This window comes from Pseudomonas silensiensis, assembly GCF_050434865.1.
GTDB lineage: Bacteria > Pseudomonadota > Gammaproteobacteria > Pseudomonadales > Pseudomonadaceae > Aquipseudomonas > Aquipseudomonas fluorescens_W.
This window is the reverse complement of sequence record NZ_JBNDJH010000002.1, coordinates 49,188-269,188: the sequence shown is the minus strand read 5'-3', so window position 1 is coordinate 269,188 and position 220,001 is coordinate 49,188. Positions and strand designations below refer to the sequence as shown.

General features: G+C 54.0%; 268 protein-coding genes (2 of these 268 cut by a window edge). 56 read left to right on the top strand and 212 right to left on the bottom strand.

Translation table 11 applies throughout. The features are described 5' to 3' along the window. Positions 1–1,798: the 5' portion of a hypothetical protein gene (locus tag QF010_RS03760; protein WP_429532488.1), read on the bottom strand. Its footprint begins 8 nt before the window's first position; 1,798 of the gene's 1,806 nt are visible here — the first part of the coding sequence; it begins with the start codon at positions 1,796–1,798; its stop codon lies off the left edge, out of view. Positions 1,799–2,060: 262 nt separating this feature from the next. Here QF010_RS03760 and QF010_RS03755 point away from each other — a divergent pair, with 262 nt between their 5' ends. After that, the gene (locus tag QF010_RS03755) at positions 2,061–3,506 is read left to right on the top strand and encodes a site-specific integrase (RefSeq protein ID WP_429381232.1); all 1,446 of its coding nucleotides are present in this window, start codon (positions 2,061–2,063) and stop codon (positions 3,504–3,506) included. A gap of 62 nt (positions 3,507–3,568) precedes the next feature. Here the strand turns inward: QF010_RS03755 and QF010_RS03750 are convergent, their stop codons facing one another. Continuing rightward, positions 3,569–3,796, bottom strand: a complete 228-nt coding sequence (locus tag QF010_RS03750; RefSeq protein WP_429381234.1) for a hypothetical protein — start codon at positions 3,794–3,796, stop codon at positions 3,569–3,571. 196 nt (positions 3,797–3,992) lie between these two features. Between QF010_RS03750 and QF010_RS03745 the strand changes: the two genes are divergently transcribed. Further along, positions 3,993–4,946, top strand: a complete 954-nt coding sequence (locus QF010_RS03745; protein ID WP_429381236.1) for an SGNH/GDSL hydrolase family protein — start codon at positions 3,993–3,995, stop codon at positions 4,944–4,946. A 368-nt stretch (positions 4,947–5,314) separates the two neighbouring features. On the opposite strand, the gene QF010_RS03740 is transcribed toward QF010_RS03745, so the two are convergent. Beyond that, positions 5,315–6,079 carry a hypothetical protein gene (locus QF010_RS03740; protein ID WP_429381238.1) on the bottom strand — a complete coding sequence of 255 codons (765 nt, stop codon included), beginning with the start codon at positions 6,077–6,079 and terminating at the stop codon, positions 5,315–5,317. A gap of 396 nt (positions 6,080–6,475) precedes the next feature. Here QF010_RS03740 and QF010_RS03735 point away from each other — a divergent pair, with 396 nt between their 5' ends. The 3 genes from QF010_RS03735 (at position 6,476) to QF010_RS03725 (ending at position 9,284) form a co-directional block, all read left to right on the top strand. After that, on the top strand, positions 6,476–6,880 hold the full coding sequence (locus QF010_RS03735) for a hypothetical protein (RefSeq protein WP_429381240.1): 405 nt from the start codon (positions 6,476–6,478) through the stop codon (positions 6,878–6,880). Positions 6,881–7,043: 163 nt separating this feature from the next. Continuing rightward, on the top strand, positions 7,044–7,613 hold the full coding sequence (locus tag QF010_RS03730; RefSeq protein ID WP_429381242.1) for a hypothetical protein: 570 nt from the start codon (positions 7,044–7,046) through the stop codon (positions 7,611–7,613). 318 nt (positions 7,614–7,931) lie between these two features. Beyond that, positions 7,932–9,284 (top strand): hypothetical protein, encoded by a 1,353-nt coding sequence (locus QF010_RS03725; RefSeq protein WP_429381244.1) that lies wholly within the window; start codon positions 7,932–7,934, stop codon positions 9,282–9,284. A 125-nt stretch (positions 9,285–9,409) separates the two neighbouring features. On the opposite strand, the gene QF010_RS03720 is transcribed toward QF010_RS03725, so the two are convergent. The 5 genes from QF010_RS03720 to QF010_RS03700 form a co-directional block, all read right to left on the bottom strand. Beyond that, complete coding sequence (locus tag QF010_RS03720) at positions 9,410–11,443, bottom strand: hypothetical protein (protein ID WP_429381246.1); 2,034 nt, start codon at positions 11,441–11,443, stop codon at positions 9,410–9,412. Between the two features lie 18 nt (positions 11,444–11,461). After that, the gene (locus tag QF010_RS03715; protein WP_429381248.1) at positions 11,462–11,704 is read right to left on the bottom strand and encodes a hypothetical protein; all 243 of its coding nucleotides are present in this window, start codon (positions 11,702–11,704) and stop codon (positions 11,462–11,464) included. Positions 11,705–11,766: 62 nt separating this feature from the next. Then, positions 11,767–12,057, bottom strand: a complete 291-nt coding sequence (locus QF010_RS03710; protein WP_429532487.1) for a hypothetical protein — start codon at positions 12,055–12,057, stop codon at positions 11,767–11,769. A gap of 83 nt (positions 12,058–12,140) precedes the next feature. Then, positions 12,141–12,872 (bottom strand): GNAT family N-acetyltransferase, encoded by a 732-nt coding sequence (locus QF010_RS03705; RefSeq protein ID WP_429381252.1) that lies wholly within the window; start codon positions 12,870–12,872, stop codon positions 12,141–12,143. An 89-nt stretch (positions 12,873–12,961) separates the two neighbouring features. Beyond that, positions 12,962–13,498 (bottom strand): hypothetical protein, encoded by a 537-nt coding sequence (locus QF010_RS03700; RefSeq protein ID WP_429381253.1) that lies wholly within the window; start codon positions 13,496–13,498, stop codon positions 12,962–12,964. Between the two features lie 374 nt (positions 13,499–13,872). On the opposite strand from QF010_RS03700, the gene QF010_RS03695 reads away from it, so the two are divergent. Next, positions 13,873–15,330: an SEL1-like repeat protein gene (locus QF010_RS03695; RefSeq protein WP_429381255.1), complete on the top strand. Its 1,458-nt coding sequence runs from the start codon at positions 13,873–13,875 to the stop codon at positions 15,328–15,330. Between the two features lie 75 nt (positions 15,331–15,405). Here QF010_RS03695 and QF010_RS03690 read toward each other — a convergent pair whose 3' ends face one another. Then, the gene (locus tag QF010_RS03690; RefSeq protein ID WP_429381257.1) at positions 15,406–15,780 is read right to left on the bottom strand and encodes a hypothetical protein; all 375 of its coding nucleotides are present in this window, start codon (positions 15,778–15,780) and stop codon (positions 15,406–15,408) included. Positions 15,781–16,143: 363 nt separating this feature from the next. On the opposite strand from QF010_RS03690, the gene mvaT reads away from it, so the two are divergent. Next, entirely contained in the window at positions 16,144–16,509 is a 366-nt protein-coding gene (mvaT, locus tag QF010_RS03685; RefSeq protein WP_429381259.1) for a histone-like nucleoid-structuring protein MvaT, read from the top strand. Between the two features lie 316 nt (positions 16,510–16,825). On the opposite strand, the gene QF010_RS03680 is transcribed toward mvaT, so the two are convergent. From QF010_RS03680 to QF010_RS03625, 12 genes are all read right to left on the bottom strand, one after another. Further along, entirely contained in the window at positions 16,826–17,236 is a 411-nt protein-coding gene (locus QF010_RS03680) for a hypothetical protein (RefSeq protein WP_429381261.1), read from the bottom strand. A 310-nt stretch (positions 17,237–17,546) separates the two neighbouring features. Further along, the gene (locus QF010_RS03675; protein ID WP_429381263.1) at positions 17,547–18,704 is read right to left on the bottom strand and encodes a glutathionylspermidine synthase family protein; all 1,158 of its coding nucleotides are present in this window, start codon (positions 18,702–18,704) and stop codon (positions 17,547–17,549) included. Positions 18,705–18,719: 15 nt separating this feature from the next. Continuing rightward, positions 18,720–19,490, bottom strand: a complete 771-nt coding sequence (locus tag QF010_RS03670; RefSeq protein ID WP_429381265.1) for a DUF1190 domain-containing protein — start codon at positions 19,488–19,490, stop codon at positions 18,720–18,722. Positions 19,491–19,513: 23 nt separating this feature from the next. Beyond that, on the bottom strand, positions 19,514–19,939 hold the full coding sequence (locus QF010_RS03665; RefSeq protein WP_429381267.1) for a DUF350 domain-containing protein: 426 nt from the start codon (positions 19,937–19,939) through the stop codon (positions 19,514–19,516). Positions 19,940–19,951: 12 nt separating this feature from the next. Next, positions 19,952–20,620 (bottom strand): DUF2491 family protein, encoded by a 669-nt coding sequence (locus tag QF010_RS03660; protein WP_429532486.1) that lies wholly within the window; start codon positions 20,618–20,620, stop codon positions 19,952–19,954. Continuing rightward, entirely contained in the window at positions 20,617–21,642 is a 1,026-nt protein-coding gene (locus tag QF010_RS03655; protein ID WP_429380262.1) for a potassium channel family protein, read from the bottom strand. The genes QF010_RS03660 and QF010_RS03655 overlap by 4 nt, the downstream gene beginning before the upstream one ends. Before the next feature lie 89 nt (positions 21,643–21,731). Then, positions 21,732–22,289 carry a rhomboid family intramembrane serine protease gene (locus tag QF010_RS03650; RefSeq protein ID WP_429380264.1) on the bottom strand — a complete coding sequence of 186 codons (558 nt, stop codon included), beginning with the start codon at positions 22,287–22,289 and terminating at the stop codon, positions 21,732–21,734. 65 nt (positions 22,290–22,354) lie between these two features. Beyond that, complete coding sequence (locus tag QF010_RS03645) at positions 22,355–23,068, bottom strand: PspA/IM30 family protein (RefSeq protein ID WP_429380266.1); 714 nt, start codon at positions 23,066–23,068, stop codon at positions 22,355–22,357. Positions 23,069–23,089: 21 nt separating this feature from the next. Continuing rightward, positions 23,090–23,527 carry a YjfI family protein gene (locus QF010_RS03640; RefSeq protein ID WP_429380268.1) on the bottom strand — a complete coding sequence of 146 codons (438 nt, stop codon included), beginning with the start codon at positions 23,525–23,527 and terminating at the stop codon, positions 23,090–23,092. Positions 23,528–24,229: 702 nt separating this feature from the next. Further along, complete coding sequence (locus tag QF010_RS03635; protein WP_429380270.1) at positions 24,230–24,877, bottom strand: hypothetical protein; 648 nt, start codon at positions 24,875–24,877, stop codon at positions 24,230–24,232. A 24-nt stretch (positions 24,878–24,901) separates the two neighbouring features. Next, entirely contained in the window at positions 24,902–26,173 is a 1,272-nt protein-coding gene (locus QF010_RS03630) for a DNA methyltransferase (RefSeq protein WP_429380272.1), read from the bottom strand. Positions 26,174–26,321: 148 nt separating this feature from the next. Further along, positions 26,322–26,618, bottom strand: a complete 297-nt coding sequence (locus QF010_RS03625; RefSeq protein WP_429380274.1) for a DUF1889 family protein — start codon at positions 26,616–26,618, stop codon at positions 26,322–26,324. A 290-nt stretch (positions 26,619–26,908) separates the two neighbouring features. On the opposite strand from QF010_RS03625, the gene QF010_RS03620 reads away from it, so the two are divergent. Then, positions 26,909–27,211 carry a hypothetical protein gene (locus QF010_RS03620; RefSeq protein WP_429380276.1) on the top strand — a complete coding sequence of 101 codons (303 nt, stop codon included), beginning with the start codon at positions 26,909–26,911 and terminating at the stop codon, positions 27,209–27,211. A 33-nt stretch (positions 27,212–27,244) separates the two neighbouring features. Here QF010_RS03620 and QF010_RS03615 read toward each other — a convergent pair whose 3' ends face one another. The 3 genes from QF010_RS03615 to QF010_RS03605 form a co-directional block, all read right to left on the bottom strand. Then, on the bottom strand, positions 27,245–27,415 hold the full coding sequence (locus QF010_RS03615) for a hypothetical protein (RefSeq protein WP_429380278.1): 171 nt from the start codon (positions 27,413–27,415) through the stop codon (positions 27,245–27,247). Beyond that, complete coding sequence (locus tag QF010_RS03610) at positions 27,412–28,128, bottom strand: GNAT family N-acetyltransferase (RefSeq protein ID WP_429380280.1); 717 nt, start codon at positions 28,126–28,128, stop codon at positions 27,412–27,414. Before QF010_RS03610 ends, QF010_RS03615 begins: the two co-directional genes overlap by 4 nt. A gap of 183 nt (positions 28,129–28,311) precedes the next feature. Then, on the bottom strand, positions 28,312–30,789 hold the full coding sequence (locus tag QF010_RS03605; RefSeq protein ID WP_429380282.1) for a UvrD-helicase domain-containing protein: 2,478 nt from the start codon (positions 30,787–30,789) through the stop codon (positions 28,312–28,314). Between the two features lie 155 nt (positions 30,790–30,944). On the opposite strand from QF010_RS03605, the gene QF010_RS03600 reads away from it, so the two are divergent. Both QF010_RS03600 and QF010_RS03595 read left to right on the top strand, forming a co-directional pair. Next, entirely contained in the window at positions 30,945–31,604 is a 660-nt protein-coding gene (locus QF010_RS03600) for a helix-turn-helix domain-containing protein (RefSeq protein ID WP_429380284.1), read from the top strand. A gap of 282 nt (positions 31,605–31,886) precedes the next feature. Beyond that, entirely contained in the window at positions 31,887–32,177 is a 291-nt protein-coding gene (locus QF010_RS03595; protein ID WP_429380286.1) for a hypothetical protein, read from the top strand. A 79-nt stretch (positions 32,178–32,256) separates the two neighbouring features. Here the strand turns inward: QF010_RS03595 and QF010_RS03590 are convergent, their stop codons facing one another. The 3 genes from QF010_RS03590 to QF010_RS03580 form a co-directional block, all read right to left on the bottom strand. Continuing rightward, positions 32,257–32,721 carry a hypothetical protein gene (locus QF010_RS03590; RefSeq protein WP_429380288.1) on the bottom strand — a complete coding sequence of 155 codons (465 nt, stop codon included), beginning with the start codon at positions 32,719–32,721 and terminating at the stop codon, positions 32,257–32,259. A gap of 181 nt (positions 32,722–32,902) precedes the next feature. Beyond that, complete coding sequence (locus tag QF010_RS03585) at positions 32,903–33,484, bottom strand: DUF922 domain-containing protein (protein ID WP_429380290.1); 582 nt, start codon at positions 33,482–33,484, stop codon at positions 32,903–32,905. A gap of 47 nt (positions 33,485–33,531) precedes the next feature. After that, entirely contained in the window at positions 33,532–35,394 is a 1,863-nt protein-coding gene (locus QF010_RS03580) for a tetratricopeptide repeat protein (RefSeq protein WP_429380292.1), read from the bottom strand. Here QF010_RS03580 and QF010_RS03575 point away from each other — a divergent pair. Genes QF010_RS03575 through QF010_RS03565 form a run of 3 tightly spaced genes read left to right on the top strand, consistent with a single transcriptional unit; the run spans position 35,393 to position 38,078 of the window. Next, the gene (locus QF010_RS03575; protein WP_429380294.1) at positions 35,393–36,382 is read left to right on the top strand and encodes a DNA replication terminus site-binding protein; all 990 of its coding nucleotides are present in this window, start codon (positions 35,393–35,395) and stop codon (positions 36,380–36,382) included. The two genes, QF010_RS03580 and QF010_RS03575, sit on opposite strands and share 2 nt — an antisense overlap. Positions 36,383–36,408: 26 nt before the next feature. Next, positions 36,409–36,930 (top strand): tetratricopeptide repeat protein, encoded by a 522-nt coding sequence (locus QF010_RS03570; protein ID WP_429532485.1) that lies wholly within the window; start codon positions 36,409–36,411, stop codon positions 36,928–36,930. A gap of 2 nt (positions 36,931–36,932) precedes the next feature. Next, positions 36,933–38,078 carry a hypothetical protein gene (locus tag QF010_RS03565; protein ID WP_429380298.1) on the top strand — a complete coding sequence of 382 codons (1,146 nt, stop codon included), beginning with the start codon at positions 36,933–36,935 and terminating at the stop codon, positions 38,076–38,078. A 480-nt stretch (positions 38,079–38,558) separates the two neighbouring features. Here QF010_RS03565 and QF010_RS03560 read toward each other — a convergent pair whose 3' ends face one another. After that, positions 38,559–38,927, bottom strand: a complete 369-nt coding sequence (locus QF010_RS03560) for a PilZ domain-containing protein (RefSeq protein ID WP_429380300.1) — start codon at positions 38,925–38,927, stop codon at positions 38,559–38,561. A gap of 313 nt (positions 38,928–39,240) precedes the next feature. Here QF010_RS03560 and QF010_RS03555 point away from each other — a divergent pair, with 313 nt between their 5' ends. The 5 genes from QF010_RS03555 to QF010_RS03535 all read left to right on the top strand — a co-directional run bounded on the left by QF010_RS03555 (position 39,241) and on the right by QF010_RS03535 (position 41,437). Continuing rightward, entirely contained in the window at positions 39,241–39,510 is a 270-nt protein-coding gene (locus QF010_RS03555; protein ID WP_429380302.1) for a hypothetical protein, read from the top strand. Between the two features lie 72 nt (positions 39,511–39,582). Then, on the top strand, positions 39,583–39,996 hold the full coding sequence (locus QF010_RS03550) for an uS10 family ribosomal protein (RefSeq protein WP_429380304.1): 414 nt from the start codon (positions 39,583–39,585) through the stop codon (positions 39,994–39,996). Then, the gene (locus tag QF010_RS03545; protein WP_429380306.1) at positions 39,996–40,688 is read left to right on the top strand and encodes a Crp/Fnr family transcriptional regulator; all 693 of its coding nucleotides are present in this window, start codon (positions 39,996–39,998) and stop codon (positions 40,686–40,688) included. Before QF010_RS03550 ends, QF010_RS03545 begins: the two co-directional genes overlap by 1 nt. After that, entirely contained in the window at positions 40,685–40,906 is a 222-nt protein-coding gene (locus QF010_RS03540; protein WP_429380308.1) for a hypothetical protein, read from the top strand. Before QF010_RS03545 ends, QF010_RS03540 begins: the two co-directional genes overlap by 4 nt. Before the next feature lie 3 nt (positions 40,907–40,909). Next, positions 40,910–41,437, top strand: coding sequence for a hypothetical protein (locus QF010_RS03535; RefSeq protein ID WP_429380310.1), 528 nt, complete (start codon positions 40,910–40,912; stop codon positions 41,435–41,437). A gap of 3 nt (positions 41,438–41,440) precedes the next feature. Here the strand turns inward: QF010_RS03535 and QF010_RS03530 are convergent, their stop codons facing one another. Both QF010_RS03530 and QF010_RS03525 read right to left on the bottom strand, forming a co-directional pair. Beyond that, complete coding sequence (locus tag QF010_RS03530) at positions 41,441–44,707, bottom strand: UvrD-helicase domain-containing protein (RefSeq protein WP_429532484.1); 3,267 nt, start codon at positions 44,705–44,707, stop codon at positions 41,441–41,443. A 260-nt stretch (positions 44,708–44,967) separates the two neighbouring features. After that, the gene (locus tag QF010_RS03525) at positions 44,968–47,667 is read right to left on the bottom strand and encodes a PD-(D/E)XK nuclease family protein (protein ID WP_429380314.1); all 2,700 of its coding nucleotides are present in this window, start codon (positions 47,665–47,667) and stop codon (positions 44,968–44,970) included. Positions 47,668–47,836: 169 nt separating this feature from the next. Here QF010_RS03525 and QF010_RS03520 point away from each other — a divergent pair, with 169 nt between their 5' ends. Beyond that, on the top strand, positions 47,837–48,604 hold the full coding sequence (locus tag QF010_RS03520) for an EAL domain-containing protein (RefSeq protein WP_429380316.1): 768 nt from the start codon (positions 47,837–47,839) through the stop codon (positions 48,602–48,604). A gap of 27 nt (positions 48,605–48,631) precedes the next feature. Here the strand turns inward: QF010_RS03520 and QF010_RS03515 are convergent, their stop codons facing one another. From QF010_RS03515 to QF010_RS03470, 10 genes are all read right to left on the bottom strand, one after another. Beyond that, on the bottom strand, positions 48,632–49,669 hold the full coding sequence (locus QF010_RS03515; RefSeq protein ID WP_429380318.1) for an ATPase, T2SS/T4P/T4SS family: 1,038 nt from the start codon (positions 49,667–49,669) through the stop codon (positions 48,632–48,634). 90 nt (positions 49,670–49,759) lie between these two features. Continuing rightward, positions 49,760–50,275 (bottom strand): type II secretion system protein, encoded by a 516-nt coding sequence (locus QF010_RS03510; RefSeq protein ID WP_429380320.1) that lies wholly within the window; start codon positions 50,273–50,275, stop codon positions 49,760–49,762. Continuing rightward, positions 50,272–51,444: a type II secretion system F family protein gene (locus tag QF010_RS03505; protein WP_429380322.1), complete on the bottom strand. Its 1,173-nt coding sequence runs from the start codon at positions 51,442–51,444 to the stop codon at positions 50,272–50,274. Before QF010_RS03505 ends, QF010_RS03510 begins: the two co-directional genes overlap by 4 nt. A gap of 15 nt (positions 51,445–51,459) precedes the next feature. Further along, entirely contained in the window at positions 51,460–51,927 is a 468-nt protein-coding gene (locus tag QF010_RS03500) for a prepilin-type N-terminal cleavage/methylation domain-containing protein (RefSeq protein ID WP_429380324.1), read from the bottom strand. Between the two features lie 15 nt (positions 51,928–51,942). Then, on the bottom strand, positions 51,943–53,715 hold the full coding sequence (locus tag QF010_RS03495) for a GspE/PulE family protein (RefSeq protein WP_429380326.1): 1,773 nt from the start codon (positions 53,713–53,715) through the stop codon (positions 51,943–51,945). A gap of 14 nt (positions 53,716–53,729) precedes the next feature. Next, entirely contained in the window at positions 53,730–54,389 is a 660-nt protein-coding gene (locus tag QF010_RS03490; protein ID WP_429380328.1) for a hypothetical protein, read from the bottom strand. A 2-nt stretch (positions 54,390–54,391) separates the two neighbouring features. Further along, positions 54,392–54,814, bottom strand: a complete 423-nt coding sequence (locus QF010_RS03485) for a hypothetical protein (RefSeq protein ID WP_429380330.1) — start codon at positions 54,812–54,814, stop codon at positions 54,392–54,394. A 73-nt stretch (positions 54,815–54,887) separates the two neighbouring features. Further along, positions 54,888–55,820 carry a hypothetical protein gene (locus QF010_RS03480; protein ID WP_429380332.1) on the bottom strand — a complete coding sequence of 311 codons (933 nt, stop codon included), beginning with the start codon at positions 55,818–55,820 and terminating at the stop codon, positions 54,888–54,890. Continuing rightward, on the bottom strand, positions 55,820–57,460 hold the full coding sequence (locus tag QF010_RS03475) for a type II secretion system protein GspD (RefSeq protein ID WP_429380334.1): 1,641 nt from the start codon (positions 57,458–57,460) through the stop codon (positions 55,820–55,822). The genes QF010_RS03480 and QF010_RS03475 overlap by 1 nt, the downstream gene beginning before the upstream one ends. A 9-nt stretch (positions 57,461–57,469) precedes the next feature. Then, a complete protein-coding gene (locus tag QF010_RS03470) occupies positions 57,470–58,351 on the bottom strand; it encodes a hypothetical protein (RefSeq protein WP_429380336.1) in 882 nt (293 codons plus the stop codon). A 128-nt stretch (positions 58,352–58,479) separates the two neighbouring features. Between QF010_RS03470 and QF010_RS03465 the strand changes: the two genes are divergently transcribed. Continuing rightward, a complete protein-coding gene (locus tag QF010_RS03465) occupies positions 58,480–59,985 on the top strand; it encodes an HD domain-containing protein (RefSeq protein ID WP_429380338.1) in 1,506 nt (501 codons plus the stop codon). A gap of 47 nt (positions 59,986–60,032) precedes the next feature. Here QF010_RS03465 and QF010_RS03460 read toward each other — a convergent pair whose 3' ends face one another. The 27 genes from QF010_RS03460 to QF010_RS03330 all read right to left on the bottom strand — a co-directional run bounded on the left by QF010_RS03460 (position 60,033) and on the right by QF010_RS03330 (position 85,801). Beyond that, the gene (locus QF010_RS03460) at positions 60,033–60,497 is read right to left on the bottom strand and encodes a hypothetical protein (protein WP_429380340.1); all 465 of its coding nucleotides are present in this window, start codon (positions 60,495–60,497) and stop codon (positions 60,033–60,035) included. A 3-nt stretch (positions 60,498–60,500) separates the two neighbouring features. After that, a complete protein-coding gene (locus QF010_RS03455) occupies positions 60,501–61,895 on the bottom strand; it encodes a type IV secretion system DNA-binding domain-containing protein (protein ID WP_429532483.1) in 1,395 nt (464 codons plus the stop codon). After that, on the bottom strand, positions 61,859–62,548 hold the full coding sequence (locus QF010_RS03450) for a hypothetical protein (RefSeq protein ID WP_429380344.1): 690 nt from the start codon (positions 62,546–62,548) through the stop codon (positions 61,859–61,861). The genes QF010_RS03455 and QF010_RS03450 overlap by 37 nt, the downstream gene beginning before the upstream one ends. Positions 62,549–62,587: 39 nt before the next feature. Beyond that, entirely contained in the window at positions 62,588–63,502 is a 915-nt protein-coding gene (locus QF010_RS03445; protein WP_429380346.1) for a hypothetical protein, read from the bottom strand. 470 nt (positions 63,503–63,972) lie between these two features. Next, complete coding sequence (locus QF010_RS03440; RefSeq protein ID WP_429532482.1) at positions 63,973–64,341, bottom strand: hypothetical protein; 369 nt, start codon at positions 64,339–64,341, stop codon at positions 63,973–63,975. A 120-nt stretch (positions 64,342–64,461) separates the two neighbouring features. Beyond that, positions 64,462–65,079 carry a hypothetical protein gene (locus QF010_RS03435; RefSeq protein WP_429380350.1) on the bottom strand — a complete coding sequence of 206 codons (618 nt, stop codon included), beginning with the start codon at positions 65,077–65,079 and terminating at the stop codon, positions 64,462–64,464. A gap of 98 nt (positions 65,080–65,177) precedes the next feature. After that, on the bottom strand, positions 65,178–65,891 hold the full coding sequence (locus QF010_RS03430; protein ID WP_429380352.1) for a hypothetical protein: 714 nt from the start codon (positions 65,889–65,891) through the stop codon (positions 65,178–65,180). A gap of 72 nt (positions 65,892–65,963) precedes the next feature. Continuing rightward, on the bottom strand, positions 65,964–67,217 hold the full coding sequence (locus tag QF010_RS03425; protein WP_429380354.1) for a DUF3150 domain-containing protein: 1,254 nt from the start codon (positions 67,215–67,217) through the stop codon (positions 65,964–65,966). A gap of 197 nt (positions 67,218–67,414) precedes the next feature. After that, a complete protein-coding gene (locus QF010_RS03420; protein WP_429380356.1) occupies positions 67,415–67,615 on the bottom strand; it encodes a hypothetical protein in 201 nt (66 codons plus the stop codon). Between the two features lie 182 nt (positions 67,616–67,797). Continuing rightward, the gene (locus tag QF010_RS03415) at positions 67,798–69,873 is read right to left on the bottom strand and encodes a hypothetical protein (RefSeq protein WP_429532481.1); all 2,076 of its coding nucleotides are present in this window, start codon (positions 69,871–69,873) and stop codon (positions 67,798–67,800) included. A 17-nt stretch (positions 69,874–69,890) separates the two neighbouring features. Continuing rightward, positions 69,891–70,106, bottom strand: a complete 216-nt coding sequence (locus QF010_RS03410; protein ID WP_429380360.1) for a hypothetical protein — start codon at positions 70,104–70,106, stop codon at positions 69,891–69,893. A 164-nt stretch (positions 70,107–70,270) separates the two neighbouring features. Next, a complete protein-coding gene (locus QF010_RS03405) occupies positions 70,271–70,492 on the bottom strand; it encodes a hypothetical protein (protein WP_429380362.1) in 222 nt (73 codons plus the stop codon). A gap of 157 nt (positions 70,493–70,649) precedes the next feature. Further along, complete coding sequence (locus QF010_RS03400) at positions 70,650–71,468, bottom strand: hypothetical protein (protein WP_429380364.1); 819 nt, start codon at positions 71,466–71,468, stop codon at positions 70,650–70,652. Positions 71,469–71,479: 11 nt separating this feature from the next. Further along, entirely contained in the window at positions 71,480–72,637 is a 1,158-nt protein-coding gene (locus QF010_RS03395) for an AAA family ATPase (RefSeq protein WP_429380366.1), read from the bottom strand. A 213-nt stretch (positions 72,638–72,850) separates the two neighbouring features. Continuing rightward, complete coding sequence (locus QF010_RS03390) at positions 72,851–73,303, bottom strand: hypothetical protein (protein ID WP_429380368.1); 453 nt, start codon at positions 73,301–73,303, stop codon at positions 72,851–72,853. Between the two features lie 70 nt (positions 73,304–73,373). Continuing rightward, positions 73,374–73,556, bottom strand: a complete 183-nt coding sequence (locus QF010_RS03385) for a hypothetical protein (protein ID WP_429380370.1) — start codon at positions 73,554–73,556, stop codon at positions 73,374–73,376. Positions 73,557–73,639: 83 nt separating this feature from the next. Next, complete coding sequence (locus QF010_RS03380; protein WP_429380372.1) at positions 73,640–74,011, bottom strand: hypothetical protein; 372 nt, start codon at positions 74,009–74,011, stop codon at positions 73,640–73,642. A gap of 627 nt (positions 74,012–74,638) precedes the next feature. Then, positions 74,639–75,124: a hypothetical protein gene (locus QF010_RS03375; protein WP_429380374.1), complete on the bottom strand. Its 486-nt coding sequence runs from the start codon at positions 75,122–75,124 to the stop codon at positions 74,639–74,641. A 62-nt stretch (positions 75,125–75,186) separates the two neighbouring features. Beyond that, positions 75,187–76,140, bottom strand: a complete 954-nt coding sequence (locus QF010_RS03370; protein WP_429380376.1) for a PD-(D/E)XK nuclease family protein — start codon at positions 76,138–76,140, stop codon at positions 75,187–75,189. A gap of 71 nt (positions 76,141–76,211) precedes the next feature. Then, complete coding sequence (locus tag QF010_RS03365; protein ID WP_429380378.1) at positions 76,212–76,364, bottom strand: hypothetical protein; 153 nt, start codon at positions 76,362–76,364, stop codon at positions 76,212–76,214. 406 nt (positions 76,365–76,770) lie between these two features. Further along, positions 76,771–77,475, bottom strand: coding sequence for a LytTR family DNA-binding domain-containing protein (locus QF010_RS03360; RefSeq protein WP_429380380.1), 705 nt, complete (start codon positions 77,473–77,475; stop codon positions 76,771–76,773). Between the two features lie 387 nt (positions 77,476–77,862). Next, positions 77,863–79,107, bottom strand: coding sequence for a DUF7146 domain-containing protein (locus QF010_RS03355; protein WP_429380382.1), 1,245 nt, complete (start codon positions 79,105–79,107; stop codon positions 77,863–77,865). Positions 79,108–80,222: 1,115 nt separating this feature from the next. Next, the gene (locus QF010_RS03350; protein WP_429380384.1) at positions 80,223–81,479 is read right to left on the bottom strand and encodes a ParB/RepB/Spo0J family partition protein; all 1,257 of its coding nucleotides are present in this window, start codon (positions 81,477–81,479) and stop codon (positions 80,223–80,225) included. Continuing rightward, on the bottom strand, positions 81,476–82,309 hold the full coding sequence (locus QF010_RS03345; RefSeq protein WP_429380386.1) for a ParA family protein: 834 nt from the start codon (positions 82,307–82,309) through the stop codon (positions 81,476–81,478). Before QF010_RS03345 ends, QF010_RS03350 begins: the two co-directional genes overlap by 4 nt. A gap of 249 nt (positions 82,310–82,558) precedes the next feature. Further along, the gene (locus QF010_RS03340) at positions 82,559–84,271 is read right to left on the bottom strand and encodes a coiled-coil domain-containing protein (RefSeq protein ID WP_429380388.1); all 1,713 of its coding nucleotides are present in this window, start codon (positions 84,269–84,271) and stop codon (positions 82,559–82,561) included. Between the two features lie 73 nt (positions 84,272–84,344). Then, the gene (locus QF010_RS03335; protein WP_429380390.1) at positions 84,345–85,196 is read right to left on the bottom strand and encodes a ParB/RepB/Spo0J family partition protein; all 852 of its coding nucleotides are present in this window, start codon (positions 85,194–85,196) and stop codon (positions 84,345–84,347) included. A 59-nt stretch (positions 85,197–85,255) separates the two neighbouring features. Further along, positions 85,256–85,801 (bottom strand): hypothetical protein, encoded by a 546-nt coding sequence (locus QF010_RS03330; RefSeq protein ID WP_429380392.1) that lies wholly within the window; start codon positions 85,799–85,801, stop codon positions 85,256–85,258. A gap of 246 nt (positions 85,802–86,047) precedes the next feature. On the opposite strand from QF010_RS03330, the gene QF010_RS03325 reads away from it, so the two are divergent. Genes QF010_RS03325 through QF010_RS03300 form a run of 6 tightly spaced genes read left to right on the top strand, consistent with a single transcriptional unit; the run spans position 86,048 to position 96,899 of the window. Next, positions 86,048–86,431, top strand: coding sequence for a response regulator (locus QF010_RS03325; protein ID WP_429380394.1), 384 nt, complete (start codon positions 86,048–86,050; stop codon positions 86,429–86,431). Next, positions 86,424–86,903: a chemotaxis protein CheW gene (locus QF010_RS03320; protein WP_429380396.1), complete on the top strand. Its 480-nt coding sequence runs from the start codon at positions 86,424–86,426 to the stop codon at positions 86,901–86,903. Before QF010_RS03325 ends, QF010_RS03320 begins: the two co-directional genes overlap by 8 nt. Before the next feature lie 21 nt (positions 86,904–86,924). Then, positions 86,925–88,910: a methyl-accepting chemotaxis protein gene (locus QF010_RS03315; protein ID WP_429380398.1), complete on the top strand. Its 1,986-nt coding sequence runs from the start codon at positions 86,925–86,927 to the stop codon at positions 88,908–88,910. Positions 88,911–88,912: 2 nt separating this feature from the next. Continuing rightward, entirely contained in the window at positions 88,913–89,698 is a 786-nt protein-coding gene (locus QF010_RS03310) for a CheR family methyltransferase (protein ID WP_429380400.1), read from the top strand. Beyond that, on the top strand, positions 89,698–95,973 hold the full coding sequence (locus QF010_RS03305; protein WP_429380402.1) for a hybrid sensor histidine kinase/response regulator: 6,276 nt from the start codon (positions 89,698–89,700) through the stop codon (positions 95,971–95,973). The genes QF010_RS03310 and QF010_RS03305 overlap by 1 nt, the downstream gene beginning before the upstream one ends. Continuing rightward, positions 95,970–96,899: a chemotaxis protein CheB gene (locus tag QF010_RS03300; RefSeq protein WP_429380404.1), complete on the top strand. Its 930-nt coding sequence runs from the start codon at positions 95,970–95,972 to the stop codon at positions 96,897–96,899. Before QF010_RS03305 ends, QF010_RS03300 begins: the two co-directional genes overlap by 4 nt. Positions 96,900–96,952: 53 nt before the next feature. On the opposite strand, the gene recA is transcribed toward QF010_RS03300, so the two are convergent. The 4 genes from recA to QF010_RS03280 are packed head-to-tail and all read right to left on the bottom strand — an operon-like array spanning position 96,953 to position 100,005. Next, a complete protein-coding gene (gene recA, locus QF010_RS03295) occupies positions 96,953–98,002 on the bottom strand; it encodes a recombinase RecA (protein ID WP_429380406.1) in 1,050 nt (349 codons plus the stop codon). Between the two features lie 47 nt (positions 98,003–98,049). Continuing rightward, on the bottom strand, positions 98,050–98,352 hold the full coding sequence (locus tag QF010_RS03290) for a hypothetical protein (RefSeq protein ID WP_429380408.1): 303 nt from the start codon (positions 98,350–98,352) through the stop codon (positions 98,050–98,052). A 59-nt stretch (positions 98,353–98,411) separates the two neighbouring features. Further along, positions 98,412–99,404, bottom strand: coding sequence for a twin-arginine translocation signal domain-containing protein (locus QF010_RS03285; RefSeq protein ID WP_429380410.1), 993 nt, complete (start codon positions 99,402–99,404; stop codon positions 98,412–98,414). A gap of 55 nt (positions 99,405–99,459) precedes the next feature. Further along, positions 99,460–100,005: a hypothetical protein gene (locus QF010_RS03280; protein WP_429380412.1), complete on the bottom strand. Its 546-nt coding sequence runs from the start codon at positions 100,003–100,005 to the stop codon at positions 99,460–99,462. A 125-nt stretch (positions 100,006–100,130) separates the two neighbouring features. Here QF010_RS03280 and QF010_RS03275 point away from each other — a divergent pair, with 125 nt between their 5' ends. Beyond that, a complete protein-coding gene (locus tag QF010_RS03275; RefSeq protein WP_429380414.1) occupies positions 100,131–100,598 on the top strand; it encodes a hypothetical protein in 468 nt (155 codons plus the stop codon). Here the strand turns inward: QF010_RS03275 and QF010_RS03270 are convergent. From QF010_RS03270 to QF010_RS03245, 6 genes are all read right to left on the bottom strand, one after another. Continuing rightward, a complete protein-coding gene (locus QF010_RS03270; protein ID WP_429380416.1) occupies positions 100,565–100,909 on the bottom strand; it encodes a hypothetical protein in 345 nt (114 codons plus the stop codon). The two genes, QF010_RS03275 and QF010_RS03270, sit on opposite strands and share 34 nt — an antisense overlap. A gap of 4 nt (positions 100,910–100,913) precedes the next feature. After that, positions 100,914–102,461, bottom strand: coding sequence for a sigma-70 family RNA polymerase sigma factor (locus QF010_RS03265; protein ID WP_429380418.1), 1,548 nt, complete (start codon positions 102,459–102,461; stop codon positions 100,914–100,916). 20 nt (positions 102,462–102,481) lie between these two features. Continuing rightward, entirely contained in the window at positions 102,482–103,585 is a 1,104-nt protein-coding gene (dnaN, locus tag QF010_RS03260; RefSeq protein ID WP_429380420.1) for a DNA polymerase III subunit beta, read from the bottom strand. Positions 103,586–103,743: 158 nt separating this feature from the next. Then, positions 103,744–104,727 (bottom strand): hypothetical protein, encoded by a 984-nt coding sequence (locus tag QF010_RS03255; RefSeq protein ID WP_429380422.1) that lies wholly within the window; start codon positions 104,725–104,727, stop codon positions 103,744–103,746. After that, positions 104,724–105,482, bottom strand: a complete 759-nt coding sequence (locus QF010_RS03250; RefSeq protein ID WP_429380424.1) for a hypothetical protein — start codon at positions 105,480–105,482, stop codon at positions 104,724–104,726. The genes QF010_RS03255 and QF010_RS03250 overlap by 4 nt, the downstream gene beginning before the upstream one ends. Before the next feature lie 10 nt (positions 105,483–105,492). Then, positions 105,493–106,887 carry a hypothetical protein gene (locus tag QF010_RS03245; protein WP_429380426.1) on the bottom strand — a complete coding sequence of 465 codons (1,395 nt, stop codon included), beginning with the start codon at positions 106,885–106,887 and terminating at the stop codon, positions 105,493–105,495. 141 nt (positions 106,888–107,028) lie between these two features. Here QF010_RS03245 and QF010_RS03240 point away from each other — a divergent pair, with 141 nt between their 5' ends. Then, entirely contained in the window at positions 107,029–107,379 is a 351-nt protein-coding gene (locus QF010_RS03240; RefSeq protein ID WP_429380428.1) for a hypothetical protein, read from the top strand. Here QF010_RS03240 and QF010_RS03235 read toward each other — a convergent pair. The 11 genes from QF010_RS03235 to QF010_RS03185 form a co-directional block, all read right to left on the bottom strand. Beyond that, complete coding sequence (locus QF010_RS03235) at positions 107,376–108,134, bottom strand: PRTRC system ThiF family protein (RefSeq protein ID WP_429380430.1); 759 nt, start codon at positions 108,132–108,134, stop codon at positions 107,376–107,378. The genes QF010_RS03240 and QF010_RS03235 overlap by 4 nt on opposite strands. After that, positions 108,131–108,844 carry a PRTRC system protein B gene (locus tag QF010_RS03230; protein ID WP_429380432.1) on the bottom strand — a complete coding sequence of 238 codons (714 nt, stop codon included), beginning with the start codon at positions 108,842–108,844 and terminating at the stop codon, positions 108,131–108,133. Before QF010_RS03230 ends, QF010_RS03235 begins: the two co-directional genes overlap by 4 nt. Continuing rightward, positions 108,837–110,180, bottom strand: coding sequence for a hypothetical protein (locus QF010_RS03225; protein ID WP_429380434.1), 1,344 nt, complete (start codon positions 110,178–110,180; stop codon positions 108,837–108,839). Before QF010_RS03225 ends, QF010_RS03230 begins: the two co-directional genes overlap by 8 nt. Before the next feature lie 198 nt (positions 110,181–110,378). After that, entirely contained in the window at positions 110,379–110,588 is a 210-nt protein-coding gene (locus QF010_RS03220) for a PRTRC system protein C (RefSeq protein WP_277539077.1), read from the bottom strand. 10 nt (positions 110,589–110,598) lie between these two features. After that, positions 110,599–111,087, bottom strand: coding sequence for a PRTRC system protein E (locus QF010_RS03215; RefSeq protein WP_429380436.1), 489 nt, complete (start codon positions 111,085–111,087; stop codon positions 110,599–110,601). Between the two features lie 29 nt (positions 111,088–111,116). Next, the gene (locus QF010_RS03210) at positions 111,117–112,931 is read right to left on the bottom strand and encodes a PRTRC system ParB family protein (RefSeq protein WP_429380438.1); all 1,815 of its coding nucleotides are present in this window, start codon (positions 112,929–112,931) and stop codon (positions 111,117–111,119) included. A gap of 128 nt (positions 112,932–113,059) precedes the next feature. Continuing rightward, positions 113,060–113,845 (bottom strand): hypothetical protein, encoded by a 786-nt coding sequence (locus tag QF010_RS03205; RefSeq protein WP_429380440.1) that lies wholly within the window; start codon positions 113,843–113,845, stop codon positions 113,060–113,062. A gap of 30 nt (positions 113,846–113,875) precedes the next feature. After that, positions 113,876–114,343 (bottom strand): hypothetical protein, encoded by a 468-nt coding sequence (locus QF010_RS03200; protein ID WP_429380442.1) that lies wholly within the window; start codon positions 114,341–114,343, stop codon positions 113,876–113,878. 3 nt (positions 114,344–114,346) lie between these two features. After that, complete coding sequence (locus tag QF010_RS03195) at positions 114,347–114,700, bottom strand: hypothetical protein (protein ID WP_429380444.1); 354 nt, start codon at positions 114,698–114,700, stop codon at positions 114,347–114,349. Next, positions 114,697–115,326: a hypothetical protein gene (locus QF010_RS03190; RefSeq protein ID WP_429380446.1), complete on the bottom strand. Its 630-nt coding sequence runs from the start codon at positions 115,324–115,326 to the stop codon at positions 114,697–114,699. The genes QF010_RS03195 and QF010_RS03190 overlap by 4 nt, the downstream gene beginning before the upstream one ends. Positions 115,327–115,334: 8 nt before the next feature. Next, complete coding sequence (locus QF010_RS03185; RefSeq protein ID WP_429380448.1) at positions 115,335–115,733, bottom strand: hypothetical protein; 399 nt, start codon at positions 115,731–115,733, stop codon at positions 115,335–115,337. Positions 115,734–115,884: 151 nt separating this feature from the next. Between QF010_RS03185 and QF010_RS03180 the strand changes: the two genes are divergently transcribed. Next, the gene (locus tag QF010_RS03180; RefSeq protein ID WP_429380450.1) at positions 115,885–116,163 is read left to right on the top strand and encodes a hypothetical protein; all 279 of its coding nucleotides are present in this window, start codon (positions 115,885–115,887) and stop codon (positions 116,161–116,163) included. Here the strand turns inward: QF010_RS03180 and QF010_RS03175 are convergent. From QF010_RS03175 to QF010_RS03140, 8 genes are all read right to left on the bottom strand, one after another. Continuing rightward, positions 116,160–116,492 (bottom strand): hypothetical protein, encoded by a 333-nt coding sequence (locus QF010_RS03175; RefSeq protein ID WP_429380452.1) that lies wholly within the window; start codon positions 116,490–116,492, stop codon positions 116,160–116,162. The two genes, QF010_RS03180 and QF010_RS03175, sit on opposite strands and share 4 nt — an antisense overlap. Before the next feature lie 2 nt (positions 116,493–116,494). Next, on the bottom strand, positions 116,495–116,899 hold the full coding sequence (locus QF010_RS03170) for a hypothetical protein (protein WP_429380454.1): 405 nt from the start codon (positions 116,897–116,899) through the stop codon (positions 116,495–116,497). Continuing rightward, positions 116,896–117,339: a hypothetical protein gene (locus tag QF010_RS03165; protein WP_429380456.1), complete on the bottom strand. Its 444-nt coding sequence runs from the start codon at positions 117,337–117,339 to the stop codon at positions 116,896–116,898. The genes QF010_RS03170 and QF010_RS03165 overlap by 4 nt, the downstream gene beginning before the upstream one ends. A gap of 1,003 nt (positions 117,340–118,342) precedes the next feature. Next, entirely contained in the window at positions 118,343–118,594 is a 252-nt protein-coding gene (locus QF010_RS03160; protein WP_429380458.1) for a hypothetical protein, read from the bottom strand. A gap of 7 nt (positions 118,595–118,601) precedes the next feature. Beyond that, a complete protein-coding gene (locus tag QF010_RS03155) occupies positions 118,602–118,961 on the bottom strand; it encodes a hypothetical protein (protein ID WP_429380460.1) in 360 nt (119 codons plus the stop codon). Between the two features lie 99 nt (positions 118,962–119,060). Beyond that, positions 119,061–119,429, bottom strand: a complete 369-nt coding sequence (locus tag QF010_RS03150; protein ID WP_429380462.1) for a hypothetical protein — start codon at positions 119,427–119,429, stop codon at positions 119,061–119,063. 235 nt (positions 119,430–119,664) lie between these two features. Then, a complete protein-coding gene (locus tag QF010_RS03145; RefSeq protein ID WP_429380464.1) occupies positions 119,665–120,849 on the bottom strand; it encodes a replication protein in 1,185 nt (394 codons plus the stop codon). Between the two features lie 146 nt (positions 120,850–120,995). Beyond that, positions 120,996–121,424, bottom strand: coding sequence for a hypothetical protein (locus tag QF010_RS03140; protein WP_429380466.1), 429 nt, complete (start codon positions 121,422–121,424; stop codon positions 120,996–120,998). Between the two features lie 174 nt (positions 121,425–121,598). On the opposite strand from QF010_RS03140, the gene csrA reads away from it, so the two are divergent. Together csrA and QF010_RS03130 are read left to right on the top strand one after the other, a co-directional pair. After that, entirely contained in the window at positions 121,599–121,790 is a 192-nt protein-coding gene (gene csrA, locus QF010_RS03135; RefSeq protein ID WP_429380468.1) for a carbon storage regulator CsrA, read from the top strand. Next, positions 121,780–122,175 (top strand): hypothetical protein, encoded by a 396-nt coding sequence (locus QF010_RS03130; protein ID WP_429380470.1) that lies wholly within the window; start codon positions 121,780–121,782, stop codon positions 122,173–122,175. The genes csrA and QF010_RS03130 overlap by 11 nt, the downstream gene beginning before the upstream one ends. 26 nt (positions 122,176–122,201) lie before the next feature. Here the strand turns inward: QF010_RS03130 and QF010_RS03125 are convergent, their stop codons facing one another. The 4 genes from QF010_RS03125 to QF010_RS03110 form a co-directional block, all read right to left on the bottom strand. Continuing rightward, positions 122,202–122,897, bottom strand: coding sequence for a hypothetical protein (locus tag QF010_RS03125; RefSeq protein WP_429380472.1), 696 nt, complete (start codon positions 122,895–122,897; stop codon positions 122,202–122,204). Then, entirely contained in the window at positions 122,881–123,126 is a 246-nt protein-coding gene (locus tag QF010_RS03120) for a hypothetical protein (RefSeq protein WP_429380474.1), read from the bottom strand. Before QF010_RS03120 ends, QF010_RS03125 begins: the two co-directional genes overlap by 17 nt. Positions 123,127–123,166: 40 nt before the next feature. Further along, on the bottom strand, positions 123,167–124,087 hold the full coding sequence (gene rdgC, locus QF010_RS03115; protein ID WP_429380476.1) for a recombination-associated protein RdgC: 921 nt from the start codon (positions 124,085–124,087) through the stop codon (positions 123,167–123,169). 174 nt (positions 124,088–124,261) lie between these two features. Continuing rightward, positions 124,262–124,654, bottom strand: a complete 393-nt coding sequence (locus QF010_RS03110) for a hypothetical protein (protein ID WP_429380478.1) — start codon at positions 124,652–124,654, stop codon at positions 124,262–124,264. A gap of 232 nt (positions 124,655–124,886) precedes the next feature. On the opposite strand from QF010_RS03110, the gene QF010_RS03105 reads away from it, so the two are divergent. Beyond that, positions 124,887–125,123: a hypothetical protein gene (locus QF010_RS03105; protein ID WP_429380480.1), complete on the top strand. Its 237-nt coding sequence runs from the start codon at positions 124,887–124,889 to the stop codon at positions 125,121–125,123. A gap of 42 nt (positions 125,124–125,165) precedes the next feature. Here the strand turns inward: QF010_RS03105 and QF010_RS03100 are convergent, their stop codons facing one another. The 4 genes from QF010_RS03100 to QF010_RS03085 form a co-directional block, all read right to left on the bottom strand. Next, positions 125,166–125,855 carry a hypothetical protein gene (locus QF010_RS03100; RefSeq protein ID WP_429380482.1) on the bottom strand — a complete coding sequence of 230 codons (690 nt, stop codon included), beginning with the start codon at positions 125,853–125,855 and terminating at the stop codon, positions 125,166–125,168. A 202-nt stretch (positions 125,856–126,057) separates the two neighbouring features. Then, positions 126,058–126,357 (bottom strand): hypothetical protein, encoded by a 300-nt coding sequence (locus QF010_RS03095; protein WP_429380484.1) that lies wholly within the window; start codon positions 126,355–126,357, stop codon positions 126,058–126,060. A gap of 85 nt (positions 126,358–126,442) precedes the next feature. Continuing rightward, positions 126,443–126,880, bottom strand: a complete 438-nt coding sequence (locus tag QF010_RS03090; RefSeq protein ID WP_429380486.1) for a hypothetical protein — start codon at positions 126,878–126,880, stop codon at positions 126,443–126,445. A 134-nt stretch (positions 126,881–127,014) separates the two neighbouring features. Further along, positions 127,015–127,413: a response regulator gene (locus QF010_RS03085; protein WP_429381269.1), complete on the bottom strand. Its 399-nt coding sequence runs from the start codon at positions 127,411–127,413 to the stop codon at positions 127,015–127,017. 244 nt (positions 127,414–127,657) lie between these two features. On the opposite strand from QF010_RS03085, the gene QF010_RS03080 reads away from it, so the two are divergent. Continuing rightward, positions 127,658–127,966 carry a hypothetical protein gene (locus QF010_RS03080; protein WP_429380488.1) on the top strand — a complete coding sequence of 103 codons (309 nt, stop codon included), beginning with the start codon at positions 127,658–127,660 and terminating at the stop codon, positions 127,964–127,966. Here QF010_RS03080 and QF010_RS03075 read toward each other — a convergent pair whose 3' ends face one another. The 13 genes from QF010_RS03075 to QF010_RS03015 all read right to left on the bottom strand — a co-directional run bounded on the left by QF010_RS03075 (position 127,967) and on the right by QF010_RS03015 (position 137,131). Beyond that, positions 127,967–129,109, bottom strand: coding sequence for a tetratricopeptide repeat protein (locus tag QF010_RS03075; protein ID WP_429532480.1), 1,143 nt, complete (start codon positions 129,107–129,109; stop codon positions 127,967–127,969). It abuts the gene before it with no gap. Between the two features lie 80 nt (positions 129,110–129,189). Continuing rightward, the gene (locus QF010_RS03070; protein WP_429380492.1) at positions 129,190–129,501 is read right to left on the bottom strand and encodes a hypothetical protein; all 312 of its coding nucleotides are present in this window, start codon (positions 129,499–129,501) and stop codon (positions 129,190–129,192) included. Between the two features lie 31 nt (positions 129,502–129,532). Beyond that, a complete protein-coding gene (locus QF010_RS03065; protein WP_429380494.1) occupies positions 129,533–129,790 on the bottom strand; it encodes a hypothetical protein in 258 nt (85 codons plus the stop codon). Between the two features lie 125 nt (positions 129,791–129,915). Further along, on the bottom strand, positions 129,916–130,596 hold the full coding sequence (locus tag QF010_RS03060) for a hypothetical protein (protein ID WP_429380496.1): 681 nt from the start codon (positions 130,594–130,596) through the stop codon (positions 129,916–129,918). A gap of 184 nt (positions 130,597–130,780) precedes the next feature. Then, positions 130,781–131,020: a YheU family protein gene (locus QF010_RS03055; protein ID WP_429380498.1), complete on the bottom strand. Its 240-nt coding sequence runs from the start codon at positions 131,018–131,020 to the stop codon at positions 130,781–130,783. A gap of 61 nt (positions 131,021–131,081) precedes the next feature. Next, positions 131,082–132,122 (bottom strand): COG3904 family protein, encoded by a 1,041-nt coding sequence (locus tag QF010_RS03050; RefSeq protein ID WP_429380500.1) that lies wholly within the window; start codon positions 132,120–132,122, stop codon positions 131,082–131,084. Between the two features lie 135 nt (positions 132,123–132,257). Continuing rightward, positions 132,258–132,581 carry a hypothetical protein gene (locus QF010_RS03045; RefSeq protein ID WP_429380502.1) on the bottom strand — a complete coding sequence of 108 codons (324 nt, stop codon included), beginning with the start codon at positions 132,579–132,581 and terminating at the stop codon, positions 132,258–132,260. Between the two features lie 86 nt (positions 132,582–132,667). Beyond that, entirely contained in the window at positions 132,668–133,396 is a 729-nt protein-coding gene (locus QF010_RS03040; protein ID WP_429380504.1) for a hypothetical protein, read from the bottom strand. A 178-nt stretch (positions 133,397–133,574) separates the two neighbouring features. Beyond that, positions 133,575–134,003: a hypothetical protein gene (locus QF010_RS03035; RefSeq protein WP_429380506.1), complete on the bottom strand. Its 429-nt coding sequence runs from the start codon at positions 134,001–134,003 to the stop codon at positions 133,575–133,577. A gap of 599 nt (positions 134,004–134,602) precedes the next feature. Next, entirely contained in the window at positions 134,603–135,136 is a 534-nt protein-coding gene (locus tag QF010_RS03030; RefSeq protein ID WP_429380508.1) for a hypothetical protein, read from the bottom strand. 116 nt (positions 135,137–135,252) lie between these two features. After that, complete coding sequence (locus tag QF010_RS03025; protein WP_429380510.1) at positions 135,253–135,498, bottom strand: hypothetical protein; 246 nt, start codon at positions 135,496–135,498, stop codon at positions 135,253–135,255. Positions 135,499–135,641: 143 nt separating this feature from the next. Next, a complete protein-coding gene (locus tag QF010_RS03020) occupies positions 135,642–135,986 on the bottom strand; it encodes a hypothetical protein (protein ID WP_429380512.1) in 345 nt (114 codons plus the stop codon). A 707-nt stretch (positions 135,987–136,693) separates the two neighbouring features. Next, entirely contained in the window at positions 136,694–137,131 is a 438-nt protein-coding gene (locus QF010_RS03015; RefSeq protein WP_429380514.1) for a hypothetical protein, read from the bottom strand. 161 nt (positions 137,132–137,292) lie between these two features. Between QF010_RS03015 and QF010_RS03010 the strand changes: the two genes are divergently transcribed. Then, positions 137,293–138,000: a YcbK family protein gene (locus QF010_RS03010; protein ID WP_429380516.1), complete on the top strand. Its 708-nt coding sequence runs from the start codon at positions 137,293–137,295 to the stop codon at positions 137,998–138,000. A 3-nt stretch (positions 138,001–138,003) separates the two neighbouring features. Here the strand turns inward: QF010_RS03010 and QF010_RS03005 are convergent, their stop codons facing one another. From QF010_RS03005 to QF010_RS02845, 33 genes are all read right to left on the bottom strand, one after another. Next, positions 138,004–138,669 carry a YiaD family glycine zipper/OmpA-like lipoprotein gene (locus QF010_RS03005; RefSeq protein ID WP_429380518.1) on the bottom strand — a complete coding sequence of 222 codons (666 nt, stop codon included), beginning with the start codon at positions 138,667–138,669 and terminating at the stop codon, positions 138,004–138,006. Between the two features lie 369 nt (positions 138,670–139,038). Next, positions 139,039–139,569: a hypothetical protein gene (locus QF010_RS03000; RefSeq protein ID WP_429380520.1), complete on the bottom strand. Its 531-nt coding sequence runs from the start codon at positions 139,567–139,569 to the stop codon at positions 139,039–139,041. 90 nt (positions 139,570–139,659) lie between these two features. Continuing rightward, a complete protein-coding gene (locus QF010_RS02995; RefSeq protein WP_429380522.1) occupies positions 139,660–141,153 on the bottom strand; it encodes a UvrD-helicase domain-containing protein in 1,494 nt (497 codons plus the stop codon). 111 nt (positions 141,154–141,264) lie between these two features. Beyond that, entirely contained in the window at positions 141,265–142,179 is a 915-nt protein-coding gene (locus QF010_RS02990) for a hypothetical protein (protein ID WP_429380524.1), read from the bottom strand. Between the two features lie 65 nt (positions 142,180–142,244). After that, on the bottom strand, positions 142,245–142,625 hold the full coding sequence (locus QF010_RS02985) for a hypothetical protein (protein WP_429380526.1): 381 nt from the start codon (positions 142,623–142,625) through the stop codon (positions 142,245–142,247). A gap of 324 nt (positions 142,626–142,949) precedes the next feature. After that, positions 142,950–143,564: a hypothetical protein gene (locus QF010_RS02980; protein ID WP_429380528.1), complete on the bottom strand. Its 615-nt coding sequence runs from the start codon at positions 143,562–143,564 to the stop codon at positions 142,950–142,952. A 27-nt stretch (positions 143,565–143,591) separates the two neighbouring features. Continuing rightward, positions 143,592–143,885 (bottom strand): hypothetical protein, encoded by a 294-nt coding sequence (locus tag QF010_RS02975; RefSeq protein WP_429380530.1) that lies wholly within the window; start codon positions 143,883–143,885, stop codon positions 143,592–143,594. Between the two features lie 69 nt (positions 143,886–143,954). After that, positions 143,955–145,862 (bottom strand): phosphoadenosine phosphosulfate reductase domain-containing protein, encoded by a 1,908-nt coding sequence (locus tag QF010_RS02970; protein ID WP_429380532.1) that lies wholly within the window; start codon positions 145,860–145,862, stop codon positions 143,955–143,957. A 327-nt stretch (positions 145,863–146,189) separates the two neighbouring features. Beyond that, positions 146,190–146,603 (bottom strand): hypothetical protein, encoded by a 414-nt coding sequence (locus tag QF010_RS02965; RefSeq protein ID WP_429380534.1) that lies wholly within the window; start codon positions 146,601–146,603, stop codon positions 146,190–146,192. Beyond that, positions 146,603–147,433 carry a hypothetical protein gene (locus QF010_RS02960; protein WP_429380536.1) on the bottom strand — a complete coding sequence of 277 codons (831 nt, stop codon included), beginning with the start codon at positions 147,431–147,433 and terminating at the stop codon, positions 146,603–146,605. The genes QF010_RS02965 and QF010_RS02960 overlap by 1 nt, the downstream gene beginning before the upstream one ends. Positions 147,434–147,514: 81 nt before the next feature. Continuing rightward, positions 147,515–148,189: a hypothetical protein gene (locus QF010_RS02955; protein ID WP_429380538.1), complete on the bottom strand. Its 675-nt coding sequence runs from the start codon at positions 148,187–148,189 to the stop codon at positions 147,515–147,517. Positions 148,190–148,237: 48 nt separating this feature from the next. Next, on the bottom strand, positions 148,238–148,495 hold the full coding sequence (locus QF010_RS02950; RefSeq protein ID WP_429380540.1) for a hypothetical protein: 258 nt from the start codon (positions 148,493–148,495) through the stop codon (positions 148,238–148,240). After that, entirely contained in the window at positions 148,482–149,120 is a 639-nt protein-coding gene (locus tag QF010_RS02945) for an HD domain-containing protein (protein WP_429380542.1), read from the bottom strand. The genes QF010_RS02950 and QF010_RS02945 overlap by 14 nt, the downstream gene beginning before the upstream one ends. Positions 149,121–149,142: 22 nt before the next feature. Continuing rightward, complete coding sequence (locus QF010_RS02940; RefSeq protein ID WP_429380544.1) at positions 149,143–149,478, bottom strand: hypothetical protein; 336 nt, start codon at positions 149,476–149,478, stop codon at positions 149,143–149,145. Positions 149,479–149,509: 31 nt separating this feature from the next. Continuing rightward, complete coding sequence (locus QF010_RS02935) at positions 149,510–149,734, bottom strand: hypothetical protein (protein WP_429380546.1); 225 nt, start codon at positions 149,732–149,734, stop codon at positions 149,510–149,512. Positions 149,735–149,813: 79 nt separating this feature from the next. Continuing rightward, a complete protein-coding gene (locus QF010_RS02930; protein ID WP_429380548.1) occupies positions 149,814–150,398 on the bottom strand; it encodes a hypothetical protein in 585 nt (194 codons plus the stop codon). A gap of 68 nt (positions 150,399–150,466) precedes the next feature. After that, complete coding sequence (locus QF010_RS02925; RefSeq protein ID WP_429380550.1) at positions 150,467–150,742, bottom strand: ASCH domain-containing protein; 276 nt, start codon at positions 150,740–150,742, stop codon at positions 150,467–150,469. Between the two features lie 476 nt (positions 150,743–151,218). After that, complete coding sequence (locus tag QF010_RS02920; RefSeq protein WP_429380552.1) at positions 151,219–151,446, bottom strand: hypothetical protein; 228 nt, start codon at positions 151,444–151,446, stop codon at positions 151,219–151,221. A 69-nt stretch (positions 151,447–151,515) separates the two neighbouring features. Next, positions 151,516–152,280: a hypothetical protein gene (locus QF010_RS02915; RefSeq protein WP_429380554.1), complete on the bottom strand. Its 765-nt coding sequence runs from the start codon at positions 152,278–152,280 to the stop codon at positions 151,516–151,518. Between the two features lie 122 nt (positions 152,281–152,402). Further along, positions 152,403–152,729: a hypothetical protein gene (locus tag QF010_RS02910; RefSeq protein ID WP_429380556.1), complete on the bottom strand. Its 327-nt coding sequence runs from the start codon at positions 152,727–152,729 to the stop codon at positions 152,403–152,405. 204 nt (positions 152,730–152,933) lie between these two features. Then, a complete protein-coding gene (locus QF010_RS02905; protein ID WP_429380558.1) occupies positions 152,934–154,016 on the bottom strand; it encodes a COG3904 family protein in 1,083 nt (360 codons plus the stop codon). 104 nt (positions 154,017–154,120) lie between these two features. Further along, on the bottom strand, positions 154,121–154,585 hold the full coding sequence (locus tag QF010_RS02900) for a hypothetical protein (protein ID WP_429380560.1): 465 nt from the start codon (positions 154,583–154,585) through the stop codon (positions 154,121–154,123). Beyond that, positions 154,576–155,136 carry a hypothetical protein gene (locus QF010_RS02895; RefSeq protein WP_429380562.1) on the bottom strand — a complete coding sequence of 187 codons (561 nt, stop codon included), beginning with the start codon at positions 155,134–155,136 and terminating at the stop codon, positions 154,576–154,578. Before QF010_RS02895 ends, QF010_RS02900 begins: the two co-directional genes overlap by 10 nt. Before the next feature lie 131 nt (positions 155,137–155,267). Then, on the bottom strand, positions 155,268–156,143 hold the full coding sequence (locus QF010_RS02890; RefSeq protein WP_429380564.1) for a DNA/RNA non-specific endonuclease: 876 nt from the start codon (positions 156,141–156,143) through the stop codon (positions 155,268–155,270). Between the two features lie 52 nt (positions 156,144–156,195). Next, a complete protein-coding gene (locus tag QF010_RS02885; protein WP_429380566.1) occupies positions 156,196–157,362 on the bottom strand; it encodes a phosphoadenosine phosphosulfate reductase domain-containing protein in 1,167 nt (388 codons plus the stop codon). A 92-nt stretch (positions 157,363–157,454) separates the two neighbouring features. Beyond that, positions 157,455–158,168 carry a hypothetical protein gene (locus tag QF010_RS02880; RefSeq protein ID WP_429380568.1) on the bottom strand — a complete coding sequence of 238 codons (714 nt, stop codon included), beginning with the start codon at positions 158,166–158,168 and terminating at the stop codon, positions 157,455–157,457. Further along, entirely contained in the window at positions 158,165–158,515 is a 351-nt protein-coding gene (locus tag QF010_RS02875; RefSeq protein WP_429380570.1) for a hypothetical protein, read from the bottom strand. The genes QF010_RS02880 and QF010_RS02875 overlap by 4 nt, the downstream gene beginning before the upstream one ends. A gap of 84 nt (positions 158,516–158,599) precedes the next feature. Then, positions 158,600–159,292, bottom strand: coding sequence for a hypothetical protein (locus QF010_RS02870; protein ID WP_429380572.1), 693 nt, complete (start codon positions 159,290–159,292; stop codon positions 158,600–158,602). A 105-nt stretch (positions 159,293–159,397) separates the two neighbouring features. Further along, entirely contained in the window at positions 159,398–160,642 is a 1,245-nt protein-coding gene (locus QF010_RS02865) for a multifunctional CCA addition/repair protein (protein WP_429380574.1), read from the bottom strand. A 40-nt stretch (positions 160,643–160,682) separates the two neighbouring features. Beyond that, complete coding sequence (locus QF010_RS02860; protein WP_429380576.1) at positions 160,683–161,426, bottom strand: hypothetical protein; 744 nt, start codon at positions 161,424–161,426, stop codon at positions 160,683–160,685. A gap of 1,440 nt (positions 161,427–162,866) precedes the next feature. Next, the gene (locus QF010_RS02855; RefSeq protein WP_429380578.1) at positions 162,867–164,000 is read right to left on the bottom strand and encodes a replication protein; all 1,134 of its coding nucleotides are present in this window, start codon (positions 163,998–164,000) and stop codon (positions 162,867–162,869) included. A gap of 152 nt (positions 164,001–164,152) precedes the next feature. After that, on the bottom strand, positions 164,153–164,581 hold the full coding sequence (locus QF010_RS02850) for a hypothetical protein (protein WP_429380580.1): 429 nt from the start codon (positions 164,579–164,581) through the stop codon (positions 164,153–164,155). A 17-nt stretch (positions 164,582–164,598) separates the two neighbouring features. Further along, positions 164,599–164,814 (bottom strand): hypothetical protein, encoded by a 216-nt coding sequence (locus tag QF010_RS02845; protein ID WP_429380582.1) that lies wholly within the window; start codon positions 164,812–164,814, stop codon positions 164,599–164,601. Between the two features lie 186 nt (positions 164,815–165,000). Between QF010_RS02845 and QF010_RS02840 the strand changes: the two genes are divergently transcribed. Then, on the top strand, positions 165,001–165,264 hold the full coding sequence (locus QF010_RS02840; RefSeq protein ID WP_429380584.1) for a sulfurtransferase TusA family protein: 264 nt from the start codon (positions 165,001–165,003) through the stop codon (positions 165,262–165,264). Positions 165,265–165,332: 68 nt separating this feature from the next. On the opposite strand, the gene QF010_RS02835 is transcribed toward QF010_RS02840, so the two are convergent. Beyond that, a complete protein-coding gene (locus QF010_RS02835; RefSeq protein ID WP_429380586.1) occupies positions 165,333–166,151 on the bottom strand; it encodes an N-6 DNA methylase in 819 nt (272 codons plus the stop codon). Between the two features lie 350 nt (positions 166,152–166,501). On the opposite strand from QF010_RS02835, the gene QF010_RS02830 reads away from it, so the two are divergent. Together QF010_RS02830 and QF010_RS02825 are read left to right on the top strand one after the other, a co-directional pair. Beyond that, complete coding sequence (locus QF010_RS02830) at positions 166,502–166,678, top strand: hypothetical protein (RefSeq protein WP_429380588.1); 177 nt, start codon at positions 166,502–166,504, stop codon at positions 166,676–166,678. Positions 166,679–166,761: 83 nt separating this feature from the next. After that, positions 166,762–167,061, top strand: a complete 300-nt coding sequence (locus QF010_RS02825) for a hypothetical protein (RefSeq protein ID WP_429380590.1) — start codon at positions 166,762–166,764, stop codon at positions 167,059–167,061. 474 nt (positions 167,062–167,535) lie between these two features. Here the strand turns inward: QF010_RS02825 and QF010_RS02820 are convergent, their stop codons facing one another. The 3 genes from QF010_RS02820 to QF010_RS02810 all read right to left on the bottom strand — a co-directional run bounded on the left by QF010_RS02820 (position 167,536) and on the right by QF010_RS02810 (position 168,978). Further along, positions 167,536–168,141, bottom strand: coding sequence for a hypothetical protein (locus tag QF010_RS02820; protein WP_429380592.1), 606 nt, complete (start codon positions 168,139–168,141; stop codon positions 167,536–167,538). A gap of 41 nt (positions 168,142–168,182) precedes the next feature. Next, positions 168,183–168,464, bottom strand: a complete 282-nt coding sequence (locus QF010_RS02815) for a hypothetical protein (protein ID WP_429380594.1) — start codon at positions 168,462–168,464, stop codon at positions 168,183–168,185. Between the two features lie 73 nt (positions 168,465–168,537). Further along, entirely contained in the window at positions 168,538–168,978 is a 441-nt protein-coding gene (locus QF010_RS02810) for a hypothetical protein (protein WP_429380596.1), read from the bottom strand. A gap of 387 nt (positions 168,979–169,365) precedes the next feature. Here QF010_RS02810 and QF010_RS02805 point away from each other — a divergent pair, with 387 nt between their 5' ends. The 3 genes from QF010_RS02805 (at position 169,366) to QF010_RS02795 (ending at position 170,669) form a co-directional block, all read left to right on the top strand. After that, a complete protein-coding gene (locus QF010_RS02805; protein WP_429380598.1) occupies positions 169,366–170,013 on the top strand; it encodes a hypothetical protein in 648 nt (215 codons plus the stop codon). Positions 170,014–170,136: 123 nt separating this feature from the next. Beyond that, the gene (locus QF010_RS02800) at positions 170,137–170,316 is read left to right on the top strand and encodes a hypothetical protein (RefSeq protein ID WP_429380600.1); all 180 of its coding nucleotides are present in this window, start codon (positions 170,137–170,139) and stop codon (positions 170,314–170,316) included. Between the two features lie 71 nt (positions 170,317–170,387). After that, positions 170,388–170,669, top strand: a complete 282-nt coding sequence (locus tag QF010_RS02795) for a hypothetical protein (RefSeq protein ID WP_429380602.1) — start codon at positions 170,388–170,390, stop codon at positions 170,667–170,669. Between the two features lie 147 nt (positions 170,670–170,816). Here QF010_RS02795 and QF010_RS02790 read toward each other — a convergent pair whose 3' ends face one another. Then, the gene (locus QF010_RS02790; RefSeq protein WP_429532479.1) at positions 170,817–170,954 is read right to left on the bottom strand and encodes a hypothetical protein; all 138 of its coding nucleotides are present in this window, start codon (positions 170,952–170,954) and stop codon (positions 170,817–170,819) included. A 95-nt stretch (positions 170,955–171,049) separates the two neighbouring features. On the opposite strand from QF010_RS02790, the gene QF010_RS02785 reads away from it, so the two are divergent. The 6 genes from QF010_RS02785 (at position 171,050) to QF010_RS02760 (ending at position 174,327) form a co-directional block, all read left to right on the top strand. After that, the gene (locus tag QF010_RS02785) at positions 171,050–171,229 is read left to right on the top strand and encodes a hypothetical protein (protein WP_429380604.1); all 180 of its coding nucleotides are present in this window, start codon (positions 171,050–171,052) and stop codon (positions 171,227–171,229) included. Positions 171,230–171,252: 23 nt separating this feature from the next. Then, positions 171,253–171,450, top strand: coding sequence for a hypothetical protein (locus tag QF010_RS02780; protein ID WP_429380606.1), 198 nt, complete (start codon positions 171,253–171,255; stop codon positions 171,448–171,450). A gap of 3 nt (positions 171,451–171,453) precedes the next feature. Further along, positions 171,454–171,765 carry a hypothetical protein gene (locus tag QF010_RS02775; RefSeq protein WP_429380608.1) on the top strand — a complete coding sequence of 104 codons (312 nt, stop codon included), beginning with the start codon at positions 171,454–171,456 and terminating at the stop codon, positions 171,763–171,765. A 186-nt stretch (positions 171,766–171,951) separates the two neighbouring features. Then, positions 171,952–173,511, top strand: a complete 1,560-nt coding sequence (locus tag QF010_RS02770; RefSeq protein ID WP_429380610.1) for a hypothetical protein — start codon at positions 171,952–171,954, stop codon at positions 173,509–173,511. A gap of 102 nt (positions 173,512–173,613) precedes the next feature. After that, positions 173,614–173,931, top strand: a complete 318-nt coding sequence (locus QF010_RS02765) for a hypothetical protein (protein ID WP_429380611.1) — start codon at positions 173,614–173,616, stop codon at positions 173,929–173,931. 126 nt (positions 173,932–174,057) lie between these two features. After that, positions 174,058–174,327, top strand: a complete 270-nt coding sequence (locus QF010_RS02760) for a hypothetical protein (protein ID WP_429380613.1) — start codon at positions 174,058–174,060, stop codon at positions 174,325–174,327. A 75-nt stretch (positions 174,328–174,402) separates the two neighbouring features. Here QF010_RS02760 and QF010_RS02755 read toward each other — a convergent pair whose 3' ends face one another. From QF010_RS02755 to QF010_RS02690, 14 genes are all read right to left on the bottom strand, one after another. After that, complete coding sequence (locus QF010_RS02755) at positions 174,403–174,762, bottom strand: hypothetical protein (RefSeq protein WP_429380615.1); 360 nt, start codon at positions 174,760–174,762, stop codon at positions 174,403–174,405. Between the two features lie 62 nt (positions 174,763–174,824). Beyond that, positions 174,825–175,490 carry a hypothetical protein gene (locus QF010_RS02750; protein ID WP_429380617.1) on the bottom strand — a complete coding sequence of 222 codons (666 nt, stop codon included), beginning with the start codon at positions 175,488–175,490 and terminating at the stop codon, positions 174,825–174,827. A 138-nt stretch (positions 175,491–175,628) separates the two neighbouring features. Continuing rightward, positions 175,629–176,030 carry a hypothetical protein gene (locus QF010_RS02745; protein WP_429532478.1) on the bottom strand — a complete coding sequence of 134 codons (402 nt, stop codon included), beginning with the start codon at positions 176,028–176,030 and terminating at the stop codon, positions 175,629–175,631. A gap of 145 nt (positions 176,031–176,175) precedes the next feature. Continuing rightward, on the bottom strand, positions 176,176–176,799 hold the full coding sequence (locus QF010_RS02740) for a hypothetical protein (protein WP_429532477.1): 624 nt from the start codon (positions 176,797–176,799) through the stop codon (positions 176,176–176,178). 31 nt (positions 176,800–176,830) lie between these two features. Further along, positions 176,831–177,082, bottom strand: coding sequence for a hypothetical protein (locus QF010_RS02735; RefSeq protein WP_429380623.1), 252 nt, complete (start codon positions 177,080–177,082; stop codon positions 176,831–176,833). A 3-nt stretch (positions 177,083–177,085) separates the two neighbouring features. Next, entirely contained in the window at positions 177,086–177,556 is a 471-nt protein-coding gene (locus QF010_RS02730; RefSeq protein WP_429380625.1) for a hypothetical protein, read from the bottom strand. 101 nt (positions 177,557–177,657) lie between these two features. After that, positions 177,658–178,140: a hypothetical protein gene (locus QF010_RS02725; protein WP_429380627.1), complete on the bottom strand. Its 483-nt coding sequence runs from the start codon at positions 178,138–178,140 to the stop codon at positions 177,658–177,660. A 33-nt stretch (positions 178,141–178,173) separates the two neighbouring features. Then, positions 178,174–178,791: a hypothetical protein gene (locus tag QF010_RS02720; RefSeq protein ID WP_429380629.1), complete on the bottom strand. Its 618-nt coding sequence runs from the start codon at positions 178,789–178,791 to the stop codon at positions 178,174–178,176. A 109-nt stretch (positions 178,792–178,900) separates the two neighbouring features. Continuing rightward, the gene (locus QF010_RS02715) at positions 178,901–181,021 is read right to left on the bottom strand and encodes a hypothetical protein (protein ID WP_429380631.1); all 2,121 of its coding nucleotides are present in this window, start codon (positions 181,019–181,021) and stop codon (positions 178,901–178,903) included. A gap of 4 nt (positions 181,022–181,025) precedes the next feature. Then, entirely contained in the window at positions 181,026–181,580 is a 555-nt protein-coding gene (locus QF010_RS02710; RefSeq protein ID WP_429380633.1) for a DUF262 domain-containing protein, read from the bottom strand. 107 nt (positions 181,581–181,687) lie between these two features. Beyond that, positions 181,688–182,212, bottom strand: a complete 525-nt coding sequence (locus QF010_RS02705; protein WP_429380635.1) for a hypothetical protein — start codon at positions 182,210–182,212, stop codon at positions 181,688–181,690. Further along, positions 182,190–182,849 (bottom strand): hypothetical protein, encoded by a 660-nt coding sequence (locus tag QF010_RS02700; protein WP_429380637.1) that lies wholly within the window; start codon positions 182,847–182,849, stop codon positions 182,190–182,192. Before QF010_RS02700 ends, QF010_RS02705 begins: the two co-directional genes overlap by 23 nt. A gap of 110 nt (positions 182,850–182,959) precedes the next feature. Then, positions 182,960–183,325 (bottom strand): hypothetical protein, encoded by a 366-nt coding sequence (locus tag QF010_RS02695; protein WP_429380639.1) that lies wholly within the window; start codon positions 183,323–183,325, stop codon positions 182,960–182,962. Positions 183,326–183,339: 14 nt separating this feature from the next. Beyond that, complete coding sequence (locus QF010_RS02690) at positions 183,340–184,041, bottom strand: hypothetical protein (protein WP_429380641.1); 702 nt, start codon at positions 184,039–184,041, stop codon at positions 183,340–183,342. A gap of 251 nt (positions 184,042–184,292) precedes the next feature. Here QF010_RS02690 and QF010_RS02685 point away from each other — a divergent pair, with 251 nt between their 5' ends. The 3 genes from QF010_RS02685 (at position 184,293) to QF010_RS02675 (ending at position 186,457) form a co-directional block, all read left to right on the top strand. Beyond that, entirely contained in the window at positions 184,293–184,715 is a 423-nt protein-coding gene (locus tag QF010_RS02685; protein WP_429532476.1) for a hypothetical protein, read from the top strand. A gap of 327 nt (positions 184,716–185,042) precedes the next feature. Then, the gene (locus tag QF010_RS02680) at positions 185,043–185,399 is read left to right on the top strand and encodes a hypothetical protein (RefSeq protein ID WP_429380645.1); all 357 of its coding nucleotides are present in this window, start codon (positions 185,043–185,045) and stop codon (positions 185,397–185,399) included. Between the two features lie 92 nt (positions 185,400–185,491). Continuing rightward, a complete protein-coding gene (locus QF010_RS02675) occupies positions 185,492–186,457 on the top strand; it encodes a hypothetical protein (protein WP_429380647.1) in 966 nt (321 codons plus the stop codon). Positions 186,458–186,938: 481 nt separating this feature from the next. Here the strand turns inward: QF010_RS02675 and QF010_RS02670 are convergent, their stop codons facing one another. From QF010_RS02670 to QF010_RS02650, 5 genes are all read right to left on the bottom strand, one after another. Continuing rightward, positions 186,939–187,451, bottom strand: a complete 513-nt coding sequence (locus QF010_RS02670; protein ID WP_429380649.1) for a J domain-containing protein — start codon at positions 187,449–187,451, stop codon at positions 186,939–186,941. 49 nt (positions 187,452–187,500) lie between these two features. Next, the gene (locus QF010_RS02665) at positions 187,501–187,752 is read right to left on the bottom strand and encodes a hypothetical protein (RefSeq protein WP_429380652.1); all 252 of its coding nucleotides are present in this window, start codon (positions 187,750–187,752) and stop codon (positions 187,501–187,503) included. Positions 187,753–187,851: 99 nt separating this feature from the next. Continuing rightward, positions 187,852–188,328, bottom strand: a complete 477-nt coding sequence (locus QF010_RS02660) for a hypothetical protein (protein ID WP_429380654.1) — start codon at positions 188,326–188,328, stop codon at positions 187,852–187,854. Positions 188,329–188,457: 129 nt separating this feature from the next. Next, on the bottom strand, positions 188,458–189,159 hold the full coding sequence (locus tag QF010_RS02655; RefSeq protein ID WP_429380656.1) for a hypothetical protein: 702 nt from the start codon (positions 189,157–189,159) through the stop codon (positions 188,458–188,460). Beyond that, complete coding sequence (locus QF010_RS02650; protein ID WP_429380658.1) at positions 189,156–189,695, bottom strand: hypothetical protein; 540 nt, start codon at positions 189,693–189,695, stop codon at positions 189,156–189,158. Before QF010_RS02650 ends, QF010_RS02655 begins: the two co-directional genes overlap by 4 nt. Positions 189,696–189,851: 156 nt before the next feature. On the opposite strand from QF010_RS02650, the gene QF010_RS02645 reads away from it, so the two are divergent. Then, complete coding sequence (locus QF010_RS02645; protein WP_429380660.1) at positions 189,852–190,628, top strand: cold-shock protein; 777 nt, start codon at positions 189,852–189,854, stop codon at positions 190,626–190,628. Between the two features lie 42 nt (positions 190,629–190,670). On the opposite strand, the gene QF010_RS02640 is transcribed toward QF010_RS02645, so the two are convergent. From QF010_RS02640 to QF010_RS02630, 3 genes are all read right to left on the bottom strand, one after another. Continuing rightward, positions 190,671–191,123, bottom strand: coding sequence for a hypothetical protein (locus QF010_RS02640; protein WP_429380662.1), 453 nt, complete (start codon positions 191,121–191,123; stop codon positions 190,671–190,673). Positions 191,124–191,216: 93 nt separating this feature from the next. Continuing rightward, positions 191,217–191,648, bottom strand: a complete 432-nt coding sequence (locus tag QF010_RS02635) for a hypothetical protein (RefSeq protein ID WP_429380664.1) — start codon at positions 191,646–191,648, stop codon at positions 191,217–191,219. A 313-nt stretch (positions 191,649–191,961) separates the two neighbouring features. Then, positions 191,962–192,462 (bottom strand): hypothetical protein, encoded by a 501-nt coding sequence (locus QF010_RS02630; RefSeq protein ID WP_429380666.1) that lies wholly within the window; start codon positions 192,460–192,462, stop codon positions 191,962–191,964. 219 nt (positions 192,463–192,681) lie between these two features. Between QF010_RS02630 and QF010_RS02625 the strand changes: the two genes are divergently transcribed. Together QF010_RS02625 and QF010_RS02620 are read left to right on the top strand one after the other, a co-directional pair. Beyond that, complete coding sequence (locus tag QF010_RS02625; protein ID WP_429380668.1) at positions 192,682–193,056, top strand: hypothetical protein; 375 nt, start codon at positions 192,682–192,684, stop codon at positions 193,054–193,056. A gap of 11 nt (positions 193,057–193,067) precedes the next feature. Next, positions 193,068–193,391: a hypothetical protein gene (locus QF010_RS02620; RefSeq protein WP_429380670.1), complete on the top strand. Its 324-nt coding sequence runs from the start codon at positions 193,068–193,070 to the stop codon at positions 193,389–193,391. 97 nt (positions 193,392–193,488) lie between these two features. On the opposite strand, the gene QF010_RS02615 is transcribed toward QF010_RS02620, so the two are convergent. The 3 genes from QF010_RS02615 to QF010_RS02605 all read right to left on the bottom strand — a co-directional run bounded on the left by QF010_RS02615 (position 193,489) and on the right by QF010_RS02605 (position 195,855). Next, entirely contained in the window at positions 193,489–193,866 is a 378-nt protein-coding gene (locus tag QF010_RS02615) for a DUF6283 family protein (RefSeq protein WP_429380672.1), read from the bottom strand. A 68-nt stretch (positions 193,867–193,934) separates the two neighbouring features. Then, positions 193,935–194,588: a hypothetical protein gene (locus tag QF010_RS02610; protein WP_429380674.1), complete on the bottom strand. Its 654-nt coding sequence runs from the start codon at positions 194,586–194,588 to the stop codon at positions 193,935–193,937. A 277-nt stretch (positions 194,589–194,865) separates the two neighbouring features. After that, positions 194,866–195,855 carry a hypothetical protein gene (locus QF010_RS02605; protein ID WP_429380676.1) on the bottom strand — a complete coding sequence of 330 codons (990 nt, stop codon included), beginning with the start codon at positions 195,853–195,855 and terminating at the stop codon, positions 194,866–194,868. Here QF010_RS02605 and QF010_RS02600 point away from each other — a divergent pair. After that, positions 195,854–196,030, top strand: a complete 177-nt coding sequence (locus tag QF010_RS02600; RefSeq protein WP_429380678.1) for a hypothetical protein — start codon at positions 195,854–195,856, stop codon at positions 196,028–196,030. The two genes, QF010_RS02605 and QF010_RS02600, sit on opposite strands and share 2 nt — an antisense overlap. 31 nt (positions 196,031–196,061) lie before the next feature. On the opposite strand, the gene QF010_RS02595 is transcribed toward QF010_RS02600, so the two are convergent. The 10 genes from QF010_RS02595 to QF010_RS02550 all read right to left on the bottom strand — a co-directional run bounded on the left by QF010_RS02595 (position 196,062) and on the right by QF010_RS02550 (position 204,485). Then, positions 196,062–196,628: a hypothetical protein gene (locus QF010_RS02595; protein ID WP_429380680.1), complete on the bottom strand. Its 567-nt coding sequence runs from the start codon at positions 196,626–196,628 to the stop codon at positions 196,062–196,064. Positions 196,629–196,751: 123 nt separating this feature from the next. Beyond that, positions 196,752–196,970 (bottom strand): hypothetical protein, encoded by a 219-nt coding sequence (locus QF010_RS02590; protein WP_429380682.1) that lies wholly within the window; start codon positions 196,968–196,970, stop codon positions 196,752–196,754. A gap of 211 nt (positions 196,971–197,181) precedes the next feature. Next, on the bottom strand, positions 197,182–197,685 hold the full coding sequence (locus QF010_RS02585) for a hypothetical protein (protein WP_429380684.1): 504 nt from the start codon (positions 197,683–197,685) through the stop codon (positions 197,182–197,184). A gap of 204 nt (positions 197,686–197,889) precedes the next feature. Further along, a complete protein-coding gene (locus QF010_RS02580) occupies positions 197,890–199,770 on the bottom strand; it encodes an AAA family ATPase (protein ID WP_429380686.1) in 1,881 nt (626 codons plus the stop codon). Between the two features lie 251 nt (positions 199,771–200,021). Then, complete coding sequence (locus QF010_RS02575; RefSeq protein WP_429380688.1) at positions 200,022–200,552, bottom strand: hypothetical protein; 531 nt, start codon at positions 200,550–200,552, stop codon at positions 200,022–200,024. Between the two features lie 143 nt (positions 200,553–200,695). Next, entirely contained in the window at positions 200,696–201,079 is a 384-nt protein-coding gene (locus QF010_RS02570) for a hypothetical protein (RefSeq protein ID WP_429380690.1), read from the bottom strand. A gap of 128 nt (positions 201,080–201,207) precedes the next feature. After that, positions 201,208–201,627, bottom strand: coding sequence for a hypothetical protein (locus tag QF010_RS02565; RefSeq protein WP_429380692.1), 420 nt, complete (start codon positions 201,625–201,627; stop codon positions 201,208–201,210). A gap of 378 nt (positions 201,628–202,005) precedes the next feature. Beyond that, a complete protein-coding gene (locus QF010_RS02560; RefSeq protein ID WP_429380694.1) occupies positions 202,006–202,671 on the bottom strand; it encodes a hypothetical protein in 666 nt (221 codons plus the stop codon). Positions 202,672–202,981: 310 nt separating this feature from the next. Then, the gene (locus tag QF010_RS02555; protein ID WP_429380696.1) at positions 202,982–204,145 is read right to left on the bottom strand and encodes a hypothetical protein; all 1,164 of its coding nucleotides are present in this window, start codon (positions 204,143–204,145) and stop codon (positions 202,982–202,984) included. Positions 204,146–204,200: 55 nt separating this feature from the next. Further along, a complete protein-coding gene (locus QF010_RS02550) occupies positions 204,201–204,485 on the bottom strand; it encodes a hypothetical protein (RefSeq protein ID WP_429380698.1) in 285 nt (94 codons plus the stop codon). Between the two features lie 252 nt (positions 204,486–204,737). On the opposite strand from QF010_RS02550, the gene QF010_RS02545 reads away from it, so the two are divergent. Both QF010_RS02545 and QF010_RS02540 read left to right on the top strand, forming a co-directional pair. Beyond that, positions 204,738–205,178, top strand: coding sequence for a hypothetical protein (locus tag QF010_RS02545; protein WP_429380700.1), 441 nt, complete (start codon positions 204,738–204,740; stop codon positions 205,176–205,178). Between the two features lie 32 nt (positions 205,179–205,210). Continuing rightward, positions 205,211–205,609 (top strand): hypothetical protein, encoded by a 399-nt coding sequence (locus QF010_RS02540; protein ID WP_429380702.1) that lies wholly within the window; start codon positions 205,211–205,213, stop codon positions 205,607–205,609. A gap of 57 nt (positions 205,610–205,666) precedes the next feature. Here the strand turns inward: QF010_RS02540 and QF010_RS02535 are convergent, their stop codons facing one another. The 4 genes from QF010_RS02535 to QF010_RS02520 all read right to left on the bottom strand — a co-directional run bounded on the left by QF010_RS02535 (position 205,667) and on the right by QF010_RS02520 (position 208,560). After that, positions 205,667–206,116, bottom strand: coding sequence for a hypothetical protein (locus tag QF010_RS02535; protein WP_429380704.1), 450 nt, complete (start codon positions 206,114–206,116; stop codon positions 205,667–205,669). Between the two features lie 82 nt (positions 206,117–206,198). Then, the gene (locus QF010_RS02530; RefSeq protein WP_429532475.1) at positions 206,199–207,638 is read right to left on the bottom strand and encodes a hypothetical protein; all 1,440 of its coding nucleotides are present in this window, start codon (positions 207,636–207,638) and stop codon (positions 206,199–206,201) included. A 63-nt stretch (positions 207,639–207,701) separates the two neighbouring features. Then, a complete protein-coding gene (locus tag QF010_RS02525; RefSeq protein WP_429380708.1) occupies positions 207,702–208,166 on the bottom strand; it encodes a hypothetical protein in 465 nt (154 codons plus the stop codon). Positions 208,167–208,245: 79 nt separating this feature from the next. Further along, positions 208,246–208,560, bottom strand: a complete 315-nt coding sequence (locus tag QF010_RS02520) for a hypothetical protein (protein WP_429380710.1) — start codon at positions 208,558–208,560, stop codon at positions 208,246–208,248. A gap of 275 nt (positions 208,561–208,835) precedes the next feature. On the opposite strand from QF010_RS02520, the gene QF010_RS02515 reads away from it, so the two are divergent. Next, positions 208,836–209,237 carry a hypothetical protein gene (locus tag QF010_RS02515; protein WP_429380711.1) on the top strand — a complete coding sequence of 134 codons (402 nt, stop codon included), beginning with the start codon at positions 208,836–208,838 and terminating at the stop codon, positions 209,235–209,237. 635 nt (positions 209,238–209,872) lie between these two features. Here the strand turns inward: QF010_RS02515 and QF010_RS02510 are convergent. From QF010_RS02510 to QF010_RS02425, 18 genes are all read right to left on the bottom strand, one after another. Next, positions 209,873–210,463 carry a hypothetical protein gene (locus QF010_RS02510; protein ID WP_429380713.1) on the bottom strand — a complete coding sequence of 197 codons (591 nt, stop codon included), beginning with the start codon at positions 210,461–210,463 and terminating at the stop codon, positions 209,873–209,875. An 87-nt stretch (positions 210,464–210,550) separates the two neighbouring features. After that, positions 210,551–210,883 carry a hypothetical protein gene (locus tag QF010_RS02505; protein ID WP_429380715.1) on the bottom strand — a complete coding sequence of 111 codons (333 nt, stop codon included), beginning with the start codon at positions 210,881–210,883 and terminating at the stop codon, positions 210,551–210,553. A gap of 81 nt (positions 210,884–210,964) precedes the next feature. After that, entirely contained in the window at positions 210,965–211,822 is an 858-nt protein-coding gene (rpoH, locus tag QF010_RS02500) for an RNA polymerase sigma factor RpoH (protein ID WP_429381271.1), read from the bottom strand. 126 nt (positions 211,823–211,948) lie between these two features. Then, positions 211,949–212,470: a hypothetical protein gene (locus QF010_RS02495; protein ID WP_429380717.1), complete on the bottom strand. Its 522-nt coding sequence runs from the start codon at positions 212,468–212,470 to the stop codon at positions 211,949–211,951. A gap of 197 nt (positions 212,471–212,667) precedes the next feature. Next, positions 212,668–213,438 carry a hypothetical protein gene (locus tag QF010_RS02490; protein WP_429380719.1) on the bottom strand — a complete coding sequence of 257 codons (771 nt, stop codon included), beginning with the start codon at positions 213,436–213,438 and terminating at the stop codon, positions 212,668–212,670. Positions 213,439–213,750: 312 nt separating this feature from the next. Further along, entirely contained in the window at positions 213,751–214,356 is a 606-nt protein-coding gene (locus QF010_RS02485) for a glutathione S-transferase family protein (protein ID WP_429380721.1), read from the bottom strand. 140 nt (positions 214,357–214,496) lie between these two features. Next, positions 214,497–214,754, bottom strand: a complete 258-nt coding sequence (locus QF010_RS02480) for a hypothetical protein (protein ID WP_429380723.1) — start codon at positions 214,752–214,754, stop codon at positions 214,497–214,499. Between the two features lie 53 nt (positions 214,755–214,807). Continuing rightward, positions 214,808–215,398: a glutathione S-transferase family protein gene (locus QF010_RS02475; RefSeq protein WP_429380725.1), complete on the bottom strand. Its 591-nt coding sequence runs from the start codon at positions 215,396–215,398 to the stop codon at positions 214,808–214,810. A 243-nt stretch (positions 215,399–215,641) separates the two neighbouring features. Continuing rightward, on the bottom strand, positions 215,642–215,812 hold the full coding sequence (locus QF010_RS02470) for a hypothetical protein (RefSeq protein WP_429532474.1): 171 nt from the start codon (positions 215,810–215,812) through the stop codon (positions 215,642–215,644). A gap of 9 nt (positions 215,813–215,821) precedes the next feature. Continuing rightward, positions 215,822–216,208, bottom strand: coding sequence for a hypothetical protein (locus QF010_RS02465; protein WP_429380727.1), 387 nt, complete (start codon positions 216,206–216,208; stop codon positions 215,822–215,824). A 78-nt stretch (positions 216,209–216,286) separates the two neighbouring features. Continuing rightward, a complete protein-coding gene (locus tag QF010_RS02460) occupies positions 216,287–216,928 on the bottom strand; it encodes a hypothetical protein (protein WP_429380729.1) in 642 nt (213 codons plus the stop codon). A gap of 89 nt (positions 216,929–217,017) precedes the next feature. Next, complete coding sequence (locus QF010_RS02455; RefSeq protein ID WP_429380731.1) at positions 217,018–217,299, bottom strand: hypothetical protein; 282 nt, start codon at positions 217,297–217,299, stop codon at positions 217,018–217,020. Continuing rightward, positions 217,292–217,891 (bottom strand): hypothetical protein, encoded by a 600-nt coding sequence (locus QF010_RS02450; protein ID WP_429380733.1) that lies wholly within the window; start codon positions 217,889–217,891, stop codon positions 217,292–217,294. The genes QF010_RS02455 and QF010_RS02450 overlap by 8 nt, the downstream gene beginning before the upstream one ends. A 40-nt stretch (positions 217,892–217,931) precedes the next feature. Beyond that, positions 217,932–218,258 (bottom strand): Arc family DNA-binding protein, encoded by a 327-nt coding sequence (locus QF010_RS02445; RefSeq protein ID WP_429380735.1) that lies wholly within the window; start codon positions 218,256–218,258, stop codon positions 217,932–217,934. 182 nt (positions 218,259–218,440) lie between these two features. Next, positions 218,441–218,791 (bottom strand): hypothetical protein, encoded by a 351-nt coding sequence (locus QF010_RS02440; RefSeq protein ID WP_429380737.1) that lies wholly within the window; start codon positions 218,789–218,791, stop codon positions 218,441–218,443. Positions 218,792–218,920: 129 nt separating this feature from the next. Further along, on the bottom strand, positions 218,921–219,250 hold the full coding sequence (locus QF010_RS02435) for a hypothetical protein (RefSeq protein ID WP_429380739.1): 330 nt from the start codon (positions 219,248–219,250) through the stop codon (positions 218,921–218,923). A 54-nt stretch (positions 219,251–219,304) separates the two neighbouring features. Then, on the bottom strand, positions 219,305–219,748 hold the full coding sequence (locus tag QF010_RS02430; protein WP_429532473.1) for a hypothetical protein: 444 nt from the start codon (positions 219,746–219,748) through the stop codon (positions 219,305–219,307). A 35-nt stretch (positions 219,749–219,783) separates the two neighbouring features. Then, a protein-coding gene (locus QF010_RS02425; protein WP_429380743.1) for a hypothetical protein crosses the window boundary here: on the bottom strand, positions 219,784–220,001 show its end. It continues 238 nt past the right edge of the window; the window shows 218 of its 456 coding nt (coding positions 239–456); its start codon lies off the right edge, out of view — the gene reads right to left on this strand; the stop codon is at positions 219,784–219,786.

Genomic DNA, 220,001 nt, shown 5'->3' with positions numbered 1-220,001 from the left:
AAATAATTCCTAGTGCAAGTCGCTTTGCCCTCACAGTAGACACACCGATACCGTAACCAATTTTGGCAGCAGCCTCCAGATCGGACATTGTTCCTATAATGCTAATCTGCTCATCAGTCCAATTCCATTTCTTCCCCGCATTTGAACTAGAAGGAATTGATAAACTTTGTCGCATCAGGGTAATCCTTGAGCGCTCAATCCCGGTTTGCTTTGATAACTTATAATCACTGATTTTACCAAGCTGACTAAGAACGTCATCTGTCCAACACTCGTCAAGAGCACGAGGCGCCTTAGGAGCTTTTGAAATCCTGCATGCTTTTATATTCAGCGCGCGACGTTTTTTCCGAACGCCGAGAAATGTAATTCCATTTCCAATCTGCTCAGCAACTTCTTTATCGGTCATTTCCCCTAAGAGAGCCAGATTTTCAGGAGTCCATGTTTTATTGAAAGCAGGAATACCTAAGCTAGCTCTTTTATTATAAACCTGCTCAGGAGTAAATTTCCCACCTGCAACAGTTAGCGCAAAATCAGCATCAGTCATCGCACCAAGGAGAGAAGTAAACTCGGCAGTCCACAGCCTATAAAGTGGAATACCAAGCTGAGTCCGTTTAAAAAAAACTTGGTTATAGGTGAAACCCAATTGTTTAGCGATATTGGCATCGCTATCAGTTCCAAGAGCACTAATCTGCTCAACGGACCAAATCCGACCGCCACCTTTGTAAGGCATCGTCCCTATCTGAGAAACTACGTTTGCTGGGATTTTACTAAGCAACAACTCAAGCTCTTTAGATTTTTTATTGCCATTAGGTCCATAAACGCGAGGAATGCCAAGATCTAATCGCAACCTGATTACCTGGACTAGAGGTATTTTGAATTGCAGAGAAATTTCTCTATCATCACGCTTCCCTAGAGCTTTTATTATCTCGTCTTGCTTTTGCTCATATGTCTCCGACGCGAGCAATGAAATATCTGCTTGAGGGGTAACAACCGCGGAATACTCCGGAATATTTTCCTTAATACGCGCATTTACTATCGTCGGCAAAGAAAACCCAGAGATCAACGATAAATACATGTCTGGAACAGTTCCAAGCATAGCGATGAGGTCTTCGGTCCATAGTGATTTCGCAAATGATGGAATATTTAACTCGGAACGCTTCTTCTGAACTGTAAAGGTAGAAACCCCGAATATCCGTGCAAAATTCGCGTCCGTCATTGTCCCAAGCAATGAAATTGCTTCGGTCGACCACTCTAATTTAGAACGTGATTTCGCTTTAGTGCATTTCCCTAAAGGGGAAGGGGAGCCCAAAGTACTAACCACTGCAACTGCTGAATTAGGGGTGAATTGTTGGCTGTGCGCCACCGCCCCAATTTGTCTGCTTGAATTTTCAGTGGCGTTAGAAAACATATTTGTTTCAGAAAAATCAACCAGCCTCTGCGATTGAGATTCCCCAAAATCACCAGGACTAGACGAAACGATAGGTATGACTTTACCCTTTGGGAACCGAGCAATCCCAAGCTTCTCCCTGATCCGAAAAACTCTGCTTTTACTTATATTGTACTTAGCGGAAATATCCCGATCGGGCATCTCGCCAAGATCATCGACCAGCCCATCCGGGTAAGGTGACTGTTTGATGGATGGGATAGTTAGGGATTCTCGCATCATTCGCAAGAAGTAGGGTGAGACCCCTGTCTTAATAGAGAGCTCACGATCAGAGCATTTGCCTAAGAGGTCAAGCACGCTCACAGCACCATTCGCTGTGTCGGGTTCAGTAAAATCAGAGCTCGTTGGATTTTTCATATTTCGATTTCTAAAGTTCTTACGATCAGGATAACTACACAAAAAAATATCGCACGCCAAACCAACCCCCAAAAATTCAGCGGAGGGTTGCAATACGATCGAGGGTTGGCAGTACTGAATGAAATGCGCAAAGAAATAGCTCATCTAAATCAGTATTTTAATGAGCTAATTCAAAGGCTTAGTGATGGGTGACGCATCAGGGATGGGTGTAATATTCGATAATGAGTAGAACCGTATTTTACAGAGATCACGGAATCCGGGTATGATTTCTCCGTTTTTAATGGAATCCAAAACCGGAAATCTCATGGCCGCGAAGCTGATCCCTTTATTCGAATCGCATGATCGATTCCTTGAACTGAACCACAACAACCTAACTCAAGAACAACCGGTAGTCATCAGCTACCTGGAATCATTCCCTGATGATCTCAGCGCAATCGATGGTTATCGAGCCGTCCGAAGCTTCCTTCGCTCATATGAAGGCAACGCTGCGACTTACAATTCCTATCGCACCCACGTCGAGCGCTTACTGCTCTGGTCTCTGCTGGTGTGCAAGAAGCCGTTACTGGAAATGACCCGCCAAGATGGCGAACGCTTCATGGAGTTTTGCCTGAAACCACATGCCGACTGGATCGGGCCGGTGGTCAAAGCACGCTATCAGCGCGTCGGCGGTCGAACAAAAAATAAGGACACTGACACTTACACAGTCAACCCAAAATGGCGACCATTCTTCCTCACGGTCAAGAAGCCCGACCTCAAGCTCGCCCAGGAACAAAACAAAGAACCTGAGGTTAAGCCATACAAGATGAAACAGGACTCGATCGCCCAGATCTTTGCGGTATGCGGTAGCTTCTTCCAATGGGCAGCTGACGAAGGCCTGTCAAATAACGCAAACCCGATACGCGCAATCAAGCAAAAATCCAAGTACAAGCAACGGGTTGTGGCAGACGAAAAGGCAAAAGCGCTGACCGCGCTTCAGTGGAGTTTCGTACTAGAAACAGCCAAATTAATGGCTGATCAAGCATCAGCCGAATTGCATGCAGCAGCCGACACGGACAACGAAGAACTAGACGATGCAGGTAAAGAGGCACTTAAGACCAAACTAGAGCTTCTTGAGACCAAACGAAAGGTTCACGAACGCACCCTTTTCATCATAGCTACCATCTATTCAATGTATCTCCGGGTTTCCGATATGGTTGGCCGTGATAACTGGCAACCCATGATGAACGATTTCCGTAAAGATGATCACGGCAACTGGTGGTTTCACGTCATCGGCAAGGGCAACAAATCGGCCAAGATTAGCGTCAAGGACGAGTACATAAACGTCTGGATGGCGCGCTACAGGCGATTCCTCGGGTTGACCCCGGCGCCCTCCCCTGATGATTCTGCGCCGCTTCTCCAGTCTATTAAAGGCCGGTCAGGTTTGTCAGAGGGGCATATCCGCAGCCTTGTTCAGGAAGTCTTCGACTTGGCCTTGGAGCGCATGCGTGCGGAGGGCTTCCCAGACGGTGACATCAACAACCTTCGGGCTGCTTCCCTCCACTGGCTTCGCCACACCTCGGCAACAGCCGATGCCAAAGTGCGTGATCACAAGGATCTCCAAGCAGACTTGCGCCATCAAAGCCTGGCCACTACTGTCGATACGTACTACAACAGCAGAGATGAAGAGCGTCATCGTTCAAACAAAAATCTCAGCATTGAGGATCGTTGATACCAAGAGTAAAACCAATATACACGGGAGAGTTTCCCTACCCTCCCGTTCGTAAGTAGAAGCTACTTGCAGTTATTGCTGTACCACCAGTCAATTCCCATTTTCACAAGAATTGCACCACCTGCCCCTACCCAAGCCTTGGCAATACTCACAGCAAAAGTTGTAATAACCTCTCTGTTGGCACACAAAAAACTAGTGTTTGCGGCCAATGCACTCATCTGAGACTCATCTCCCAAATTTGCTTCAATTTCCTTCTTAAGTGCTTCGAGCTGCTCTTTTGTTATTTCCATTTTGCTCTCCACCTTCATTTTTTTGCCGCATTCACGAATTATGAGCGGCGCGATTATGACGGTAGAAGCTATTCGCGATTATGCCAAACGCTATGGTTTTTCTTACAGACAAACGGTAAGGCGCTTTTTGAAACGCCACCTAAACTTCTCTCAAAATCAATCAAGCGACTCAGATTAACCTATGAGGACATAAGACATGACTCGCGCGCTAGACGCATTCGACGAATACGCAAAGCTTGATATCTTGGATTTTTATTTGGATACCTTGCGCGAGTCAGGGAAAATGATGACCGCAGGAGCGCCGTTCAACGTCGTCGCCCAAGGCGATTCGTGGACGAAATATCCACCTGGAAATGACCTGATTAAGTCCCTTAGAAATACTGGATATATGATCAGGAATTTTGGCACTGCCGGTGATACTCTTGAAAATATGCTATATGGCTCCGAGTACAATGATAGCTGGGTAAGACAATCATGCGAGCATCCAGAAGTATTAGATGCTGTTAAAAACGAAAAGCCTAGATTCTTCATTTTTTCAGGTTGCGGAAATGACATCGCAGGCGATGAATTCGCTTCTTACCTAAATCACAAAGACTCTGTAGAAGGCAAAGCGGAAGTCCTGCGCAGAGACTATTCCAATTACATGATAAACACCGTATTTTGGAATGGTTATGAAAAGATGATAACAACAGTTCTCACGGCATCTCCCAATACTAAAATATTGATTCACGGGTACGGATACGCTGTACCAACGGGCAAAGGTGTTATTAATCTCTTTGGGAAGCACATTATTGGCCCATGGCTAAAACCAGCTTTAGTAAGCAAGGGAGTTACAAGCCCAATAGAACAGTGGAATATCGTGAAACGGCAAGTTGACACATTCAATGAAATGCTTGCCCGCCTTGCTATAAAGTATAAAGACAAGGTAATACATATAGATCTAAGAAATGTCATTCAGCCGACTGATTGGGTGAACGAACTGCATCTTAATAATCCTGGATTTGACAAGGCCGCATCTCATTTCGATGCTGTAATGCGCGGTGTGATGACCGATTCTGAAAAAGTCGACCTCGCGAATAATAAAAGAGCTATCGAGAAATTCCTTGCCGGTGACAACGCTGAAATGGTGGGTTTGCTTTCGCAGCCTTAGCGCAGCGCGGTGCGGTGCGGTCTGAAATGGCCGCGCCCACACAGCCAATACTCGTCGATAAAATGCTTCCAGCAACCTCCTGTTCCGGTTCTCAGGCGCTGTTGAGCCGTCCACCTGCCTTCATCAACTGCTGCCCAGGCCTCATTCAGACGCCAGCAGGCCCAGAACCTAGATTTGCGCGACTGGGGCGACCGCAAAATGTGCGAACTGCCGGTACACCTAAATTTCCATAACAGAGCCAAATACGTAAAACGGACACAACCTCCATATGGATTATGTCCGTTTGGCGCGCCGCCACGGAGAGGTGTGTCAGATTCACTCATCCAACTGTCATTGCGGCCAATAAACATATCAATCCCCGCCTTGGGCTAACGAGGAAAGCTTCTGTTCTGGTACGGGACTGTAGTAACGCTGGCGTTGTCCCCAGCGAGGATCGCTCCATTGCGGTAGGGCGCGAACGGCCAGTTGCTGTCGACGATAGGCTTTGTAGCGACCCGCACCGTGTAACGCGCGGTCGGGTCCGTAGTAACCGCTTGGGTGAGATCAATGACCCCAGGCAATCGATAGTTTGGATTCTGAACCTCGGTACTGAAAGCAAAAGCGAGTGGGTATGTTTTAAAGGCTGAGATCCAGAGCACGTCATGTGGGGAGCCAAACTCAGCATGGTGTAGGTCGCTGAGCATCCCCTGCCGACTGAAAGGATAGAGCCACATATGAAAGCGCAGATCCGGATGAAGGCCTGCACTCTCCTGCAGCACAAATCGCCTCAGACGCCGAATCATGCGGTGCCGGTGATGAGCCTTGTCGTCCAGCGCGATCAGATGCCCAGCAACGGCGCGAGCCACCTTGTTGATGTTCACACCTGTAAGTTGAATCGGCTCGATCACCGGGAAGCGCCCCTTCTCCAACGCCGCCGACGCGGACCTGTAGGCGTCGATCAAAGCCGGATCGAGCTCGGCACCCAACACTCGATTGTTGCAGTCCCCACACAGCGTCGCTTTAACCACCCCATTTTGGGCAAGAAATGTCGTCCTATGGCCTCGGAAGTTGGGATCGATTCTCTGGAGGATTTTGGTGACACGCCGCTGGCCAGGCCGGACCAGGCCCCGTGGGAATAAATGGTCCTCCGTCATGGCGGCGCGCTTAAGGCAAAGGTTGCATCGTCTGGTTGAGGGCAACTGGTCGGCGCTCTTGATTGGGTATTGGGTTGAAGTCTGCCGGCGGCCGTGGCGGTCTTGTCACCCTCCCCGCGCCTCGCGTATTGGTGATTATGAACAGGCGTTCACTCTCCATGGAAGGACCAATCATTTCGGCTTGAACAGCCTCCCCCGCGCCCGAGAGCAATCCGCGCATCTGCTTGGCTCGACTCTCGGGGTTCCACGTCAATACTGCATCGCGAGGATGATGAGTGGCCACCTGTTTCTCGACACGGCTAGCGTACGGTCAGTATCTCAAAACGAAATGCCCGGGAAGGTTCTGGCACGACCTGCAACGGGTTCCAATGGCTCCAATTACTGAGGAGCCTCACCATGAACACCACCCCCAACACCAATACCGTCGCAACCGTCTTCAACCGCGCTACAGCGCAAGGTGCCATCGATGCCCTCAAGGCAGCACTCGGTGCGATCGACATCGGCTTCAAAATCGAAACCGGGAACGGCAGCTTTAACCAGAACGAAGTGACCTTGCAGATCAAGGTCCGGATTCCTGGCGGCAAAGATCCTGCACGGGTTCAACTCGAACAAATGTGCACGGTGTACGGCTTTGACCCGGATGTGTCACTGAACTGCCGCTCGTTGGGTAGCTTCAAACTTGTGGAGTTTCATCCCCGCCGGCCCAAGTATCCTTGGGCCGTCATGACCGCAGATGGCACGAAATACAAGATGGACCACGAAAGCGTGGAAGCAGCAGTGGCGCGGCAGCGTAAGAACTGACGCCACCCCAACTTAAAATAAAGGAGCCTCGGTGAAAACCGAGGCTCCCTTTTTTCATTCGATCGCAGGGTCATGTTGCCAAAGCCGCTATAGTGATGGCTATTAAGAATCACTTTTTGGTGGGATGATCCGCCCACTGAATAACATCACGGAGTATTGGTTCATGAGTTCTGCAGCCGCAGCAGGGAAGCTCGTATATGTGGTTGCCAGCGTTGCAGTAACAGCCTGTGCCATCGTCCCCACCATGTACTACTTCAACCGTAGCAACGTCCAGACCGCGGAGGCGAGCGGGAAGCGGGAGGGTGCAGCTGAAGAAAAGGCAAGGCAGGAACAGCAGCGCCAGGCCGAGAACGACAATCTGGAAAAGCTGAACGCAGAGGCCGAAGAAAACCGGCGAATGTTCAAGATGACCCTGGCCCTGTATTCAGTCGGATTGGCGTGTGCGGCAAGCTCTGGGCCGGTATCCGCTGTACACAAGGCGCACATCGAAGAGTACATCGTAGGTGTATCAAAGATCGCGATGCCTGAGTACATGCGCACGAAAATGGACAGCGTGGCTCTCGCACCACCTGATGTAAAAACCGCATTCACCCATGCCGCAAGCGTAGCCAGTACTGAAACCTGGCGCTTCTTTGATGAGCTCGTCGGACTTCTTTTTGATCTCCAGTATGTTGCAAGTGTTGGACTGACCGCCTTCCGATCCGAATGGTTCTATTTGCGCGAGACAGCGTGAGGCGAAATGATGAGCAGTACTCTTGAACGTTTTGCCCTCCGCCAGGCTCTCCGAGCACAGAGAAGTGCCGGTGCCGAACTTATCCCTATGCCCTCTTCCTCCGACGCACGACGACTGTCTGCGGCACCAGTCGATCAGGCGTATCTTGATGGCCTGGCGCTAGCGGCTCCTTTGGGAAGTCCTCCGATTGCCGTCACCGCCGCAGCGATTGAAGCTCGGCTCTCGGGTTTAGAGGAAGCGTTTAACGCCGAACGAGTCTCGAGGTTATTCGCTGAGACACGGCGGTCAACGCTCCAGGCTGTTGCTGGAACGTTTGGGGTGGGCAAGATTCTCAGTGCCTATGACAAGACTGGTGGAAGCGTGGACACGATCCACAATGCCCGCGCTGGAGTCTATGCGACCGACGAAGCCCAACTGGCTTACCAGGATCGTGGTGCGTACAACACCTACGATTATCACCAGAAAGATCCACGATATGCAGAAACGAACCGTAAGGCGACCGAGGCCCGGCTGCGTGACAACCTTTCCGACGCATACACCGGAGACCCGCTCGGCCTCAAGGATAGCCAAAGCCTTGACCACACAATAGCGGCCGAGTGGATTCATAAAGACCCTGGACGGGTTCTGGCTGATAAGGACGGCCCCAAGTTGGCCAATGAGGCCAGCAATTTAAATCCAACGACCAAGACGACGAATTCGGCAATGTTGCAGAAGTCGGCGACTGAATACGTTGCCTGGGTTAAAGAAAACAAACCAGCGCGCGACGCAAGATTGGCAGAGTTGCGCGCCCTAGAGGCTACTGGCGAACCGCTGAGGAAGGATCGCGCTCAAGAGCTTGCCAAGCTGACTGAGCAGGAGAAAATTTCTAATAATCCTGAACCCCTTCTCGCTGCCGACCGGACTGCTAGGGCTGATTATGAGAACGAGATAAACACCTACTACCGCAGCCCAAAGTTTCGTTCAGACTGCCTTAAAACCAGCGCGAAAGCTGGTGGCCGTGCGGCGTTCCAGGCCGCAGTTGGGGCGGTTCTAGTCGAGGCGTTCGCAGGGATATGGGATGAGATTCGCGACTGGTATGAGAACGGAGCCCAGGAAGTGACGGTAGGTACCGAACTCAAGCGCCGAATCAAGCGCGTTGGAGTGCGAGTTGCCAAGCAATGGAAAGAAGTACTCGCCGCCGGGGCTGGTGGTTTCATTTCTGGCTTTCTGGCCAACCTTCTGACGGTCCTAATCAACGCGTTCGTTACCACCGCCAAGCGGACAGCACGCATGATCCGCGAAGGTGCCTCATCGCTGGTTACTGCCTGCAAAACTGTCCTTGTCCGACCAGAAGGCATGACACTTACCGAGGGGTTACATGAAGCGTCAAAAGTCGTTGTTGGTGGCGCAATCATTGTCGGCGGCGTTGTACTGGAGGAGGCGATCAGTCTTCAGCTGAAAGCAATACCGGTAATTCTGCCGTTCGCAGACATGGCAACCGCGGCGATCGTAGGCGCATCCACGGCTCTCATCTCCACCATCGCGGTCTACATGGTCGACAAAGCAGACATGTTTGGGGTCAACCGCGCCAGGCTGATGGAACACATGAATGCGGAGCTCGACCTTGCCTTGCAACAGCAAGCGTCGCGCCGAAGCCATCTGATTGAACAGCTTCAGGAGCAGGTTGTGTAACAGAGGATGGCTAACTCGGTCGATGTTCTCACCGACCGTGGCTTGAGGCTCTCCTTTCGGCGGGTCGCTTCTATTCGTCCTTGGATGCCGAACTTGAAGCCTAGCGATTAGGCTTCTTCGGCAAATCAGTAAGGGCGTAGCTTTTCCAGCCCAACCAGCCAGTCGTCCCAGGTATCTACGCCCTTAGCCAACTCTATCATTTGCTCAATGTCGATCCCGCTGTTCAAACACTTGGACACCTGCTGGTCGAGCCAAGCGCTCTTCAGATTCACCAGTCGCTTGCGGAGGATGGCAGCGAGATAACTTCGGCGTGTGGACAGGGTGCCCTGCACACGAACCATGTGTTTTGCTAGGGCATCTACGACATCAGTCCCCAAGGTCGTATTCGAAACCTTAGCCAACTCACGCAACTCCGCGAGGAGGCTGGGGGCTCCGTAGCGCTTGGTGAGTACTGTGACTCGTTTAACCCCCACCTCGTTTAGGTGATGGGACTGCAGATCCAATATTTCGTTGATGGCTGCAACAACGGTCTGCTCTGCAGCAGCAGCTGGGGTTGCCCGACCGACCTCCGCAGACAGCTTGTCGAGTTGCGATTGCAAATACACCAGCTGTGAGCCACTGGCATCCCCCATCGTTGCCCGGATTGATGCCAAATATCCGAGTACGCCTTCGGGCAAATCACTGCCCAAGAGTCGCCTTTCAAAACCGAATGCTACGACACCCTCTGGTCGCTTAATTAGCCCCCACTGGTTGAGCACGCGCAGGTATTTGTCCTTGGCGTTGCCGGCGAGAGTGGCAGCTCTGGCAATCAAGGCGTCAGCAATACCACGTTTGAAGAATGGTTCGAGGTCAGGCCCAAACTCAGGATCAACCAGGCCGCAGTAGGGGTGTTCGGCTATGGCCTCATCAAAGATGTGTTGCGTCAGCGCCTGATCATCCAACTGGTCAAGAGGAAGGTCAACGTTCATCAGCGTAAGGTTTTCGGATGTCGGCTTACGGTTGAAGAGCTCACAAAAATAGGGGGTCAAGGGCTCCAGATCATTGATTCCCATAGAGCCGGCTTCCACCAAGATCCAGTCGCGGAGATCCCCCGCAGGCAGTAATGGCACGAGATTGGTCGCCCACTCAGTCAGTAGCGAATGGGGCTGCGCCCACGTTCCTATATCCCATTGCCGCCATGTGATTTTTAACAGGCGTTCGTGAATGGCCATATCAGATGAGAGGAGTGGGCCATCGTCACTCTGCACCTTCCTGATGGCGGCCACCAAAGCATTGGTGTCGCCGCTAGCCACAGCCTCCAATACTTGCAGCCCTGGTACATTCATGGCCAATTCGCGTAGAGGGGCCGGTAGTTCTTCAAGCAGATCCAGTTCACACGCTTGGATCGCCGCTACTGCCACAGTGGCGGTCAGGTTTGGATGGCCTTCGAACCTAGTGCACAGTTCGGAAATCACCTCCCGAGCAATCTTCTTATTGTCTACTTGCACCGCCGCTGTGAACACAAAGCCGAGCACAGGGCACTTCGTTAGATCAATTTGCTCAATCAGGTCCTTGAGGGGCTGAGCGTCGGTTTTATGAATGTAAATTTGCCGTGCAAGGGCGAACGCTTCCATGCAATCAGCGTGCGGTTTGGACATCTCACGAAGCGCGGTGACGGCCCTCGCACAACTTGCAGGGTAAAGAGGTAGACCTTCTTGACGACTTACACGCATGGCTACTGCAACGTAAATCGCCGAAGACAAAAGTAGAATGGCAGACGGAAGTTCCTCTATGCGCGCCAGCACACACTCCACCAGGTTTGCGATCGGCTCGTCACTCACCCCGGATTTGAACATTGTCATGGCAAATGCGCGTAGCTCCATGGCAATTCCGTCTTCTGATGTCGTAGCCAAACCATCACCAAGGATTGGCCAAGCTGCCTCGTTCCCGAGCTCCCAAAGCACGTAAGCCATTTTCTCTCGCAACGGTCGAGCAGGCGACTCGATGCTTTGGAAAACGTCCAATGCCTCATCAAATTTGCGGGCCAGAAGAAGGCGGTCACCCTCAGCTTCGATTGAGGTGCCCAGTACATCAAAATCGCTGAACCGGCCCCGCATGAATTGTCCCGTTGTGAGGGTGTTCTCAACCTTGATTTTGGGGCGAGATTCAACAGATTCCATCGGGTTCTCCATCATGTTTTACCTTTCAACCCGAGGTGGAATGGCCGGTCGGGGCTTATCTACATCTGGCTGCTTTATGTCATACACATAGCTGTATTGCGCCTCACATCCCGGCAAATTCTGTATATCCCTGCGTTTTCCCTCAGACTCCGCTTTTGCCACCTGCTCCAGGGCCTTTGCGAGGGCAAGATCAAATTCCTCCTTGGAATTTGCCGCAACGATCACTGTGATATGTGCGTTGAATTTCGCTTGATTCGTCATGACGCCTCACCATGTCAGGGGTTCTGATTGTTACGCCGCGAGCCTGGGTTGAGTTGATAGGCTCAGTCGTCGTCGAAAAGACGGTCCTCAGCACGCCTCTCGAAAAGCTTGTCGTCGTCCATGCGAAGCTGATATTTCCTGGGGCCTGACGATCCTGACTCAGGGAACAGGTTGAAGTGAAGGATCATCGGCACAAAGCAGCAAACCATCAGGAGAAATGACAATGCTGAGCCCCAGAACGGGAAATGACGAAAGGCATAGGTGGTGAACCCAAGGCCGGCCAAAGCCAGCAGAACAGTGCTTACCCCCTTCCCTAACCTTTTAACGATGAACTTCACTGGGCTCATGGCCATCTCAAGAATCCTTTCTATGTTGGGGGCTTGCAAGGCACTTCTTCTCGGTGCCCGGCTGTGAAAATTACCCGAACACCGCCGGCTTACGGGAGGAGCGTGGGATCGGTCTTCCATTTTTGGAAGAAGGCTGAGGCCTTATGGGTTTCGGAATGAATGATGCCGACGTAATCAGAAAACACCTTGCCGTATGAGTCACCAAGGTTACTTCGCGCTTTCACCAGCTCTGCTTGAACTGAATCCATTTTATCGAACGAACCCGCCTGGAAATGAGCCATATCGCCACCAGGACCTCCCCAGCCCATTAGGATCTGAGCACCTTGCGTGCCCCTTACCTCAAATCCAAGACGGTGGTATGCACGCACCATATCCCGTGAGCAGCTCAACGAGATATCTCGAACCGTTTCGCGCAACTTGCCGACCATCGCAGTCATGACGCCTTGCAGCCGGTAGTCCCTTCGCACCGCGATGCCGATGATCCCTACGATTGTATCGCTACGAAAATCACGGCTGTACAGGATAAACCCTGCTGCGCAGCCTTTCTTGGAATCATCGCTGGCAAGGACAACTCCAGTGGCGAATCGGCCCACATCAGGGATCATCTGCGGCGCCGTGTAGATCATGTAGTTATTGTATTCTTCTTCCAGTGTGGCCAGCCGCCATTTGAAAAGCGGGTGACTTTCACTCATCGGTTCCAGGAATAAGCCAGTGGCACACTCCTTCGTGATGTCCATGACGCTCTGCCAGGTGTCTTCAGTCAAAACCACGTCAACAAAATTTTCGTACTGCAATGGAACCTCTAAAGCCGGATTAAACATGTTTGATTGCGTAGGGTGCCGTGCCACCCCGCTCCAGTCTTGCCATCGAACCGAAGAGGTTTGTGAGTTAGCCCGTAACAGATGCAGATTCAGGTCCGAGCGGTACTTCCTTTCGGATTTTTTTGAACGGCTGACGGGGGAGATTTGCGCTGCAGCCCAAGTCCAAAAAGCAGATAGCCGAAACTCATCATCATCAGGTATTTACCGAGCTGAATGACGGGTGCGCTATCAACGAATGTGAGCAATGGCCCGGCCATCGTGCAGGCAAACCAGATATACGCCATAGGTGTTGTTAGCGCGCCGATTGGCGATTTCACGCCAGCGAACCAACCCTGAGACTTCTTCTCCGTTACCGGCTCGTCACCAATCGCCGCAAACAAGGTGTCGACCATGTCGGATCGCGGGTCATCGGTGGCTTTGAGGTACTTGATGGCCCTCGCAGAAAATACGATTTCATATACGCCATCGTGAATGCGCCAGTTCTGGATGATGGCTTGAGTAATCGATACCTCACCACTTGTAACGCATAGAACTTCATTCGCAAGGTGCACAACATAGTCCCGCAACACGTCGGATGGAACAGCTCTATTCGGCTCGCCCCGAAGTATCTTGGTGTCCTCTTTCATACCCGGTTCCTTTAGCTAAAAATCGTTTCCAGCGAGAACATTTGAAGGACCTGCTTGTTGCTCCCTCATACTGCCGACAGATTAACGGCAAACACATCGAAAGCCAGCGAAACTGCCACCGAAATTTTCAGGGCTCGAATCGCCCATTCAATCTCTTCAAGGGCTTGAGCTCCTGGACAATGAGGTTAATCTTCCCGACACAATGCAAGACCGTGATCCCACAACGATGCTCTGCCTACTGGCCAGCACAGCTGCCCCACCGGAAGGAACCTCCATGCTTACCCCACTCCCCCTTCATGCCTTTGGTACCGCCAATGCCAAGTGTTAACCAGCCGCGAAGTATCGAGACCCAACTCGAGGAGCTTCTTGGTCGAATGGCGCGGCTCGATCCGAACGCCAAGGCTTGGCATGAAGCAATACTCAGGCTCAATGCCTTCGATGTTGAAGGTGCCGCTACGCTTGCAAGCGCAGCGATTGGAAATGGCCTGGACGCCAGGCTTGTTGAATACGCTCTGGGTTCCATTAACGCGGTTGCCGTCCTCAACGGAATCAAGGGACCGGGTATGGAGGCAATGGCAACTCGGGCAGCTGACACCGGCCACCCAGAATTCGCTTTCAACGCCGGCAACTATGTCATCGCCCGCGCGGCAACACCTGACGACTTCCGGCGGGCGGAGGGTTATTACAAACTCGCGGCTAAAGAGTCGAAGGACGATGCTACCCGCGCGGCAGCAATGGTGAATCACGCGGCAATCGTCCGAGATGGTTCTGTTACCGGCCTACCGGATTTTGCAGCAGCTTTAACGCTCTATGAGCAAGCTGCCAACCTCGGTTCGATGGCAGGCATGTTCAACGCCGGCAACGTTAGCCTGTGGCTTGTCGATCAAGGCCACAAGCAGTATGCCTACAGGGCGGCTCAGTGGTTTGAGAAGGCCATTGAGGTAGTTGAGAAAGGCAGTGCAAGCGCGGAACAAATCTCTGATGAGGTGAGGATGCCCCTCTACGGGTCCGCTCGCCTGCGCCTGGCTGAGATGCACGCACGGGAGCTGCTGGCAAACGCCAGCTTCACCACCTGCCGCAGCCTTGTGGAACCGTACCTAGGCAAAGACCCTCATGCCCAATGGGCGTTGAACATTGCCCATGAAACGCAGATGTGCAAAACAGCGGTTGTTCCCGCCACCACTGCCGGCGGCAACTGGAAGTCGGTGTTGGAATTGATGCAGTGGAATGTCCAGTCGATCACGCCATTCGACCATGGCGTTGTGCGCGGGGTTTCGACGAAGGGTGACCTGCTGATCATTGAGGCAAGACCTGGGTCCACGATGACGTTGATCGTCATGGATTGCTTTGTCCATCCGCAGCACGAGTCGTTTTCTGTGATGGTCGATCTCGCCTATGGGCACCACGATGAGCTTGGCCATCCCTGCTTCATCACCGGCAACAAGGGCTACTTCGCGAACGTCGGCGAAACGGACTACAGCCTGCTGTTTCACATCGTGGGCGACGCATTCACGTCGGTGCCTATTTGGCCCGGGGCAACTTGCAGTGAGGTGCTTGCGCTTTCAGCCCTTCCGGAGGCTGATCGCTTCACCGATGCCGCGGCCGATGTTCGCAATTGCATCCCCATCCTGGTGAATGCGTTGGGCGAGGGCCAGGCGTTGGATGGTGATGGTTTACCTGTGGCTCTGTGGCTAGGAGCTGGTCCATCTCTGCGTTTTCCGATCCTGAGCGGAAAGGAGCCGGGGCGGATTGGTCTGACCGTTTCGCAATCGGAGCAGGAGCTCGATGAGCTTCTGAATGCCCAGCGCCAGGAACGAATTGGAATTACCTAATGAGTGGAACTGGGCAAGGACGGGGACGCTGGGTGGTATCCAGCCCCCTCTCCCATTGAGATCTGTATTACCTACTCAAAAGCTGGCAAAAAAAGCCAGGCCTTGGGCGATCTGCATGCGATCGGTCATCATGATTACAACCCACTGAGCGAATGCCAGCGCCGCATATAGTGCTCCCCAACCACCGCCGCCCCACGAAAAGCAGTAGTAAAGAAAGAGCGCCCCTAGCACCGTCAGAAACCGTGCCCAAAAAACCAGATAATTCAAGTTGGTGCTCAAGGCTTCTGGCAGAGGATTTGCCCACAGAGCTGCATCACTTGAGTACTGAAAGTAGATCTGCAGAACGCCCCACCCGACATATACCAAGATGCACAAAAGGCCAACGATCGGCCTGGCTTTGATTTTTAGGACGGATTTTGGGGGCAGATCAATTGTTCCATCTGTGCTCATTATCAACCTCATAACATGTAGGTTCATTACAGTTATGGATGATCGTGCCCGAGCGCGCATATCGTCACAACTCAAAACCACGGTCATAAATTCATCAGGCTTCGGAGTGGATTTTCGACTGGTTACTTTTCATTCATAGACCCTGATTTTTAATATTTCATCAAGGGCGTGTGGACTTCACATTTCCAATGGTGGCACACTTAAGGAATGTTACTTTGACACTACAGCATTGATTTCAACCTCCAATGCTGAGCGATTAGTTTCTCAACTTGAAAACACAAAAACGGAACCAAGGCAGTTGCCTCCCGGCACTGGGGTTTTGTCATTACAGCCCAGGATGGGACCAAAACTGAGGGAGTCACCGTGTCTTTGATCAATGAATACCGCGCCACCGAAGAAGCAATTAAAGAACTCCAAAGCCGCCTGGAATCGTTGAAAACCAACGACGGCCTGCAAAAAGAAATCGAATTCGAAACCAAGCTAAAGTCGCTGATGGGCGAGTACAGCAAGAGCCTGCGTGACGTGATCGCAATCCTCGATCCGAAGGTCGGCACCAAGAACGCCGCTCCTACCACCAAAGCTGGCTCTACACGCCAGCCGCGCAAGGTTAAACAATACAAGAACCCGCACAACGGCGAAGTCATCGAAACGAAAGGTGGCAACCACAAGACCCTGAAAGAGTGGAAAGCCAAGTGGGGTGCCGATGTGGTGGAAAGCTGGGTTAAATAAATAACCAGCGATGAAAAAAGCCAGGGACTTACCCTGGCTTTTTTGTGTCTGGTCACTAAGAAACACAAGCTGAAATGTCATTGAGGTGATGCGGAAGGACCAACCGACAGGAGTTGAGGGATGCATGCCCAGCGACGGACTTCAGCCAATGCCTGGTCATCCGACTGGGCAGTAAGCAAGATCGCTGGATCGATTCAGCCGAGCTTCCGGCCAAGGCGCAGGTAATGAGCTGCCGCTTCGCGAGTAACCCAAGCTGCGTGGCCATCGGCATCAACCAAGCGGGAATTATTTCGAGTGTTCATCGCGTTTTCCTTGATCAATTCGTTGCCATGGTTTGAACGGCTTTAGACGCCAGAAGGGAGTCAGCAAACCCTCTCTCTATCTTCTCGGCGACGACAGCGGCCTCGCTTGTAATGGCGACCAAAAACAACCCATCTATTTCGCGGATATCTCCAACCATGCCGTCGCGCCTTACCCGTTTCATCACCGCGTGTACGTTACACACCAGCCCTTTGTCACCGATGGCATCGGCGGTGAAGCTTGCAATAGTTACGGTCTGTTCCCAGCCGTCCAGCTTTGCAGGCTGCAATGCTTCCACTACCTGGTGGCTCCCACATAGCAAGTTCTGCGTATAGCTATTTGCAACAGTGGGTTCCTGACCGGCGTAAACGTACCCAGTACACACCACACCGCCCAGCAGCGCCAAAGCTGCAAATTTCTGTTTCATGACTCGCTTTCCCTTAACTCTTTGCCAACTCGACAACTTAGGCGTGTAGCACTTCGCCGCGGAGGTCTCGATCCAGTTACACAAGTCCTAACGCAACCCCGTAGAAGCCGTCTACGGGAGCAGGCTCAATTTCGACACCGGGGAGGTTGAACACGAAGTCCATAAACCCTACCTCGAAAGCATCAGCGCCTTTGGTGGCACGGAGCAATGACAGGTCATCTTTCGCGGCTAGCTCTTCAGGATTAAAAGGTGGGATTGGGGATGCAAAGGGAAGCGGCAAGCCGCTTTCCTTTGCGTAGGCATGAATCAGTCAGTCGATCACGACATGAGGGAGAAAGCGGCTGCTGTCCTTGGTGATGAGGCTATCGTCTTCACGAATGCCAATTCCGGAGGCTCGGTCACCGACGACCCAGGAACCAATGAGCGTGTAGCTCTGGTCGAACTTCGGTAGCGCCGCAAATTCCTGGAGGATGTATGGCGCATCGTTGTACGGACCGTCCTCGAATACGACCTCGTTCGAAGGGGTCCGAATTTCGATGTTGGAACCTTCGCGAGAAAAGTACGGCTTCCTTACCCACCCCTTGGGCACTGCTGACTGAGGAGCAGTGTCGACGAATGCCGGCAGTAGATTCGGGTGGCCTTCGTTGAACTGCCAGAGCAAGGGGAGAATCCCCTTGTTCGAGATAATCGACTTCCAGGCCGGCTCAATAAACTGTGTGTCACACCCCGGAATAGCTGCCCCATGGGGCTCAACAAATACATGCTCCCATGCGTGCAGCTTGAAAATTCGCTCGATCCAGCGCCCCTCCAGATCGACAAACCGTCCTTCTGGTGTAAGGCCAATATCTTCGATGTCGATATGCCTGGTCTCAATGCCCACGTGCCCAGCCATTTTCCGCATGAATTCAGTGGTACCACGGTCCTCGACGGACCCAGACATTGCAGAGAAATAGAAAGGCCCACCTTCTCGCAAAGCGTGAAATGCTTGGATTAAATCCGCGGCTAAGGAATTGAACTGGGTAGCATGGGCAGGCAAGGCTCCACGCTCCATTAGCTCCTCAAGCCAAATAAGTTGGAATGCACCCGCCTCATATAGAGAGGTGGGTGTATCCATGTTGGCCTCCAAAAGCTTGGCCGGGCCGTTGCCGTCATAACTGAAGTCAAACCGCCCGTACAAGTGCGGGTGTCCTTCCTTCCAGGATGTTCGAACCAGATCGAAGAACGCCTCAGGAATCGCCAGGCGGGTCATCAACTCCTCACTCTCAACAACGCGCTCGACAACGTCCAAGCACATTGAATGCAGCTCCTCAGTTGGAGCTTCAATGTCCTTGGAAATCTGAGCCTCGGTGAACTGGTAATAACCACGCTCATCCCAATAGCGCTCACCGCCGATCGTGTGAAAATCGAAATTTTCACGCGCTGCTGTTTCGCGCCAGTTTGGACGTTCTTCAATTCTGATTTTTTTCATGTTTACCGATCCTGGTTAGCCACCGACGCTCATACTTCCACCGCTACTACCGCCCCACCCGCTTCGTGCCGTGGCTTGTGCGCCAAGACCACCACGGGAGATGGACGATGATGCGGAAGACATGCTCGAGCCAGAACCCCCACCCAGGCTACGACCAAGGGTTGCCGGGGTATAAGTGTTGGTCGAGGCATATTTAGCTTGTGTCGAGCGACTGAATGTTTTGCCATCGTCGATCTGACGCGAAAGCGTCGACGTCTCGTAAGAGCCTCGACTATCGCGCGTTTGGTAGATCGGTTGGGAGACAAACTGCGTACCGTTGCTTCGATTACTCAGCAGGTTGCCGATCAGTAAGCCATTCAGAAATCCACCGTCGCCACCGCCGCCACTGCCACTGCCACTGCCACTGAATCCGCTTCCGGCCTGCTCAACCTGGTGTCTAGCGGCATCGACGTCTTTTTTCGGTATTTCTCCGGAGATGGCCAGCTCGAAGCCACCGAGCTTCGGCATGTACTGACCGTCAGAGGTTTGCTGGCAATAGTCAGGGACGAAATCGACCTCGCAGGCCGCCTTGTCGTCATACTTAGGTGCAATGCGATTGTGATCGCTCAGCGCTTGCATAAACGCCGCAGAACAGATATCGACTGGAACCTTTTTATCGGCACATTCCTGAACGGATTGAAATGTCTGCTTTGCACTGTAGGTGAGTGTCGGCTCGGCCTGTGTACATGCACTGATCGCTAAGGGCAACGTGCTGGCGAGCACCAGTTTCAAAGAACTACGTCTCATCTTGATCTCCTTAAATTCCAGTCTTAGGTCGCCGGGGTCATGCATGCGGCGTTCAGGAGACCAACGCTAATTGCGACGCTGGCAGCGTAAACAGCCGAAGCGAGCTCGCCTCGCGCGATACGATCAGAAAGCCCCTTGAGGACCAGGCTGGTTGCGCAGAAAGCAAGCAACTGGACACCGCTCGCAATCACCGCCCAAACAACAGCATCAAGCACACTGACGCTGTAAGTGATGATGTTGCTGAAAGGGAGAGCGAAGCCGATCAACGCGCCACCCAACGCCACAGCCGCAGCCACGTTGCCTTCACGGATCAAGACGAACTCTTTGTGCGGGGTGAGCCGGGTGTAGACCAACTGGAAGAGCGCAAACAGGATGGCCGCGACTGCGATGTAAACGAGAAAGGCGATCACGGCATGGGGGTTGAGCGACAAACGCAGAGCGTCAAGCATAGGTACTTCCTTTTAGATGACTTTAAAGTCAGTGGATTGCAGAGTTACCCCGAGCGAGGTCGATAGTGAGATAACGCCCTCTTCATCTTCTTCAACCGACAAGAGCAGAAACTCTCGTCGATCGATTAACCCGGTATCGCGGGCGTAAAGCATGCTCAGATGCTTTATCTGGTAGGACTCATCCGGGTTTGATACATGCTCTGTGAAAGGGGTGAGTTCTGTTTGGCCAATCTCCGTGCCCCACTGCCGCTGATATTCCCAACCAGAATGTTCGTACGTTGGCATGCCAATAGGGGATTCGGGGCCGACCAAGCGCTTCAGCTCAGCCTCACTGTTGATGGTTACGACAGAGAAGTAACCGAACAGGATGATGTCCTGAACATCGGTGGCTGCCGGCCCGTTCATCAGGCATTGGAGCCAGTAATCCTCGTTCTCGAAGTAAAACCGTGACAGGCGTATAGACTGGCCAAGGTCGACCTCGCCGACAGCCCATACGACCTCTTCGTTTGGAACTTCCAGTTCAGAATGCCCATCTAGCAGCAGCTTGAGCGAGTCATCGAGATCCAGCATCCGGTGTGGTGCCAGGCCGAATGGCTTACTGTCGACTGCCGGCGTTTTCAGTTCATCTGTTGTCGAAGCCAGCGGCGCTTCAAAACCCATTGCGCGTTTCAGCCATTTCATAACAAGCCTCCTTCAAGGCGTTCCGAAGCGATGTAAAAAATTTCCCCTCCACGTACTTCAGTCGCGTTAGAAGGGTTGATGTCGAAATCACCGCCCCCAAGGGCCCGATAGCCAATCAGCGTTGCACTGAACTCCGTTCTCAACCTGATGTAGAGATCACCGCAATTCGTCACAAACCCATCTGGCAAGACGTAGCGAAACTGCGTAGCCCCTTTCCCCACGCACAACAGTTCATTGATGACGATGCTTGAGCCTGGGTCCTGAGAAGAACGCACTAGCATCTCGATCGCCATGTTCGAGGTGCACTCCAATTCCGGCGCGTACGTCTTCGCCAGTGATGCCCGCTCAGAATCATTGAAGTGGGCAACCACATGCCCCTGTGGGGCCAGCTGCTTGAGGGTAAGAACAATGGCTAGCGTTAAATTGTCAGACTGTGTGCGAACGAGAATCCGATGAGCCCCGACTACACCGGCGCGTTTCAAAAGGGGTGGTGAATCAAGTGAATCGCCTTTCACAAACAACGCTTTCCCGGGCATAGGATTTTCGAGCGTTAACGCATCACAAATGACCATCTTGTCACCGCGTGAGGCCTCGTCCTGGGAAAGCAGATCGACAATCCGCTCACTTGACTCGCCGTCCCATCCAATCAACACGGTGTGCCCTGTGAGGGTGGAGTAATCGCCCATTCCTTTCATTTTCCGTCTCCAGAGAACACTGACTGATGTTGTTGCCTTGCCAATTACCGTTGTCAGCAAGGCAATGCCGCCAAACATGATCCAAAGCGCAGTAATGGTCTTACCGAGACCGGACTTTGGTGACATGTCGCCGTAACCCACGGTTGTAGCTGTGGTGCAGTAGAAGTAGAGGAAGTCCAACGCGCTCAACAGATGGTCTTCACCCGCAACGAATAAGAGCGCATACGAGATCCCAAAATGGAGCCCCAACATAAGCCCTATACCTGCCCATCCGAATTTCTCGAAAAATGCAGCGGTGTGGGCTTTCAACAGAAGCAATAGCGACATCAACACCAACTCCCGAAGGCAGTTTCGAATGGATGACAGGAAGTTAACGGCTGGCAAAAAATCTGCCAGCCAAAACGAGGTCTAGAAGTTCACGCAGGAATAGGTGCAGGGGATTTGGATCGCATAAACCAGGCTGTCGCGATACCCGCGATGGTTCCGGCAATATGCGATTCGAATGAAGTGCCAGGGGACGGCAGGAGACCAAACACCAGGCCGCTGTAACCAAGGAACGCGGCTGTGGCCAAGATCAGATTGAGGAAGCTGCGCTGATACCAGGCGTTGGCCAGCAGAAAAGCCCAGAAGCCGAAGACCAGGCCGCTCGCCCCAACGTGATATGCATCTCTGCCAAAAACCCAAACGAGCATGCCGCCGACTACCGAAACCATCACTACCACTTTGAAGTAGTGAGCGATTCCTTGAATAGCCACTAACCAGCTGAGGACAACGAACGGCAGAAGATTCCCCAGCAGATGAAACACCGACGCATGAACAAAGGGAGATATAAAAATCCCCAGAAGCCCTTCAACCGTTCTTGGCAAGACCCCGAACTGCAGGAGTGAGTTGTTGGTTACTGAGTTAAACAGCTGAACAGCAACGAGCAGCGCTGCAAGACTCAAAATGACCTTGAGATTTCGTCCCACTTTCATCTTTCACCGCCAAATCTGGACCAAAAAAATGGGCCGACGGATATCCGTCGACCCACCCTGAGAGCTTATTGCGCAGCGCTGTTTGCTTGACCCTGCGCCTGAGCCCGCAAACGGGACAGAACATCATCAGCGCCAGCCGGCTTCGTTCCGATCCCAGCCTCCTGCAGCCGCTTCTCGAGATCGGTGCCGTCCGCTTGAGCATTCAACTCCTCGGCGGAGTCCAGGCGCGCCTGTCGCTCATCTTGTTGCTGCTTGAGTCGGCCGAGGGTTCCAACTGCAGTTTCCAGGCTGCCGTTTGCCCCACCAGTGGCAGCCGCACCACTGATCTGCGCTGATTGGACGCTGTCTCGAGCCTTCACCAGGTCTGCTTGCTGACGAAGTTGCTTGATCTGCCCTTCGGTCTTGGTGACCTGGTTAGCCAGGACATCCACATTCGAGCCAAACTGATCAGCGACAGCTTTTTCCTGGTCCCGCTGCACGGTCAAATCAGCGATCTTGCCGGCACATTCCGTAGCGAGACCTTCTTCGCCCTTGTTGAGGGCGGCTAGCGCCTTCTGCTCCCAGTTGGCGATGTTTTTGTTGTGCTCATCGACACGCTGAACTGCGAGCTTGTGCTTAGCTTTGATGGAGACAAGGGCATCACGCGCCTTGATGATGCGCGCGTCAGCATCCCGGATCTCCTGATCCAGAATTCGCAATGCCTGAGAGTCGATGATCGCCTCGCCAGCCTCGGTCGCTCCACCGCGGATTGCGGTGGCAAGTTTTTGCAAAAAGTTCATTTATAGGTCCTTACGGCTGGATCAGATTTCGAAATGGTGTTCGAGCGCTTGCACTGCAGTACTGATGTTCGTGGCCAGCGTCAACACTTCGTGGACGACTACAGGGAGGCTGGACGCAGCCGCCAGGGCTCCGAACATGTCGTAGACGACTTCGCCGCCTGAAAGCGTTTTGATGCCGATCGAGGACAGAGGAAACAGGTCTCGGCTACGGAGCACAGCATCATTGAAGTCGACCGGATTTTTGACCTGTTTGACTTCTACCAGCAGTGCTTCCACCAGGATCTGATCACCGGAAATGGCGAGGTAAATCGGCTGACCGCCAAACTCGTTCATCACGAGCTTCAGTGCTGGTTGGGCGGAATCTGTCAGAGAGACCGAGATCTCGTTGCTTTTAACGAGATCCAACTCCGCAAGTGCGGATTGAAGGGTGGTGATGGTCCAGTTGCTATTTTCGGTCATAAATTCCTCCAGTTTGACCCGCCTGAACATTGGGTGCAGGCGTATTAACCCATTGCAAAAAAGCAGTGCGATATCACCGAGACTTGTACTCACACTCCTCGTGACCGCCAGTGAAAGGCATAACCCCTGGGCGAAATATTTCAACCCGAAGAATCTATGGCCGTTTTGTTTTCAGTAGGAAATCTCGGTAAGTCGCCGGAGCTTGGCCAACGGCGCTAAACCTTCACCCAGTGCGTCGATGATTCCAGGGGTAAATACGGCTCGGTAACCGGCCGCAGTAGGTACCCATCGTTCAAGCACATGAACTGTCCCTCGCTCCTGGCCTGCATACAGAACCGAAACAGTTGCACGCTGTAACCTGTTCAAAAGGAGTTCAATTTCCTCTCGGTCGCTGAGTGCGGCTGCTGGAATTTCTAAGGTGCAGTTCAACCGGGCCTTTCGCTGGTACCGGTTAACAGGATTGTTCGCGTGCCGTTTCATGTTCAAACCACAGTTGAGTGGCGAACAGATTTCCATACCGAAAAATGGCGTGCACGCCAAAACACCACCTAGAAATTCCAGAGGTGGCGTCAGCGGAGGATTGGAGAAAGGGTTGCGATGTTGATCATCCGAGAGAGATGACTTCGGAGTCATCACCAGCAGAAGGAGATGGTTCGAGAGTGGTGCACGATTTGGACCGGAAAAACTTTCTTGGCTGGCCCTCTACGCCTTCTGATCCGCCCAGGCGAAAAGGGCCATCTCGATGTCAGCCACTCGCCAGCCAGTAGGTGACTTACCTCGGGGTAGATCACAGTCCGGTCGACTAATACCAGCCTGCTCTAACTCCCCCATGAGTTTCGAGAGGAGCTCCAGGAACGCAACGTAACCACGGACCATAGACGGGTCGTTACCATCCGTGATGATCCTCAACAAACCTTCATTCAGCAGCGCACGTCGAATCCGGTTATCCAGACTCGCGTGGATCTCCGGCCGGAGAAATCTCAAAAATTTGGATGCGTAGGTAAGACCGCAGCCTGGGATCTGCAGGGCGTGTTCAATCGCACCGGTGGGACTATCGATGCTGCCGACGACTAACTGAACCTGCGCCAGCAGACAAACATTCCCTAAACCCACCTCAAACTTCATTCGAGGGCCAGCGCCGCCGCCCCAGTCCAGAAGTTCTCGAATAAAATTCGTCGGTGCTGTCTTGATCTCACTCGCCAAGGTGAGCCAGGCCCCGCGCTCCTCAAGCGACTTTATCCAGCAGAACGAAGGGAAGGTGTCCGCCGGATAGCCGTAGACACCATGGTGCTTGCCCCAGTGGTATTTCTCGAAATAGCCGGGAAGAAGTTTCACATCAATAGCGGTCAAATCACTCTCCTTGGTACCGGCCTACTACGCGAAGGCCCTTTCAATATCCGGGTTTAGGTAGAAGCCGGATTTATCGCGGAATAGCTCTGCTCCGCCCCGGATGTATTGAAGATTCAATTCTCCACACATCCAAGTCCGGTTCAGCATTTCAGCCGCCAAACCGGTCATTAGGCGGCCTCCGTATGGGTCTACGACGAGGTCCTGCTCTTCTGTGAGGAATCGGATAAGGAAATCTGCGATGGACAACGGCTGGCCAGCTCCATGCACTGGCAGCCCGAGTGCGGTAGCTGCTTTCTGATACTGCAGGCCATGTGCACAACGATGGCCTCTGGTGATGATGTTCTTTGGGATTTTCCCCGCGGTGGCATTGCCAAAGCTACCGACCTTCAACCGATACGCGCCGTCACTATAGCTCGCCACACGTTTTTCTCCGCCCTCGGAAATGAGCTTGAGATGTTTTTCTGTGTGCGGCTCGAGTACACGACGATTGTCGGACTTTACCTTGTGAGGATTCTTGCAGAACCACAGCAATGGCTCATACGAACAATTGAGCTGCTGCCGAGTTTTGCTGGCCCACTGCAGTGGCCCAGGTGGCTTCGATGGGTTATTCCATACGAGGCGGTCCATCAGGCTTAGCGCAAAATTATCGCAAAGAGCAATTACCAGGCGCTCAATGTAGGTGGAGCGCGCAGGTGATCCGGGCATGAAACAATCCTGGCCAACATTCAGAACCAACGAGCCTTCCTCCGTGAGGTTTTCAATCACGGGGGCCAATGTCTCCATAATGAAGTTCACGATCTCACGCTCGTTTGGATTGCTATACCGCCTGCCCGCCTGAAGCGCGTACGGGGGGCTGGTGAGGATCAAAGTCACCGGAACGTCCATGCTTTTGAAGATATCGCCACTCGACCCGAAAATGGCCACACCGAGGTCAGTACTGAATCCAAGCACCTTGACCCCTGGCTTTGCTGCATTCAATTCACGCTTCGTTTCCTCAGTCAGACGCCAGATTCCTCGTTCGCCTGGCACCCGTTCAATGATCGACTGTTGACGGAGCGATTGTTGCCACCATCGAACTTTCCGTCGTGCAAGATTGTGCTCCTGGCCTGAAATGCCTACGGGCACACGAGCGTTAAAAACTTCGTCTCCATCTTCCATGCGCTCAGCAATCATCCGGTAGATGTCCTCGTTCTTGATCGGAACATCCGGATTGGCCTTGTACAGTTTGGCTACATGCTCGATGCCGAACAGGTCGCCCTGTGAGCTGTGTCTTGATTTTGTTTTGAACGACTTCATCAGAGGGCTCTACATTGAGTTGTCGACTCAAATATGAGGCCCAGCACTCAGTGCCAGAACCCTCCGCCAGCAACGAGGTAGCATGCTGTGAAGGCCTGGAGTCGAGATAAAAGCGCTACTCGGCCAGGCCGGTTATGTTGACGTCGGTTTATTCCGCCAATCGCGTGTAGAGATCCGCAGCCCACCATGGCCCGCCTTGAACGCGAGCAGCCCTACCTTCTCCAATCTGTTGGCCTATCGTGCCGAGTTCCTCAGCATCGGCTGGCCTCCAGTTCGACCTCACCGCGGCGTCGACAATCTCCGACTTCTCTAGAACCACACCGTTCTGGTGGAGAATGCTGAAAAGCTCCTTGGCCTTGTTCTTGTCGTTAGGATGCGCCAGCCCGGTGGAAACGTTGACGGCCCTGCTGAGTGTTTGAATCGCTTTCAGTATCACGCTGGTCATTGGATGCCTTGAGTCTGAGTTGATGGTCCATTGAGTCTACAAGCGGCTCTACGTCCCACTTGCCAGACGCATATTCCCATTTGGGGTACAGAGACACCAAATTATGGCGACCCAAGTCGGCAATCGCCTGCTCCAGATGAGTCGATGGCCTCTCGCGGGTGTCCTGTAAAGGTCCGCAGACTGCACAGCGCTTGTAATAGAGAATTTTGAAGGTCTGTTTTGAGTTGCGCGCGGCCATAGGCGGAATCACCCTTGGGCAACTCCAGCAGCAACCCAGGACCACGCCGAGCATGAAAGCCCAATCCATTAAACGCCTTGCCCTGTTAATTGCCCTCGCCGGCACCGGGGCGATCAACGCGACCATCGCCCAAGCTGATCAGGCCGCTCGCGATCGGGGACCAGCCCCCAGCGATGCGGCATTCAGAGCGTGTGAAAATCAAAAGCTGGGTGCCAAGGTCACCTTGAAGAGCGCGTCGAACAAAACCTTCACCGGTACCTGCCGAACCTATCAGGGGAAGCTGGCCGCGAATACGCACGTCCGACACAAGAAAAAGGAAAAAGGCTTGTGGCAAACCTTCACGTCCTGGTTCTGAGTTGAGAAAAACGCGGAGGCCCGCCAGCCAAGTTTACTGGTCAATGATTCCTGCCTTGGCCGCCTTCCAATGAAGTACTGCGACGATGCCGCCGAAGAAACAGAGCACGGCAAGCGGCGATAGTCCCTTCATGTAGGCGGGAATTGAACCGAGCAAGAAAAGAATGCCCAAGCACAAGTGAACATGTTGCGGCTTGATCTTCACGTCTCTACACCAACCAGATGCTTCTCAATGATTGACTGCTGCCGTTCTTTGACGAAAGCGGATGCCTTGTACGAAAGCTGCTTGAGATGTCGCTCAAGCTGCTTTTCTGCGTCCACCATCGCGCGTAGGCCGAAGCGTTGCACAAGCGCCGAATGAACCTGCTTGACCTCGTCCGACTGGTAGATCGGCGCAACGTCCAGAATTTGCATTAGACCCTGTGAGGTGTGGTCCCGGCTATTCATGACAACTTGTGTGTCCCGGGCACGGAGCATTTGGAATCCCATTTTCTCATAATAAGGGACTTTAGCGGGTGAGCAGGTCAGCTCAACATGGGGATAGCGTTTGATTACTTCCGCCATCATCGCCTTAGCAGTTCCCTTGCGCCGGCACTCGCTTGCTACGGCCATGTAGGTCACGCCGCAGGCCTCAGGGTGCGATTGCAATGGCAGGTACAGGATGAACCCCACAACCTTGGCCGGATTGTCCGCTGCGAAGGCGATAGCGATCTCAGCCGGGATTTTTTGGGTATGGGCGATGACATCCAGATACATCTGAACCTCGACGGCGATCGCATACTGGTAAACAGCAAACATGAAGTTGCTCTGAGGTATCGCGTGCATGCATAGGTCAGTCAGGTTCGCTCGCACCAGGTCCACGACTTGCTCCTGGACGTGGCCCGGGATCGAATTTTTATAAACAGCGATGTTTGTCATGTTCTGCCTGAGTCGTTGGCGCGGTCTATTGGCGCTCTATGCTGAGCCTCACACGCAAGTGAGGCGCTCCAGTAGACAACCATTTTCGTGGTCGTCTGGTTAGGATTCGAGCATGAGTGCGTCGCCGCGGTGCCACCAGCACTCACCGAGGTAGCAGCCTCCACGCAACGCATAACTGGTGGGCTACACCCGATTGTCCTTGAACAGCCCTGGGGACAGGGTCACCAACCTCGAAGCAGTCCGGCCTGATTGATTCCCCGAAATGGGAAACCATAGGCACCGTTTTTTTGCCCGGGTAGCCCCTACATGGACCAACCGGACCGCTTCATTTTCAAGAACCGTATCCCCGGGCGTCAGGTCGCCGCCGGTGCTGAACCCGGCAATTTTGTAGAGTTGGTTGCGGTACCAGGACGAACCACCTCCAGCTGGGTCGCCAACCATGAACACAACATCCGCTTCCAAAGCCTTGGCCTTGTGATAGGAGCGAACCCGAATCTTGCGCCCACCGGCCGCACGATCCTCGCGGATCAAATCGCCGGCAGCTGCATCGAGCCAGGCTACATCCTGTGGTGTATCCGCCAGAATTAAGATCAGGTCTCCGTCGCCGTAGTGGGCTTTGCAGATCTGATGGAACGTCGCGGGGTCATCGCCCCAAATTTCGACAGGCTGCTCGTCACCGCGAACCTTCCTGGTGGATGTCGTCAGCCGCCCAATGGCCGGCGTCAGGTTCTGGATAAGGTTGTGCCCGGCGTCGACGATCGCCTGGGTGGATCGATGACATTCCTGAAGTACAACTCGGACTGGCTGCGTCGGTGCGGGAAATGTGGCCTCAAGATCGTTTAGCTGCTGCGGAGATGTTCCTCGGGTACCGAACACCCATTGGTTGCTATCACCGGCAATACAAAGGGAAGTGCAAAGCTCGGTCGATGCGTCACGGGTGAGATCTCTGCGCCGGTTCTCGGATAGGACTCCTCGCACCCAGCCGGCCGTAGGCATCCCATGATCCTCGGCATTATCAATGAGCAAGTGGCGGAATCGGCTAAGGGCCGCCGCGGGGACGTGCATCAGATTGTCAGCATGCCGGTCGCTGAACATATCGAACAGCCTGCCGAACGTCAGGCTGGGGTTTGGCAGCGCAATTAGGTGCCGCTCCAGAGCCTGCCAGTAAATCCCCAGCGATTCAAAAAAAACCGCGTCTGCATCCCCAGGTAAGAAGTTCATCTGCCCTGCAACAGTCGCAACTTCCAACCCGAGGGTATCGATGATGGAAGCTAGTTCGTAAAAGGCCTCAAGAATGGGCACCGCCGAGCTCGCCCCGCTGAGCTTGTGATTGAACTCAGGTGCCAGCTTGGTAAGCGAACTCAGGGTTTTGATCAGCTGCTGGGCCTCCTGATAGGAGTCAAGGTGAATCAACCTCTCAGGGAAGTAGGCCTGGAAAAGCGTTCGTTTCACGGCAACTTCCTTGTACGCCTCGGTTCTGACGCTTGCGTTTCTTGTCAGGTGTCTGGCCTCTCCACGATCGAAACCCAGGACAACGTGTGCATTGAGTTGTGGAATGTACCCATTGGTGCTGTAGGTTTTCCCTCGAAGGGTGAATTGCTTGCGGGAAGGCGTAATTCCCACCAGCGGCCATTTCCCTGCGGCGCGCCAAAGAGATTCGATGCAATCGCAAAGCTCTGTGTCGACACTGCTTAGGCCCCACGCCATCGGCGCACGCTTGACTACTTCGGGGTGGTCAACTGCAAGCCGCTCAACCTGCATTGACACTCCAAAAAGCGTTGTTACCAACTCAGCAAATCGGCGGTTAGCCAAAAATAGCTGCTGAAAGCACTTGCCCATTTCTTCCTGCTGCCCAGGTGTCAGGCGGTAGTCGAAAGGCCGACCATCGTGAACGATTTCGGTGGCCGCCGGGCTCAGAACTTCAAAGGGCACACAGCTGCCCAGATCCGGGAGTGAATGGGCCAATTCAAGCACTGCCGATCGTGGTGTTTTCACAATCTGCTGAGCTTCCAAAGTTGTCAGCGGTGCCCCCCATTTAGAAAACAATTCTGCCAGGCCGGTAGCCATCTCAAGTCGCGATTCGCGGCTAAAGGTAAGTACGCACACTTCGTCCAATGAGACGCCGAGATACCGGTTTAGCAGAAGGACTCGAAACAGGAGAGCCGTTGATTTTCCGGTACCAGCGGCACCGGCGATTTCTGTGGTGTGCCCCGAGGAAAAAATGGCCTTCCATTGCTCGGCCGTAGGCTGCTCATTGGCCGGTAGGAATGAACCACAATCCCCACGCATTCTTGCCTTGACTTCATTGGAGACAGTCAATCGCGATTCATTGAAAATCGTGCGGTCACTGCCTGGCACGCAGTGTTCCTTCTCGTTGCGGTAGCCAATGATGATCCTTGTGGCCCCGTTGCCGTGCTGGTCATTACTTCCCCGTTTTACTACCCCATCCAGCTGCTGAAGCGCCGATTCCCGCCCCTGAACCCAAGAGCGCTCGTGCCTGACCTCCAAGAGATCGAAAGCGTAGTGGAGGATCGCCGCCGGTATCCGCCATAGAAGCGGGAGATCATCAACGGCGTACGGCGGGCGCTCTGATTGGCTCACTGAAAAGGTCCTTTTCCAAATTTGAAGATGGGGATCAAGACCTGATTTTGGAATGGCCATCAAGCTGTTGCCACCCAAAGTAGGGCCGCGAAAATCCAGCCCCTACTTTGGCTAACACCAAGCAGTTTTTGTCCGTATCTTCCCTGTCAAAGCCGGTGTGAATTCTTGTTCACAAACAGTGATTGAGTCGCCGGCCACTGACAAATGGAGCTCAAATGAAAATACCCGGCCTCGACACATTGAAAATGAAAGGTCGTGTCAGGAATTTGTTCCGCCAAACCGGAGCCTCACACACGCTTGAGGCACTGACGGTCATCAGCCGGTTCGACCATGAAGAGCCCCGTATTTATCTCATCGACGAAGGGACTGTCACGCTCCAACTCGCCGATCAGGAGGGCAATAGCTTGACCGTGATTCATTTGGTCGCTGGAGAACTATTTGGGTTGCTCGACCACCATCTGATCGAAGGTGTAAATCAGATCCAGCTAAGCGCGCATGCAAGATCAGAGTGTTCTGTAATCGAGGTCAAACGAAGCCAGCTACTTGGGATCGGTCGAAGAGACCCTGAAGTGCTCTTGGCAGTGTCCAGTGAGCTCTCTAAGCGGTTTTCAGAGGTAGTGCGCAAAGTTGGTCAGTTTGCGTTCTACGATGTTCGAGGGCGCATCTCAAGTGCGCTCCTGGACCTATGCCAGCTTCCAGATGCTGTCGACCATCCAGACGGATACGTTGTGAAGGCTACTCGCATAGAGATCGCCATGATGGTGGGCTGTACCCGCGAATTGGTCGGGCGGATCATGCAAGACATGAACAATGAAGGCTTAATTTCGGTTCTTGGCAGGAAGACGTTAATTCGCCACGACATACGGACTGATTAGTTGTAAGCGCAGCCTGAATTAATTGAACAAGCGCACTTGAAAGTCGTTCGGCCGCCGTTATCCTTAATTGACATTTTTATGAAGGACTATGCCTTGAGCAACATTGGCTCACACTGCTATCCAACATCAGCACTTTATCGCTTAGCGTTATTTGGCATTGCAGTTCTGCTGTGTTCTCAGTCGATTTGCTCCGCCAAGGTGGTAAGTACACCGCCAGGTAACAGTAACGCAATGATTACAACAGCAAAATAATCAGTTTTCACATCACTAAATGGAGAACCTATGGACACGGAACGAGAATACACCTTCCATCCTTCTAATTCAGACGTTGGCTTTTATACTGATAAGTTCGGCACGACCGGAAAGGGAAAAAGCGTTTTTGCCGAAAACGCAAAGCAGCATGAGCGAGCTCGGGGCGGCTTGGTCGTTGATGCAATTTCTTACTTAGAGAAAAATGGCTACGGCATGCTGCCGTACGAATATGAACTCGCGCGGCGTTTAGCCTTGAACCTTACTGGCAATTTTCCTCGAGGTGCCTGCCGACGTAAGTCAAAACTCTTTCTGATCAACTGACGTTGGTCGCATCGGTGCCATCAGTATTGCCCCAGCATCCCTGCTACCTGTAGTGCATCAATCCATGCGTCGCTCATCATCACTCAGATTTAACCGGTGTCGCCGCCAAAAGACTCAGTAGCTGTTCACTGAATGGCAGCGCCGCCGGCATTCGCATTGGGATTGACCCCAAGACCTCTACGGCATTGCGCGGCAGGCCGGCGAATGATGTCGAACCCCAATGATGCCCGTCCCACTCCGCCGGCACCTCTTTCGAGCCGTGGAGGCCGCTGTAACGCACCCAGTGCCACCCAATGTCGAGAACTCCACCAGCTTGCTCTCGGTAAGCCTGGGACGCCCTGTTCAGAAACGCCAGCATCCAGCTACCACTGTCTGCGCTCATAAGAGTTTCGACCCGTACGGTTTCCACATGCGAGAACTTTTCTGCTACCGCGATTGCCGTGCAGTGACTGGACTCGGCCGACCGAACCCAATGGAAGTGAAACGGACCGATCGTGCAGACGGCATCTGATGCAAGCCCGGCAGTCTTTGAGTCGAAAGTCATTTGTGCCCACCTACAGTGAAGCGCCCCAGTTCCTGCATAAACATAAGTCCACTAAGCCTCATAAGGTTTGCCGCGATAGCCCTGTCGTAGCTGCTGCAAACTGCCGATGAATATGGCTCTACAACTGACGTCATCTACTGCGCTCCGCTTTTACTTATTGTTCGCCGGCGCCGGGTTGCGCTCATCGGACGCCGAGGTTGAGGTATGCGCCCTGAGTTCTTCCGTGCTCTGTCTCGTTATCTAGATCACGATCGAACTCTGTTATTCGCTTGATCAGTGCATCGGTACCTTCCTGAATAATTATCCGGGCCCGGTCACATTGCACCGAGGTGCTCAAGTTGTTGATCTTGCTCAAGAGTGTTGATGCAGCTCGATACGCATTTTTGGCGTGCATCATTTCGTGCGTCTTGAGCGCGTTGCTAAAACGCGTCCACTCGCTTCGTACCCCATCAGATACCAGGCTTTGGTCCGCTAACTGCGGAAGGTGGATAGTCGTGTTGAGGTACACCTGGCTATTGGTGAGAGTGCAGCCCGACGGCGAGCCAACCATGTCGAAGCTTGAGTTCAGGTCCCAGATCGTGACCCCAGCGTAAAAAACGTCGCCCTCTTTGCTCGGCGTGTTTTGTCCGATCGAATTGCGAATCTCAGCAATCGAATGGCCGGACACTGGGTAATAACTGATTTGAAAAGTGACATTGGGCTTTGCAGGCTCAGCGCTCGCGCAGTTGTTCAACAACCCAACAATCAGGGTTGCTGCAGCCATAACGGCGAGCATCCTGACTACCGGGTGCGTGTCGCGCTCACGCCCACTCATTGATCCGGTGACGCCTTCTGCTGCTTTGTAAGCGTTGCTTCCAGCATCTCTTTCGCGAGCTTTGCGGTACGCTCATTTTCATGGGCGATCTTGGCAGCACGCGTCGCCAGCTTCACCAGAAACGCCGTCACTTCCTTCAGTTCGCGCTTGATTAGTGAGCGTTTGCCGATTGAATTATCCAGCATGTGCTGGGCGATCTGCTGGCCAAGGTTGGCCGCCTCTGCATGCCCGAATTGCCAGGCCTTTCGCAAATAGTCGAGAGACTCCAGGAATAGGTTGCCCTTCGCCGCCAGTTCACCCAGCACATAGTTGGCTTCTGGGTCACCCGCCTTCGCGGCGAGGTTTAGCTGTCGAACACCTTCCTGATAACGGCCTGCTGAATGCAGCAGTTTCCCTAAATCTGCCTGAGCAACCGGATAACCGAGATCGGAAGAAGCTTGGAATAGCGCCTCGGCCTTGGCTGCATCACCACCTTCATACGCCTGGTAGGCAAGCGCATAAGCACTGATGGGATGGCTAGCCCCGATCTGAGAGTACAGGGCCTGCGCCTTGTCCTTCCCGCTATCCAGTTTCGACGCTTCGTATGCACGGGCCAGCCCGACCCCCGCCGATGTCACCCCAGCATTGAACCCTGATTCAAGGATGCCAATGGCCTCTTTGCGTTTGCCGTCCTCCTTCGGGAGTGCCGCCAGGAATGACAGCTTTACATCGCACGCCCACAAAAGAAGCTCACGTTTATCCGTTGGCATAGTGGTCAATTTGCTTTTCCACAGGTGACCGACCAACTCCAGCTCTTTCGTAGCATCGTTCTCAGAGAACAAATGCCCGGTCTTTGCATCGACGGCCATGTTGCCGATCAACCCAACCGGGAGAACTCGATTGAACGCGACCCCATTGATGTGCTGGCCAAGTGACCAGGCGTTGTGGATAGCGCCCTCGACGCATAAGAGCCCGAGCGCGGTTTTGACCCTTTGAATATCGAGTCCATCAACCTGAGTTGAAGCAGGTTCCAGCCTGGAGAAAATTGCGCACCATCCCCCTTCGAGGCCCAGACCCGCTGTTGAAATGCCAAACCTGTTGATCGCGCGACTGCCCCGCGCCAGCTGCCCCCCTATAGGTTGCAACTCCACCGACAATTCATTGAGCAGATAATTTTGGCCCAAAAGGTCGACTTCGTTGAATGAGGTGACATAGGTAGGTACGTCGGCGTTGGCGAGTGCAATCGCCGTCGCGCTGTTTTCACGCTCCGCGGCGTCCATCGACTCGGTGGCGGGGTGTACCCAAATCGCCAGGTCTATCCGCTCAGCTGCCGCATGACGTGCTTCCTCATGTGAAAGCACCGTGCATGGCTTCAGGCATAGCGCTTCAGCAATCGGAAAACCTGAACTGACGGCGTCTTCCTCAACGTTGAGGATGATCTCGATTTTTCCAGGGTTGCCGAGAAAGTCGCCGGCCATGGATGCCCAAGTCGAACGATCAAAGCGAACGAGAGGGTCACTGGCAATCAGGAGCACCCGCAAGGGGGACTGGTCATAGGTCAATCCAGATTCGACAACCACCCCGGCCACCAGCGCGGCCGGAGCGACCAACGAAGCTGAATCCCCAACCTGGAGCTTCAATGTCGTATCGACACCTTTAGCCTGCATTTCTGCTTTGACGTGCCTAACCCAAGTGGACGTCAAGTCAGCAAGGTTCTTCGAGTTTTGGAACGCTTTCGCCAGTGACAAATTTCCAACCCCTATTTTGAGTACGCGACCCAGTCTAACGATGGGAGAATGGGTCAACACCTCAAAACACCCCTCGTTTTTCCCGGCGGCGGCGTTAGATTGAAAGCACCAGCAAAGCAGGCGCGAACACATGTCCCCCTACCTAAGTAATGCCAGTGGCGCGTTCCAACTTGTCAATGAGCTCATAGAAGAGTTGGATGCGTTGAAGCTCATCCTCAATGCCTCTACCGCACATATTCGTGTGGACGCCATTTTCGGGATTGAGCTTCGTAAGTCACCACGGGTTTCTGTTAGTGACCCGATTCCGGTAGAGGCACTGTTCGGGGCCGCAGCTGCGCAGTGCGCTAAAGACGTTTTGACGAACATCTTCCTCATGTCCGAACAAAGCCCCAAAGAGACGTTTCGGGCTCCGGGTGCTTTGGCGTTACCCAAGCTTGCAATCCAAAGCCTGGAAAAAACCAACAGGATTCGACTTGAATTATTCAAGCTGGTCAGCTTGCTTCTACCCAAGGAACGGAAGGCCTTGTGGAAAAAATTCCCCGGTATCTCCAGCCTTCAAGCGATCAGGACTACCGTGATTCTTTCCGACCCGCAGTTCATCCGCTTCTATTGGCATGTAGGTTCCTCAGGGGTCAAGTGGCAGGCTAAAGACCTGATTGCCTTATGGGACAAGCAGCTGTTTGATCTACACGGCTACCGCCCGCGATTGGACGACGCGCTCGAAGGCTCACTGGAGCGCAAGTTGGTTTACGCCCTGGAAATGCTGGAAAAGCTGGAAAACACCAACGAGCAGGTTTGTATTCACCGCCCCGTGGCTCCTCATATTCGAGCCCGATTCAAAGATGGGGATAACGAGCCAGATTTTGTTCTCGCGCAAACGCCATTTGTTTACGACATTGAATCGCCACCGCCGCGAATCGATCCCTTGGCCTCGTACGACCCTGTAGCAGCCAAAGCGGGTACCCGGGAAAACCAGGGGCGATCTACGCGTGCACGGCTCGAGGAACAACCGTACATTGAGGCCATGCATATCTACCAATACAAAGATGGCTATCGAAAATTCGACCCGGTAGAAAAGACACCGAAAAAACGCAACAAGCGCGTATCCCTTCCAGAATAAGGCACGGAAAATCTATGCAGCCAACTGTGGGCAATACCACACTCCGCCTGGCCAGCCTGACTCGCGATCTTGAGTCGAACGATGAGCGCAGCCGCTCGAATGCTTATCGGGACATTCTCGATCTGGCGAACAAACAAAACAGCGATGCGATGTTCCAAATCGCGCGCTGCCTGAATCACGGCATCGGCGTTGAGCCCAACCCCGAAAAGGCCGATCACTGGCTGCGCCTGGCAGCAGTGACACAACCAGCGTCCAAATTGGCTTGCTATACGTATGGCCTGCAGCACCTGATGAAACAGCGTCCGGATTATGACGTCGAGAAGGGGTTGCGTTTTATTGAGCGTGCGGCAACTGGCGGCTACGTGCGCGCAATCGTTGATCTCGTCAAGGTGCTTGAAACCGGCACATTAGACATCAAGCCGGACCTTCGCCGGGCTTACCGAATGCTGGCCAACTCAATCACTTCCGAAGCGGATGAGTGCCTTTACCAAGCCTATGTCAGCTTCGTGGAGCGCAATCAACCCATCGGCCAATTTCTGGATTCGTAAGCATGTACAAGGAACAACAGGAACGCCTGATCGCCCAAAAGGCATTGGGGCTGACTGCCGACCAGGCGACCAGCATTGTGGCCAGGGCATATGGCTACGAGTCGATCGATCTTAATCAGGACCAATTGGTTGATCCGATCAGTGGCCTGATGAAGATTAAAACCCCGGTGGAGATCAAGGCCATCCCTGACCGCGCAATGCAGATGATGGAGTTTCTGCGCATGAGCCAGAACATGGTCGCTCCGGGCATCCCGAACATTCTGGCCGGTCATCCACAGGGGACGCTGATTGCAATCATGTGGGGGTTTTCCAACTTCGAAGCGCTCAAAACCTACGCTATGAGCGACAAGATCGATCCTACCTCTACAGACCCAAATGAGCTCGCTCGCTTCAAGGCGCGTACGGGCTTCATCCCGCCTTCACAATATCTCCTTGGGCGTGACTACGCAGGCCATACCCTCATCATCCATACGGAAGCACGCGAGACCTCCCAGTGGATTGATCAAGAGATCTGTCTCAACAATCTGACTGACCTTCAGGTGGCAGTTGTCCGTTGCAACGCCGATGGCGACGACTACATCAATCGCTACAACAAAAACCACGACGTGTTCCGCCAGCCTCTCGCCGAGGATCATAGTTCCTACCTCCTGGGAGCCCGAAAGGAAAAGCCGCAGAACCGTCTGGCGATATCCATCATCCCTATTCAGACCTACACTCTTGAACATCTGGTGGCGGCTCACTATGCCGCGCTCGAAGAAAACTCCGTTCGGGGCCGGGCACTGATTATCGATCGAGTCCCGCTTGCTCGGGATCTGGATTCCATCACCGCCGGCCTGAAGCTTGCCAGAAGCATTGGTCTCAACCTGGTGTTTGTGACTGACAGCCCGGATGAATATCTGTGGTCGCGGTTTGAGTCGCGTCTCATCTTCGGATTCAGGCGGCAAATGGATCTGTCCAAGTCCGAGGAAATGAACACGGCCATGCTCTACGCCTCCCCATTCATTGGTCTGAAGGGCCACAACCTGCATTTGGTGTTCAATACAACCGAATCTGGCTCCCTCTACACCGTCGTGCAGCTCGTCCCCGATGAAGCCCCGAAGGGAGCTCAGGTAATGAAGCGAATCTTTGGCGCGCCCCGATTAGGCTGACAAAAAACCCGCAAAAAGATTACGCATGCGAGAACTTTTTGCGGGTTTTCCAGGGCTCTCTGAATTGTTGAGCGGAGGCGTCAAAAAACGGTGAAAATATATTCACCATTCGGGAACCTTCTCACAACTAAACTGTCTGAGTGTTTTACTGAGCACACTGCGTTGCGCGTGTGATGTGAAGCAGGTCACGCTTTGCATTGAAATAGCACACATTTACTACCTCAAAACTGCAAAATTGGTCTTCCATGACGATGTGGAATGGTAGAGAATGTGTGCACTAGCACTCACCGTCTGGTTTTTGACGGTTTTGAGATCCTAACGTTTTTTGAGGAAGCGCATAGGTAGCTGGAACCTCCTAACTCCTAAGACACCCCTCCTTCTAACCGAATTATTGCCTGTGGTGCCGCTGCGTTTCCTCGACTTACACAAGGCTCAACCATCCTGATGGTTGGGCCTTTTGTTTTTTTATCTCCAGTCGCGTCATGCGACCTGGTGGAAAATTGATTCAAGCTTGTTGAAAAACGCTTCCTCAGGACTCCTTTGCTCCGGGGACTGAATTGCGATCCCCAGCTGAAAATGACCAGTCCTCGGGTCCTTGGTGCAATTGACCACCTCCCCCTCGAACACAAGTTCCGCATCCTTCCGCGGATTCAGCTTGATGCTGATCTTGTCGCCAATGCCGAATTTCTTCTCGGTCAAAATGAGAGCGCCTGCAATGGAGATATCGCGCAACCGGCAGTCCGCCCACCCAAGCATCCAGGCGAGCGCGCCCTTGCTCCTAATTTTCTGACTTACCAGAGCACCCTCAGGGACTGAGTACCTTGTGTGACGCCGATTGGATGCATTCATCCGGGACTTCCCATAGCTGTTGATGCGGTATTCGATGAAGAATTTCGGCAGCCCACTTTGGCTGGAACTCCTTTGGAATCGGAATAGTATCAGTGGCCTCAGAAACCGAAAGCCAAAACACCCCCTGAAAATTCCAAACCCAAAATTGGCCATGACTGATCAGTCATGACTTCACTTCGGGAGGATATGCGAAAGACAGTTGGCGACGCCGTGAGTGTCGTTACACTGCCTGGCGCAGGGCCTAATTCCAGGGGTTGACGTAGTTCACTATGCTCGCCCAAAGGCGCCAGCATCACCTTGGAGAATGCGACGTTTGAACAATTGGTACCGACAGTGGAAGCAACGAATCATCAGCCAGGCCGCCGACAGGCATCAGCAATCCCTTGTCGATGTTGAAGCAGTGAATGACGCCGAATTACTGGCTCTCTACGACTTGATCCTTGGATCGCTGTCAGGTCCGATGACCATCCAAGTGCGCAAAAACCCACCCCTGTTTTCGGCCTGGCGTCTTCATCGCTCACAAAAAGCTTTCGCCCGGGCCGTACACCATCACAAAAAAATATTGGGGTTTTCCCAATATTAAGTCTCAAAAGGGCCGAAAAAGGAGCACTCCCTACCCACTATTAGGGGAATAGAGTGTCTACAGGTCTGCTCCATGTACAGCGAAGCAAAGCACGTTAAGCCTTGGGATCTTGCCGATCCCAAGTCAATGCGGTCGAACTTTACCTCTGAGAGCTTTTACATCGTCATCGAGGGCCTGGACACTCAAGCCGTTCGCCAAGCCGCATCCATTATTAAAACCTCATTGCTGAGGACATCTGGCATCCGGATCAAGGGACCTCTTGCCCTTCCGACTGAACGCCGCCGGCATGTGATTTTGCGCGAACTCAACTCCGACGGCTCGGGCGGGCTTTACTGCGCAAATGCTAAAAGAGTGCAGGGCGTCCTCTTGGTGATGAGGCCAACCTCTGAGGCGATTGCGTCTCTGATCTCGCTGTATTTGCCCACCAGTATCAACGCCAAGATCGAGCCTTATCAGGGCCAGTACGATTTGAAGGACGCAAAATAATGGCGACGATGAAAAGCCCATCCCTCACTCTGCTCGAAACCCCCCAACCAGCTTGGTTTGGCACCGCGCCGCATGCCGGTAGTTGGGGGAGTTGGCTCCTGCAAGGCTCCGCCTATGGCAGCGTCATCGATCTCAACGCCAATCAACCATTGGTAGCCGACAAGGGCGATTTCTACATCCTCCTGAGCGGCTGCATCATCGTCCATGGCGTTTCGCCCCAGAGTTCAAGCAAACCTATCTTCGTCGACGCGCTGCGCCGCGGGGATGTGATCTGCCCTCTTAGGCATGACCAGGTGAAATTTCTATACAAGACAAGGACCCCTGCGTCACTGCTGAAAGTGTCGAAGGACAAGTACCAGGCCTTCATGAACGACCTCAAATACAGCGAGACTGTGCTCCTCGCTGCCGAGCTGCATCTCATGGCGCTACATTCCAACGCCGCGCACCTCCACTTTGCCAAGGACTTGGAGCGGATTGAGCGCGTGGTCAATGTGTTGGTTCAGCATCCCGATTCGACGCACACTCCGCGCGGCATCGAGGTTCAAGCCAGCAAGGAAGAAATTCGAACGTTGGCCGGTGTGGAGCGGCGGTCTGGGAGCCGCGCTTTTAAAACCCTGGAAGATGAAGGCGTGCTCTTCTTCAACGGCTACAAGGCGTTCTTCTACAAGGCGCCTCGAAAGGAAATGGCATGAGTACGGGTAAGAACTTGGCTGTCAGTAAGCTCGCTGCGTACGCAGAAGATCCTGTTGCATTCGTAAAGGCCGGCGGCGGTGCCTACAACGCAAAAGCCGCTCGAATGGGAACGGCCGCACATGCTCGGATCGGCGCTGGCCCGAACAAGGCTCTATTCATCATCGGCCTGATCATCCTGATCGCCGCCCTCCTCTATTTCAAAATCATTCCGGTCTAATCCATGTATACAGTGATCGGTTTAATCCTCCTTGGATTGGCGCTCTACTTTCTGCTCAAGGCCAAGGCTCCTGCGCAGATATTTAAGCTCTTTGGACTGAATGAAGCCCTGCACGAATTAGTCGGGTCCGATCTTGGGAGTGGACATCCTCGTCGCCGGATCGGCGCGCTGGGCGTAGGTGGTGAGCCGGATGCGATCTTCAAAGTGAAACGCTCAGGCCGAATCATCATCGGCGAATTCAAGAACCGGAAGCACAAAGGGGTTGTGCGACGCCGTGAGTTTTATCAAGTGCAGCTCTACATGGGCCTGGCTGCAATCAATTTCAAAACCCAGGATGTGGTTGGGATGCTCGCCTTCAATGACCAGTGCATTGAGATCCCTTATGACCACGAATTGTTCGAGGCTCTCATTGGCCTCCGAGGTGAGGTTGTGAGTTCGATGCATAAAAAAAGGGCGCAAGATTCGCGCCCCCTTCACCGCCGCCGAAGCGTGACCCCTCGAAGCCGCAAGATCCGGTTCGAAGGGCGCTAAGGTTTAGGCTGCTACCTCGATGAATCCATCGAATGCTGGGTAGAACAGCGCCTTTTTGATTTTCAGGTTAATGCCTGCGTCTCTCACAGCGCGCTCGTACTGCTGCATCTTCGGTGCGTAACGGGCGGCCTCACGCTGGAGAAACACCTGAGGGTTCATGCCTACGGGACAATCAGGCGACTTGTAGTCGCAAATCCAATAGGTGTCGTCATCTACGAACGACAGATCAAGGTACCGGTGAACCCACCGACCGCCCATGTAGGCGCTAACCTGAACCTCTTGCCCGGAGCCTGGGCGCTTTTTCAGAATCCACTGTCCACGCGGGCTCTGAATGGTCTTCACCACGAGATCAATCACCCGAGCGACAGCAGATGGGACCTCGGCAGCAGGGTATCCTTCACGGCGCAGTCGCGACGAAATCGCTTGAGCCTTGGATTTCACCCGCTCTTCAGTCCACGTATCCACACCCTCTTTGCCGATCAGCTCTACCACCCAGTGGAATACAATCCCTACTGTCTTCGCGCGATAATCACTCCCCTCTTCTTCGCGCAACTCATCGTTCAGCTCGGTCTCAGTTGGCATCTGATCGTTGCTCGCTGCCGGGATGAACGCGCCTTTCGGCAGTTGGACACTGTAGTCGGCATCCAAACGTGCTTTCGACGGTACACCAGTTGTGACTGGGGCAGAGATTGGAATCCCACTCTCCACCTGGCTGACGATATCGCCGACCGCCGGCCAGAGGCATTCAAGCAACGATCCAGACGCTGGCTTGATCGTCGAGGAGATGTAGCCACCCTCCTCAGCATCTTCCTCGTCTTCATCATCCATCAGGCGGCCAACAGCCGTCACCAGATAGCAATCCTGTTTGGCACGGGTGGTACCGACGTACGCCAGACGTCCGCGTTCTTCGATCAGGTCCTGACGAACCATTTTGCCAATGAAACTGAACAGTCGGCTCTCAGGAGTGGTTTTGTCCAGATGCCCCAGGTTGGGAACGATCGTGAAAATACCCGCTGCCTGACGCCAGTAGAACAAGGGGGTCTCGTCCCGGCTGCCCTTTTTGTTCAGGCCCGGAATGATTACGCAATCGTATTCAAGGCCCTTGGCTTTGTGCATGGTCATGGCGGTGACAGATCCGGGCTTTGGACTCGCGTATGCGCTGTCGATATCACCGAAGAAAGCTTGTGGGTCAGTCAGGTCGCCAGTTTCAGTGTGTTTGGCGAGTAGCTTGAAAATGGTCTCTACGTCATCCATCTCCCCCTCATTCACAGTTGCGGGGCCGCCCAGCGCCATCCAGGTCGATTTAACGGCCCACGCCAACTCTGCGCCACGGCTGGAGCGATCAACGCTGTCCAGAACGCTCAGAAGGCGTTTAACGCGAATGCGCCCGTCAGGAGAGAGTTGCTCTTGAACAGCCTCGCTTTTCAGCGATTCATGAACCACCTGACCGCCGCGCGCTACAGTGAGGCAATCCTTCCAGCTCAAGCCCACAAAGGATGCTCGGCAGAGCGTCAGCCAAGAGGTGCGATCACCGGCATGCCAACGAGCGCGGGTCAGTGCGATCACTTCAGTCACCGGAACAGATTCCGAAATTGGATCGATGTCTTGGCCGGTCACTTCAATGCCCTCGGCTTTTAGCTCGGGCAGGATGTATTTCAGGTGGGAACGCCCACGCACCAGAATCGCGATGGACTTGGTCGGATCTTTGGCTTGCACGTCCTTGATGATGCGTGCGACTTCCTGCGCTTCACCAATGGGCCCGGTCGACACTGGCCGAACGTGGAAGCCACCCTCGCCCCCGCGAAATGGCACAGATGGCACGAACTTGAATGGCGAGTTTGCGAAGATCTTCGCGTAGGTCTCGTTGTTCCAGTTCACGACGCCCGGAGATGAGCGGAAGTTCACGACAAGGTAAAGCACCTCCAGCTCCTTCGCGCCAAAGGTTCGGGACTCAACCATGTTGTTGAAGAGCGTCACGTCCCCACCACGAAAGTAGTAGATCGCTTGCATCAAATCGCCACAGAAAAAGATGGACCGACCATCAGTGTTTTCCCAGTGCGCAGTCAGCAGCAGCAACAGGTCGAACTGGGCCTGGTTGGTGTCCTGAACTTCGTCCACGAGGATGTGAGCAATACGGTCTTCATCCAGCAGTGCATCACCCACACTCTCTTCGGTACCGAGCGACTGAATGGCGCGCTGGGCAATCTCAGGGAAGTCGAGCGAGTTGGTCGCCTCGAAAGTGAGTGTCAGGTTCGCCAGCAAGTAACGCAGAATGATCGTGAAGTGTCGGCACATCTCTGCCGACGCTTCTGGGTATTGCAGGTCCGGGAGCGATGCCAAAACGCACAGGGCATCCGAAAACTCTTCGGCCTGACCATTCCCCTTGATGCTGGCCAGCAGGCCGTTCATCTCTTTGGTCAACTCGTGCTTCGCTGGAAAGCCATTTCGAGAGTCAACCTTGGAGCGGAGTTTGCCTTCCTTGGTAAGCATGTAACCGGCAAAGTCGCGCAGATATGCCAGGCAAGCTGGATCGGTCGACAGGCTAGGCCGCGAAACCGCCCACGGAAACTCTGAGAACACGCCAGAGGCGGCGGTGGTGCAAGCCATGCAGGATTCAACGTCGGTGCCGCGAATTGCCTCCAGCGCCTGATCGGCGGCCTGCAGGACCATGTCAGAAACAGCCTCCTGCATGACACCGATGTCCAGGTTCATGATTCGGCTGGCCCACTGGTCACGCTTGGCCAACAGGTTGGCAAACATCGGCACCAGCGTTTCAAAGCGGTTTTTAGCGAAACCCAGCACGGCCTTGAGCGCATCAGCCAGTGCTTCCGGCAAATCGTCGTCATTGACCGACTGCAGGGTCTCAAGAATGGCAAGACGGTAAATCCGCGATGCGTCATCAGTCGTCTTGCCGCCGCCCAACCCGGACATGATCGGGGTTTTGCTGGCCAGAAAGGCGCAGAAGCTGTCGAAGGTCATGATACGCAGACGGCTTGGGTTCAGAAGCAAGTTCCACCCCAGCTGCTTGTCACGCTCCAGCACCAAGCGCGCCAGATTGTATTGCGGAATTTCATGCGCCGCAGTGGGCACGATGCCGGTGGCCGCCTGCGACAGCGCACCCATGACACGCTCCACGATTTCAGCAGCGGCCATGTTGGTGAAGGTGATCGCCAGCACTTCTTCTGGACGCTCTACCGTCGTCAGGCAAGCCAGCAGACGCAATTGCAGGGTTGTGGTTTTACCTGAGCCCGCTGGGGCCATCAGCGCCATGGAACGGCGTGGATCAATAGCCAGCGCCCGAACAGCGCCATCGTGCGGATTCAAAGCAGCAATGGCTTCGAAAATTGGATCGAGGTGTGGAAGGCTTGGCAGCTGTACGAATGCGGTCATCTGGGAAACTCCTTTGTGATGGACCCAGATTAACGGCGGGAAAATGTGCCACCACCCTCAGCGACATCCACCCAAAAAGAAAAAACCCGGATCAGGGGTTGCCCGTCCGGGGTTTGAATGGAGCTGGTTGAGTTCGCTGGTTAGCGAGCCAGATCGGCCAGGTACTCGTAACCGATTGGGTACGTGTTCCCTCGAAGCTGAAGATTTGCCAACCCTTCGATGAAGCCAGCACTCATCGAGTCCAGTGCAGTCGCCCATTCGTCCCGCTGTTCGTGCCAAGCATCCTCAAAAGCACTCAACGGTGGGACTTCACCCTTCCCCTTCTTGATGAGTGCTGGGGTGAAGTTACTGCGGGTATGAAAACCCAAGGATTTTGAGTTGACCTGGGCCAGCGAAACACCGTCAATGCTGGTAGACCCTTTACCTTGGAGATCGATCTGAGTGGCGTAGATGGGCAACTGAGGTTCAGTCATTTTGCGAGCATCGAGGCAGTTCTTTCTCAGCGTGTTGCCGGTCTTGTAGTCGTGGACGACGTCACGATAGGTCTCTTTTTTCGCATCAAGGAAAACTCGGTCCCGGCGGTCAATACGAACAGTCAATGACAGGTCCCCGATTTTGATTTCATGCGGTTCTTCAAATCCCAGGACCTCAAACTCAAACTCGCGCAGCTTCTCCAGTTCAAGCCATTCAATCACCAGCGCACACAGACGCATCTGTTCAAGGCTGATGAGGCGAGCACCGTAGCGCCAGATGAGTTTGTTCAGGAGCTTCTCAGATGCACCGGCAACGTGCCCCTGAACCTTGTCGAACAGTTCCTCGTCATTCATCGCCTTGAGGGCTTCAGAGGTGCGGACATCACGCCAGAAGAGTTCAAGAACAAGGTGAACCATCGTCCCCTGAATCTGCGGATCAAGTCCGATAACTGGTACCGGAAACATCTGAGCCTGCAAGCGGTTAATCGCAAAGGCGAAGAACGGGGACTCAGCGTAGTTTTTGAAGATAGCTACGCCACCCTTGAGAGTCGTCAACTCGTCAGCAGATACAGCCGGGACCTCCTCAGGATCGAATACAGCGCGGTTCAATGTGCCGAGCATCTGGTCGATGAACAGCCCCTTAGATTCAATCTTCGGCGACGTTGAAGGCCAGGTACCAAACAGCTCGCTAGCCCCCAGAGGAGCACCTTTCTCGTTATGGGAAGCACACGACACGGTAACCGACTCGCTTGTGCTCAGCAGCGCGGCAACGACCTTTTGTGCGCGGATCAACGTGGCTTCGCTGGAGGCTTCGGCAATGCCTGCCGCGATTTGCAGGTCAGTTGGAATAAACGGCGAAGGCTCAGCACGCTCAGGAAGTACTGTGTTGGCAGCGCCGAGCACCCATACCGCATCAAACGTCAGGCCGATGGCGTCCTCATAGCCAAGGATGGACACCGGCGCGACGTGGGAGATCCGAGGCTGGAACTGACGGGTGTCAACGATTTCGCGAAGCCACATGAACGCACGAGCATATGGAACCGATCCGAGTTGTCCATCGAGCGTGCGGAACAGAGCTAGTGCCTCTTCCCATGCCTTCAATGTCTGAAATGCCGCGCTGTCGAGTTCGCGCTGGCCAGGCCACCCCATGCCTTCAAGAGACAAATTGAAGTGTTCAGCCCACTCGGATGGATATCGTTCAGAGGCTCCGGTGATCTGCGCTTCCAAGTGGCCGGCGAAGCGAGCACGGAAATCAGGTACGGCACCGCCTTTGTACGCAGCAATCGCCCGCAGAAAGTCATTGCCTCCCATATTGAGGCCCATGTTTTGGCGCAGCCAAACATCAAGCAAAGCACGGCACGCCCCCTCCGCCATAGACCCGCTAATCCAACGCGAACGCAGAACACGACTCAAGGACTCAAGTTCAGCCTTCTGCGGGGTAAGCGACAGGATGTCCATCGCGGCGCGAATCATTGGCTTGCTTCCAAGAGTCGCACCACTTGAAATGTCCCATGGCGCGCGCACCTCGCCGTTATCTCCGGCGGGTAAAAGAGAGCCAGGGCTAGCGTGGAGACTCAGTGCCTCAAGCAAGGGAGTTTGCTGAGTGCGAAGGTCCGCAACCAAAATCGCAATCGTAGGAGCGGCCAGTGGTGTTTCAACATATGGTGCCAGCTGTTCGCCAACCCACTTGGCAAGTTCAGCATATTCAGCCACCGCGTTATGAGCTCGCACCATTCGAGGCGTTGCTTTCTCCCCTTCAGTGGAGACTTCAATCAATTCCGTCCCACGGCTTTGAAGTGCTTGAAAAACAGCTCGCTCAGCAGGATTCATGTCGATCATGCCGACAATTACAATTTTTTCTGGAACATCCAGTAGGCCGGCATTGATGGCCTGCAGAAGACGGGCAGGAAGGTGGGCACGGAAGACAAACTTCTTCGCCGCGCAGACAGCAGCAAGCTGCTCCTTCCACTTAAAGAAGGCCTCGAACTCATCCTTGAACGCGAAACGCTCACGATCCATCGGGATTTGGTATTTGTGGACCAACGAGTACGCTTGGCTGATACGCCGTGCAGCGTTCGTGGAGGAGATCATGTTCGCCGGGAGCAAACCTGACTGATCGATAACCGACTTAACAACGGCCAACTCCTGGATGGGATAGAGCAGCTGTTCATCAGGCATCAGGTCATGCCATGCCGATTCCAGCCAGGAGGTGATAGTTAAGATCTTCCCTTTCGCAAACCATGCCTTCTTGCCGTCCACAGACTGCAATAGGGACGATTGCATTTTCAGATGTCGAGCTACACGCTCGGTTGAAGCGAGGATCAGCGTGCCGTCAGTCAGTGCAGCCAAGTGAGTCAGAAAATTCATGAATATTTGCCTCCCATTTCGATAAGCCCAGCATAACGACGGGTTGCTGTGCCACCAGGCCATGAGAAGGACAAGCCTATATTTTGCCGACCTCCAGAAAAAAGGCCCGAAACGGATCACTCCCTACCCACTATTAAGGGTGAATGCATCCATTTTTGGATTTCCCCACATGAAGCCGAGTTCTACCGAAACATTGGTGTGCCCACAGCCGGGTCTGGGTTATCAAAGCTACTGGCTGGCCTACCAGCCAATCGTCAACATCAAATCCGAGGCTCGGAACGTAATCGCATTTGAGTCCCTACTTCGAGTGCAGATCGATGGTGTCGCTCATGGCCCCGCCGCCGTGGTAGCTGCCGCCGAAATGGACGGAAGTATCGTCACGATTGATAGATGGGTTTTACAGGATGTCATTAGACTCGCCATCACACGGCCAACTCTCCACGTATGGGTCAATGCCTCCCAGATCTCGATTGGCCACCATTCGTTCCTGGATGATGCTATTCAATCCCTGGTCGAGAGCAGAACAATCGAGCGTGTGGCGTTTGAGATCACCGAGACCGCCGATATCGACGCGTCAGTTCTGGCCAAGCGACTGGATGCGTTGAAGGTGAAGACATTAACGCTCATGGTCGACGACATCCGCGACGGGTATGCAAAGCGATCGCTCCTGCAGAACAATGCAGTTGCTGGTTGCAAGCTATCGCGCGAAACAACGCTAGAATTGCAGACATCGGAAAGGGTCAGAGCGGAAGTTCAGCGCCTAGTGAAGCACTGCCGTTTGCTGGGTAAGAGAGTGGTGCTGGAGGGTATCGAGAACGAAGCTGATTTGGCTTTAGCTACGAGCATGGGAATTGAGTTCGGTCAGGGGTATCACTTCGGCTACCCCGCAGAGCCGGCAAAGCTGCAGATCTACACCGAGATGCAGGCACCAAAGTAAAAGGGCTACGCGAGTAGCCCTCAAGCATCACAGACGAACATCGATGTCATTAAGCCGGCCGCGGCGATTAACCCACTCGGCAACCTCATCCTTTTTCAACTTACGAGACCGCACCATGTCCATGGCTACCTCGGACATATTTTTGCGACCTTGACGTTGCATTTCGGCCATCAACTGATTGAGACGCTCTGGCCCAGTCTCAATAATCGAGCGGACCTGAGATGTTACGTAAAGGGATTCATAGATAGGAACCGGAGGTCGGTCCTGATCGCCGTGGCGAACGATGTGCTGCCACCACAAGCCACGCAGAGTGCTCGGTAGAATCCTCAGGTACTTACTGTCAACCAAGGCCTGCATTCGCAGAATGATGTCGATCGCGCTGTCAGCATGAAGCGTCGCATAGACGCTGTGGCCTGTAGATGCAGCCAGGATAGCTGCGTTTGCTGTTTCAGGATCTCGGATTTCACCGACCATAATGGTCTTACGGTTCTGACGCACAAAATCCTTGATCGCTTCAGCAAACGAGTCGACGTCAGTCCCGACCTCACGCTGGATGACACCAGTACCAGGAAAGATAAATTCGATTGGTTCTTCAACGGTACCTAACCCACCGCGGGTGCGACGCCCCATCTTTTCCATCGCGGCGATCATCGTCGTCGACTTACCCGAACCCATTTGCCCAGCAAAAATCGTTAGGCCAGTACCCTGGGTAAGTTGCTGTACGACTCCCCAATCAAGGTTCAAATCCTCGCGAAACCGCGGCACAGTCGACATCAGTCGGCGCATGCTTACCCCCATACCAGCGACTGAACTGGCTAGGAGGCATCGATAACGATGACCCAGGAATGGCTGTGTGAAGTTCGCAGAAAGGGTCCTCTTGGATTTCACCTTCTCTGTACACATCTGTTCGAAAAAATCTCGCCAAGGACCAGGCGGAGTCATTGCAGCGAACAGCCCCGTATTGTCCTCCATTTCGAGAATTTTTTGAGTTAGATAGATGTTGGTCGCATTCTCGGGCGACATCTGCGCATTTGGTTCATCACTTGCATTTGTAACCGCCCCCATAAAAAGCTCCCTTTTAAAACCTGGATCATGAATCAAGAAATAGGCTTGATGTTTCTAATAATAATGTTAACTGCTACATTCAATTAAGAATTACCGTGTTGCTTCACCGCTCAAAAAGCGCTTTTGTGAAATAACCCAAGACGGATTCACAGACCGTGATGGCTTAGACGTAACAATGACTCTAGTGTTTCCATTAACAGTCAACGTTTCCATACCGGCGTAGTTATCTTGTAGAAAGGTTAAATCAACCGCGACATAACAGCGGGCGGAGTCAAACTTCACAAGAAAATCTGTGCCAAGTGAGTTCTTAACAGGCAGATCGTAGTTTTTACTCAGCAATGCTTGAAGTGCCTGGGTCGAAGCCCAATTAGGGAGCGATGGGTATGTATGCACCATCTGGCCTTGGGCATTCATCGTACTGGTCAGCACATTTTTTCGGGCAGACTCACAGACCTGAAGAATCATTCTTGCTTGTTCAATGGATGCCCCGGCTCGCGCTTGCAGCATACGATCAGAAATGTTTGGGATGATCGCAGCGCCCAGCAACCCAAGAATCGCGAGTACAACTGCGATCTCAACCAGAGTGAAACCAGATGACCGCTTCATGACATATGCTTTAGTGCTTGGTTCAAGTTAACGATAGGCATATAGAAACCGATCGCAAGCATCGCAATACTAATCAGCATCATAAGAAAGCCAACAAAAGAACAAGTATTGGTTATTTTTTCAGAGTAACTGAAATAGTAGGCCTTCAGAGCTTCCGTTAAATTCTGTAGAACCACATCACGACCTTCAGGGTTTTGATCTTCAAATCCTTGTAGGTTTTGACTGATAAGTTCAGGCCACTCGGGATTATCAAAGGCATCACTTAACTTTCGACCCTCAGACAATCTTTCGCTAGCCTCAAGATACAAGCTATGAGTAAGACCTTTAGAGCGCAACTCAAGAAATTTAAAAATTTGCGGATTGTTGAATCCACTTGCCTGAAGCAAATGATAAGAGGTAACAAAATCCATTCCACGACGAATCTTAATACGGTCATTTATAAACTTCAGAACTGGCAAGTCTCTTGCGCTTTTCCAGATCTTATCTCTGAAGAGGTACCCAGCGCATAGTCCTCCAACAATCAGAACAAAGTACTGGGTATACAGGCGATATAAAAACATGACCAGGTCGCTGAGACCATTCAACTGCAATGGGATACGTTGCACTACAATAAAGTCATTAATAGCACTACCAGCAAAAAGCGGTATCGCAATTATGAACGCAAGACCTAAGCAGGAGTAAACCAGACCCTGACGCAGAGCCTTACTAAATTCTTTTGTGACCGCCACATGATCTGAAATTGACTTGGCGGCCCTAAACAGTGATGCAGGCAATTTACCTACTTTGTCACCCGCATCCGCAATCTGGATAGCTGTACTGTCAAATCGCAAAAGTTCAAGGTAGTCTTTAGGAGTTTCACAAACATCGAGCTGTGCGTCTGTTATTTTTAAACGCTGATAAGGAACCGATTCCTTTACTGCCTTGCCGATCGTTTTACCTGAAGTCAACTTTGAAGCGATGGTCGTCAGGAATAGCACCTGCTCAACAAGAGGGAACTGACGACCTTTAAACAACGCCTTAAGGCCACCAAAATGATCGATCGACACCGCCTGAATGATATGAGCTGGTTGACCACATTTGGTAATCGCTTGCTCGCGAGTTTCCGCATTGACCGTCTCAGAACCAATAGATCCCGATTGACCGATATAGCGTACTGACCAGTAAGGCATTGTTTTAATCCTCGATCAGTTGCAGCGATAGGCCACGTTGATGCTACCTGTGCCGCTGGCAGTAGCCGAAACAACGTTGTTGCTGCTTGCCAAGGCTGTAGCCATGTCACCAGCAACTTTAGTGTCCGATGAGTCGATCGTGTAGTTGATCGTAACGGTGTTCGAAGTAACAGAAGACACCGTCCAGGCAGTATTCCATACAGTCAGCGGAGGCAGACCGCGATCTTGTAGAAGTGCCTTCGTGATGCTGGCGGCGCTGCAAACGTTGGTACGAGCAACCTGTTTGGTAATTGCCGAAGGGAAGTCTTTACCAAGCAGGCTAAGCGCAGTGCTGTACTTCGCATCCTCCTTGTTCTGCAGCAAACCTGGAATGGCGAAGTAAATCAGCATGGCCAAAATCGCGAGAACAATCGCGATCTCAACCAAAGTAAAGCCTTTTTGCTTTTTCAAGGCTTTGAAACGTTTAACATTTGGAATTTTCATCTCGATTTCCTTCGTTTATAAAACAGGCGCCAGGGGAGCGTGGTTGTGTCCATGTTGCGGACTACTGGTAGGGTTTGTGTTATTACTGACAACTTGTGCCCCGCGAATCCGATCCGTCATATACGGGCGAAGTGGCTTTTCAAGTTGCTCGAATCCGAGAACGCCTTCTCGAACCAACCGCAACCCATCATCCCAAAGATCCTGAAAAGAACCATCTGCGATGCCATTTCGACGAATCAAACTCGGAGGAACTCCGTTCAAAATTGCCTCTTGAACCTCAATGGAAACTTCTAATATTTCGAGAACTGCATGACGCCCTTTAAGCCCACCTGAGTCCTTTCCACATTTGTCGCACCCCTCAGGGTTCGCTTTATAGAGACAGATAGCTGTATCACCTGGCGACTTCAAAAATGCTGCGTTGTTTGAATAAAGGTCGTGCCTGGTTTTATCCGAAGTGAAGAGGTATTGCTTCTTGCAATGGCTACACAGTTTCTTGACTAAGCGCAGAGCAACGATTGCCGTGGTATTCGCCGCCAGAATATCTCGGGCGATATCCATCTTCTCCAAACGACCGATGCTTTCATGCGCATTGTTTGTGTGGAGTGTAGATAGCAACAAGTGACCAGTCATGGCGCCACGAAATGCCAAGTCGGCGGTTTCGTTATCACGAATTTCACCAACCAAAATCACGTCAGGGTCTTGGCGGAGAATTGCTCTAAGACCCATCGCAAATGTCATGAATTGAGTTACCTCAGTATGAGACATCCCCTCATGTTGGATTTCAACTGGATCTTCAAGTGTTTGATAGTTTTGATTCGGATTGTGTCGATATATATCCAGCATCATAGCATTCAATAATGTCGTTTTACCTGACCCTGTCGGACCAGTTACGAGAATCATACCGTTTGGCTGGTTGCCAACACGTTTTAGAATCTCAAGAATTCTTGCGCTAAGACCAAGCTTATTAATACTCGCAAGTGATGCATTACTTCCGAGAAGTCGAAGTACCAGCTTTGGACTTTTATCCGACCCACGTGTAACAGGGATCGAGCTGACTCGAATACCAATCTTTTTGCCCTTGTTTATTTCAAAGTCAAATTTACCATCCTGGGGAACACCAGTCTCAAGGGTAAGCTGGCTTTTTGTTTCCATAACGACTCGGACAATCGAATCGTGTAACGCAATCGGATATGACCGCTGGGAAAGCAAATCGCCATCGATGCGGTAACGCACGGACACCCGATCACTTTGTGTAGGTTGTAGGTGTATGTCTGACGCATCCTTTTTAGAGGACTCGAAGAGCATCTCATCAATACGCTGAAGTGCCCGAAGCTTCTGGGCTTCTTTATCATCGAGGCTCGAGTCATCATCGTCGATATCGATAGAACGTAGCGCTTCTAGCTTCACCGCCGAAATCACACCAAGCGTAATTCCCTTTCGATCAATACCTGAGCGGCGCACAAACGCCATAGCCTGCTCTGATGCTTTTGAGTCAAGCGGGTTGGTCATGTAGACGGTATTGTCATAGATAAGCCAGCTATCCATGTTTGGCGGCATTGTGGCCTGCCGACCTTCCTCTACTTCAAGGAAAACCTTCCGGCCAAGTGCTTTACCAACTGCGGAAGCAACGGCATTTTCATCGTTCGCGAGACGGTTGATGTCTGGAATGATGCTTTCGATGTTCTCAGCAATCGCCATCGCTTGTGCTTGGGCAAAACTAATCCTTCCTTCATCAACAAGAATTTGAAGAATTTGTTTCTGCCGTTTAAGAACTGAATCTGTTGTCATTTGACGCTCGCTGATTACTTAGCCGACCAGTTAATAGAGATTGTCTGCAAGCCCTTGGGACCTTTTAAAAAGGCCTGATCAACATTGAATTTAGTCAAAGTTAGATCGTTAACTTTTTCACCAATTCGAACGACATGATCACCATCGTTTGTCCGAATAGTCACGGAAGACGCCTCAACTTTCACAAGCTGAAGGATTGGTTTTTCTTCCTCGGCCGGAGGTTTCTTTTCTGCCTCAACGGGCGGCAGCGGCTGCGGCGGTCGCGCTCCCATTGGTGGTTGCGGCCCCTGAAATGCTTGAGGCGGAAGCATGCCCTGCTGGTCTGACAAAAATGGCATCCCATTAGGTGCAGTCTGGGTTTGCCCAGGCGGATTGCTTCCCGTGTCAAATGGGTTTGCTTCAGTCGGGCGGCCCTTACTACGAACCTCAATTGCCAACGTTTGAATGTTTTTGACGCCTAATGGCAACCCACCTTCGTCGACGATGACGCTTGCATCAGACATCTTCTTCCAAGAGTCCGCCATTTCAGCCTGAAGCTTCAGCTGATCACGCTTATAGCGCATCGTTTCCAGCGTTTGTTCACGCTCTAAAACCTTGTCGACTTCGTCAGCAAGAACCGGAAGGGTTACACATAGCGGTAACAAGCAAAACGCGATTTTGGATAGCGAATTCATCATCAGGTACCTACAACCGTAATGTTCAGTTTCATGATTCCGCCTGAGATCGAATAGTCGTACAGGAAGGTCGGAACCTGGCTTTGGATCTTTTTAACAACCGACAGAACTAACTGCGGTTTCCCTGAAACTATCGCTGTCCAGTTACGCAGCGGGCCGACGTAGGTATGCTGTAGCTCCGCTTTACCTGTGTCGTCCAGGGGTTTGAACTCCACCCCAACAACCTCAGCAATAGCGGTCGCTTTTCGCCAAGACCCTTCTAGTTTTGGAAGTATCTGGACCTTATTGATCTCGTCGATATCATGTTGATATTGGCTATTTACTGAATCCAAACTGGCATAGTCATTTGGCAATCTTCTGGCATCGCCGAGCGTCATCGTCAGCTTCATTCCGCCCATAGCAACAACTGCCAATGCAATAAGCATCGGACTGGTAAAGGCAGGTTTTGAAACAGCCTTACGTTGCGTGTTTTGCCGTATAAAACGCTTAAGTTGAAATTTAATAACCCACCCCCTTCAACACGGGGCTGACATTAAGTTGATACTCAAGGTTTGCAGTAAGCTGCGATGTTACTCCATCTACCTTTTTGGAAAGGTCGATCGGGAACTTCGGCCGAGTTATAAATACGTGACCAGTTGTGAAGCTATTCAGTTGCCCGGTCAGTGTTGGCGAGCGCATTAAAGGGTCGTATTCAATCAATTGACTGATTCGAGTGATAGTTCCGGAATCATCAGGGATTACAAGCAGTCGTTCTTTGAGGAGCTCAGCGGCTCGCTGCTCAAGATCTCGGGCCTGAGCCTTTTTGGACTCATACTCGGCCATATTGATCTTGTACACGGTTTGCATTGCGTAGTTGTAAACGCCAAACGCAGCGGCCATCACGATGCAAAAGGATGCAGCCACGTACCAACGCTTTGTATGCTCGTGCTTTTGTTTTTCGTACAACTCGATACGAGTAAACGCAGGTGACGAAGGAAGCCGTAAGCTTCTAACGTCGACCTTAATCAAAGTTGCTTTTGCGAGTTCGTCATCGTAATCATCAGGAATGTGATTATCGAAGTACTCGGACGACTTCAGAATGTTTGCTGGGTCAGACCAATCACTCTGTGGAACCATCCGCAGATATTGACCACTGGTAGGGTCTGATTGAAGTGCTACAACTTCAGATAGACCAAGAGTTACCAGATTATTGGCAAACAAAATCTGCCAGAGGCCATAAACCGTAATCCCAGGATAGGAATCCCTATGTTTATGTAGCTCGTTTTCATCGATGTAGATTGCCGGGCGGCCATCAGCACCCCTTGGCTCGATCTCTGTGAAGATCTCGTTTTCAGAAGTAGCCGCGAGCGCATCTGTGCCGATGCTATCTCGGATGATGATGATTTCTTGACCATCAACTTCAATCGGTACGCCAAGCAGCAATTCAGGCATTAGTTAACGCCCTCTACCAGTGTAGGGGTGACCACCAGAACGAGTTCGCGGCGATCAAGGCTGTTGTTGATGCTCTGTGTCAGTGGGTTCAGGACTGCCTTGGTAACGAGGTTCTGCCAAGGCAACTGACGCAAAGCTTCGTTCATACGCTTGGTGATCAGGCCGCCGAGGTGGACTGACTTACCCGATGAAGTAATGAGCTGGGTGCTGAACTCTTTCAGGTTCACGCGTGGCGTTTGAAAGGAGAAGTCGCCAATCGCGATTGTGTCCGGGGCATTCAGGTTCGAAATCACCGGCCAGACGTCGACCAACAGTTTGTCATCCTCCAGAACTCGGACTGTCACGCTGAGTGTGACACCCACCTTCAGGCGAGAAAGCTTCGGTGTGACCGTCGCATTGCCGTTCTGGTCTTGAGACTGCTCAACGTCAACGATGTAGGTCAGTTCTTCACCGGCATAGATCTGCGCTGGTACGCCGTTGCGAACGGTGATGTTTGGCTGGTCTTTCAGCTCAACGCGACCGAACTCCTCCAGGAACCGAACAAGTACCGAAGCGTCAACGTGGTCGGATGTATAGGTACCCTTTACGTTCCAGAACGGATCTGTTGTCGCCGGCGAGGTGTTGAACAGCTGCAGGCCCAGCGGGTTGCCGTTGACGGTGGACTTAACCAGCAGGTTCCAGTCGATGCCCTTTTGGCGACCGTCGTCGAGAACAACGTCATAGGCCTCAATCTGAACGTTAACTACCTTGGTAGCTTCCGAGATTGCCCGCTTGAAGTAACGGTCCAGCACCTTCATCTTCGAAGGTCTGCCGCCGGCGGTCACGATGCCAACCGAGCGGATACCCTCGATATATGCAGGCACATCAGATGCGTCACTCACGCCAGGCATCGGAGCAGGCGTTTGTACGTCGAAGTTCAGGCCTGAATTGGGAATGCCCGGGGGCAGCGCAGCACCAGGTCGGCTGGCGATTCCCATTGGCGAATTGCCCGTCAGCTGAACGCCGCGGTTCTGGCCGACAGTGACGCCCAGGATCGACTTGGCGCCTTCCATGATCTTCGTCCACTCATCTTCCGACAAGTTGAAGCCGATTGTGTTGCCGGTGGTTTGACCACCCGTGTCTTCATCGCGGGCATTTGTATCACCTGCTTTCGCGCCGCGTGTCTGGGTCGATGCGATGACGTTATTCACGTTGCGAGTGGATGCGAACGTGGCCAAGTTCCATTCGTGGGTTTGGAAGTTCGTTACGGTGATTCGATTCCCATCGATCGTGATATCAAGGTCCAGAGTCCCTTCGATGTACTCGATGAAATCGCCGACACTCATCCCTTGAGCTGCAACGTCAATTGGGGTTTTAAGATCCACTTTCCCCTTTGGGATGATGGAATACCCCGGCAGCGTTTGTTGCAGTACCTCGCGAAGCGTGATGCCCTTTTGGGTCAAGAAAATCTGCTTCGATTTCGCCTCGTCCTCACTCCGAATTTCACGGACATAAGTGTTGCCGCGGAGGGCCTGCATTTTGTCCGTGGCGCCTGGACGCAAAGAGGAGTACTGCTCCTCCTTGTTGAACTCATACGAGCTTTGGCAACCGATCAACCCAGAGGCCAGGGTGATTGCAAGGGCGAGATGCTTGATCTTCATGTACTGGCCTTAATCCGGACGATCGGTTAGCAGGATCATTGGTTGAGGGTTCCCTTGAGGGTCCTTCAAATCCCAGAAGTATTTGAAACGGACACGGGTGTCGCGAATCTCAGACGTGAGAGCTCGTAGCGCGACGTCGCGCGATTCCGTGGAGATGAACTGGTAGCGGCGGGTTTCGAGTTCGGGACGTTTTTTAAAATCGGTTTCCACATCCCAACCAACAGGCATGATTCCTTGCACAATCTGTTTGATCGTTGCGCCGTCAAACTTGGCTGTTACCGGCTCGTTGAGAACAAAGGTCGGATCGATTCGCTCGAGGATCACGCGTTTGTGCGCTGCGGATTCGATAACCTCGGCATTGTTCTCAGCCAACATCAGCAACTGGTCGCTGTGAGCTTTGATGCTTGCGATGTCTGCGACCTGCTCGACCTTCACACGCTCCGCCTGTGCTTGTGCCTGGCGGTTTAGCTCAAGGGCGCGCTGAATCTCTGCTTGCTGGGCAACGAGATCCTCACGCCGCTTAGCCGCGGCACTGACAGCAGTCTGCGTTGCGGCCTTCAGTTGACGCTCGGTTTCAGCACGAGCAGCCGTCAGTGCCTGCTTGTTCTGATCCAATTCTTGAAGCGTCTGGCGGTACTTCCGTTCAGTGTCCGTTTCTTTGATCGACGCCACGGGGTCGTCAATCGACAGATCGATCAGCAGTCCTGGGTTGGGCTTGGTCTGTTGATAGTCGACCGGCTGGTTGATGTTTTGCGCACGTCCAGCTTCGAAGGACCGATCGAACGGGGACATGGCTTGATTGCGAGCGAGGGCGCTATCGCTATACCCATTCGCTGCAAACACCGATTGGCAACCGATCATCAGTGCCAGGATTGACAGTGCATGCTTCAAAACAAAATCCTTCAGGAGTGACTGTTACCCTAATAGTGGGTAGGCAGTGATCCAAATCCGTCGTTTTGAATGGCATCTTTCCTAAAAAACCTGCATCTTTTTTAGGTCCCTTCTCAGGTGAGTCAAAAATGAGCTCCAGCAGCACCATAAAATTGTCTTCGGGCTTGATCGCCCTCTTCACGATGCTCTGCGTTTTGGTGGGGGTGTATGCGTTCTACCTGGAGGAGGTTGGTGCTGCTCTCGATTACCAGGCGGATGCATTGACACCCACCTGGTTCATGATCAAGCCGCAGTTCGTGATTGACGAAATTTCCAACGGTGGTCCGTTCGGCACACTCGCCGCAATCGCATTGAATATTGTCCACACCGTTTTTTACGCCGGGTTTGTGTACTCGCTCGTTACCTTGGTCCTCGCTCGATTTTTCAAAGCGAGGAACAAGAAAGCCCCGTCGGCCAATCCGGATGAATTGAGCCCGGCAGCGACGGGTCTCTATCCGTGTGCGATTGAAGGCTCCACGATGATGGTGATGATTCCCGAGGCTAGGAACCCAAAGACCGGGGAGATCATTTCCGGGGTCCAAGACGACGATCCATTCACGCAGATATTCATGCGTTGCGACCGTAAGCCAATTGTGACCTCCAGAGCACCGGTAACCCCCATCGAGAAACTTCAAATCGCAGTTTATGAGCTACTTGAAGCCCATCCAACGACGCCGGCCAGTGTTGGCCATCATCATGCCGACGCAACCTTGAAAGATCATTCGATTGAACTGTCCAAGGCTGTTGTTGCTTACATGAAGGAGCGGAATTGGGAGGAACCTTTGGCGCGTGTAGCTGGCCTGGCTCATGACCTCGACAAACTACTCGCTTACCAGGAAAAGAAGCCGGGGACGTGGGTAAAGCGCAAAGACGCTACCCATCACAACACCTACAGCGCTTACCTGATCGCACAGCAACCAGAGTTCGCCCTGCTACCACCTGAGGATCGGTTCACGCTGACGATGGCGCTGCGGTACTACCACCAACCGAAGTTCCTTCCGATGAACGCAGGCGAGCGCGTAGATCGTTTGATCGGCGCTATCCGGCATGCTGACGGTACTGCGATCCAAACAGAAAAAGCCGCCGGCATCGTTAATGCTAAGGATGCGGTTAACACCACAACCATCCTTGAGAGCGCGATGGAGCAGTTCTTTGTCAGAGCGGACATCAATGGGTACCAAGGCTCACATAACGCGGCAGGCTGGACTAAGGACGCCCTGGAATTCGTTATTATTCCAATGTCCAGAATCATTGAAAGCATTGGTGAGTTTGTACCGAATGAGCTCAGTCGGCAGCTTCAGCTCAACGTTGACTCTCGGAACTTCAATCACCCTGCAACCCCAGTCCTGATCGACCTACTGACCAAGATGGATTTGCTGAAAACCAAGCACAAAGCTGACGAGAGCCCAACTGGTCGGTGGGATGTGAAGATCGGCATGAAGCTGTTCAAAGCGTGCGTGCTTCTCGACAAGGACCGGATTTCTGAGATGGTTCCGGCGATTGTTCCGAAGTGGGGAATGTCGGCCTACGACATCAAAGTCCAGCGGCCGACACTCGATAAAATGCAGAGTGATCCAGCCGCGGACGGGGAATAAGTTTCAGCATGCGAAAACTTTTCCCCGGTTACGATCGGGGAAAAAGCTCATTGGGTTCCCAGAATTCTCAACGCCGCTTCAGTACGAATAACCCTCTCCGCGCGATCACTCTCCCCCATCTTGTTCCAGCAATGGTAGGCCTCCTCATACAGCGCTTGGCGCTCGGTGATACGGCAGATTGTGGCCTTGTACTCGTCGCCAGACAGATAGTCGTCAGCGAATTGCTTGAGCGTTTCGTCGCGGCCGGTTTCCCAAAGTAGTGACACCACAGTGTCGATCGTCTGCTTCCGGTTATCGCTGCTGATGCCTATGTACTTCAGCTTCAGGTGACCGCGATCATCTCGATACACGTACTGGCCGAGGATCTTCTCGGCGCTGTCGTACTTCCCGATATGAACTGCCTGGTCAGCACCGGAAAGCTGGCTTTGATCCTGGAGATCGGTCACCGAAGGGCCGGTGCATGCCCCTAAGGACATGCAAGCCAGAAGAACGACCGCGGAGGCCTTGTGCATGGGTCACCCTCGGAAATGGTTTACGAGTGAGTAGGAACCGCCGGTACCGAACAGGAGGTTTTCCCGCGCGACCAGCTGCTTCAACTGAGCAGGTCGGGTACCGAACAGTTTGGCAACTTCTGGATAGGAAGCTTCCGGCACCTTCAAGAGGAAATAGGTCGCGATGTTTTTCAGAAGGTCTTTGGTAACCTGATCTGGCGATTGAACACCGCACCACACGCCCACACCGTACCCACGACCTTCGGTACCAATCCGGTTGAATGGATCGATTGGGGAGCCGGAGATCTCTTTGATGTGCTTCCCTTCGTCCGCAATCAAAATGTGGCTTGGGGAATCGGGGTTGTAGGAGTTGCGCTTTTTGGTCTCCATGATCCCCATGGCAAAAACCTGTGACGCAATGATCCGCATGATGACTTGCTGATGACGGGCATTGAGGTCCGTGAGGACATATCGATTGATCTTGCCGGCCTTCGGGCGAGACGGGTTGCCTGTGAATAGACGGCAATCCACCATCTCCTGGATGATGTTCTTGAGGCTGTACAGCGTTTCCTTCGACCAGTGCTCCCATTCCGCGCTTGGACCTTTTTTGCGAGCGCCAAGAGTTTCATAGGAGATCAGTTTTCGAGCATGACCCAGCAGTGTTGCCTCGAGATTCTCGCGAACTTCGACAACCTTTTCATTGATCGCAGCATCACCCTCCTCGGCGATCTTCATCCTTTCGATGGTTTTCTTGGCCTCCTTTTTGGCAGAGCCGAGTGCCTTGTAAATGTCTTGGACCGTGACCGTGTCGGTGCCGGCCGTGAGTGCGTTGAAGATAAGATCAATCTGGTCAAGTACGTCTTGGAACGTCGGGCACGGATTCGACCAAGTTGAAATATCGTCATGATCGATCTTGGCATTGGCAAAGACGTCTTTCAGGATATGGTTCAGGTAGTTGAGTTGCTTCACCCCCGCCTGGGGGTTAAAGATTTTGACCAGATCCCTGACCACGCCGATCGTGCCAAGTACACCACCTCCGTCCTCTGTTCTTGGCACCTGGAGCGGATTCAGGGCGCACCCATCAAGGGTGTAGTTGAAAACGATGTCATTGAAGTCATCAGGGCCTAGCTTGTCGCCCAATCCGGTGGCAGCGAAGTTTTCGTAGCCAAAGTCGCCCTTGATATCGATTACATGCAGGGTGGTTCCGCGGTTGTGGACCTCGGCAGCCATGTGATGGATGGTGTGCGTTTTACCGGCACCAGACCCACCCAAGAAAATGATGTTGAAGTTCGAGACTGATGGATACGACCAGTCAATCGATTCGCCACGAGTATCCATGCCAATATGGATTAGATCAGCATGGGTCTTCCGTATGGCTCGGGCTAGCGTTGAAGGTGCGGATGCTGAAACTTGATGCATTTTATTTTCTCTAGAAATGCCAGGTCATCCTTGATGCGCTGCGGCAACAAGGTTTGCCCGTCTACCCGGTGATAAGGGAATTTGCAGGTGCCACATTTGTGGTCTTCGGTTCTCAACTTCGCGGAGTTGCCGGCGGTGTCTGCGACCACGGCAAACGATTCCTCTTCCCCACATTCGCACTGGATCAAAATTCCGCCTTTGCTAAGGCGAACCGCGCGATCGTCAAACTCGCCCCTCACCTTGGGCAAAGGCTCTGAATCGGGTTGGAGTTTGAACACAAGGTGCTGCCAAGCATCGTCGTGCACCTTATCGATCGTGAAGCCGTCGACCTTGGCTCTTACGCCGTGCAGGACATGAGCAAGCTCGTGCGGGATGACTTCCCTCAGCATCGATTCGAAGTCCTGCATCAAGTACAAAGCCTGCAGGTTGATCCGCACGATGCCGTGTGGCTGTCCTCGAATGAGGATCACGTCTACGTTGGAAGATGAGTGCTCGACCAGTGAGTAGTCGAACCGCAAGTCGACCCAGACGTCTTGGCCTGGGAAGTCGACCTTGGTCAGCAGGCGGCTGACCTCCTTCGCGGCTTGAATCTCGCGGGGGTACTCAGCGTTATGCTGGGTGATGAGGGGGAATTTGAGGTTTTCTGTCGTCATACCCTAATAGTGGGTAGGGACTGACCCAAAAATGCGGTTTTAGCCCCGGCCTGATCGAACCAAGGCGTGAATCCGGTCCCATTCTGTGAAGTCGCCAGAGTTTCCCGCTTTGATCAGGCGATCCATGGCTTCAACAGTCGAATTCTCTTGGATGTACTGAATCGTTTGAATGTCCTTCTCCGGCCATTGATTTTTGCCAACCCCGAATACGGCCTTTTTGATCCTGGCCACATCAGGTGCTATGACGACCGGCGCTGACTGTGTCGGCATTGACGGCGCTGTTGGCTCTTGAATGAACTGCCCCTGGTCCGAGTCCGTCGTCTCAGCTTCAGTAAGTCCGCTCACCGCCGCGCGCGCCGGTGGCTTCCGGGGAAGCATGTGGTGCACAAGTGCTGTGTCCGACATAGCCGGATAGAGAAGCCTGGCCAAGGCAACGCAATGCATCTGAATATGGAAAATATCTGTGTCTGAAAGGCCAACATCAATTTGTCTGTGGCCCTCACCTGGCGAGAACTCTGTGGCTCGCAACGTCAGCGGGAATGCTCTGTCCGTTTCAAATCCGGAGATCTGCCTTGGATTCGTGCCCGATCGAACAAGATCATGCGTGAATCCGGGCTGAGCGCCTATTAGCCAGGCGTAGAGATGCCGGCACGCACCGATATCGAGGGTCAAACTGATCCTCTCCTTGTCCTTCGCCAGAAGATAGCGACCGTGCACCTTGTGGCTGAACACTAACTTCAAACCGGAGTGGGCCTTCACCGCCCGGCGCGCCTCATCAACCTCGTTACGAATGTACAGGGCCACACCAAGTCCAGCATTGCTGAAGACTTGGTGCGTGCTCAGGTGGATGCCGGACTCCGGCTTCGAAGGATTCACCGCGTTGTACACCCACACGCCATCCTCCAACCTACCCTTGAGGTACTGCTCGTGCGCCGCGGCAAAATCAATCAGCAATTCGGTTCTCCTGAGTACTTTGGCCTGAACAGCCTGTGGCAATGCTGATCAGGATAACGGCATTCACGCCAGGTGAAAGGTGCTTCCGCATGCGAGAAATTACTCAATCCAATTGTCGGGGCGCTGCAAGGATTGAGTCCATCAAGGAGAAGCCTCGGCTTAATCCAAAAGATCATGCTGCGTTGGTTTCCTCGCCTCGATATTGAATGGTCATGTCCTTCCACCCACTTAATAAATGCCAGGCAGCCGAAAGCCCACCGAGTCCGTTTTTAGGCGGTCAGTGTCTGTAGTGGAGGATTGGGGTGGCGTTCACAGGTGCGCAGTTCAGAAGGGCCTTGGCGGCCGTTATAGGCTGATCAGCGTTATTGCAGGGGGATGGCGAAGGGGCAGCAGAACTGCCGCCCCTGAGTGCGTGCCAGGTACACGCTCGCCGTCTGAGGATGCAGTGCAAGGGGTCATAGGAAATAGCCTCAACCCCTGAACTGCCGCTGCATCATGCCGCCAAACAAAGGCGGAAGTGTCTCAGTCGCGACGACGCCTAAAAATGTGTTGCAGAAGTCCTCATCCGAAAAGAGCACCAGTACATGGTACCCAGGGTGTGCCATCTCCTCAGCCTGGCTGAAAGCGTAGTAGCCCTTGCCAGGACAAATCCCCTCCAGCATCACATTCCAAAGCTCGATGGTATCGCGAACGGATTCAAGCGGCACCGAGTCAGGGAAGCAAAGTATTGGGGCGTCATGGCGGGCAATGATGCCTTCAGCGCCGTTACGAAAATGGCCCTCGTAGGAGAAACCGTAATCTGCAACTGTATGGGTCATTCTGTTGCTCGGAATACTCATCATGCGACACCTCAACTCTGATGGACGGGGCGGACGCCACCTCCAAACGCCCTTTCACAAAGGTGCTTGGAGGTGACGCCCGCTCCTCCCATCAGGGAGGAAGCGGTGTCACACAATCAGTTACGACAACAGCCCGATCGCGATTTCTATGCCGCTAAACAGCACTTGCGAAACGGAGTAGACCAGACCAGCAATAACGAGATACCAGCCGAGCGCACGAGCGGTTCGACTGGACAAATCGGCATCCTGGTACATATGAAAATACTCCTGATCATTGGCGTTGGCTGGGCCAACAACAAGATTAAGACCATCTTCTTGATTTTTTGGAATCCCTAACAATTTTCTTGCGTCATAGTTCAACGCAATCCCATCTTTAGGAATTCCTTTTTCCCCAGCTTGAACAGAGGAGCCCAGAGCACGGATGATTAAAACTCTTCCGTTATCGGCGTTGTAGATCTTGATCAGCCCTTTACGACCAACCAGACCTCGACGCGTGGACATATTTCCAACGCTCACAATATGGTAATTGCAAAGCCGGGCGAATGACTCTTTCGCATCATCCCCCTTCAGGGAGAAGAGCTTGGTCATCGTATGATTAACCGCCGATGGTCGCGCAACGAAATGGTGCTGAATTGGAAACGGATCAAACATCTTGATCAATCCCCAAACACCCTTTGCCGCAGCAATTACAACGGTATCAACCAGACCAATTACTTTCGATTTCAGCGTAGTAGTCATTGTTTCTCCAGAATGGGGGCCGGACCCCATCTCGCACACCATCTAGGTGGCTGATAAATGATTTCAGTAAACGCCGGCAGCGTTACTGGATACATCTATTAGTTATCGTCAAACTCGTCGCTATCAACATCCATCAAAGAATCCATAAGATCCTCAGAGACAGGCGCGTTTGCTTCAAGTTCGTCTTTTTTCTTTCGAGCAGCTGCTCGCATGTCCCGCATCTGATCCCTCTTTGTAAGGAATCGGATTGTCTCGCCCTTACGGGAGTTGTCGATAAAGTCATGCTGCGCAACCACTTGCAAAAAAGCCTGCAAGCAAGAATGCGCATCTTCATCGTCCTCCATCAATTTCAAACGCGCATGAAGCACCGCAACTGAATTGACGACAAGCCATGAACATGGGTCCGTAAACAACGGTTCAATCGAATCCCTTGCGGAGTTCAATATCAGTTGTCGAGTTAAGTCTCGGAGGAGACTGCCCTTGGGGCCGAAAGGCCGGGCCCCCTTGAACGGCTTTCCAACGCGCCGGTATACAAACCCCAACTCGTTAGTAACCCATTGACCATCTTTAACGACTGGAGCCAGCCCAAGAGCTATTTCCAAACGTTCGATGGTTGCATTGTCAGATCGTGTATCTGATGTCGAGGTAGCTTCCGCAACTTCTCTTTCAGCCACTTCCTTAATGCCAAGTAGGTACCCCGAAGAGGACCAAAGCGCCTTACGGTCAAACACCACTTTCGTGGTGACTTTCCGCTCGGTTTGATTTCTAACAGGTGCTTGACGAACTGCTTCGCCAAAGAGATCGACTTGCATAGTGCGCTCCTTGGGCGCACCACTCCCCTGACGGGGTGTGGTGGCCCGTCAGGGGTGGGATCAGGAAGTGGATTAGAGCCAGTCGAACAGCGACTCAGTTGGAGTCGGTTCCACGTAGGCTGGTGTGCTCGATTCAGCGGCCGGGACCGTTTCTTCTTGCTGACATTCAACTACAGGACTTACCGGGACCGAGGCCTCGACAACTTCCGCTTCAACCGGTGCCGAAGCACCAGCGGTTGCAGCTACAGTCTCTGCGGGGGCAGTAACTGCAGCCTGTGGTTGGGTCATTACCAAAGATTGTTGCGACGACACGAGCGGCTGGGCCGCAGTTGCCACCGAGGCATTTGCGGTTTGTGTAGCAACCACTTGCACAGGGGTTACCTCAATCAGCGGCAAACCTTTCTCCAGGCGTTCCCAAACCAAAGTCTGGTCACGCAGAGAGGTGAGGCACTGTTCAAAGTTCCTGAATTCAGAACCAGTCAACGCCCCAGATGCCGGCAGCTTGTCCATTTGCGCCTTGATGGCGTCATGGAGCGGACGGATCAGCTTATGGATGAAAGCCAGAGACTCCAGCTTTGTCACCATCTGCTGCGCGCGACGAATCGTGCGAGGGTTGAGTTGAATCTGACCGGTACTGGTCGTGCGATCTTTCTTCGCCACTAGTTTGAGGATCTCAAACGCCTCCTTGCAGATATTCTGCACAAGTGCGCCCATCACCCCATCCCGCAGAGCAACAACGCTGTCGCGCTGTGCACCCATTAGCTCAGGATCGAAATCACCTTCATCCAACGAGATGATAGTGACGACGTAACCGAACTTTAGGCTTGCGGATACCTGCTCCCAGGAAGGCTGACGCTTCATCAAGTGCTCAGTCAGTTTCCCGACAAGCACTACATCAGCACCAGCTTTGATTGCAGCAGCCCCAATATTCAACAGGTGCTTTTCGCACATATCTTTGTATTTAGGACCATCTACTGCCAACTGTTGATTCCAAGCATCTTTGAGTTTATTCAGCTCAGCAATCTTAGAGATTGCCGAACTGCGGCTGTTGACCCCACCCATAGAGGTACGGATAGAGCCATCTTTATCCAACTCACCTTCAGCTTGCTCACGGATGCGGTGGTAAGAGCGAAGGAAATCCCGAGGGAAAATCTTCTCGCTCATCATCTTCCGAGTTGCCTCTGGAAGTTCACCAACCACAATACCGATTTCACTTAAGTCGATCTGACGATCTTCCGAAATGCACGAGATGAGAAGGTTGATTACAGCTACTTTGGTTTCTTCAGTTTTTGCAACGATTTGTACAGCGCTGTTTACGTTTGTCATGATTTGTTTCCTCGCACCCGCCGTACCACGGGGCTAATTAAATAACACCCGGGGCACGGAGCCGGGTGTGTTTCGAGACCAGAGATCTCGAGCAAACACCCGGCGTGAGCCGGATGTTTGATCCAGCTCACTAGGAGAGGTGAGTCCCATTGCTGGGACTCTGAAGAATGGAACCGATTAATAGCGGCCCAACACTTCTAACTTTTTACATGATCGATATACGATTTTGCCCGCTGACCTGTTTCGAACCACATTAGAAGCAATGGGTCTTCACAGATTTCAGCAGGGGGGGTGTCATGCTGTGACGCATTGAAGCCAGCATTGCACGCCGCCTGGATAGCAGGGCGAATATCAATAAACGCAAAGCGTTGTTTATGAACATCTAGAAGTTGGCTCATGCTTTTATCTCGCACCCGCCGTGTCGGGGCTTTAAATTTCAAAGACCTGGTCACGGAGCCAGGTTTAGTAAGGCTCTAAGAACCTGACAAAACACCCGGCCTGAGCCGGGGGTTTAGTCCAGCTCACGAGGAGATGCGCTACGGCTCTTGCGAGTCGTTGAGTTACTTTTAGTGTTTGTGGTTTACATCAACAGGCGCTTGGCTTCAGCAATCAGCACTGGGCCCACTTCGTCAGCTGTTTTGGCGCAAGCAAATGGGATATTGGCGTTGATAAGCCAATCCGTACGGACTGACTCACCAATAACCAGGTACACCACACGGATGCCTGCACTTTCACAGAAACGAGTCATTTCTACGGCCTTATCAACACAGCTAGGTGCACCATCAGTCAGTACAAATTGCACTTTCTTTTGAGCATCATGTGCCATCAATCGACGGCCAGCGTGAAACACTGCTTCACCGATAGGGGTGTGATTCCCACCGGCAATTCCGCGTAATCCGCCTATACGTTTAACCGCTGTCAGATGGTCATCTCCAAAGGAGCGAACCATTGTCATCAGGTCACCCTTGCGTGGTGCGAAGCCGAGAATTTCACGTGGGGTTCCGATTTGGTTTAGAACCTTCTCGAAAATCAGAGCTGCTTGAACGATTGATCGCGCGATGCTTGGGACTTCAACGGGTTTTTCCTTAGAGGCTGCACCGGCCTCAGCATTCCCCTTTACAGCGACGGGGGTATTGCTTTGATTCCGGCGTTTTCTCTTCGGGATACCATTTTTCTCGTCCAAATAATCCTTATCTTCCAGATCCAAGGTGGAACCTGACAGATCAACGACAACCGATATTGCAGCGGTAGGACGCTCCACTTCTTCCTTTTGAATAAAGATGCGGGTGTCGCCCAGACCAAGGCGGTAGAGATGATTTTGACCCAGGCCACCGCGGTGAGATGAAGCCTCCTCCGCTTCCTCCTGGTTCATCAGATAAGCCTGCAATTTAGTCGCCAGCACTTGGACCTTTCGACCCAACTTGCTTTCGACAACACGGGCTTCAGCAGCGTCTTCTGGGCATACAGCAATCCCATCGACAACTTCCTTCTTACCTGCACCACCACCAAAACCTTTTTCTGATGGTTTACCAATTGCTTTACCGTCGATGACGCACTTTGGCGCCAACGTTTGCCCTTCGTAGTCCGGATTTTTCTTTGCTGCAACAGAGTCGGAAATGCCTTGGATCACAGCACGCTTATCAAAGATTTCGCGTTCGCCGAGACCATTGGCATTGATGATTCCGTCAACGATGTCCTTCAGTGGAGCGCCAGGGGCACCAACACCTTGACCACCGCCATTTTGTCCGCCCGCAGCGTTGTCCTTCCCGTTACCTGCTTCAGCTCCCTTACCTGGTTGGTCGCCGCCCTGAGGCTGCGATTTCCCTTGTTGGTCACCTTGGCCACCCTTTTCACCAGGCTTACCGTCAGAGTTGCCGCCAGATTGCTCAGGCTTCTTCTCATCAGGCTTGCCACCACCTTGGCCTTTTCCAGAATCGCCATTCGGTGATTGCTCACCAGACTGGTCTTTCGGTTGTTGGCCATCCTGCCCTTCCTTTTTCTTCTTCTCGTCTTCGTCACTCAGCGCTTTCAGCATCGCCATGATCCGGAGCGTAAGCGCGCCGGCATGAGGTGTTGATTGAACACTGGGAAACTCGTTGAAGAGAATCTGATCGAGGTTGTTCCGAACGTTCTCGGCGTGCTCACCGAAGTGTTTATCGAAGTTAGCAGTCACCATCGCAAGTGCGGGGTCGTACTCACTCCAAGCACGAGAAAACAGGTAGCAGAGCGTGTAACAGGCCACAGCTTCAGCAGGTGAAGCACTGCCGTCGCGGAACTGCTTACGCTCAAACATGATTTCAGCAGATTGCCGGAAATAGGCCTCTGCTTCACGGGTCATACGGGATTGTTTGTTTTCCATATATACGTCGTCTACAGCGTTCAGCAAGAAGCCAGCGAACTCTCCATGCTGCGCAGTGAACGCTTGGTAATACGGAATATCGGACCAACGAATATGACCAATCTCATGCAAGCCATCGGACTTGAACAAGATCAGGTCTTCTTTCGTGAGGTTTACCGGCAAGCTCGGCATCCAAATGGTTTTACCATCCGTTTGCGCCGGTTCATTTTCACCGATGATGAACTTGATTCCTGTGTTGCTGGCTTGAAGCCTCAGGAATGACATCCAACCTTCGGTTAATGCTTGAGCACTGTGCATAGTCATAGCTCCCATAATCATTCTCCTACCCGGATCGCACTGGCGGCCTGGGAGTGCATTTGCGCTTTGCCACGAAGCATCCGAAGAGTTTCCGTAGGTACACGGTGTTGCGTGTGAATGACGATGTCGGCATGAGTAGCAGCAGCCTTCCGATACCAGATCGCCATTTGACGGTGGTAGCGCTTGAGGACTGCGACGGTAATTGCTTTGAACAACGTGGTAGCTGCTTTCATGGTGTTTCCTCGCACCCGCCGTGCCGGGGCATTAAAAAACTACACCCGGGCACGGAGCCGGGTGGTGTGAGTTCGAAGAACTCGACAAACACCCAGCGTGAGCTGGGTTTTTGGCCAGCTCTCAGAGCAAGAATGCTGCCCCCGAAAGGGCAGCACTTTTCACGTCACAGCATATCCACAATCAACTCAGCTTCGAGCCTATGCCGAGCAGCCTGGTGGCGTACTACAGCATAATCAGGCTGGGATACCGCCTTACAAGCAAATCGTCTCGCCTTTCGGCTGTAGATCTTTGCCTGGATTTGGTGGTAGCCGCGCAAGGCGGTGCCGATCCAGAACTTGTTCAGGGCAGCATCGGTGCGAGCAATTACGTTTTTCAGTGCTTTCATTTCAGACAACCTCTCCCCTGCCGTGCACAGGGAAATTGAGAAACAACCCCGGGCACGGTGCCGGGATGTGAGTTCCAAGAAACTCGAACATTTACCCGGCGTGAGCTGGGTAAATGCCCGGCTCAAGGAAAGGATGTGGCTCATATGAGCCTTGTGATTAGAGAAAGAGAAACAGGTCGTTATCTTCGTTTACTTCGACTGGAGCGGCTTGAGGCTTTATTCCATGGACCAAGTCCAGAAATTTTGGGTTTTCGCGGTACCACTGAAGTGTTGCCACATCAGAGGAGTGAAACGAACGCTGTGCGGAGAATTTCCATTCTTGATCAGCTGAAAAGCTGATCACTGCACCTGCCTCTATTGCACCAGCTAAAAAAGCCCGGACATAGAGATCCAATACAGATTCATGGGTTTGCATGCGCCAAAGCCCCGTTCCGCTCGGAAGCAGTTGGGTGCTGTTTAACATGCCACGTTCCTCGCACAACTCCTTCGCCTTGAGTGACATGGTTTCCCACATCCTCAAATCGGCCAGGCCGAAGCTGATGTCTCTCTCCTTAGAGGAAAGCAACACGCTTCGATCCGTCACCTTGAGCTTTACCCCAGCTCCACCTTTCGACAGCACCGCATGAACACTCTTCAGCTGGTCAAGACCTGCTCGAAAATGCTCATCGGCACACTCCTTTACGTGGGCATAAATCCCTCGCAGCGCTTCAGGAATTTCTGCCTGATACGGATTTTCTGGAACCTCAATGTTCGAGGTGTCGTAAGGCGCGAGAAGAAAGCCATCGGCGCGAGCGCCGGCGATCTCCTCACAAAGACGCTCCCAAGCGTCATCAACGCTGGGACAAACGCAGTCCAATTTCTTGGTTATTTTTACTATGCCGGCACTTTTGATGCCTTCATAGAGACGTACAGACCTCTCCCCCGCCAGCACGAAGCCGGCGAGGAAGTTACCTTTGGCGTTCACTACGTAGAACATTGCTGCTCTCCTTATGCGACCGCTTTTTGGGCTTCGATGTTGCGCTTGATGAATGCGTCTGCTTGAGAAGCAACCGAAATCGAATACTCCTCAGGAAGGATGAGATCGCGACCAAAAGTGGCCTTGAACTCATTCATAGCAGCAACCTGATCAGACTCTTCCAGGTTGGTGTAGATCGCATCAACGAACGAATCATCGAGGTCACCGTACATCATCAGCTTGATTGCCCAACGCTTGATTTCGCGGAATGAGATGTTGTCGCTTACCTCATACGACGCGAATGCTTTGCGGAAACGGAAAGCAAATTCGACCATCGATTGAATATTGAAATCACTCACCGAGGTCTGCAGCTTCTTCTTGTTCGCAAAGGCTACCGATGCTCCTTTCAGAGCCATCATTTCCTTCTCAGGTGTCATAAAGCCCACCTTAAGGGATGTGAAACGGCTACGCACTGCAGCGTTCTGCGTGTTCAGACCGACAAAACGGGGATCACGAGATTGCTTGCCACCTGTGTTGTCCGTTGCGAACAAACGGAACTGAGGATGGCGCACGATATTCATCCCGCCTTTCATCGAAAGAAGATCTTTCGGGTCCAGATTTGGGTCGATACCGTGGTGTTTGAGCGAAACCAGATCGTCACCCTGAAGGATGTCGTTGATTCCGACCAGAACACCTGGGCGCAGTGTGCAGATTTCATCAATCAGGCAGGTCAAACCATGCCGGTAGGCATAGCTCAAAACACCATCAACAGCCTTAACGTCGCCGTCCTGAATGGTCTTGCAACCAAGCAGGTAGCTATCGTCAACACCGTTGCTGCCAGTGATGCCAATCATCGGTTTATTCAAGCGTGCATGCAGCTGGGTCGCAAAGGAGGTTTTACCCGTCCCTTTCTCACCAACCAACATGATGCTGTCGCCGCAAGCCATGCTCAGCAAAGTCCGGCGAACCAGATTTTCGGTGAACACGAAATCATCCTGAGTAGCGGGAGTCAGCGGGTGACGATCAACATTGATTGGCAGCATAGCTACCCCTTTGATCTCGTCCGAAAACCCGAACAGCTCATGAGCCGGCACCATTTCCTTTTTTGTTTCGCGGATTACAGAAAGGTGTGCAGCTTGGATTTCAGCAACAGTTGTGTGTTGAGCTTGAGCTTGAGTGTTGTTAGTCATGGGTATTTCCTCGCACCCGCCGTGCCGGGGCAATAGATAGTTAACACCCGGGCACGGAGCCGGGTGTGATTCGAGACCAGTGATCTCGAGCAAACACCCGGCGTGAGCCGGAGGTTTGATCCAGCTCACTAGGAGGAGATGCGCCCACTTGGGGCGCATCCGGACTACAACATCAGGTTCAAGCACCAGGTAGGTGACATGAACCTTTGATTATTAATTGGCCACACGAGTACCCAGTGGTATCGCGTCCTCATCATAAAACTGATGAGCAACCATGCTCTGTTTGACCAGATCGACCGACACCCCGAGTCGGCCAGCAAGCTGGTCGATTGAGAGGTGCTGATCAAGCTGCAAGTCATTTGCAGCAGTCCAGAACGAACGCTCAGTCAGAGGCTCAACAGGATAGGCATGGGGTGTCTCCACCACCGCTGCTGTCTCAATGCCGGTCTCATTCTGGTTGTCATAACGAACTCCATGCTCAAAGCCGCGGGCCCACTCAGCGTGGTCCCACGAACCCGAAGGCCAGGGGTTGTTATCGAGACAACCGTTCGAAAGCGAAGCCTTACGGCCGAGCTCCCAAGCAGTTACCTCTTGGTTTAAGCCAAAGATCACAACGATATAACCGGCAAGGCCGATCATCGCTGTATTCGATTTAATGCTCGACATAACAAAACTCCTAACCCGCACCGGCGGGTTCAAATTAATGACCCGCCACCGCCAGGCGAACCTGATGGCTTTAATGTTTCTCGGTTTGGATTTCGGTGTAGCTGTTCTCAAGGTCGCCCCAAAGTTCTGGGTCGTGACCAACTAACCAGCCATTACCCCAGGCATGCCCTTCTTGCGACATGTAGTGGTATGGGTTCTCGTCGTGTTTGATCCCTTCTTGTCCAGCCGTTTTGCCTTCTTTAAATGCCAGCATGATTGCGCTCCTACCCGCTGCAGTCGGGAGATAAATAAATAACGCCCGTCTGCAGACCGGGCGTGGAGTTGCCCGGTACCAGCTTATTTGCTGGATAGGTAACCGTGGTGTTGGAATTCCATCTTGGCAGCGGCCAGTGCGACCACGAGCAGAACACTCGTGAACAGACTTAAAGCCGTAAGCCAAAATGGCATGTGAATCCCACGGTAGAAGAACAGATACAACGCGTAGCCAGTGATACCCCACTTAACCTTAGATGCAACTTGCAGCGATGGATACATCACGACAGCAAGCCACTTCCTCGCGGGGGTTCCCATCCCGATAGTCTCCAGAAGCAAAGCAAACAGGAGGCTACGGAAATACCGTTTGAAAGGCCCAGCAACAACGTTGGAAATTTTCGGCACTGACGTCACAACGGACTTCAATTTGATACCGAGATTAGAATTTTTAAACATGGTGTTTCACCTCTTATAGTTAGATTTTATTTTTATAGAACCAGCGAACTGGAAACCACAAAGGAACCTAACAACCCAAGGGTCGATTAGGCCCTTGGTGGGTGAAGCAAAGAAGCATGCCCTATTGCTAGGGTGTCAAAGGAAGAAAAGTTTCTTCTCCTTCTTTTCGCAGTAGTCGCAGTACATGAACAGCCCGAAGGCCACGCATAACACCATGAGAATCACTGGGAATGACATAGCTATATCCTTTAGAAGTTATGGGATTCTTACGTCTCCGAATTACTCATTAAGGGCTACGGCCTCTTCTTTTACCACGTCGAGACTTGCGTTTTACCGAAGGTCTCTTATTCATAGTTTTTTTCCTGCTTTTGCTCCTTGTGGAAGATTTAGCCATCATCACGGCTACCATCAACACAGACACAACAAATACGATTCGTTGTTCGGTTACGGACCATCCCTCAAACAAGGAGGTTGAAGCAGTACCCATGATTGCTGAAATGATAACCAGCATCAGGTTTTTAATGTACGTCATACAGACCTCCATTAGTTACGCCGTCGCGTGTTAAGTGAATAACACTCCCAGGGCGTCCCGCCGGAAGTATTAACTTCCGGCCCGAGGGGCTGGATTTAGCCCTTCGCTTGAAGGAACTGCGGTACGCTGCAATCTTCTTCTTCGAAGATGATTGCAAGCTGATTTTGTTTTAGGACTCGTTCTTGAACCCGTTTTTCCAAACGTGACTCGAGTTCCTTCCTCAACGCATCACGCTGAAAAGGCGCTACATTACGAACCCAGCTGCCCAAATAATGCGGCTTACCTTCAAACCCGTTCCGCATACTCGCGGAGAGGAGTCGATGGGTCAGCACTTGCGAATTTGGGCACCACACAATATTTATACCTTCTGCACCATCCGAGCTAATAATCAACTCAGAGTTAGCAGTGATGTATTGCATCCGATCAAAGAACCGAAGCTTTTTGAGTTCGTCAGACAGAAACTCACCTTCCGCCAAATAGGACGCAACGGCCCGATTTGCAAGCGCACGGCTAGCATCTACAACTTTTCTCGCATCAACAGCTCGTTGAGCATACCGCTCCATCCGATAAGACTCTCGCATAAGGTCTCCAATGGGCAGCACTCTCCCGTAGGGCAAGTGGTGCCCTACAAGTTAGGAAATGATCAGACCAGGTCAGCAATTGTGTACCCGGTCGGAATTCTAAAGCCACGCAATGAACCTTCGAGACAAACACCCGCAAAGTCGCACCTTCCGGATTGACTGTCACATGGTGAGTTGTATGCCGCACCCGACTCACGAGGAAATTCCCCACGGCGAATACGAGCAGCCACACCTCTTGCAATGTCGAAAGCCTCTTCGACGTCACTAGGGGTCCTGGTAGTCCATTGAATAGGCGTCCACACAGCGTTAGCTAAGGACTCAGAATCTTGCTTTGTCATGTTTGGCTTCAACCCGGAGGCGAATCCACACAGTTTTGGCTCCCTGATCCCAAGCTGCTGACAGGCCAACCTCACGGCTTCCCAGTAGTACGTAAGTTGCAAGGAATACCGAGCGAACAAACGTCCTTCTTTTGCGGCTGCCGTTTTCCAGTCAAGGATGATGGTGTCACCGATATCCGCTAACACCTCTCCTGTTTCAGGGCAGATGATTCGCTTCTCGGCGATCCCAACAAAGTCGATGACCAGATTGATAAAGGTGTTTGGCCCTATCTCAAGCTTGAAAGCCCCTTCAATAATCACAGGCCGAAGCCCGAGATTGATAAAGAATGCAGGAAACTGCAAAGCCAGTTTCTTACCAATTACCTCAGTTACTTCCCGAGTTTTGGATTTGGCCATACTGATCAACTTGCCAACGGAAAGCTCATGGAACTTCCGAGCAAATAGACTCGCCATATCCGCTTCATCGATGTAACCCTTAATAAACCCCTCAATCACCCAGTGCAAGGCAGAGCCAAACACAAGATTCTGTGGAGTCGCTTGGGGTTTAACTTTGGCGCGGTAGTATCCAAGTGAACGCATGCAAACCTGAGACTTCAGGATTTGCGATGGCGAAAGATTAACTACGAAATCATCCGCAACGGGGTTGAAGATGTACGCAGGATTAAGAAATGAAGTCATGCTCTCACCTAAATTGGGCGCGCACGACAAACCCGGAGGCAGTGTGTTTGCCCCCGAAGGAAATTTCTGATTTAGAAGACTGGGTCTTCGGATTGTTGTTCTTCAGCTTTGAACTGATCGTCATCCTCGCCGGCTAAAAAGTGCGCTTTCGCGGACTCAAAAGCTTCAGAAGAAGGCCTTTCCCAAAGAGGAGGGGCTGAAACAATCTTAATTTCGTAAGTCATGAAGATCCTCCTATATCCCCGACTGCACCAGGGATAAGCTCAAAAAGAGTACCCGTGCAGGGGATGGCTATAAGCCGGAGGTGCCTTGATCGATAGCTAAGGAATCAGCGGTCGATACGGCAGAGATACACGATCCTGGGGCAAATCTACTGAAACGCGAACGTGACAGGAAATGCCTGGTATCTCAGATGCGGAACGGTCAGAAAAACGACGATTCCAAAATGGTTCCAATAACGTCTGTGTTCATCAAATCCTGCAGTAGCAGTGACTCGAATCGCACCCCGAAAAACACCGAAGAAAGACAACGACGTAGTTCAGGTCTGCTCTCATAGAGGGCAAATGGGACACGTCATTTCTACCGTAAGCCAGATCAGTCGTCAAGCGGGACAAGTCGCTGGTTTCTCAGCTAGACGGCGATCGCGTGCGAGGCCATCTGAAGAGCATTTAGAGGTAGCCCGGGATGATCAGATCGGAGCCTCGGAGCCCTGAACTTGGTTCTGCGCTTTGTGGTGTTTTCTGAGGCTGCTATTTGGAACGGCACAGGATCAATCTCTCGTGAGAGGCTGTAAACCATCCCAGCTACGCGGACGCGACGTTCGCCAGGAGTGCCCGTCACGCGTTCAACCTGCGTTCTTGCAACGAGCACTACTCTGTTGACGCGCATCAGGCCCGGCAGTGTCCTTTCGAGGTGAACGAGCCTTACCCTTACTGGCAGATACCATTTCTCCCTGCTCCTTGAAATTGCTACCACTCGGTTCTTCTCGAGGATAAACACCAGGGCATTCTCGATAGCGGCGGACTCGAAATCGTCAGGAAGCTCATCGCGTGAAAGCCTGTATTTCTGCCCCGCAGCATGTACGCACCGCTCATCACGCGTCCCAGCTACCCGCTCAACATGCCGCCGGGCAACAAGGACCGAGCGGCTTACCCGCATCAATCCCGGTATCGAACCCAACAACTCCTTGAGACTAATCCGGTCTGGCAGAACCAAATACTCATCGCCGTTTGCCATTACTCCATGCACGTATTTTGATTCTGCCTTGAAGGCCACAAACTCTGCGGCATCCACCAAGGAGTGAACCAGATTTCGATAGCAGCGTAGTTGCATCATCCCTCCACTTCTTTAGCGCGACTGCGCGCGCAGACAATTTCGACTGACTGGAATCTACGGCAAACAGGTCGTGCCAGAAGCCCGCTCCGTGGGATGCCATGGAATCCGAGCCTGGGGACTAGAGGGTAGTTGGGCGGTGATACCAGGGCCGATGCCGGCCAACAACCTACACACCTTGAATGGCCAACGACCTGCCCTCCCCTCCCCTTTCGATCTGATACCAGCGCAACTACCGTGATCACAATCGTCGCGAATGGACCAAAACTGAGCAACTCAAAATGAGGGATGAAATTTCAGCCAGAGCTGCTGACTATTCCGCGCGAATCATGAAAACAAGGCGAAAAAAAACCCGGCGAGCAAATAAGCTCGTCGGGTTTTTCTCAGCGTTCACGCCACCTCAGTAACCGCTTGGGTGCACTCAATCGAGCGCTTCTTCGCATGTCCTGTAGGTGTAAACACACCGCCACTGATGGCACGGGTACGCAGGTAATCAAAACTGTCATCAATGGGCATATCAAGCACACCCTCGGCGACGATTATGTCTTCCCAATCAGGACCCTTTGCTTCCTTCGTGGGGTTCGTATCCGGCACCATAAAGCACACTCGTTTACCTTGACGCATAAGCTCAAGAAACAGCTTATACATGTAGGTTTGCCCGTCCCCTGGCTTTTGCCGCTCTTCGTTGTAGGGGTCATGATCTGACCACAACACAACGTCATCGTACTTGGCAGGGTCCACATACATACCTGGAAGCGTGGTGCAGCTGTTGCCAGCTTGAACCGACTCGCCAGTTACCTTGTGAATTGCCCAGCCTTTCTCAACACCTTCGCAGATATGCAGAGTTCTGCAGCCTTCGACGGTGGCGACGTGCATAGAGGACCCCCTCCAACCTGGCAGTGGTGCGCAGATCTTCTTGGGTTTGCTTACGACGTCAAGCTTGCGGCCGTCCGCAGTGATGTAGATCCGGTGGAGATTAACCACCTTACCTGCAGCATTACGAAACGCCGTTACGATCGCAGGGAAATTCCCAACGAGTTCCAATACAGGCACCCCTTGAACTGTCTTGCGAACGTTGTAGGGAAGGCTTGGATGGAACTTGACATCGTTGACGCGACTATTGAGGCGAATGCCACGGCGCTGGAAATACAAACGAGCGACGCGTGCATCAGGGTGGTTCAGCGGAAGCAGATCCTTGACTATCTTCATCAGCTGTTTTCTCGCCTTATTCGCGTCCTCCAGAGTCATGTTCGGGCGGGCCCGTTTAACCACTGGTGCAGCCTTGGACACGTATTTGGCAGTTCCCTGGAAAGCCTTTTTGATCTCGCGGTATACGGCGCTGAAATCTTTACCGACACCGGCTTCGATCAGCAGGTTTACTGGGGTCCATCCTTCCTGGTTGCAGGAACAAATCGACCTCCCCTCATAGCCTGATTTCGCCGAAAACCGAAAATCTTCCTGACCACCACCATTACGATGACGGTTAGGAAATGGGCAGTCGACGAGATGACCAAGGTTGGCAATGGCCGGGCGAAACATGGGAGCTAAACGTTCAATGACGTTCAACCAACCATGCTGCTCGATCAATGGGTCAACCTCTTCCCTCAATGAAGGACGTTCATCTTTACCTGACATAGCTTTCTCCTTCGGAAAAAAAGAGGCAGCCATGTCCCGTAGGGCTTTGGCGTGCCCTACTGGGTTGTGTGTTACGTGAATGCAGGTTGTTAAAGAGCCCTCAAGCAGAAAAGCTGCGCAAGGGATCTTCGTCAGAACTCGATGCGAAAAGCGCATGCGAAAACTGGCGGAAAGATCACCTTTGACGGTAGAGAGGTTTTATTGAAGATTCAAGGACACGATGTACCAGATATAAAAAAACCCGGCGCATTAGATGCGCCGGGCTTTCTGAGGTAGCTGTGTCAAGGACACCCTTCCTAAAGCCTGCTTGCAAGCTTTACGAGGGTGCCCTAGACAAATGTCAGGGGCTAACACGGGCAACAGCAAAAACTCAGAGCGTACGAGACGCAATAGAGCCTACGCGACGATGAAACTTAAACCTGCGCATCATGTACCAAAAGGTACAGAGCAGCGGCGATTTAGGAAACAAAGACAGTGGCTGAAACCGATGTTGTGTGATTCTCGATGAGAACCACCAAACCGCACAAACATGAAATGAATTCACGTTTGAGCTCGTTAGGAGTATTACCAAGGACGTCGAACTGCAACAAATTGATGACGAATGAGGAGTGCAAGGGGCACACAGCAAACACCAAAAACACGCAGACCGAACACGGACAAAGGACAAACTGAACGTAGGCGAACAGCGAGATAGTGAATGATGTAAACATCAAACGCGAAGTCGCAGGAAGAAATCCAGAGGGAAGACAACCTAAAGAACAAGACAGTTTTTAAAGAGCGGGTAAAGCCTGGAGGTCAAAACCATTGGTGATGAAATCCAGAAGGAAATCACGACCAGGGCCATGAAATCCATGAAACAAAACACGGTGGTCAATCTCATGGGTGAAGTGTCACCGATGAAAAAAACCCCTTAACTATCTGACGAAAAGCGTCGAGTAGAAAAGGTTGTGATCAACAACAGAGAAAGGCTCTGATGCGAAAGATCACTAGGTACAGGTCAAATCTAGCTGTAGGGATAGCCCAATTCAAGGACGTCATGTCCCAAATACTTAAATAAATGACATAAAAAAACCGCGGGTTCACCGCGGTTTGAAAGATTCAGCATGCGAAATCTTTTAGTCGTCGCGAGCTAATTTTGCGAGGCTCCTAATCGAGATATCCTCGACCGCAACAATTTTTTCGATTTGCTTGCCGCCATCGAGTACACAGACCCAGGCCTTGCTTGGATCGCCAAGGACCCGGCGTGTCATTAGTTCGCCAAACAGGTGTTTCTTATCTAAGGCAACAGAGATGCCGATCACCAAGTCAGCCGGCACAATTTCCATCGTTTCATTTTTGCCCAAGCGCCGTTCCTTTGGCTCCTTCCCCTGTCCAGCAACAGGGTCGGCGGATGGAGGGGTCGGCTTTTTACCGCTGTCAATCGGGGTAACATTTGAACCCGGCTGTACTACATTTCCGTTGAGTTGTTGGCCACCAGAAGTTTTCGCATGCGAAATGTTTTCTGTGTTCGTAGCTTGGCCGTTCCCAGCCCCTAATTCCTCAGCCTGGCCGCTCGAGGTTTGCCCGGGAGCATTATTTTCACCAGCAGTTCTGGCTTCTTCCTCTTCACGCTGCCTGGCAGCCACAACTTCAGGTGACAGGATTGGGTCAACCTGGCCCTTAGCAATTTTAAGATGGTGACGCACCTGCTGCCGCGTCAATCCGCCCTCCTCCCCGCTTCGCGCTTGCGCAAGCAGCTCTTTATAGATGACCGGAGAAAGTACGGAAATTTGTTTGAGTCCGTGAATGAGGTCGCTATCAGTGGTGATGTCGTCCTCAATCAACTGAGCGAGGTCATCAGGGATATCGGAAATTTCAAGGTATTTGGAAATGTAGCTTTCGGTCACCCCTATCTTATCCGCAATCGCCCGGCCGGTGGCTTTCTCGCCTTCCTCTAACATTTCCTGCTTGATTTTAAGGATGGCGCGGCCGATCTCATGTGGCAGCAAATCCTCACGTTGGATGTTCTCAATTAACTGAGAGGCATGCTCATCGGATGGCTTCCGTACCTTCGAGTCGACGGTTGCCTTCAGTTTGAAACCAGGAATCAGCTCTGCCGCTTTTACGCGACGACCGCCCTTCTGGAGTTCGTACTTGCCAGTATTCGGGTCTTTCGGCGAAACGATGATTGGCGATTGCTGGCCTTCAGTCTTGAGGCTCTGTGCAAGCTGCTCGATTTTTCGAAAACTCCCGCGTACCTGCTCCTTGACCAGAATCTGGTCTACAGACAGGAGTAGTACCTTATCTTCTTGGGCCGCATTCTGCAGGCTGGAAAGGTCCTTGATACTCTGCATGCCAGAGAGGTTCCTTTTACCACTTTTGGCTTCTGTCACTTCGAAGCTCCTTTGGTCTGTACTTTAATGCCACACATGCCTGCCATTTCTTGCATCAGGGCAGTCATTTCTTTTGCAGTGGTTCGCTCTGCACCGGACCCCTTCTGACGCCAGACAGGCATTCCAAGGCGGAGTGCATCATCAACCGCACCTCGGTTTACCAGGCTGGATTTCAGGATCATTTTCCCCACACCTACTTCATTGCGCATCTCGGTGAGCGCTTCAGTGTGCGAATTGACATGGCGCAGTTTGTTGCAAATAACACCAGTGATTTTGATCTCTTCCCCGATCATGGCACCGATTTCTTTGACCGACTCAACGACGTTAACAACGCCTTCAACGGCAAAAGCAGCAAGCTCGACGGGCACAAAGAGGAAGTCTTGGACCACGCATGCTGCAGCCATCTTATTGCCGTAAGACGGCGGGGTGTCTACGACGATGAAATCGTAGTCATTAGAAAGGTCATCAATCTTGTCGTTGAACGCGGTTACAGCGTTGCCCAGCGGAAGAGATTCGACCTGGAACAACTCAACGTCTCGGTTCAGTGCGTAGATCAATTCTGGACCGTATTGTGTAGCCAACGGCTCGAAGTGAGTGGGTTCCGCACTGAACATATGAACCGCACGGTAACCGCCGATGCGATCTTCTTTAGGTATGAAACGGCTTGAGAAATTGCCCTGACCATCAAGGTCAATCCCCAGAACTTTGAAACCCGCATCATAAAGAAAGCAGAGGATATGGAATGCGATCGTTGTTTTGCCTACGCCACCTTTCTGGTTGGTGATGACGATGATTTTACCCCGACCCCGGTTACGTCGTTTACGGCTCATTGTTTGGCTCCTTGAATGGTCCAGCTCACTTTAACCGCATGGCGGATCTTTTCAAGTCGAAACACGGGCAATGCGTGAAATAAACGAAAATAAATCCGCATTGCGGGTTTCGTTCAAGAAGGCCAGAAACAAGCAAGCGAAAAACCACGCTAGAAATTCATCTCTGCGGTTGGTCGGAGGCATTGTAGAGATGGCGGGAAAAAGATTTCGCATGCGAAATCTTTTCTAATCCGGGGAAACCGTTCGACGCTACAACGGAACCTGGGTCAAGCGGACCAGGGCGTGCTTCGTTGCAGTTGTTTTGTTGAGATAGGTGACACGACTAGCCGCTTGGTCTTCATCGTAATAGCGGCCACAGTAGATAAGGAACTCACCGGCTTTGTTGTTTCGGGAGGGATAAATCTCAGTGATACCGTACGCTTGGAGAAATTGTTGGAATTTGGTCCAGCTTGCCTCGTCCTTGAAGACGTAAAGCACTTCATAGACCGGTCGCGACTTTATTGCCACGCGGAGAGGTGCTGCGCCACCCTGGGCAGAGGGTGGAGCAACGCCCGAACCACCGGCAATCACTGCACCACCGATTTCGTCATTGGTGATCTGTGATGGCGTTTGATTCACCTTCGGCTCAAAGCGCGAGATGGTAAGGACCGGAGCCGGGGCTTGGTTAACTTTTGCCGGAACGGGCTTAGGCTGAGGAGCCAGAGTAGTCGAAGGCGGAGTAGGGGTCTTAACCGCTGTACCAGCAGAGTAATTGTCAGCATAGACAGCACGACCTGTGACAACTGGTGCGAGAACGGTAGCTTTAGCCATTTCGGTGCGCGATGAAATCGAGGCAATTTCAGTTCTCGCATGCGAAATGATGTCGTTTTTTTCCTGCGCAAGGCCTGAGTTTACGTCCGCGATACGCTGGGTTTTACGTGCCTCTGCATCCGTACGTACACGGGCGAGCTCCGACTCCTTGACCTGTACAAAGTCACTGTTTGGAACCGAAGCATTAACGTTTGCAGCCGCGGTCGATGACTTGAGTTGCCGCGAGATACCCGCCAGGCGTTCGGACTCGGTAGTAGCGCCAGCGACTTTGGACTGTTGAAGGGCAATAGCCCGACCATCATCAGCCTCGGTCCGCTGGAGTTGAGCTTGAAGGGCAGAAATCTGCCGATTCAAATCTGCGATACGCCCTTCAGACTCGCTTCGAATTCTTGCAAGTGCGTTCGTTTCTGACGTGAGCTTATCATTTGCCTGGCGCTCAGCATCTGCGTTGGCCAGCAAAAGGGTAATGCGCTGCTCGTCAAACTTCTTCGATTCTTCGAGCCGGGCAGCGGTATCGAAGCTCTTGCGCCCGTCGATGTCCTGACGCAAACGGTCTTCTGTCTGCTGCAGTTCCTTCGAAGACTGAAGCTCGATATCTGCAATCCGCTTCGCCGCACGGCTCTCAGCTTCCAGGATTGCCTTGTCGCGCTTGTTCTCGATAAGGGACTGTTGGATAGCGTACTTGGACGACTCCTCCGCTACGCGCGACTGAGAAGCCCTGGCCGCCTCTTGATACTCCTTAATCCTGCCGGCTTCAGACGCCGATGCAGGAGCTTCCGCAACGCCACTCTCGTACGCACGTTGGTTCAACGCCGCATCAAGGTTTTTCCGCTTTTCCTCAAGCTCGTTAATCTGGCCCTGGAAATCGTTAAACCGACGCTGATAGAGCATTTGCGCTTCGGTCGTACGCTGATCACCGAGCGAATCCTGGATCTGCTGATCATATTGGCTTTGAGGGCCAATGGTACTCAACTCAACGGGTTTGTTCGTGCCGCCAACACAACCGGCAAGCGCCAAGGCTGCCGCCAGTACGCTGAGCTTAAAAGTATTCCGCATGCTGAAAGTACCTAGAGCCATTTTGCTGTACCCATCCGCTCCATTGGAGTAGCCATGTGCATTGGCATGAAGCGTTGGTGGGTTGGGGGAGGGCATAACAACAAATCCAAAGATGTTTTACTAATAGTGGGTAGTGAATGGCCCAAAAGTGAGAAAACAACTCTCAGTTTTACAAATCCATATCCGTTTCAACCCCAAGCTTCTCAAGAAGACCCATGAATTGTTCATCGTTACCTCCGAGCAACCCTATCTTCCACTGCCCCCTTGGGGTTTTCTCAATCTTGCATGGATGGCCTGTAGACTCTGAAATTGCACGCTCGAGTCGCTGGATATCCACATCTGCCTTCACTGAGACCTTGATCTTGGGAGTGGAGATGATCTTGGACACAGCATCGCTTATCTGCCGTGCGCTCCAGTCCTTCTGCATCGCTTCAACCGCGATCCTCCGCTGCTGGAAATGATGCTCAAGCGTGCATAAAGGTCGAGCCTGCGAAAATGAGAGCTTCCCATGAATCAAGGCATCCTTAACCTGAAAGTCCAGAGACAGAAGGCGGATGTAATTGGAGACATGCGAACGGCTTTTGCCGAACTCGTTAGCAATCTGCTCATCCATCAGTCCAGCATGTTGCTTCATCGCAAAGTACGAGTTCGCCTCCTCAATCGGGTTTAAATCTTCCCGCTGAAGATTCTCAGCAGCGGCGATGAACGATGCCTGCTCAAAGGTGTAGCGCCCTACAAGAGCCTTGAGCGTATCAAAGCCATTGATCTGGGCTGCCCGCCAACGACGCTCACCTGAGATGATGCTGTAGCTACCGTCATGATTCGGTACAAGAACGATCGGCGTAAGGTTCCCGCCAGACTTCACCATGCTGGATGCGAGCTCAATAAGCGGTTTTTCAGCAAAAAAAGTTCGTTGCTGCCATAGACCAGGTTGGATCTGATCTACCGGTACCTGACGCAATTCAGTAACCACCTTGTCGATACCCAAGGTGACTTGCGTGGCCAGGTCAGAATGATACATGTGTATCCTCGCTCAAAACGTGTATCCGATACACAGGTATACCTGAGCACCTAGATAATTCAAGAAACCATTTTTCTAGCATGCGAAATTGCTTCGTCCTGAATTAGCCCCCAAGGCCGTGGAGAAGGGCGAAACCGGATAAGTAATCCAGCCGAGGAGCCACGCTCGGTATACGGGATAGGGTGCGCCACATACGCGGGTGAGTCGTCAGGCAAGAACCCGTTCTTCACAAAAGCATCGATGATTGGCTTGCACCCTGCCGAGACAGCTTCGTGGTCCAACAAGCTTGATTCTGCAGTGATGTAAATTTCTTCGATCACTACTGGGTATGTGGCCGCATTACGCCATCGTTCATAAATTGCCTTGTGCTCATACATCAGTGCCTCGATTCGCTTCTGCCAAGTCTTTTTCAGGCCGGTGCCTTGAGCATCATGAAGGCGCAACATGATATTGAGGCTTAGCAACATCGCGCCTGGGAAGAGGACACATAGGGTGTTGGTTAAAGGGTCGTAGACCAGGCAATCCTGCCTGCTCTCTTTGTTCGCTTCTCGAACCTTCTGCAAACGCTTGGTTGCATTGCTAGGACCCTTCGGGGTATCGCTCACTATTGATGTACCCGGAGGTGCTGCTGGCTCAGCGCCAAGCGCTATCCCCTGCTTCGCAAGTCGTTCGAGGAAGCGTGGGTCACTCCCGAATGCGTTCCTGTGGTTCTGCCGCGGTGCCATCCAAAACCCTCCATCAGATGGCAACCAACATAACGACAGGGAAAATAATTCCACCCCATAGCTGTCAACTCCGCAGATTTGGACCACCAGCGACCCACTATTAGGGCATACGACTGGAGTTTCTTAATGTCCAAAATCCGTTCTGTATGCATCGTTGATGATTCAGCGGGCATGCGAAGTTTCGGCACAACCATTCTTACAAAGCTCGGGATTGAGGTTTATACCGCAGTCGACGGCTATGAGGCGCTTGATGTAATCCGCGCAAACTGCCCCGATGCCTGTTTCATTGACATTGAGATGCCAAACCTTGATGGATTGAAACTGGTAAGTATCTTGCGTGCCTGGGAGGACTGGGACAAGAAGCCGCTGGCGATGCTCTCCAGTGCAAGCAGTCCTTTCGATCTGGAAAAAGGCCTACTGTACGGCGTCGACATCTACCTGACGAAGCCTTTCACTGCCGAAACCATCAAAAAAGCTCTCGAAGATCTGGAGAACCTACTTGATGAATGACGTTGAAAGCGGCCGTTTAAAGTTCGTCGGTTACCGCATCGGTGATACCTATTGCCTAAGCCCATCCACAGTACTTCTGGCTGTTGATGACGTGCCAAAAGAACTGGTTCAGGTGCCTGGTACAAAGCCGTGGCTACTGGGTGTAGGAAAGCTTGGTCGAGAGCTCATCCCCTTCATCAACATTGCACGTCTGCTCTCCATCCCACGGTCCGAAACCCCACGATTGCGCAGCTCTGCGCTCTTTGTGAAGGGAGCTGCCGCCGTAGGAAACCTGGCGATAGTCGTGGATGAACTTCTGTGTTCCATCCCCTCTGGGGAGTTGCAGGATGTGGCAACCACCGAAATGAAAATCCCTCCCGGACTCGGAGCGTGCTTCTGTGGAGCAGTCACTGATGGCAGTCGAACCTGGGCTTTGATCGATATCCAAGCACTGGCATCCGATTCGAAAATTCAAAAGATCGATCTCACATGATCACACCAGAGACAGGAAAGCATGAGCAATAATTTCTCCTTAGTTCCCCTGACCGCAGCTCTGTTGCTCCTCTCCGGTGCCGGCGCAGCTTTCACCGGCTACAACTTCATCAAGAACAGTGAGCAAGAAGACTATTTGCTCACCCAGGCTTACGACGCCCAAACCAAAGGCATGCAAGCAGTCTATATGTCTGAGCGCGCTGCAGTAGACGGTGCATACACAACCGAACTGGAAAGCCTCGACAGTTCAGTTGAGCGGGCATTGTCAGCAATACGGAGCGGCGATCCAGTCCGCGGCATCCCAGCCGCACCTGACAGCATTTTGCGTAACCTTGAGGCTTTTCAGAAAAACTGGGATGAGTTGGCACCATCCATTTCCCAGATCCTGAGCCAGCGCGGTGCTACTGGTGAGTTCTCGCGCAACCTATCTGAAACCCGGAGTGTCGCCAAAGACGCACTGAGCGCAGCAAAGTTGGCTTTGGCTGAACTGCCAAGCTCATCTGCTAGCCCGGCCCTTAAGGCGCAACTAACCAAGGCCGTAGCGGTACTGGAAGACGGCGTAAGCGCAATGGACACAGGGGTCAATACCGACACGTTAAGCGCAGCCCAGGCCAGTTTTGGCGAGTTTGTTTCGAGTTTGTCAGCTATGGGGGCGTCTCTTCCAAAGGAACAGGCGTTGATGACGCAGCTGAGTAAGAGCTTCACTGACGCAAAATCAGTGCAAAGGCTCATGGTGAAAACCATCAATAGCTCAAGCAGTGCCAGCGAAAACATTCCGCATGCGAAAACTATTTGGGCCTCTCGCGAAAAACTCTCATCTGCTGCTGCCACATTGGTTGCATCGGTCCAGGCACTTCCCGCAAGCCGTGCATACGGCGCGACAGCAGTCGCCGGGTTGGGTGCGATAACGATTCTTCTAGCCTTCGCGGCCATGATGATGATGCGGACTATCACCAACAACCAGACCTCCAGAATTCAAATCCAAGGACGAAATCTGGAAGTACTCACCCAGAAGAAGTCCAAGGAGCTGCAAACGTTGCTGGACGAAATTCACCGTGTTTACTCCGGCGAATTGAGCACCGTACTGACTGAAGACAATGACTCAACGAGAGAAATCGCGAAGGCTCTCAACACAGTTTTCAGGAAGATTAACTCGATCCTGAGTGAAGTCCGGGAAACTATCCTTGATCTCTCGGCAGCCACAGAACAGGCAATGATTACTGACAGGAACGTGGGTCAGAACCGAGATGCTCAGGGCAAGGCCGTTGACCATGTCACCGCGTTGATCCTCGGAATGCTCAGGTTCATTGATCAGATCGAGAAGCTGACCATCGACACCGAAATGACATCAAGTGACGTTCTGGACCGTGTTCGCTCTGGCACCGATGCGGTGACCCGCGTGCACGACAGCATCGTTTCTCTCCAGCAGCAGACTACAGCTATCCAACACAGCTCCAAGAACCTGATCGAAAGCTTCCAAAACCTTGAGAAAATTTCGGATGTTGTAAGCGAAGTTTCGCAAAAGTCAGCGTTGCTCTCATTCAACGCAGAAATCCAGGCCGGCAAAATCGGTGACAAAGAGGTTTCGGCGGGCATCTCACAATCCGCCGAAGCAATGGGTCGCCAGGCAACGGAGGCCAAGAAAGCGGTGGTTGAGATCGGGATGCTGTTGAAGCAAATGAACGAGGCCGCGCGTGAAACGCAATCGGCGGTCGACCTGCTGCAGCGGGAGGCCGAAACGCTTCGTAATCGATCTAACACCGCTCAAGAGGCGCTAGGTGATATCAACGAAATGACGACCCGCTTGGCTCAAGGTATGAGCCGCGTGCGAGAGGAGACACATACCCTTCAGTCGAAGTCGGGTGAAGTAAATGACACTATGGGTTCGATCCAGCATTACAGCACCGAGAGCAGCGCGGCCAGCGAGCAAACGGCGAATGCAATCCACAATGTGAATGGCAAAGCGCAGGACCTGTCAGAGACCATTGTTCAATTTGCTAAGGCCTGATGATGGAAGACCTCGATGCCGAAGTTAGCTTCTCTGCACTTCGTGAATGGCTGGCTTCCATCGAGTCCCGATTTTCAATTGAGATCGATGATTGCCGGCAGGGTGCCTTCGAAAATGCGCTAACCGGGTATTCCGAATCGCTGGGCGAATCGCTTGAGACGCTTTTGAGTCGGGCCAAAAGTGGACTGCTGGATTCAGAACATTGGTCGATGATCCTTCACCTGGCCACAAATCATGAAACCCGATTTTTCCGGTCCCCGGCCGCAATACAGCAGATTGTCCAGATCTGCAAAAACATTTCTCACCCCAAGATCCTATCTGTCGGATGTTCGACGGGGGAGGAGCCTTACAGCATCGCTGCCGCACTTTATGCAGCAGGCCACAACACCTTTGATATCCATGGCACCGATATTTCGGCTTTGTGCATCAAGACAGCGAAGCTCGGTATCTACAGGCAACACCCAAACATCAGCTCCCTCGTTGCGTGCCCCCTTCCAGAACAGAGGATGCGATTCCATCCATGGGTTAAAGGCCTGGTCAAGTTCGAGCAGCACAACATCCTGCAGGACCGTCCAGTACAGCTTTTAAAACCCAACGTGGTGATCACGCAAAACATGCTGATTTATTACCGCGAGGAAACACGCTACGAGATTCTAAATCGTCTCGCCTCGATGCTCGCTGTAGGTGGATACCTGATCACTGCTCCCGCTGAAACGCTGGGCTGGAGAACACCGGCCATGACTCGCGTCCAGAACAGCCAAATAAACGTATTTGTTAGGTCCTCATAATGTCCAAGAGTCTTCGTACAGCCCACCTCTCATGGTTGCGTTCACCAATTCAAAAAGGGGTGGATGTGTCGAAATCAGCCCTGGACGTGTATCACCAGAAGTTGAAGGAACTTGCGTCGCCACCGGGTGACGCCCAGCAGCCATGGTTTGAAAAACAGAAAAATCTCAAGGCCGAGGCATTCAATACCCTCATTCGCGAGGTGGGCCTGATTCATTCTTCGCTGGCTGTTGTGGGTTGCGTTGGGGCCGCTGCGCTTGCGTTTGAAATCAAAGTAATCCTGAACAACATCAGCCTGGAACAATTGGAGGCCGTCAAGATTGAACCGGCCCTGCTCTCTGTATTGAGCGGGCTACTCATGATTCCAAATTACATCAAAATGATAATTGATGGTGCGCCCGACAGCGCTGGCATTCTTTCCAAGCCAATCAACGAACTGAGAGAAATTCGTAACGTCCCGGTCCTCGAAGAGGACAATTTACTGCCACCGGACATTGAGTTTGTGTTCATTGATCCCCCACTCAAGGATCGAGACTGCGCTCAGTCCACCCGTAATGAAGTATTCAGTCGCGCGCCGAAAAAATTTCGAGAGGCCTTCAGCACTTACATTGGTAACCATAGCAAGCCGGCGCTTGCCGTGATGAAGGAGACTTTGCGAGAACTTCAAGAAGTTACCAACGACCCTGAGGTGGGTTGTTTTTGGTGGATTGGTGAGTGCCTGACAGAAGCGCTCGGATCTGGCGCAATTCGCAGCGCCGGCAACACGCTTTCGCAGCTTCGCATGCTGTCTGTAGCCATTCAGCGTGCGGAATCAGACGGAGAAGAGGGCGCTAAGCAAACACTTGGGGTCAATCGCTTCAAGTCGCTCTTGTCCGTGTTAAGCATGTCCACAAAACTCTCAACTGAGATTGCTGACACGCTGGCCGTCTTCAATGTCCGCAAAACAGTTGACTTCGGATCGCTCGCTCAGCTGCAGAGCCGCATTGAAAGTTCTCAAGCCGCCACACTTGCCGACATTGCCGGTGAATTGAAACCACTGCTCGAAACAGCAATGGTTTCCCTAGGCCGAGCCCGGTCTAGCAAAAACCAGGACATCTTCGAAACTCAATTTGAAAGCTACCGCACCGCCATGCGGCACGTGACCAGTGTGTTTTACATGGTCAACGAAAACGAGCTGGCCGGTGTGGCGACCAAAGCGCTGTCCCGAGTAGAACAGATCCATAACCCCGCCGGCTTTGACGACTCAGGAATGCTCGAGCATTTGCTGACCGACATCCTCTTTTTGGATGAGCGAATCAATGGCGTCGAATCCAATGAGGCTATCCGGGCACTTAATATTACCGGTGTGAAACCGGACGTAATATCCATCGTGGTCTCAGAAGGGCTCGCAGCGCTCGCTAATACCCGTAAGCTCATCACGCAGCACGTTGACGGGGGAACTGGGCCTGATGACCTGAAGGAAGGCTTGCAGAGCTTGCAGCAGGCATCCGCGGCCTTGGCGTTTGTGGGAGCCGAGCAGGTCAGCATATTGATGAATGGGGCCTGCCAAGCTTTCATCAATATGCTTAACCAAGGTTCAATACAGCACTCTCCAAGCCTTGCTCTCGCAGCCAGAGCCATGGTGGCTATTGAAATCTATCTGACCTCAATCAAAGAGAACCTTGAGCCTTCGCCGGACCTTTTGACGAAGTCGGAGCAATCGCTTTCTGATTTAGGCATCAAGATCGCCCACGTTGAGACCGTCAACACAAACGAACTCATCAAAAAATTTGAAGACCAAGCTGGGCATTTGATCGACGAGGAAAACCCATTCCTGTCTGAGATCAATGAGATCAGGGCTACTTTGGAAAAGTCGCACTCCTCCCCTGAGATCCGAAAGCGCGCGGCAATGGATGCGCTCTTCAAGTCTGCGGACAAACTCTCTATCGCTGCCAAGATGTATGGCTTCGAAAACTTCTCGCGTATCGCCCGAGCACTGGCGACTTACGCCGATAAGGTAACTGGCCTTTCGGCTATGGAGGGTTTTGATTTCGCCGGCGCGCAGGAACAGATTAAGCAAGGCATCGAGGTGTGCCTGCAGTGTATGGATGAATACTCCGCTCGCGGAAGGGTCTCTCTCTTCACCAAGGACCTGGAAACAGCTCTCCTGGCGAGTGCTGATCCATCGATCGCCCAAACCACCGTTGACACGACCGTGTTGGAATCGACTGAAGCGGGGCCGCTCCTGCCAGAGGCTGCCATCGTTCTTGAAGGTGAATTAGATAGCGAAACACGGGATCGCCCGATCCCCGACGATTTTGATGCTGGGCTCATTGAGATCTTCAGAGAAGAATTCAAGATCTACCAGGCTGTCCTCCTTGAGTTCACTGATTCCTCAAATCGGGTTGTGACTCGTGATGTATGCCGAGCTGCCCATACGATTCATGGCATATCTGGTTCAGCGGATTGCGCACTCCTACACGAGATCTACGGGATCATTGAATCTCGCCTGGAGGTGTTCCTCGATAAAGCGGAACCAATGGATGAACTCGACGTACTGAATCTGAGCCTGTTGCTTCTTGACCTTGGTGACTTCGAGAAAGACTTCCCTTGGGTTGTAGAGTCACCGCTGTATGAGAACTGGAAAGAGATTGCCACAGCCATTGGCGCTGGATATGAACACGCGGTTTTCGAGGACATAGAATCCGCGACTACGTCTGTCCTTGCCGAGGAAGAGATTGAGCACGACAACACCGTGATCAACATTCAGAGCCCGATCCCAGAAAAGATTCAGCATGCGAAATCTTTTGAAGCGGTATCGGTTGAAACGGATGAAGGTTCTAGCAACCCTCAAGAGGTGCCCGCTCAAACAATCGCTGCATTGCCGGTTCGTGAGTACAGCGACGAAATGGCTACCTTCTATATCGAGGAGGCCGACGATGTCCTTCCCGAGCTGCAGGAAAATGTAACTGCCTGGCTTGGGAACATGAATGATCCAGAGCTTGTCGCAACCATCAAAAGACAAATGCACACCCTAAAGGGTGCTGCGCTGATGGCTGAAGCCGAGGCCATTGCTACCATTACCCATTCAATGGAAAGCTTATTTGAAAGCATTTCTTTAGCCATCATTAAGCCCGATTCGAAATGTGCGTATTTGGTGCGGCTTGTACTCAACGCCATTCAAGACATGACCAGTGTCATGCGTCAGCGAATCGCCTATGAAACACCAATCTCGCTGATCAACTGCCTGCAGCACGCAGTGGACTCCAATGAAATCGACCTTACCTATTTGCAAGAGCCCACGAGCTCAAATGCAATACTCGGTTCTCAAGAAATGTCGGTCGAGGCAGAACGGGGGGCTGCGGAAGAACCATCCGCTGAGCCAAACATTTCGCATGCGAAAACTTCCGACGCTGATCTCGTCGAACCAAGCGCAGGCATTGAAGAACATCCAGCGATAGCAGTGCAAAAGGGGGCAGCGGTTCAACAGCCTGAATACAGCGCCACGGCTGCCGAGTTCTACATTGATGAGGCAGATGACGTCCTACCTGAACTACAGGCTAATGTGAGTGCCTGGCTGGGGAACATGAATGACCCTGAGTTGGTTGCTACCATCAAACGGCAAATGCACACCCTGAAGGGTGCGGCACTGATGGCAGAAGCTGATTCGATCGGTGCAATGACTCACTCCATGGAAAGTCTCTTCGAGAGCATCTCACTTAACCTAATCGAACCTGATCAGAAATGTGCTGAGCTGGTAAGAATTGTGTTGAACACAATCCTTGAAATGACAAGCGTCATGCGTCAAGGGATTGCGTACGAGTCTCCAACTGCCTTGATTGCATGCTTGAAGCATGCGGAGGACTCCAACGAGATTGATCTCTCGTACCTATCATCCTCGATCACACCTGTTAGCTCGCAACCGCAGCATTCGTCTGAATTGGCAGTCGAGGTCCTCGATGTAACCGCGCCTAACGATGATGTTGGGGAGGGGAGTCCTCAGGCTATCGCTACCACCGGTCACGCTGCTGAGAACCCAACAACCGGCCGTAAAAGGGCAAGAGGCGGTCGAGGAAAGGGTGGAGCAAAACGGCTGCCTGCAGGTATGGAGCAAGCTGAAGCTGCGGACGTTGAGAATGGTTCTGTGAGCGGGGACACGTCATCCTCGGTAAATACGCTTATTCCCGCGGTACATGAAACCGAGCCTGCCAGTCCCGAAAAGATTTCGCATGCGGAATTTTTTCCGGAATCGAGAGTAGTCTCCGAGCTGCCCGCACCTGTCTCCATTGTGGTCGACGCTCAGACCAAAGAAGCTACAGAGTCATTCGAACGCCGCTTCTCAATTGAGAGCCTCGATGAAGCAAGGGTTTATCAGAAGGTACAGAGTCGCTCCGTTCTGGACATGCTCCAGCGCTGTATAGAACCCGTTGTTACCAAAAAACAAACCCTCATGCCTACTGAAAAGATGAAGGTCGATCTGAAACTGCTTGAAAACGCAGGAGAGTCAGCCAGCGAGTTGACCGCGGTAAGACACCGCGTCGACGCGTTGAATGAAGATCAGATCCTGGGCATGACTGTAATTCGAGAAATGCTGGAAGTTCACAGCCTCCAGCACGGTCAATTCACAACAGCCTTGCGTGGCCATTTCAACCAACAGCCTACTTCTCGGAACAACTCGGCGGGAGGTGATGATGGTTACCTGGAACGCTTCACAAACCTTTCTGCTATGCACGTCGCACTCGGGGCGCAAATCGACGAAATTCTTGGTGCCGTAGCCGAGGTTTATGGCTTCGCGTTGCAAAAACGAAATGCCTTGCGGGATCAAGGTCTGCTCATCAGTGGACTACAGCGCGATCTACTCGATTCACGCCTGGTACCGTTCATAAACATAAGGCCAAACCTGAACCGAGCTATCCAGCAGGCATGCACGGAAACCAAGAAAGAAGTCAGCGCCAACTATATCGGCGGTGACGTGATCATGGACAAAATGATCCAAGACAAAATCTCGGAACCACTGACTCATATCCTTCGAAATGCTATTGACCACGGGATAGAGACAAAAGCCGAACGTGTTGCAGCTGGAAAGCCAGCCACTGGCACCATAGACATCACGGTTCACCGTAGAGCCAAACATGTAGTTATCACGGTCAAAGACGACGGCCGCGGCATCGATGTTAGCGCTGTGCGCAAGAAGGCGATCGAGAAGAAAATCATCACTGAGCACGATGACCTCACTGATAAACAAGTCATGCATCTAATCACCAGCAGTGGGTTCTCAACCAAAACTGTTGTGACGAACGTTTCAGGTCGTGGGGTCGGAATGAACATCGTCGCAGCGGCGGTAGACAATCTCGGTGGCCAATTAATCATCGACAGTGTGCAGGGAAAGGGAACGACATTTACCGTAGAACTGCCATTCACCATCGGCTCAAACCGCGCCATGATGTGCAGCTCCGGTTCACAATGGTTCGCAATCCCAAGCTACTTTATGACGCAAGTCATCATGACCGACACTGCCGAGATCAATCGTGAACGAGCGAAATTTGGTAAGGCGACAGTTGAGCATGACAACGCGCATTACGAGGTTGTGAACCTGGCGGACCTGATCGCTATGCCTGACCTGCGATCACCTAGCGATCGTGAAACCCACTCGACACTCATCCTTTGCGAGCAGGGGGATATACGGTTCGCAATTGAAGTCGAGAAGGTGGAGTCAATGCCAGAGATCCACATCAGGAAACTCGAGGGTATTCTCTCGCAGGCCAGAGGGATAGTTGGTGAGACTGAAAAGCAGGACGGCACGCCTGTCTTTGTACTGGATGTGATGGAGCTGGCCAGACTCAATCTCAAGTCAGGTCCAAACGGATACCAGGTACGTCAGAACCGCGTGCGGTCAGTGAAGCGCGAGCAGAAACCGATTGCTCTCGTAATTGATGACGCGCGCCAGTACAGAACTCTCCTTGAGCGCTACCTGACCGACATGGGTTACATCGTCGTCACTGCTCGGGATGGTGAAGATGCAATGCAGCAACTCCCTCTCGAGCGTATGCCAGAACTGATAATCGTCGACATTGAAATGCCGCGCATGAACGGCTTCGAATTCACAAAAGAAATCCGTAGCCGCAAAGAATACAAAGACGTTCCGATCATCATGGTTACTACTCGTACAGGCCTTGAAGAAAAGGCGTATCAGGCCGGCGTCAACGTGTACGTCAACAAACCTTGTAACTTCGAAAAAATAGAACAAGCCGTTTTGAAAGTTAAGCCGCAAACCGTCCGAAAAGAGGTCACCGTATGAGAGTCGGAATCGTAAGCACCAACGAGGTTCAGAAGGCCTTGTTCACTCAGTTGCTTAGCCCTCTGGTTGGCCCTTTGAAAGAGTACGACCTCACGAGCATCAGAAATGGCACCCTGCACACGACTGATGCTCACATCCTCATTATTGATATGAGCGATCCTGCAATCGTCGGCTGCTCCGACGTGATGGAAATGATGGGGCGAGATGAGCCAATCTGCCTCATGCACGAAAAAGATCTGTTCGCGATGAGCCAGGCTGATCGCATCTCCTGGCGCAATCGGACCGTCGAGGAAATCCGGAAATCTCTGCCTGACCTTACTAGTGAGTTGGATTCAAAAAAGGATGAGGCTGACAACAAGCATGTCCCCGATGCGTGGATCATCGGCTCAAGTGCCGGCGGGCCACAGGCACTACGTGAATTCTTTACAGTCCTGCCAGTGCTCCCCATAACTATTTTTGTCGCTCAACACATCTCAGAGAATGCCTTCGGGCAGATGCTCGATCGTCTGGTTGACGTTGCCAAGGGATGGGAAGTCCAGGTTGCTGCCGACGGTGCGAAGGTAAAACCCAACACGGTTTTTCTAATCCCCAGGGATAAGACCGTGGACATCCGCGGCGGTATCATCGAACTCAAGCAACACATCACAACTGACTTGAGTTTCAACCCATCCATTGATGCAGTGATCCGATCGATCTTCGCCTGCCACCCGGGGAGAATAGGCGTGATCATTTTTTCGGGCATGGGGTTTGATGGCTCCGCCGGCATTCGAGCGGTCAAGGGTAGAGCGAAGATGATCATGGCCCAAGATCAGGCATCATGCGGGGCGAAGGGTATGCCTGACTCGGCGCGATTGACGGGTGCAGTGCAGATTTCTGCAGAGCCAGCAGCCCTGGCTTCAGAGTTGAAAAACATGTACCCGCAGTAATGGATTAGGGCAGCACAAACAAAAGGCCACTTCCTTGGAAGTGGCCTTTTTGTTTATTCAGTGGTTTCGAGTTCCTCGTGCTCGGCATTGGCTCGCTCGGGAGTCGGGGCATCGACCAGCTTCAATGCATGAGCACGAATCTTGGCTTCGAGCGTCTGTGCCGCCTCGGGATTATCCTCAAGGTACTTCGCAGAGTTCGCCTTCCCTTGACCGATTTTCTCGCCGTTGTAGCTATACCAGGCTCCTGCCTTTTCCACGAATCCCTGGGCGACGCCGAGGTCGATCAGTTCACCGGCCTTGTTGAAGCCCTTGCCATAGATGATCTGCAACTCAGCCTGCCGGAAAGGTGAGGCGACCTTGTTTTTCACCACTTTGATACGGGTTTCGCTACCGATGACCTCGTCGCCTTCCTTCACTGCGCCGGTACGGCGGATGTCCAGACGAACCGATGCGTAGAACTTCAGCGCATTACCACCGGTGGTGGTTTCAGGGCTACCGAACATCACACCGATTTTCATACGGATCTGGTTGATGAAGATCACCAGGCAGTTTGCGTTCTTGATGTTACCGGTGATTTTACGTAGGGCCTGGGACATCAGACGGGCCTGCAGGCCGACGTGCATATCGCCCATCTCGCCTTCGATTTCGGCCTTCGGTACGAGTGCCGCCACAGAGTCGACGATAATGACGTCTACGGCATTGGAACGAACGAGTAGGTCGGTGATTTCCAATGCCTGCTCTCCAGTGTCAGGCTGAGACACGAGGAGATCGTCGACATTCACGCCCAGCTTGCCGGCGTATTCCGGGTCCAGTGCGTGCTCAGCGTCAACGAACGCACAGGTGCAGCCGGCCTTTTGCGCTTGGGCGATCACAGAAAGCGTCAGGGTGGTTTTGCCCGAGCTTTCCGGCCCATAGATTTCAACGATGCGCCCCTTCGGTAACCCGCCGATGCCTAAAGCGAGATCCAGGCCCATGGAGCCAGTCGAGATTGATGGAATGGCCACACGTTCTTGGTCACCCATCCGCATCACGGCGCCTTTACCAAACTGTTTCTCGATCTGGCCCATGGCTGCGCTCAGGGCTTTCTTCTTTTGTTCGTCCATCGTTCTATCCTCGGATTTATGGGCGCGTTTTTGCGCTGAACAAATCATCAATTTGAAAGGCGTGTGCCAGAACCGTCTTCAAGAATTTCCCGTACTGCCATTGCTTGATCGTCAATACAGCGGTCAGCCATGTCCTTTAGGATGCCGATCGCCCCAGGGTTGGTTCGAAGGGCCAGCTCCATCAGAAAGTCATGCTGCAAGGTGGCATCAGAGGGGAAAAGCGTCGGGATGAAATCAGCGCGGACGACCGTCTGCGATCCAAGTTTGGTGGTCACCTGAATTCGGGCGTCGTCCAGCCTGGTCGCAAAATTTCGGAGCAGCGGGGTGGTGCGAACTTGGGAGCTTTGCATGAGTGGGTCCTCGTTAATACAAGGACCACTCTATGGAGGAGGGGGCGTGCCAGAAGCACTCAGCAAATTGTAGGAGTACACATACCCATGATCTCATCCCAATCCTTACAGCAGGTAACTGGCACCCACCAGACAAAGGTGTAGATCTGTTCAAGCGACACAGGGTAGAGGCGCATTTGCGTATCGAGCATCAAGCTGCCCGGCTGGAATCCGACCGTTACACCTGGTGAGGTTTGTTGCAATTTTCCCACTTGCATGGAGGCATTGAAAGGAAACGACCCAACCGCGAATCCGCTTACATGAATGGCCCGGTAGGCCGCAATCCCGGCCGCGATTGCAGCATTGTCCTGGGGGGTTGCCATCTGCCGCGGGTAGAGAGGGCCCCACTGGGTGCCGATACACAATTCGGTTCCAAAGATTGGGACGTTGGATGTGAAGGCATTGCAGGTCAAGGCGCCTAGCGCAGAAGCAATACCGATATCACGACATCCTGTGTTCCATGTTGGGTCAAGTTCAGTGTCGTAGAGCAGTTTTGGAAAACAGCCTGGCAGCGCTGCGTTGAATTTGCTCAGCGCCTGGGAAAGCAGGATATTCGCACCCGCACCACAAATATCCAGCATGCCAATGGCCGTGGCATTCGGCGACTTGGCTTTTTCAACACCGCAAAGCTTACAGCTCTGATAGGCCATGGCCGTGTCAATGGCCCATTCTGGTAACTCCCAGATTCGGACATGCATCGACGTGTAGTCGTTGTTGTCCACGCCGACGCTTAACAATCCACCAAAGGGCTGACCAAGGGCCGTGTCACCACCGCCTTTGATCACCTCGCATAGCGCTACTGGCTGGTAGTGACTGACGATCAGCTTGTCCGGGCAGAAATAGCAGCATGGCCCAAAGACCATATATGAAAGGGTGACCGGGTCGATCACCAGCAAGGTCGCAAGCGAGGCGGTAATCGCTTTTGCCTCATCAGTATGGAGACCCAGACCAGTAGCAGTCGCCGTGGCAACGACGGTCGATAGCTTCACAAATTCCCGGCGAGATAAATCCACTTTAGGCTCCTGAATGGTTTCTACCTTAATAGTGGCTATCGAGTGCTCCTTTTTATCAATTCAGCATGCTCGACATACCCGGGTAGGGGACGCTGAAAAGAGGAGCGAGCTCCGGTGACCCCAGATCATCGGTCGCCGGATTCATCACATGGACAGTAGGCACCGCTGAATCCATTCGAACAGAAACCAATACTCGCTCGAGGTCATTTTGTGGATTGCGCGCTGTGATGTAGACATCGTCTTCCGTGACATAGGCCGCCAGGCGGGAGAAGTATCGGTTGGCCCCGAACTCGCCTTTTTTGGGCCGAAGAGCGACCGCTGCGCCGGTTACATTCAGGTTCAAGTCGTGCTGAACATCAAAGAGTAGATCGGCGACATTCGCCTGTCCGTCGGTGCTCCAAATGTCGGCTTCAAAATTGAAAGTGGCCTCACCTGATTCGCCCATGCCAATCTGACTATTCAGCATCTGAGTGAATTGCTGCAGCGCCAGCGCACGAAATTCCTCTGGGTTAAGATGAGCGGGCACGTTTACGCGAAGCACTCCGTTGAGATTGACCGGAATTTCTAAAGTCTGAGTTGTCGATTGCTGTTTGGATGTCATGAGTAGTTTCTCCAGTAGATGCGCTCAGTATCCGCAAGGCCGGACGTGCCACTAGCGTTCAAAAGACTCAAATTGGGTCAGTCACTACCCACTATTAGGGGTATCAGCTTCTGGAGATCTGGCGCGTGTTATCCAACTACATCTGGCTTATTGGTTTGCTACTGTCCGTCGTTGCTGGGGCCTTCCTCTGGATCACCCACATGGATACCTTCGCAACTCCCAGAGAGGCTGCCGAGGGACGCGAGATCGACCACCATGCACAGGCAAAGCCTGTTGAAACCGAACACCGGTACAAAGCGATGCCGGCGCTGTCACCAGCACGCCAGGCGGAGGAATTGGTCATTGCGCAGGCAGTAAAAAATCCAGAACTGGAGGAGGAACTACCCGTAGTGGAGATGGAAGCACCGGTCGTACCGGATCTTCCTGACAACGAGGATGTGGAAATGAACTTGAAAATCGCCGCCCAGCTCAAGGTCGTTGGCGACTTCGAGGGGGTCACTGAATACGCGAAACTCATTTTGGATGACTCAAAAGCCTCGCAACGCCAAAAAGACCGAGCTCAAACTCTGTTGCGCCGCGACAGCAGTAATTGAAAGCCTCGTGCATCTGCCGAGGCTTTATAGTGATCTTCCGTTTGGCCCAACATCATGTCTTCATCGTAAAGAGCGCCGGCGGTGCAATTGCGCCAGGTGCAAACCAAGGCTGAGATTTGAACGATCTCGGTTCCGACCACGACGCAAATTTTCCCACGCGTTTCTGCCTGGGCTTGGATAAGGCGGACATTCGAAGCACAAGCCCTGACCGTGAACTGCACATCACCATCAGACATGTTTGCGCCGGCGATGAAGGTGGCCAGCACACCGAAGATTTCTATATCTGCGCCACGTTGAGGCATACGTTTCATCTGGTTATTCCTCCCACAAGTCAAACAAGCCATCACCGAACTCGCTGTCACGCAGCTTCTCCAATGCCTGGCATTGGATTTGACGGACGCGTTCTTTAGACAACCCCATGATCGCTGACATTTCTTCCAGGGTCTTGGCGTCGGCATCTCCGATTCCGAACCGGTTTACCACTACAAACAACTCACGTTCTCCCAGGACGCCTGCCAATACACCACTGATGTAGTCGCTCGCGTTCTCCTCCAGCACTTCATCGACGAAACAGTTGTTGGTATCGGCCAACATTTCATGCATGCCATCCGATTCCGACGAACCGCCTTCCTGGAAGGTGCTATCCAAGGACATTGGCTTGCCGATACCGACGTGGTACATCAGATTGCGAACATCCTCCTCCTTCAAGCCTGTGATCTCAGTTAGGGACTCAAGGGATGCGTTTGGATGCTCGCTCAGAGCGGCCTTGAGCTTCGACAGAACCTGATGTGTACCGTCAGGCAGACGAATCATTTCCTGTTGGTTCAGGTCGCGCAGAATCGACTGCTGAATCCACGAGACTGCGATGGTCGAAAATTTGAAACCCTTTTCAGGTGCGAACCGGTATACCGCGCGGACAAGTCCCATGTTCGCTGCGGAACGAACCACCTCGAGATCAGAAAACTTGTATTGATAAACCATCCGTTCCACCAGGCGGAAGTTGGCCTGCGCGAACAGCCCAACACACGCCTTGACCTGCCGATCGAATCGCCCGAACGCAGACCAGGAGGCAAGGAGCTCAACTGCTGGGGCCTGGCCGGTGCTTGCCGATACCATGATCTTGTTCTGACGGTCGATGATCCCAGCACGCAGTCGGCGCATCTCCACTGGTGGATAGAGCTTCAACTCATAGCCACCAGACTGCAGTAGGGAGGAGATGAGCTTGGGTGAAGTCCAGTTACCGGAAACGATCCCTTCTACCTTTTTACGCGGAATACGGACCTCGGCGGTGATGTATTCGACCAGGTCCTTGCACAGGAGATTGAGGCTTTTGCACTTAACTCGGAATTGCTCTGCAGCACGATTCAGGATGTAGTCGTACGGCACGATTTCAGATAGCTTCTGACGCAACTCTTCGCGCACCACCGCAGCAAACAAGGTCCCATCCATCCCATCCGTCGCGTAGGTGTTCAATTCGGCGACCAGCGTCTGAATGGCGTTCAGTTTCTTACGGGTGAGGGCCGCAAAGTCAGAGTTGGCGATTTCGTCAACGCGCACCCAGACACCGTCGGCGAAGATCAGTGTCACGGCTTTGTTAACCGCATCTTTGTCACCCATCGCCTCCCAGATCTCGTTGACCATGGACAGGACAATCTCTGTATCCACCGCCAAAGCACGCAGGAGGTCGAGTTGGCCAAGGATGATGGCATACCCGAGGTCTTGCTCTTGCTCAGCCGTAAGCAACTCCTTGGGGTCGCTCAGCTTTGGCAGTAAAGGCATCATGGCAGGGAGGCGGAAGCCAACGGCCGTTGCTTTCGCAACGGCGTTGGTGAGCACTTCGGTTTTCAGGACTGTGTTGTTCATGGACTACCCCTCGTGTCGGCTTAAAGCCGAACTGGCATCAATACGAAACTGTGTGAGGGATAGTTTTGGGTCGTAAAGAGCGTGCCAGAACCGTCATTGAAGAAAAGATCGACTTCGTCAGAGCCAAGCGCCCGAAGCAACTCAGTGGTCATCGATCCGTTCATGCCGATTTCAAGCGGTTCCGAACTGTAGGAGCAGGGGAGTACATCGTTGGCTTCGTTTTGAACGTCTGCCGAGATGGACTGGATTGAAATTTCGTCGCTGGAAAGGGTCAGTTTCACCGCTGGCATTTTACTGTCCGATAGCAGCGTCACCCGTGCCACAGCGCTAGCGATTTCATTGCGATCTACACGAGCGAGCATTCCCTTCGCGGCGTTGGCCACGAGGTTCTTGTACTTCGGGAACGTCCCATCGACCAGTCGGGAAAACAGGACACCAGAACGGGTCGTGTAGCGAACCATCTGCTTGCTGAACGCCACTTCGACAGCACCGGAGCCGCAGAAACCCGCAACGTCCTCGATGCAGGTGCTGGGCAAAATGAACTGACCAGAAAGCTCGGAGGTGACAGGAACTTCGGTAACCCCGAGTCGATGACCGTCAGTCGCGGCAAGGGTCAGGCTGCCGGGTTGGAGGTCAAACAGAACACCGTTTAGGTAGTAACGAACGTCATTACGGCCAGCGCAGAAACCGACCTGACGCAGAGCGGTGGGGAGAGCACCCGCACCAACATTCAGCGCACCCAAGATCTCTTGATCTGGGAAATCAACGGATGGGAAGTCATTCGCAGCAATAGTGACCAGATTGAAGCGTGATCGTCCGGAGGTAATCAGAAGCTTGTCGTCCTTCAAAGCGATGGTGACAGCCTTGTCCTTCGGAAGGGAGAGGATGACCTGTTCAAGCTTCGCAGCATTCACGCAGATCGCACCAGGAGCTTCCACAGACAAGCCCGAGGCCACAGGCGAAAGTGAAATTTGCTGCTTACCGTTCTGCGCTGAAACGACCAAACCGTCATGAGAGGCATCAAGCAGGACCTGACCGAAGATATCGCCAGAACTCCGATGAGCTACACGGCACACATGCTTTAGGACAGTTGCGAAATCGGTGACTTGGATAGAGAGTTTCATGGGCCGCTCCAACTAGTGAGGATTGGTCCATTTTTAGGGGAGAAGGGGTGTGCCAGAAGCAGGTGATCTGATTATTTATTGATCAACCCTGCCGCGCCGCGCCGTGGCTCGAATCAGGGTACTTATCCTCCGAGTTTTCCACAGAGACTGGGGATAAGTCACATGGCTTCAATCAGGACTCGGCTCATGGCAGCCGCCGATTCTGTGCGACTAACTTTGAAGGACGACTTCTGGGTAAACCGCGCCATATCACCAGCGATTTTCTTTGAATTGCCATCCTGCCCAGCGCGCTCAAAGAAGATTGCGAGTTGAACATAGGCTTGCAAGCGAACGCTGTCGTTTGAAAAATCGTAGAAGTCCTGTGGAGCGGGGTATGTCCCTTGAGCGGCACGAACCATGATGTTTAACAAACGCGTCAGGTCGTCCGTGCGCAGGTCCGGTACCTTTTCTGAAGCCCGCTGCAGGAAGTCATTGGCATCCAGTACATGTCCAGTTGTGGCATAGCTGATAGCAATTTGAGCAATGGCCAGCGTGTGGCCCGGTGTTGCGGTGTAGTAGTCGAGCAGGGTGTCTTGAAGCGATCGAGCGCGCTCCAAGTCACCGGTCATCAGCAGGTTTACCAGGCGCTCCTGCAAGCTGTCCATGTAAACAGCGTTGTCAGTGTCATGAAGCAAGTTCAGGGACTTACCTGTTGCTGGTTCATCGTTTGCCCGGGCGGCGAGGACAGCAATGTTTTTCAGCGCGAATAGCTTCGCTTCTGGCTCGCTGATCGAGGCAGCACTGTCGATTGCCGACGTGAATTTCTGTGCTCGGGCACTCTCCACCGCCTTGCCAGCATCAACGTAAGCTTCCTCAGGTTTGAGGCACATTGTCGTTTCGAGCGTCGCCCGAAGATCTGTCAACGCCTTGGGATCGGGTACTCCAGCACCAGCCATAACGGCCCGGGTCATTTTCAAGGCTTTGTCACGATCTGCACCCGGAGGGACTTCCGTTACATTCTTGGCGATGAGGTCACCCATGCATGACTTGTCCGCCTTTGAAAAGCACATTGCTGTTGGCATTGCAGTGACCCACTGCGGCTGTGAGGCACAACCGGAAAACAGGAAAACAGCGGGACTCAGAAACACCAGTAGTTTCTTCATTGGGCAGACCATTTGATACGGTGACTTGGCTTCCCGGCGGCAGCGGCCATTTCCAACACCGACTCAGCAAATGCGGAATCAGATTGGTCGCTGTCACTGATGGAAAAAACATGGGTGCCTTTGCCTAATGCATTGGCTGCCGCCTGCCCTACCTGGATGCCGGTAAAGCCAAACAAGCGGGCAGGAATGTAGCGCTGAATGCAATACTGCTCGGCGAGACGGGAAACACCTTCTTCCGCCGCCAGATAGATCTCATCGGGCAGTCGGTTTGCAAAAATCTGATCGAACAGACCGAAGATCGATTCATCGCACACTGAGCGATCACCGGTTAGGACGACGCGGCGTAACTGTTCACCATCCTCATGGCTGGCTTTGTGGAGCCGGTTATAGATTTGCTCCGCGACTTGGGTGACCAAAGAGACACTGGTCGTGCAACCTGGCTGCAACAGCGAGTCGGCCAGCGCCTCCTGATGCTGGACTAACTGCATCCACATCCCGGCACGGATCATTGGAAGCTTGATCGTCTCCCAGTCGGCCCGACGCACTCCTTGCGCAACTCCAGCGGTTTCAAACAGGAAATCATCATGGTCCGTAAGTGTGAGCAAGTATCGGCTGTAGGAGTCATCCACACCCCTGTACTTCTCAGACTCGATGAAGTGCATCAGCGACGGATACGTCTCCGGTTGAAAGCTTCCAGGACTGCGGTACCCATGAAAAGGGAGCGTCACATACGGGTCGTAAATGGGGGTGTTCATCGTCGATAACCTAACCGAGTATTCGGGCCAACCGCTCATTCAACTGCACGAGTCCAAGAGCATTTGGGCTTTCCATCGCGACATCTTGGCTTTGTTTACGCAGGTGTGCCAGCCGTTCTGAGGTCTGGAAATTCCCGGCAGCTTTGTTTTGAAAATGCCTCGCCAAAGTCTCGCGCTGACCGGCAGCCAATAGCTCGGGTTTCATTCTTCCAAGCAACCGACTGCCGAGTTCTCGAAAACGGCCATCTATCCCGCTGCCAATAATCGCCGGCCACTGGTCAATGGGTTGTTCATGAAGCCGCTGCATCCTTTGAACATCAGCCTGATGGAAGTCACCAGCCCACATTCGGTGATCGACATCTGCCGGTTGCGAGGCGAGTTCCAGGATGGGTTCATCCCTCAGGCGTGCGGCGAGATGGTCGGCAGTACGAAGGTACTGGACGTTGGCCAGCACCGTCCGGATATCAATGGCCAGCCGAGAGGCGTCCTTAGGCCGCACGACGCCGATTGCAGCACAAAAGGGGGCACGACTCAGGCTGACACGTATTAACGGCTTATGCAGGTCAGTGGGGCTTACGCGGACCAGTGCTTGCAGCGATTCAACGTTTGGGTCGCAGAGCGCTGACAGGTCACTTTCCAGATCGGCGACGTACACGATGTCTGGATAGGTAATGTCCACCGCGACGGGCAGGGCCAGAATTGCGCCCCTGGGATGGGGAATCAATGGATGAACCATCAGGCAGGGTTTCACGCTTTGCAGGTCAGAAACCTCCCCGCCGTCTAGCCCGAGGCAAGTCTTGATCGACTCAATAGACGAAGTCCTGATTGCGTGCTCGATGAGCTTGGGTGAGGCCCCGGCCAGATCTTCCAAAATTTCCTTTACCAGGACCGCCCGGTTCGTCCCGTTCACATCCGCTTCCCACATCAGGAAACGATGCAACGCTGGCATTGGCAGCGTTCGTACACTCTCCGGCCAAGGGAAATCCTCAGGGCGTAAGAGCGCTACAGAGCGCAGTAATGTTTCCACATCAAGGAAATGGCTCGCCTCCGGTAACCCAATGCAGGGGTAGGGCAGCAGATTGCGGTACATCCCATACCGAATATAGGGATCGAGCCTGGCTGAGTTACCAAAGCCAACATGAAGACAGTCATTCGTCATGAAGTGTCTGAATGCGGTTCTGGCCCATTCAAGCTCTGATTCACCAAGCATCAAGTCGAGCTCGGCCAGCTCACCCTTTGCCGCTGCCAGTGGATCGACATACACGTCATCTCGCAGCTTAATGGCACTCATCAGGATTTCGGGCGCGGCTTCGCCAGTGACGAAAATTGAGTGGTAGCGCACGAGTTGACCCTCGGCGGCGGTTTTTCCAGCGGTAATAGCGTCGTAGAAATGGATTGCAGGCATAGGAGTTCCTCTACCACTAATAGTGGGGTGGCAGTGCTCCATTTGAGCAATTTCGGAGGACAATCTTGGGTGGAAAAGCGGAGGCTAATTTGAGGTGAAGCTTCGAGCGCGGCAGTTATACTTCGGACCAGGACCTCGGAAGTGAACAGCGAATTGACTCAGCAACCTCTCATCCTCAACAGCCCAAGTGCAGACACACTCGTGATGCTGGTCAGGAACAAGCGTGCCCATCTCGCTCTGTTGCCGTCTGGGACCAACTCGGGTGTGAACTTGTCGCTGTGTGAGGTGCAAATCGGTGGTGAGGTTTTGGGCGTGGTGGACAGTGCCGACCTACCAACCCTACAGGACTTAGCCCTTTGCACTCCCTGTTTGGCCGAATTCATGTCTAAGCACCGGGACCGGCTCCTATCCCAGCAAACCATTACGCCCGAGCAGTCATCCTTCGGCAGCGGCATTAGCCGCGCCTTGGCCAACCAGATGCCTTTGTTTTAAGCCTCTGGAAACATATGCGTTTGCTGCTCGCCGGATTCCAGACTCAGCAGAATCCAATGCTTGGCAGTAGACCCGCTGCGGATCAGCTCCCACAACAGGCTCATTGCAGCAGTCGCCACCGAGCGGTTCACCAAGCAATCTTGCGAGTTGATGGACTCAGCCGCCGAACATGATTTGGTGGTGCTGTCGGCTAAGTCAGCGACCTCTGGATACACGTCGAGCACGCAAGGGAAACGCTTGCGCATTACCTCAGTCAGCCCACCAAACACCACTTGGCCATGCCGCTGGCCGTTGCCCATATCCATCCACATCGCGTCTTTGCGCAATTTGCCCTGATAGTTGGCCAGTGCGACCCGCGCGGAGTTGACGTCCACACACGAAATGACCAGATCGGCGTTGGCCAACGGGAACATCGTTTGCTCACCTGGGAAACGATAAGGCAGTGCCTTCCACTGGGTGCCAAGGTTCAGGTTGTAGCGATTGACTAGACAGATCGACTTGTACTGGTCGATATCACACGGCCAGAAGCGTTGACGCACCAAGTTCGATTCGCGCACCACAGCATCATCAATCACGGTCACGTAAAGGCCGCGTGGGTGGCCGAGTTTCAACAGGGTGAAATGGAACGTAGCGAGGCAATCAACAACCTCGCTTCCATTGCCACCGGCACCGAGAACAACAACGTTGATAGCCTGATCCAACCAGCGCTCAGGGGCAGTGAAGCGAACTTCCTTCGATTCCAGTTGAGCAATCATTCTGCGTACGCCCCTTTGTTAACTGCGACCTTCAAGGTGAATTGCGTACCATAGTCAACTGGGACAACAGGAACCAGCTTTGCCGCAGGAAACACTTTGGCTTTGCTCTCGCTCAATTTTTTGTAGAGCGCTTGCAAGCCCTCAAAAGATTCAATGCCCTTGAGTACCTTGGTTCCGCCAGCGTGAGTGTTCGTGCAATGGAGAACGAACTGTTCCCAACCCGGGATGCTGGCAATGGTGTTGTCCTTCGGAACCTGCACGTTGCCAACGCAAAATGTCCCGTCCCGGTACATGTTCCCCATAGGGACGTAAAACAATGGGGTTGCAAAAGTTGGCCGAGCCTTACCTTTGAAGGCAAAGCAGCGGAGCGGCTTGCCCAACTGCGCGATGTAGACAAGGCCCGGGATCGGTGCGTTGTACATGCCTTCCTTGAACAGAACGTCGATGTGCTGCGGTGGGGTGTACCAGACCAGATGCGTACGGCTTTTGATCAGAATTTTGGTATCCAGGAACTCAAGCGTCGATTCAGTGTTCAGCAGGATATCGACCAGTACCTCTTTGTCGTGCTCGCTGAACGCACGGCCTGCACCGAGTGTGTAACGGCCATCGTCCGGCGCAGCCATCACTTCATGGCTGGTCATGTCCAGTCGGCCAGTGTTCTTGTTGCGATAGATCAGCAGTGCGGATGCTTCGACTTCTTGGTTAAGCATTTGGTGTCCCCTCAAGAGAAAGTTGGATCTGGCGCAAGTGCGCAAGACATTGCTGCGTTCTCTTAATTATCGGGACTGTGGTTTGTGCCACCACCTCCCGAGACTCCAAAGGCAATGCTGTGTAGATTTCCGCGCAATTCTCGGCGTGGCAGTTGAACGCGCTTTCTGCCTCGTCGAATAGGGTGCTCATCCGATCTTCAACAACAACCAAGATCGTCTCGAACAGTCCAATACCGTCAGACTCCGAACCTTCAAATTGCTGCCCACCGATGAAGAAATGGTGGTCCGAAAGATCAATGCAGGTTTCCAGCGCATCGGCCAGCGCGAGCAACAGACGGCTATGGGCCGAACCATTGTCGATTAATTCCTGCACCTGGGAACGCATTGCTTGCATTTCGGCCTTGTGATGAGCATCGGTAGAACCTTCGCTGTAGTCGAGGCGAGATGAAAAGTGATTTTCAAGCTCTGCGATTTCAAGCAGTAAGTCGCAGGCACGGTCCACAGTTTCTTCATCATGCGGGCCTTCACCTTCCATCCCCAAGGCGTACGTTTCAAATGTGGCTTCGTCGCAATCCAGATCAATGAGGTAGTCAAAAAGCTCCTCACGGCTATAGCTTTGAATGCGTTCCTTGAGTTCCGCGTAGACCTCCCCAAGGGAATAGGTGTAGACCCCGTCCTTGCCCATCCAGCTTGCAGGCGTGTGGAATGGCACACCGTAATGAGAAAGCGCATCGAGCGTCTTGAACAACAGCACGTTTACTTCAACGAAGTCGCCTTCGATGGTTTCCGGCAGTTTCAGATAAAAGACACTCATCCCAGTGCTTTCGATCCGAAACGTCTGGCCGGCAATCGAGGTTTCTAAAACGACGTTGCCATCCGCATCATCTTCGGTAACCCGCGAAAAGCGTTGCTGCTTGGCGAGCAGTGATCCAAGGCTGTCATTGCAGCTAGACAGCAGTTCAAGGCCACAATCCGGGCCTTGCGCTACCAGCGGCGCGACAGCCGATTCGTGGAGCAAACCTAACTCAATACAAGCCAGTGTCAGGTTCGCCGCAAACGGAACATCAACCAGCGGTTTGGCCAGCGTCAGGACGCGAGCCGCCGCATCCGGTACAGCCTGCTCAAGTTTGATGTCCAATCGGGCAGCAGAGCGATTGACCGCCCGGGTGGTGGTGAGGTGTAACCCATACCCGTTCGGGTAGATGTTGAGTTGATTGAGGTCGGATTCGTGGAGCAATCCTCCCTTGTGCGCTTCCAGACAGAACGCGCTATGACCAACGAAATCGACCAAGTAGCCCTTATGTTCCATGAAGTCGCGGGCGACTAAATCCTGCACTGCCTCAGTAACCCGAGGCACTGTCATTGGGCTTAGCGGGGGAGTTCCGAACCGGAAAGGAGTCCGGGAATGCTGGATTTGCGCAAGAGATTCCACAATCGCACCTGTTGGTTATGGTCTAAACAGTTGACTGGTTCGTTGTTCGGGTTGGGTGGGGCGACAGCGCCGCCCGCCCAAGCCTTGAGTATGTCGAGGGGGTTAGCCCCGGTCGCCGAAGCTGGCTTGTCGAAACTCGTAGACATGCTTGTCACCCTCCGTCACAGGCTCGATTACTTTGGCCCCAAGCAACTTGGGGAATTGACGACCGTAGTGCTTGAGAACTTGCTCAGGAGTCATGGTCGGATCAGGATCGGCCATGTCGCGGCCAGCCATGCGAAAAACGCGGGTCAATTCAAGAATTACTGCCATGACGCTCTCCTTAGAAATTCGCCAGCGATTTCGGTTTGGTTTCGGTCAGAGCAGCATCACCCGCTACTTGGGGGGTATTTCCCCCGTTCTGAGCGCCAGCGCCGTCCGAGTCCGATTCCGCTTCGTCATCGACGTCACCACCTTCATCCGCAGTAGCAGAGGCAGCAGGGGCTTTCACCTTGGCACTTGCCAGTGCTGCTGCGCCGATACGCTCAATCTCATCGAGCATGCTCAAGCCCCGGGTGACGGCAACGGCTTTCATCTTGATGTGCTCAACAAAGGCGTCCTCCACCTCGTTAGCGGTGCCAGCGACTACCATCGGCTTGCAGATCGCCGCACGAAGGTTCACAACGTCGTCACTCGCGTTGTGCGGTGTCGGTCCCAGGTTGGGCGTGTAGATCACTTTGATCTGGCCTTCGCCCAAACCTTGAACTTCGATGGTCGCGCTGGTGTTTGCGCCAAGAACGGACGCTACTGCCTGAAAAAATGTTGCTTTCATGGTTACTGCTCCTTGGGTCGATGGAGAAATTATTGGCCGAGTGCGGTCGTGCCAGAACCGTCATGGCATTCAATTTTCATCGTGTCCGGGAGGTAGCCTTCCCAAGTGAACTCGGTGAACGCGAGGATCGCTTTCATCAGGTCGTCAGCCTTGCCGCCAGCGAGCTTGGAGAACTCCTTGTCACCCTTGACCTCGTCATACTTCTTGTCGAAGCCACTGGCCTTGCAGTCAGCGATGACACCGGCCTTGGTCAGCGACTTGAGGTAGGACTCCGTCATCTTGAAGTACTCAACAGGGTTCATACCCGTCGCCTTGATAACGCTCAGGGACTGCGCCCCAGCAACGGACTTCTGGAACTGGTCGGTGCTGTCCTTGCGGAACACCGAGCACGCCGCCAGTTGAACCAGATACGCTTCCAGCTTCTCCAGTGGCTGCTGCGCCAACTCAGCTTCAAATGGTGCCCGGGAGTAACTGGCCAAGCCGTCGGGGAAGCCAACGGTTTTTTTCATGCGGTCGCTGAGTTCGGCTGGCAGGTCGCTGCGCATGTCGAGGTACAGGCTGACAATGCTGATCGCCAGTACAAAACGTTTGTCGCTTTGAATTGCCACGGCCCCCATGCGGGCATACATATCGAACGCTTCCCGGCGAATCGCACGCTTCATTTCTGGAGCCTTGGCGGTCGGCTTGGCGTTAGCTTTCTTGCCAGCGGTTGGAGTTGCGCCCGAAGCTTCCTGTGTGCTCGCTTCCTGTTCGCCGGTCGCAGTTGTGACGACCTTTGCACCACTGGTTTGTGCAATCAGTTCCTGGTAGTCAGCTTGGCGCTCGCTATTGCAGTGGCGGTCGAAGCAATACCCGCCGACGGTGTGACCCTCCAGACCTGCCTTCGTACTGACGACAGCACCATAGTTCTTGCACGCAACGCACGCGCTGATTTGCGCCGCGCCAACGCCGTTCTGGCCGGATTCCACGAGCAGGACATAGCCGTCTGTAGGCAGGCTTGCGTCGGTATGCACCACGCCGTAATCCGCTTGGGCCTCAATAGTGCGGACTTCGATGAGCTGCGCCGTTTTTGCCTCCCAGCAAGAATGATTCTGGCATTTGGCCCCGTCCAAACTGGCTTGGAACAGATCGCCGTACAAGGCACTGTTCGACGGGCAGCGCTGACACTCTGTGGTATCAAACCGGGCAGCAGTGATGTCGTTGAACATTTCGGACAGGCGTTTCTTGGTATCGCCGACCGTCAGGCCACGCTCGATGATTTTGCCGCAGATCATCTCTTGTTCGCTGTCTGCCATCGGGGCAAGTAGCTCAGCATGCCCAAGCTTGATCTGGCCCTGAGTCAGCGCTTCGGAAACGGCAGTGCAGCACTTAGACAGCAAAACTCGCCTATCGAGATATTGGCGGTCCCAGCCGAGAAGGCGGCAAACTTCATCGTGATCGTTGGCATGATCGGTCAGCATCGTTTTCGCATGCTGGGCTTCATCAATCGGCGTGAGGTTGGAACGCTTGAGGTTTTCAATGGCAGCAGCCGAGCGGGCTTCGGCATCGGTCATCTCACGGATGATTACCGGGATGTCGTAGAGGCCTAGTTCGACCGAGCCATCAAAACGGGTATTACCCGCAACTACCTCATACGGCACATCAGCGCCGGTAATAGGGCGGATCATGATCGACTGCATGACGCCATTGACGCGGATGCTCTCCACGATTTCACGATAGTCGGAGCGGTTACGGCTTTTACGCGGGTCGATGTTCGGGTTGCGACGCATCTGAGACAAAGGAACGCGCTGCTCACCACCTACTGTGGTCGCTGGTGCAGCTTGTACTTGGGAAAGGTCGGTCATGGCTAAGCCTCGGGCTGTTTGGAATGAGCTAATGCTCAGGCCGCGAACCCTGTGCCAGAACCGATCAATCAAAGATTTTGCAGATTTTTAGCGCCCCAGGTGAGGGATTGAATGCGCCGTGACTTGGTCTATGGCTTGCGCCCGGGCCCCATGAAATCAGGGATCACCACTCCGTCAAAAATGGTCACATCAAGATGGGGGAAGCCGTGGACTTTCTTCCTGACGTTGGCGAACCATTTGTTGATTCCCTCAATCTGGGTGGGAGTTAAAGCCCACCGAGAGTGGAGCTTGGAAATCATCGACTTCAGAAATTCGCGACGATCTTCGGCGATGTGCTGAAGTGCCTCAGAGAGCCAGTAGTTGAGGCCAATGCAATGCTTGATATTCCGCTCGCTGAACACATTCTTTTGCTGAGCGGCGCTGCGCATAGAACCCGCAACACGCTTCCGGAGTACGTCATCCAATTCACCATTGGCCTGAAACGCCTCGTAGGCTTCGGTCAGCAATGCAGAGCGCTGGTAACGAAACCCAGACATCGCTTCATACCGCAACCTGAGGTATTGAATGACCGCATCCAAGGGAGGGAGAGGAGGGCGGTTTGGGGCAGCTGCCGAATTGTGCGGGGGCGATTCAATTCCAGACATCGGAGATGAATCCGACCGCGGTTCCGGCATCGCGGTGGTCGAGGGGTCATCTGGATCAGCATCAGAAACCACCAGCAGTGCCAGCCTGGCAACGTCCAGAAGACGTTCATCGGGTGGACCAAGGTGTTTCTTGGCGCAGTTCGGCCCGGCATAAGTCTCCTGGGTACCGTCCGAAATGACGATCCCCTTTTGGCTCTTGAGCAACCGGCCACAAAAAATGCAGCTAGCCCCAGCCCCCAGATGATCTACACGCGCGTAATGCCAATCCATTGAACAGCCCTCGTTTAAAGGCCAGTGGTGTTATTTGACCTTCACCATGACCGTGTAATTGCCATCGATAACAACAACCTTGGTTCGATCCTTTTCAACCTGGACCGTATCGGAGAAAGCCGTTGTCGAAAGGCTCACATCCTGATTGGTACCGCATTTCAGAACCTTGCCCGGCGTGATGCCGTTGAAGTTCGAAACCTGACCGATAACTTCAACCGGCTGACTCCCATCTTCGGATTTGGGAAGGGTGCGAAGCGTCAGCATCAGGCCAGTCTTGTACATCCCTTCGCGGCAAATCTCGCGCTTTGTGGCAGGATCTTCAAATGCAGCGTCGTAGCTGTGGACGGCGCGCAGGTCCAGCACATGCTTGTCGCCGTCGACAGGGTATTTGTACGCTTTCGGCGCATTGCTACCAGAGACTACAGAGACGGTCATTTCAGTTGCCGCCGCACTCGCTGCGAGCGGCGACAAACACAAAACCAGGGCAATCCAACGCATTTTTCAACCTCGAAGATTATCTGCAAATTTAATAACGATCAGCTTGTAGGCGTGATGGTCGTGGAAGGTTGCGTGGTCGAGTTTCTCGGCCGGCGTCGGCTCCAACTCATCAAAATCCACCGGTACAACTTCCGCGATTCCATCCCAGGAGCTGACCCGTTGGCACTCGTGGTAGCCGTTGCAAAGGACATCTGCAACGAACTCCGCTTTCCCAACTGGGTACTTCACTTCGATTGATTTGTGCAGGCTTTCGTATTGGCCCAGTACGTACTGAACCAATTCGAGTGCCGTCTGCCCGCTGAGGGTCGACCCAACCCCAAACTCATGCCCGAAAACAAGGACGGAACGGAATGTCATAGCGGTACCGCGCGAACGGAAACTTGGGTCGGCGTGATAGAGCCGAAGCTGTAGACCTTCTCGACGCCAGATTCCTGATCAAAACGAATGTTGAGACGATCCATGTGGATCAAAGGATTCGGGTTTTGCATTTCGGCATCGGTCACGTAGGTCCGATCCACACCCAGGCAAAAGCTCAGGTTGTTCTTGTCGAGTTTGGGTTGCGAAGCCCGCAGGAAAAAGCCAGACGGAAAGAAGAACTCGTTGCCCTGCTTCACAATTCCGTTGCTGTCGATACCGACCATCAAAGTGACCGTCTTCTGGAAGTCTTTCACCACGACATCCCGCCCATGTTCGGACGGAAGCTCGAGATTGATCACTTCGCCGTATTTATCCGGCGTTTGATTCAGGACCTGGATCTCGATCTTGAACCCCGTCAGTTGGCGAACGCCAGACGGTTGATAGGTACGATCTTCACGCCAGTTAGTGTCGCACTGTTCCTGTGGAAGGTTGGTGGTCTCAGTAACCTGCACGGTACCGGAGTGCACTTTCGAGTCGTATTGGTAAATCGACTGATTGAACTCAGGCTTGCTGGCACAGCCAGTGATTGCAAGGCAGAGCGCCGCAAGGGAAAAAAGTGGCTTCATGAATGTCCTTAGTCGTTAGCTGGGCGTCGGGTGGAAAGTGGTAGGGAGGTTTGGCTCACGATTCTTGCAAGGTCGAGTTTCTCCAGAGCTGCGAAGACACCCGAAACCGTCAATGGTGGAACAATCCTGACTGAGCGAATGGGGTCAGGTCCCATGACGGCGCCGAGGCCGGCACACAGGAGCACGCCGGCCGCGTCCCCAGACACCAGGTGCAGCACGGATGCCGCGTCGACGCATTCGCTGGGAAGGTCCGATACGACAACCAGGTCCGGTTTGAACGACACAAACAATTCTTTTGCCACGGCCAGGCGGTTGCACGCCTTCACCTCACTGAATAGCTCAGTCAGGATCTGATGGGTGTGGAACGCCTCTGAAGCGCTTTCTGTGATGATTAGTGCGTTGGCCATTGTCGTCAGCTTTGTCCCATGATTCTCGCGATTCTAACGATCTCTCCACGAGTTACGAGCCAAAGTAAGGGCTAGAAATTCCGAGGTCCCAATTTGGGTTGCCGACGCTCACCGGTCTGGCAAAGTGGGGTGAGAATTTGACTGGTGACCTATGAGCGACGACAAACCTGGCTCCTGGCTTGATACCTACAGCGTCCCTGTTGTTCCTGAAGGAGAGCAATACGTAATGCTCTCGGGGCTTGCGGAGTCCTACAAGCGGGCGGTATGGGCAGAGATTTCCCAAAAACACTCGGAATTGGCAAAGCTGCTCAAAGAGCCGGCCATCAAAACGATCATGGAGATGTTCGACGCCGATCTGTTTGTGGAAGCGTCAAAGGCCCCAATGCTGCCCCCCGAGAGGCTCAAGGGGCGCAAAAGGGTTGAGACTTAGAACGGAGCAAGAAGATTCGACTTAAGCTCCTGGAATCGTCTCAGGCGCTCTTCGGGTGTCTCCGTCGCAAACGGAGGGGCATCATCGAAGTTGACCAAGGGACTGTAATCCAGCTCCTGCCGGGAAATCTTTTCGGGCCGAACCAACTCAATCTTATTCCCACCAGCGGCAAGCATCAGATGCTGGATCGCTGCCTCAATTTCTTCCTCTGAAACGCCCGCCGGTGGCTTGATCAGCAAATGGCAGAAATTGTCGACTGAAACCTGAATCTCCTCCTTGCTGGGCTTTTCTTGCTCAAGCCATTCGATTGCCTGCTGTAACGGGGTCATATCTACATGCCCTCCGGTCTGCTGATGATCGACCGCAGATTCGAAAGCACGGCTTGTTTCTCAGCCTGGCTCAACGGCTTGGCCGGCGGCGTGTCCGGATACAAGGACCCGTAATCAGGTTCCATGGCGCTTGTGGGAGTAGCCGTCGCATTTGTTGGTTTCTTGGCTGCGTCGTCGAGGCAAGGGAGATCTGTCAGATCTCCACCGTTCTCCACATAAAACTCTGTCAGCGCATCTGCGGTATTGCGGGTGTCGTCGTTACACACCAACTTCAAGTTCTTAACCTGAAGCACGATGGCCCCCAGCACCCGCTTTACCTCCTCCAACCCCGGGTTTTTATCGAGCCATGCCTGAGAACGCGCGAGGAACGTTTCTGCCGTTGGCAGTTTCTGGGGTGTGGCAGTCATTGGGTAACTCCCGACGTCAACTGAGTAGGCTTTGCCGGAGGGCATTCGCTGGTTCGCAGAGCGTCACCGCTTTTGCACTCCGATCCGATGAGCCAGGCCAGGAGCGTCGAGGCGACGACAAACAACACGCCGACAATCAACTTCAGAGCCGTTTCATCGATCATCTCGAGTAAGCAGGCAAACGCCACGTCGAATGGCAGGGCCACACCGGCAAAGAACAACACCGGGGCGATCACCCGCTGCAGGGGCTTCCAGAACAAACTGATCACAGCCAGGGAGATGCAGGCCGGCGTGAGCGACGCATTCATTGCAAGCGCGATTGGAACGAATGGCGTAGGGGCCTTCGTGACCAAGAGGTGGGCAACTGCAGTACAACCGATGAGTATTCCAATCAGTAGCGAACTGATAGTGATCCGAGTGGTGCGGGTTGAGTTGAACATGGCTTCGCCTCGTTTGAATGTCGAGGCCATTACCACTCCCGCAGCTCCGTGCCAGAAGCATCAAAAGACAAGGAAAATATAAGGAAGAAGGAGAAAAGAAGGAGGATACGCGCAAAGCCTTTAAATCCGGGGCTTTGCGCTGAGCAACGTGGGCCAATCCTTACCAGAGTCATGGATCAATCCTGACTAAGCCAAGATTTTGCCAGTGGAAACGTGGGCTAATCCTCACTGTATAAGCAGTGATCGTGGAAGATACCTAACTAGAAAGGAATGGCCAGTGGAACAATCCTAACTAGTTGGGGATGGCTAAATTGGCAGAATTCTGTGGATAAGTAGGACATAAAAACGACAGTGGGCGAATCCTCACTATGATCGTGGAGTAAACCTCACCACTGTATATCGGTTGAATCCGAAGAATCGAAGTGAAATCCGTTCTACCGCTAACCGCCCAATAAAAATGAAAGGTGGAACAATCCTGATCAAGTAGGTGCTGAGTTCACCTTTAGTCTGAGGCCGGGCAGAGGACTCACCCCATAAGCGTAGATGAAGGTGACACTAGTGTCGAACAAGGAGCGACAGCACTTCACTGTGAGTCATTGTTTTCATTTCCGTGGTCAGTGGATATGTTTGTCAGAAGGCCTAGTGCCGATCATGCCCGGGATAGAAATCTCGGAGAAATCAGGCCGATCACCAGCCTCCCATTGCTGGATTGCGGCATCGATACTCGCTATATACTCAACGCCGCCCCGCATCGGGTTCTTGGTAACCTCTTTTCGATACTCATCGCGGTAAGCCCGCAAGTATTCGAGTGTCCCGACTTCCCCTGTGATGTTTTTTGCTCGGTGATGTGCCGAAGCCATCTTGAGCGTGTCCGGATGGCAACCCCAACCCATATTAAGTCTCCCTTATAGGACGCGAAGATGCGCATCCCTCTACTGACCCAACCCCGCGGTATGACGGCGAGGCTTGGGGTGTATCTGGGCGGCAGGTCCGACGTCTTATCCTATGCTCCGGCAAGCTCTGCCTGGAGGGAGTTGAGCTGGGCCACGGTAGACACATCCGGCGCTACGCCAGGCTCTGTAGCAAGTTGTATAGCGATGTAAGCCAAGCCCTGTACGCGAGCCACTGGGATGTCGAGTTCGGCTGCTACGCGCTTCGCAGTGCGAGTGTCGTTCAGCGCCAACTGTGCGGCTTCCAGAAACTCTGCAAGCAATTCATCATCGAGCTGGGCGAGTGTGTTTTTGAGGTTGTTCATGATTTCCCTAGACGTTTCCGTCAATGACTCGGAGCCAGCCATTAACCTGCTGTAGATAGGCTTTTGGCTCATCTGTATCGAAGTCAGCTAGGATCTTATTTTTTACAGGCTCAAACTCAGCAGGAATGATTTCGCATGCTTTTATCATCGCGTGCTGGAGCTGCAACATTTGTAAAATATATTCGCGCAGGCGTTGAATTGATTCTGGCTTGAGCGTGGTTTTACCTTCCCGAAAACCGGTTACATTTTCTCGCAAAACCTGCATAGGAGGCTGTAGTTTCGACCTGACATCACGAAGATCTGCAAACCGGGTGTCGGCATGAAAGGCTTCAAAAAGGGTGCGGTTTGGTACTTCTGCAATAGCCATTAGATTTTTCCGTTATTTGTGGAGCTGGTGGATAGACAGAGGACCTGTCGGCCTGGATAACAGCAGCTAGCAAGCCCATTGGCGCGGTAGCCGCTTTTCCTATCGCTGCCGATTGAGCTGCGTGACGGTGGCGGAAAGCTTCTCTACCAGGGCAACAGTCATGCTCAGAGCTTCGGTCATGTCAGGAACGTGGAAACAGGTATTCCCGGCCAGGTTATCGAAATCATAATCGGTACTTTTCACGCCGCCCACCCCGAAGGTGATCGACAGGTCACCGCCTTCTGTACCTTTCAAATCAACCGAAAGGTACTCGTCGCCACCGAGGCGATAGGGCCATACAAGGGCCTCAATCTGGCCCTGCATATCAGCTTTCGCAAGCGCTGCAAGTTCCGCTGCCCAGCGATCAACATCTGGAAGAAACTTGCACCAGCTTGGTCCTACTTCGCTCAACACATTGATGGTGGACATGATTGCTCCTGCTCGATCCTGAGCGCGACCGTCGCGCCACTCCTACGGACTCGGCCCATCGGTTTGACGGCTGGGCTTGTAGTGTACTTGGGCGACTTTTCCGCAATCAGTTGAGGGGCTTGCGAGCGGCAGCGTTTGACACGCCGTCGAACCGTGGAACAAACCTGCCTACCGGAAAGCAAGTAAAAAAAGACCCCGAATCAATTGGGGTCTTGGGGTATGGACTGATTCGGTATCAGCTACCCAACACCCGAAGCTCACGAAGGGCAACCTGCCTGTGGCCTTTGATGATCATGCCGACAAAATTTTTGTGCGGGAAAACTTGGTAGGTGTAGTCGATCGCTCCTTTGCCTGTGGTTTTCTTCACTGGCGTCGACTGGAAGCTGGTCAGTACCTTTACGTCGATGAGTTGCTGCAATGCAAGATTCATCGACCGGAAGTCTTCGGGGATTCGATTGCTCAAGCCACGCGCTGTGTTCGTAAGAAATTCGACCATCGAAAACGAATAGGGATTCGTGGGGGATGCATTCCGCCATTTCATCGTAAGCTCACGATTTAGGATTTTCGCCAGGCCGTTTGTTAATTTCATCGATGTGCCATAGTGGTAAAGGCGGTAGTCACCACGCTCGATGCCCCGCGAGATCAGAGGATGGAGAACAGCGACGCATTGTGTCGCGACGTTCTTGTCCTCTTCAGACATGTCTTTGGCTTCGACATAGTTCTTACTGCTCTTATTCCGACTGCGCAGAAACAGGAGGGGTAGGTAGTTACTTTTAATGTCGATCGTTTCCCCATCGGCAGTCCTTGTCTGAATTGTCAGGTTGGACTCGGCAAGGATGTTCAAAGCCTCTCGAAGCTCTGCATAGGTGAGGGTGTGCCCTTGAATTGCTAATTCTTTCTTCAATTCATAGAGGGAGAACCGAACCGAGCACTCGACTTCATTAAATTTGCCAGATTGGGTGCTGAACTTGCGAAGCGCCTCTTCGACACATTCCTCGCGCGCCCCCGGGTAAACGCCAACCCATTCCGTTTTGCCGGTCAGTTTGCCCTTGACCTTGATTGGACGCTCCATGTTGACGGCTTTCAGGATGACTTTGAATGGCTCGTTGTTGAGGGTCCCCTCGATCAGGGTTGTCATGGCATTCATGTCACGAACGGTCTTCGATGCCCAGGAGAACCGCGGGAGAGCGTCATAAATGGAAACCAGGTTGCTGTAGTCGACGTCAGCGAGCTTGATCTCATATGCAGAAAACAACGGTAACGTGCCCAAACCGTTCGCAGCCGGCTGCATCCGCCGAGCGGCTCCCTTTGCCGCGAGAGTCCTCATTCTTGCTGGCAAACCCGTTTCGGATCTGCTGATGTGCTCCCCAGAAGATTCAAAGCCGGGTAGCTGCTGGGTTAGTTGGTTGCTCTGGTCCATGAATAAATACCGGTTAACCCAAACGGGACAGTGACGTTGCGTGGGAAATGAGGCCAGCTCCGGCGATGCGCCCACAAATGGCACAACCGTGCTGAGAAGATTTTGAAATGCTGCAGGCGCAGAAGGGACTGCGCATGGTCAATGAATCAACCACCGGTAGTAAGCCGCGCGATCAGGCTGATGACTCGATAATCGCAGTCATTCATGCCGGCATCCGAATCCATGACGTGATCAACGATTTTCATGAATTCAGGCCCGTGTATGGTGGCCTTATCAATCATTGCGGCCACTTCCACATACTGAGCTGCCGTAGCTTCATCCACCTGCGTGCATACGGCGAACCCATCCAGCCGAGCCAGCGCCAGACGATGAGAGGCCGCGCTCAAGACAAACTCACCTGGTGCTGCCGAGAACTGTTCAGCGATAGAGTGCTTAACGGCATCGGCGTCCTCGATGACGACCGGCAGAGCGCCGGCTTCTTGAGTTGAAAGCTTTGCGGTTGCAGCGAATGCGAGGCTGGCCACTACAGCAAGGGCGAAAGCCCCAATGGCTACTTTCTTGATTTTCTTCTGCACGAGAGACATTCCAAAATCGGGTATCGCTCGAGAATAACGGCTGCAAAAACGATTGCGAGCCAAAACATAGGCTAGAAATTCACGGGGATTTCCGGAAAAAACCTGGGTGTTTTGAAGTGCAGCCCTTGGCCTGGCCAGATATGGTGGCCGTGCCCAAATCATCGGAGCTTCACCATGCTTGTACTTACGCGCCGCATCGGCGAAGCAATCAAAATCGGCGACGATATCGAAATCACCGTATTGAGCGCGACTGGCGAAACCGTTCGGATTGGAATCGACGCACCACAGAGTGTCACCGTTTACCGCGGTGAGGCGTATCGATCGGCACAGGGCAGGGAGCATGTGGAGATGAAACGTGCGAGTTAAGTATCTGGGATTCGCATTTGCCGTCGTTGCATCCATTACTGGATGCACTTCCGGCTGGATTGAAGAACCAAGCCAGGCGACGCTGAACTTGGTCAACGACCTAAAGCTTGAGGGTTTCAGCTGTGCCGCCGGCTTCTCGGCTATCACCTGTCGCCAAATCGACGCCTACGTTGAGAAATCAAACAAGATTTGCTCAGCGGAGAAGGGGTGCATCAAGCAACCGTGTCATGACGTGCGGGTGGTTTACTCGATCAAGCAGCAGCCCGGCGGTCTCCCGGCAGTTGACCAAACCATGGAAAGAACCGTCACCAAGAAGATCGAAAAAAACAGTAGCTACTCAGCCGAGAGAACAAATGATCTCGAGGAATTCTGCGCCATAGATTGACACTAATACTGCAGGCACCGGCAGACTCAAATGAAGACGCCGGCCGGCGTTTGCTTGAACGGCACAAAGACGCCGGAAGTGCATCGGTAAATAGTCGGCTGGTATCCGAGATCATTGGCCTGAAGTGCCGCATGGTGGGGATTGTTTGTCGGTGCCAGCGGGTGAAAACGAACACTGCCCGCGGACTGGGTCCACAACTCAAATGTTCTATCACCCACAATTCGAGCAGCAATCCGCGCTTCCCTCATGATCAGAATCGACCTTGGAAACCGCTCCCTAGCCATTGCCATGGCAAAACGATTCGAATCGTTCAACAGAGAAGTAAATTCGGCGGGGGAGACTGCCGCCTTGCATAGCAGTACCAGGTGCTGGATCGTGAAACTTGAGGGTGGGTAGAAGAACAGACCTGGCCGTTCATTGATTAGATCGCCGCTCGGCAATCCAAAAGCCATATCCACACCAAGACGTACAGGCAAGCATTCTGGTGGCAGGTCAAATGGCTCAGGCATCGTCACACCAAAGCCCATCAGTTCACCATCTATGTCGATGGTGATGCATGCCCAGTCGTCCAGGTACTCGACGCCCGCTTGGATACCTACAGCTCGAAAGCCGCGGCGGAGTGAATCAGCGATTGAAGAGAGCGAAGAAGCATGGCCCTTTAGCATTGTACTCAGGGGGGATAGCCAAACGTCTTTCAGCTGATCGTCATTCATCTTCTTCATTTATCCGCGCCCGGCGTGCCGTGAGTATAGAAACCGTGTCCTTGCTAGTGTCCTCGATTTTTTTGAGGGTCCCCAGCAGGCCTTTGATTCGGCGTTCATCGAAGTCCGAACGTTTGTCCGATGACTCCTGAAGCGCGAGATCAATCATTTCAACCACCTGTGCACAACTGAATGTGTCCGGTAACTCATCGGAACCGAGATGACGTTTAAGAAAGGATTCAGCGTTCATGTTCGCACCAAAAAGGCCCGCATCGCTGCGGGCCTGTCGTTTAAATGCCGGCTGGCTGTTCCTCGCCCCCGAGTGCGGTAACGAGCGCCGGTAGGAAGTCAGCGAAGGTAAGCATCATCAGGGTAAAGCTCGCATCCATTTGGCCCAAGGCGTCGTCACCGCCGTCCTGATCTGCCTGGTCCTGCAGCAGGTCTTCAAACTTTAGGCGCTTGATGACCATCTTGTCATCGAGGACGAACGACAGTTTGTCCTGCCAGGCCATGGCGGTTTGGGTGACGACCTTGCCAGCGCTCAGGTGTAGTTGGATTTCCTCGCTGGTCAAGTCCTGCCGCTTGCAACGCACAATGCCACCGTCTTCGTGGGTATCGCGCAACTCACATTCGTCCAGCACGAAGAAATCTTCGGCGGCCTTCTGCGTGGTGACCCATTCGGTCATGGTGGCGGTAGGGGATATTTTAACGGTTAACGGCCGTACTGGCAGGGTGCCAATCACTTCGCGGAGCGTGGATAGCAGGTCTTCCGCGCGCTTCGGACTGGCCGAGTTGACAAGGATCAGGCCTTGCTTTGGTGCGATAGCTGCGACAGTTGATGAACGGCGGAGAAAGGCGCGCGGCAGGAACGCCTGGATGATTTCATCCTTAATCTGGTCGCGTTCCTTTTTGTAGACCTTGCGCATTTGCTCGGCTTCGATCTCTTCGACCTTTTCCTTCACTGCGTCACGCACGACGCTGCCCGGCAAGATGCGCTCTTCTTTCCGCGCAGAGATCAGCATGAAGTCGCCACTGACATGCACCAACGGTGCATCTTCCCCTTTGCCGAACGGGGCGATGAACCCGTATGTGGTCGTCTCCTGAGAGGCGCAGGGCCGGGCGACTTTAGTTGCCAGCGCTGTTGACAGCGCCTCGGCATCAAAAGGCAAATCTTGGGTCAAACGATAGACAAGCAGGTTTTTGAACCACATGTGCGAGTACGCCTCGGTTTTCGGAACGAAGGCGAACAGGTTAACCAGCCTGCCCTTCCTTTCAACTCAAACTGAGGTCTCAAAAACTAAAATATTTCGCGAGCTTGATGCTCTCGGCGCATCGGCCGTTCCGCTTGGGGGTAACCAGAGTGCCAACGTCCATCACTCGGGTTGTCACCGGGGATTCATTGCTTTCATGATTGAAAGCCCAACCAACGCAGGCAGCGTCCAGGCAGGCGGAGTCCCCATCTCCCAGGCCCGAATAGTCCTTTCGGTTACTCCCCACTCTTCTCCGAGCATGCTTGGTGAAAAGCCGAAGTGTTCCCTTAAATGCACGAACCGCGGACCGGTGATAGTTGAACTCCAGTCACGTTGAATCCGGATTGCACCGAGCCCAACACAGGCGGCTTCCATCCAAGGATTCGGGGTAGTTCTCTCCGCCTTGATGACGGATGTCCGGGCGATATCCAGCTCTTCAGCGAACTCGATTTGAGACAGCTTGAGGATCTCTTTCCTGGCCACCTTCAGATCGAAACCTGTAAACGTTGATTTTCTTGCGTCGACCATTTTTACCTTCACTCCGCGCCGAGCCGGCATGCTCTTACAGCTATGCCGCCACCTGCCATTGAAAAACAGGCTCAGTTTTCCAAAATGGAACCGACCCCGGGTCCACTGCGTTCAGCACATCCCATACGGTTGCGCAGTTGTTGAGGGGCTGGTACCAACCTCGCGCTTCACGAACGGCCGAGCTGAGGGCTGCGCAGGAATCAACCCCAGGCCCAGGGACTTTCAGTAGGACATGAAGGTTTACACCACGATTCTCGGAGGCCGCCAGGCCCAGGGTGAAGGCAAGTCCTTCGATGAATCCACCGGTTCGAGGATTGAAGTACGTTTGAACAACGTCTCGACCATCTATGAAGGTGGACTCAACCCGGTACCCAATATCGAGCATCAGATCGGCAAAGGCGTCGCCGGCAGCCTTTATAAGCTCGATGGTGATTTCACTGGCCTGCAGTTCTGCCTGGCACATCTCTAGAAAGTGCTCGAGCACACTTTGGTTTACTGTCCTGGTCATCATTCACTTCTCCACGGCCTTCAGGGCCAAACCCAGAGATTGAAGAGCGGCGGCGGCCAGTACATTCAGGTCCCCCAGTTCTGGGAGCTCACGCTCGAGACGCGTTGCCAAGTATTCACGCTGAACTGCCGCATCGTTGACCGTGTCAGCTGAGGACATCGGAAGATCCGTGGGGACCAGAGTGATTGCACCAACGTTCTTTCGAACATCGTAAAGGGTGAAAAGGATGAGTTCGGCGCTCAAGATGCATTCGACCTTCATTGTCCCGCCGGCGCTGATACGCCCGGATTTAACGGGTTCCGTCTTTTTGGCAGCTTTGGCCAGCTGTTTCGACATCAAGTAGCGTTTCACATACTCAGGGCCGATATCCGGCATGCAGGCAATCGGACCAAAGCGCAGGCCTGGCTTGCGGAGACCCTGGCTAATTCCCTCGCTGACATAGAGTTCGACGTGGCCAGTATTGATTGCAGAGTCGATCAGGACCTTCCAGTTGGTGATGCCCAGTCCAAGGGCACGATCCTGTACAACCATCCGAGCCAGGGCATCACCCACAGAACTGCCCGACGGGATCTGGCAATCAAAATCCATCTGAGCGTGCACACCAGGCTTGTTGACGTAGGCCTCACCTGGCCCGGCCAGCAGAAAATCAAACCCCAATTGGGGTGTTGGGGGGGATCGATACGCAGTATTCATGAAATGCACTCCTCGGAAATTAGCTCCATTGGATGTGCAGAGAAGTTGTGCCAGAAGGGGGAGGAAAAAATAATTCGCGGTGGAAGCTGAAGCGGAATATCAAAATCAGTGGGCTTTACAACCGCCGAGGAGTGCTCAAGAGGACGTTCATCACCATCAGTGGCTCCGGAAGCTCTGGCTCACATATGGAGAGTCAGGGACATCACGATGCAATCGCCCTGACGTTACCATTCTGTGGCTGCTCGCGCTCGGCGATGAATGCCTTCATCTGCACCAATAAGCTCTGCGGCGCTCCCATGCGCTCAAACTCGCGCACCACGGCTTGCAGTACGACGCCCGTTAGCTGCGGGGCTAATTCAGAAAGCAGAAACGCTGCACGCGCGCCGTGGGCGTGAGAGCCTTGAGCATCAGGCTCTGCAAGTGCGCGCGCGAGCGCTTCATGGGTCACTTTGTATCGGGCCTGACCGCCGTAAGCATCAGTTACATCTACTTGATCTGCCATTCTACCCTCGGCCCTAAAAGTTCATTCAAAGACCACACTCTGCCATTGAACGTCACAGGCTTCATCCCAAAAGTGGGGTTGGTTTTCAGGCGTGCGTCGCAACAGCCGAGGTCAGTTCCACTGGTGTTGATGACTTGCTGGTGACGGATATCAGGCTGCTGAGGACCAGAAAAGAGAGCCAGAGACCGCCGACGCAAAACCAGTCAGGCGCAGCCGATACTCGGTTGGTGAAGGCCATGATGCTGGCCAGCGCGCAGGCAAAGAAAAACAGGCCCATCACCAAAAACGAGATCCGCAGGAATGCTTCAGGAACCTTCTGGGCTGGGCGTGCGCCGGCCAACTTGGATGACCAGGTGACGATCAGCACAAAGGCCACAAACGATAACCAGATGCTGCCCATGCTGAACATTTCAACTGCAGATTTTCCGCCGGTTCGACCAAGGATCAACTGCGTGAGCAGGGCGGAGGAAAACGCGTAAACGCCGATTGCCAGATAGGCCAGACGCAAGAGGGGTTCAGTCATGTTGTATCTCCCAAAAAATCGGTGGAGTCGATTTCGGCTCCGGGTATGCAGGTCCAATCGCCTGCATACACTTATTTAACGAGAGATAGCCAAACTTCAAGGGGGAGGTGTTCGAGGGGGGACGTCGACCGGACTCAATCCGTCTTAGGTTTAAACCCTGGCACGTGCTTGATCAACGCGTTGAGTAGATCCTCTTTGTTGAATGGCTTGGTCAGGTAGTCAGTTGCGCCGGCGTTCATCCCCTTTGCCACGTCAAAGATTCCGTCCTTCGAGGAAAGCATCACGATTGGCACCTTCTTCAACTCAGCATGATTCCGGATTACCTGGCTTACTTTGTAGCCGTCGAGCCGCGGCATCATTACGTCAATGAAGAAGAACTGCGGGTCAAAGTCTTTGGCCTTCGCCATGCAGTCGAAACCGTCATCGGCTCCCATGACTACACATCCCGCAGCAGTCAACATCGCCTCGCCACTTTTGCGAATCGTTTTCGAGTCATCGACCAGCATGACGCGAAGCGGGGTGGAATCAGGCATATCGAAAACCTCTGTCTGTTCAATGAGTGCGGCCTGTGCGGTGGCTATGGTTGCTGATTCACAATGAGGGTGCCAGCCAAAAACACTCTTGTTTTTCCGGCGGATCATTTCGCACCAGGTGAGGCATTTTTGTTCACTGCTGGTTTGAGAGGCGAGGTGAAATTCGAGGGGAGATTTCGGCTTGAACTGATAAACATTCTGTATAGAGTTGTCGTGAGCCCCTATTGTCTGATCGCGTATGCCGATGAAAAATAAAACTACCTTCCGCTTAGCACAGCAGCAGTTCACCAAAGGCCAACCCAATATCGTGATTACCGGCAACGACTGGGCGGGTCTCAAAGCTTTGGACCTTATGGGTGGCCAAGTTCGAAGCCCGGCAGCCTTAGCGAAAGCTTTGACCACCGATGGAGATCCAGATAGCCGACACGCGCTGCAAGGTGGCCGCCTGCTCCGCCGACTTGAGAATTTTGGTTATGTCCAACAACTACCTGGCCCGGAAGGTGGCTTTGAGATCACCCCCACGGGCCGAACAGCTCTTACGCAAATGAGTTGATCAGGACCCACTGATCGTTCGATTCAGATCACCGATGCAATTTTCCATGCGGCCTGGGGCTTGTTTATCTGCGATGGTTTTGACACCCGCCAGGGAGCGAACTTCCTCAGCGGCAGGTTTGTACCCCATCGCCGACGACACCGCATACCAGCAATACGCAGTGAACTGCGGGTCGGCCGCAGGGATCTTGCCTAGCGAAACATTCAAGGCGTACTGGTAAAGCGCCTCAGCATCCCCACCCAATGCCCTTTGCTTAAGATCCTCTCCACCATCCCTCACACTCTGTCGTGCCGATGAGGCGGACGACGCAGCTGGGCCATGGTCAATGGATTGAGTAACAGCGCCTACCGGCACGGTCTCGGCCCCTGGGCTAAACGCTTTTGCATAGGACTTGCTCGCTTCGGCGTCGCCGGCGTCAGTGGCCTGTTTGAGCATCTCAAGGCCGCGCTCCATTTGATTTAAGTGGGGAAGACGCTGGTTGGTGAGAGCCTGACCGAACTCACGCTGGGCCCTCACGCTGGTTTCCGCTGCCTTGGCGAGCAGCTGCTCCCCGTAGGAAGAATCCTTAGGTACGCCGGTGCCAAGCAGATACAGCCAGCCGAGTACTCGTATGGACTCGACATGTTCCATGCCGGCGGCCTTCGTCAAATAACCCACGCCGGTTTCCGGGTCCTTCTTCACACCCTCACCATTGAGGTACACGCGGGCCAGTTCGTAGAAGGCCTGGCCACTCCCCAAAAACCCAGCCTGCTCGAGCAGCCCGATCTGGCTAGATACATCCCCGGAGGCGCCGACCTTGCGAGCTTCAACCAGTATTTCATCAGCGGGACCGGCAGGAGTGTGTTGCGTCGCTGGAGCCGGATCTAATGAGGGAGTTGAAATCGAGGTGTACGGCGCGGACCCAGCAGCAAACACCTGAACGTCGGATTCAACCACCTCGGGCTCAACGTTCTTTGGTGGTTTGAGAGCGGGTCGACTAACGGGGAGATCCCTCACCTGTGTGGCAGCCTGAGGGATTTGCTGCGGCCGCGAATATGGTACGGGTTCATCAAAGGGGTTGCCTTGGTACTGCTTGTCGGTACCAGCGCAGCCCGCCGTAACCGCTGCAGCAAGAACGCAGAGAGGAAGGCGTATGTGGATCATCAGTGGGTTCCGGTGTTCAAAGGTCCGCAAATGATTGCAGAACGTCGGACCCGATCACAGCCAAAAGCAGGGCCGAAAGTTCACCACGGGTTGGTTGACGAACCCGCGGCCTTGAGCCCCGGGTAATCATCAAGAGCGAGGCTGGACTCAGGCTCCGCCACCGGCGTGCCTTCGGATTTTGGGACAAGGCCTGCCTCAGCATCGGCTCGCATTTGATCGAGCTCACGGCTGAAGGCTTTATCCTGAACGGTCGGCCGGGTTTGGTATGGCTTACGCTCCGGCTCAGGCTTTGCAGCATAAGTCGTTACCGCATCAGGATTGCTCTGCAGTTTTTCCTTCACCTGGGAATCCAGAAAAGCACGCAGAGCGTCTTTGTCGGGGCGGGACAGCATGTGTTACTCCTTCACAGGTACAGGCGCTCAATCAATGAATCACGTCAAATGCCGAGCGGTTGAAATTCAGGTTGTAAGTCGCTTCGGCCACCATGTCGGTAATCTGGGCTTCAGATGCCGACGCAGGGACTTCAAGGTCGAAACGCGAGAGAGTTAGATCTGAAATTTCGTCGAACTTCGCGAGGGTGTCAAATTTCGCATCTGCGACGTTCGCCTCAGCAAACCAAGTCGAAGCGCGATCGGTAGTGGAACCCAGAGCTACAGCATGGACGGTACGGGAGTCAATCATAGTTCACCTGGTAAGTTGATTTCCGCATTTGCGGTACCAGGAAATTAAACTCGAAGGCTCCGCGTGCCAGAATCGAGGCGAGTATTACATCGCGACCCGCGGTAGCGGCAGTGCTGCGTAGAGGATTACTGGGGCAGCGCGTCGACTTTGGGAGCTGTTCTTTCACGGAACGACCATACGCTTGGGCAGGCCTTCCATTCATCGAGACCGGCCTCAAGGGAAAGCAGATTGTTTTCGTTGAACTGCCCGATACCATCCCAGCGGCAGGCGGTTTTCAGGTCAGGCGAGGGGAGGTTACCAGCGTTCCTGGCAATCAGAATGTCGCTCATGCCGTATCGGCCGGTTGCCCAAATCAGCCATTGGCCAGCAATAACGCAGCTACCTGGGCCGTCATTGGAGAGCCAGTGTTCAACCTCCACAAGCTGCTCAGCGATGGTCGACACCCGCTTAGGATGCAACGATTTTGCAGCAATCTGCTTGATCCACCCGGAGAGGAAAATGCAGACCAGGTCCCCGGCTGATTTCGCAAACCCTCGTGGCCGTGCAAGAAAACGTTGAACGCTTTCGTGCAAGTTCATGCGCTCAAGATCGCCTGAGCCACGTATGGGGCGAACGGCGACTGGAACACAGTTGTCGGTGGCAAGGGTGGCGCACTGCATGGCTGGCGAGTGGCCGACGACATGAAAAAAAAGATGCTGGTCAATCACGGCGCACGCCGAGTGTCCCTGCGCTTTCAAGAACAGCGAGAGCTGGTTGATCGCCGAGTGGGACGGCGAGGCTGTGTTGTTCTGGTCTAGAACCGACATTCGTAAAAGCCTTGGACATGAGTCCGGAAAAATGGGCCTGGCAACCGTATAAGAAAACCGGCGACCTTCAAAGCCAAAATGGACGAAGTAATTTCCGAGGCGCCAGCTTACTGATCAGGCGAATCTTCAAAATCGAGGGAAACACCGGCGGGTACCGGTGCCAGAGGGTTGATGCGTTCGGGATTCACGAAGCCCAGGCTTGAAGCATGTCCTTAGAGACCTCGTCTTTGCGCTTCAAAATGCACTGGGCCATTTCTGCGTTGTAGAGGATCACGGCTTCACCGGTTTCCAACGCATTCTGCACACGGGCAATCTTCTGCGCCTCGGTCGACATGTCGCCGTTGTCTGTTCCCTCGCGACTGACAAAATCTGCCATGAGGTTGTGAAGCGTCTCGGGTTGTAAGTCCTGGTAGGGGATCAGCATGGTCAGCACCTCTTCAATGAAGAACCTACTCTGCACAACCCTGCGCAGTGCCAGAAGGGTCCTATCGTTCAGTGCAATGCTTCACCCAGCTTCTGATCAGGTCCTGCTCGCCGGTGGCGTCAACCAGAAAGCCGTAAAAGGTGTCAGCCTGGCCTGGGTGGAAGCCAAAACCAATTTTGTCGGCGGCGTTGATTTCCCACATCATGGGGTCGGTAGGGATAAAGCTCGCCAACAGATAACTACCGCTGATGGATGCCTTCGTGAGCATTTGGCCGATCGGGATGAAACGCTGATTGATACGCAATGAGTAATTGACGGTGCTCTTCGCAATCGAGGCGTTCTGGGCCCCGGCATCATAAAGCGCAGAGATTTTGATGGCTTTCTGGTTGGGAACGCACGTCATGATGATCTTGCCCGTGCCGTTCCAGGTTTCCTGCTCACCCAGCAAATACACCGAGCCAGATTTACCTTCAATGCCCCATTTCGACGGAAGGAGACCATTGTTGACCAGGTTCAGTGCCAAAGCATCACGGGCTGCCAGCATCTCCATCTGGCCTCGGCCAACCTTCACCATGCGTTCAAACAGCGCGGGATCGATGTCCATCCGGATCAGGTAGGCCGTAATTGCGGCGCTCATCACCTGAGCCACGTCCAGATCTGTGGCCGTGGCGGTCCGCCGATAGAATCGGTGAATTCCAAGCTGGGACGCTGGATCTATGAAACGAAATTTCCCGCCGGCATAGGTGAGCACGCATGCACTTTGACACTTGCCAGCGGCTGGCCGCCCCGGTGCTCGGCCTACCTTGCCCACCGCGGTATTGATATTCGATCGGCGCAGCAAATCCCCAAGATCCATCCCAGCTTGTGGGTCGCCGCCTGCACTGTCCAAATACACGATCGAGGACTGAAGCCGTCGCTCGCGGATCATTGCGCTGAGCTGGGTCACCGTTTGGTCAGTGATCTCGCCAGACAGGTACACCTCAGGTTGCGAAGGCGAACCGTCTGGATGTGTGACTGGCACAACCTGGATGTCATTGGCGGATGCTGCTGTGGCGATTAATGCCAGCGTAGCGCTGGTCAGTAGGTGTCTGAGCAACTGCACAAGCCTCGTAAAATGTAAGCCTAGGGATTGGTTGCCCGGGCAAGGGAGGTCGCCGCTGGCCGGTCACGGTGACGGTGAGTTGGCAACGAGAAATATCGACGGGGGCGCGGCGCTCCGGCATGGATGAATGAGTTCCTAGAACTCATATTTTTTATAGGTCACTCGTGTTTGGTCGATCACCTGAACCAGGTTGCCCTCCTGATCCTTGGTGACTTGCATCAAACGCTGGCCACTATCATCGAGAGCCGTGAAAGTACCGCCGTCGGTCTTCCATTCATGGACCATTGCCGTTTGCCCATCGGCAATGATTCGATCGCGCTGAAAAATGGCAATGCCCACCACTTGGGGTGCAGAGTTTGCGGTTTGAATTCTGGCTTCATACGCCCCGTAGATCCCATCCCCGCAGCCGGTAAGGAGGAGGGGGATAAGCACGGCCAGGCGTTTCAGGTGTGTTGGCATCGCGTAGCGTCCGTCGGATTCTTCCCAGATAAGCTACCGGATAGAAAACGGAGCGCCAGCCAAAGTGGGGGTTGAAAATTCCGCAGTTATGCCGAGGTTCTCGACTTACGCTTCTTCGACGGCCGGGGGATGTCGGTCAGCCCTGCTTTGAACATTCTTTTGAACTGATCCATCCGCGGCGGCGGCGGCAGGGGGAGCTCATCGGGAATGGGGAGTTCGTCCCGAATGGCCATGCGCTTGAACAACTCTTGGTATGCCTCGATGTAACTTTTTTTGCCGATGTACACACGAATGGAGCGCTGGCCTGGGGCTTGGTCACTCCCCCAGTAAAAGCGGCCATCGAGGTTTTTGGAGACTATCAGTGAGATGCCTGTCACCGGTTTCCGGAGCACCTTTGAGCTGCGCTTACCTGGTTGGATTCCAAGCTTGGCTTCCGTATCGTCGCGCCATTGCTTGGCCAGTCGAAGCGCCTCCTCCTGGGAGCCCAGTTCAGCGATCCGGAAAGACGCATGGTAGCGCTTTGCTGTCGGCCCACGCCCTTGTTGAATCATCGGGCGGTACCCAAGCAGGACATCGTCCTTATCAGTTAGGGGATTGATCCTACGCATTTCGTAGGCTTCATCTGACTGCCATAGCTTTGAACGGGTGTGCGCCGGCGGGGTGTCACGTTCAGGCAGAAGTGGTTCGGGGTCGGGTTCCTTCACCGAAAGCAAGTAAGCACTGCGGATGTAAAGGAGGTCTATCGAACCAACTGGGCACAACTCAGCCCCATGCGCTTCCACGTCAAGATGACGCAACACTTTTCCAGAATCCATTTGGACTTCGCGATCTCATAACGATTAGTACAAACAGGTCGAAGCAGCTGTGCTGGCTAAGATCTTGTTTGCCTTTCCCTGCGTGAATACATGCAGGCCGAACAGATTGCACCAAGCAAGGGCGCAGGGTGCGAGGGCATAATAATGCGCTTTGAGGCTTCTGTAACGTGCCTAAATTCTACAAGACAACTTCTTGGTCTTGTATTACACGCATCAGGTTATGAAGGCGGTGCGCCAGATCTCGGCGACCGTCGGCGGTGAGCACAGAGCCGTCGCCGTACAAAGCCTTGCTGATGAGTGCAACGTCATCCATCTGGTGAATGTCGACAAAAAATCCTTTGAGTGGATCATCCGGCATTCTCCCTGTTGGCTGCTCAAACAATGGCCGCCAATCAGTGACTTCACTGGTCAGGTCCCACCGGTTAGAGCAGCAGCTGATCCAGCGGCCGGGTTCATGAGGGAAGTCTTCGTCGGCGCTCAGGCGCTCATACCGAACGGGCACCTGCTGACCAGAGCGCAGCGCCCCCATCAGCTCGATGGACTGAGGCCAACCGTACACATTTTCAAAGGTGACCGGCATGAAGAGTGAAACTGGGGTCCAGGACATATTTGTCACTGCCTATTCGCTATCTGTAGTGGGACCATCATCCGGTTTCCTGGACGTGCCACTATCAGCTGGACAAGATTTCCTCAATGATCATGCTTATGCCGGCTCGGCGTTGTAAGGAAAAATGAAGTCAAAGGTTGCGCATCAAATTGCAAGTTGCGCAGGGACAACGTTGGGGGCGCGCGAGCAGCATGACATTTTGCTGTGTGCTGGCGGGCTCGTCCTGAATTGCCTCGGGACGTGGTAAAGCTGCAAGCGAATCCATCACTTGGTCAGCCAAATGGTCAATCCAGCCTTTGTGCGGATTCAGGTAATTTCTCACTGTGTTCGAGTTGTCCAAGACCACCTCCAATTCAATACAACCCATCATAACGAGTGGGGTACGAACTGCTAGGCCTGGTCTGGCCGAAACATGATTCATGTTGATGCCGGGCGCGACGGCCGTGTCGGATCAGCAGATGCCAATGGACTGTGTATAGGGACGCCTAAAAGAAAAAACCCCCACAGCCCCAATTAGGCTGTGGGGGTATCCCCTGTCGAATTAGTCAAATTCATCGTCGAATACCAACGCTAACAGCGCGTGGGTCGACGCATCATTGTCAAGCAGCGATCTGTTGCTGCGCGTACTTGATTTCGATTTTCTCAAATTCAGCAAACATCTCATTCCACGAGAGGGCGCCACTTTGATGGGCCTGCATGTGAATGAGTCGCTCGCTACCTTTTTTCCACTCAGCGGTAACTGACATTTTGTCGAGAGTGTCCCTGGCGGCTACACGGGTGTAGCCATCCTTGAACGCTTCAAGAACGACCTCATCGAGGGAGTCAACGGTGTAATGGCTCATCCATCCTACCGCCCGAAATCCCGAATATCGGAATCGGCCGGGCTCAGATGCATCAGGCGAAACCAAAGCGAATGAATCCCCCGACTCATTCGCCATGATCATGCCCACGCCGACCTCATCGAGTTCGGCATAGAGGTCCTGGAGCTTATCCTGCCTCGCCTGAATTTCCCGGATCAGGCTATAGCTGGGTGCATCCAAATCCTCTTTTTTGTTCAGGTCTAAACCCAAGAACTCGCTGGTGACCAAGAGCTGGTCAGCGAAGTAATTCCGAAAATCTTTGCATTTGCTCATGGGTACATCTCCAAGATGGAGAGCATCCATGCCAGGGCATTGGATGCCCTGGTAGGGTTGTGTACATCAAGATCAATCGTAAAAGGGCGCGCTGGGAAGCGCAGCGACCGAGTCAATCAGCCTTGAGGTGGCATAGCCCTGCTTGCCTTGCGATTTGCGTCCCAATTGATGCAGACGAAAGGTCGCTTGGCATCCGTTACTGGATTGCAATAGTCGGCCATCATCTGTTCTTCAGCGGCCCATCGAGCTTCCATTTTGGTCATCACGGCGTTCATGCCGAAGACAAACAGAACAGTAGCCACGGCTGCAATAAGGCAGAAGGTTTTGGTCGACATTTCGGTATTACGTTTGCTGTTGTTCATAAAGACCTCTCGCCAGTAGAGCACTGGGAATATTTGATTACGCCTGGTGCTCTAAGACCGGGCGGATGAGGAACGAACCTGCATCAGCCGGGCCAAGGCCTGGTGAATACAGGCCTTACCGGAACGTCCAGAAAGCGGACGATTTAGACAGCTTGCCACCGTGCAACAGAAGCCTGGTCGGGAGTTACCACGTGAGCAAGATTGATCTGCTCACCCCTTTCCCAGCCCTTAATCCATGCCTCGGCGAGTACTGACTGCGACCCTAACAACTGCGGAATCGGGGTATCAGTCCAAAAAGACAATTCCCCGCAATAAACTGCATCTACAGTTGCTTTTACCATCAGCGCCTGGCTTCCAGAATTAAGAGCCATCTCATAGGTAGTCCACGAGTCCAAAGACAGGCTGGCTACCGAAAACTCCACGTCAGGTTTACCAAAGTGCTGATGTTCAAGTTCGCGAAACTCTAAAGCTACGGATCTGAGTTGCATGTGAAACCTCTCACCAGTAGAGCACTGGGATAAGTGTGATAACGCCAGGTGCTCTAAGGCCTGGCGGATGAGGTTGAGACCTGCATCAGCCGGGCCTGAGCCTGGTGAAAATCAGGCCTTACCGGAGGTTACGAATGGTAGATAGGTTGGATCGCTCAAAACGAATGGCCCAAAGTTGCTCGATGAGCAGCTGTAGGGACAACACGTAACGATTGATCGAATTGCGACGGGTCAAGGAGGTGCCAAGCTAGCGAGCCAGCTGGGTACCACACGACTGAAAGTCATGTTCTGCGCAATTTGAATTTCCTCGCAAGCAAGGTTCACCCAAGAGCAATGTTGTCAAAGCTCCAAGCCAAGCGCTCATTCCCTACGGAAACAAAAACACCAAGCCTGGACGGCAAGTTGTAATCACTTACCGTCTGGGAGCACCTTTCAAGAAGGGCGATGTGATCGACAGCAACCGAAGTCGCGTGATCGAGATGTGCAGACAAGACCGAAGCCTTCTCTGCGAATTTGACTAATCCAACAGTATCTCTCTGCAAATCTAACCTGAAGTGTCAGGTGAAATCGCAAAGCCCTCAAAATCACGGTAGAAAGGCTATCGAGATAGAAAGGGTGCCATCAATCAAAGATTGGGCATAGAACGGGACCTTTTTAGCACCACGGTTCTGACAGATCAAGCCATAAAAAGGCCTGGTTTTCCCCGCTCACCCTTCACGATGGATCAGAAAAAACGGTGAATGGGCATCAACCCCTTGCTTGCCAATACGCCAACCTTCAATGGCAGCGATGTCCTCCCACTCGACAAAGCGCCCGTATGAAGACCAGCCGTCTTCCGGTCGGTCAATCGCGTGAAGCCGCGCCTGTTCATCAATTCGAATCATCACCTCGGGTGTGAAAGCATCGAACGCGAAACGATGTTTCAGGCGCGGGCAGGCGCTGCACTGTCCGCCACCCGTGCAAAGGGCGAAGTTCCCGTTCCACATCGCCAACGAGGTATTTTGCGACTCGCGTAAAGTCGCGTAGGACCTGGGCCGGAGTGCGCAGCGAGGTTGCGGGTCAAGTGTGTCGACACGCAGACGATTCCGGCCTTGTCCGTCAGGCCCGTTCGGGTTGAAGGCGTTCGTTTCGAGATAAATAGGCACGGGGCCGGCTCCGCTTCGGTATGAAGCGCCTATTCTCACCATTTGCAGCCGTGCCAGAAGGATGTGCCAGCCCGGGAAAAAGAGCCCTCACATTGGCGTGCGTTTTTGATTCAGGCGCCTAATATCGGAAGCCGGTCACCAAACTGCAGCAGCAGCCGGATATGAGCACAGAACCCAACCTCTTACGTCGCCACCTGGTGGCGGCTGCGATCGCCAGCCCGATAGCGCTACTTACCGCGCCGGCGATCGCCAGTGCATCACAAGCGAATCCGTCGAGAAAACGGGATTGGCGGGCAGTGATTTTGGATCGCGATCGTTACCTGTACCTGGAGCGACCTCAGGCAGGGGAAAGAGCTACGTTCTGCTACTACCGCAGGGATCAAGGCTGGGATCAACGGGGTTATGCCATTGCCTGCACGTTGCTGCGTGACGTCGAGTCAAAGCGCACTGTGAGCATGAATCCAAAAATCATAGATTTGCTCTATATAATTCAGGCTTATTTGAGGCTCAATAATTACCCGTACCAGATATTGGTGAATAGCGGCTTTCGAACGGCGGCCTATAACGCTTCGCTCGAAGGTGCGGCAAAGAACTCCATGCATATCCATGCCTGCGCCGCAGACATCCGAATCCCGGGATTGGGAACTGAGCAACTGGCAAAGCTGGCGAAAGCCATCGGCGTCGGCGGCGTTGGCGTCTACCCCAGCAAAGAATTTATCCATGTGGATATTGGAAAGGTTCGATCCTGGCGTGTGGCAATGCTGGAACCCGACCAGGAAGACTGGTTGGCCATGTACTCAGAACCAGAAATAGATCAGGCGCTGTCCGTATGGGATGCGCCTGAGGCTGGCAGGATTATCTACGCCTGAGGGTCAAATCTGCCGGATCTGAATTTCAACACGACGGTTCTTGGCTCGGCCCGCCGGGGTGTCGTTGCTTGCCACGGGCATCGCAGGACCAACACCTCGTACAGCAATAGCCTGTCCGTCAACACCCGAAGCATTCAGGAACTGAGCCACAGACTGTGCCCGGGAATAACTCAGTAGCTGATTCAGCTTCTGCCCACCGGTGGAATCGGTGTGCCCAGTCACTTCAAGTCGGATACCTGGTTGGGCCTTCACTGAGTCAGCAACACTCTTCAGCCCCCGGAACGACGCGCTCTCTAGATCTGCGGAGCCAGTCGCGAAAGCGATATCGGCAGGGGCCTGGATCGTCAACATCCCACGGCCGGTGGCTGGATCGATGTTCTGAGTCACTTCCATGCCGGTGCCTTTGAGGTCGGCCTTCAGTTTTTCGGCGCGGCGATCCATGTAGTAACCCGTACCGCCGCCAATTGCTGCACCGGTAGCTGCGCCGATCAGGAACGACTCTGGGCTTCGGCCGATTGCTACGCCCACGATGCCGCCCGCAACAGAACCGATACCGGCACCTATCGCCGTGCGGTTGAACTCGCGCTCACCAGTTTGGGGATTTACAGCGCAGCCAGTGATTACGGCAAGGGAGAGAGCGAGGACAGCGATTTTAAGAAGATTGAACATTGGAAGACTCCTTGTTTGGGTGAAACAAGTGTCGGTCTCACAACGCCGTGCCAGAAGGGGGGGGAGGGGCAACTCAGATCTATCGTGGTGAGGATTACTCCACGATTCGAGGTATTTAGAATGGATGAATTCCAGCTACAGCGTTACCTGGCCAGACATTCGCTTTGTAGGCAGTCTCATGGCGTGGAATTGTGTAAACGTCGCGTTCGATTTCTGAACTGACAGGGATAGTGAGGATTGGCTCACGATTCATGGTCAGAAGGCACTGGCCAAACGACATACTGGTTTTGTGGGCGGCTCCAGGCCCACACGGGCCCGGGTATCAGTAGCGATGGATGAGGCCGAAGTGAGGTATTTGCAGGGGCCAGATCACACTACATGCTCAGGCAGTAGGGCATCAGAGAATGAAACATCGATCTTCAGGACGTCCTGTCTGTCGTCGATCTTCACCCGCGAAAGCTGTCCGCTTGAGTCACGAAAGTGCAGGTTCATCACCGTACCGCTGGGCTCATCCGTCACGTCCATAGTGAAAGCTTGACCACGTTCTTGGAGTTGTAGCCGTGTAAGGTCGATCAGGGTCCGGGCTCGACTATGAAGGCGACGCCACTTGAGGTGATCTTTAATGTAGGGCGCGAAAATGTAGTACGACGCACCAAAGACCAAAGCAACAGTAACGCCGGCAAGGACGTAGGTAGATACCTGACCTTCGATTGCGAGGTAAGACACACACTTCAGAAATACCGCGAACCAGAAACACAACAGCGCTATGTACCAGTTGCTATATGCCGGTGAAAACGGTTGATCACGTACATCAAGCCCAGCTTCGTCCGACTCTTCGTCGAGCGAAGCGTACATTTCGTAGTTCTTGTTTACGTACGCAAGTAACTCACGTCTTTTCATTCAGTTTCTACCTCAGGGAATCAGAAAGCTTGGAGGGGGATTGTGATGAAGCCTCAGGAACCAGGTCAATCTTCCCGCTATGCACGTCGTTCAAGCCCGACGCTCGCGCAGGTCCTTAGCGTGTTGCATGATCGAAATCACCGTGGGATTCAGGGCGATGTAGTCCATCCCCCGCGTCGCCATCACGTACAAGAGGTTAACTTCATCATCGAACTTGGCCGGGTCTTTCTTGGCGTCTTCGGCAAGGGGATCGAACGTGAAGTCGTCGCCAAGCTGAACCGCCGACCACTCCAGTCCTTTACTTTTATGGCCAGTCGAAAGCGTGACAGTCGCTTCCAGCTCGTCAACCACCGTGCACGCCTCAAGGCTTTTTATCAGGTCCGGAAGACTAGAGCCGTAACTGTCGAGGATCTTGATCGAACGCATCATCTCGTTGTCGGAGGTAGCGTCGGCTATCTCGCGATAGGTGGCGAAATCAGCGTAATCCTTAGTCAGTTGATAGCCTTTGATCCGGTCCAGCTGCTTACTTGAAAACCAATAGAGGTCCAAGATCGATTGAAGTTGGTATCCCTTGATTCCACCGACCCAATAGAGCTTTTCAGCAGGCCGCGTGCTGGATTTATCAGCGGGATTAGGTAGGCATGACAACGCTCTATCAATGACCCCTGCCAGCGTTCTACACAGATAAGTGCGATGCTCCAGACCATCGGGCAGCGACGACTTGATCTTGGTTTGTGGGCCAAAACCTTGCAGCGTTCTCCGCTCGCCTTTAAGAGCCAGGATTGCATTCGCAACGTGTGCCGCACCAAAGCCAAAGCGCCAGGACTGCGTCAAGAAATGGTCCTCTGCTTCCCGGAGCCATGGTTCCTCCAGCGCGTTCTCGGCACCACGGAATCGATAGAGCTGCTGGTGGCGATCGCCCACTATCAGCACTTTACAGCCGAGCAAGTACTGGGCCCGAACAAAGGCAGTCATGACCTTATTTGTGTCCTGACCTTCGTCCAGCATGATCGTCCCGAATTTGCGGGATAGGTTTGGCTCCGACAGCAACCAGAGCTTCAAATACCCGTCGTGTATCATGGGCAGCTCGCTGTCATTGATGTCGATCATCTTCTGCCACATGTTGGTGGCATGGATGACGACTTCATTCACCTGCGCTTGTTGGCGGGAGTTCCTGGGGCCTTTGAATCGCGGGAAATGGATCGCGTTAATTTCGGTATCAATCGAGCAGAGGAACGCGTTGATGGTTCCTACTACGTCTTTCACCATTTCCCAGTTTCGTGTTCGCATTGCCCTGGCCACGTCAGTCAGGCGCAGATTGTCCGCACGCTTGTGCTGGTATCGGCTCCCCATTGGTCCGAAGGCCAAACTGTGGGATGTCGTGCACGTCACGTTATCGGGGAAACGACGTTTTGCAGCTTCTGCGACGGAGGTGTTGTAGGCGATATAGAGGATTTTTTCCTCATAGTGGTGCTGGGCATACCCCACGAGGGTCGACGTCTTGCCGGTACCAGCAAATGCCTGCACGCGAATCAATCTCGCGAGAGAGGTGATTACTGGGTATTGCTCGTGGGTCCAGTTCATGGGCGCATCCAATGGCGTTAGTCGCGCCAGAATCAAAAAGTAAAGCTTATCGAACCTGGCGACCAGATACCCGCCATATTGGGCCCGGGAAAGTCGTGCCAGAACCAACCTTTACTGCAGGTCTGAAGGCCAGGCGCAGTCGTAGGGGGTTAGGTCGAAGTCTTGCCCGTTCGGGCTACAGAAGTCGGCCTGGCGATCACTGTTATCGAGGGCTGCGGTGAGAGCCGGCACGACCTTGCTGTACATGCTCGCTGAGGTACCATCCACGGAATGAGCTCCGGCCCTTGCGCACAAATCAATTCGCTTAGCCGAGTTGACCCTGCCCACATGGAGATAACAATTGCGGCGTCGGGCGAGGACTGCCCAAGAATGAACGGTTTTCAGCTTCCAAGATGTGTCGCCACCGACGAACAAACCGACCGCCGGTGAAAGGTGCTCTCTTACGTCATCAGGCTTGATACCGTTTTGCGTAGCGATCAAGAGCTTTGCCGGACTACCCTTGAGCCGATCCAGCCATTTCAGACTGAACTCCAGCGAAGCCAATCCGCCACATACGATATCAGGCACAACGACGAAATCGGCCGCCTCGCCCAGTCGTTCAAATGCTTTCTGAAACGCGTAGTCATCGAACGGCTGCCCCGATGTGAAGGCAGACCACGCACCATTGTCGAGGCAGTACTTGAAACCCTCCGTGCGCAGGACGCCTTTAGCGGAGACCAGCAAGCGCCATCCATTTTTCCGCATCGCTTCCAGGTTCCGCTTCGTGCCGGTCCGACTTGCGTAGGCAATCATCGGCGTCCGATTGATTGCGATTCGTTCCTCAATCTCGGGATCAGTATCAGCGCTCCCGTCGGTTGCATAATAATCGGCGTAGGCCATGACGCTCTGTGCGTAGCCATTGCGTGTGCCTTCGGTGTAGGGGCGCATCCAGGCAGGCTGGTGGAAGTTGCACGCAGTGTCGTTGGCTGAGGAGGAGAGAAGCTCAACCGATGCGAGTTGCTGGGTATCGTTGCTGGCTTGATTCATGATGATCACCACTGATTTGAGGTGACCATCATTTCCATGGCGGGACCGTGCCAGAAGCCCATTCGCTATCGATTGAAACGCCGATTCCACTCTTGCTCAACCTGCTCCGGGACCCGGGCAAAATCCTTCAAGTCGGCAATGGTGAGCGCTTTGGAGAACGCCCGCATCTGAAACGACTGGGATGGATACGACTTGGCGGTATAGCTGGGTTTGAGCCAATTCAGCGCCTGGGCCAAGTTGTGAAAGCGGTGAAGGCCCTGATAGCCGAGCTGGGGACCGATCACCACCGCCGTGATGCGCTGACGGTCGCGGGGGGAGATCGAATCCAGAAGCGTGATCAAGGGGCTTTGCGGGGATGCTGGGGTCGGTAATGCACCCGTAGCTTGGAAACGCATCATATCCCGCGGGTTGCGAAGCATGAGTTGGATGGCGCGGTTTGTGGACATGGGCCTTACTCCTGATGAGCATTCATTGTTGCCGGGGACCCGCAGTGCCAGAAGCACAACGTCAGGAGTGCAGCGGCTCATCACTGGAGCCCTGTACCAAGCTGAGGGCATCAAGCGGCATAGTCTTGAGCAGGGACTGACCAGAGAGGTTCTTTCCGTAGTTGCATCGCACCCAGATCCCTTTTGGGGACCCCCATAAGCGAATCACAACGGCGTGCTTACTGGGTCCCGAGTTACCGTAAAAGTTCCACGTCTGAACGGCCAGCTTCCTGCGTAGATTACCGCCGGCGAGCGGCGGAAGGTCCAGATGAGGATATGAAGGGTTTACGCGGCGGACTTCGCATTGAGCAGGCTACTGCGCACCAGCTGCTGCGCTTCGTCCCATTGTTCCCGGTTGAGTTTTTTGCGGTTGACTGGAGAGTAGTACCGTTTGAATGGACAGTACTGATCGGCGTATAGCTTGTAGCGCCCGAGGTTGATGATCCCCGTTTCCAGATTGATCGAGGTCACCCACCACACCTGCAAACCTTCATGTCGGGGCATCAGCGGGTCATTGTCATCACCGACCAGGAACACGGCGATATCAGCAGCAACGCGAATCTCAGCCTGCACGTCGCTGGCGGACGTTCCGGCGTGTGCTGCCTTCATTGGTTTAACACCGTGGGCCTTTTCCCACATCTGGGCGTAGCTGCCGCCAGTGAGGCAAGCCAGCCTGTAAAAGGAATCATTGAGCGGGCGGAACACACCAACCGAAGACGTGATGGAAAGCGCACGCAGCGTGGCCGCGTCATCCGGCATGAACGCCATCTTGGTTTTAATCGCCGTCATGAGCAGGTTGTTCAAGGTCTCAGAGCGAAGGCGCGGGCCGATGGACTTTGCAAAACCGTCTGCCGCCGCCTGCATGAAGCACACTCCGGCAGAAACGTTCGAATTAGTCATGATTAATCTCCTGGGTCGGGGTTGGATTCAGGCGAAAGCGGGGAAGCGGTTGGGATTGAGCTGGCCCGTGACTTCGAATGTGCCTTCGTGGGAAAACACATTTACGTCCAACCCATATGGAAACGGCTGACCGGCCTTCACAATGCGAATGCGCCAATTGCCGCCGCTGGTGTCTTGGCAGTTAAAAACCGTCCCTTCGACTTCGGCCTTGAGGCCGGACTGGTCAAAGGGTGTGAACTTCACACGATCGAGGGGTTGGACCGGGCAAAACCCGCGAAGAGGGAGTTGGTTGGCGATAGACGCGGAGGTTTGAATCTGCATGGAGTGGCTCCTGAGTTGATGGAGCCATCTTCCAGTGGCTGCAGTTGTGCCAGTAGCCGGCCAGAACAATTAGATAAACAGGAACATTTGCTGTTGCGGTGTCAGGTCCCGAGATGGAATCAAGGCAGCGCGCTCGTCATCCACACCGGGGAGGGACAGCGCCGCGTCTTGTGCATGAATGCTCGCCGGCATTACCTCGGCCAACCGCGCCAGAATCGCCTGTGGGTCGCTCAGCAGCGGCTGGAGCCCGTGCCGCCAGACCTGGTTAGACACGCGCAGAATTCGGTCGAGTTCGCCGTGGGTCCCCTTGTAGAGGTGCACCATGCCGTAGGACAGCATGTAGTGAACTGCCGACGACGGGTAGGTGTTGAAACTGTACTTCTTGAGCGCGTAGTCCCGTTCAAAATCCATGAACATCGCGATGCCTTCATCGTCGAAGCCCCAGTCCTCTCCAACGTTGACGTCAGAGACAATCATCCCGCTCTTCGTTGTAGTCAGCGGCATTGCATCCGACACCGCGTGCTCAAGACTCTGCAGCCCGTTGGTTGGCCCGAAGTACTCGTGATCGGCGAATGGTGCCCGGGCACGGAAGGCGACATCGGCCTGGGTGAACTTTGGAATGGTGTCCAAAGATGGGACTTCGTAGCGAGCGCCACCCTCATAAATTTCGACGTAGGTTCGCAGTGCGGTGAAGGAATTTTGATACCCGTAGCGACCCCAGAGAAAGTCGATCGCAAGGATCTGCTTCTCGTCGAGGATGGTGAAGCGCGGTGCGATGCCCAGCGCCTGCGACGCCAATTCCTCGTCACGTTGAGCAGTCAGCATAAGTCTGAGCAGCTCCAGGGTGAAGGCCGGTGAGTACGAGTTCGGTTTCACATCAATCTGACCATCCTCCCCCAATGTACGGCCGATCCAGCAACGAGCGCTCGGATCGTAGTGGCGCTTCATGAGGTAATTCCGAATGTCGTTTAGCGGTTTCAGCCAAAGGAAATTTTGCTCCTCATGGGCAAGCATTGCTTCAGCACTATGGTCTGAAGAAACCCGAGTACAGCCCCAGCATCCGGTACGATTTCCGCATGGTGGCCGAGCTGTTTCCCTCTGCGCAATGAACACCGAAACCATGCAATCGCCGCCATTCATCGAGCGATATACGTCGACCAACGCTTCAAATTTATCGTCCGTGTAGGACTCAATCTTTCCGGCTCGGACACGGCCCAGGTACTCGAAGATTTCCATTGTCGTGAAATCTGCAATCGGGCTGAGCACCAATTCACCGCTGCCAGTCATGGCTTCCACTGCATCCGTAGCACTTTCACCGCGAGACTCCATACGAGCGGCACGCACGGCGCTTTCATCACGACGCGTACCGATCAGGCTAACGATGTTTGCCTGGTTCGGTTTGACACCTTCCTTCTGGGCAACCCACTTCCGGATTTTGGTTCTGAGTTGGGAAAGGGGTTGTGATTTTGTCATCTGCTGGCACTTGCTGACCGCCCCAACTGAAGCAATAGTCCGCCCTCCAATGACGCTAACCCAATAGTCGTTCGACAAACCAGGTCGGGCCACATACACCTCAGTTGGGATGCCGGCCTTTTTGGCATAGCTGCGGATCTGACGAATCTGATGCTTGTTGAAGCTGTGAATCACCGGATTTTCCATTCGAGTATCCGAGTGCACCACAAACAACATCGGCAAGATATGACCTTCAGCCTTCAACTCGCGCAGGGCTGTGAAGGTCAGGTTCAGTGTGACGGATGAGTCCTTGCCTCCCGACCAGGCCACTGTCAAATATCGCTTGTACTCGATTACCTGAGCCTTGATGGCGTCGATCGCGATTCGGATTTTCTGGTCCAGGGTCAGCTTCGTTTCAGGCTCGGCCACTGCCACAGCCATAGCCACGGAAGGGGCTGCCGGTGCGAAAAGGCCGATCTGAACAAGGGAGGCATCTGTTGCGATGATGTTTTGTGGCTGGCTCATGCTGGCAGTCCTGCTGCTCGAATTCATGGAGCCATGGTCGGGGGGAGGGGTGCGTGCCACCAGCAAGGGCATAAGGAAAAAAGAGGGGATTGCTCAGGAGTCTACGGTGTCAATAAACAACACGCTGTGCGCCCAGATCCGTCGTTGAAGTGCCCGCTTCGACAAAACCGGCAGGCGCCTGGTACCGGACCCATTGAACCAGGTGGGGGGCTAGTGAAACGCCGAATCTTGCATCCGCTGAAATGTAAAAAACCACGGCGTCGGGATTGAGCCGTTGAAGAGCCTCCAGCGCATCGGACGGTATGGCTGGGGCCGTGGGCATTCCCATCATTGGCCGGTGCCCTTTAAGGCTGATATGCGCTCCTGGGCCTGAGTAACAAAAACAATTCCGTCTGGCGTGGACAGCCACTCAAAAAAGCCAAACGCCATTTCGCCGTCCTGGCAATTGCGGAGCGGTAGGATCTCGTCCGGTGATGGATGCCAGAAATCGACATCGTCTTCCTCACCAACTCCTTCAATGGCGCTGCGAACATGCGTTTGCCCGGCGGTGGTACCCAGCCATTGGGCCAATGTTGAACAGACCGTGAGCAGGCGCTCGTTCGTTATATCTCCCGGGTAAATCTCTTCGGGCACTCCCGCACGGGTGATGACTCCTTGCCATGCCAATGAAAAGATCTGCTCGGCGTAGTTCGCCTCGTCATCGAGCCGTGAAGCATGGATTCCGTTGGCAGCGCCCTGCATCAGAAATCCACCAGATAATGTTCAGGCCCAATCTTGGCCGGGGAAATGCGCTGCATCATCCACGTCTGGCGCATCAGCTGCCCATCAATGATTTTCCAGTCTTTGCCCAGCAGCGAGGCCTTTCTTCGCTCCGAATACTTGGCCACTTCCTCGGCGGAGGGAACGCCTGGCAGACCGCCAGCGAGGCGCATATCAAGTTGCTTTCGGTATTCGTCGATTTTTTGTCGGGCGGCACCTTGGTGGAAGCGGGAGTGAGCAGTTAATCCAGTGCTCGTATGTTCATACAGCCAAAGATCGACCATCTGCGCTTCGGAAAGGCTGGTGGCGTTATCCAGCCAACGAGCCCACTCATGCGCTAGCGCATCACACTCGGCCTGTACAAGTTCTGGCGTTGTCAGGCGAGGAACATCCTTCCGATGCCAGCAAACCAATGTGGCTCCAGTTTCGCTAGCCGGGACCGTGCACCCCCATACCCGCCAAACAAAGCCCAGTTCCTGCCAACGAGGATAGGTCACCGTCATTTCCCGAGTCCCATGGCCAGAAAGGACTGTCCAGACATCCTGGCGAATGAGTACGGACTTACCGGAGTGCCACTCGACATCCCATGGTTCATCAAAGAGCTCATGTTTGAGGTCGCTCTCGACGACGTCATGCCATGGATAGCTGCTAGCCAGAGGAGGAGGGATGATGAGCGGGTCCTTACCCTCCTTCATGCGCTGATAAAGGCTGCTCTTGGAGAGCAGATGGTTTTCTTGCGCGCCGGCCAGGGCAACCACTGCACGATAGCGTTCAAGGATGGGATCGGTAGTAGAAGGCAATGCTTGGGACATGGTTTAAGTGCTGCCTGGATTCAGTTTCGGCCATTTTCCTTGGCCTGTGCCGTGCCACAAGCCAAAACAACCCCTAGTTTTTCACGGGCGGTTTGACGCCCCGCAGTTCGGGCAGCTGTGCCAGAACTGAAATTCGGAAAGGAATCGCCGGCAGCCGCTACAGGTGTGGCGCGGTTTGATGACTGGACGCTTGATGAGGGCAATGTCGGTCCCTGCCAACGCCTGGGCAATGTTCAACTCAAGTTCGTTTGCGACCTTGCGGGCCTTGTCGTCGATATAGGCTTTGGGCCAGATCGTACGGCTGTTTTCCCGGTCAACGGTGCCATACCGAGAGAATGCTTCGGCAAGTGTGAGTACCTGCGCCCGGTCAAGATTGGCATCAAAGCCGCCATCCGCGGTTTCCCAGAACAGATCGTTTCCATCCCATTTGCGCGCCAGCTGGACGTAGCAAGGCGTGTTCTCTGGAAGTGCGGAAAGGTCCTGATCTCGAACGTATTGGCAATCCACGGCCGTGTGCGCTTTGGGGTAAACGAATTCGACCGGCCAGGGAATGAAGGCCTCGCGCTCCTGGTGATGAGCGACGGCCTCTTCCCGGGTGAAGACTTTCGCCGCATCCAGGTCAGAGGTGTACGTGCCCTGTCCCCACCAAGTGATTCGTGTTCCAAGCTTGGCTTCGGAGTTCTGCAGATAAAATCCGGTCATCCTTAAGTGTCCTGTGTGTTGCGCGCCGCAGCAGTTGGCGATCAACCGATTCATGTCCAGGTCCCCGCTGGGTGTTCGACCGCAAAAGGGAGAGCTGTCGGCTCAGTGGTGAATTGCACGACTCTGCTGCCGCCGGCGCTTGCGCTCACGGTTACGCCGGTACTCGTTGCGAAAGCCGCCGTGATTGCTATCCCAAAGCTTGGTTGCCAGCCCGCGCAGCGCTCGGGTCAGTTGCTCCGCGCCGACGCCCGGCATCAAAACCCGCGCCTCGGCCTTCAAGTCATCAACGGTGCGGATCGCCCCGGTGCTAGACAACCGGAAAAGGTTTTCGACGACCTCAATGTCCTCAAGTGAATCCATGCTCGATAAGCTCCGTTATTTCGGTTTCCATGTTTCTGCGGGCCAAGTCCTCCCAGGCCAGCTGAATTTGGCGGTGGACGTATATCGTCGGCCTGGCCAGGAACTGCTTGAGTACCCCGATGCGGCCCTGCACAAATTGCTCGTCTGGGAACGCAGCGTATTCCTTCCGAACCGCCCGGGTGTAGGACACATATTCGGTCCAAGGGAGGGCGAGCACTGAGAGATCAATGTCCACTAAAAGCCCGGTGTCGTCCGGTTGAGCGCCACTGGTGTGCTGGGTAGCCATTATGAGTTGGCGCACCTGGTCAATACGGCTCTGCAGGCCAGCTTGGGACAACAGCATTTCTGCCACATCGGCGCTGCGCTCTTCATTGTCGTCGCGCAGAGGATCGTAGGCCGCGTCGTGCAGCCAAATCGATAGTTCGACCGCTACAGGATCGGCGGAGAGCGATTTGAACAGGTCAAAGTTACTAAGACACGCGACGATGTGCCTGGCCGTGTGATAACGGCGGTGGGGCTCGGCATACAGGCAGGTGAGTAACTCAAAACTCGCCCCTGGTGAGTCAGAACCCAGTGACAGCCAAAGGGCATCCCAACGGGCGCGATCCAGCAGATGTGCTCTCATGGCAGACTCCAAGATGGGTTTCTTACTGCTCGGCCGGCAAAACATTGCCCGAAGAGTCGTAGAACGTAGTGAGGTTGACTGCGTTTCGCTCGGAGTCCGCGTAGGCATTTCGCCAGATCACTTCCGGTACCCGGATCTCAAGCTGCTCCGCTACCCGGCGAAAATAGGTTAGTTCCTCAGGATGCCCAACATCGTAGAGATTGCTGTACACAACCCCTTCGTCGTCATCGGCCAGCTTCTCGGTATCTGCTTTCAGCACCACCATGTAGAAGCCTTTCATTGGCCGGTCCCACCCGATCTGGACGCGGACACGGCACTGGGTTTGAACATGGAATGTCGTGAAGATGTGCTGGCTCAAGAATGCCTCCTGCTTTGGTAATGATGCCAGCCTACCGCGGGCGCTCAGTCTCGCAAGCCAAAGTGGGCTTGGAAACGCCGAGGCCAGTCGCCGTCACTACCGCACCGGCGAAGAAGGCCAGAACCAGCGAGCCCCACCCGAAGAAATTGGTGATGGCCCCTTCCACTACGCCGCCATAGGCCAGAGTGAAGCCTTGCAGCGCGATCGCGCCAAGGACCAGTAGGACAACAACCAGAGTGCTGAAGAATTTCGACATGGGAAGCTCCTGTGATGATGTCTCATTCTCCCCGGCGCTGGCTGTGCCAGAAGCACTGCCAGCAAAAGGAAGCTAAAAGTCAGGCTGCTTTTACGGTAGGAGCGGCGGCGACGGCGGCAAGCCCCAGTGCTTCAATGCGATGCATCAGGTGTTTTTCCCAGTTAGCCCCCGACTTGTCGGCCAGGATCTGTTTCATCTGCCCGATCAACTCGCCGACGCTCATCAGGTCAGCAGCCTGGTACTCGCAACTGGCGGCTTCTGCCATCGAGAAGGCCACTACAGTGCCGTCCGGTTTTTGTGATTGGGGGATGACGGGGGAGGATTGCCATTGGGCGTCACGGTGGAAAGCCAGCCCGCCAACATCAGACATGGCTGCTGAGTGGCCCAAAGAGTTGCGCCCCCAGAGCGTATCGACCAGAAGCAGGATCTGCTCGGGGCAAGCCTTGGTGAGACTGCCGGTGCCGTTAAAGACAGCGCCCTTACCATCAAAGTTGGCAACAGCGTAAACGCCGTGCGGTGTGCTCATCCAAACTGTGCCGGGGGCTTTCATCTGCTCAGCGCGCTCAATAATGCGCGGGAGAGTGGTGCTGATTTCGACATCGGCTTTGTGGTAATCAGTGCCCACGACGAATGTATGAGGTTTACTTATTTGGTACAGACCCATGATGAGCTCCGGCTCGTTTTCGATGGGTCCATTGTGTTTGAGCTGGATTGTGCCACCAGCAGCGTGAACTACTTAGAGACGTGAATGGCATAGACCGCCACTGGATCGGGACCAAAATGATCATGGGTTACCATGATCTTTTCAAACCCGCGCCAGGGCCTGAAAATCTCACGCGAAGCATCCCCCTTCTTGGGATAGCCCCAGGCAATACGGACCAGATCATAGGTTCGACTCTCAAGGCGCCTACGCCAGTACTCGGTCTGCAGCCTGTACTCGAAAGGCTTTCGTTCCTCGCGGATATCGTGGAAATACTCGCCTATCAGGTTGAGGTTCAGAACTCTCACGCCAAAACCTCAAATGGGATGGGAACGAGGTCACCTTTCAGGTAGAGCGGATGACCTGGATAGACAGCGTTTGTGTGGAACAACTGCTTTGTGGTCATACGAATCCTCAAGGAACCACTCGTGAGCATCTAGCGCCCATCCCCCCAAAACTTCCATGCCAAAACCCGTAAGTTGGCAATGATAAGGCCGCAACCAACTGCCATGTAATCAGAGGTGTTGCCCAAAAGCATGGCGATCGTAGCCGTCGGAATAATCGACAGAACAAGGATGAGCGCCAGGCCTTGGTAGCTGCGAAGCCAAAAGTACTTGTCCCCTAGTTTCATGTTGCATCCTCGCAAATGAACCATTCGGTACGCGACACTGGCCGACGTAGCAAAAGTCATGGATCTGGACTGATTAGAATAGCGAACACGGATTCTACACGCGAATCGCCACAGCCCAGATTCAGACGACAGGAGAGCGGGGGACGCGGCCAGTTAACAACCTGATCGGGTGAATGGAAGCTTGTAGCGTTCGCAGTACTGCTCAGCATCTTCGGTTTTCGAAAACTCCGAAATCACGAAGCTGGGAGCGCTGGCGACTACCAGGACGAATTTTTCAGTGCACGCAAAGTGCGCGGGCGTCGGCTTGATCACCATCGGCGCTTGAACATCCAAGTAGCGTTTCAAATCGCGTACCGCTTCAGCATTGGTTTGGGATTTCATCATTACCTCTTGTAGGTGTGATTCGGGAGGTCAAGTTTCTGGTGGCCAACGCCGTGCCACCAGCACAGGTCACAAACTGACGTGGAGGACAGCGCCCTGGTGAATGGCAAAGCTCACGACTCGCTTTCCTGAGAGCGACATTACCTCCCACACCTCAGCGCCGGGTCGGCCAAGGACTTGGGGCGAGATCTGCATCCCGGTATATGTGACACGAGGCCCAATGACGTCTGCCCAAAAGCAAAGGCCCTGATGGAGACGAATGTTGTCGAAGCGAAACGTCCGGCCGGCGACCATCAGCATCCCGTCGTTATTCGACAGGTAGGTTTCCAACTGTGATGTTTGAATAGGCGGCGTGTAGCCTTCGGGAATTCCTTCAGGCAGCTCATAGCCCAGATCTACTAGCCGGTGGTCGCACCAGTTCCGTGAGGGCATATAGCGGCCGTACTCAGGCGCGCAGCCTTTTGGGCCTTCTTCCCACGCTTTGTAGTCGTCGAAAATATTGGTGAAGGCTGCCGTTCGTACTCGCGGGGTCTTCTCGATGAAAGCGACTCGCGATGCAAGGCAGGCAGGATCAGAGGCATGGATGCAGCGTAGCGAGCAATGGTCTTCGTCCAGCCAACCCGAAACACGGTGCTCGATCTGAACTGTCAGGTCCGGGAGTGTGATGGCGACCCCGTCTTCCTTTTGAAAGGCGTGAGCCTGGTAGTCATCAGTAGACACGGCCTCGATCGTGGCATCTCCGACGCCAGTTACGAAGAATGCGCGCGCGTAGGTGCCTGGTGCGGGAGTTGTGTCGGTGAGAAAAACGCCGATTTTGGCTTGTCTGAGGTTCACGGGTAGCTCCATTGGTTTGATGGAGCCCAGTGTCATTTGCTGGGAGTTGTGCCAGAAGCTGCTACATCCTGCCCTTAGGGTCGCCAGGCAGGATGCCAAACTATTGAGGGACCGGAAGACTTTTAGACGGGAGCGCGCGCCGGGTTCAGTTTCCGCAGCCCAGTTAGGAGTCCGAGGTTCAGTACCTGCAGTAGCAAGATCAGGGCAACTACACCGCCCACCGCCAGCTTGCCGCCTTCCATCCGGTAAGCATCAGGTGAATACATCAGCGCGTATGACTTGGGATCGAGTCGAACCTGAGCACCTGAACTTTTGAGGGTTATCTCCCAACCATTAAACAGCGAACCGTGCGTGGATACAGCGACGCTGCATGGGGATTCCTTGGCATCGATGAAGTGACACAGGGAAGGTTCGCTGATAAGGATGGTTGCCTCATCGATGATCTGCATTGCCCCGAGCACTTTGATACCCGCCCAGAGAATCAAGACTGCCCAGAAACTAGTGATGATTGATTTGATGAGACACACTCCCTTTGAAATGCCAAATGCCCTGAACCCCGGGTTACTACGCCGGCGCGCCGAAAAGTCTATCGGCGGCTGATTCTACAAAATTAGCCTACGTGTTCAATTTCCCAGACTCAGTGGTCCGCAAACTCAAATTTTCTGTGTGAACGAAGGTCGAGCTCCACCACACAGCTGTACAAAGCTGTCGATCATACCCTGGGCATCATTGACGTCGATGGTGAAGCTGGCTTTGATGTCGGTACCGGCCTTCTGGTAACTGAAGCCAACCGTCCGGCCGGCGCGGAATTTCGCCAGCTGCTCTGCCGACGGCTCGAAGGTCACGTAAAAAAACCCATTTTTTAAGTGTTCCCCAATCTGAGCATTGCTGACCCCATAGGACTGCCCATCAACAGTGAGCGCAAACCGGTTCATGTTGCTCAGCATGTTCGTGTCGTACCAGGCCTTGAAGAACGCCGCCATCGAGACACCATTATGGGCATTGCAGCTCATCCCCAGACGTCCGGTACCACTGATCTTGGCTTGCTGGCCTAACAGGTACACCAGCCCTTTCTCCCCCTTGATCTCCCAACTCGCCGGCAGCGCCCCGGCGTTCACCAGATCCATCTCGTAAGCTTCCAGTGGCGTCAGGTAGTTCATTTCCTGGGGCCCCGCCCGTGCGGCGATTTCCATCACGCGAAGGTCTATGCCGAGGTTGCTCAAGTGGTTGGCCAGAAGTGTTGAGGTAATTTGGCCGGTGGCCATGTCAGTGCTCCCGGCGACGCCACTTGCCAGAAAGAATTGGTGCACGCCCAGCTTTGAGTCGGCATCCATCAGACGGAACACGCCGCCGGCGAAAGCAAAGGGACAAGCACTTTCGCAATAACCTGGTCTCGGATTGGCCTTGGGGCCATTCCAAGCGCCGATGCGCGTTGAGAACCCGCGCTCCCGTATCAGGACGCCGAGTTCCATGGCAGCGATCAGGTCGCCGCCGTGCGAATTGAAGTAGATAAAACCTACTTTACGGTCGTTGAGAAATCCGTTTTTACGAAAGGCTTCGACCGTCGGCCGGTGGATGTAGCCGTCAATGAACACCTCAGGGATGTCGCCAGCAGCCTTCGGTTGAATGAAGGTGATCGCGGCAGGAACGAGTCGCTTGTCCTGAATAGCCGGCTCTGCGGCGAGGGTCATGCCTGACAACAGTAGGCCCAGTGCTAGGGCCGCGGTGCGGAACATCGGTGTGCGCCTTTTTTGTCAAATCGTTGAATAGATGGTGTCATTCAACGCTGAAGCAGCGCATGCCATAACCACCCCCAGAAATTCACTCAAAGCGGCGCCGATTAAGCTGTGATGGGAATACCAGGTGTCAGCGCTGACAGGCCGTCCGCCAGCCGTTGCCACTCCTTCGCGAGGTCAGACCGACTGACAACCCATCGAAGTCCAACATACGTCAGGCCATAAGGGTTGTTCTGCCTCGTCCAGCAAAGTTGCGCTGGATCGCGGACGTAGAGCGTTCCACTGAAAATCCCCAGTGAGGTATTCGACCGTTTTTTGTCGCAGACCATCTCAAAGGAATGGTCGGCATAGATGGCCAAGTGGATCTCTACAGCGCGATGGCCGGGTTCGCGGTGCGGCCACTGCTGGGTGAACAAAACCCAATCCTGGGCCAAGTCGAAAGGCGCAGGCAATTCGCAGATCCCGTCGCAGGTGAACGTTGGAGCGGAAATCTCCTGCTCAAGCAACTGAACACCGCGTGGTATCTGGATTGAATCCCTGATCGAGGAGTCGAAGCGAATCACTTCCATACATTCGCTACCTGCGCTGGGAGGCTGACCCGCCATCCTTCATTTTGAACACCGACCATTCGGCTCTGCATCGCGCCGAGGGCCTGCAAGCCTTTACGGATCAACCGGTACTGGCGCGTAAAGTCCTTGCGATCGATCGACCACTGAATGGCAGCGAAGCCGGTGTCCTGCAAAGACGACTCGGGTTTGAGCCAGTGCAATTGCAAAGGGTCGAACACGAACAGCGTGCCAGGCCTCACGGGAAGCCCAACCACCTGGCCTGGGGCGACCATCGTTTCAAAACAATGCCGTGCACGAACTGCCAAGGTCACGAACACCGAGTCTTTCCACGCTGGGTCATCATGAGGCGAGGCCTGAAAGCAACAAATCCAGTCAGCAAGTGGTTCCAGCGGGATTGGCATCTCGCTCAAGCCAGTCCTGCACACGTCGATCTCTGAAACCTGAGCCATGGCCTCGACGTCCGGCGGGACCGGCAACAGCGCCAGCCCTTCAGGATCAAGGTTGATCGCCCTGAGTAGCCTCGGCAGAGACTGGTTGGTGTCAGACTTCATATTTCGGTCCTGGGTTGGAGAAACGAGAGCCCTCGAGCGTCCTAAGGGTCTTTCGTGCATACCGGGCAGTCCGGCGGCGGCGCCGCCGGTGCAGGTCAAACGGTGCAGGGTACTTCCTTGCCGGACCTCTATCACCCCCGGCCGGCGGAACCGGTAACCGTGAGGTGGTCTAGCAGCCGCAGGCCTGTGGTCTGTACGAACGTTGCGTAGTCCATCGGCTTCTCGACGTTCACCGGCTTGTTGTCCAGTACGTAAGCCCATGCGCGGTTCGACGATGCGTCGTAAACGAGTTTGTACAGGCGGGTTGGCTTCCAAACCTTGTTTGGCCCGATGGTTTCGAACCCCTTGTCGAACAGTGGCCCGGTAAAGACGAACACGTCGCCGCCGGCGCGTTTGACGAACTTTCTGACGTCGCCCTCGATCTTGCTCCAGGCCCCACGGTTATTTTCAGGCGACTGTCCGACCATGTTTGACAGAGCAAAAGACTGAGCCATAGCTCTCCCAGAGGGTTGATCACCGGCCGGCGATTGATGTCCGCGATCTACCTGGGGAATTTGCCCGCTGAAGTCCGACAGTTCAGCCCTTCCTGCCTTTGGAATTCGGGGGTCAGGATAGAAATTGTTGGTCCGTTGCTCACCCTTGGCATCCCGCAATTGAGCCGCATTCAGCCGCTCGGCAACCATCAACGGTGTTCGCGAAGTCATTGAATAAACCACCGCGAAATTATCAGAGCACAAGGCCAACGGTTGCATCTTGGCCGAGACGGAGGCGATGTTGAACGGCTTTCCGCCGGGGAACTGATCAACGCAGGCATCGAACGTTGGCTGCTTCTGTTTTGCCGTGTACAGCGAAAGGGCCTGGTCCTCGCTGATGGTACCGGAGCGATACTCCTGCTTTTCATGGGGCAGGGCATGCTTCACCAGGTCGAGAAAGCCCTGCGCTTGAACAGCACCAGAGAAGATCAGGGCCAGCGTCGTCAGGCCAGCAGCGAATGTGCTTCGGGTCATGCAGTAATCCTTGATGAGTGGGTCATGGAGAGTGGTTGAGGCGCAGCCTCGGTTAGAAAAACGAGAACTGAGCTTGTTGGGGGATCTGGAATGTCGGAATGAGGATTGGGCTCTCACCTTCGCTGCCGTTGAAGGCACCGCCCTTGGCGATCTTCAGGGCTGTCAGTTCTTCATAGCGCTCAATGATGCTCGATGCGGTTGTGTGCTTGATGTTCAGGCCGATGCCGGCGGCGACTTCGAGGCGAATCTCGGCGAGCAGCTCGGCTTCCTGAACGGTCGGCATGCAGGTTGGCCAGCCAGCGGCGTAGAGCAGGTGTTTTGGAATACCGGCTTCCAACACCTTTCGCCGAGCTGATGTCCGTTTTGCGATTTCCAGGCGGTCGGTGACCTCACTGTTGAGCAGGTCCGGGCGGACGTCGCCAAGCCACTTGTTACTTTGGAAGGCGAACGTCGAGTCGACCTCAAGCTCAACCATCTCGCGGTATATCGCGTGGTTGTCCGGGCAGGTGGTGGATTGGTAGATGTCGCTGGCTGAACTCATGATACAGAAACAGCAGCTAACCCTAGACATCATGTATCGCGTGTACGCCTCATGCGGCTGAAGTCCACGCCCTGCAATAGCGGCAAAGACCTCCTCAACGCTCCAGTCGATGATCGCGTTCCAGACATATGCATCGAAGCCCTTACGAGCAGACTGCGGTTCGTGCTTAGCAACCGGCATTTTTGCGCGGTTCGCACTTTCCTGCCGACGTATGCCAGTGGCGTTAATTATGTTATGTTGCGGATAGGTATTTTTGAGAATGCGACGTATTACGGCGGTCTTGAGCTCGCTTGTGCAAAACCGCATCCCAGGGGTACTCCACGGCAGAATCAACTGCACACAAGAGAGGTCGAGGTAGCGTGCCTTGTTGTTCTCCCAGCGCACCAACCAACGATCCATCATGTCGCCAGCTTGGCGTCGAGTAACGATCAAATCCCAACCCAAGGCCTTCGCCAACTCCTCACACTTTGGACCGCTCGCCCGCCACTCCACACGACCTAAATCGGCGTGTATGAGCGTCTTCGGTCCGGTGTGCCCGATGCGTTGAAGGTGATCATCAATTGCGATGGCCAGCGCTTCCGAATCCTTGCCACCAGACACGCCGACGGCCACTACGGCGTCTTTGGCCAGCAGAGCATCAATTTCTGGAGTGGTTGCGACTGGTGGGTTGGCGTTCATTTTGGTGATCCTGGGTTCGTCCGTTGGTGTTGCCATTCTCCCTTGATGCCGGCGTGCCAGAAGGGGGGCGTCGTCACAAAACCTCGGCCGCATCAGTCGATTTCCGCATCGAGCACCATGCACTCGGCGCAGGCCGAGCGGTCTTCGTAGATTGGCCAGTGTTGGTCCACGATTGTCGCCGGGGCCCCACACTCGCCACAGGTGAGGACGAAGGCATCTCGGTCCCGAGCATCGGACTTCAACATCCGTTCGTAAGTGAGGAAATCAACCGTGGCCAGGCACTCGTCGTCGCCCTGAACAACAAATCCTTCGGATACACGCGGGGCGGTGTAGTAGGCCTGGTCAGCAAGTTCGAACAGGGCATCCTTGAGCAAGCGCAACGCTTTCTCGTCGGCGGGCTCCTTGAGTGGCCCCAAGAAAGCAGCGATCCGCGGCCCGGTGTCTTGTGTCCAGTGGGTGTGCCAGTCGAATAACCGGAAGACGGTTCCCTGCACCAATTCGATGGCCAGCGTCGGGCCTGGATCTCCGCCGGTCTCATCCCGCGCGTAGAGGGTGGTGGTGCCTTCGTTCAAGCACAATCCGTATAGATAACCGGTGTTGTCCGAGTGACTGGCGGTGTTGGTGTTCCAGCCATAGAGCTGCACCTGGTCTGGCAGCTTCGCAGTCCCGATGACTTGACGTTTGGGGTCATCATTGGCCGCCAGCGTCGCCGCCACTGCAATCGCTTCACGAACGAAGCGGTGAGTGGCGACGGCCTCAGGAATGGCGAGTGACGCGACTACAGCCAGTCCGGAATCTTCCATCATTCGTTGAGGGGCGTGTGATCTGTGAGGGAATTGTCCAGCAACCGCGAAAGTCGCTCGGAGCCGATTTCTTCAGCCAGGCTCTTGATCGTTTCTTGGGCCAGCGCGCGCACGGTGCTGACGCTGGCACTGACTTCGCACACTTGGGCCTGAAGAGTTGCCAGCTTGCAGCCGGTTTCGTAGAGGCTCACCACCAGTCGGCGGTTATCTGGGTTGGTGAGCTGCTCGGGATCAGAGTGTACGGCCAGGTTGAACTCCCGATCGCCAATACGGTGCTTGAACAGGTCAAACCGTTCCACCGACATCTTCTGGCCATGATTCCCGGTGATCAAACACATTGATTGCGGCATCTTAATTCCTTCTCCTTGGTCCCGAATTGACCGTTCCTTAACGTGCGCCCTGAGGACGCATCAATTGGCCTTAAAAGGCTCTGTTTACTGCGGGTTCTGCGGTGCTGATGGTGGGAATACGAAAACGCGCTGCAGGAGCGGGGGAGGGTTTTCGGCTTCCATTGCCTGCTGCGCTTGAGCTTCGTCGAACAGCGCGCTTGTTGCTTTGCCGTCGTGGATAGCGAGGTAGCCCAAAGGCTGCATCCAGGAAAACTCTGCTTCCGTCAGGGCCGAACGCTCTTTGTGGTACCAGAGGAAGGCGCAATACGCGGCGATGTCCCGAACGTCACCTTTTAAAACGTGGCGAACAAGCTCCTCGCGGCATTGATTCATCCATCCAGCATCCGCCCAGATTGTTGCCCCACCACGCTTCAGTTCGGAGGCGTACAGCTTTTCTGCGAACGCGCCCATGAATCCCGATACCAGTTCCTGAGTCAGCGGATGAAGATCTGCCGGAATGGCCGCAGAAATAAGCTTCTGCCCAGGTGTGAGGTGTTCAGATTGGGCGATGCCAGCCTGCAGCTTTTCCGCCAGCCGCTTGCGCAAGCCGAATGGTGCGGGACCGAGGGCTTCAAGGCAGTCGCGGGCGGTCTCTTGGTCGATCACTACCTGGTGCGGGTTGATTGCCGCACTTGCGATGTTCAGCAGTGCATTCAACTCGCGGGCTGAGAGTGGCACCGGTTGATCGCCGGCAGTGCTGGCTTTGTCACGCAGTCCTTGAATTTCGTCTGCTGTCATGTGGGGTTCCCGTAGTCCTTCTTCCTATTTTCCGTTGAGCACAAGACCTTCGCACGCCAAAACATGCCCCAGAAATTCAGGGCATGGATGTGCATGGAGTGGTTGTTACGACGCCAAAGCAACAGCCTTGTGACCCTCTTTGTACTGATGGAGCCGACGCAAGCGCTCCTCCCTGACAGCCAATCCGATGGCAGGCCCTTTGAGGCCACGCTCCACGTAAGGTTTTGCCTGAACTGCCTGGGCTATATCCGCTGCGCGAAGAATGTATTCACCCTGCGGATAGTTTCGATCTTCGAAGCCGAGTCTGCCCCTCGAGTCCATTTCACAGGCGGCAACAAAGTTGGCCAACTGCTCCGGCCGCCGAAAGGCGTCCAATCGGCTCATAAGACCCAGCAGGGTTTTTGCTCGCAAATCGAATGCTCGATGTACGTTGGTATGCAGCTCGCACACGGCTTTGGCCAGATAGGCGCAGTCAGTGGGCACTTTGAATCGGGCATTGACCGCCTTCACCAGGTTCACGCCAGCACCTTCATGCCCATGGTGGGCCGGCAATGTATCGACAGGGGACAGTCCCTTGCCCAGATCGTGAGTCAGGGCGGCCCAGCGGACGCTCAACGGCTTTTCGAAGCGACATGCCTGACGCAAAACCATCAGCACATGGATGCCGGTGTCTATTTCGGGGTGGTGTTCCGCTGGCTGCTCAATACCAAATAGGGCATCAAGCTCAGGCATAACTGCTTTCAGTGCGCCACATTCACGCAGGACCTCGATAAAAACGTCCGCACGCGGTTCCATCAACGCACGGGCGATCTCCTTCCACAGGCGCTCTGCCGTCTGGTCTGCCAATTGGCCAGACACTGCGATGTCGCGCATCAAGGCCATCGTTTCCGGCGCAATGGTGAACCTCAGTGGGGCGTATCGTGCAGCAAACCTTGCTACCCGCAGTACTCGGACAGGGTCCTCAGCAAAGGTGGGGGCAACATGGCGCAGCAGTCGAGCCTCCAGGTCGGCTTGTCCGCCGTAGGGATCGATGACTACTCCGCGTTGATCTTCTGCCATCGAGTTGATCGTCAGATCGCGGCGCGCCAGATCTTCCTCCAGGGTGACCTCAGGACTGGCATGAAAAGTGAGTTTGACGTCGCTTCCTAACTCTTGGCGCACCGTCCTGGCCAGTGCGTACTCGTCGCCCGTCAGCGGGTGCAGGAATACTGGGAAGTCACTTCCAACTGGCTGGTAGCCCTGGCTCAACATTGCTTCAACGGTTGCGCCGACAACGACCCAGTCCACGTCGTTTACTGCTCGGCCGAGCAGGCGATCGCGAACTGCACCGCCTACCTTGAAAATCTGCATGGTGTTTCTCCTTGGTCGAATCGTGACCCAATCCTGACTATTACTCTGTGAGGTTTTCAGCGAGGAAGACGTGTGGGGCCCGGAGTTTCGCTGCCTCTTTGGCCATTTGTACGTATTTGAAGAGGTGATGTTTTTCCTCGTCGTAACGCTCAATGTCAGTACCGATCAGGCATATGGCTACGTCCTCGCGGCGCGATTGGTCATCTGGGGTGCTGGCCAGAATCAGGTCCGTATTCCAGAGTGCTCCCTCTGCGTCATCCCATCGAACAATCTCGTAGGTGAGACCGACGGATGCGGGAACGTCTTTATCTAAGGCGCGGGCCCAGGTAGCCGAGCGTTCCTCCCAGTCCTGTTCGCTGATCGAGTCCGGCCTGTTGGTTGAGTTCTGATAGTGGAAGTCTTCAAACCCGATTCCCTTCAGCACTTCGAGGAAACCAGGGTTGTTCTCCAGGTAATGGAGTGCCAACAGATCGTCTCCCCATGGAATCAAGCAGACGCTCAAGGTGAAGTCCCAATCGACACTCCGCTCACCACGGGCAGTTTTGGCTCGTTCGTCCTTGAGCACGCTGATTAAACGCAAGAACGGAGCTTCGAATTTCTGCCGTGGGAAGGGGAGGTAGTTGACGTCCATATCTAGCCAGAACGTTCGCTTCTTGGCGATTTCTTTGGCTATCGCGTTTTGCGCCATCTCAACGCATTGCGGGCGGATTGTTTTGAGACGATCAAGCATCTCGCTAAGGGTGCAGTTGCGGATGATGTGTCCGTGATTGATACGGGTGCTCATTGTCGTCCGTCTCCAAAATTCATGGAGAAATGATCCGATGTCCGTTGATGTGCCACCACCCGAAATAGGGTTCAGTTTTTCAGTGCATCAAAATCTCTGGTGAGAGGTATGATTCGTAGGGCTGTAGGCTTGGATCTATCACTACCTGGCCCGACATTCCTCAAGCGAAATCTTGGTAGAGTGTCAACAGTGCAATCCGGATTCGCCGCTATGACAATGATGTCTGTTCGGCCGGTTTGGTTGAATCCTAGGGGACTGCTTGAATTCGACATAAATCGAAGCCTCCTTACGCTTCATTTTTTGGGTTATTCACCGCTCTGCTTGTTTTACGGTTGCGTAGCTGAAAAGGTTTTTTCTGTTTAAAGGGCTAAGAGCGATTAAGAGCGGTTAGGTGCAGGGCTGATCTCCGCTGAGCAGTGCAGCCATTAGATATGAGGAAATATTTCGGCTCATCAAACCTCGGACATAGGGCGCTTTAGACCTAGTACTTGCGGCGCATCAATCCTTGTACCCAGTTGAAATGCCAAATCTTATCCCCTGACTTATCAACAAAACCTCTCAAAAATGGCCTTTTTTGAGAGTCGGGCGCACTAGACCTTGTACCTTTTCAAAGACTTACCGTCTTTACCTCAACCACTTCGACGGTAGAGCGCTCTAAACCTTGGACTTTGACTGCTAAACGCCTTCGCATCCTATTGTCGGTGACCAGAGAAAATGGGTCCGGCGCACTGATCCTTGAACCGAAGCGAGATAGGGCGCATCAATCCTCGGACATTGGAAGGGATATGCACATGCTTATCCACAGGACCTTTTAAAACAACACCTTGAGAGACCTTCCTCGGAAATGTACGAGGTTTGCTGCGCTGTATTTGGGCACTGTCCAAGGTTTGATGCGCTCAATTTGAAGCTGGATTACTTCGTACAAGGTTTAGTGCGCCGGATCTATGAGTCTAGGTTTTGTCGTGGAGTGGGGCGCAGCTGAAGCTAAGCATCGACCAGGGTCCTAGGTTGGCTGCGCTCTACTTTTGAGGGGGGGGTGAAGGTTTGGTGCGCTGGACTTTGTGAAGGCCGGGGTTGAAGGTTTGGTGCGCTGCATCTCTCGATGCGTGGGAGCAAGATTGAAGAGATTGTGTTGAAGGTTTGATGCGCCCTATATGTCGAGAAAATAAAAGTTAAAGGTTTGGTGCGCCCGACCGAAGCATCACACGGCGAAGTTAAAGGTTTGGTGCTCCCTATCTCAAAATTGAGGTGGGAAAGCGTCGATCACGATCACCCGTTCAGGATGAAAGTCCGGCGCACTGAACCTTGTAGGTTCTCCAGGTTAGTGGCGTCGGACGAATAGGGCGCAGCAAACCTTGAACCTAATCGCAGAGCCATTGGTCGTCCAACGCCCAAGCTGGCCCGCCGAGAGCCCTGATGACTGCCTGCGGGTTGCAATGACTAGGTGAAGACTTCGTCGGAGCCGCGGTCCTCAGTGTCCTCAACGTCATTGCTCAATGCCTTTGGAGCGCCTTTGAGCGCTGATCGTGCATCCGCAAGTTGTGCCTGGCTCACGACTTCGTTGTGCTTACGATTGGCCCGCATCATGTGCTTTACGAAGTTTTCGTGTGGAAGCATGGCGAAGGCCACGTCGAGGGTAATGCGTCGATCATTGGCGTCCTTGATGACATCTTCATCCCAGTTTGGAAGGATGACCTTTTGCTCGACCAGCGCTGTGAGTGCATTGCGCATCGCGCGCATGTTGTCTTTCATTTTCGGAGAAAGACCGCGCGGGCTGCCTGCAAGGAAGGTCACCAGTTTAAGGGTGTATGGGTGGTCGAGAGATGCCTGCGTCCAGTAGTGGGACATGCGCTTGAACATGTACCTGGCCAAGTCTGATTTAAGGCCCATCGAAATACTGTAGTCGTAGAGTCTGAATTTCTGGGTCCGGATACCGTGAGTCACCAAGGGGTGGAACGTGGCGAAACACTTCGTTGAACCGTCTTCCAGGTATTGGTCCCGACTGGTGAGGGCTAGTGATGTGAGGAAGTTGCCGCGGTACATGTCCCGACCTTTTCCCTTAGTCCCCAGTGAGCACTCCAGAAGAGAGGAGCTCATGACGTCGAGCGCTTCGACAACCTCCTGATTGCTGTACGTGTGATTGGTACGGGCCAGCTCCTTGCAGAGTTGACTGACAGTGAAGAGAACACCTACGTTCTTATCCGCTTCGGATTCAAAGGAATTGCCGTTGATTGCAATTTTTCTTAACGCTTCCTCAACAATTTCCTCTCGCGAACCTGGATAGACCATCACGCTAACCATGTCGCCGGCCTTATTCTTCCGTTCGATAACGGCAGGCTTGATCTTCACCGTGTAAACAGCTCCCCGAGATTTGAAGGTTCGGGTGATTACGCTGTTCTCGCGCAGTTCTGAATCCGACTGCTCCCAGACGTATTTCGGCAGGGCATCGTAGAGCTCGATGGTGTTGCTGTACTCGGACTCGGAGTTTTCAATAAGTTCGAACAATGAAAGCTGAAGGCTTTTTTTGCGCCCCTTGCTGTCGGCTTTTTCGACAACGTTTTTCACTGTGGCCATGCGCTATTGATATCCCAATCTGCAAATGGATTTGGAAATTCACGTCAACAGCTGATTGCGATGTTCTTCTGGCTGACGAATCCCCCTGATGGGGCAATATACCTTGAGGATGCATTCGGCGCACGCCAGGCCACGAGGCGCGTGACCGGAGGTCAGACGCCTGGATCTGCCAGGTCGGTCGCTGAGAGGCCATTAGGTAAGGGATTAGTCAGGTTTTCCTCACGAATTGCCTTCATCACGTTGATCAGGGCATCCCTAACTTTTGGCGAGCGCCCACCGCCCATGATCGCGGTGCAAAACTCCACGCTGTTTGCATGCCCCTTATTATCGATGACGGTGACAATCACGTCGGCATCGCCGTCCAGCAAGAACTGCAATCGTCCACGCCCCATATCCTCCCGCCGCTCGAAAGACGTTAGAAGCGGTACCGGTTCGGCTGTTTTCTCGCCTTGTTCTTTCAAGTACTCCTGAGCAGCTTCGATGACCTGCCGGCCGAAGTAATTGCACTCCAATGGGCAATCATCCTCTGCCAGCGGCATCTGCCGGACTTCGTCGATCGCAAGTTGACTGATAGCTACCATTTTTGAGCTCCTGGTGATTAACGCAGGCCGTGGCCGGTGAGGGTTTGATATCGCGTGCTGATCTTCGCCAGTTCCTCGCGCATGCCCTCACGCTCGGTCCTGGTGAAGTAGTCGGTGTAAGCCGAGCGCAGCATCTTTTCCTTCAGTGTCGCGTGAGTGGTGGCCAGCTCGCTGGCGGTGGCGCCCAACGCCAAGCCACAGGTTGGAAGGTGCTGAGTAATTTGACGTTTCATCCTGATGTTCTTCTCTCGTCGTTCAATTCGTAGCCGGGCATGCCGCTCATGCGTGCAGCCCTGGGTAAAACCAAAATTGCTGGTGAGTTAAGAATCGGGGAAAAGCAGCCGTGCCAGGAGCCCCCCCAATGATGTATGTGTCGTTAGAATGGTGGCTGCTTGATTCCCTACGTTTGGATGTGACCTATGAACGAAACGCCCAGTCAAGAAGCGAATTTGAGCGCGGATGTGGAACTCGACGCTTCTGGCTTCCCTTGCCCCATCCCGATGTTGAAGACCCGACTTGAAGTGAATCGCATGGACGCGGGCCAGGTCCTCAAGGTGATCTCGGATGACGCGGGCACGAAGCGGGATTTCCGCACGTTTGTTTCCCAGGGCACTCATGAGTTGGTGCGGGAAGAGGAGGAGGGTGGTGTTTACAGCTTCTGGCTACGGATCGGTGCAGCTTAAATTCGGAACCGGTATGGCTGGCTGACCCCGGCGGCCTGCTAGCGGTCGCCGGTGATGACCTGCTGGTATTAGAACAAGGCGACTTGCTCAGTTAGGGAGCGAACCGGGATATGGCTAGCGAGTAGGTGCTCTGTCGTCACAACCAACTCCCCCGCAGCCTCGTGTTCGAGTTCCAGCTGTCCGCGACCCATTGCGCTTTCCAGTGCGTATCCCCGTCGTAATTTGAATTCGAAGAGTTCGAGGAAGTGCGCAGGCGTGCGCCATGTTCCGAACTCTTCCAGTGTCAGCGTGTTGCCATGAACGATGATCGCCGGGATGTGCATCAGGCTCAGGTGTAAGTAGGCCATGTGAACGGCGCGTACGTCGATGTCCGTCAAGGTTACGTGTAGATTCTGTTGGTAGTTGATCCCCTGTTCGCGAATCGCCGTAGCGAACGCTATGACCATCGCCGCGGAACCGCACGACGGTTCGCTCAGGCGAAAGAAACCACGTTCTTCAATCTCGGCTTTGATCTGGCTACCATTGCCCACGATCAATTTACCCATGAGTTCGCAGATATGCGGCGGTGTAAAGAACTGCCCAGTTGCTTTATTCGCTGCGTCGAGTTCGTGAAACAACCGTCCAAGGACGTCACTGGGTTCGCAATCCATTGCCATGTTCAGTGCGCCGAGCAGATCGCCGAAGATGTGCTGGTGTTTTTTCTGATATTTGCCAATGAGCTTCATGTAGCGGGCCTCACGATGTGCTCGCTGGTGGAGGTCCATCCCGTTGCTGTAGCAGATTGCCCCCATCTCTACGAAATCGGCGAAGACCTCGCGGCGGCTGACGTAGTTGATGGTGTCGATGAGTTTGACCATCGTTTTGATGTGCTGCTGGGCGTTCGCCATGTTGACTCCAAAGGTTGTGATTGGAGTCAGTTTGTTGGTTGGGGGCTGTGCCACCAGCTGGGCAAACGAGAAATTGGCGTCGCGTGAGAGGCGACCATTTTAGAGCCGTATCGCTTGAATAGCCGGCGTGAATTTCTGGCCCTCAGTTTGGCTTGCGGGACAACCATGTGCCGTTATTCCGGTGCAAAGGTTGCGAGCTACCTGCCCCCTCCGCCGAGGCCGGCGTGCTGAGTGCCGTCTCATTTGAGTTGTGAATTCCAATTACCCCATTGGACTTGATGAATACGTGCGACTTTTCATTGAGATCCACTAATTTCAGTTACCAGGAGAAAATCGTGGGACCATTGAGGATGGCAGTAGAACTTGGAGTGTTGAGTGCTGTTTTAGGCGCAGGCTTCGTTTTGTATGCGAAGCATACAGAACTTGAAAATACAGCAATCACCGCTGAACCAACTTCAGCTTTAACAACTGAGGTAAGTGCTGAAAAGCTTGCTGAGATTAAATCCCCTCCTAGCCTCGAACATTGACGGAAAATTCGATGTGCCAATCCCCCACTCTTGCTGGATTGGTAGTACCAGGGCGGTTAACTTTTCAGTAGAAAGGACAAAACGTGAAGAAGATTTTTGCGGCGGTCATGCTGTTGATCGCTGGTGCCGCACACGCAGAACCCCCTCCAGGAATGCCGCCTACTGCGTCGGCCATGACGGCGCGTGATGACTGCTTTCAGTCCGTCCGTGGCAAAGTTGACGCATCCGCTCGGAAGAGCGGCTATCAGGTCATGTCGATGATCGAAGGGTATGGCTCAGAGATGTCGAACGGTGGCTATCAGTGCATGGCCAGATTTGCGGTGAGCGCACCCGGTAAACGGGACGAAACAAAGTGGCTCGAAGCGGTGATTTCTGCGCCTTAGCAACAACCTTCTACTTAATGCCAAACTGGAAGAATGGAGCCGACGCCTTATCCATCTGGCAATATAGGCAGCGGCGACTAGCCAACACAGTGAGGAGATATCGATTGCGTATCCGGCGGATGAATAAGCTAATCAGCTTTGTCAGTTTGGTAGCGCTGATCCTGGGGCCCGCTTACTTTAGCTTGTCCTTCAGCGAATTTTTGCTGCTCATTGCCGCCGTGACCGTTTTTGAAGTCGTTGCGAAGTACTCATATCGGAAGCTTCGGCTACGCAAACCTGCAGCTACCCCCGCAAATCTATAGCAGCAATGGTGGTTCTCACTGCGCCGTCAAGGCCGGCATTGTGAATGCGAGGTTGTGAGGTAGGGAAAAATTCAGCATGCGGAATGTTTTCCCTATGAGCTTAGGGCAACTCCACCAGCAGCGTCGTGCAACAAATCGAGGCTGCGAGGAACGGTTTGTTGCGACTCACGAATTACTCGTTGTTCAGTAGTTCGTTCAGCGTTTCTTCGTCGAACTCAGGCGCGTAGAGCGTGCCATTCCGGGCCTGGATCTCCGCTAATTCCTGAGCGATCTGGTCTGTTGTCAGGTCCTCTGTGCCGATGAAGCCCGTATGTACAAAGGCGAACGTCGACTCGGTGACCATCAGCCCTTGTAACTCAGCCCCTTCCTCAGACCCTACCCACACGTCTGGGTGATAGTCCATACGAACAGCCTTCAGCCGGTGCTGAGCAATAATTGCCTGCCCCTTCTGAATCATGGCCAGCAGCGCGCCCATGTCGTTAACGACCGCCAGTGAGATATAGGTGTCGCAACTCAAGCCATTGTCCCAGACCTTGAAGTAGCCTTTGACTGGCGGTATCGGGTTCTCGCTGTCGGGGAGCAGGTTCACAGTGATGTCTGCTGCGCGGACCTCGTCGAGGGTCGAAAAATAGACACACTCATGCACTGAAAACCCGTGGCTATCGACCACAACAACATGCTTTTTCGCCACGTCAACTTGGCAGGTGAAGGGGGGGCCGGGGGCTTCGGTTCTGCGCGTATTGCCATCCCAGTCGATGAAGAAACCTTGAACTGTCATGCGTGCTTATCCTTGTGAATGTGGGGGAGAGTGGCCCGTAGTCAAGCGGCCTTGTGAGCCGGTGCCAGTTCCAGAACCGTGCCCGGCTCTGGTGCTGTCCAGTCAATTACGCGTAGGAACCCGCGGCCAGATTCCGCGTTGTATTCCACCAAATGAAACTCATCGTCCTCAGCGATCAACATGTCATGCAGGTCGTTAAACGCTGGGTAAGGCTGGGCCTCAACTTGAAACTCAGCACCGTCGGTGCTGGCCTGTGGGAAGAACAGGCTTGGCAGGTTGAGGTCATGCGCGGCATTTACGGTGAGAAATCGAACGCGGGTCATTACGGGCTCCAAGAGATCAGCGATTCTTAAACCCCGTCGAGGCTTTGAATGGCTCGACGGGCGAGTCGGTGGTTTAGATCAGCTCGTTCGCTTCGCGCCATTCCGCGATGACTGTGTCCAGTGGAACCTCGTTCGGACGCAGGCTCTCCGCTGCGAGTAGCCAGTAGGAAGGCTGCTCCTCCAGAAACCGCCAGATATACGCTGGCAAGGAGCAGCAATTGGCGATGCCTGCGTCCTCGAAGAATTCGAGTGCGTCATATTCGAAAACGCCGGGTTCGTTCTTCGCGATATAGCAGTCCAGCGCCGGCTGCAGGAGCTGCACTGCTTGAGACGCGATCATCAGAGCGGCACTGAGCAGGCGGTCCTCTCCAGTCCCCACCTCTTCTGCAAAACCGAGGCGACCTTCTTCCATGCGGCTATGGCGAACGGCTTGATTGATTCGGCACAGGCCGTCAAAAACAAATGCGAGCAGCGATGCGTTGGCTTGGGTGAGCGTGAACGGTGCGGCGGCCATCGTTGTGTTCCTCTATTGGTTTCGATGTGAGCCATGTTGAGGGGTGATAAAGCGTGCCAGCACCCCCCGGAAACGATGTTTTGAGGTGCGGATACTGAACGGGTGAGTGCCGATCGCTGGGACGTTACCTAACTCTTGGTTGCCCAGAATTGGATCTGGATGGCGAGGTGTGGGGCAGGGAAGGTAAGGGCAACGTGGTGGCTGCTCAGCTCTTTGGTATGGGGCCGTTTTCCTTTGCCGTAGCCTCAGTCCGGCATTGAACCATTACAGGAAATTCTTGGTAGCCAGGCTCGTGGCACGCCGGATGTGGGGAGACGATGAGTTCAATCCTCAGCGGGCAAGAGCCCAATCTTAGGAACTCCAGTCGACCCACCAATAGGAATAAGCATGAACGACCAAGCCGCCACTCATGACTTGAACAGAATCCTAAAATCGGCAAAAAGCCGCTTTACCTCAACTGGACAGAGCGAGGACCTGGCCCATGATCTGGAGAGCGTTGTTGCAGCGTGCTGGGGGGTAATGACTTCGCAACAACGCGGGCAACTGATGTCTTGCCCCGAAGTTGCGGAGTTGCTCAACCCCATTCAAGCTTCGACCCCAACGCCGGTTGCCCTGCCTCATTACCACCATGTCGTCACGTACTCATCCCACGACGATGAAGAAAACATGTTCCAGTCCCTGATGGTTCACTGGTATCAGGTGGCCGATATCCTTCGACAGCTGCCCGCCGGGACGGTTGCCAGCTATCCAGGCGGCAGTTTGTTTGTGGGAGCGTTGAACGGTGAACTCTACCTGTTCGATTCGCCTGACCTGGACGAAGCCAGCACATCATTCAACATGTTCCGGCCGGACGATTTTAATGGAATCGGTGAAGACGACCTGGAAGCCATCCGCGATAACCTGGTGTTGTGGCTCAAAGACCCGACTTACGATGCCCCGGTGAGCCCCGAAGCAATCATGGGGGCGGTCATTTACAACTACAGCGATTCGACCAATGTGGCGCATTGGGTTTGGGATGGGATTGAACGTGCTTGAGTGGAAGTCCGTCCACTGACTCAAGGATCGGGAAAAAACTGGGGCTTCAATGGTGCCAAATGTCCCGGTGTTGCCGGTAATATTGGGTAGCACTGGGAATCAAAGATAGCGGGAGAGCTCAGCATGGTTATTCAGGAAGACACGGTCTATCGCTCCTCCAAAAGTGGCAATCTGGTGCGGACAAAGTCCTCGACTGACTACGGCGGAAAGGGGAATTGGGTCGTCGCCCGAGTTGATACCGGCAAGGAATTGATCGTCCCTGGTAGAGCACTGGTTGATCCCAATGATCCGGCCTGGTCGTAGTTCTGAGCAGCCAGCCCGCATCTGAATGGCCTGCATCTCAGCGTAAGCGTAATCGCACAAGGAAATGGGGTATGGCCGGTATGTTGGACCTCGATTCACCTTCAACCATTGTAAGCAAACCTGAGGGCCTCGATGCTCGTCTCGTGGGTGATGACGCGTATCAGCAGGAAGCATCCCAACTTCTTGCTCGTTTCATTTCGGCGCGGGCGGCTGGTACGCCTGAGTTGCTCATCGAGATTGAGTGCGACATTGGCGCCTTTGTTTGCCACCTTGCGCGCGATGTAGAGGCTGGGGAAGCGCCTGCCAGCATCCTGGAGTTCTATATCGCCCATTTTAGCGAAATGGCCAGGTAGCTAACAGCCCTGCCGCCACGCATACAAACGCCCACATCTGAGTTGTTTTTTTCGCAATCCCCCTTCCGGCACACAAAATCGACGTTAGGATTCCCTCATCAGCTTAATGGAGGGGCACCTATGACAACCCAGCGAGCCGTCGCCAAATCAGTGGTCACCGGCTTTTTTGTTGATTGGAATGGTGTAGCCCGTCCTGTAAGCAACCCCGGTGCGGGCTACAAATGTGTCCCCGGCGCTGATTCGCGGTTTGTCGAGGTACTCGGCAGTGATGGGGGGGTCATTCACGAGGCGGACCTCTGGGCGAGCCTCGACGACCTCAAGGCCGCTATGTCCCCATAAACGTTGACTCATCGAATGCCAATACAGCGGAGTAGTGCCCCGTGATTTATGACCAGATGCAGGCTGAGCTTAAAGAACTGCTCGGGCTGGTTCGCCAAGATGGCGAGTACACCGCAGCCATTCGCTACGGCGCCATGCAGCCCGATGAGGCCAGCCACCGCGCCCACCAGATGCGTGCCATCCGGATTGACGAACTGTCCCGGAAATATGGCGCGCTGTAATCCAGCAACGTTGAGGAATTCTGATGCTTTCAAAAACTGATCACGAAAAACTGGCCCAGGCCAAGGCCGCCGCAGATGCGCTAACAAAGGCTCTGCAGTTGTTGGTGTCCTCTGATGACCCATTACTTTCAGTCCTGGCTGAACAGGAGCTGCAAGCGGCTGTAAAGATTGACGGTGCCATCGGCTATTGGCATGCCGTAACCGGCGAGTCGGAAGCCTAAGCATTGAAGCGCAACGGATCGTTGATTTCCTATGTCAGGGTTCTGGGTATCTGCCGAGAAGACACCTATGCAGATGTCCTCGGTGATCCGCTACCCCGCGCCGTGCGCTGGGCAAATCGCGCCGACCGGTTCGAGAATGTCCAATGGTCGAAATGGCATTTTACTGAGGGTAATGGGAGCTTCACGGCCTGTGGCCGTTCAGTTGTGCTTTTTCAGCAGGACGGCAGTCCTCAGGAAGACGACATGGACCGAATTGAGTTCCACGTCTGCAAGCACCGAATCGCCCGGGTCACCGCCGGTAACGGCCAGCTGTGATCTTGGGTGGACTTGACGTATGGGGCCCCGGTGATATCGTTCCTCTTCAGGGCTAGCTCAAGTCCTGCGGTCGGCCTGCGAAATCGTCGGAGAATGAGCATTATCAAGTAAGAACGCTATCCATCCTTTTTCTCACCGATGGTACGCGCGGGAAGCCGACACCGCATTAGTACCAGAGGTGTAATCATGACGTTCGCTCTCTCAATCGATGACTTCAAGTCTGGGCGGTTTACCAAGGTCGCCAGGTTTATAATTCGGAAATGGCCTAATGAAAATGCTCCGAGTCTATCCAAGGCACAGGAGCTTTTATCTCTCCATTTGGGGTATATGGACTTTCATGAGGCCAAAAAAAGCGCGACCGCTACACCTGTTAGTCAGGATGCATATCGCGCTACTGGTTTCGCCGCAAAGAGTGCTCTGATAGATCTAGGGCTAAATTACAATGATGTTTATTCATTTGTTGATAGTTGGCCTATTGCCACTCTTGGGGTTTGGAGTAATCCGTCAATCACTAAGGTAGTAATTACTCCAGCTGTTGCTAGTGATCTAAAAAATATTTTTCGCCAGAAGTGGAACAACCCTACAGTTTTCAGAGGGGGTGGCGGGAGACGTGACTCCAAAAAGAATATATATCAATTGCTTGCTCCAGCAATAAATAGTGAAATATCTGATGTGGCTGGAAGGAATATAGGGTTCTTTTTTTCCGAGTCAATGATTTCTGATCTCGCTGAGTTGTTGCTGGATGAGGCGATCTTTGAATACGTGAATCAACATGGTGAAGAACAACGAAAGATGGAGTTGGATTGTGGCGCTACAAAGGACGATCTCATCAAATTACCATGGGGTGAGTCTGGTTGGCCTGGTCTAACTGAACTAGCTACTCAGTTCATTAAGCAAGAGCTATTTCCGTTGAGTGTGCTGGACCTCTACGTCAGAGCTCATCATCCTGAAGCTTACTTTGATCCCGGTACCTTTTGGATTTCCCGTCGGGAAAACGCCAAAACATCTGTGCATGAGTTTGGTTTAAGGAAGTTTCAGCTTTCAGTTGCGCGTGAAATGGAGGACGATTGTACAAATTTCAAGATCTATAACTGGATTGGCTCACTCCTTGATGCGGACGGGCGATGTGTTTCTTTTGTTTCCGGCACATTGTTTGTGGCAGACAAAAATGAATATTATCGAGGTTATGATCTGTTTGATGCGGGAGATTTAGTATCAGACTTTGATGCGAAGACAGCGCATACGTTTCTAAAAGCTTACGCTGATGAGGTTTGTCCGGATTCGTTGGCTGGAAAAATAAGCTTAAATGACATTGAGATAACTGAGATAACGGACAATGCCAATATTGTGTTTCTTTATCAGTGGGAGAGATCAGGTTTAGGTGAAAAAGGTGCCGGTGCGGAATGCATCCAGTTAGCATTAAGAGTTTTGAAGAAAAAGTACAAACGAGATCTTGCGCTGATAAGTACTGTCCCAGCTAGGCAGTATGTTGAAACTGGACCCACTCCTCGCTTTGTAGAGCGGCTGCGTTACAAGGATTCGGCGAAGGTTATGGGGTACTTGCGCGATGTAACTTCAATGGACATAGTCTACAGGTGTTGGCTGCTTCTTTCGTTATCTGAGCCAGATATACAAGTTGATGAAATAATTTCCGCGCATCATGCGGACGCCTTAGCAGGGGAAAGGACTCGTGAGGAACTAAGTGAGCTTTTCGAAACAATAGTAAACGCGTTCAAAGGCGCCTAATAAAGGTTTGTGCGAGACGGGGGGAGGGTGGTGGCACGCTTCTGATAGATCGATCCTTGTCATCGAAGATCCACCCTTCCATCTTTTACTCTGGTGACCCATATGCAAACAGAAGCCCCGCAAGCCACCCTTAACCTGATCGCCAGGCTCAAAGAAATGCACCCTGAGTTGCACTGGGGAACGTTCCCGCTGTGCGACTACGATCAATACGCCGAGCTCGATGCTCCCGATGTGTTGGTGACCTTTAGCGATGATGAGGATGGTGATCCCATTCCTGACCCATTCTCCACCTTCCAGGGCAACGAATGCGCCCCAGCAATGTGGGGTGTCTCGCTTGAGGCTGCCGAGCTGATGCGTGCTCACAACAAAGTGTTTGTGGCCCGGTACCCGAACTGCGACGGCCCGCGTAGTAAGGCTTAATCCAGCTTCCGACCTTGAATTCCAGTTGTTGGTTCTGACTTTACAACTGGACCACCAACCCTGATCTGCTTCTGGTTTACGCAGGTCTGCCAGCCTCCCATTCATCGCCTCAAAGAGGATGTCGCAATGCAGCACCAACAATCGACTGGCTTTCGCGCAGTAATCGATCAAGCCCTGTCCCGGCGCAAGCAAGAGCCCGGCTCCCATGCGCTTAACTCCCAGTACAAAGTGCCGGCATACGTCGTAGGCATGTGCGAGACACTGCTCCCACTGGTCCACGCCGCCGGTAACCAGGCGGTCACTTTGCGTGATTTGCTGTCTCTTGAGGGGACCTGCACGGGGGCAGACTATGCGGAAAAGTTTGCTCTGCGCACCGAGCGCCTGGCTGCGGCCTGATTGGGTTAACCCAACGCTCCAAGAAACGCAGACCAAAAAAAGCCCGCTTTATGCGGGCTTTTGCATTCTTGTTCTTCAGTAGTCGTTTTCCAGCATTAGCGTTGTCGCCGACCGATTCCATTCAGTTAGCACTAAAATCTCGACGTCGCGGCCAGTAGAAGCCTTGACGGAGTACTTCGCGAGGACTCGACCGGGATTAGCGGTGTCCAGCGCTTCATTGTTCAACGCTTTCGAGCGAGTCGACACGAGCCCCCAGTCGCCGAATCGGTACTTATCCAGGACCAGGTGCATGGCGTTATTCAGATCGGTTTCATCTGAGAAGAGATCAACGAAGTTGCGAGTTCCGACGACTTGCCCCAATTTTATAACCGGATGGAGGGCCAGCACCTCAACACGTTGAGTCGAAACCTGCTGCTGTTCTTGGGCTGCGTTCATGTGACACCAGATGTCTGAGTAGAAACGTCATGTTCGCAGCTGCCGGGCGTGCCACCAGGGGCCTAGATGGTGTCCTGCAAAATGTGGTGCGTGTCAACGTAGGTCGGCGATACCGGTATCTGGCAAGTCTCCCAGGACGCACCGGCATACAGCGTTGTGGCCACTTTGATTCGACCTGTCAGGCTTTCTGGATCGTAAGTTCCTTCAAGGCTTGCGAGGCAGCCGCGAAGCGCCTCCTGCTGTACATCAGTGAAGGTGTTGAAGGTCATGTCGATGCCCGTGGCTACTGATCCGATCACTTCCCCATTCAAATACCGCTGCCGAGCATTGGCATCGAACATCGGCGAGGTAGCCTTGAGCAGGCGAAAAAGATCTTTACCCGAAAGCTCGTTGGCTGCCGCGATAATCCCCCGGTCGCGGTCACTCAGCGTGCCCATGCGTTCGACGTAGGCGATGGCCATTAGACGTCCGAGGTCACGATCGCTCGCCGCGAGTTGTGCGAATTCATCCTTGAATTGTCCAAGCGGTTGATCGGCTTGTTTCGCGGCAATGAACTGGTCCATGACGTCGAAGGCGTGCTGACTGAAGGCCTGATACTCGATAACTCGTTGGATGGCCCGCACGCTGAAAACCACTATGGCCGCCAGTAAGGTGACAGCAATGATGGTCCGGATAGGTGGGCGGTTCCTGGTGCTCGGGCTCGCCTCAGGCTTTTGAATCCTTTCCATGCTGACCTCGGGCTATGAATATCGGAGCTCTATTAGAGTTCGCATCATAGACCAGCCAGGAATCCTTGGCTGTGTACCTAGGTCAATCTGCGCGGCTGAGCAGAGCGCCTTGGTACTGCCGTATGCAGCAAAGCGATACTACGGGGCCTCTGGAGCCGCCTGGCGGCTATTCAACGGCAGGGCCAGTGCTTCTTCAAGGGTACGCTGGCCGCCGAGCATACGGCGTCGCAGTGTCTCGTAGCTCATGCCGTAGTTCGCGGCAAAGCCGCGCAGGGTATTTCGCTTGCCGAAGGCTTCGCGCTGGTAATGTGAGCTGATTGTGTGGCCTCCTCGAACCCTAGCGGCTTGCATCGCCGGGCTGGTGCGACGGGCAGCATCACATGCCGCGCTGTGGCCGGGTGCGGGCCATTCGATCGGTGGCAATGCTGCAAGCATCAGGTCGAACCTTTTCTGGCTAACGCCCAGTGCTTTACGCGTCATGGTGCGTGACCAGCGATTCGCCGCCGCCACGCGGATGAAGGTTTCAGTTTCGCAGCTCATTCGAGTTCCTGTGCATCATTGACCCAGCCGCACGGCCGCCTCTGCCTGCATTGGATTTACCTGGCAATTTATCGCTGACGCTCCGTAGCAGGTTTACGCCGGAGCATGAGTGAGTGTGGAGGGGCCCGGAGGCCCCTGTAGGGTATCAAAGGCCTTTCAGCGACTCGTTCAGGAACTCAATGATGTCGTCCCCATACTGGTCGCTCAAGCGCGCTTTCACTTCCGGTGTAAATCGCTCGCCGAAAACCGTGGCCTTGGCTGGGGCCGAACGCAACAGGACCAGGGTCTGAGTGCGCGCCGCAGCCTTCAGTTCTTTGGCCAGGTCCATCTCGTCGGCGATCTGGGCCACCGCCAGGCTCATGTAGCCGCGCGCCGTATCGGATGTAGAGGATCGCTTTGTCTGCTTGGCCGCGTCAATCTTGAAGCCGCCATCCTTGAGCACGTCGACCATTTGCTGCATCAGCGCGTCATCGATGATCAGGTTGATCTCTCGCTTGATGTCGCTGCCGCTGGCAGTGCCAACCTTTGCGCCATAGAAGAGAATGTCAGCAGACCATGCCCGATGCCCGCTCGCTGCTGATGGGCCCTTCAAGCCTGCCAGAGTGACGCCAACTGCTTTTGCTGCCTTGAGATTTTTGAACATTTCCGTGGCCTCGCCAGTTGTATTGGAGAGGTCAGGTTCGTGGGGGTAGGGCGGTGCCAGAATCAGCGGGGTGAAATAATCTTGGGGCCCGAAAATCGGATTCAGAAATGATAAAGCCCGTGACATGCACGGGCTTTATTTGTGGCAGAACGGGCAATTAGTCCGAGTACTCAACCTCAGACAGATCGGCCTGGGCAAGAAGCTCGCCGGCGGCGCTGAAGCGGGAATAGGTAGTGCCCTCAAGTACCAACATGTCGGTACCCTGTTGCAGCCGCCAGGCCCCGTCGGACTGCTGCACGAAACTGTATTCCGAGGGTGGAACCTCGAAGCGGCCGCAATCGGATTCCGTTGGATTACGAATCTCCATGTCCTCGTGGACGAAGATCAAACGCTCAATGTTCAGTGCCAATGGTTATTTCTCCTTGCCTGTCCTCGGCGCCCCGTAGACGCCCAGGATCTTCCAGTGCGCCTCAAGGATCGCAGTGGTGATGCCTTGCAGATCTTCGATACTGCACTTTAGGTGTTTGGTTTTGACGGCCTCGGTCGCGCCCATGCTGTCGACAAGCACTGCTTGGGCGCCTTCCAACAAGGCCTTTTCAGAAGCAACTCCAGCGAATTGAGCGCATAGCTCGAATTGCGCCAGGCTCATCTTCATCACGGTTTCCGTGTAAACGGCACGAAGTGTCGATGCGTAGTTGCTCTGTCCTTGGCGAGTCACCTTGTCTGCATACGGTGCCCTGGCGTCGGCGGGTGAAAACCCGTCCACCAGTATTGGCCGAACTGCCGCGAGTAGCTGCTCGGGTGTCGCCGGGTTGTGCAACTTTGCACAAAGATCAAAGTGCTCTGCGGACATCGTGAGTGTGATTGTGGGTTTCGCGCCCATGGCAGTTCCAGTGGGTGGGTTTATCGGAAGGGCGTCATTATCTTCGATCACCGGGCAGTGGCACGACTTAATCCTCAAGCCCGGTTTTCAAGCTCGCTCTTTCAACTGGCCGCGGCCAGCTTGTTAGCCAGCACGATCTTGAGGACCTGAATGCCCAGTGCCGACAGGGTCAGATCGAATCGGTCTTCTGTTGGCTTGAGTTTCTCAGGCATCTCACTGATGAAACCCTTTTTCGAGCAGTCACGTGCGGTACGCCATTCCTCTCGTTGGCATTCGATGACAGCGGTTTCAAATTCGTGCTCATCAATTGACTCGAAGAACTCACGTTGGAGGGCTGTTAGTTTTGGCACCTGCTTACCGGCCTGCAGGCTCAGCATGTGCGTAGCCAGAGCATCAGTTTCGATCCGGACCGATGCCCACGCTGCAAAGCTACCCAGCAGCATGGTCGCTTCACGGATGTTGCTCGATTGCGCGGCCGCCAGCGTTTTGTAGTGGACGTTACCCTGATCCAAAACCAATACCTGGCGAACTCCAAGCTTGCCATCCGAGTAAATGCCACCTGCAGCGATGTCGGTGCGTTTCATGTGTAGATCCTGATCCTTGCGTTGAAATTCAGCTCATCCTTCCGTTTCAGATCGCGTGCCTGAACCCTCGGCCCCGAACAGCTGCAGGACTTCAGAATGTCCTACGCGGTCATAACCCCAGCGAACTTGATCCCCCGCGTGGTGTGGTCGGGCCAGAGTGCTGTTCAGCAGCGGCTCGGTACCCTCGGGCAATTCGTAGGAAGGATATCCGGCCTGCGTGAAGTCCCGCATGAATTCAGGTGCACGCCCGATGAACGCAAATACGACATCATTTTTGAGTCGAAGAATTCTATGAATCGTGTCCTTTTCTGGGTTGTCAGCTGCCTGGAAGAAAAAGACCTTCTCTGCAGGGTGCGGGATCTCCGCCGTGGTGGAGAGCTTCTTGGGTAGCAGAGACTCTTGATATGCAGCCTCATGCTCTTCTTCTGTCTGAACCGGTACACCCAGATTTTTCAGCAATTGGTACACGGCATCGCTCGGAGTTTTACCGAATGCGTTCTGGGCGTCATCCTGGCCTCGGTCAAAGGCGAATGCATAAAACTCGGACCCACTGCCTACAGGCTCAGTGGTCGGGCTCACGGAAATGCGGTGCGTGGAAAGAGCCACATCAAGGTCGATGGGCAGAACAATTGCTTTCGATGTTTGCGTCATAGTGGTTATCCGAGTTCAGTACTGGGCGCGTTGCGAGCCTAACAAGCAACGCTTCATTTGGTGACGTCTCAACTAATCATTGGATTGGAGCCCCGTCGGGCATTGCCAATTAGTCCAGTCCTTCAATATTCCGCCGCGCCGGCTGGTGCATCGCAGACTCAGTCTGTTTTGCCCACTCTCCGAGTTCAACAGCGGTCGGCGTGTCCAGGCCACGATTCCTCCGATAATCCTTGAAGGCCTTCAGGCTGAGAGGCAGGCGGAAGGAAAGCTTTAGAGTCGCCCACGGATTACGCAACGTGCTCAGTGGATCGATTCTGTCCAGATTCGAGTTGCCTGGGTTGTATGCCAGCCCACGGTCATGCAATTCGGGTGGAATTTTGGAGAGAGGCAAACCGGTAATGTTCATGATGTCTTGAACTGTCTCGATTGGCAGCGTAAGGAACAACAAAGCGCGCTCGTACTTGGCCAGATAGCAGTCGTACTGGAAATAGGCGTAGTTGGCCAGCTTCAAGATCTTCTCAAACCGGATGGGATCACCTTTGCATGGCGCGTGCTGATCCCTTGCAGGAATGTAGTCCAGTGCGATGTATCGCCGGGCGTGATGGTGCCCAACACCAAAATTTTCCAGTTGGCTCTTCAGCTCCGGCGTGCTGATCTGGACGACCTGGTGATTCATGCATAGTAAATCGTCGATCAAGTTCGGCAGGTTCTTCTTGGCGGCCTTGTAGAACCAGACCTGCATTTCTTCCTCGCGCGCACGATAGTCAGCCTCGACAAGTGCCTTAATCGCTTGTGCCTGGTTGTTTCTTGCAATGAAGTGCGCGTCTGCAATAACCCTCTCTGGGGTAGACAGGGCTGTCTGGCTGAGTGCCCGCAGCTCCATCGGATGGGCTGAACGACTCTTCAATTCACGGACAGTCACCGACCGGTCCATATCTTCCTTGCCAGTGCGGGTCAGCAACCACGAACCATTCGGGCTAGCTGTTAGTAGCGGCGTCGCATCATTTAAAGCCGATGCGGGGAGATAGAGACAATCGTCCGGTACCAGGTGCGCAAACCGTGCTTCCATCCAGATGTTCGGGTTTCGCCGTTTGGCCCAGGCCGGTTCTACCGTATGCATGAAGGCGCTGTTGAGTTCGCAGCTGGTGCGGGTGTCCAGGTGCAGTGCGCAGCCCGCCGGTACCGGGAAGTTGTCAGCGGTGTCGGACCACTTGTGCGGTAGGCGGAACATGGACCCGGTCGCAAGCCGAGGCTCTGTTTTCTGTAGGAAAAAATAGTGGTGTTTGCATTGGTCAATGCAAAGCTGGAGCCAGAGGAGGTCTGTGTCGTTGAGCTCGCCAAGGTTCCCCAGAATACGCAGGCCGCATGCGGAGTCCACGAGCATGGTGCCATTACTTCCATCGTGGGCCTGGCGACCCTTATCGACCCACTGAATATTTAAAAGGTCATATGGGAAATGACTGTGTGCTATTCGATTGGCGTTGTAACGGTCGTTACGCGCCGCCATTCGCTCCTCTTGGAGTGGATGGCTGTAATTCCCCTTGTCGGTTAGCACCAAGATGCGCTCGCCGTTACGCACCACAAGGACGAAATAGCTGTCACTGATCCGCTGAGAGACGATGGCACACAAGGAGAACCCACTGGGGATCTGGTGCGCATGGCTGATGAGTTGTTCGATCGTTTCGAAGCCGAAAACCAGTCGACTCAATTTGGCTTCCGACGCATTCCCCGGTGCGCCATCGCAAATCATCAGCCGTGTCAGCTTGTCGAAGCCCTTCACCGCATCCATTCCGACAAAACAGCCACTCTCGCGCACAAAGCTCCGGCTGGATTCCGTAAGAGCGGCCTGCTCCAGTCCTCGGTAGTGGGCGAGGGTGCCTTCAGCATACTGATAGAACTCTTCATGCCGATTCTGAGCTGTTGGCTCGCTGAACAGCTCATATAGCTGTCGCATTACCTCAACTTGAGATGTCAGTTTGTCGTGGCCACCAAAAATCTGATCCAGGGTGAAGATCTGTGCCTTGGCGAACTGACTGGTCAGCGTTTTGATAATCATCGTTGTAATGACGTCGTCGCCGATCTCGAGTGCTTCCTTGATCCGCTTGTTCGCGTCGTACAGGCTGAACTTCTGGCCGAGCACGGAGAACCCGTACGACATCGAGTCGATGGCTCTACCGGTTAGGTCCTCCCAGAGTTGCACTGCCTTTTGCCCTTGGGTCTGTATTTCCATGGCGTTATGCCCCCGCGACGCGCTTCGCGTCTGCATTCAGCAGCAAGCGGTCAGCATCTGTGTGTGGGGTTCCGCCATAGTTCAGGCGATCGTAAATTTCCTTCAGCAGCTGCTCGTCGGCAACGTATTCCAACTCGAACTGAGGGAAGGAAACACCGAGGAAACGACGGATCTGGGTTGGGCGGTCTAGCATGTTCCAGTAGACATTCCCAAACACGGGGTACAAGCCGGCCAGGTAATCACGGATAGCGGCCACTCGCTGTTGTCCATCAATCAGCCAACCAGCCATGGGGGCCGGTGGGGCGTCAGGGGTGTTCAGCCATTCGCGGGAATTGACTACCAGGTAGCCGCAACCGAAGTTCAGAAAGATGCCTTCAATAAAACGGACCTTTTGACTGAGGGTCCATTTTTCAGGGCGCTGCCAAGTTGGCAGAGTGAAGCGCATGATCTGGCGGGAGTCGGTCTGCTGTGCGAGGTCTCGAACCATTGAGGCCGAAGGAATCAATTGTTCAATGGTGTAGGCGCGCATGGTGCCTTTGAGCAAGGGGGCTGGAAGCATGGTGGACACTCCAAAAGTTGATGCCATCATGTTCGAGGTGGATGCGGCGTGCCAGAAGCGGTCAGCTCACAAACGAGGTTTAGATCGCGGGCTTAGCTCAACTGAGGTCAGCTGGGCCAGAGGCTTCGCAGCAGCTTGAGGAAAGCGCACTGGGCACGGCGTATGCGCGATACAGGTACAGTTCCGTAACGGGACCATTGGCCGTTTTCGTTGATTTTCTCGATCACAAAAGTGCTTTCGTCTCGGAACCTGAACAGGTAATTGATGGATAGGCGGCAGTTAATGCAGACCCCTACTCCATCGACGCGAACCACTCCTGGCATCAGTGGCACCATGTCGCATCGGAAATGCGTGGACTCAATGTCCTGATTGCAGAGCGAGCAGCTGACGGTGAATGCGGTGAGCCTGAAGCCGGAAGGGAAAACCATCGGTAGGAAGTCGGAAATCGGTTTCCAGCCGTCAAAGCGCACCTTGAGTTCGGCGCGCTGCTCCGGGGTTATCGCTTTAATTGTGCTGCCCATGTTGGTCGACTCTGCTGATTGTTCACCGCCAGGTTCATACAGGGCGGCCTGTGCCAGAAGCACGGCAGCCCTGCGCCGAAGGAGTGAGTCAAAACAGATAGAACGGTTCAACGTCCGGTTCTTTGACGGTGACCAGGGTGTACTCGCCCATGTGTTTCACATCGAGCTGATACTCGCCGTCTGCCGAAGTGCAGGTAAGCTTCGCGGAATCGATATAGTGGCAAGGGTCCTTTTGGGCTACCCAGATCGGGAATAGATTTTTTTTGCCACTGAGGATGGATGGCCCATCCAAATACGCCCTGATCTCAATCGCGATCCCTTGCGTTCGGGCGGCATATTTAGTCAACGACGGTGATTGGCCTAAGTCGATTTGGTACATGGACTTCAGGTTTTCACCAGTAAAGCCCAGACTTCGCTTCAGTGGCTCATTGTTCGCCAGCGTCGACGCCCACCATAAGCCATCCGGGGTGTACCACTGCTCACCGCCATGTTCGCTAATTTTGTAGCTTTGCGACAATTTGGTCAGCGTGATTTGATTATCCGGGATTGGGTTTTTCATCAATTCCGCGGATGCCATATTGAAGAATGGCGATTTGGGGGCATCTTTTGTGCCTTCCAAAATTTCCTGGGCGTTGGCAGCGATTTCTTTTTTGACGACTTGGTCCAACACAAAGTCTGCCGTGAGAACCAGTCCAAAGGTGACCGCGAGACTTATTGCGGTGATTGTGGACATTCTGAGTACGCGCATTATTTTTCCTTTCGGGGAGGATGGTCATTACCTTTCTTGGACTACGCCAGGGGTGGACCAGAACGCATATTTTTCGCCATCAGAATTACGCTGCCAAACCAAAACAGGGGCTAGAAAATCACCGGCCAGGTGGGCTGAGGGTCGTTAGTGCAGGTTGAGCTATCGAATGCCCCATACTCGTCAAACTGCCCGTCGACGTCATACCCAGAGGCTTGGTACGAAGAGTCGCCCCCCTTCAAACTCCGCTCCGCCGCGGCAATCGCGCTCCGGATGTCCCGGTTCTGAGCGAGGATGTCTGCATAGCTGAGTTTGACCGCTGACCGGCGGGCGAAGGCGAGGTCCGCAACCAACTCTGTCCGGTACCGGCGAAGCGCCGGGATGATCAAAGTGCGAATGTTGGTCCGGGTGCCGGCGTCGTCTACGTTGAAAACGTGGCAGGTTTGGACAAACTTCTGAATGGTCTGCAGGTCTGTCATGTTCCCCTCCAGGCCTAGAAACCGAACCCGGTTTGCACTGGCTGCGAGGCCGGCGCTGGCTGTGTAGGTACTGCCACCGCGGCCTTGGCCTGAGGTGCCATCCATTGTGGCTCCTGAATTTCGCCAATCTCGACGCGCAGCTCCTGCACCTTGAGGAACGCTTCGATGTAGGGTCGGGTGATAACGCCGCGAAACCCCTTCCCTGACATGTTGATTCCTGAAGTGCCAGCTCGGTTGGCGAGGATGTAGGAACGGTTCATGTGCATCATCTGAACCAGTCCGTTTGCGTAGTACCCGTCAATTAGCGCGACAAAGTCGTCCATGTTTCCGATCTGGCCCGCCACGCTGTCACGATTGATCTTGAGCAATCGCTGGGCCTTGCGCAGCGCATCCTGTTTCGGGTCGGTGCCGGCCCATTCCATCAGGGCCTTGCGGGAAGCGCCGATGGCTTTTGGTAGCTTGGTGCCGGTGACTTCGCAGAAAACACCTTTGCCAGTTTCATTCAACCCGTTGGTGATGAACTCCAAGAAGTAGAAGGCACGGTCAAGGATCGCCCGGGCGTAATCAATGTGATAGTCACGCACCTCGTCGGGGAAGTGAGTGCCTTTTTCGCGCATGGCCTGCATGTAGCGGGTGGCAATGGCCATCTCCAGTTCTTCGCGGGGAAGACCAGACTCAATGAGGGGAGTTGTGGCTGCTGGAATGGCTTTGGACATGACGGCCTCGCATCTTTGAAGTGATGGGTCCATGTTGGGGTGTAGTGGTGTGTGCCAGAAGGGCGGGGTACGGAAAAAACGCCCTGGCGCTCACCTATTGAAATCCTCGTATTGGATTCAAAGAGAGGAGACCAGCTGACGACCAGGTGCCGGTTTTTAGGTCAGCGTTTTGGATTGCACGGGCAGGATCTGCCGTTATGATCGTTGTCCAGCAGGCTTTGTACGGGCGTTTGCTATCGGCCTGGAGAAACATGAAAGATGAGTCCTTTGCAGTGGCGTGGCATTTGATCGACTCAATCACCATCGAAAAGCCAGTCTTTGGCGACCCCTGCAATGGCTGCGGCATTTGTTGCATCGCGCAGGTCTGCGACTTGGGCAAAGAGCTGGGTGATGAACAAAACTGCAAGGCGCTACTGCAAAACTCCGATCGCAGCTTTTCCTGTGGGTTGGTTGTGGACCCTTACCAGTTCATGCCAGAGAGCGAACTGACTGTTTGGAAGTTCATTGATGTGCAGGGTAACGGGCACGCGGGTGAGGAGATGCTCAAACAACTGAATGCCTCTCTGCTTGGGGCCGGCCTCGGCTGTGACAGCGATGACGAAGCCGTACGTGAGTTCCTTGCTGAGGCTCAGGCCCATGAACAGCTTCAGCTACCCAACCTCTCCACGTTTTAAATGCTCAATCCGGGAGTGAACTCTTTGTCTAAGCCCACGACTTCTGGGATGAAATTGAACATGAAGAACCAAAGAACCTGAAAATGCGGCGATTGAGCACGCTGCCGCCCTGGGGCTAGTCGTCGCCACTCTTGCCGCGAAGCTCCATTGATCGCTGGCCTGGCCACGCTGAGATCCGCCGTTATGGTCTGGTGGTGGCCGACGGCCAATGTTGGTCATTTAGTGTTGCCTTCTGGCAGCGTCATTCTTCACCAGTTCAGCGATCAGCTGAGTGGCAGGCCTCATCATTGATTGGTCTGTACCCAATATTTGAAACGGAGTGATTCGATGAGCAAAGCGCAGTCAGGGAGCTTCCCAAAGGTAGCGACCCGCATTTTTCAACTGTCAGCGGACGAAGCCAAGCGCACGCACTTTCTCAAGGGGCTTGATGCGTTGATGGCCGAAAGCGATACGTCGGTGATTGCGAGTTCGATGCACCACGAAATGGACTATGCCGACAAGCTCGAAGCCGAGTTGACGGAATCCCGTGGCGACATGGCCGTTGAAGAACTGCGCCAGGAATTCGAGCGTTCAACTCGCCCACCAAAACGGGCGAAAGCCGTCGCTCTTGATGAGGGCCACCTGGTCGGTGGTGTCAGTGCAAAGGCACGCGACACAGTCTCCCGGACCAACACTCGAAACTGACACCGTGGGTGCGAGGGCAGACAAGCGTCTGCGTGCTTTATTTGGAGCCTCGACTATCGTTGGGTGGCACTTTCACCTGAGTTGAGGCACCAATGAGAAGGGAATCTTACCTGCCCTGGACGCTTGCCCGTCTGACATCCCTGGCGATCATTTCGCTCTTGCCCCTTCAAGCCGTAACTGCTGACCAGCTGGTTGGCGGATGCGGATTTGATCTTAAAACCCTTAGTTTCCGCGGCAGTGACCTGCAACAGGCAAAATGCCTGCTGAGGCCGACGCTGCCCGCCGGGCATTTGGCTCCCCAGTTGACGACCCTTCCTCCCCCCTTTGAGCATGTCATCGGAACCGCCTTTCGATTGGACCCTTTGGCTTTCCGCGCCTACTTGAAGTCGCTGCAATTGGGGCCGGACACCCAGGGTGGAAGTATCGACGCTCCACTTTCCAGCTCGGCGGCTGGAATAGGCGCGAAGTACTTCGTGATTCACGACGTCAGCTGGAGCTTGTGTGAGGAAAAAGCCTCTCTGCTGAAATCGAGCCAGACTGATGCAAACTGGAATCTGATCTCACGATGGAAAAACAATGGAGAGGCCCATCTGTACATTACTCGGGATGGGAAATTAATTGCGCCTCAGGGCCGGACATTTGCAACCCCGTGGATCGCGACGAAACTCGAAAAGGAGGACAAGAGCCGCACAAGGGGGAGGTTTCTGCATATTGAGAACGTCCAATTACGAACTGTGGCGGCCGAAATTGGTAAGCCCACTAGGATTGGTGTGGACAAGCGCAAGGATAAGGACAAGGAGAAGGACATGCGCCCATGCATCAACGATCGGATAGCTGAAATGCCTGGCTTTACCCAAGTGCAGTATGAGCGCCTGGCGCTGGTTTACATCGCTGCAAGCCATCGCGCCGGTCAATGGCTAGTACCGGCCTATCACCTGGCGGTGGATGATGGCGTCGGGGATGCACACGACGACCCGCAAAACTTCGACCTGAAGGAATTCGGAAGCAAGATCTGCGGCCACCTGGCAGCACTAGGGCGAAAGGAGTGTGCGCCTTAGCGTCGTGGTGCTCCCCGAAAGCTATCCAGCCTTCGACACTTGCCGCGCGGCAGCTTTTCGAGCAGCGATCCGGGCTTTGATGCGATCCCGGGCCGCTGCACACTCTTCACCGCTGGTTGGCAGTGCCAAGCCCAGCTGATGGAAGCGCTCTAATTCTGCATCTGTCAGCCAGTCGAACACACTAAATGGGGTTCCGCAGTCTTGGTGTCCCCGAGGCCCGCCAAGGCCTGTACGGTCACCCGCTTCGTACCTCTGCATGCCAGTGTCTGAAATCCGCTGGCGCTCGGCGCTCATTTCTTGAAAAGTCATTTCCGCTCGAATGGCACTGGCCGCGCATTCCGCTGCAGACCCGCTCGTCCAACCGTCTGGAAATGGTGGCGCGTGGGGTCTGGTGAAGTCGATGGGTAATTGGGTTTGCATGATTGGCTCCCGCTCAATAGCTGTGACCATTGAAGCGTGAGACAGCCCGTGCCAGAAGCGCTCACCGTGAGAACAAGTGACCTATGAAAGTTTCAATGGACCATTGCTTTCCAAAGACCAGGAACCAGGCTGTTACCAGCACCACGAGGACCAGTACTCGGAATGGTTTAAAGCCATGATCTGGTAGATGAACATTCCCCAGCGGCGACGACTGATGGTGTGCCGCCCCACTGGATGGCGCTGGATCTGGCTTAGGTGGAGTCCACGCGTTGCCGCGACTATCGTAGGGCCGGCGATCTGGTTGGGTGGATTGCGAAGGGGAGTGATGAGCACCTGGGAGTGGTGTTGGAGCTTTGCGCTGCTCAACCAGCCATGCGTCGTACTTGGCACGCGTCTCATGATCAGAAAGGACACCATAGGCGTCGGTTATGATCTTGAATACCCTCTCTGCCTCTTTAAGCTTGTCCGGGTTTTTGTCAGGGTGCCACTTGTGGGCCAGCGCCTTGTAGGACGCTTTAATGACCTCCGGGCCAGCCCCCTCTTGGATCTGTAGGTTGTCGTAATGAGTTCTCATTTTCGGATCTGTTTAGAGGGCGGATGGGCCAACCGATGGGTAGAACCCTTTACTGTACCGACCATATCGGCAGGAAGAGCCAATGGTAAATACCGTTCATGTTAGCCAACACGAAGACTGTCTGTAGTGCAAGCAGCCAGTTGGAGCGGATCAGGCGGGCGTGGCCCACCAGCGTCAGGCTGCTGAGCAGGAACAGCAGATAGCCGTAAGGTGAGTACGGGAGGTTGGCCGACAGCAGAAGCGCCCCCGAGATACCTGCAACGGTGCCAACAATCTCACACAAGCGAACAAGGTTTTTCATGGCAACCTCCAATTAGTTGATGTCCTAATTGTCGACCGACCATAAACGTGCCACCACCCAAAACAGGTCCAATTATTTCAAAGTGCAGCGGAATCAGAATTACCGGTTGTCCTCCTTGGAATGGGGCTGTTGCTTCCGTACGGTCGCCGGCGTGAGCGTAAAGCCCGCGGTTTCTATGTTGTGAATCGCCCGGCTGATTGCGCAGTGAACCTCGGCTTTATATGCGTCCAGTATGAATCCCAACTCCTTCAGCGGATGGACTGCGGATTGGTCCCCGGTGTACTCCCGGTGCTGAACAGTTACTGTCCGGGCCGATAGGTCGATCAGGTAAACCCAATCTGCGTCCTCGCCGTTATCTAACGGATCAGCATCCACCTGAACTGCCGCGCCTAACAGGCCAACGGCGGCCCCATAGGTTTGTAGGAACCCAGTGCTGATGTCGCCGGATATGTTTGCAGGTGTGCCCAGCCATGCGGCTAGGTGGTTGAGGGTAAAGGACGGGTATCCGTCGCATTCCTGATAGAACAACGCCGATGCCGTTTGCGCTGTGATTTGTATAGAGGCGGTGGTAGTCATGTGGGTCCCAAGATTGGAGTGGAGAACAGAATCGAGAACTTCCGCCGGTTCTTCATCTGCCACCAGGGGAAATGATTTGGGGTGCAAAGAAGTGGATCAGCACCCGAAACCGTTAGAGGTTGAACTGGTTCAGTCCAGCGTCGCCGGCACCTGCTCCACACGGTAGAAGGCTTGTGCACCGGTCATGACCTGATAACTGACGTAGTCATCGCACAGGATCATCAAGTGATCCTCTTGGCTATCAGCCAGTAACTTCAGAAGTTCCGTATCGGGCAACTTCGCAATTACTGACTCATAATCATCCTCTTCCTCCAGCCCCAAACAGGTCGCCAGCGACTCACTCAGTTCAGCATTGTCACGAATGCGCGGCACGGCGTATTGCGCGAAGTGCATCAACGCGGACCGTTGGTCCTTGAAGAACTTCGGACCAACCAGACCGGCCTCGAATGAATGCCCTTCCGGGATGTCAGCAAAGAAAAGGACAAAGGCAGGCCCAGTGGCCACCGGTGGGGCGACCCCCACTAAGCCGTCGACAATACCAAGCAGTCTGTCGAAGTCCGCCATGAAGTTTTCTCGGTCTGTGCCCGTTGGCATGTACGCGAGCTTGTGAGGTGTTTTCATTTCTGGATATGGGATGTAGCCCACAACATTCCAGTCGAGATTTGTCGGGCTGAACAGCTCGACACGCGCGAAACTCTGGAAGTCGTACGAGTCCGAGCAGATTTTGATGCGAGCCTTGGCAGTACCGCGGTTAAAGAGAAAAATCGCATTGACGCTTTGGCGGCCCCGAGCGATATCGGAGTGAATGAACTGAGTTGGGCGCTGGATCATAGGTCGGTATCCATTAAGGAGTAACCGCTAAATCGATTTGCACCGTGGGGCTCTTGTCCCACCACCCCATCTTCTAAAATCTCTTCGTCTACCGGCTCCATCAGACCCAACGATGCCAGCAGGTCTTTCAGTTGTGCCAAGGCATCACCGTTCTTCTGGCCGGCTTCGGCGTTCAGCACGACCTCGCGGGCTGCGCTGCCAAGCTCTGCCAGACGGTCTCGCAGAACATTGGCAGTAAGCGCGTCTGTCGAGGCACCCGGGACTTTGACTTCGATGCTTTCGACGTCCTCTTCCCGCCACAACGCTTCATGTTCAAGACATTCGTGCCCATCTTCGGTCACAAGGAAGCGAATGCCATGCTTGCTTTGCTCTTCGGCCGCGTTCCAGTTCATCTCTGTTTCAGAGGCTTCCCCCAAAACGATTTGGCCATCTTCTTTGTGAATGTCGCGCGGCACGGTGCCCAGAACAAAATCAAGCGTAGCAATCAGTCGATTGCCCATGATTGGGTGATACGGAAACAGAATCAGCTGAGACATTGTGTTGCTCCATCACTTGTTTTGATGAGCAAATTCTTGCTCCGGTCGACCCGTGCCAACAGCAGTCCTCCTGAATTTTTAGCCCTATATATTTCGGGGCATGACCTACCGCGCGGGTAGAATCCGAGCATTGGAATTTAAACGTGGGAGTCTGGCGTGCAGAACAGCACTCAAGCGGTGGTGCCGGCGGGGAGCATCGGCGGCGTGGTGCGGAGCTTTGTTGAGGCCAAAGCTTTTGGCTTTATTCAGGGTGGCGACGGGAAAAGCTACTTCGTACATCGCAATGATGTTCGTGGGTCCGTTGCCCTGGTCGCTGGGCAGCAAGTGACGTTCGTACCCACACCCTCCCGAAAAGGCTCGAAGGCCATTCGGGTTATCCCTGGGCAAGCACCGACCGCAATTTACGTAGAGCCGAAGAGCTTTGTCGTAACCAACGCCGAGCGTCCGATAGACGAAGACGTGGTTCTTTTGATGCGCCGCGGCTGGGCTGAATCTCATGACATCAACGAAGCGCGACAAGCGCTCATTGAAATGGCCATGAACTTCGGGGCCAATGCGATCATCAATGGCAACATGGACCGATTCACCGAGAAGAAAATTTTCGCGAAGGACAAATATCTGTTCCGGTATTCCGGCACCTTCGCCGTTGTGAAGGCGGTTGAATACAGCGCCGATCCTGCGGTAATCGCAGATGCCCAGCAGCGCATGAATGACCTTTTCGAATGGTGGGCCTGGAAATCGACGCAAGAAACGGAGTCCGAGGCTCAGGAACCAACAGGTGGACCGCATCAGTTGCCTGCGGCAGATGCCCAACCCTTCTGGATGAACGCCTGGAGCCGGACGTGCGCGCTGGGTAAAAACCTTTACCTGTCAGGCCTTCACATCGCCAAGAAGGCCATCACTGGGGAAAAGGGCGAGAACAGGAATGCTTGATCTGAACTGCCCTTTGCAGGGGTGAATCTCAGCCGCCGGGGGCTATTTGGCCTCGGCATTGGTCTGGGAGCCCGCTGCGTTGCACTTCGGGCATCGAATATCCCCGCCGCTGAGCAGTGGTCCACCAGGCTCGTCGCAACTGTCCTCATCCCACAGCATGCCGTCGATACACTGAGCGTCAGGGTAGGACGCGCCGAAGTGGGACCCACGGTAGTCGCATCCTACATTTGGTTCCGACTCAGCCGGCTCTGCCTGCTCGTCCGAGGCCCAGGCTTCCGTCCACCAATCATCGTCATCGACCCAGAACTCAGCGACGATGCGGGCAAGCAGTCGTTGTTCGGGAGTGTGGTGCTGGTCGGTTTCACGAAACCGCTCTTCGAACAGATCGTGCAGATCGCTCCAACCAATTTTCTTCTCTACGCCGTCGACGGTATAGGTCAGCGGTGCATCGCCGTTGCCCTCATCCACAACTGCGTGCGTCATCACAATCTTCATGCCCATCACCTCATCATCGTGAGCGGACAGTGCCCGTCACAGTTTCCCCATCTTGGGATTCAATCCGTCATAGTCCAGACGGTTCATATATGGCTACGCCGCTTGATACTCGTATTTGCTGATGAACACCCGCAGGTGCGACACGCGGCAAGCGAGCTCGAAGCCACCTTCGCCTTCGCCCTTGTAGTTGCACAGTTCAACAAATTCGAGATGGTCCACGACCTGTTCGGCTTGCTCCAAGGACATTCCGGGTTTCAGGATCTCTGGCTCAAGCGTGTGCTCTTCCCAACGGTCGAAGTCTTCGTCGTCGTTCTCGTCGTAAAACACCGACGTTTTCGCGCTGGGCACGGGGCGGTAAATCGGCTCCATCAGGTACTGCACCAGAGTCGAGCGCGGATAGTGCCCGTCAGCCACGTTGAAGGTATCAGCGCTTCGAAAAGATTCAGCGTACAGCCCTTCAGCACGCGCAAAGGACTGTTCGTCCTTGAGCATCGTGTTCAGAACAGCGGCGAGTAATTCGATCATCGTCAAGTCCTTGTGGCGGCGGGGTACGCCTGTTGTCGGTAAAGCACCAGTCGCTTTCCTTGAGTGAAGCTATCGTCCCTCCGCGCCGGGCGTGCCACCACCACGCAGCAGAATTTGCACCTGGTGTTGAAAGCCGAAGTTCCGGAATGGCAGATGTTGCTAAATGGCAGGCAAAAAAATGCCGGACGCTGAATGGGCACAGGGTCCGGCTTAAGGCCTTGCCCCCACAAGGAGGGGAGTGGAGGCAGGGTACTGGCGCTGCTCTTCCAATCAGCGCAGGTTCAAGCATAACGGCGGTGCCGAGACTAACCACTCAACAAGACGTTGGTGTGATGTCCGCTGTGTGGTTTTCCACCGCTGCAGGTGCGACCTGCAGGAGTTGCTCCGCGGCACGCATTGCTACGTCAAGTGCTTCGCCCTTACGCCAGCAACCGATGAGATTGATCAGTGCGCTTTCGACGTGATCGTTGCGGGCGTTCAAGTCTAGAGCTTTCGTACGCCATGGCGCTGCCTCGGCAAGAGCGATTTCCTGTCGCTCCAGGCGCACCAGAACAGATTCTTCGAGGTCCCCCGGTGCTGACAGCTCGACGCGCACGGTGGCTTCATGAGATTCCGTAATCGCTACGGTGTCGCCGGTAATACCGCCATTCGAGACAATTTGGCTTAGTGAGTTTTCCAGGATTTCCTGGATCTGCCCTGGGGAAACGTTCTCACCGGTGTCTTCGTCACGCGTAGCCACTGTGCCTTCCAGAACGGCGACGAATTTCAGCAGAGGGATATCGGCAGTGGGCGGGATTTTTGAGGGGGTATTCATGGCAGTGCTCCTGTATTTGAAGCATGCAGTTTTGGTTATGGTGCATGGTGCCAGAAGCACTGAGAACAAAGTGCAAGCCATGGAGTTCATGATCAGGATTGGGATTTCAAAGTACGCCACCTTGGCAACACTGATAGCCATTACGCAAACCACCGGACCGTGTCCCCCTTTGCATTACAATGCCTAGGTTTTCGTGAGTAGCCACCGGGAAGAATTCAGATGTCAAAGTCACCTAAATCGGCACCAGAGTCGACCAAGCTGCTCAGCGTCGAGCAGATTCAAGCCGAAATTCACCGTGCCCGTGATTTAGCCCGCGCTGCGTTGCCTGAGGCTTTGGCAGGCATCGTTGACAAGTTGACGGTGGGTAGCAACTTGCTGCAATCCATGGGCCAAATTGAACTGGTGGCGTGGGAAGATCACCTGAGTGTTCCCGAGAGCTGTGCTTGTGCGTTTGCGCTCAGTGCCATGCTGTACCGCGAGTTACCCCTGTCCGACTGGGATGCCCTGGAAGATCACATCCGCGATCGCGTTGCCGCCCGCCGTGCCTTCTTGCAGAAAATGTCCAGTGAATCAAGTCCTAATAACGATACATAACGGAAATTGCTATGCCATTCGCTTCGATTTTTAAAGCAGCCCTTGCCGGCCTGGTGCTAGCGTACTTTTTTGCCCTGGCCGACCACCTGTACATGGTGAACGGAACATCGTACCCGGTTGGGTTGAGTAAACCTGTGACCATAAAATCAACTGGGGATCGTGGAATAGACGGTCTTACTGAACTGTGCGGTGGCGTTGGCGGCTGGCAGTTTTACCCGAAACAAAATGGGACCTTTATGCGCTGCAAGACCATTGTGACCGGCTCATATTGGAGGCCAACAACTTACTTGATTGAGAACTACGATCAGTTGGCCAGCGAAAGTTACGCTGAATGAGGATGGTGGAATTCCCCGCTCCTCGGCGCTCTTCACAGAGGCGTGATATTTTGGTGCTAGCCTTTCAGATGGAGATTCCAATGAGTAGCCGCCAGCGTTACCCGGACGTGTTGTCCTGAACTGCCAGGGCGGCCTCAAAGGCATCTAGCATTTGATGGAAGTTGTCGTACAGATCGATCCCCGCACAATTGGCGACCACTGTATTGAGGTCTGCTCCCGCAAACGCCATCAACCTGACGTTGAAGTTCGACTGGCCATGCTGGGCAATGTAGCCAGCACAGGCGTACTCCCGGCCGGGCTTGCTGTGATGGCAGGCCATGACGGTCCGGAAGCCATCCTGAGTGGTGCCCCTTGGCGGAACCGTGTTGGCCAGGCCGCGCATGTCTTCTATCGAGAATCCCGGAATATCAGCACCGCCGGCTGTTGACGATCTCCGCCATGGGCATGTTGGGCAAGGTTTGTCAGCGCAACTCATAATCCATCCAGTTAATTCTGTTCTTGGCCTACCAACGGGTCGCCGTTGCTACCCCAGCGCGGTTTAAATTATTGCATCGAACCAGGTGCCGTGGCTCGGGAGATGGCCAGGTTGAATACCTGTGCAATTTTCTCTCCCAGCTCCGGGTAGGTTTCCGCGGTTACGGTTTCCTCGCCATCGATGAGCAGATTGGCACCTGGGTTCAGGCGATCACCGCCGGCGACGGTTAGCTGTGCTTTGCAATATTGCAGGCAGATCTGGAACTCAGCATGGAGCTGCAGCCCTTGCTTGTCTGCGGACGGTTGACCGCCGACGTACCCCGATACTTTGTTGGTACCACGATTTCGGATATGAGTAAGCTGAGGGTCCATGTCCAGACGGAAGGCATGACCGTGCGGCAGAGCGAGCTTCGCCTTAAGCACCGGGATGATGTCGACGCCGACCCAGTGTGCATGATCGGCAATGTTCGATCGGATGGTCGCCAACAGCGCATCCTTATTGAAGCGCCCGACTAAGCTGGCCACTGTCATGCCGTCCCATTTCGCTTTCGTGAAGCGGCCGTCCTGGACAAAAGTGATGCCCGCGGCGCTGTACGACTTGTCGGTGCACTTCAGGGCTTCAAATTGAGCGCCTGCAGTTCGGATCGCCAGCATTTCGCGTTGGCGGGTATCCAGCGGCTCGGGAGCGGTGCTGTAGGTGGTTTGAACTTGATTGGCAGCCATTGTGGCATTCCTTTGGTGATCTTCGATTGGAAGATCTTCCCGGCGGCGCGGCCGTGCCAGAAGCAACCCTGGAAAAAGAAAAGCCCGTGTCGGTGAGAACACGGGCCAAAGTCAAACTGAAGGGGGAGGGGATGCACGAATGCTTTCCGATCGGCTGCGACTCGCGCGTGACTTGAAGCCGTCGACCAAGGTGCCTACCCCCAAGGCAAAACCATTGGAACATCATTATTCAGGTCGTCAAAGCCAAAGTAAGGGCTAAAAATTCAGATCCGCAAGCCTATGAATGACAGCTGCAATTGATTGCCGGCGCGTCGATTCCAGCTGCGGCTTTGAGATCTCCGCAGGTGGTGCAATGGCTCAGAAGGGGCAATTCATCAAATGGGTGGCCCAGGATCTCCGGAAGTTCTTGTTGACCATGGAGAGTCTCTTCCTCTCTCGGTTTGGCGAGGACTTCGATATCAGACCACCTTGGTTCCTTGCCTATGGTCTCAAGGACGTAACAGCCCGATACGACGGTATAAGCGATTTCGCTGTACGTGCCGACGCTCTGCTGCAGCAATACAAATGCAACACCGATTTCAGTTCTTGGTTTGATATCTGTGACTATCCACTGATCCTCAACCCTCGGCTTCCGAAACCCAGCATCTGCTAGGGAGGGGAACGCCTCTTTTACGAATGGGCTTGGGTAACACCAGATCCGCGTGGGCGCCTGGTCGATGAACTCGCCGACTGTCATCGTTGGGCCTTTATCCACGATCATTGGAGCTGAACACATCAAGCGCAGGTGGCCGGCAATAGTGTTCGCTGGGAGTGGTGGCAATCGATTCAATGCAATACCGACGCTGGCCAAGGCCCAGGGCTCACTGTTTTTTGATTGGAGAATTCTGAAAATCATTTCCCGGGTAGCGGCATATTCAGACTCGTAAAGCACCTTCAAGGTCTGCACGCGGATTGGGTAATGATGGGTCAGAAGGTCAACGATGAGTTGGGCCAAATACTCCGACCGTTGGTGATCGAGGTTCAACATGCGTTCAATCCGCTCGCACAAAAGCGAAAGATGGAACTGAGGTTTGGCACCGAAATAATGCCTGTTGTTCAGCACTTCAAACGGAACGGTGTAATCGACAGTGGATTCATGGGACCAAAAACCGAATGCCGCCGAGATCAGCTGGTAGCTGAGTGTCGGTTTGAGCGTGATGCCGCGCTTGCTGAATTCGGTGATCAGAAGCTTGGAAGCGGGTTTGAGAATCTGTTTTGCAGCAGACATGGCTAATCCTCTGGCCAATGCAGATGAGTCGTTTAGAACCGCCTTCTACGACCTGCACTGTTTGATGATTAGTCAAAGAAATGGGCAAATCACGCTTCACTTTGCGGCGGTGGTCGGTGGGAAGCACGGCAACAATACCAAGAAATTCGATGGCGCAAAAGCCAGCCTGAAATGACCGGCTATGGCCGCCGTGAGATGCGCTGGCGCTAGGAGGAAGATGCAGCCTTGTACACCGGCCCTTCATTTGGATTTTTGGCCAGGTGCATGCCCAGGACTGTTACAAACATGTCGCTCAGGATTTCGATCGATAGGGGCTCGGCACCAATGGCCGCACCCGGGCGATAATGCCGAACCCCTTTCTTGTCCAGCCAGTCGAAAACCACAAAGTGCAAGCCAGGGACCAGATTGAGCGCCGGCAGGGACTCCCATGTGCGGGTGCTCCGGGCGTAATGGAGCTGGGCAGCAACCAGCATCTGGTGGAGACCGATCTTGCGGGCAGGGTCCTTCTCCGCGTCGAACTGAGCAATAGCAGCCCCGTAGATGTCGCAAGGCGAAAAGCCCTTAGTGTTGGGGATATCAAACGGAAGCTTGCCTCGATAGGCACTCAAAAATAACTGCGAGAAGAGGCGAGGTCCGCTGTTGGGGCTTACGGAATAAAGCCAGACTGGAACGGCAGTTTCAGCCTCATTCGGTGGAGGTAGGTGCGCCTGCCAGCCTGCGGCATTGGCCAGTTGTTCAAAGCGCTTGAGGGTCTGGCGTTTGATGTCGTCCATTTGTAACCTCAGTAGTTGGGGCGTGTGCCCGAAGTGGTGAGGCAATTGGACTATACCGGTCTGCGTGCCAGAACCGGTGTCATCTCAGATTTTGAGCCTGGCGCAGTTATGCCGGCCAGAAACTCAAAGCCCCAGACACACGTTAGAGTCGTCCGCCCAGTCATATATGCGCGCAAGCAGCTGATTGAGGTCGTCGATATGGGTGTCGGCGTCGTCACCCGGGAATCGGTGTGGCGTCATGGCCTCCAGGCTCTCGACGATGTCGCACAGCTCAGCGTCGAAAACGTGGAGACCTTCAACTAACCAGTCATCCGGGGCGTTCGCGCGGATGGTGGCGGCCATGCGATGCGCCTTGCTGGCGCACGCGCCGGCAGAATGGTCAGGCTTCCGCTCGCGAGTGATAACCCGGAGCGGAATGGACCATCTTGCCGTTGGCCGGTGGCTTACGCGGGGGGACACCACGACCTGGTTGATACTTGGTCGCGGGCGGTTGTGCCTTACGGCATTGCGTTGCGTCGCCTGTGTCATGTCGTAGCCCTTGTTCAAGTCCGATCTACACCAACCAATTGCCGGCGTGTTTGGTGTCCACAAATCCGAAGTGATGCTTCAAACGATGACGCACGTGGAAGAGCGTTATGTTTAGCGCGACCACCTCCTCATTCTCCTGGCTGTTTGGGACGCCAACCCGGGATTGAAACTCGGGGTTGCTTTCCATCTCGGCGGCCTGGCGGTCGAGATCTCGCAATCGTTGCTTCAGTACGTCCTGGGATTGTTCCTTCAGGACACCGTCGTGCGCCTTGATGAGGTTGCTCTGGGCGATCGCGGCGCAACTGCGCACGAAGTGGTGTGGGTGCTTCAGCATCGCCTGGCGCAGATCTTCCGAGCAGGCGCTCCAGTGGTCGTCGGCCAGGCGGCACAGACCGCCTCGATCCAGATCTGCAGCGTCCGAAAGGGAGATGGAACGCCGCGCGCTCAGTTCCTGAATGATCTCCTCGCGGGTTTCATACAGGACGGTGATACGCGGCAATGAGTAAGGTTGTCGGGTTGCTGTTTGCATGGTTGAACTCCTTGGTGGGTGAGGAGATCTTCGTCCAGCGGGACCCGTGCCTCTACCCCATCCCAGGGATTTAAAATTCAATGGTTTTGGGCGCATTCGTTGCACTCAGCACGCAAGTGCTTTGCATGAACTGTCTGGCAAGGGTTTGGGTGTCTGCGGTTATCCCAGGAAGCCCCGCCGGCGGGGGCTTCACTGGCTGATGGATCAGACCGTTTCGTTGGCTACACAGGCCGCTTGGCTGAGGTGGTTAATCTCTTCGCCTTGGGAATCGGTACCTTGCAAACCCAAAGCCTGGTAAACGATGGAGCCGTCGATGGTTTCATCTGTCAGCAGCTGCTTGATTACCACTTCCATGGCCTCGCCGTACTCACTGAACAGCGCATGGCATTTGGCATCCTGCTCCTGGAGGACTTTGTTCACCAGGTTTAGCGTGCCTTTGGCGTCGACCTCAATGCCAGCTTCACGCAACACGCCAAGGCTGGCTAAGTCCGCGTACGGCCCCATGCCGAAACTCGATACCATCGTCAGCGCGATACGCGTCGCTTCTTCAAGGTCTTTGGCTGCGCCGGATGACGTTTCCTTTTTGTAAACGAGCTCGGCTGCGCGGCCGGCGAGCAACATCACGATCCGATTCTCCAGTTCGGACTTTCGATGGAGCCGCTTGTCCTCAAGTGGGATGATCAACGTCACCCCAAGGGCCTGGCCGCGTGGCAGGATGGTGACCTTGTCGATGTTGCCCACCTTGAGCAGGGCGCCAATCACAGCGTGCCCTGCTTCGTGTACCGCGATGGTGTGGCGATCTTCTGCTGAATAGGGGGTGAACCCAGTCTGCTGCTCGCCGATTCGGTGGGTCTCGATGGCATCAACCACATGCCGCTCTTCAATCGTGGAACTATCCTCGCGGGCTGCAAGGATAGCGGCATGGTTGGTAATAGCGGCGATCGCAGCAGGGGTGAGGCCCATGCAAGTTGAGGCCAGCCGGCCTACGTCCATCTGGGTGACATTTTTCAACTTGCCCAGGTAGTGGGTCAGGAGCTTCTTGCGGTCGTCCATTGATGGCAACGGCACAACAATGGTTCGATCGAATCGGCCTTCTCGACGCATTGCAGGATCGAGCGATTCGGCCAGATTGGTCGCACCGATGACGAATACACCATCGCAGTTTTTAAAGCCGTCCATTTCGATGAGAAATTGGTTGATGATCCTGTTTTGCTCGCTCTCACCAAATCGCGGCTCGGCGACGCGTTTGCCTACACCTTCGATTTCATCCACAAATAGGATGCAAGGTGCCTTCCGGCGGGCCTGCCTGAATAAGCTGCGCACCTTCATGATCCCCATGCCCATCCACATGCTGGAAAAATCCGAACCAGTGCAGTCGATGAAGTTCATTTGGCATTCTGTTGCCAAGGCCTTAGCCAGTTGTGTCTTGCCGGTACCAGGAAGCCCTGTCATGAGGACGCCGCGTGGGGCTTTGGCACCCAACGCTTCGTAGTGTTCTGGGTGTTTGTGCGCCCTGGTGATGTCCAGGAGGGCACGCTTTGCCTCCTCACAGCCGATCACGTCATCAAAGGTGACACCTGTTACCTTCTTTGGTGTTCGGGTCGGGATAAAGCCCTGGACCATTGGATAGAGGGAGACCAGGATGAAAATGATGAACAGGACGCGCATCACCATATCGACGATATAACCTGGGGAGACATCGCTCGACGATGCGGGGGAGGCCTTGGCCGTCATCTCCGAATATTGGAACTGGGGTGGTGCTTCCTTCAGAAGCCTGTCGTAGAGTTGGCGTGTAACCATTCCGTATTTGTCGGAGACCGCATATTTGCTGCCATCCTTGAGGGTGACATACAGGTTATCTTGGCCTGAGACCGCTTCCGCAATCTTCCCGACCTGCATGTCGTCAACGAAAGTCGAGAACTTCGTTTCGTGTTCCGTCCATGCCTTGTCGCTCTTCTGAATCTCCTTGCTCATGGTGGTGACGGTGCCGACATCCGCGCCAGCTTCAGCGAGGTGGTGCTTGTACACCCAGACTCCAGCAAGAAGCACGACTTGAAGGGTTACGAAGAAAATGATTTTCGTCATTCGACTTCGCAGGATAGCGGTTGCTCGAGCTTTTATTCCCACTTTGGACATGCTGTCACCCTGGTTCAATTTCCTGTGTCGCTGGCGTGCAGGACGGCTAACTTTCAGCCTTGAAAGTACCGTGTTGAGGAGGGCTCGCAAGCCAAAACGAGGGCTAGAAATTCAGGGAGAATGTTGGGGGAGCAAGGTTCGGGCAGGGTCTGTCATGACTTGGAGTTTGAGATAGAGGGCCCAGCAGAGAGCAGGAGCTGTTACTTGACAAGACGGAGTCCGTGAATCGCTCGCTCTGCACGCACGTTGGTTTGTTCTGGCGCATCGCCGCGGCGTTTTGAAATATGCACGCTCTGTAGCGCCACCACCAGATTCGAGATGTCCGTAATTTTTTTGGCCCCTGTGAAGTCGGACGCCAATCGATCAGTCAGCCCAAACAAGATTGCCTGGACCTCTGGCATTGATTCGTCAGCCCAAGAGTCTTCGACATCCAGATCCAAGTTGGGGAGTTCCAGGGCTTCGCCCAGTGAACTGACCCACTTTCCATAGCGCCGTAGGAATAACGTTACCCCTACATAGTGGTTTCCACTGATCACTTGGTGCCAGCCGCCCAACAGGGTCGTACTGATCCGTTGCAGCATCAGATCTTGAATGAGCTGTGCGCCGATCAGTTTCCCAGTCGCAAAGAATGCGTTTGAAAGCTCTTGGGAAAGCAGGGTCAGATCCACAAAGTGGCAAGCAACAAGAGCCTCGGACCAACGGGCGCGCGCTTCGGTTGATGAGTCGAGCATAGGTGTCTCCGGTATTATCAACTTCCCCAACCACGCCAGAGTCCGGCACGGAGCAGACTGAATATCCGATTGAAGTGTCCGCTTCAAGGGGCAGCTGGACTAGTTAGGATTGCCCCACGATTCACGCCCGGGCCCTAGTAGGATCAAGCGTGAGTGGTTTTTTCGAAACAACTTTTGTGGAACCACTGCCCGGCGACCAGCAGCTGCTCTTTGTAAACGTCCGTCACCTCGCCTACGCCTGGCACGTTGTCGCCCACGGCGTAATCGCGGGTAGGCAGTGGGAACCCGAACAACGCATGGCCACCGCGAAGCTCCTGGGGGCGGCTGACGGACCACTTTCGGCGCAGTTCTTGAATCGACGTTTCGTCACTGAACGAGGTCTTGGCCACATATTCGGCATTGTGAAGCCACATCGCGTGGGACATGCCGTCAAACCGGGTCCGGGTACCGTTGTGGTTGTCCTGCAGTACGCGTTCGGCTGCCTTGAGGAGGCCGGTAAGAGTTTTGTAGTTGGTTGGGCTCGACATAATGCCTCCACTGGTATCGGCGGCTCTGGTGAGCCTGAGTGGAGTAATCGTCCCCCATCCTGTTTGGTGCCAGAACCCATGCCGACGGTGGTGCGCAAAGGACGTTCTGCGCTGGCGGCGCGGCGCGATCACTTCCCCGTGCGATCGTAAAGATCGAGGAGAGTTTTGGCCGCTACTGGTAACTCATTCAGAACCACCAGCGCCTTGGCATCTGTAATCTTGATCGAATACTGGTCGGGACCCCGGCAGCTGAGGCTCTTTGCCTTCAGGAGCCATTGAGCGTTTGGGGTTCCAGAATTGATCTGGGTCAGGAATGCGATGTAGGCGCACCGCGGGTTTGAACCGACCATCTCAAGCACCACAGGTTGGGTCATCCCTTCGGTGATTTTTTTGTCGTTAATGACCTGGATGCCCTCTGCGCCGACGGCGCTGTTGGCGAACTGCAATGCGATCGCAGCAAATACAGCCACAGTGCCTGGCCTGATACCACCGGGGCCTGCCGCCGGTTCCTCTGTGCGTTTGTGGTTGTGAAGCGAGATGTGCTGCATGCGTTACTCCGCGTGGTCGGCCGGGGCCTTTTTCAGGTGCAACGTGACAGGCCCATTCCGTGTGTCACCGGTGATATGGCCATCCAGCGCGGCGATCTCCCGTTTGGTTAGGTTCTTCCACTTCGCAATGTCCCAATCCCCGAACAAGACCCCTGTCGGGTGGAGCACGCAGGTACTGCCGCGACTGTAACCACGCTCTTCCAGCCAGTCACTGCAAGCGTGCATAGCTTGGAATGGAGCGTCACCGGTGAAGGTTTTATTAAACCCGCTCATTATCGGCCCCCAGTGTTGGGTAGCCTGGTGCCGGGGGCGGTGACAGGACCCTGGGACTTAGCGGGCGCGCCGGCTGCCTCTTTCAGGAGGTAAGTTGAAATCATCTTATCCGTGTTCCTTCGCTGAGCAATCAAGTTGGTAGCCGTTTGTGACCGCCCAATTCCGGGCGTCGCGTTTGCGTTGAAAGTCGTCAGAAACTGCCTTCCATATACGGTCCTGCAGTACGCAGATGTGCCAGATGCCGGTTCCTTTGTGCTGAAATATGCCGGCGGTAGTTACAGGGGAAACAGGCTCCAGCAGGCTGTTGAGGTCCTGCATCACATTTGAAATACCTGTACTGAGGTTGGCAGGGACGCAGGGGAGCGCCAGACACCGGGATAGAAGTTCGTTCTGTTGCGTGAGTAGTTCACCCTGGGCTGAACTTCGGCCGCGTAAGAGCTGCTCGGTCTCTACGGCGCGCTTCAATTCCCGATCTCGGGAGCGCAAAAGGGACAAAGCCTCGAGCGCAAGGCCAGACCCTTTTTCGAGCTGGCTGTAAATCTCCAGCATTCGTTCCTCGGTGCCGCACTCTTGCCAGCGCAAGTCGGAGATCTGAATACTGGGTACCGCCCCTTTGCCGGCCCCTTCGAGGACGCGGACACGAACTCGGTCGGCGCCTGCGAGCTCAAGAATTTCCACCCAGCGCTCGCCCAAGTCTCGGGTAAGGGCGCCGTGGAATACGCGATCACCACGGCGCACTGGCTTTCCTGCTATTTGGAACAACTCGGTCATGACCAATTCCCCTTAGGGCAATAATCGATGCGTTGATGGTGCATCGACGCAGCTTGTGCCAGCAGCACATAGCGCATTCTCGCCAAAGCGGGGCACGAGCAGAAACCAAAAGAGAGGGTGTTTTTCCGGGTCGGATCGGGGAGGTTTGTGCTGGGGAGGAGGATTGGATACCAACGACCAGTTGGCATTCTGGACCTGCTCAGCAGGTCGACCCTATCGTCGACCTCGACAGTTGGAAGTGAGATAAAACCGCCGACTCTGGGGGTTAAAGGACGAATTGGTCGTGAGTCCGGCTCATCGAGCCGGACGATCACTGCTTTACGATTGGTCGCTCACCCAAGACTCTCCAAAATTTAATCTCGCCTTGGACGATGCCATTCGAAGTCAGAAACTCCGTTGTATTACCCGGGCCAGACTCCCAAGTGGGCTCAGTCCATTCGTCGACCATCAGATATGTCCATGGCCTCGCCAGTCGGCTTTCTTCTACCCACCCGCAGCAGCCTGGATTGTCTACCACGCGGTAGTAGAGTTGGGCGTCTGCGACCGTTACGAACCCTCCCAGAGCAATCAGTAGAGCACTGATGACCAGTGCGCCTGTTAGAAATGCGGCTTTCACCAGGACATTTCGTGGCGTTGGTGTCGGCTCTTCAACTGGGGGGAGATCGCTCCCCGGCCGAGGCCGCTTCAACTCGGACGTGTTGGCGTCTTCTGGTGGCTTAATCGGGCAGTCCATCATCCAAAGCACAAACCGCTTGATCGGGGCGAATACGGTGTGTCCGCGGGCCCAGATTCGATCGCCAATCACGTCATGCTTCAGCCGAACGAAGGCAGCACGCTCATCTCTTACGACCGAGTAAAAATCAGCGCTTTTCTGCAGCAGCTTTGCGTACCTGTCGGGTACCACTAGATCGCCGACGCTTGGTGCCGAAAAATTGCCGTTCAGAACTTCAATACCCTCGGCAGGCGCCTTGTACTTGTCACTGCCAACCAATGCGAACCCAAAGTTCAAGTAGAAGAGGTTCCGTTGAATGCGAGCCTCATCAGTCTTCACTGTCGCATGAGACAGTCCACCCGCGGCGATACTGTACGAGTGCAGCTTGGATTCGTGCAGCCAGTTGATGACCTTGGCCATCAATGCCGGTCCAATCCCTACGCCCTCTGGATTCATCTGAATCCGGCCTACAGGCCCAAACCGTACAGTCATTGTCTTGTGACAGACCGCAACTGAAATTGAATTTTCCCAGCTGTCAAAAGGCGGCAGACGGTTTCCACTCTTTTCCGCTCGTGCACGGAACAGTTCATACCGCAGGGACGTGTCGCTTCCGGTGCCCCGGACTTTGCAATGCTCTGTACCCACGATGTGCAGGCTATTTGATTTGTTTCCCCGGTTGGACTCAAACAGGTACAACTCATCCAGCACGTAGGGGCTTTCGAGGGAATTCGCCACAGTTAGAAGGTCATCAAAATCGGACATGCTTTTCCCTGGTTCAATGCGAGGAGGGCGATAGACTCTTGACGGGTATTATTCACTAAGCGCAACCAATGTGCTGCATAGCCGAGGTGCCGGCGGCATTGTTGAGCTGCTGCCAGGTGGTAACGTTTCGATCATCCCAGTCTTGGCCGAAGCAAACACTGACTCGGTTGCAGATCTGCTCGCGCAAACCATCGATCACGATTTTTCCTTTCCCCAGGAACCGACCGAAAAGCGCTCGTTGTTCTGCGGCGGTGAGTCTGCCAGACCAACACCCCCAGATGCTGCCGGTCTTATCCAGCAGGAATAGGGCCAGGTTCCCTGCATGGTCTTGGCTTTCCATTGAGTCTTCCCTCCAATTGTGGGGCGGCAGGCTGGTAGTCGCCGACATGGCCGCGGCTGTGATGGGGAAGTATTGAATGCCCAAGTTCGTGCCAGAACCGGAGCAATAGAAACCTTGCCAGATGGTCTGGTGGGAGCGGCGGGTGAGGGAAGGGCTCAGTCAGAGAGCTTGAATTTTTAGCCTGGGTTTTGAAATGCGAGTGCAGAAATGTGTTGGTAGGCTTGCCGTTTCACCATAACGGCGGCGCCTCAGATGATAGTGTTCCGATACATTCCTTCAGTTATTTTCCTGCTTTCGATGAGCCTTCTTAGTCGCTTCCAAAGCGATTGGGTCTATCACATGCTCGGTATGACGCCTGACCCTGATCGATTGGTAGCTCAAATGGTTTGCGTGGTGTTCGCTAGCCTTGTCTGGATTTTTGGGCTGGGATCGTTGAGCACACCAGTCATTAAGGCTGGCAGCAAGTTTCATCCCTTTTGGTTGGGTGTCTTATTTCTCGGGTTCTTTTTCGGTGCTTGGTTCTTTGGCGAGCTTATTCGTCAGATGAGAGTGAGCGGCTCCCTTGAGTCCACCCCGGAAGAGCTGTTTGCCAATGTCGGTTTGTGTGGTCTTGGAATAATTGCCTGTTTCATCATCTTCAACCAGGTGAAGGCGCGCATAGTGGACAAGCAAGCACGCGAAGAAACAAACTGACGCAAGGTTTGTTGCCGAATATAGGGAAGGACATGACTGCAAGCGATACCCCTGAGGCCATCACGTTCCGCGAGTGGAGGAACAGCGAATTTATGGATGCTTATCGCAAGAATTCCGACGCTGCGTTGGCAACTGGGCTTGAGTTGGCCCGGAAGCTAAGTAGGGAGGATCGCAAGCGTGAAGTGATCCTTTCGAATTTCCACGCCCAGCACCTGGTTCAACTCGGTTCGCTCCTTGGCGGCGGGAAAGGGTGGCTCTTTCTGTGCAGCCTGGCTATCTCCGCGATTATCTACACCTACACGCAAAGCATATGGGCTTCGATCCCCTTGGTTTTGATGCTGGGAGCGGCGTGCCGCGACCGTTACGTCTGTGGCGAGCGTGAGCAGGCATTCCGTATGCTCGCCGCTACGATTGACCCTTCGGACGCCTGACAGCGGCGTTCGTCGGCGTCCCCCAGATAGACCAAAGCAATTACCAATCCTTCGATATCACACCGAAGCCCGGCTGCGCAGTGAGTGGGGAAGGTGCCACTGCATGTCTTTGAGACCCTCGGCATTGTTGGGGATGTGGTAGTCGGCCCCGGGGCCTTCGAGCAGAAACTGACGGCTGATGCTCTGCTTTCCAACGATCCGCTCTTGCACGAATAGTAGCGCTGCTTCCTTGGTGCCGAAGACCGCCGGGCGGCACGTATCCCCCTCGTAGACATTGTCCAGGCAGTAACGGCCAGAGACCAGGTAGTACACCAGAAACGATGGCGTGTTCCACGCTTCGACCTGCGCTTGGTTGTACGTGAGTTCGCGCCCGTCCGGAGCGTTCCAGAGGCTTTCCGAGGGTTTGATGTTGTGGGGCTTGTCGGCAGGGTTACGCCCCAGTGCAAACCCGAGTGCGCCCACACGGATCATCGGTTCTGGAATCGGACGGAATGTGGTGTCGTGCATGTGAAAAGCCCCTACTGGAATGTATGGGGCTATCTTCGTGCTCGGCGGTGCGTGCCACCACCCTCTGACTCAAATCGAATGCTTACTCTGCGGAAGATATTGGCGCGGGTACCGCCGACGTGCGCGCCGATTCCGATATCGCGGGATCTATGGCCATTGCCACTTCAATTTTGATCAGATCGCTGAGCGCCAATTCAGAATCGGTTTCATGTTCGGCCTTCAGCGCATGGTTGATCAGCAGGGCGTGAAGCATCGTTTCTTTGAACTGCCCGCGCTGCTTAACCGTGGCCAGGTGATCCTGGAGCGTAACCATAGCGATTGGCTCCACATCCGGATCACGTTGCAGCGCATCCTCGTAGCGTGTGAAGCACCGCTCGCCGCCAGGTTGGGCTACGACCCATAGCGCCACTTTGGGGGCCTGGGTCTGTCGCCCCGGCACCGCTGGCGTTTGTCGCTGGGTTACGCTCTCTCTGGCAATTTTCCCAACCACACGGGCCAATTCATTTCCTGTTGTCGAGTTTGGACACTGGTCTGCGAGCAGTTCGCTGGCGGCCTCGGCAGCTGGCAGCAATTCATTCAGCAGCATTTCCAGCCGCGTGACTGCTGCCTGCAATTCGTCGCGCTCCATGGAAAGACTGCCGGCGACCTCGCGGTTCCAGTCCGCAACATCTCGTAGGCTTTCCAATGAGTCCCGGCGCAAGTTCATTTTCTCCAGAATCTCGCCATAAAGCTGATCGGCCAGCCGCTCGATTTCCCGCTGACCGCTGGAGATGTCCGGGGCCCCGTCGGCGGTGAGAGCATCCACCAGCGGATAGCCGGACTCCGAATCGATCTGCTGTTCCTGCAGGCGGTGGTGGGACAGCAGTTGGTGGATCGCTTCATACAGCGCGGCGTCCTGGGCCACCATTTCTTCGGCAGACCGAGCAGCCCGGCCCCAGAGTCGTGGTGTTGGGTGTCTGGCCAGGCCAGCATCCCACGAGGCTTCCATCAGGTGCTCGCAGCCCAGCTCATAGCTCAGCAATGCCTTGCCGTGCGCTTCGTACCATTGCGCGAAGGTATGCTCGTCGTGGCCCACCAGGCGCGTAATGGATGTCCAGACGTTCGGCGGGGAGATCGCCAGTAATTTGTTGAATGCCTTCCGCATGGCGTTGATCATGCCTTGTTCATCGCCAGTCTCTTTCGTCAGCCCGTCGGTATAGGCCTTGGCCGCGCCATAAAGCAGGCTGTCGGCGATAGGGCGGCGAATCTCTGCTGGCGGCGCAAAGGCCGAGATCAAAGCCCGGGCGGCGTCGTAGACATAGGGGTTCAATCCCATGCGGCCATCACCTTGGTCTTTTTCCTTGAATCCGTTCGCGAGAAAAATTGCTTTGATCGTTTCGTCGTTCATGAAGTGCCTGCTCGGTGTCCGGAAGCTGATTCGCCGCCAGTAATGGGATTCAATTTGCACGGCGGTAGTAGCGTGGGCCTGGCCCAGGCTGGGCGGCATGACACGCATGGTGAGGGTCAAGAATAACGGCGCCATGGTTCAGCGCCATCCAAGTGAGGCCCCGGAAATTCCGTGGACCAACTGCCTTATGCGTCCCCGTTAGCTGGCCAGAGCGAGGTCGGAGCGGTACCAGGTCCAGTGGTTTTTTTCCTTCACCATGCCGGCGCGCAGTTCTTCGAACTCTTTATGGAAGGATGCGCCTTCCTCCAGCGTCAGTTCTACGAACGACTCATCATGCCCATCCTGACCCCAGATGTTTTTCACCGGGTCGTATCCCGACAGATTGCTGACTTTCAGGCGTGGGATGCTGTCTGGTACCGGCACCTTCTTGTCCCCACGTTTGCGGGTTTCCAGTGTCAGGTGGAGAACGACGCGGCGTTTATTCTCGAGGTCGTCCATGTACATGGTCCCTACTTCCCGGAAGGTGATCTTGGGACCGCGCCCGGAACCGGCAACGCCATCGATATAGTAGGAGGCGCAGGCGACTTTGGCTGGGTCGACCAAACCGAAATCGGCCAGGGTGCGTGGGGCCGGTGCTGCGTTGTTGGTTAGGGATGCGTTCATGTCGGTCTCCACCGTTGAGTTGATGGAGCTATCGTCCGCTGACCCCGGGCGTGCCAGAAGCGCCAGCGAAACTTTTCGCTTAGTTTGTTGGGGTGGTCGCTTTGGTTTTCTGCTCGTGTTTTTCGAGTAGCAGAGTGACCAATTTGCCGAGGGTCATTCCGGCAGCAATCAAGGTTTCGAGCTCTGAAAGGTTGGTGCCAGCGGCGAAATTCCAAAGCGATGCAATTCGTTCCGCAACCTGGGCTTTGGTGTCATCCGTCTGGGAGTAATTGTAAGTACAGGTCGCGAGGGGGTATTTCCCGCCGTCCAATCGAATGGATCGCCCTTCGTGTCCACCTGACTGCGCGCGGTAGGAAATTAGCTTTGAAAACGTCTGATTGGGATCGTAACTCATGCTGCCGGGCTCCAGGCCAATGTAGTTGCGACCATTGGGCCCGGGTCAGAGTCGTGCCAGAACCGGGCAATCGAACTTCATTTGGCAGGAGTCGCTGATCCCCCGACAAGGTCTGGTTACTGCGCCGGAATGGAAATACACGCCGAAAATAACGATGGTCATTTTGGATGGCAGCGGATATGGCCTTTTGCTAACGTGGCACCCAATATCACCCTCAGAGACCAAAGGTACGGCTTCTTGGGCAGACAATATGGTTTACCAATTGGAGATTGCAAATGCGCAGTTTTATAAAATGGACGATGGGGTTTATAGCGTTCTGCGTTGTTTTAGTCGCCCTCTTAATCTCAGTCTCGACTGTGTACGGCGCCGTATTTAATAGCCCATATGCTACGACATTATTATTAGTAGGTTTCTTTGCATTTATTTGGCCAAGCTTCATAGCGAAGCTCGATCTTCTGTCAAAGCAAGGGACAGACGTCACGCCGGAAAGCATCTTTGATGATGAACGCTGGTATTTGGGTATTTACGCGACGCTGGCCTCGGTACTCATATTAGGTTCTTATAAATGGCCAAACACGTCATTTCTTGTTCTGGCAATAATTGTCTGGCTGGCTGCGGTGCGCGTACCCTTGTTGATTCGGTGGGCCAAGAAAAAACGGCAAGTGAAACACGTCTAATATTTCTAAGCGGTAGCAATACAGGCCCAGATAACTCTGGGCCTTCGCTTCAATATAATTCTGCCAATCGGCCTTTTTTCTCAGTTATTTCCTAAAGTCGCTTTTATTTCAGAAGCTGTCACCTGTTGCAGCCGGCGATCCCCGGTGGGTGGAAGGCGGGATATGGTAGGGATCGAATGGGATAGCAGAAGCAGACCGCTGGCGGGAGTGAGCTGCAACCCTGAAGTGCCGTTATTTCGGCCCGGTAAAGCCCGCTCGCTGTCCGCAGTGTCACGGTAGCTGGGCCGTCGCCCGGTCTTGCCGTCATGGTTACGCGGTTATATGGCGGTACCACTTTGCCGGTCCATGCCCTGGTATCCCAGACCGAGAGATAGCCAACGGCCTGGCCATCAGGAACACATAAATCGCTGTATGCCATCTGTTCGGCGGAAACGGGAGTGACCGCCGACGGCGTGAGCATGACGCAGCCGCGCGCGGGTGGCCCCGCCGCCGCAATACCAGGGCCGCAGCCAATCAAAAAACAAACGACCCCGGCCGTGAGTGGACCAGACATCTTCGTTCTACCAGTGAGGGACTGATTCAGCATAGTCCCATCTACTGGTGCACAACGTCAGGCCGCCGGGCGGGGCAGGTTTTTAGTTCGGCATCTCGGATCTGAGGCGTTCGAACAAGGTAACCAGCGATTTTTCCAATCCACCCTGCCAAACACCGCCGACTTTGCGGCTTTCCGTGCAATACACGTTGAAAGCATCGCCTTTGCGGATGCCGTGGCCGACGGTGATCCGGTGGACGACCGGGTGACCTTTGATGTCGTAGTCCCGGAAGCCGTTCTCAGAGGAAACCAGAACGCATTCGATCTTTTCCTGCGAGGCTGTGGCCATGTTTTTTCCTACTGGTGGAGTGTGAGGTAAACGGGAGCGCTGACTTCCGCGGTGTTTCGTTGGGATCTTGCGGGTGAGCAGTGCCGGCTTTTCCCGTTGGGCACCGCCTGCCTGGCTGGAAAGCGCGCTGAGGCACGCAACACAGGGTATGAACGGATGAACGTTGAAGTATTCCGGCCGGCGGCATGTGTGCCGTGTTTCGTCCAGCCGCGGTGGGCAATTGGCAAAGGCGTCGGCGGTGCGCCCGGCATCTGCGCGGCGGCGGGTTACTGGGCGCAATTTCGCTTTGGTTGCGGACTCATGGCGAGTGGCCTGTGCGAGAAGGGCCTGGGGCTTCACTTGCATTGTGGTGCTCCGTATTTGGATCTCAAGCCATCCACGCAGCCAACGAGGCTGGCGTGGCGACTAAGTAGGGGTTACGGGAGGGGACGGTTACAGCGTCGCGATGAGGGCTTCGGCGGCTTCCTCTGCGGGTTCGCCATCAAGAACCCGAGCAATGAGATGTTCAGTAAGCTCGAACGACTCCAGGGTGCGCCAGGTTTCGCCAGAGAGTTCCTCGGTAGACTCGACGAACCGTGAGCCGGAGAGAGCGAACGTCACTGTCTCGGTTTGCGAGTCGGTTTCGCCCGGGGTCCACTCGATAGGGAGCTCCTGACGTTGGGAGCCAAAGATCGCGATTGAGAAGCGGCCTTCGCACTCATCCGCCGTAGTCAGGGTGATATCGAGGCGGACGGTTGGCTCAGCTTTAGGGGGTGTTGTGCTCATGTGTGTGGCTCCTGTGATCGGTTGATGAGCCCATAGTGGTAGGCGTACCGATGTGCCAGAAGCTACCCACTCAATGATTTTTCACGCCGCCCGCATCGCCAGCTTCACTTTGGCAAGCGCGTTCTTTTCGAGCTGACGGATGCGCTCGGCGGAGACGCTGTACTTGGTGGCCAGATCTTGAAGTGTGGCGGTGTCGTCGACTAGCCAGCGCTGCTGAATGATGTCCTGGCTGCGGGAGTCAAGCACGGCAAGAGCGTTCTGTAGCTTGGCACCCATGCTATCCCCCTGGCGCGTTTCCTCGAACTGGCGAGCCGGGTCATAGCTGAAGTCCTCCAGCGAGTTTGCCGGCGACCGTATCGCTGTCTCTTCGTCGTCGGTGTCGGTTGGGTCAAATCCCAGGTCCTGGCCACTCAAACGACTTTCCATCTCACGGACTTCGCAAGGCTTAACACCCAGACTTTCCGCAACACGGCTGACCTCGTCGTTGTTCATCCAGCCCAGTCGCTTCTTCTGGCTGCGCAGGTTGAAGAACAGCTTGCGCTGCGCTTTGGTGGTCGCCACTTTCACGATGCGCCAGTTCTTCAGAATGAATTCGTGGATCTCAGCCCTGATCCAGTGCAGTGCGAAGCTTACGAGTCTCACCCCAATGTCGGGATTGAATCGTTTGACGGCCTTCATCAGACCGATATTCCCCTCTTGGATCAGGTCCGAAAGTGGGAGCCCATAACCCGAGTAGCTGCGGGCGACGTGGCCAACGAAACGCAGATGCGCCATCACCATTTGGCGAGCGGCATCAAGGTCCTGGTTATGGAACAAGCGTCGCCCCAGTTCACGCTCCTCCTCTGGTGCCAGCAACGGCAAACCGTTTACGGCACTCAGGTAGTCATGGATGTTTGAACCGGGGACCAAGATCGTCTGAAGGCTTGTTGCTGAATTGATTTGTGAAGCGTTCAACGACGCTGCTCCTTTGCATGTTGAGAGCCATCGAGCCGGGCCTGGTTGGCGCTCAGCGATTGGCAACAGTACTCGATAGTGGACCACCCATACGCGGGTGGCCCTGAAGGCTTACAGACCGACGATGGCTTCGTTTACGATCATCACCAAATTATCCCCTTGGGATTCCCGCACTTGTGCGGCCAGATCCTCGCTGTACACCACCGGATAGATCGTATGTTCGCGACCCTTATCACCTTTGAGGCGAACAACGATCTTGCTCTTGCAGCGGGACTTCCAATACTTCACCTCGTCGTAATGCCCGGCGAAGTCATCGAGTGCGAGAGTCAGGTATTCGGATGAGTCCTTAGGCTCATCAAGTACATAATCGGTACCCGGCACTTTCAGATCGAGCACATAACCTGCTGCTTTCAGGGCAGCCACTAAACGATCTTGCTCCGGTACTGGGATGTCGATGGTGACGGGCGAGCCATCACCCTCGTCGTTGACGGAACCAATTTTTGCACCAGCAAGAATGATATCGGCAGACCAACGCGGCGCCCCATCGCCCATCTCGGAACCGGCACTGACTTTGTACTTCTCGAAGCAGAACCCGATGGTGAGCGCGATTTTGAGATCCGTGATGAATTGCATGGTGTTTCCCTCTCATTCATTAAGTGATGGGGAAACTTTAAGGCCGGCAAAGGCGTGCCAGAACCGACGCAAAATCATTTTTCGGCATTTTTCGGCATTTTTCGGCATTTTCGACAGTCCGATAAATCGGCTTTTCCTCCCTTGTGTGAACCTCCAAGATCAGGGGCGGGAGCCGGCGAACCATCATGATTCTTTTGTCAGTTGCCAACCTTTTGAAGCTTGGCTTCGGAAATGATTTTGCCCGTCTCGGGGCTGTACGCCGTGCGCAACAGAGTCTTGCCGTCCTGGGTGGAAAACGTGACAAGGGTCTTCGCATCACAGCCAGCAGATTCTTGCCCGGCGACTTCTGTTAAGCCGACGTTGGCCGACGCGCCGCCGGTCATGTACAGATCAGCTTCGCACTTGAGCGCGGCATAGCGGGTGGTTGAGCGGCCTGTACGGCTCAGGTCAACGGAGATCTCAGAGCTGGCCCCTTTAGCCGTCTGAGCCGTACCCTTCCAAGTGCCGACCATATTCAGAGGAACCGGAACCTCTGCTGGCTTTAACACCCCACCTGTGGACATGACTGCGTCCTTGCCATTGGCATGGAACTCAGGCGTGCCAGGCTCAATTGCATGAACTGCCATGTCGTTGGGGTCGATGCATTTGGCCGAATGCGTTTTCCCCGGTGCAGTGTCCAGTTTTTGCGCTGGCTCAGCCAGAACACGTACAAACGTCATACTGTCGGGGCAGCTCAGCGAAGGGAAGGTAAGGCGATCTGGTTGACTCGGCGTGAGGTATCCGGCGGTACGGCAGCCTTTGTTTGGACCTTCGACCTGACTTGCCTCGCCGATCCAATAGCGGTTGGCGGTCATCGGAATATTGGCCTGTCCCGCGCCGGGGGCAGAGACAATCGTAGGGTTAGAACCGGACTGGGCGCAGCCGGCCAGCGCCAGCAATACACTGCTCAGGACAAACAGGTTTTTCATATCTGGACCTCGGGATGAAAGCGAGCGACGGGGCATTGACGATGCCCAATTCTAAAATGCGAATTTCCGTCGTCCCACTCAAAACCCCCCTTGGTTTTTCACAGTGGGCTTTGAATGCCGCACCTCGATCGCCAGCAAAATAGCGGCAGCAACCGCATTGCTGGGGTAGTGCGGCTCAATCATCAAGGGTGGTTCAGTGTCGATCCCCAGGTCAGGGCGTGACACTAGATTGCGGCCTTACGCCAACGTGCAGTGTTGCAGTAGGGGATATGCAGGCAGCAAAAAGCCGGGGAATTCCCCGGCTTGCTGTGGTCATTCTGCTGAGGCCGCGACCGATTCTTCGGAGGTCGGGAAAATCGCCTTGAAGTCGGCGCTTTCAAAGTGGGCACTGGCGTAAGCGCGGAGGCTGCGCAGCTTGTCGCTCAGCAAGCCTGCTGCTTCAACTGCAAACAGGAACGGTACGAGGTTCACGTCCAAGCAGCTGAATGTGTTGCTGGCAAAGTAGCGGCTGCCGTACACCATTTGGTCAAGTGCAGCCAAGTCAGACGCCAGTCGTTCGCGGCTTGCGGCGCATCCACCAACAGCGGGGACAAGCAGGGCGAAAGTTTCGGCGTGCAGGCGGCGCATGGTGGTACGGAACATCGCGCGGCTGGTGGGTTCCGCTGGGAAAAGTGAAGGCTCAGGGTAGCGTTCTTCAACAAACTCAAGGATCAGGTCAAAATCAGTGACGATCAGGGCGCGCTCGATGATCGCCGGGAACTCAGTGATTCCCAAAGTTTTGGCGAGCTTGGTAGCCGCTGGAGACGCCGAGTCCAAAGCAACATATTCAACACCTTTCACTTTCGCCATGTAGCGCACGATATTGGACTTCACGCAGTTAGGTGCAGTGATGATGACCAGTGTGTTAGATGTGGACATGTGATGAACCCCTATTTGTTTGATGGGTTAATTGTACACCTAGTGCGATGTACATTCATCAGCTTTGAGCCGATTCCACCAACTTTCGTATTCCCGAAGATGGGGGTCGAATGCGGCGAAGAGCCGGTAGAGCAATGGTTTCAGGCCGCCCGAACAGGCGTCCTTTCCCTCCCTTGGCAGTACCCACCCGTCGCACGGAAATAGCGCATTTGCGCATCTTCCAGCAGATTGGACGCCTTGACGCCGCCGATAGCCGTTTTGGTGCAACCCACGCAGAGATAAGCTCCGTGCTTATCGAGGTCAGCGAACGCGCCACTGCCTGACTTTGCCTGCCTGCAGCTGGAACAGTGAATTTCAGATGAGTCCGCCATTGGCGGGTAGATCGGCTGGATGTTCATGCATTCAACTCCTGGGTTGGGGCCTGGCCACACAAGCGCCCCGGTTGTTTGTGTTATGCCGCGTCGGCCGGTGCGTCTTCACTGAGGCTTGCAGTGAAACCATCACGGGCAAAAATCCGCTCGGCATAAGCGCTGAGCGCCGGAAAGTTCTTGAGCGCCACACCGTTAGCTTTGGCTGCATACAACCAAGGAGCCAGCGTCACGTCTGCGAGGGTAAACGTATCGCCGCCGAAAAACGCTTGGCCGGTAACAGCGGTGTCCAGCGAGCGCAACTCGACGGCCAATTGTTGACGGGCGTCCTTGTCACCCGCGATAGCGCGAGGCAGGAGCGGGAACAGTTCTTTGTGAAAGGCGCGAACCTGATTGCGAAACATCGCCCGATTGATTGCATCCGGCGGCAGCATTGCTGGGAGCGGGTAGCGCTCATCGAGGTAGTCAACGATGACGTCAAAGTCGCTCAAGCTGACTTCGCGTGAGGTAATGGATGGGGCAGTGGTAACGTCTGCCAAGGTCAGCAGATTGGCTTTGGAGGTAATGTCCACTGCGCGGCAAGGAACGTCTTTTTCTGCAGCCAGAAAGCGGACAATGTGAGAGCGAACGCAGTTGGTCTGAGTGAAAATTGTGAGGATGTGAAATGCGGACATTCTGCAACTCCAAGGCGATTTGTGTATGGGTCTATTGTACATCGCGCACGGTGTACAAACACCTAATTCCCTTGTTTTCCCCGAACTTTCGTACTCCCCAAGATTGGAAGTGAATGCGTCGATGGCGCAACCGAAACAGCTCTCGGCCGGTCGCGCCCACAATGTGACGGCCCTTCGCCCAATGCCAAGCGCTCACCATTGAAGTGCCTTGTTGGCGTTCTATCTGCGAGAGGCTCGCGTGCCCTATTGCGACTTCTGAAGCGACAACCAGCGAGTGTTGTTCTGTTGCTTGAGCTTTCGCAGTTCGTCCTTCGCCGCACGCTCCGCTTTCCATTCGCTCCCGATGTCACGCTCAACACGTTCGGACCCTACGATGGAGGTTTCAACGACTCGGTACATCTGTTGCTTTGGCATGTCGCCCCCTTAGCGGTTTGAGGTTGGGCAGTGGCTGACACTGGCAAGACGCGGAGGGAGGCCGCTGACACACTCATCGAGGGCGAGTTGGTGCTCGATCAGTTCCTGGCGGATCATTTCCTTGTCCTGGGTCGCTTTGGAGTCGAGGCAGTCGGCCAACAAGTATTGGCTCCCACTCTCGGTACAAATCACATCGTTCGTTATCAAGGTAATGGTGCTGGTTCGGATCGGCGTTTCGTCCTCGAAGCCGGCGCGGCCAAAGACAAAGCCAAGGGCGGCCTTCGAGGATGGGAATTGAACCTGAGACAGTACGCCCGTCAGGTTCAAGTCCTTGGCTTTGGCCAGGGCCTCGCGGATGTGTGGGGTGGAGTTGCTGTAGATGCTCACTCGGGACATGTGTGTACTCGTCGTTCTGGTTGCCTTGGGGGCTACGGGATCACCTGCACCAATGATGCAGGTTCGCTGTTGGGTCGATTACGCGGCGCGGCCACGAACCAGGTTCCAGTTCATGTGCTCGCCTGCTGACATCTCCTGAGCTATGCGTGCATCCGTAAAGCTGGTCATGCCAACCGCGAGTGTTGAGCGAACACGTTCTGCTACCGCCTCGGCGCTAACCGGCCCAACAGCTCCGGCCAGTGTGTGCTGCCCTTCATACAGCTCAGCGGTTCGCATGTGCTGGATTGCTTCGGCAGGGACTTGGACCTGGCTGTCAGGCAGGGTCTGGGCGAGGACTGAAAGGACGGCGTCGTCACGGAAGATGCAGACTGCTGATGGCGACTGGATCAGCCGGTTCAGGGCGTCCATTTGTGCTGCGCTGATCTGTTTGTCGGTAGAGGCACCGCATTTGGCCTTAGCCGCTCGAATGGCAGCGTGGTACTGGCCCTCAGTCAGACCGTTGAACAGGTATTCAGCCGCGATCGCCTGCGCCGGGGCCAGACGCGGGTCCCAGGCGGCCGTCGTGTAGTCGAGCAGCAGGGCCACACGGAAACCATGCTTTGGATACTGGGTGAGGGTTACTGTTGCCCGGGCTTTATGCCGCCGGGTCATTCCGTGCGAGGCATAGCGGTGGAACGCTTGGTTCAGATCGAGGCAGGTGTTTTTGCTTGCTGAGGTCATGGTCATTGCTCCGTGAGTTGGAATAGAGCCATGTTCAGGTAGAGGCGACCGTGCCATAAGCCGCTACTGCGAAATAGTTGGGGGGTTAGCTATCGCCCAAAGAACTCCTGAAGATGCCCGCCTTCAAGCTGCCGGATAACGCCTTGATCGTCGGTGACCCGAACATAGGCAGGAACAGCGATTGGGTGCATCGACTCGACTTTGTATTTTTCACCCTGTGTGAAAGCTGGCTTGCCAACATTGCCCATGTCCAGATTCTTGACACAGGTGAGGGGCGAGCCTGATGGAGTACTCCACACGAGTTTATCGGCAGGAGTAACCTGAGACTGTTCACCATCGGGCGATGCCTGGTTGCAGTGACTCTCAGCCATGTAATTCCCCTTGCGTAGATATGAAACTCCCGGGCCGGCCGGAGAATGGATTTGGCACTCCAAAAGCCAATGCCTTTGCAGCCTGCAACCAGGTCGCGCACGACGGCTCGGTATCGGCAATCAAGGCTGCCGTTGCAAACTTCACGTCCGAACCTTCGGAATAAATATCGCGAAGGTCCACGCATCGGCCTTCGGCAAAGAACGCTGTCAGGCGCAGGATCGGATCATCAACGGCCAGTACTGATGGGCGGAATGCTGAGGCCAGAGCATCCATGTTCGCCTGGTAGGAGGCTGTCGCGTCTTCCTGCAATTTAGTGAACTCCTCGCAGCGGGCCTCAAGTTCCTCTTCCGGGCAGGTGTAAAGAAGGATTTCGTCGAAAAACACCGGGAACAGTGGTTTGTTGAGAACACCGACTAAGCAGCGCGCCACAGCCTCTGAGAACTTCTCTGAGGCCGGAGCATTCCCGAACATCATCATATCAACGGGCTGGCCACAGAGGCCGCCCAGTCGCATCTTGTGAACCTGTAAGAAGCTGCCGTAAGGCAAGCTCTTCACCAGATTGAGGAGTAGCTCTTGCTTTTTGTTGTCCATCACCTACCTTCCGAATTGAATTTGCTGCCAACCCGCGCGATCACTCATCCGCCTCCCCGGCAGTGGCGTCGTTGGCGCTCTTGATCGAGATGATCTCAAGCAAGGCGCTACGTTGGTGCGGCGCAAGGCTGCGGAAGGCTTCGACCAGGCGCCACTCTTGCGGTGCAAGTTGGGTTGCGTCTCCGTCGGCATATTGAACGGCAGGCGCGTTGATCAGACTCGCCTCAAGGCGGCTGATAATTTCGGAGTTCATGCTGCGATGATGGGTGCGCGCAACATCGGCAATCCGCTCACGCATGCCGTCCGGGAGCCGGACAACGAACTTATCAGCGGTTCGCGAGCTGTAAATGGTCAGTGGTTGATTCATGTCGGTCCTTAAAAATGCTGATTTGGCAGTGCGCTGATTTGGCTTCCGAGGACGTGCCATTTGCTGCCAATGATCTGTTTTCAGTTTATCGAAGGCATTTGCCAGTTCGCATCCCGAAACAGGGCTAGAAATTCCAGAAGGCGGAGGGTGCTCCGCCACCGGCTTGAAGGGCGTTCGTTTGCTCAGTGCGTGACGTTGATGATCGGCCGGGCACTGCGGTTGTTGCTCAAGATCTCCACTACATTGTTTTCGCCTTGCGTCGCGATAAGACGCTGCAAAGCCTTTGCTGAGAGCGCCAGAATGTCAGCCTCAGGGAATTCATCCTCTTTCATGGCGAAGCGGTCGTCGGCCACCAGCACGTCAGCAATGCCCATGCCGGTGCTGAACTCGGAAACCTTGTAGCGCTGCCCGTAGTTCAGATCGAGGTGAACGCCAAAGGTGAACGATTCACCGCCGATTTCATGGGCAAAAGTGGTCAGCAGCGCTGCGTCGCGAGTGCCGGTGCGGGTTGCAATGTTCATGGTCTGGTTCATGGTTTTGCTCCAACAAGTGAAAATTCGATGGAGAAATATTAGGAGTCACCCCCGCGTGCCAGAACCGGTCCGACAAACAATTTTGCTGGTCCTTCAAATACTTGCTTCGACCCTGTGATCTACCAGCGTTTACTGGATGGTGCCCGAGGCTGCCTGTGCCATTAAGGATTCCAAAGCTTCTGGCGATGGATTCCAGCCGGCCACCTTGCACGCCAGGTTGAAGTTGTCCATGTCGCCATTGCTGCGAAATACGCGAGTGAAGTCGCGAATCTGGCTGGCGCGCTCCTCGATGCCGCTGGCAGCGTTGGAGATCAGGGTCCCAGCTTTGGTATCGGGAGCCGATGAGCGAATGGTGATGGCCGACATATCCATTTGAACGGCCATGTCGTCCATGAATGCGGCGATGGCCTGGTTGCGTTGTACAAATTGAGGTGCGATGACGGCTTGGGTGATGTTCATGGTGATTCCTAAAATTAAATATGGGGTCAGAGGCGAGGAGGCCGGCGGCCTCGTTTAGTTACTCGCCGTTTTCCGTTTGGTACCGGGCGCCAGCATCGTGCTGGCTTGGGTAATGAAATTTTCGGCCTGGAAGTCCTTCAGGCAGTAAATGCCGGTCCCTCGCAGGATGTTGAGGGCGGAAAGAACGGTCTGGGCCTCAACGTAGTTCAGCGTGCTGGTCACCGGCACCTTCGCTCCGTGTAGGTCAGCCTGCACGATGTCGACGATCAACACCGGCCGCTTCAGGTTCGAGGCCTGAAAGGTCATCTCGATTTCAGCACCAGGATCAAAGGCCGGGCGATTCCTGTTGGCCTGGCGCAGCTCTGCCATGGCTTGCGAAACGCCCCGGGTGAAACCGAGCAGCCAATAAAATGCGGTGTCAGCTTTAGTCAGTGGCTGCACCTGGTAATAGGCGTGGGCCCTTGTTGCGGTTCCCAGTTCGCCGGCAGCTGACTTCAAACCCGAACGCAGAGTGTGAACAACGGATCTAAGCATTATTTGTCTACCTCGCTGGCGTGTTCTGCAGTGACTGCGCGCATGGCCGCGGCCGGGGTAGAGTTGTAGCCCGCCATGAAGTCGTTGAAGGTTCGGCCGAAAGGCGCCTTCAGCTTGATAGAGGAATTTTCCAGGTCCCGTCCTTCAAGCCTGACGGCCTGGCCGGCTAAAAACGGTGTACAGATTGAGTCCGGCACAAAGCCGTCACCATCACAGA

Bases quoted from the DNA above. Each gene is read 5' to 3' on its own strand.
- QF010_RS03755 (WP_429381232.1), top strand. From the start codon at position 2,061: ATGATTTCTCCGTTTTTAATGGAATCCAAAACCGGAAATCTCATGGCC.
- QF010_RS03750 (WP_429381234.1), bottom strand. From the start codon at position 3,796: ATGGAAATAACAAAAGAGCAGCTCGAAGCACTTAAGAAGGAAATTGAA.
- QF010_RS03745 (WP_429381236.1), top strand. From the start codon at position 3,993: ATGACTCGCGCGCTAGACGCATTCGACGAATACGCAAAGCTTGATATC.
- QF010_RS03740 (WP_429381238.1), bottom strand. From the start codon at position 6,079: ATGACGGAGGACCATTTATTCCCACGGGGCCTGGTCCGGCCTGGCCAG.
- QF010_RS03735 (WP_429381240.1), top strand. From the start codon at position 6,476: ATGAACACCACCCCCAACACCAATACCGTCGCAACCGTCTTCAACCGC.
- QF010_RS03730 (WP_429381242.1), top strand. From the start codon at position 7,044: ATGAGTTCTGCAGCCGCAGCAGGGAAGCTCGTATATGTGGTTGCCAGC.
- QF010_RS03720 (WP_429381246.1), bottom strand. From the start codon at position 11,443: ATGGAATCTGTTGAATCTCGCCCCAAAATCAAGGTTGAGAACACCCTC.
- QF010_RS03715 (WP_429381248.1), bottom strand. From the start codon at position 11,704: ATGACGAATCAAGCGAAATTCAACGCACATATCACAGTGATCGTTGCG.
- QF010_RS03710 (WP_429532487.1), bottom strand. From the start codon at position 12,057: ATGGCCATGAGCCCAGTGAAGTTCATCGTTAAAAGGTTAGGGAAGGGG.
- QF010_RS03705 (WP_429381252.1), bottom strand. From the start codon at position 12,872: ATGTTTAATCCGGCTTTAGAGGTTCCATTGCAGTACGAAAATTTTGTT.
- QF010_RS03700 (WP_429381253.1), bottom strand. From the start codon at position 13,498: ATGAAAGAGGACACCAAGATACTTCGGGGCGAGCCGAATAGAGCTGTT.
- QF010_RS03695 (WP_429381255.1), top strand. From the start codon at position 13,873: ATGGCGCGGCTCGATCCGAACGCCAAGGCTTGGCATGAAGCAATACTC.
- QF010_RS03690 (WP_429381257.1), bottom strand. From the start codon at position 15,780: ATGAGCACAGATGGAACAATTGATCTGCCCCCAAAATCCGTCCTAAAA.
- QF010_RS03680 (WP_429381261.1), bottom strand. From the start codon at position 17,236: ATGAAACAGAAATTTGCAGCTTTGGCGCTGCTGGGCGGTGTGGTGTGT.
- QF010_RS03675 (WP_429381263.1), bottom strand. From the start codon at position 18,704: ATGAAAAAAATCAGAATTGAAGAACGTCCAAACTGGCGCGAAACAGCA.
- QF010_RS03670 (WP_429381265.1), bottom strand. From the start codon at position 19,490: ATGAGACGTAGTTCTTTGAAACTGGTGCTCGCCAGCACGTTGCCCTTA.
- QF010_RS03665 (WP_429381267.1), bottom strand. From the start codon at position 19,939: ATGCTTGACGCTCTGCGTTTGTCGCTCAACCCCCATGCCGTGATCGCC.
- QF010_RS03660 (WP_429532486.1), bottom strand. From the start codon at position 20,620: ATGAAATGGCTGAAACGCGCAATGGGTTTTGAAGCGCCGCTGGCTTCG.
- QF010_RS03655 (WP_429380262.1), bottom strand. From the start codon at position 21,642: ATGTCGCTATTGCTTCTGTTGAAAGCCCACACCGCTGCATTTTTCGAG.
- QF010_RS03650 (WP_429380264.1), bottom strand. From the start codon at position 22,289: ATGAAAGTGGGACGAAATCTCAAGGTCATTTTGAGTCTTGCAGCGCTG.
- QF010_RS03645 (WP_429380266.1), bottom strand. From the start codon at position 23,068: ATGAACTTTTTGCAAAAACTTGCCACCGCAATCCGCGGTGGAGCGACC.
- QF010_RS03640 (WP_429380268.1), bottom strand. From the start codon at position 23,527: ATGACCGAAAATAGCAACTGGACCATCACCACCCTTCAATCCGCACTT.
- QF010_RS03630 (WP_429380272.1), bottom strand. From the start codon at position 26,173: ATGAAGTCGTTCAAAACAAAATCAAGACACAGCTCACAGGGCGACCTG.
- QF010_RS03625 (WP_429380274.1), bottom strand. From the start codon at position 26,618: ATGACCAGCGTGATACTGAAAGCGATTCAAACACTCAGCAGGGCCGTC.
- QF010_RS03620 (WP_429380276.1), top strand. From the start codon at position 26,909: ATGAAAGCCCAATCCATTAAACGCCTTGCCCTGTTAATTGCCCTCGCC.
- QF010_RS03610 (WP_429380280.1), bottom strand. From the start codon at position 28,128: ATGACAAACATCGCTGTTTATAAAAATTCGATCCCGGGCCACGTCCAG.
- QF010_RS03605 (WP_429380282.1), bottom strand. From the start codon at position 30,789: ATGGCCATTCCAAAATCAGGTCTTGATCCCCATCTTCAAATTTGGAAA.
- QF010_RS03600 (WP_429380284.1), top strand. From the start codon at position 30,945: ATGAAAATACCCGGCCTCGACACATTGAAAATGAAAGGTCGTGTCAGG.
- QF010_RS03595 (WP_429380286.1), top strand. From the start codon at position 31,887: ATGGACACGGAACGAGAATACACCTTCCATCCTTCTAATTCAGACGTT.
- QF010_RS03590 (WP_429380288.1), bottom strand. From the start codon at position 32,721: ATGACTTTCGACTCAAAGACTGCCGGGCTTGCATCAGATGCCGTCTGC.
- QF010_RS03585 (WP_429380290.1), bottom strand. From the start codon at position 33,484: ATGGCTGCAGCAACCCTGATTGTTGGGTTGTTGAACAACTGCGCGAGC.
- QF010_RS03575 (WP_429380294.1), top strand. From the start codon at position 35,393: ATGTCCCCCTACCTAAGTAATGCCAGTGGCGCGTTCCAACTTGTCAAT.
- QF010_RS03580 (WP_429380292.1), bottom strand. From the start codon at position 35,394: ATGTGTTCGCGCCTGCTTTGCTGGTGCTTTCAATCTAACGCCGCCGCC.
- QF010_RS03565 (WP_429380298.1), top strand. From the start codon at position 36,933: ATGTACAAGGAACAACAGGAACGCCTGATCGCCCAAAAGGCATTGGGG.
- QF010_RS03560 (WP_429380300.1), bottom strand. From the start codon at position 38,927: ATGAATGCATCCAATCGGCGTCACACAAGGTACTCAGTCCCTGAGGGT.
- QF010_RS03550 (WP_429380304.1), top strand. From the start codon at position 39,583: ATGTACAGCGAAGCAAAGCACGTTAAGCCTTGGGATCTTGCCGATCCC.
- QF010_RS03545 (WP_429380306.1), top strand. From the start codon at position 39,996: ATGGCGACGATGAAAAGCCCATCCCTCACTCTGCTCGAAACCCCCCAA.
- QF010_RS03540 (WP_429380308.1), top strand. From the start codon at position 40,685: ATGAGTACGGGTAAGAACTTGGCTGTCAGTAAGCTCGCTGCGTACGCA.
- QF010_RS03535 (WP_429380310.1), top strand. From the start codon at position 40,910: ATGTATACAGTGATCGGTTTAATCCTCCTTGGATTGGCGCTCTACTTT.
- QF010_RS03530 (WP_429532484.1), bottom strand. From the start codon at position 44,707: ATGGCGCTGATGGCCCCAGCGGGCTCAGGTAAAACCACAACCCTGCAA.
- QF010_RS03525 (WP_429380314.1), bottom strand. From the start codon at position 47,667: ATGAATTTTCTGACTCACTTGGCTGCACTGACTGACGGCACGCTGATC.
- QF010_RS03520 (WP_429380316.1), top strand. From the start codon at position 47,837: ATGAAGCCGAGTTCTACCGAAACATTGGTGTGCCCACAGCCGGGTCTG.
- QF010_RS03515 (WP_429380318.1), bottom strand. From the start codon at position 49,669: ATGGGGGCGGTTACAAATGCAAGTGATGAACCAAATGCGCAGATGTCG.
- QF010_RS03510 (WP_429380320.1), bottom strand. From the start codon at position 50,275: ATGAAGCGGTCATCTGGTTTCACTCTGGTTGAGATCGCAGTTGTACTC.
- QF010_RS03505 (WP_429380322.1), bottom strand. From the start codon at position 51,444: ATGCCTTACTGGTCAGTACGCTATATCGGTCAATCGGGATCTATTGGT.
- QF010_RS03500 (WP_429380324.1), bottom strand. From the start codon at position 51,927: ATGAAAATTCCAAATGTTAAACGTTTCAAAGCCTTGAAAAAGCAAAAA.
- QF010_RS03495 (WP_429380326.1), bottom strand. From the start codon at position 53,715: ATGACAACAGATTCAGTTCTTAAACGGCAGAAACAAATTCTTCAAATT.
- QF010_RS03490 (WP_429380328.1), bottom strand. From the start codon at position 54,389: ATGAATTCGCTATCCAAAATCGCGTTTTGCTTGTTACCGCTATGTGTA.
- QF010_RS03485 (WP_429380330.1), bottom strand. From the start codon at position 54,814: ATGCTTATTGCATTGGCAGTTGTTGCTATGGGCGGAATGAAGCTGACG.
- QF010_RS03480 (WP_429380332.1), bottom strand. From the start codon at position 55,820: ATGCCTGAATTGCTGCTTGGCGTACCGATTGAAGTTGATGGTCAAGAA.
- QF010_RS03475 (WP_429380334.1), bottom strand. From the start codon at position 57,460: ATGAAGATCAAGCATCTCGCCCTTGCAATCACCCTGGCCTCTGGGTTG.
- QF010_RS03465 (WP_429380338.1), top strand. From the start codon at position 58,480: ATGAGCTCCAGCAGCACCATAAAATTGTCTTCGGGCTTGATCGCCCTC.
- QF010_RS03460 (WP_429380340.1), bottom strand. From the start codon at position 60,497: ATGCACAAGGCCTCCGCGGTCGTTCTTCTGGCTTGCATGTCCTTAGGG.
- QF010_RS03455 (WP_429532483.1), bottom strand. From the start codon at position 61,895: ATGCATCAAGTTTCAGCATCCGCACCTTCAACGCTAGCCCGAGCCATA.
- QF010_RS03450 (WP_429380344.1), bottom strand. From the start codon at position 62,548: ATGACGACAGAAAACCTCAAATTCCCCCTCATCACCCAGCATAACGCT.
- QF010_RS03440 (WP_429532482.1), bottom strand. From the start codon at position 64,341: ATGAGTATTCCGAGCAACAGAATGACCCATACAGTTGCAGATTACGGT.
- QF010_RS03435 (WP_429380350.1), bottom strand. From the start codon at position 65,079: ATGACTACTACGCTGAAATCGAAAGTAATTGGTCTGGTTGATACCGTT.
- QF010_RS03430 (WP_429380352.1), bottom strand. From the start codon at position 65,891: ATGCAAGTCGATCTCTTTGGCGAAGCAGTTCGTCAAGCACCTGTTAGA.
- QF010_RS03425 (WP_429380354.1), bottom strand. From the start codon at position 67,217: ATGACAAACGTAAACAGCGCTGTACAAATCGTTGCAAAAACTGAAGAA.
- QF010_RS03420 (WP_429380356.1), bottom strand. From the start codon at position 67,615: ATGAGCCAACTTCTAGATGTTCATAAACAACGCTTTGCGTTTATTGAT.
- QF010_RS03415 (WP_429532481.1), bottom strand. From the start codon at position 69,873: ATGCACAGTGCTCAAGCATTAACCGAAGGTTGGATGTCATTCCTGAGG.
- QF010_RS03410 (WP_429380360.1), bottom strand. From the start codon at position 70,106: ATGAAAGCAGCTACCACGTTGTTCAAAGCAATTACCGTCGCAGTCCTC.
- QF010_RS03405 (WP_429380362.1), bottom strand. From the start codon at position 70,492: ATGAAAGCACTGAAAAACGTAATTGCTCGCACCGATGCTGCCCTGAAC.
- QF010_RS03400 (WP_429380364.1), bottom strand. From the start codon at position 71,468: ATGTTCTACGTAGTGAACGCCAAAGGTAACTTCCTCGCCGGCTTCGTG.
- QF010_RS03395 (WP_429380366.1), bottom strand. From the start codon at position 72,637: ATGACTAACAACACTCAAGCTCAAGCTCAACACACAACTGTTGCTGAA.
- QF010_RS03390 (WP_429380368.1), bottom strand. From the start codon at position 73,303: ATGTCGAGCATTAAATCGAATACAGCGATGATCGGCCTTGCCGGTTAT.
- QF010_RS03385 (WP_429380370.1), bottom strand. From the start codon at position 73,556: ATGCTGGCATTTAAAGAAGGCAAAACGGCTGGACAAGAAGGGATCAAA.
- QF010_RS03380 (WP_429380372.1), bottom strand. From the start codon at position 74,011: ATGTTTAAAAATTCTAATCTCGGTATCAAATTGAAGTCCGTTGTGACG.
- QF010_RS03375 (WP_429380374.1), bottom strand. From the start codon at position 75,124: ATGCGAGAGTCTTATCGGATGGAGCGGTATGCTCAACGAGCTGTTGAT.
- QF010_RS03370 (WP_429380376.1), bottom strand. From the start codon at position 76,140: ATGACTTCATTTCTTAATCCTGCGTACATCTTCAACCCCGTTGCGGAT.
- QF010_RS03365 (WP_429380378.1), bottom strand. From the start codon at position 76,364: ATGACTTACGAAATTAAGATTGTTTCAGCCCCTCCTCTTTGGGAAAGG.
- QF010_RS03360 (WP_429380380.1), bottom strand. From the start codon at position 77,475: ATGATGCAACTACGCTGCTATCGAAATCTGGTTCACTCCTTGGTGGAT.
- QF010_RS03355 (WP_429380382.1), bottom strand. From the start codon at position 79,107: ATGTCAGGTAAAGATGAACGTCCTTCATTGAGGGAAGAGGTTGACCCA.
- QF010_RS03345 (WP_429380386.1), bottom strand. From the start codon at position 82,309: ATGAGCCGTAAACGACGTAACCGGGGTCGGGGTAAAATCATCGTCATC.
- QF010_RS03340 (WP_429380388.1), bottom strand. From the start codon at position 84,271: ATGCCCTCCCCCAACCCACCAACGCTTCATGCCAATGCACATGGCTAC.
- QF010_RS03335 (WP_429380390.1), bottom strand. From the start codon at position 85,196: ATGTATCATTCTGACCTGGCCACGCAAGTCACCTTGGGTATCGACAAG.
- QF010_RS03325 (WP_429380394.1), top strand. From the start codon at position 86,048: ATGTCCAAAATCCGTTCTGTATGCATCGTTGATGATTCAGCGGGCATG.
- QF010_RS03320 (WP_429380396.1), top strand. From the start codon at position 86,424: ATGAATGACGTTGAAAGCGGCCGTTTAAAGTTCGTCGGTTACCGCATC.
- QF010_RS03315 (WP_429380398.1), top strand. From the start codon at position 86,925: ATGAGCAATAATTTCTCCTTAGTTCCCCTGACCGCAGCTCTGTTGCTC.
- QF010_RS03310 (WP_429380400.1), top strand. From the start codon at position 88,913: ATGGAAGACCTCGATGCCGAAGTTAGCTTCTCTGCACTTCGTGAATGG.
- QF010_RS03305 (WP_429380402.1), top strand. From the start codon at position 89,698: ATGTCCAAGAGTCTTCGTACAGCCCACCTCTCATGGTTGCGTTCACCA.
- QF010_RS03300 (WP_429380404.1), top strand. From the start codon at position 95,970: ATGAGAGTCGGAATCGTAAGCACCAACGAGGTTCAGAAGGCCTTGTTC.
- recA (WP_429380406.1), bottom strand. From the start codon at position 98,002: ATGGACGAACAAAAGAAGAAAGCCCTGAGCGCAGCCATGGGCCAGATC.
- QF010_RS03290 (WP_429380408.1), bottom strand. From the start codon at position 98,352: ATGCAAAGCTCCCAAGTTCGCACCACCCCGCTGCTCCGAAATTTTGCG.
- QF010_RS03280 (WP_429380412.1), bottom strand. From the start codon at position 100,005: ATGACATCCAAACAGCAATCGACAACTCAGACTTTAGAAATTCCGGTC.
- QF010_RS03270 (WP_429380416.1), bottom strand. From the start codon at position 100,909: ATGAAACGTATGCCTCAACGTGGCGCAGATATAGAAATCTTCGGTGTG.
- QF010_RS03265 (WP_429380418.1), bottom strand. From the start codon at position 102,461: ATGAACAACACAGTCCTGAAAACCGAAGTGCTCACCAACGCCGTTGCG.
- dnaN (WP_429380420.1), bottom strand. From the start codon at position 103,585: ATGAAACTCTCTATCCAAGTCACCGATTTCGCAACTGTCCTAAAGCAT.
- QF010_RS03255 (WP_429380422.1), bottom strand. From the start codon at position 104,727: ATGAAGAAACTACTGGTGTTTCTGAGTCCCGCTGTTTTCCTGTTTTCC.
- QF010_RS03250 (WP_429380424.1), bottom strand. From the start codon at position 105,482: ATGAACACCCCCATTTACGACCCGTATGTGACGCTCCCTTTTCATGGG.
- QF010_RS03245 (WP_429380426.1), bottom strand. From the start codon at position 106,887: ATGCCTGCAATCCATTTCTACGACGCTATTACCGCTGGAAAAACCGCC.
- QF010_RS03235 (WP_429380430.1), bottom strand. From the start codon at position 108,134: ATGATTGCTCAACTGGAATCGAAGGAAGTTCGCTTCACTGCCCCTGAG.
- QF010_RS03230 (WP_429380432.1), bottom strand. From the start codon at position 108,844: ATGCTTAACCAAGAAGTCGAAGCATCCGCACTGCTGATCTATCGCAAC.
- QF010_RS03220 (WP_277539077.1), bottom strand. From the start codon at position 110,588: ATGGCAGTAATTCTTGAATTGACCCGCGTTTTTCGCATGGCTGGCCGC.
- QF010_RS03215 (WP_429380436.1), bottom strand. From the start codon at position 111,087: ATGAAAGCAACATTTTTTCAGGCAGTAGCGTCCGTTCTTGGCGCAAAC.
- QF010_RS03210 (WP_429380438.1), bottom strand. From the start codon at position 112,931: ATGACCGACCTTTCCCAAGTACAAGCTGCACCAGCGACCACAGTAGGT.
- QF010_RS03205 (WP_429380440.1), bottom strand. From the start codon at position 113,845: ATGGATTGGCATTACGCGCGTGTAGATCATCTGGGGGCTGGGGCTAGC.
- QF010_RS03200 (WP_429380442.1), bottom strand. From the start codon at position 114,343: ATGCGTTGGATTGCCCTGGTTTTGTGTTTGTCGCCGCTCGCAGCGAGT.
- QF010_RS03195 (WP_429380444.1), bottom strand. From the start codon at position 114,700: ATGACATTCCGTTCCGTCCTTGTTTTCGGGCATGAGTTTGGGGTTGGG.
- QF010_RS03190 (WP_429380446.1), bottom strand. From the start codon at position 115,326: ATGAAGCCACTTTTTTCCCTTGCGGCGCTCTGCCTTGCAATCACTGGC.
- QF010_RS03185 (WP_429380448.1), bottom strand. From the start codon at position 115,733: ATGGCCAACGCACTAATCATCACAGAAAGCGCTTCAGAGGCGTTCCAC.
- QF010_RS03180 (WP_429380450.1), top strand. From the start codon at position 115,885: ATGAGCGACGACAAACCTGGCTCCTGGCTTGATACCTACAGCGTCCCT.
- QF010_RS03175 (WP_429380452.1), bottom strand. From the start codon at position 116,492: ATGACCCCGTTACAGCAGGCAATCGAATGGCTTGAGCAAGAAAAGCCC.
- QF010_RS03170 (WP_429380454.1), bottom strand. From the start codon at position 116,899: ATGACTGCCACACCCCAGAAACTGCCAACGGCAGAAACGTTCCTCGCG.
- QF010_RS03165 (WP_429380456.1), bottom strand. From the start codon at position 117,339: ATGTTCAACTCAACCCGCACCACTCGGATCACTATCAGTTCGCTACTG.
- QF010_RS03160 (WP_429380458.1), bottom strand. From the start codon at position 118,594: ATGAACAACCTCAAAAACACACTCGCCCAGCTCGATGATGAATTGCTT.
- QF010_RS03155 (WP_429380460.1), bottom strand. From the start codon at position 118,961: ATGGCTATTGCAGAAGTACCAAACCGCACCCTTTTTGAAGCCTTTCAT.
- QF010_RS03150 (WP_429380462.1), bottom strand. From the start codon at position 119,429: ATGTCCACCATCAATGTGTTGAGCGAAGTAGGACCAAGCTGGTGCAAG.
- QF010_RS03145 (WP_429380464.1), bottom strand. From the start codon at position 120,849: ATGGACCAGAGCAACCAACTAACCCAGCAGCTACCCGGCTTTGAATCT.
- csrA (WP_429380468.1), top strand. From the start codon at position 121,599: ATGCTTGTACTTACGCGCCGCATCGGCGAAGCAATCAAAATCGGCGAC.
- QF010_RS03125 (WP_429380472.1), bottom strand. From the start codon at position 122,897: ATGAAGAAGATGAATGACGATCAGCTGAAAGACGTTTGGCTATCCCCC.
- QF010_RS03120 (WP_429380474.1), bottom strand. From the start codon at position 123,126: ATGAACGCTGAATCCTTTCTTAAACGTCATCTCGGTTCCGATGAGTTA.
- rdgC (WP_429380476.1), bottom strand. From the start codon at position 124,087: ATGTGGTTCAAAAACCTGCTTGTCTATCGTTTGACCCAAGATTTGCCT.
- QF010_RS03110 (WP_429380478.1), bottom strand. From the start codon at position 124,654: ATGGTCGACGCAAGAAAATCAACGTTTACAGGTTTCGATCTGAAGGTG.
- QF010_RS03105 (WP_429380480.1), top strand. From the start codon at position 124,887: ATGAAGGTTTACACCACGATTCTCGGAGGCCGCCAGGCCCAGGGTGAA.
- QF010_RS03100 (WP_429380482.1), bottom strand. From the start codon at position 125,855: ATGAATACTGCGTATCGATCCCCCCCAACACCCCAATTGGGGTTTGAT.
- QF010_RS03095 (WP_429380484.1), bottom strand. From the start codon at position 126,357: ATGGCAGATCAAGTAGATGTAACTGATGCTTACGGCGGTCAGGCCCGA.
- QF010_RS03090 (WP_429380486.1), bottom strand. From the start codon at position 126,880: ATGACTGAACCCCTCTTGCGTCTGGCCTATCTGGCAATCGGCGTTTAC.
- QF010_RS03085 (WP_429381269.1), bottom strand. From the start codon at position 127,413: ATGCCTGATTCCACCCCGCTTCGCGTCATGCTGGTCGATGACTCGAAA.
- QF010_RS03080 (WP_429380488.1), top strand. From the start codon at position 127,658: ATGAAAAATAAAACTACCTTCCGCTTAGCACAGCAGCAGTTCACCAAA.
- QF010_RS03075 (WP_429532480.1), bottom strand. From the start codon at position 129,109: ATGATCCACATACGCCTTCCTCTCTGCGTTCTTGCTGCAGCGGTTACG.
- QF010_RS03070 (WP_429380492.1), bottom strand. From the start codon at position 129,501: ATGCTGTCCCGCCCCGACAAAGACGCTCTGCGTGCTTTTCTGGATTCC.
- QF010_RS03065 (WP_429380494.1), bottom strand. From the start codon at position 129,790: ATGATTGACTCCCGTACCGTCCATGCTGTAGCTCTGGGTTCCACTACC.
- QF010_RS03060 (WP_429380496.1), bottom strand. From the start codon at position 130,596: ATGTCGGTTCTAGACCAGAACAACACAGCCTCGCCGTCCCACTCGGCG.
- QF010_RS03055 (WP_429380498.1), bottom strand. From the start codon at position 131,020: ATGCTGATCCCCTACCAGGACTTACAACCCGAGACGCTTCACAACCTC.
- QF010_RS03045 (WP_429380502.1), bottom strand. From the start codon at position 132,581: ATGCCAACACACCTGAAACGCCTGGCCGTGCTTATCCCCCTCCTCCTT.
- QF010_RS03040 (WP_429380504.1), bottom strand. From the start codon at position 133,396: ATGGATTCTGGAAAAGTGTTGCGTCATCTTGACGTGGAAGCGCATGGG.
- QF010_RS03035 (WP_429380506.1), bottom strand. From the start codon at position 134,003: ATGTCCTGGACCCCAGTTTCACTCTTCATGCCGGTCACCTTTGAAAAT.
- QF010_RS03030 (WP_429380508.1), bottom strand. From the start codon at position 135,136: ATGAGCAAATGCAAAGATTTTCGGAATTACTTCGCTGACCAGCTCTTG.
- QF010_RS03025 (WP_429380510.1), bottom strand. From the start codon at position 135,498: ATGAACAACAGCAAACGTAATACCGAAATGTCGACCAAAACCTTCTGC.
- QF010_RS03020 (WP_429380512.1), bottom strand. From the start codon at position 135,986: ATGCAACTCAGATCCGTAGCTTTAGAGTTTCGCGAACTTGAACATCAG.
- QF010_RS03010 (WP_429380516.1), top strand. From the start codon at position 137,293: ATGAGCACAGAACCCAACCTCTTACGTCGCCACCTGGTGGCGGCTGCG.
- QF010_RS03005 (WP_429380518.1), bottom strand. From the start codon at position 138,669: ATGTTCAATCTTCTTAAAATCGCTGTCCTCGCTCTCTCCCTTGCCGTA.
- QF010_RS03000 (WP_429380520.1), bottom strand. From the start codon at position 139,569: ATGAAAAGACGTGAGTTACTTGCGTACGTAAACAAGAACTACGAAATG.
- QF010_RS02995 (WP_429380522.1), bottom strand. From the start codon at position 141,153: ATGAACTGGACCCACGAGCAATACCCAGTAATCACCTCTCTCGCGAGA.
- QF010_RS02990 (WP_429380524.1), bottom strand. From the start codon at position 142,179: ATGAATCAAGCCAGCAACGATACCCAGCAACTCGCATCGGTTGAGCTT.
- QF010_RS02985 (WP_429380526.1), bottom strand. From the start codon at position 142,625: ATGTCCACAAACCGCGCCATCCAACTCATGCTTCGCAACCCGCGGGAT.
- QF010_RS02980 (WP_429380528.1), bottom strand. From the start codon at position 143,564: ATGACTAATTCGAACGTTTCTGCCGGAGTGTGCTTCATGCAGGCGGCG.
- QF010_RS02975 (WP_429380530.1), bottom strand. From the start codon at position 143,885: ATGCAGATTCAAACCTCCGCGTCTATCGCCAACCAACTCCCTCTTCGC.
- QF010_RS02970 (WP_429380532.1), bottom strand. From the start codon at position 145,862: ATGAGCCAGCCACAAAACATCATCGCAACAGATGCCTCCCTTGTTCAG.
- QF010_RS02965 (WP_429380534.1), bottom strand. From the start codon at position 146,603: ATGCAGGGCGCTGCCAACGGAATCCATGCTTCACGGCTCGATGACGAG.
- QF010_RS02960 (WP_429380536.1), bottom strand. From the start codon at position 147,433: ATGTCCCAAGCATTGCCTTCTACTACCGATCCCATCCTTGAACGCTAT.
- QF010_RS02955 (WP_429380538.1), bottom strand. From the start codon at position 148,189: ATGAATCGGTTGATCGCCAACTGCTGCGGCGCGCAACACACAGGACAC.
- QF010_RS02950 (WP_429380540.1), bottom strand. From the start codon at position 148,495: ATGGATTCACTTGAGGACATTGAGGTCGTCGAAAACCTTTTCCGGTTG.
- QF010_RS02945 (WP_429380542.1), bottom strand. From the start codon at position 149,120: ATGAGAGCACATCTGCTGGATCGCGCCCGTTGGGATGCCCTTTGGCTG.
- QF010_RS02935 (WP_429380546.1), bottom strand. From the start codon at position 149,734: ATGTCGAAATTCTTCAGCACTCTGGTTGTTGTCCTACTGGTCCTTGGC.
- QF010_RS02930 (WP_429380548.1), bottom strand. From the start codon at position 150,398: ATGGGTCTGTACCAAATAAGTAAACCTCATACATTCGTCGTGGGCACT.
- QF010_RS02920 (WP_429380552.1), bottom strand. From the start codon at position 151,446: ATGAAATCCCAAACCAATGCTGAAGCGGTACGCGATTTGAAACGCTAC.
- QF010_RS02910 (WP_429380556.1), bottom strand. From the start codon at position 152,729: ATGCAGATCATCGATGAGGCAACCATCCTTATCAGCGAACCTTCCCTG.
- QF010_RS02905 (WP_429380558.1), bottom strand. From the start codon at position 154,016: ATGTTCCGCACCGCGGCCCTAGCACTGGGCCTACTGTTGTCAGGCATG.
- QF010_RS02900 (WP_429380560.1), bottom strand. From the start codon at position 154,585: ATGGAAGTGATTCGCTTCGACTCCTCGATCAGGGATTCAATCCAGATA.
- QF010_RS02895 (WP_429380562.1), bottom strand. From the start codon at position 155,136: ATGAAGTCTGACACCAACCAGTCTCTGCCGAGGCTACTCAGGGCGATC.
- QF010_RS02890 (WP_429380564.1), bottom strand. From the start codon at position 156,143: ATGACCCGAAGCACATTCGCTGCTGGCCTGACGACGCTGGCCCTGATC.
- QF010_RS02885 (WP_429380566.1), bottom strand. From the start codon at position 157,362: ATGAACGCCAACCCACCAGTCGCAACCACTCCAGAAATTGATGCTCTG.
- QF010_RS02880 (WP_429380568.1), bottom strand. From the start codon at position 158,168: ATGATGGAAGATTCCGGACTGGCTGTAGTCGCGTCACTCGCCATTCCT.
- QF010_RS02875 (WP_429380570.1), bottom strand. From the start codon at position 158,515: ATGCCGCAATCAATGTGTTTGATCACCGGGAATCATGGCCAGAAGATG.
- QF010_RS02870 (WP_429380572.1), bottom strand. From the start codon at position 159,292: ATGACAGCAGACGAAATTCAAGGACTGCGTGACAAAGCCAGCACTGCC.
- QF010_RS02865 (WP_429380574.1), bottom strand. From the start codon at position 160,642: ATGCAGATTTTCAAGGTAGGCGGTGCAGTTCGCGATCGCCTGCTCGGC.
- QF010_RS02860 (WP_429380576.1), bottom strand. From the start codon at position 161,426: ATGAGCACCCGTATCAATCACGGACACATCATCCGCAACTGCACCCTT.
- QF010_RS02855 (WP_429380578.1), bottom strand. From the start codon at position 164,000: ATGGCCACAGTGAAAAACGTTGTCGAAAAAGCCGACAGCAAGGGGCGC.
- QF010_RS02850 (WP_429380580.1), bottom strand. From the start codon at position 164,581: ATGGTAGCTATCAGTCAACTTGCGATCGACGAAGTCCGGCAGATGCCG.
- QF010_RS02845 (WP_429380582.1), bottom strand. From the start codon at position 164,814: ATGAAACGTCAAATTACTCAGCACCTTCCAACCTGTGGCTTGGCGTTG.
- QF010_RS02840 (WP_429380584.1), top strand. From the start codon at position 165,001: ATGAACGAAACGCCCAGTCAAGAAGCGAATTTGAGCGCGGATGTGGAA.
- QF010_RS02835 (WP_429380586.1), bottom strand. From the start codon at position 166,151: ATGGCGAACGCCCAGCAGCACATCAAAACGATGGTCAAACTCATCGAC.
- QF010_RS02830 (WP_429380588.1), top strand. From the start codon at position 166,502: ATGGCAGTAGAACTTGGAGTGTTGAGTGCTGTTTTAGGCGCAGGCTTC.
- QF010_RS02820 (WP_429380592.1), bottom strand. From the start codon at position 168,141: ATGACAGTTCAAGGTTTCTTCATCGACTGGGATGGCAATACGCGCAGA.
- QF010_RS02815 (WP_429380594.1), bottom strand. From the start codon at position 168,464: ATGACCCGCGTTCGATTTCTCACCGTAAATGCCGCGCATGACCTCAAC.
- QF010_RS02810 (WP_429380596.1), bottom strand. From the start codon at position 168,978: ATGGCCGCCGCACCGTTCACGCTCACCCAAGCCAACGCATCGCTGCTC.
- QF010_RS02805 (WP_429380598.1), top strand. From the start codon at position 169,366: ATGAACGACCAAGCCGCCACTCATGACTTGAACAGAATCCTAAAATCG.
- QF010_RS02800 (WP_429380600.1), top strand. From the start codon at position 170,137: ATGGTTATTCAGGAAGACACGGTCTATCGCTCCTCCAAAAGTGGCAAT.
- QF010_RS02795 (WP_429380602.1), top strand. From the start codon at position 170,388: ATGGCCGGTATGTTGGACCTCGATTCACCTTCAACCATTGTAAGCAAA.
- QF010_RS02780 (WP_429380606.1), top strand. From the start codon at position 171,253: ATGCTTTCAAAAACTGATCACGAAAAACTGGCCCAGGCCAAGGCCGCC.
- QF010_RS02770 (WP_429380610.1), top strand. From the start codon at position 171,952: ATGACGTTCGCTCTCTCAATCGATGACTTCAAGTCTGGGCGGTTTACC.
- QF010_RS02765 (WP_429380611.1), top strand. From the start codon at position 173,614: ATGCAAACAGAAGCCCCGCAAGCCACCCTTAACCTGATCGCCAGGCTC.
- QF010_RS02760 (WP_429380613.1), top strand. From the start codon at position 174,058: ATGCAGCACCAACAATCGACTGGCTTTCGCGCAGTAATCGATCAAGCC.
- QF010_RS02755 (WP_429380615.1), bottom strand. From the start codon at position 174,762: ATGAACGCAGCCCAAGAACAGCAGCAGGTTTCGACTCAACGTGTTGAG.
- QF010_RS02750 (WP_429380617.1), bottom strand. From the start codon at position 175,490: ATGGAAAGGATTCAAAAGCCTGAGGCGAGCCCGAGCACCAGGAACCGC.
- QF010_RS02745 (WP_429532478.1), bottom strand. From the start codon at position 176,030: ATGAGCTGCGAAACTGAAACCTTCATCCGCGTGGCGGCGGCGAATCGC.
- QF010_RS02740 (WP_429532477.1), bottom strand. From the start codon at position 176,799: ATGTCACGGGCTTTATCATTTCTGAATCCGATTTTCGGGCCCCAAGAT.
- QF010_RS02730 (WP_429380625.1), bottom strand. From the start codon at position 177,556: ATGGGCGCGAAACCCACAATCACACTCACGATGTCCGCAGAGCACTTT.
- QF010_RS02725 (WP_429380627.1), bottom strand. From the start codon at position 178,140: ATGAAACGCACCGACATCGCTGCAGGTGGCATTTACTCGGATGGCAAG.
- QF010_RS02720 (WP_429380629.1), bottom strand. From the start codon at position 178,791: ATGACGCAAACATCGAAAGCAATTGTTCTGCCCATCGACCTTGATGTG.
- QF010_RS02715 (WP_429380631.1), bottom strand. From the start codon at position 181,021: ATGGAAATACAGACCCAAGGGCAAAAGGCAGTGCAACTCTGGGAGGAC.
- QF010_RS02710 (WP_429380633.1), bottom strand. From the start codon at position 181,580: ATGCTTCCAGCCCCCTTGCTCAAAGGCACCATGCGCGCCTACACCATT.
- QF010_RS02700 (WP_429380637.1), bottom strand. From the start codon at position 182,849: ATGCGCGTACTCAGAATGTCCACAATCACCGCAATAAGTCTCGCGGTC.
- QF010_RS02695 (WP_429380639.1), bottom strand. From the start codon at position 183,325: ATGACAGACCTGCAGACCATTCAGAAGTTTGTCCAAACCTGCCACGTT.
- QF010_RS02690 (WP_429380641.1), bottom strand. From the start codon at position 184,041: ATGTCCAAAGCCATTCCAGCAGCCACAACTCCCCTCATTGAGTCTGGT.
- QF010_RS02685 (WP_429532476.1), top strand. From the start codon at position 184,293: ATGAAAGATGAGTCCTTTGCAGTGGCGTGGCATTTGATCGACTCAATC.
- QF010_RS02680 (WP_429380645.1), top strand. From the start codon at position 185,043: ATGAGCAAAGCGCAGTCAGGGAGCTTCCCAAAGGTAGCGACCCGCATT.
- QF010_RS02675 (WP_429380647.1), top strand. From the start codon at position 185,492: ATGAGAAGGGAATCTTACCTGCCCTGGACGCTTGCCCGTCTGACATCC.
- QF010_RS02670 (WP_429380649.1), bottom strand. From the start codon at position 187,451: ATGAGAACTCATTACGACAACCTACAGATCCAAGAGGGGGCTGGCCCG.
- QF010_RS02665 (WP_429380652.1), bottom strand. From the start codon at position 187,752: ATGAAAAACCTTGTTCGCTTGTGTGAGATTGTTGGCACCGTTGCAGGT.
- QF010_RS02660 (WP_429380654.1), bottom strand. From the start codon at position 188,328: ATGACTACCACCGCCTCTATACAAATCACAGCGCAAACGGCATCGGCG.
- QF010_RS02655 (WP_429380656.1), bottom strand. From the start codon at position 189,159: ATGATCCAGCGCCCAACTCAGTTCATTCACTCCGATATCGCTCGGGGC.
- QF010_RS02650 (WP_429380658.1), bottom strand. From the start codon at position 189,695: ATGTCTCAGCTGATTCTGTTTCCGTATCACCCAATCATGGGCAATCGA.
- QF010_RS02640 (WP_429380662.1), bottom strand. From the start codon at position 191,123: ATGAAGATTGTGATGACGCACGCAGTTGTGGATGAGGGCAACGGCGAT.
- QF010_RS02635 (WP_429380664.1), bottom strand. From the start codon at position 191,648: ATGATCGAATTACTCGCCGCTGTTCTGAACACGATGCTCAAGGACGAA.
- QF010_RS02630 (WP_429380666.1), bottom strand. From the start codon at position 192,462: ATGAATACCCCCTCAAAAATCCCGCCCACTGCCGATATCCCTCTGCTG.
- QF010_RS02625 (WP_429380668.1), top strand. From the start codon at position 192,682: ATGTCAAAGTCACCTAAATCGGCACCAGAGTCGACCAAGCTGCTCAGC.
- QF010_RS02620 (WP_429380670.1), top strand. From the start codon at position 193,068: ATGCCATTCGCTTCGATTTTTAAAGCAGCCCTTGCCGGCCTGGTGCTA.
- QF010_RS02615 (WP_429380672.1), bottom strand. From the start codon at position 193,866: ATGAGTTGCGCTGACAAACCTTGCCCAACATGCCCATGGCGGAGATCG.
- QF010_RS02610 (WP_429380674.1), bottom strand. From the start codon at position 194,588: ATGGCTGCCAATCAAGTTCAAACCACCTACAGCACCGCTCCCGAGCCG.
- QF010_RS02600 (WP_429380678.1), top strand. From the start codon at position 195,854: ATGGCTAATCCTCTGGCCAATGCAGATGAGTCGTTTAGAACCGCCTTC.
- QF010_RS02605 (WP_429380676.1), bottom strand. From the start codon at position 195,855: ATGTCTGCTGCAAAACAGATTCTCAAACCCGCTTCCAAGCTTCTGATC.
- QF010_RS02595 (WP_429380680.1), bottom strand. From the start codon at position 196,628: ATGGACGACATCAAACGCCAGACCCTCAAGCGCTTTGAACAACTGGCC.
- QF010_RS02590 (WP_429380682.1), bottom strand. From the start codon at position 196,970: ATGGCCGCCACCATCCGCGCGAACGCCCCGGATGACTGGTTAGTTGAA.
- QF010_RS02585 (WP_429380684.1), bottom strand. From the start codon at position 197,685: ATGCAAACAGCAACCCGACAACCTTACTCATTGCCGCGTATCACCGTC.
- QF010_RS02580 (WP_429380686.1), bottom strand. From the start codon at position 199,770: ATGACGAAAATCATTTTCTTCGTAACCCTTCAAGTCGTGCTTCTTGCT.
- QF010_RS02575 (WP_429380688.1), bottom strand. From the start codon at position 200,552: ATGCTCGACTCATCAACCGAAGCGCGCGCCCGTTGGTCCGAGGCTCTT.
- QF010_RS02570 (WP_429380690.1), bottom strand. From the start codon at position 201,079: ATGTCGAGCCCAACCAACTACAAAACTCTTACCGGCCTCCTCAAGGCA.
- QF010_RS02565 (WP_429380692.1), bottom strand. From the start codon at position 201,627: ATGCAGCACATCTCGCTTCACAACCACAAACGCACAGAGGAACCGGCG.
- QF010_RS02560 (WP_429380694.1), bottom strand. From the start codon at position 202,671: ATGACCGAGTTGTTCCAAATAGCAGGAAAGCCAGTGCGCCGTGGTGAT.
- QF010_RS02555 (WP_429380696.1), bottom strand. From the start codon at position 204,145: ATGTCCGATTTTGATGACCTTCTAACTGTGGCGAATTCCCTCGAAAGC.
- QF010_RS02550 (WP_429380698.1), bottom strand. From the start codon at position 204,485: ATGGAAAGCCAAGACCATGCAGGGAACCTGGCCCTATTCCTGCTGGAT.
- QF010_RS02545 (WP_429380700.1), top strand. From the start codon at position 204,738: ATGATAGTGTTCCGATACATTCCTTCAGTTATTTTCCTGCTTTCGATG.
- QF010_RS02540 (WP_429380702.1), top strand. From the start codon at position 205,211: ATGACTGCAAGCGATACCCCTGAGGCCATCACGTTCCGCGAGTGGAGG.
- QF010_RS02535 (WP_429380704.1), bottom strand. From the start codon at position 206,116: ATGCACGACACCACATTCCGTCCGATTCCAGAACCGATGATCCGTGTG.
- QF010_RS02530 (WP_429532475.1), bottom strand. From the start codon at position 207,638: ATGGCGCCGTTATTCTTGACCCTCACCATGCGTGTCATGCCGCCCAGC.
- QF010_RS02525 (WP_429380708.1), bottom strand. From the start codon at position 208,166: ATGAACGCATCCCTAACCAACAACGCAGCACCGGCCCCACGCACCCTG.
- QF010_RS02520 (WP_429380710.1), bottom strand. From the start codon at position 208,560: ATGAGTTACGATCCCAATCAGACGTTTTCAAAGCTAATTTCCTACCGC.
- QF010_RS02515 (WP_429380711.1), top strand. From the start codon at position 208,836: ATGCGCAGTTTTATAAAATGGACGATGGGGTTTATAGCGTTCTGCGTT.
- QF010_RS02510 (WP_429380713.1), bottom strand. From the start codon at position 210,463: ATGCAAGTGAAGCCCCAGGCCCTTCTCGCACAGGCCACTCGCCATGAG.
- QF010_RS02505 (WP_429380715.1), bottom strand. From the start codon at position 210,883: ATGAGCACAACACCCCCTAAAGCTGAGCCAACCGTCCGCCTCGATATC.
- QF010_RS02495 (WP_429380717.1), bottom strand. From the start codon at position 212,470: ATGCAATTCATCACGGATCTCAAAATCGCGCTCACCATCGGGTTCTGC.
- QF010_RS02490 (WP_429380719.1), bottom strand. From the start codon at position 213,438: ATGAAAAACCTGTTTGTCCTGAGCAGTGTATTGCTGGCGCTGGCCGGC.
- QF010_RS02485 (WP_429380721.1), bottom strand. From the start codon at position 214,356: ATGTCCACATCTAACACACTGGTCATCATCACTGCACCTAACTGCGTG.
- QF010_RS02480 (WP_429380723.1), bottom strand. From the start codon at position 214,754: ATGAACATCCAGCCGATCTACCCGCCAATGGCGGACTCATCTGAAATT.
- QF010_RS02475 (WP_429380725.1), bottom strand. From the start codon at position 215,398: ATGTCCGCATTTCACATCCTCACAATTTTCACTCAGACCAACTGCGTT.
- QF010_RS02470 (WP_429532474.1), bottom strand. From the start codon at position 215,812: ATGCCAAAGCAACAGATGTACCGAGTCGTTGAAACCTCCATCGTAGGG.
- QF010_RS02465 (WP_429380727.1), bottom strand. From the start codon at position 216,208: ATGTCCCGAGTGAGCATCTACAGCAACTCCACCCCACACATCCGCGAG.
- QF010_RS02460 (WP_429380729.1), bottom strand. From the start codon at position 216,928: ATGACCTCAGCAAGCAAAAACACCTGCCTCGATCTGAACCAAGCGTTC.
- QF010_RS02455 (WP_429380731.1), bottom strand. From the start codon at position 217,299: ATGGCTGAGAGTCACTGCAACCAGGCATCGCCCGATGGTGAACAGTCT.
- QF010_RS02450 (WP_429380733.1), bottom strand. From the start codon at position 217,891: ATGGACAACAAAAAGCAAGAGCTACTCCTCAATCTGGTGAAGAGCTTG.
- QF010_RS02445 (WP_429380735.1), bottom strand. From the start codon at position 218,258: ATGAATCAACCACTGACCATTTACAGCTCGCGAACCGCTGATAAGTTC.
- QF010_RS02440 (WP_429380737.1), bottom strand. From the start codon at position 218,791: ATGAACCAGACCATGAACATTGCAACCCGCACCGGCACTCGCGACGCA.
- QF010_RS02435 (WP_429380739.1), bottom strand. From the start codon at position 219,250: ATGAACATCACCCAAGCCGTCATCGCACCTCAATTTGTACAACGCAAC.